The 228,136-nt window shown below is 70.4% G+C and carries 218 protein-coding genes and 1 pseudogene (2 of these 219 cut by a window edge); 112 read left to right on the forward strand and 107 right to left on the reverse strand.

All coding sequences use genetic code 11. The features are described from left to right. The 4 genes from pip to ORI60_RS13050 form a co-directional block, all read right to left on the reverse strand. Positions 1–363: the 5' portion of a prolyl aminopeptidase gene (pip, locus tag ORI60_RS13035; RefSeq protein WP_266037444.1), read on the reverse strand. The gene continues 555 nt to the left of window position 1, outside the view; the window shows 363 of its 918 coding nt (coding positions 1–363); its start codon is at positions 361–363; its stop codon lies off the left edge, out of view. A gap of 18 nt (positions 364–381) precedes the next feature. Continuing rightward, entirely contained in the window at positions 382–1,338 is a 957-nt protein-coding gene (locus ORI60_RS13040; protein WP_266037446.1) for a hypothetical protein, read from the reverse strand. 63 nt (positions 1,339–1,401) lie between these two features. Continuing rightward, the gene (locus tag ORI60_RS13045) at positions 1,402–2,601 is read right to left on the reverse strand and encodes an MFS transporter (protein WP_266037448.1); all 1,200 of its coding nucleotides are present in this window, start codon (positions 2,599–2,601) and stop codon (positions 1,402–1,404) included. Between the two features lie 4 nt (positions 2,602–2,605). Beyond that, the gene (locus ORI60_RS13050) at positions 2,606–3,598 is read right to left on the reverse strand and encodes an ABC transporter substrate-binding protein (RefSeq protein WP_266037449.1); all 993 of its coding nucleotides are present in this window, start codon (positions 3,596–3,598) and stop codon (positions 2,606–2,608) included. Positions 3,599–3,676: 78 nt separating this feature from the next. Here ORI60_RS13050 and ORI60_RS13055 point away from each other — a divergent pair, with 78 nt between their 5' ends. The 6 genes from ORI60_RS13055 (at position 3,677) to ORI60_RS13080 (ending at position 9,455) form a co-directional block, all read left to right on the forward strand. Next, positions 3,677–4,021, forward strand: coding sequence for a hypothetical protein (locus tag ORI60_RS13055; RefSeq protein WP_266037450.1), 345 nt, complete (start codon positions 3,677–3,679; stop codon positions 4,019–4,021). A 54-nt stretch (positions 4,022–4,075) separates the two neighbouring features. Beyond that, positions 4,076–5,119, forward strand: coding sequence for a PLP-dependent cysteine synthase family protein (locus ORI60_RS13060; protein ID WP_266037451.1), 1,044 nt, complete (start codon positions 4,076–4,078; stop codon positions 5,117–5,119). Continuing rightward, entirely contained in the window at positions 5,080–6,300 is a 1,221-nt protein-coding gene (locus ORI60_RS13065) for an MFS transporter (RefSeq protein ID WP_416234401.1), read from the forward strand. The genes ORI60_RS13060 and ORI60_RS13065 overlap by 40 nt, the downstream gene beginning before the upstream one ends. 292 nt (positions 6,301–6,592) lie before the next feature. Then, positions 6,593–7,522 (forward strand): C40 family peptidase, encoded by a 930-nt coding sequence (locus ORI60_RS13070; RefSeq protein WP_266037643.1) that lies wholly within the window; start codon positions 6,593–6,595, stop codon positions 7,520–7,522. 249 nt (positions 7,523–7,771) lie between these two features. Then, a complete protein-coding gene (locus ORI60_RS13075; protein ID WP_266037453.1) occupies positions 7,772–8,731 on the forward strand; it encodes a C40 family peptidase in 960 nt (319 codons plus the stop codon). Between the two features lie 163 nt (positions 8,732–8,894). Further along, positions 8,895–9,455, forward strand: coding sequence for a LysM peptidoglycan-binding domain-containing protein (locus ORI60_RS13080; protein ID WP_266037454.1), 561 nt, complete (start codon positions 8,895–8,897; stop codon positions 9,453–9,455). 102 nt (positions 9,456–9,557) lie between these two features. Here the strand turns inward: ORI60_RS13080 and ORI60_RS13085 are convergent, their stop codons facing one another. Continuing rightward, complete coding sequence (locus ORI60_RS13085; RefSeq protein WP_266037455.1) at positions 9,558–9,860, reverse strand: iron-sulfur cluster biosynthesis protein; 303 nt, start codon at positions 9,858–9,860, stop codon at positions 9,558–9,560. Between the two features lie 201 nt (positions 9,861–10,061). Here ORI60_RS13085 and ORI60_RS13090 point away from each other — a divergent pair. Then, positions 10,062–10,297 (forward strand): annotated as a pseudogene (locus ORI60_RS13090) (IS481 family transposase); the annotation flags it as partial. On the opposite strand, the gene ORI60_RS13095 reads toward ORI60_RS13090, so the two are convergent. Continuing rightward, a complete protein-coding gene (locus ORI60_RS13095) occupies positions 10,294–10,938 on the reverse strand; it encodes a hypothetical protein (protein ID WP_266037456.1) in 645 nt (214 codons plus the stop codon). The pseudogene ORI60_RS13090 and the gene ORI60_RS13095 overlap by 4 nt on opposite strands. Before the next feature lie 178 nt (positions 10,939–11,116). Between ORI60_RS13095 and ORI60_RS13100 the strand changes: the two genes are divergently transcribed. From ORI60_RS13100 to ORI60_RS13115, 4 genes are read left to right on the forward strand one after another with little or no spacing between them, the layout of a single operon-like run. Continuing rightward, positions 11,117–11,818: a VIT1/CCC1 transporter family protein gene (locus ORI60_RS13100; protein ID WP_266037458.1), complete on the forward strand. Its 702-nt coding sequence runs from the start codon at positions 11,117–11,119 to the stop codon at positions 11,816–11,818. A gap of 25 nt (positions 11,819–11,843) precedes the next feature. Then, complete coding sequence (locus ORI60_RS13105; protein WP_266037459.1) at positions 11,844–12,062, forward strand: hypothetical protein; 219 nt, start codon at positions 11,844–11,846, stop codon at positions 12,060–12,062. 7 nt (positions 12,063–12,069) lie between these two features. Then, positions 12,070–12,747, forward strand: a complete 678-nt coding sequence (locus ORI60_RS13110) for an HAD family hydrolase (RefSeq protein WP_266037460.1) — start codon at positions 12,070–12,072, stop codon at positions 12,745–12,747. Further along, entirely contained in the window at positions 12,744–15,059 is a 2,316-nt protein-coding gene (locus ORI60_RS13115; protein ID WP_266037461.1) for a glycoside hydrolase family 65 protein, read from the forward strand. The genes ORI60_RS13110 and ORI60_RS13115 overlap by 4 nt, the downstream gene beginning before the upstream one ends. Before the next feature lie 185 nt (positions 15,060–15,244). Here ORI60_RS13115 and ORI60_RS13120 read toward each other — a convergent pair whose 3' ends face one another. Then, positions 15,245–16,216, reverse strand: coding sequence for a GlxA family transcriptional regulator (locus ORI60_RS13120; protein WP_266037463.1), 972 nt, complete (start codon positions 16,214–16,216; stop codon positions 15,245–15,247). A gap of 116 nt (positions 16,217–16,332) precedes the next feature. Here ORI60_RS13120 and ORI60_RS13125 point away from each other — a divergent pair, with 116 nt between their 5' ends. Both ORI60_RS13125 and ORI60_RS13130 read left to right on the forward strand, forming a co-directional pair. Next, entirely contained in the window at positions 16,333–17,190 is an 858-nt protein-coding gene (locus tag ORI60_RS13125) for an NAD(P)-dependent oxidoreductase (protein ID WP_266037464.1), read from the forward strand. After that, positions 17,177–17,767, forward strand: a complete 591-nt coding sequence (locus tag ORI60_RS13130) for a maleylpyruvate isomerase N-terminal domain-containing protein (protein WP_266037465.1) — start codon at positions 17,177–17,179, stop codon at positions 17,765–17,767. Before ORI60_RS13125 ends, ORI60_RS13130 begins: the two co-directional genes overlap by 14 nt. A gap of 84 nt (positions 17,768–17,851) precedes the next feature. Here the strand turns inward: ORI60_RS13130 and ORI60_RS13135 are convergent, their stop codons facing one another. The 4 genes from ORI60_RS13135 to ORI60_RS13150 form a co-directional block, all read right to left on the reverse strand. Next, a complete protein-coding gene (locus ORI60_RS13135) occupies positions 17,852–18,172 on the reverse strand; it encodes a hypothetical protein (RefSeq protein WP_266037466.1) in 321 nt (106 codons plus the stop codon). 19 nt (positions 18,173–18,191) lie between these two features. Continuing rightward, complete coding sequence (locus ORI60_RS13140) at positions 18,192–18,893, reverse strand: SDR family NAD(P)-dependent oxidoreductase (protein WP_266037467.1); 702 nt, start codon at positions 18,891–18,893, stop codon at positions 18,192–18,194. 107 nt (positions 18,894–19,000) lie between these two features. After that, positions 19,001–19,927 carry a LysR family transcriptional regulator gene (locus ORI60_RS13145; RefSeq protein ID WP_416234398.1) on the reverse strand — a complete coding sequence of 309 codons (927 nt, stop codon included), beginning with the start codon at positions 19,925–19,927 and terminating at the stop codon, positions 19,001–19,003. A gap of 31 nt (positions 19,928–19,958) precedes the next feature. Further along, positions 19,959–20,930 carry an alcohol dehydrogenase catalytic domain-containing protein gene (locus tag ORI60_RS13150; RefSeq protein ID WP_266037470.1) on the reverse strand — a complete coding sequence of 324 codons (972 nt, stop codon included), beginning with the start codon at positions 20,928–20,930 and terminating at the stop codon, positions 19,959–19,961. An 83-nt stretch (positions 20,931–21,013) separates the two neighbouring features. Between ORI60_RS13150 and ORI60_RS13155 the strand changes: the two genes are divergently transcribed. From ORI60_RS13155 to ORI60_RS13170, 4 genes are all read left to right on the forward strand, one after another. Next, the gene (locus tag ORI60_RS13155) at positions 21,014–22,180 is read left to right on the forward strand and encodes a beta-1,3-glucanase family protein (protein WP_266037471.1); all 1,167 of its coding nucleotides are present in this window, start codon (positions 21,014–21,016) and stop codon (positions 22,178–22,180) included. Positions 22,181–22,262: 82 nt separating this feature from the next. After that, positions 22,263–22,934 carry a response regulator transcription factor gene (locus ORI60_RS13160; RefSeq protein WP_266037472.1) on the forward strand — a complete coding sequence of 224 codons (672 nt, stop codon included), beginning with the start codon at positions 22,263–22,265 and terminating at the stop codon, positions 22,932–22,934. Beyond that, positions 22,931–24,256, forward strand: coding sequence for a sensor histidine kinase (locus ORI60_RS13165; RefSeq protein WP_266037473.1), 1,326 nt, complete (start codon positions 22,931–22,933; stop codon positions 24,254–24,256). The genes ORI60_RS13160 and ORI60_RS13165 overlap by 4 nt, the downstream gene beginning before the upstream one ends. 53 nt (positions 24,257–24,309) lie before the next feature. Further along, the gene (locus tag ORI60_RS13170; protein WP_266037474.1) at positions 24,310–25,350 is read left to right on the forward strand and encodes an NAD-dependent epimerase/dehydratase family protein; all 1,041 of its coding nucleotides are present in this window, start codon (positions 24,310–24,312) and stop codon (positions 25,348–25,350) included. On the opposite strand, the gene ORI60_RS13175 is transcribed toward ORI60_RS13170, so the two are convergent. Then, entirely contained in the window at positions 25,337–26,497 is a 1,161-nt protein-coding gene (locus tag ORI60_RS13175) for a hypothetical protein (RefSeq protein ID WP_266037475.1), read from the reverse strand. The genes ORI60_RS13170 and ORI60_RS13175 overlap by 14 nt on opposite strands. A gap of 121 nt (positions 26,498–26,618) precedes the next feature. Between ORI60_RS13175 and ORI60_RS13180 the strand changes: the two genes are divergently transcribed. From ORI60_RS13180 to ORI60_RS13195, 4 genes are read left to right on the forward strand one after another with little or no spacing between them, the layout of a single operon-like run. Next, positions 26,619–27,257 carry a glycosyltransferase family 2 protein gene (locus tag ORI60_RS13180; protein WP_266037476.1) on the forward strand — a complete coding sequence of 213 codons (639 nt, stop codon included), beginning with the start codon at positions 26,619–26,621 and terminating at the stop codon, positions 27,255–27,257. Continuing rightward, on the forward strand, positions 27,254–27,889 hold the full coding sequence (locus ORI60_RS13185; RefSeq protein WP_266037477.1) for a TIGR04282 family arsenosugar biosynthesis glycosyltransferase: 636 nt from the start codon (positions 27,254–27,256) through the stop codon (positions 27,887–27,889). The genes ORI60_RS13180 and ORI60_RS13185 overlap by 4 nt, the downstream gene beginning before the upstream one ends. Next, positions 27,886–28,485, forward strand: a complete 600-nt coding sequence (locus ORI60_RS13190; RefSeq protein ID WP_266037478.1) for a class I SAM-dependent methyltransferase — start codon at positions 27,886–27,888, stop codon at positions 28,483–28,485. Before ORI60_RS13185 ends, ORI60_RS13190 begins: the two co-directional genes overlap by 4 nt. Continuing rightward, positions 28,482–29,543, forward strand: coding sequence for a molybdopterin-dependent oxidoreductase (locus ORI60_RS13195; RefSeq protein ID WP_266037479.1), 1,062 nt, complete (start codon positions 28,482–28,484; stop codon positions 29,541–29,543). Before ORI60_RS13190 ends, ORI60_RS13195 begins: the two co-directional genes overlap by 4 nt. A 344-nt stretch (positions 29,544–29,887) precedes the next feature. Here ORI60_RS13195 and ORI60_RS13200 read toward each other — a convergent pair whose 3' ends face one another. Then, a complete protein-coding gene (locus tag ORI60_RS13200; protein WP_266037480.1) occupies positions 29,888–30,703 on the reverse strand; it encodes a hypothetical protein in 816 nt (271 codons plus the stop codon). Beyond that, positions 30,703–31,563 carry an ABC transporter ATP-binding protein gene (locus ORI60_RS13205; RefSeq protein ID WP_266037481.1) on the reverse strand — a complete coding sequence of 287 codons (861 nt, stop codon included), beginning with the start codon at positions 31,561–31,563 and terminating at the stop codon, positions 30,703–30,705. The genes ORI60_RS13200 and ORI60_RS13205 overlap by 1 nt, the downstream gene beginning before the upstream one ends. Before the next feature lie 99 nt (positions 31,564–31,662). Between ORI60_RS13205 and ORI60_RS13210 the strand changes: the two genes are divergently transcribed. Further along, positions 31,663–32,712 carry a sensor histidine kinase gene (locus tag ORI60_RS13210; RefSeq protein WP_266037482.1) on the forward strand — a complete coding sequence of 350 codons (1,050 nt, stop codon included), beginning with the start codon at positions 31,663–31,665 and terminating at the stop codon, positions 32,710–32,712. Beyond that, positions 32,709–33,353 (forward strand): response regulator, encoded by a 645-nt coding sequence (locus ORI60_RS13215; RefSeq protein ID WP_266037483.1) that lies wholly within the window; start codon positions 32,709–32,711, stop codon positions 33,351–33,353. Before ORI60_RS13210 ends, ORI60_RS13215 begins: the two co-directional genes overlap by 4 nt. On the opposite strand, the gene ORI60_RS13220 is transcribed toward ORI60_RS13215, so the two are convergent. Both ORI60_RS13220 and ORI60_RS13225 read right to left on the reverse strand, forming a co-directional pair. Further along, the gene (locus tag ORI60_RS13220; protein WP_266037484.1) at positions 33,339–33,959 is read right to left on the reverse strand and encodes a DJ-1/PfpI family protein; all 621 of its coding nucleotides are present in this window, start codon (positions 33,957–33,959) and stop codon (positions 33,339–33,341) included. The genes ORI60_RS13215 and ORI60_RS13220 overlap by 15 nt on opposite strands. Then, the gene (locus ORI60_RS13225; protein ID WP_266037486.1) at positions 33,959–34,921 is read right to left on the reverse strand and encodes a GlxA family transcriptional regulator; all 963 of its coding nucleotides are present in this window, start codon (positions 34,919–34,921) and stop codon (positions 33,959–33,961) included. Before ORI60_RS13225 ends, ORI60_RS13220 begins: the two co-directional genes overlap by 1 nt. An 81-nt stretch (positions 34,922–35,002) precedes the next feature. On the opposite strand from ORI60_RS13225, the gene ORI60_RS13230 reads away from it, so the two are divergent. The 3 genes from ORI60_RS13230 (at position 35,003) to ORI60_RS13240 (ending at position 37,700) form a co-directional block, all read left to right on the forward strand. Then, positions 35,003–36,007, forward strand: coding sequence for a GDSL-type esterase/lipase family protein (locus tag ORI60_RS13230; RefSeq protein ID WP_266037487.1), 1,005 nt, complete (start codon positions 35,003–35,005; stop codon positions 36,005–36,007). 74 nt (positions 36,008–36,081) lie between these two features. Continuing rightward, the gene (locus tag ORI60_RS13235) at positions 36,082–36,507 is read left to right on the forward strand and encodes a cupin domain-containing protein (RefSeq protein ID WP_266037488.1); all 426 of its coding nucleotides are present in this window, start codon (positions 36,082–36,084) and stop codon (positions 36,505–36,507) included. Continuing rightward, complete coding sequence (locus ORI60_RS13240) at positions 36,504–37,700, forward strand: hypothetical protein (RefSeq protein WP_266037489.1); 1,197 nt, start codon at positions 36,504–36,506, stop codon at positions 37,698–37,700. The genes ORI60_RS13235 and ORI60_RS13240 overlap by 4 nt, the downstream gene beginning before the upstream one ends. On the opposite strand, the gene ORI60_RS13245 is transcribed toward ORI60_RS13240, so the two are convergent. The 4 genes from ORI60_RS13245 to ORI60_RS13260 all read right to left on the reverse strand — a co-directional run bounded on the left by ORI60_RS13245 (position 37,701) and on the right by ORI60_RS13260 (position 42,122). Next, positions 37,701–38,489: a carboxylesterase family protein gene (locus ORI60_RS13245; protein ID WP_266037490.1), complete on the reverse strand. Its 789-nt coding sequence runs from the start codon at positions 38,487–38,489 to the stop codon at positions 37,701–37,703. A 56-nt stretch (positions 38,490–38,545) separates the two neighbouring features. Continuing rightward, positions 38,546–40,960, reverse strand: a complete 2,415-nt coding sequence (locus tag ORI60_RS13250; RefSeq protein ID WP_266037492.1) for a hypothetical protein — start codon at positions 40,958–40,960, stop codon at positions 38,546–38,548. Between the two features lie 119 nt (positions 40,961–41,079). Beyond that, the gene (locus tag ORI60_RS13255) at positions 41,080–41,757 is read right to left on the reverse strand and encodes a hypothetical protein (protein WP_266037494.1); all 678 of its coding nucleotides are present in this window, start codon (positions 41,755–41,757) and stop codon (positions 41,080–41,082) included. Beyond that, positions 41,754–42,122 carry a YchJ family protein gene (locus ORI60_RS13260; protein WP_266037495.1) on the reverse strand — a complete coding sequence of 123 codons (369 nt, stop codon included), beginning with the start codon at positions 42,120–42,122 and terminating at the stop codon, positions 41,754–41,756. Before ORI60_RS13260 ends, ORI60_RS13255 begins: the two co-directional genes overlap by 4 nt. 95 nt (positions 42,123–42,217) lie before the next feature. Here ORI60_RS13260 and ORI60_RS13265 point away from each other — a divergent pair, with 95 nt between their 5' ends. Both ORI60_RS13265 and ORI60_RS13270 read left to right on the forward strand, forming a co-directional pair. Continuing rightward, on the forward strand, positions 42,218–42,769 hold the full coding sequence (locus ORI60_RS13265; protein ID WP_266037496.1) for a DivIVA domain-containing protein: 552 nt from the start codon (positions 42,218–42,220) through the stop codon (positions 42,767–42,769). A gap of 121 nt (positions 42,770–42,890) precedes the next feature. Further along, positions 42,891–43,640: an SDR family NAD(P)-dependent oxidoreductase gene (locus ORI60_RS13270; protein ID WP_266037497.1), complete on the forward strand. Its 750-nt coding sequence runs from the start codon at positions 42,891–42,893 to the stop codon at positions 43,638–43,640. 218 nt (positions 43,641–43,858) lie between these two features. Here ORI60_RS13270 and ORI60_RS13275 read toward each other — a convergent pair whose 3' ends face one another. The 3 genes from ORI60_RS13275 to ORI60_RS13285 form a co-directional block, all read right to left on the reverse strand. Then, complete coding sequence (locus ORI60_RS13275) at positions 43,859–44,260, reverse strand: MmcQ/YjbR family DNA-binding protein (RefSeq protein ID WP_266037498.1); 402 nt, start codon at positions 44,258–44,260, stop codon at positions 43,859–43,861. Positions 44,261–44,380: 120 nt separating this feature from the next. Continuing rightward, positions 44,381–48,157: a DNA topoisomerase (ATP-hydrolyzing) gene (locus ORI60_RS13280; RefSeq protein ID WP_266037499.1), complete on the reverse strand. Its 3,777-nt coding sequence runs from the start codon at positions 48,155–48,157 to the stop codon at positions 44,381–44,383. Between the two features lie 31 nt (positions 48,158–48,188). Beyond that, on the reverse strand, positions 48,189–50,240 hold the full coding sequence (locus ORI60_RS13285) for a DNA gyrase/topoisomerase IV subunit B (RefSeq protein WP_266037500.1): 2,052 nt from the start codon (positions 50,238–50,240) through the stop codon (positions 48,189–48,191). 562 nt (positions 50,241–50,802) lie between these two features. Here ORI60_RS13285 and ORI60_RS13290 point away from each other — a divergent pair. The 4 genes from ORI60_RS13290 to ORI60_RS13305 are packed head-to-tail and all read left to right on the forward strand — an operon-like array spanning position 50,803 to position 56,309. Then, positions 50,803–51,975: a pyridoxal phosphate-dependent aminotransferase gene (locus ORI60_RS13290; protein ID WP_266037501.1), complete on the forward strand. Its 1,173-nt coding sequence runs from the start codon at positions 50,803–50,805 to the stop codon at positions 51,973–51,975. A gap of 46 nt (positions 51,976–52,021) precedes the next feature. Beyond that, positions 52,022–53,620, forward strand: coding sequence for a DUF4331 domain-containing protein (locus ORI60_RS13295; protein ID WP_266037502.1), 1,599 nt, complete (start codon positions 52,022–52,024; stop codon positions 53,618–53,620). Next, a complete protein-coding gene (locus ORI60_RS13300; RefSeq protein WP_266037503.1) occupies positions 53,617–54,909 on the forward strand; it encodes a tetratricopeptide repeat protein in 1,293 nt (430 codons plus the stop codon). The genes ORI60_RS13295 and ORI60_RS13300 overlap by 4 nt, the downstream gene beginning before the upstream one ends. After that, positions 54,906–56,309, forward strand: coding sequence for a nickel/cobalt transporter (locus ORI60_RS13305; RefSeq protein ID WP_266037504.1), 1,404 nt, complete (start codon positions 54,906–54,908; stop codon positions 56,307–56,309). The genes ORI60_RS13300 and ORI60_RS13305 overlap by 4 nt, the downstream gene beginning before the upstream one ends. A gap of 65 nt (positions 56,310–56,374) precedes the next feature. On the opposite strand, the gene ORI60_RS13310 is transcribed toward ORI60_RS13305, so the two are convergent. Both ORI60_RS13310 and ORI60_RS13315 read right to left on the reverse strand, forming a co-directional pair. After that, positions 56,375–57,133 carry an anti-sigma factor family protein gene (locus ORI60_RS13310; protein ID WP_266037506.1) on the reverse strand — a complete coding sequence of 253 codons (759 nt, stop codon included), beginning with the start codon at positions 57,131–57,133 and terminating at the stop codon, positions 56,375–56,377. A gap of 206 nt (positions 57,134–57,339) precedes the next feature. After that, positions 57,340–58,089 carry a TetR/AcrR family transcriptional regulator gene (locus tag ORI60_RS13315; protein WP_266037507.1) on the reverse strand — a complete coding sequence of 250 codons (750 nt, stop codon included), beginning with the start codon at positions 58,087–58,089 and terminating at the stop codon, positions 57,340–57,342. A gap of 97 nt (positions 58,090–58,186) precedes the next feature. Here ORI60_RS13315 and ORI60_RS13320 point away from each other — a divergent pair, with 97 nt between their 5' ends. Next, entirely contained in the window at positions 58,187–59,131 is a 945-nt protein-coding gene (locus ORI60_RS13320; protein ID WP_266037508.1) for an ATP-binding cassette domain-containing protein, read from the forward strand. Next, on the forward strand, positions 59,128–59,907 hold the full coding sequence (locus tag ORI60_RS13325) for an ABC transporter permease (protein WP_266037510.1): 780 nt from the start codon (positions 59,128–59,130) through the stop codon (positions 59,905–59,907). Before ORI60_RS13320 ends, ORI60_RS13325 begins: the two co-directional genes overlap by 4 nt. Here ORI60_RS13325 and ORI60_RS13330 read toward each other — a convergent pair. Next, entirely contained in the window at positions 59,824–60,564 is a 741-nt protein-coding gene (locus tag ORI60_RS13330) for a lipopolysaccharide kinase InaA family protein (RefSeq protein WP_266037511.1), read from the reverse strand. The two genes, ORI60_RS13325 and ORI60_RS13330, sit on opposite strands and share 84 nt — an antisense overlap. Before the next feature lie 164 nt (positions 60,565–60,728). Between ORI60_RS13330 and ORI60_RS13335 the strand changes: the two genes are divergently transcribed. After that, positions 60,729–62,180, forward strand: coding sequence for a M28 family peptidase (locus ORI60_RS13335; RefSeq protein WP_266037512.1), 1,452 nt, complete (start codon positions 60,729–60,731; stop codon positions 62,178–62,180). Here the strand turns inward: ORI60_RS13335 and ORI60_RS13340 are convergent. Then, complete coding sequence (locus tag ORI60_RS13340) at positions 62,173–63,579, reverse strand: carboxylesterase/lipase family protein (RefSeq protein WP_266037513.1); 1,407 nt, start codon at positions 63,577–63,579, stop codon at positions 62,173–62,175. The genes ORI60_RS13335 and ORI60_RS13340 overlap by 8 nt on opposite strands. 33 nt (positions 63,580–63,612) lie before the next feature. Then, positions 63,613–64,467, reverse strand: coding sequence for a bile acid:sodium symporter family protein (locus tag ORI60_RS13345; RefSeq protein ID WP_266037514.1), 855 nt, complete (start codon positions 64,465–64,467; stop codon positions 63,613–63,615). 134 nt (positions 64,468–64,601) lie between these two features. Here ORI60_RS13345 and ORI60_RS13350 point away from each other — a divergent pair, with 134 nt between their 5' ends. Together ORI60_RS13350 and ORI60_RS13355 are read left to right on the forward strand one after the other, a co-directional pair. Continuing rightward, positions 64,602–65,300, forward strand: coding sequence for an LLM class flavin-dependent oxidoreductase (locus ORI60_RS13350; RefSeq protein WP_266037516.1), 699 nt, complete (start codon positions 64,602–64,604; stop codon positions 65,298–65,300). Beyond that, a complete protein-coding gene (locus tag ORI60_RS13355) occupies positions 65,240–66,184 on the forward strand; it encodes a DUF1152 domain-containing protein (RefSeq protein WP_266037518.1) in 945 nt (314 codons plus the stop codon). The genes ORI60_RS13350 and ORI60_RS13355 overlap by 61 nt, the downstream gene beginning before the upstream one ends. 7 nt (positions 66,185–66,191) lie before the next feature. Here the strand turns inward: ORI60_RS13355 and ORI60_RS13360 are convergent, their stop codons facing one another. From ORI60_RS13360 to ORI60_RS13400, 9 genes are all read right to left on the reverse strand, one after another. Continuing rightward, on the reverse strand, positions 66,192–67,208 hold the full coding sequence (locus ORI60_RS13360) for an MFS transporter (RefSeq protein ID WP_266037519.1): 1,017 nt from the start codon (positions 67,206–67,208) through the stop codon (positions 66,192–66,194). A 154-nt stretch (positions 67,209–67,362) separates the two neighbouring features. Further along, positions 67,363–68,694 carry a cellulose binding domain-containing protein gene (locus tag ORI60_RS13365; protein WP_266037520.1) on the reverse strand — a complete coding sequence of 444 codons (1,332 nt, stop codon included), beginning with the start codon at positions 68,692–68,694 and terminating at the stop codon, positions 67,363–67,365. A 109-nt stretch (positions 68,695–68,803) separates the two neighbouring features. After that, on the reverse strand, positions 68,804–69,121 hold the full coding sequence (locus tag ORI60_RS13370; protein ID WP_266037521.1) for a hypothetical protein: 318 nt from the start codon (positions 69,119–69,121) through the stop codon (positions 68,804–68,806). Between the two features lie 3 nt (positions 69,122–69,124). Further along, a complete protein-coding gene (locus ORI60_RS13375) occupies positions 69,125–70,372 on the reverse strand; it encodes a choice-of-anchor P family protein (protein WP_266037523.1) in 1,248 nt (415 codons plus the stop codon). After that, positions 70,369–71,022, reverse strand: coding sequence for an ABC transporter ATP-binding protein (locus tag ORI60_RS13380; RefSeq protein WP_266037525.1), 654 nt, complete (start codon positions 71,020–71,022; stop codon positions 70,369–70,371). Before ORI60_RS13380 ends, ORI60_RS13375 begins: the two co-directional genes overlap by 4 nt. After that, positions 71,019–71,711: an ABC transporter ATP-binding protein gene (locus ORI60_RS13385; RefSeq protein ID WP_266037526.1), complete on the reverse strand. Its 693-nt coding sequence runs from the start codon at positions 71,709–71,711 to the stop codon at positions 71,019–71,021. Before ORI60_RS13385 ends, ORI60_RS13380 begins: the two co-directional genes overlap by 4 nt. Then, the gene (locus ORI60_RS13390; protein WP_266037527.1) at positions 71,708–73,525 is read right to left on the reverse strand and encodes an ABC transporter permease; all 1,818 of its coding nucleotides are present in this window, start codon (positions 73,523–73,525) and stop codon (positions 71,708–71,710) included. The genes ORI60_RS13385 and ORI60_RS13390 overlap by 4 nt, the downstream gene beginning before the upstream one ends. Next, complete coding sequence (locus tag ORI60_RS13395; RefSeq protein ID WP_266037528.1) at positions 73,522–74,916, reverse strand: ABC transporter substrate-binding protein; 1,395 nt, start codon at positions 74,914–74,916, stop codon at positions 73,522–73,524. The genes ORI60_RS13390 and ORI60_RS13395 overlap by 4 nt, the downstream gene beginning before the upstream one ends. Positions 74,917–75,058: 142 nt before the next feature. Then, positions 75,059–75,817 carry an SGNH/GDSL hydrolase family protein gene (locus ORI60_RS13400; RefSeq protein ID WP_266037529.1) on the reverse strand — a complete coding sequence of 253 codons (759 nt, stop codon included), beginning with the start codon at positions 75,815–75,817 and terminating at the stop codon, positions 75,059–75,061. A 138-nt stretch (positions 75,818–75,955) separates the two neighbouring features. Here ORI60_RS13400 and ORI60_RS13405 point away from each other — a divergent pair, with 138 nt between their 5' ends. Beyond that, positions 75,956–76,855 carry a DUF4142 domain-containing protein gene (locus ORI60_RS13405; RefSeq protein WP_266037530.1) on the forward strand — a complete coding sequence of 300 codons (900 nt, stop codon included), beginning with the start codon at positions 75,956–75,958 and terminating at the stop codon, positions 76,853–76,855. 95 nt (positions 76,856–76,950) lie between these two features. Then, positions 76,951–78,420: a DUF1996 domain-containing protein gene (locus tag ORI60_RS13410; protein WP_266037532.1), complete on the forward strand. Its 1,470-nt coding sequence runs from the start codon at positions 76,951–76,953 to the stop codon at positions 78,418–78,420. Between the two features lie 79 nt (positions 78,421–78,499). Here the strand turns inward: ORI60_RS13410 and ORI60_RS13415 are convergent, their stop codons facing one another. Beyond that, complete coding sequence (locus ORI60_RS13415; protein ID WP_266037533.1) at positions 78,500–78,928, reverse strand: DUF6210 family protein; 429 nt, start codon at positions 78,926–78,928, stop codon at positions 78,500–78,502. Between the two features lie 144 nt (positions 78,929–79,072). Between ORI60_RS13415 and ORI60_RS13420 the strand changes: the two genes are divergently transcribed. From ORI60_RS13420 to ORI60_RS13430, 3 genes are all read left to right on the forward strand, one after another. After that, positions 79,073–80,236: an alginate lyase family protein gene (locus ORI60_RS13420; RefSeq protein WP_266037534.1), complete on the forward strand. Its 1,164-nt coding sequence runs from the start codon at positions 79,073–79,075 to the stop codon at positions 80,234–80,236. Between the two features lie 35 nt (positions 80,237–80,271). Beyond that, entirely contained in the window at positions 80,272–81,960 is a 1,689-nt protein-coding gene (ilvD, locus tag ORI60_RS13425) for a dihydroxy-acid dehydratase (RefSeq protein ID WP_266037535.1), read from the forward strand. A 136-nt stretch (positions 81,961–82,096) separates the two neighbouring features. Then, positions 82,097–82,879: a PRC and DUF2382 domain-containing protein gene (locus ORI60_RS13430; protein ID WP_266037536.1), complete on the forward strand. Its 783-nt coding sequence runs from the start codon at positions 82,097–82,099 to the stop codon at positions 82,877–82,879. Positions 82,880–82,933: 54 nt separating this feature from the next. On the opposite strand, the gene ORI60_RS13435 is transcribed toward ORI60_RS13430, so the two are convergent. Further along, positions 82,934–84,532, reverse strand: a complete 1,599-nt coding sequence (locus ORI60_RS13435) for an AMP-dependent synthetase/ligase (RefSeq protein WP_266037537.1) — start codon at positions 84,530–84,532, stop codon at positions 82,934–82,936. A gap of 50 nt (positions 84,533–84,582) precedes the next feature. Between ORI60_RS13435 and ORI60_RS13440 the strand changes: the two genes are divergently transcribed. Both ORI60_RS13440 and ORI60_RS13445 read left to right on the forward strand, forming a co-directional pair. Continuing rightward, positions 84,583–85,122 carry a TetR/AcrR family transcriptional regulator gene (locus ORI60_RS13440; protein WP_266037538.1) on the forward strand — a complete coding sequence of 180 codons (540 nt, stop codon included), beginning with the start codon at positions 84,583–84,585 and terminating at the stop codon, positions 85,120–85,122. Positions 85,123–85,159: 37 nt separating this feature from the next. After that, the gene (locus ORI60_RS13445; protein ID WP_266037539.1) at positions 85,160–85,768 is read left to right on the forward strand and encodes an alpha-ketoglutarate-dependent dioxygenase AlkB; all 609 of its coding nucleotides are present in this window, start codon (positions 85,160–85,162) and stop codon (positions 85,766–85,768) included. A gap of 47 nt (positions 85,769–85,815) precedes the next feature. On the opposite strand, the gene ORI60_RS13450 is transcribed toward ORI60_RS13445, so the two are convergent. After that, positions 85,816–86,763: an SDR family oxidoreductase gene (locus ORI60_RS13450; RefSeq protein WP_266037540.1), complete on the reverse strand. Its 948-nt coding sequence runs from the start codon at positions 86,761–86,763 to the stop codon at positions 85,816–85,818. Between the two features lie 132 nt (positions 86,764–86,895). Here ORI60_RS13450 and ORI60_RS13455 point away from each other — a divergent pair, with 132 nt between their 5' ends. Next, complete coding sequence (locus ORI60_RS13455; RefSeq protein WP_266037541.1) at positions 86,896–87,780, forward strand: helix-turn-helix transcriptional regulator; 885 nt, start codon at positions 86,896–86,898, stop codon at positions 87,778–87,780. On the opposite strand, the gene ORI60_RS13460 is transcribed toward ORI60_RS13455, so the two are convergent. Both ORI60_RS13460 and ORI60_RS13465 read right to left on the reverse strand, forming a co-directional pair. After that, positions 87,747–89,381 (reverse strand): PHP domain-containing protein, encoded by a 1,635-nt coding sequence (locus tag ORI60_RS13460; RefSeq protein WP_266037543.1) that lies wholly within the window; start codon positions 89,379–89,381, stop codon positions 87,747–87,749. The genes ORI60_RS13455 and ORI60_RS13460 overlap by 34 nt on opposite strands. A gap of 71 nt (positions 89,382–89,452) precedes the next feature. Then, positions 89,453–90,838: a PP2C family protein-serine/threonine phosphatase gene (locus ORI60_RS13465; RefSeq protein WP_266037545.1), complete on the reverse strand. Its 1,386-nt coding sequence runs from the start codon at positions 90,836–90,838 to the stop codon at positions 89,453–89,455. 137 nt (positions 90,839–90,975) lie between these two features. Here ORI60_RS13465 and ORI60_RS13470 point away from each other — a divergent pair, with 137 nt between their 5' ends. Next, on the forward strand, positions 90,976–95,121 hold the full coding sequence (locus ORI60_RS13470; RefSeq protein WP_323055908.1) for a HAMP domain-containing protein: 4,146 nt from the start codon (positions 90,976–90,978) through the stop codon (positions 95,119–95,121). A gap of 155 nt (positions 95,122–95,276) precedes the next feature. On the opposite strand, the gene ORI60_RS13475 is transcribed toward ORI60_RS13470, so the two are convergent. Beyond that, complete coding sequence (locus tag ORI60_RS13475; protein WP_266037549.1) at positions 95,277–95,645, reverse strand: STAS domain-containing protein; 369 nt, start codon at positions 95,643–95,645, stop codon at positions 95,277–95,279. Positions 95,646–95,749: 104 nt separating this feature from the next. On the opposite strand from ORI60_RS13475, the gene ORI60_RS13480 reads away from it, so the two are divergent. From ORI60_RS13480 to ORI60_RS13490, 3 genes are all read left to right on the forward strand, one after another. After that, positions 95,750–96,136 (forward strand): ATP-binding protein, encoded by a 387-nt coding sequence (locus ORI60_RS13480; RefSeq protein ID WP_266037550.1) that lies wholly within the window; start codon positions 95,750–95,752, stop codon positions 96,134–96,136. Positions 96,137–96,157: 21 nt separating this feature from the next. Continuing rightward, on the forward strand, positions 96,158–96,391 hold the full coding sequence (locus ORI60_RS13485; RefSeq protein WP_266037551.1) for a DUF6480 family protein: 234 nt from the start codon (positions 96,158–96,160) through the stop codon (positions 96,389–96,391). A 72-nt stretch (positions 96,392–96,463) separates the two neighbouring features. After that, entirely contained in the window at positions 96,464–96,811 is a 348-nt protein-coding gene (locus tag ORI60_RS13490) for an STAS domain-containing protein (protein WP_266037552.1), read from the forward strand. On the opposite strand, the gene ORI60_RS13495 is transcribed toward ORI60_RS13490, so the two are convergent. Further along, positions 96,800–97,684 carry a Ppx/GppA phosphatase family protein gene (locus ORI60_RS13495; RefSeq protein ID WP_266037553.1) on the reverse strand — a complete coding sequence of 295 codons (885 nt, stop codon included), beginning with the start codon at positions 97,682–97,684 and terminating at the stop codon, positions 96,800–96,802. The genes ORI60_RS13490 and ORI60_RS13495 overlap by 12 nt on opposite strands. Before the next feature lie 109 nt (positions 97,685–97,793). Here ORI60_RS13495 and ORI60_RS13500 point away from each other — a divergent pair, with 109 nt between their 5' ends. From ORI60_RS13500 to ORI60_RS13510, 3 genes are all read left to right on the forward strand, one after another. Next, positions 97,794–98,777 (forward strand): alkaline phosphatase family protein, encoded by a 984-nt coding sequence (locus ORI60_RS13500; protein ID WP_266037554.1) that lies wholly within the window; start codon positions 97,794–97,796, stop codon positions 98,775–98,777. A gap of 85 nt (positions 98,778–98,862) precedes the next feature. Continuing rightward, entirely contained in the window at positions 98,863–99,768 is a 906-nt protein-coding gene (locus ORI60_RS13505) for a GNAT family N-acetyltransferase (RefSeq protein ID WP_323055909.1), read from the forward strand. Between the two features lie 209 nt (positions 99,769–99,977). Continuing rightward, positions 99,978–101,183: a glycoside hydrolase family 88 protein gene (locus ORI60_RS13510; RefSeq protein ID WP_266037556.1), complete on the forward strand. Its 1,206-nt coding sequence runs from the start codon at positions 99,978–99,980 to the stop codon at positions 101,181–101,183. A gap of 10 nt (positions 101,184–101,193) precedes the next feature. On the opposite strand, the gene ORI60_RS13515 is transcribed toward ORI60_RS13510, so the two are convergent. Next, entirely contained in the window at positions 101,194–101,751 is a 558-nt protein-coding gene (locus tag ORI60_RS13515; protein ID WP_266037557.1) for a hypothetical protein, read from the reverse strand. 25 nt (positions 101,752–101,776) lie between these two features. Here ORI60_RS13515 and ORI60_RS13520 point away from each other — a divergent pair, with 25 nt between their 5' ends. The 4 genes from ORI60_RS13520 to ORI60_RS13535 all read left to right on the forward strand — a co-directional run bounded on the left by ORI60_RS13520 (position 101,777) and on the right by ORI60_RS13535 (position 106,049). Beyond that, on the forward strand, positions 101,777–102,442 hold the full coding sequence (locus ORI60_RS13520) for a response regulator transcription factor (RefSeq protein WP_266037558.1): 666 nt from the start codon (positions 101,777–101,779) through the stop codon (positions 102,440–102,442). Beyond that, on the forward strand, positions 102,439–103,719 hold the full coding sequence (locus ORI60_RS13525; protein WP_266037559.1) for a HAMP domain-containing sensor histidine kinase: 1,281 nt from the start codon (positions 102,439–102,441) through the stop codon (positions 103,717–103,719). Before ORI60_RS13520 ends, ORI60_RS13525 begins: the two co-directional genes overlap by 4 nt. 918 nt (positions 103,720–104,637) lie before the next feature. Beyond that, on the forward strand, positions 104,638–105,150 hold the full coding sequence (locus ORI60_RS13530; RefSeq protein WP_266037560.1) for an ATP-binding protein: 513 nt from the start codon (positions 104,638–104,640) through the stop codon (positions 105,148–105,150). A gap of 272 nt (positions 105,151–105,422) precedes the next feature. Then, entirely contained in the window at positions 105,423–106,049 is a 627-nt protein-coding gene (locus ORI60_RS13535; RefSeq protein ID WP_266037561.1) for a DUF4360 domain-containing protein, read from the forward strand. A 91-nt stretch (positions 106,050–106,140) separates the two neighbouring features. Here the strand turns inward: ORI60_RS13535 and ORI60_RS13540 are convergent, their stop codons facing one another. From ORI60_RS13540 to ORI60_RS13550, 3 genes are all read right to left on the reverse strand, one after another. After that, the gene (locus ORI60_RS13540) at positions 106,141–106,968 is read right to left on the reverse strand and encodes an extensin family protein (protein WP_266037562.1); all 828 of its coding nucleotides are present in this window, start codon (positions 106,966–106,968) and stop codon (positions 106,141–106,143) included. 182 nt (positions 106,969–107,150) lie between these two features. Further along, a complete protein-coding gene (locus ORI60_RS13545; RefSeq protein ID WP_266037563.1) occupies positions 107,151–108,053 on the reverse strand; it encodes an SRPBCC family protein in 903 nt (300 codons plus the stop codon). After that, positions 108,050–109,342: an NAD(P)/FAD-dependent oxidoreductase gene (locus tag ORI60_RS13550; RefSeq protein ID WP_266037564.1), complete on the reverse strand. Its 1,293-nt coding sequence runs from the start codon at positions 109,340–109,342 to the stop codon at positions 108,050–108,052. Before ORI60_RS13550 ends, ORI60_RS13545 begins: the two co-directional genes overlap by 4 nt. 79 nt (positions 109,343–109,421) lie before the next feature. On the opposite strand from ORI60_RS13550, the gene ORI60_RS13555 reads away from it, so the two are divergent. Continuing rightward, positions 109,422–110,894 (forward strand): FAD-dependent oxidoreductase, encoded by a 1,473-nt coding sequence (locus tag ORI60_RS13555; protein WP_266037565.1) that lies wholly within the window; start codon positions 109,422–109,424, stop codon positions 110,892–110,894. On the opposite strand, the gene paaZ is transcribed toward ORI60_RS13555, so the two are convergent. From paaZ to ORI60_RS13585, 6 genes are all read right to left on the reverse strand, one after another. Continuing rightward, on the reverse strand, positions 110,891–112,912 hold the full coding sequence (gene paaZ, locus ORI60_RS13560) for a phenylacetic acid degradation bifunctional protein PaaZ (RefSeq protein WP_266037566.1): 2,022 nt from the start codon (positions 112,910–112,912) through the stop codon (positions 110,891–110,893). The genes ORI60_RS13555 and paaZ overlap by 4 nt on opposite strands. Before the next feature lie 169 nt (positions 112,913–113,081). Further along, on the reverse strand, positions 113,082–113,552 hold the full coding sequence (locus ORI60_RS13565; protein WP_266037567.1) for a CAP domain-containing protein: 471 nt from the start codon (positions 113,550–113,552) through the stop codon (positions 113,082–113,084). Positions 113,553–113,613: 61 nt separating this feature from the next. After that, positions 113,614–113,991 carry a cysteine/serine endopeptidase inhibitor gene (locus ORI60_RS13570; RefSeq protein ID WP_266037568.1) on the reverse strand — a complete coding sequence of 126 codons (378 nt, stop codon included), beginning with the start codon at positions 113,989–113,991 and terminating at the stop codon, positions 113,614–113,616. Between the two features lie 28 nt (positions 113,992–114,019). Next, positions 114,020–114,760, reverse strand: a complete 741-nt coding sequence (locus ORI60_RS13575) for a thaumatin family protein (RefSeq protein ID WP_266037569.1) — start codon at positions 114,758–114,760, stop codon at positions 114,020–114,022. Positions 114,761–114,789: 29 nt separating this feature from the next. Further along, positions 114,790–115,971, reverse strand: coding sequence for a LuxR C-terminal-related transcriptional regulator (locus ORI60_RS13580; RefSeq protein ID WP_266037570.1), 1,182 nt, complete (start codon positions 115,969–115,971; stop codon positions 114,790–114,792). Then, positions 115,968–117,059, reverse strand: a complete 1,092-nt coding sequence (locus ORI60_RS13585) for a helix-turn-helix transcriptional regulator (RefSeq protein WP_266037571.1) — start codon at positions 117,057–117,059, stop codon at positions 115,968–115,970. The genes ORI60_RS13580 and ORI60_RS13585 overlap by 4 nt, the downstream gene beginning before the upstream one ends. Positions 117,060–117,497: 438 nt before the next feature. Here ORI60_RS13585 and ORI60_RS13590 point away from each other — a divergent pair, with 438 nt between their 5' ends. Beyond that, entirely contained in the window at positions 117,498–118,487 is a 990-nt protein-coding gene (locus ORI60_RS13590; RefSeq protein ID WP_266037572.1) for a hypothetical protein, read from the forward strand. A gap of 3 nt (positions 118,488–118,490) precedes the next feature. On the opposite strand, the gene ORI60_RS13595 is transcribed toward ORI60_RS13590, so the two are convergent. Further along, complete coding sequence (locus ORI60_RS13595) at positions 118,491–119,402, reverse strand: LysR family transcriptional regulator (protein ID WP_266037573.1); 912 nt, start codon at positions 119,400–119,402, stop codon at positions 118,491–118,493. A 71-nt stretch (positions 119,403–119,473) separates the two neighbouring features. Between ORI60_RS13595 and ORI60_RS13600 the strand changes: the two genes are divergently transcribed. Both ORI60_RS13600 and ORI60_RS13605 read left to right on the forward strand, forming a co-directional pair. Continuing rightward, the gene (locus tag ORI60_RS13600) at positions 119,474–120,133 is read left to right on the forward strand and encodes a nitroreductase family protein (RefSeq protein WP_266037574.1); all 660 of its coding nucleotides are present in this window, start codon (positions 119,474–119,476) and stop codon (positions 120,131–120,133) included. A gap of 38 nt (positions 120,134–120,171) precedes the next feature. Further along, positions 120,172–121,035 carry an AraC family transcriptional regulator gene (locus ORI60_RS13605; RefSeq protein ID WP_266037575.1) on the forward strand — a complete coding sequence of 288 codons (864 nt, stop codon included), beginning with the start codon at positions 120,172–120,174 and terminating at the stop codon, positions 121,033–121,035. On the opposite strand, the gene ORI60_RS13610 is transcribed toward ORI60_RS13605, so the two are convergent. Genes ORI60_RS13610 through ORI60_RS13620 form a run of 3 tightly spaced genes read right to left on the reverse strand, consistent with a single transcriptional unit; the run spans position 121,013 to position 124,705 of the window. After that, positions 121,013–122,182: a hypothetical protein gene (locus ORI60_RS13610; RefSeq protein ID WP_266037576.1), complete on the reverse strand. Its 1,170-nt coding sequence runs from the start codon at positions 122,180–122,182 to the stop codon at positions 121,013–121,015. The two genes, ORI60_RS13605 and ORI60_RS13610, sit on opposite strands and share 23 nt — an antisense overlap. 15 nt (positions 122,183–122,197) lie before the next feature. Continuing rightward, positions 122,198–123,013 (reverse strand): SDR family NAD(P)-dependent oxidoreductase, encoded by an 816-nt coding sequence (locus ORI60_RS13615; RefSeq protein ID WP_266037577.1) that lies wholly within the window; start codon positions 123,011–123,013, stop codon positions 122,198–122,200. Positions 123,014–123,049: 36 nt separating this feature from the next. Further along, a complete protein-coding gene (locus ORI60_RS13620; protein ID WP_266037578.1) occupies positions 123,050–124,705 on the reverse strand; it encodes an AMP-binding protein in 1,656 nt (551 codons plus the stop codon). 94 nt (positions 124,706–124,799) lie between these two features. On the opposite strand from ORI60_RS13620, the gene ORI60_RS13625 reads away from it, so the two are divergent. Both ORI60_RS13625 and ORI60_RS13630 read left to right on the forward strand, forming a co-directional pair. After that, positions 124,800–125,576 carry a helix-turn-helix transcriptional regulator gene (locus tag ORI60_RS13625; protein WP_266037579.1) on the forward strand — a complete coding sequence of 259 codons (777 nt, stop codon included), beginning with the start codon at positions 124,800–124,802 and terminating at the stop codon, positions 125,574–125,576. Then, positions 125,577–125,999, forward strand: a complete 423-nt coding sequence (locus ORI60_RS13630; RefSeq protein ID WP_266037580.1) for a nitroreductase family deazaflavin-dependent oxidoreductase — start codon at positions 125,577–125,579, stop codon at positions 125,997–125,999. It abuts the gene before it with no gap. Here ORI60_RS13630 and ORI60_RS13635 read toward each other — a convergent pair. Together ORI60_RS13635 and ORI60_RS13640 are read right to left on the reverse strand one after the other, a co-directional pair. Next, positions 125,955–126,518 (reverse strand): hypothetical protein, encoded by a 564-nt coding sequence (locus ORI60_RS13635; protein ID WP_266037581.1) that lies wholly within the window; start codon positions 126,516–126,518, stop codon positions 125,955–125,957. The genes ORI60_RS13630 and ORI60_RS13635 overlap by 45 nt on opposite strands. Then, entirely contained in the window at positions 126,515–127,078 is a 564-nt protein-coding gene (locus ORI60_RS13640) for a TetR/AcrR family transcriptional regulator (protein ID WP_266037582.1), read from the reverse strand. The genes ORI60_RS13635 and ORI60_RS13640 overlap by 4 nt, the downstream gene beginning before the upstream one ends. 134 nt (positions 127,079–127,212) lie before the next feature. Here ORI60_RS13640 and ORI60_RS13645 point away from each other — a divergent pair, with 134 nt between their 5' ends. Together ORI60_RS13645 and ORI60_RS13650 are read left to right on the forward strand one after the other, a co-directional pair. Then, the gene (locus ORI60_RS13645; protein ID WP_266037583.1) at positions 127,213–128,655 is read left to right on the forward strand and encodes a trypsin-like serine protease; all 1,443 of its coding nucleotides are present in this window, start codon (positions 127,213–127,215) and stop codon (positions 128,653–128,655) included. Between the two features lie 191 nt (positions 128,656–128,846). Beyond that, positions 128,847–130,064, forward strand: coding sequence for a family 16 glycosylhydrolase (locus ORI60_RS13650; RefSeq protein ID WP_416234400.1), 1,218 nt, complete (start codon positions 128,847–128,849; stop codon positions 130,062–130,064). A gap of 96 nt (positions 130,065–130,160) precedes the next feature. Here ORI60_RS13650 and ORI60_RS13655 read toward each other — a convergent pair whose 3' ends face one another. Genes ORI60_RS13655 through ORI60_RS13665 form a run of 3 tightly spaced genes read right to left on the reverse strand, consistent with a single transcriptional unit; the run spans position 130,161 to position 132,045 of the window. After that, positions 130,161–131,018 carry an ornithine cyclodeaminase family protein gene (locus ORI60_RS13655; protein ID WP_266037584.1) on the reverse strand — a complete coding sequence of 286 codons (858 nt, stop codon included), beginning with the start codon at positions 131,016–131,018 and terminating at the stop codon, positions 130,161–130,163. Positions 131,019–131,043: 25 nt separating this feature from the next. Beyond that, positions 131,044–131,205: a DUF397 domain-containing protein gene (locus ORI60_RS13660; RefSeq protein WP_266037585.1), complete on the reverse strand. Its 162-nt coding sequence runs from the start codon at positions 131,203–131,205 to the stop codon at positions 131,044–131,046. A 9-nt stretch (positions 131,206–131,214) separates the two neighbouring features. Beyond that, positions 131,215–132,045, reverse strand: coding sequence for a DUF5753 domain-containing protein (locus ORI60_RS13665; RefSeq protein ID WP_266037587.1), 831 nt, complete (start codon positions 132,043–132,045; stop codon positions 131,215–131,217). A 1-nt stretch (position 132,046) separates the two neighbouring features. On the opposite strand from ORI60_RS13665, the gene ORI60_RS13670 reads away from it, so the two are divergent. Beyond that, positions 132,047–132,361 carry a zinc finger protein gene (locus ORI60_RS13670; RefSeq protein WP_266037645.1) on the forward strand — a complete coding sequence of 105 codons (315 nt, stop codon included), beginning with the start codon at positions 132,047–132,049 and terminating at the stop codon, positions 132,359–132,361. Beyond that, entirely contained in the window at positions 132,286–132,591 is a 306-nt protein-coding gene (locus ORI60_RS13675) for a hypothetical protein (RefSeq protein ID WP_266037648.1), read from the forward strand. Before ORI60_RS13670 ends, ORI60_RS13675 begins: the two co-directional genes overlap by 76 nt. Here the strand turns inward: ORI60_RS13675 and ORI60_RS13680 are convergent. Continuing rightward, positions 132,584–133,426 (reverse strand): hypothetical protein, encoded by an 843-nt coding sequence (locus tag ORI60_RS13680; protein ID WP_266037589.1) that lies wholly within the window; start codon positions 133,424–133,426, stop codon positions 132,584–132,586. The two genes, ORI60_RS13675 and ORI60_RS13680, sit on opposite strands and share 8 nt — an antisense overlap. Positions 133,427–133,449: 23 nt before the next feature. Here ORI60_RS13680 and ORI60_RS13685 point away from each other — a divergent pair, with 23 nt between their 5' ends. Then, positions 133,450–136,560 (forward strand): phosphodiester glycosidase family protein, encoded by a 3,111-nt coding sequence (locus tag ORI60_RS13685; protein WP_266037590.1) that lies wholly within the window; start codon positions 133,450–133,452, stop codon positions 136,558–136,560. A 48-nt stretch (positions 136,561–136,608) separates the two neighbouring features. Further along, positions 136,609–138,270: a DEAD/DEAH box helicase gene (locus ORI60_RS13690; protein ID WP_266037592.1), complete on the forward strand. Its 1,662-nt coding sequence runs from the start codon at positions 136,609–136,611 to the stop codon at positions 138,268–138,270. Between the two features lie 187 nt (positions 138,271–138,457). On the opposite strand, the gene ORI60_RS13695 is transcribed toward ORI60_RS13690, so the two are convergent. The 5 genes from ORI60_RS13695 to ORI60_RS13715 form a co-directional block, all read right to left on the reverse strand. Further along, entirely contained in the window at positions 138,458–139,195 is a 738-nt protein-coding gene (locus ORI60_RS13695; RefSeq protein WP_266037593.1) for a methyltransferase domain-containing protein, read from the reverse strand. A gap of 218 nt (positions 139,196–139,413) precedes the next feature. Next, the gene (locus ORI60_RS13700; protein ID WP_266037594.1) at positions 139,414–142,806 is read right to left on the reverse strand and encodes a S8 family serine peptidase; all 3,393 of its coding nucleotides are present in this window, start codon (positions 142,804–142,806) and stop codon (positions 139,414–139,416) included. 70 nt (positions 142,807–142,876) lie between these two features. Then, entirely contained in the window at positions 142,877–143,275 is a 399-nt protein-coding gene (locus ORI60_RS13705; protein ID WP_266037595.1) for a VOC family protein, read from the reverse strand. Beyond that, positions 143,272–144,072 (reverse strand): helix-turn-helix domain-containing protein, encoded by an 801-nt coding sequence (locus ORI60_RS13710; protein WP_266037596.1) that lies wholly within the window; start codon positions 144,070–144,072, stop codon positions 143,272–143,274. Before ORI60_RS13710 ends, ORI60_RS13705 begins: the two co-directional genes overlap by 4 nt. 10 nt (positions 144,073–144,082) lie before the next feature. After that, a complete protein-coding gene (locus tag ORI60_RS13715; RefSeq protein ID WP_266037598.1) occupies positions 144,083–145,057 on the reverse strand; it encodes an ROK family transcriptional regulator in 975 nt (324 codons plus the stop codon). Positions 145,058–145,095: 38 nt separating this feature from the next. Here ORI60_RS13715 and ORI60_RS13720 point away from each other — a divergent pair, with 38 nt between their 5' ends. The 8 genes from ORI60_RS13720 to ORI60_RS13755 all read left to right on the forward strand — a co-directional run bounded on the left by ORI60_RS13720 (position 145,096) and on the right by ORI60_RS13755 (position 155,604). Beyond that, positions 145,096–146,103 (forward strand): Gfo/Idh/MocA family oxidoreductase, encoded by a 1,008-nt coding sequence (locus ORI60_RS13720; RefSeq protein ID WP_266037600.1) that lies wholly within the window; start codon positions 145,096–145,098, stop codon positions 146,101–146,103. Further along, positions 146,100–146,567, forward strand: a complete 468-nt coding sequence (locus tag ORI60_RS13725) for a heme-degrading domain-containing protein (protein ID WP_266037601.1) — start codon at positions 146,100–146,102, stop codon at positions 146,565–146,567. The genes ORI60_RS13720 and ORI60_RS13725 overlap by 4 nt, the downstream gene beginning before the upstream one ends. Before the next feature lie 357 nt (positions 146,568–146,924). Beyond that, complete coding sequence (locus ORI60_RS13730) at positions 146,925–148,331, forward strand: family 2B encapsulin nanocompartment shell protein (RefSeq protein WP_266037602.1); 1,407 nt, start codon at positions 146,925–146,927, stop codon at positions 148,329–148,331. A 3-nt stretch (positions 148,332–148,334) separates the two neighbouring features. Next, positions 148,335–150,458, forward strand: a complete 2,124-nt coding sequence (locus tag ORI60_RS13735; RefSeq protein WP_266037603.1) for a terpene synthase family protein — start codon at positions 148,335–148,337, stop codon at positions 150,456–150,458. 36 nt (positions 150,459–150,494) lie between these two features. Next, a complete protein-coding gene (locus tag ORI60_RS13740; protein WP_266037604.1) occupies positions 150,495–151,895 on the forward strand; it encodes a family 2B encapsulin nanocompartment shell protein in 1,401 nt (466 codons plus the stop codon). A 14-nt stretch (positions 151,896–151,909) separates the two neighbouring features. After that, positions 151,910–152,944, forward strand: coding sequence for a family 2 encapsulin nanocompartment cargo protein polyprenyl transferase (locus tag ORI60_RS13745; RefSeq protein ID WP_266037605.1), 1,035 nt, complete (start codon positions 151,910–151,912; stop codon positions 152,942–152,944). A 22-nt stretch (positions 152,945–152,966) separates the two neighbouring features. Then, on the forward strand, positions 152,967–153,908 hold the full coding sequence (ispH, locus tag ORI60_RS13750; RefSeq protein WP_266037606.1) for a 4-hydroxy-3-methylbut-2-enyl diphosphate reductase: 942 nt from the start codon (positions 152,967–152,969) through the stop codon (positions 153,906–153,908). After that, complete coding sequence (locus ORI60_RS13755; protein ID WP_266037607.1) at positions 153,898–155,604, forward strand: 1-deoxy-D-xylulose-5-phosphate synthase; 1,707 nt, start codon at positions 153,898–153,900, stop codon at positions 155,602–155,604. The genes ispH and ORI60_RS13755 overlap by 11 nt, the downstream gene beginning before the upstream one ends. Here ORI60_RS13755 and ORI60_RS13760 read toward each other — a convergent pair. After that, entirely contained in the window at positions 155,567–156,664 is a 1,098-nt protein-coding gene (locus tag ORI60_RS13760) for an acyltransferase family protein (protein ID WP_266037608.1), read from the reverse strand. The genes ORI60_RS13755 and ORI60_RS13760 overlap by 38 nt on opposite strands. A gap of 140 nt (positions 156,665–156,804) precedes the next feature. Beyond that, entirely contained in the window at positions 156,805–157,926 is a 1,122-nt protein-coding gene (locus tag ORI60_RS13765; RefSeq protein ID WP_266037609.1) for a citrate synthase, read from the reverse strand. Between the two features lie 42 nt (positions 157,927–157,968). Here ORI60_RS13765 and ORI60_RS13770 point away from each other — a divergent pair, with 42 nt between their 5' ends. Then, positions 157,969–159,093: a citrate/2-methylcitrate synthase gene (locus ORI60_RS13770; RefSeq protein WP_266037610.1), complete on the forward strand. Its 1,125-nt coding sequence runs from the start codon at positions 157,969–157,971 to the stop codon at positions 159,091–159,093. Here ORI60_RS13770 and ORI60_RS13775 read toward each other — a convergent pair. Then, complete coding sequence (locus ORI60_RS13775) at positions 159,086–159,235, reverse strand: hypothetical protein (protein ID WP_266037611.1); 150 nt, start codon at positions 159,233–159,235, stop codon at positions 159,086–159,088. The genes ORI60_RS13770 and ORI60_RS13775 overlap by 8 nt on opposite strands. A gap of 71 nt (positions 159,236–159,306) precedes the next feature. On the opposite strand from ORI60_RS13775, the gene ORI60_RS13780 reads away from it, so the two are divergent. Then, entirely contained in the window at positions 159,307–160,251 is a 945-nt protein-coding gene (locus ORI60_RS13780; RefSeq protein WP_266037612.1) for a GlxA family transcriptional regulator, read from the forward strand. Here the strand turns inward: ORI60_RS13780 and ORI60_RS13785 are convergent. Beyond that, positions 160,156–160,689: a MarR family winged helix-turn-helix transcriptional regulator gene (locus ORI60_RS13785; protein WP_266037613.1), complete on the reverse strand. Its 534-nt coding sequence runs from the start codon at positions 160,687–160,689 to the stop codon at positions 160,156–160,158. The two genes, ORI60_RS13780 and ORI60_RS13785, sit on opposite strands and share 96 nt — an antisense overlap. Before the next feature lie 95 nt (positions 160,690–160,784). On the opposite strand from ORI60_RS13785, the gene ORI60_RS13790 reads away from it, so the two are divergent. Then, complete coding sequence (locus ORI60_RS13790) at positions 160,785–161,342, forward strand: YceI family protein (RefSeq protein ID WP_266037614.1); 558 nt, start codon at positions 160,785–160,787, stop codon at positions 161,340–161,342. On the opposite strand, the gene ORI60_RS13795 is transcribed toward ORI60_RS13790, so the two are convergent. Continuing rightward, on the reverse strand, positions 161,329–162,096 hold the full coding sequence (locus ORI60_RS13795; protein ID WP_266037615.1) for a universal stress protein: 768 nt from the start codon (positions 162,094–162,096) through the stop codon (positions 161,329–161,331). The two genes, ORI60_RS13790 and ORI60_RS13795, sit on opposite strands and share 14 nt — an antisense overlap. Positions 162,097–162,180: 84 nt before the next feature. On the opposite strand from ORI60_RS13795, the gene ORI60_RS13800 reads away from it, so the two are divergent. Beyond that, positions 162,181–162,834 carry a response regulator gene (locus ORI60_RS13800; RefSeq protein WP_266037616.1) on the forward strand — a complete coding sequence of 218 codons (654 nt, stop codon included), beginning with the start codon at positions 162,181–162,183 and terminating at the stop codon, positions 162,832–162,834. Between the two features lie 127 nt (positions 162,835–162,961). On the opposite strand, the gene ORI60_RS13805 is transcribed toward ORI60_RS13800, so the two are convergent. Next, complete coding sequence (locus ORI60_RS13805; protein ID WP_266037646.1) at positions 162,962–164,527, reverse strand: GAF domain-containing protein; 1,566 nt, start codon at positions 164,525–164,527, stop codon at positions 162,962–162,964. Positions 164,528–164,684: 157 nt separating this feature from the next. On the opposite strand from ORI60_RS13805, the gene ORI60_RS13810 reads away from it, so the two are divergent. Further along, positions 164,685–165,344 carry a hypothetical protein gene (locus ORI60_RS13810; RefSeq protein WP_266037617.1) on the forward strand — a complete coding sequence of 220 codons (660 nt, stop codon included), beginning with the start codon at positions 164,685–164,687 and terminating at the stop codon, positions 165,342–165,344. Here ORI60_RS13810 and ORI60_RS13815 read toward each other — a convergent pair. Beyond that, complete coding sequence (locus ORI60_RS13815; protein ID WP_266037619.1) at positions 165,341–166,498, reverse strand: hypothetical protein; 1,158 nt, start codon at positions 166,496–166,498, stop codon at positions 165,341–165,343. The two genes, ORI60_RS13810 and ORI60_RS13815, sit on opposite strands and share 4 nt — an antisense overlap. An 83-nt stretch (positions 166,499–166,581) precedes the next feature. Then, positions 166,582–167,109, reverse strand: a complete 528-nt coding sequence (locus tag ORI60_RS13820; RefSeq protein ID WP_266037620.1) for a CGNR zinc finger domain-containing protein — start codon at positions 167,107–167,109, stop codon at positions 166,582–166,584. Between the two features lie 117 nt (positions 167,110–167,226). On the opposite strand from ORI60_RS13820, the gene ORI60_RS13825 reads away from it, so the two are divergent. Both ORI60_RS13825 and ORI60_RS13830 read left to right on the forward strand, forming a co-directional pair. Then, positions 167,227–167,661 (forward strand): nuclear transport factor 2 family protein, encoded by a 435-nt coding sequence (locus ORI60_RS13825; protein WP_266037622.1) that lies wholly within the window; start codon positions 167,227–167,229, stop codon positions 167,659–167,661. Positions 167,662–167,666: 5 nt separating this feature from the next. Continuing rightward, positions 167,667–168,347 (forward strand): MOSC domain-containing protein, encoded by a 681-nt coding sequence (locus ORI60_RS13830; protein ID WP_266037647.1) that lies wholly within the window; start codon positions 167,667–167,669, stop codon positions 168,345–168,347. On the opposite strand, the gene ORI60_RS13835 is transcribed toward ORI60_RS13830, so the two are convergent. Both ORI60_RS13835 and icmF read right to left on the reverse strand, forming a co-directional pair. Next, the gene (locus ORI60_RS13835) at positions 168,344–168,523 is read right to left on the reverse strand and encodes a hypothetical protein (RefSeq protein ID WP_266037623.1); all 180 of its coding nucleotides are present in this window, start codon (positions 168,521–168,523) and stop codon (positions 168,344–168,346) included. The genes ORI60_RS13830 and ORI60_RS13835 overlap by 4 nt on opposite strands. A 124-nt stretch (positions 168,524–168,647) precedes the next feature. Continuing rightward, positions 168,648–171,854, reverse strand: coding sequence for a fused isobutyryl-CoA mutase/GTPase IcmF (gene icmF / locus ORI60_RS13840; protein WP_266037624.1), 3,207 nt, complete (start codon positions 171,852–171,854; stop codon positions 168,648–168,650). Positions 171,855–171,990: 136 nt separating this feature from the next. On the opposite strand from icmF, the gene ORI60_RS13845 reads away from it, so the two are divergent. Next, positions 171,991–172,332 carry an iron chaperone gene (locus ORI60_RS13845; RefSeq protein ID WP_266037625.1) on the forward strand — a complete coding sequence of 114 codons (342 nt, stop codon included), beginning with the start codon at positions 171,991–171,993 and terminating at the stop codon, positions 172,330–172,332. Between the two features lie 54 nt (positions 172,333–172,386). Here the strand turns inward: ORI60_RS13845 and ORI60_RS13850 are convergent, their stop codons facing one another. The 3 genes from ORI60_RS13850 to ORI60_RS44605 form a co-directional block, all read right to left on the reverse strand. Beyond that, positions 172,387–172,893, reverse strand: a complete 507-nt coding sequence (locus tag ORI60_RS13850; protein ID WP_266037626.1) for a hypothetical protein — start codon at positions 172,891–172,893, stop codon at positions 172,387–172,389. 117 nt (positions 172,894–173,010) lie between these two features. Continuing rightward, positions 173,011–176,760, reverse strand: coding sequence for a hypothetical protein (locus ORI60_RS13855; RefSeq protein ID WP_266037627.1), 3,750 nt, complete (start codon positions 176,758–176,760; stop codon positions 173,011–173,013). A 146-nt stretch (positions 176,761–176,906) separates the two neighbouring features. Further along, positions 176,907–178,151: a helix-turn-helix transcriptional regulator gene (locus tag ORI60_RS44605; protein WP_323055910.1), complete on the reverse strand. Its 1,245-nt coding sequence runs from the start codon at positions 178,149–178,151 to the stop codon at positions 176,907–176,909. Between the two features lie 140 nt (positions 178,152–178,291). On the opposite strand from ORI60_RS44605, the gene ORI60_RS13865 reads away from it, so the two are divergent. Beyond that, positions 178,292–179,200: an NADP-dependent oxidoreductase gene (locus ORI60_RS13865; protein WP_266037628.1), complete on the forward strand. Its 909-nt coding sequence runs from the start codon at positions 178,292–178,294 to the stop codon at positions 179,198–179,200. On the opposite strand, the gene ORI60_RS13870 is transcribed toward ORI60_RS13865, so the two are convergent. Next, positions 179,161–180,054 carry a polyprenyl synthetase family protein gene (locus tag ORI60_RS13870; protein WP_266037629.1) on the reverse strand — a complete coding sequence of 298 codons (894 nt, stop codon included), beginning with the start codon at positions 180,052–180,054 and terminating at the stop codon, positions 179,161–179,163. The genes ORI60_RS13865 and ORI60_RS13870 overlap by 40 nt on opposite strands. A 179-nt stretch (positions 180,055–180,233) precedes the next feature. Here ORI60_RS13870 and ORI60_RS13875 point away from each other — a divergent pair, with 179 nt between their 5' ends. Then, positions 180,234–181,199 carry an aldo/keto reductase gene (locus tag ORI60_RS13875; RefSeq protein ID WP_266037630.1) on the forward strand — a complete coding sequence of 322 codons (966 nt, stop codon included), beginning with the start codon at positions 180,234–180,236 and terminating at the stop codon, positions 181,197–181,199. Between the two features lie 30 nt (positions 181,200–181,229). After that, the gene (locus ORI60_RS13880; protein ID WP_090010749.1) at positions 181,230–181,628 is read left to right on the forward strand and encodes a TOBE domain-containing protein; all 399 of its coding nucleotides are present in this window, start codon (positions 181,230–181,232) and stop codon (positions 181,626–181,628) included. A 4-nt stretch (positions 181,629–181,632) separates the two neighbouring features. Here ORI60_RS13880 and ORI60_RS13885 read toward each other — a convergent pair whose 3' ends face one another. From ORI60_RS13885 to ORI60_RS13915, 7 genes are all read right to left on the reverse strand, one after another. Beyond that, a complete protein-coding gene (locus ORI60_RS13885; RefSeq protein ID WP_266037631.1) occupies positions 181,633–182,823 on the reverse strand; it encodes an acyl-CoA dehydrogenase family protein in 1,191 nt (396 codons plus the stop codon). Then, a complete protein-coding gene (locus ORI60_RS13890) occupies positions 182,823–183,659 on the reverse strand; it encodes a 3-hydroxyacyl-CoA dehydrogenase NAD-binding domain-containing protein (protein WP_266037632.1) in 837 nt (278 codons plus the stop codon). Before ORI60_RS13890 ends, ORI60_RS13885 begins: the two co-directional genes overlap by 1 nt. Further along, a complete protein-coding gene (locus ORI60_RS13895; RefSeq protein WP_266037633.1) occupies positions 183,656–184,375 on the reverse strand; it encodes an acetoacetate decarboxylase in 720 nt (239 codons plus the stop codon). Before ORI60_RS13895 ends, ORI60_RS13890 begins: the two co-directional genes overlap by 4 nt. Position 184,376: 1 nt before the next feature. Continuing rightward, on the reverse strand, positions 184,377–185,120 hold the full coding sequence (locus ORI60_RS13900) for a crotonase/enoyl-CoA hydratase family protein (RefSeq protein WP_266037634.1): 744 nt from the start codon (positions 185,118–185,120) through the stop codon (positions 184,377–184,379). Then, a complete protein-coding gene (locus ORI60_RS13905) occupies positions 185,117–186,280 on the reverse strand; it encodes a CaiB/BaiF CoA transferase family protein (protein ID WP_266037635.1) in 1,164 nt (387 codons plus the stop codon). The genes ORI60_RS13900 and ORI60_RS13905 overlap by 4 nt, the downstream gene beginning before the upstream one ends. A gap of 114 nt (positions 186,281–186,394) precedes the next feature. After that, positions 186,395–187,303, reverse strand: a complete 909-nt coding sequence (locus ORI60_RS13910; RefSeq protein WP_266037636.1) for a LysR family transcriptional regulator — start codon at positions 187,301–187,303, stop codon at positions 186,395–186,397. A gap of 29 nt (positions 187,304–187,332) precedes the next feature. Then, positions 187,333–188,265, reverse strand: a complete 933-nt coding sequence (locus tag ORI60_RS13915) for a hypothetical protein (protein WP_266037637.1) — start codon at positions 188,263–188,265, stop codon at positions 187,333–187,335. A gap of 124 nt (positions 188,266–188,389) precedes the next feature. On the opposite strand from ORI60_RS13915, the gene ORI60_RS13920 reads away from it, so the two are divergent. Next, on the forward strand, positions 188,390–189,667 hold the full coding sequence (locus ORI60_RS13920) for an FAD-binding oxidoreductase (protein WP_266037638.1): 1,278 nt from the start codon (positions 188,390–188,392) through the stop codon (positions 189,665–189,667). 170 nt (positions 189,668–189,837) lie between these two features. Here ORI60_RS13920 and ORI60_RS13925 read toward each other — a convergent pair whose 3' ends face one another. Then, positions 189,838–191,523: an MSCRAMM family protein gene (locus ORI60_RS13925; protein ID WP_266036500.1), complete on the reverse strand. Its 1,686-nt coding sequence runs from the start codon at positions 191,521–191,523 to the stop codon at positions 189,838–189,840. Between the two features lie 212 nt (positions 191,524–191,735). Further along, complete coding sequence (locus ORI60_RS13930) at positions 191,736–192,923, reverse strand: cytochrome P450 (protein WP_266036502.1); 1,188 nt, start codon at positions 192,921–192,923, stop codon at positions 191,736–191,738. A gap of 89 nt (positions 192,924–193,012) precedes the next feature. On the opposite strand from ORI60_RS13930, the gene ORI60_RS13935 reads away from it, so the two are divergent. From ORI60_RS13935 to ORI60_RS13955, 5 genes are all read left to right on the forward strand, one after another. Further along, positions 193,013–193,753, forward strand: a complete 741-nt coding sequence (locus tag ORI60_RS13935) for a glycerophosphodiester phosphodiesterase family protein (protein ID WP_266036504.1) — start codon at positions 193,013–193,015, stop codon at positions 193,751–193,753. Positions 193,754–193,780: 27 nt separating this feature from the next. Next, entirely contained in the window at positions 193,781–194,716 is a 936-nt protein-coding gene (locus ORI60_RS13940; protein ID WP_266036506.1) for a DUF5926 family protein, read from the forward strand. A gap of 38 nt (positions 194,717–194,754) precedes the next feature. After that, entirely contained in the window at positions 194,755–195,090 is a 336-nt protein-coding gene (locus ORI60_RS13945; protein WP_266036507.1) for a DUF952 domain-containing protein, read from the forward strand. A gap of 198 nt (positions 195,091–195,288) precedes the next feature. Next, positions 195,289–195,762, forward strand: a complete 474-nt coding sequence (locus ORI60_RS13950) for a SigE family RNA polymerase sigma factor (protein WP_323055892.1) — start codon at positions 195,289–195,291, stop codon at positions 195,760–195,762. A gap of 2 nt (positions 195,763–195,764) precedes the next feature. Continuing rightward, the gene (locus tag ORI60_RS13955; protein ID WP_266036509.1) at positions 195,765–196,571 is read left to right on the forward strand and encodes a hypothetical protein; all 807 of its coding nucleotides are present in this window, start codon (positions 195,765–195,767) and stop codon (positions 196,569–196,571) included. A gap of 128 nt (positions 196,572–196,699) precedes the next feature. Here ORI60_RS13955 and ORI60_RS13960 read toward each other — a convergent pair whose 3' ends face one another. Further along, positions 196,700–196,906, reverse strand: coding sequence for a hypothetical protein (locus ORI60_RS13960; RefSeq protein ID WP_266036511.1), 207 nt, complete (start codon positions 196,904–196,906; stop codon positions 196,700–196,702). A 19-nt stretch (positions 196,907–196,925) separates the two neighbouring features. On the opposite strand from ORI60_RS13960, the gene ORI60_RS13965 reads away from it, so the two are divergent. The 3 genes from ORI60_RS13965 to ORI60_RS13975 all read left to right on the forward strand — a co-directional run bounded on the left by ORI60_RS13965 (position 196,926) and on the right by ORI60_RS13975 (position 199,082). Beyond that, positions 196,926–197,363 (forward strand): hypothetical protein, encoded by a 438-nt coding sequence (locus ORI60_RS13965; RefSeq protein WP_266036513.1) that lies wholly within the window; start codon positions 196,926–196,928, stop codon positions 197,361–197,363. 174 nt (positions 197,364–197,537) lie between these two features. Then, complete coding sequence (locus ORI60_RS13970) at positions 197,538–197,945, forward strand: YciI family protein (protein ID WP_266036515.1); 408 nt, start codon at positions 197,538–197,540, stop codon at positions 197,943–197,945. A 3-nt stretch (positions 197,946–197,948) separates the two neighbouring features. Then, entirely contained in the window at positions 197,949–199,082 is a 1,134-nt protein-coding gene (locus tag ORI60_RS13975; protein WP_266036517.1) for an RNA polymerase sigma factor, read from the forward strand. 71 nt (positions 199,083–199,153) lie between these two features. Here ORI60_RS13975 and ORI60_RS13980 read toward each other — a convergent pair whose 3' ends face one another. The 4 genes from ORI60_RS13980 to ORI60_RS13995 form a co-directional block, all read right to left on the reverse strand. After that, entirely contained in the window at positions 199,154–199,714 is a 561-nt protein-coding gene (locus ORI60_RS13980) for a ferritin (protein ID WP_266036519.1), read from the reverse strand. Between the two features lie 100 nt (positions 199,715–199,814). Then, positions 199,815–201,002: an arginine deiminase gene (locus tag ORI60_RS13985; RefSeq protein ID WP_266036600.1), complete on the reverse strand. Its 1,188-nt coding sequence runs from the start codon at positions 201,000–201,002 to the stop codon at positions 199,815–199,817. A gap of 147 nt (positions 201,003–201,149) precedes the next feature. Continuing rightward, the gene (locus tag ORI60_RS13990) at positions 201,150–201,848 is read right to left on the reverse strand and encodes a CPBP family intramembrane glutamic endopeptidase (protein WP_266036601.1); all 699 of its coding nucleotides are present in this window, start codon (positions 201,846–201,848) and stop codon (positions 201,150–201,152) included. 73 nt (positions 201,849–201,921) lie between these two features. Then, positions 201,922–202,734: a DUF2470 domain-containing protein gene (locus tag ORI60_RS13995; RefSeq protein ID WP_266036602.1), complete on the reverse strand. Its 813-nt coding sequence runs from the start codon at positions 202,732–202,734 to the stop codon at positions 201,922–201,924. A 30-nt stretch (positions 202,735–202,764) separates the two neighbouring features. On the opposite strand from ORI60_RS13995, the gene ORI60_RS14000 reads away from it, so the two are divergent. Both ORI60_RS14000 and ORI60_RS14005 read left to right on the forward strand, forming a co-directional pair. Next, positions 202,765–203,229: a hypothetical protein gene (locus tag ORI60_RS14000; RefSeq protein WP_266036521.1), complete on the forward strand. Its 465-nt coding sequence runs from the start codon at positions 202,765–202,767 to the stop codon at positions 203,227–203,229. Continuing rightward, positions 203,226–203,678 (forward strand): hypothetical protein, encoded by a 453-nt coding sequence (locus ORI60_RS14005; protein ID WP_266036523.1) that lies wholly within the window; start codon positions 203,226–203,228, stop codon positions 203,676–203,678. Before ORI60_RS14000 ends, ORI60_RS14005 begins: the two co-directional genes overlap by 4 nt. Here ORI60_RS14005 and ORI60_RS14010 read toward each other — a convergent pair. The 4 genes from ORI60_RS14010 to ORI60_RS14025 are packed head-to-tail and all read right to left on the reverse strand — an operon-like array spanning position 203,675 to position 207,469. Further along, positions 203,675–204,817 (reverse strand): VWA domain-containing protein, encoded by a 1,143-nt coding sequence (locus tag ORI60_RS14010; protein ID WP_266036525.1) that lies wholly within the window; start codon positions 204,815–204,817, stop codon positions 203,675–203,677. The genes ORI60_RS14005 and ORI60_RS14010 overlap by 4 nt on opposite strands. After that, positions 204,814–205,446, reverse strand: coding sequence for an IclR family transcriptional regulator (locus tag ORI60_RS14015; protein WP_266036527.1), 633 nt, complete (start codon positions 205,444–205,446; stop codon positions 204,814–204,816). The genes ORI60_RS14010 and ORI60_RS14015 overlap by 4 nt, the downstream gene beginning before the upstream one ends. Beyond that, positions 205,446–206,609, reverse strand: coding sequence for a fumarylacetoacetate hydrolase family protein (locus ORI60_RS14020; RefSeq protein ID WP_266036529.1), 1,164 nt, complete (start codon positions 206,607–206,609; stop codon positions 205,446–205,448). The genes ORI60_RS14015 and ORI60_RS14020 overlap by 1 nt, the downstream gene beginning before the upstream one ends. Next, positions 206,606–207,469, reverse strand: a complete 864-nt coding sequence (locus ORI60_RS14025) for a hypothetical protein (protein WP_266036531.1) — start codon at positions 207,467–207,469, stop codon at positions 206,606–206,608. The genes ORI60_RS14020 and ORI60_RS14025 overlap by 4 nt, the downstream gene beginning before the upstream one ends. Positions 207,470–207,550: 81 nt before the next feature. Here ORI60_RS14025 and ORI60_RS14030 point away from each other — a divergent pair, with 81 nt between their 5' ends. The 6 genes from ORI60_RS14030 to ORI60_RS14055 all read left to right on the forward strand — a co-directional run bounded on the left by ORI60_RS14030 (position 207,551) and on the right by ORI60_RS14055 (position 215,539). Beyond that, entirely contained in the window at positions 207,551–208,723 is a 1,173-nt protein-coding gene (locus ORI60_RS14030) for a homogentisate 1,2-dioxygenase (RefSeq protein ID WP_266036533.1), read from the forward strand. Positions 208,724–208,756: 33 nt separating this feature from the next. Further along, positions 208,757–209,920 (forward strand): SWIM zinc finger family protein, encoded by a 1,164-nt coding sequence (locus ORI60_RS14035; RefSeq protein WP_266036535.1) that lies wholly within the window; start codon positions 208,757–208,759, stop codon positions 209,918–209,920. A 550-nt stretch (positions 209,921–210,470) separates the two neighbouring features. Next, positions 210,471–211,898 carry a DUF5691 domain-containing protein gene (locus tag ORI60_RS14040; protein WP_266036537.1) on the forward strand — a complete coding sequence of 476 codons (1,428 nt, stop codon included), beginning with the start codon at positions 210,471–210,473 and terminating at the stop codon, positions 211,896–211,898. Then, complete coding sequence (locus tag ORI60_RS14045) at positions 211,895–212,980, forward strand: ATP-binding protein (RefSeq protein ID WP_266036539.1); 1,086 nt, start codon at positions 211,895–211,897, stop codon at positions 212,978–212,980. The genes ORI60_RS14040 and ORI60_RS14045 overlap by 4 nt, the downstream gene beginning before the upstream one ends. Then, on the forward strand, positions 212,973–215,138 hold the full coding sequence (locus ORI60_RS14050) for a DUF5682 family protein (RefSeq protein ID WP_266036540.1): 2,166 nt from the start codon (positions 212,973–212,975) through the stop codon (positions 215,136–215,138). Before ORI60_RS14045 ends, ORI60_RS14050 begins: the two co-directional genes overlap by 8 nt. After that, the gene (locus tag ORI60_RS14055) at positions 215,135–215,539 is read left to right on the forward strand and encodes a hypothetical protein (RefSeq protein WP_266036542.1); all 405 of its coding nucleotides are present in this window, start codon (positions 215,135–215,137) and stop codon (positions 215,537–215,539) included. The genes ORI60_RS14050 and ORI60_RS14055 overlap by 4 nt, the downstream gene beginning before the upstream one ends. Positions 215,540–215,577: 38 nt before the next feature. On the opposite strand, the gene ORI60_RS14060 is transcribed toward ORI60_RS14055, so the two are convergent. Next, a complete protein-coding gene (locus ORI60_RS14060; RefSeq protein ID WP_266036544.1) occupies positions 215,578–215,922 on the reverse strand; it encodes a cupin domain-containing protein in 345 nt (114 codons plus the stop codon). An 89-nt stretch (positions 215,923–216,011) separates the two neighbouring features. Here ORI60_RS14060 and ORI60_RS14065 point away from each other — a divergent pair, with 89 nt between their 5' ends. Next, positions 216,012–216,461 carry a MarR family winged helix-turn-helix transcriptional regulator gene (locus ORI60_RS14065; RefSeq protein ID WP_266036546.1) on the forward strand — a complete coding sequence of 150 codons (450 nt, stop codon included), beginning with the start codon at positions 216,012–216,014 and terminating at the stop codon, positions 216,459–216,461. A 3-nt stretch (positions 216,462–216,464) separates the two neighbouring features. Here ORI60_RS14065 and ORI60_RS14070 read toward each other — a convergent pair whose 3' ends face one another. Further along, entirely contained in the window at positions 216,465–217,043 is a 579-nt protein-coding gene (locus ORI60_RS14070) for a TMEM165/GDT1 family protein (protein ID WP_266036603.1), read from the reverse strand. 331 nt (positions 217,044–217,374) lie between these two features. Here ORI60_RS14070 and ORI60_RS14075 point away from each other — a divergent pair, with 331 nt between their 5' ends. The 4 genes from ORI60_RS14075 to ORI60_RS14095 are packed head-to-tail and all read left to right on the forward strand — an operon-like array spanning position 217,375 to position 223,916. Next, the gene (locus tag ORI60_RS14075) at positions 217,375–218,829 is read left to right on the forward strand and encodes a cytochrome ubiquinol oxidase subunit I (protein ID WP_266036548.1); all 1,455 of its coding nucleotides are present in this window, start codon (positions 217,375–217,377) and stop codon (positions 218,827–218,829) included. Positions 218,830–218,839: 10 nt separating this feature from the next. Next, on the forward strand, positions 218,840–219,811 hold the full coding sequence (gene cydB, locus ORI60_RS14080) for a cytochrome d ubiquinol oxidase subunit II (RefSeq protein ID WP_266036550.1): 972 nt from the start codon (positions 218,840–218,842) through the stop codon (positions 219,809–219,811). Next, positions 219,811–222,804: a thiol reductant ABC exporter subunit CydD gene (gene cydD, locus ORI60_RS44610; RefSeq protein ID WP_323055893.1), complete on the forward strand. Its 2,994-nt coding sequence runs from the start codon at positions 219,811–219,813 to the stop codon at positions 222,802–222,804. Before cydB ends, cydD begins: the two co-directional genes overlap by 1 nt. Before the next feature lie 5 nt (positions 222,805–222,809). Then, positions 222,810–223,916, forward strand: coding sequence for a GAF domain-containing sensor histidine kinase (locus ORI60_RS14095; RefSeq protein ID WP_266036552.1), 1,107 nt, complete (start codon positions 222,810–222,812; stop codon positions 223,914–223,916). On the opposite strand, the gene ORI60_RS14100 is transcribed toward ORI60_RS14095, so the two are convergent. Further along, positions 223,894–224,511 (reverse strand): response regulator, encoded by a 618-nt coding sequence (locus ORI60_RS14100; protein WP_266036554.1) that lies wholly within the window; start codon positions 224,509–224,511, stop codon positions 223,894–223,896. The genes ORI60_RS14095 and ORI60_RS14100 overlap by 23 nt on opposite strands. 61 nt (positions 224,512–224,572) lie before the next feature. Between ORI60_RS14100 and ORI60_RS14105 the strand changes: the two genes are divergently transcribed. Then, positions 224,573–225,067: a GNAT family N-acetyltransferase gene (locus tag ORI60_RS14105; RefSeq protein WP_266036556.1), complete on the forward strand. Its 495-nt coding sequence runs from the start codon at positions 224,573–224,575 to the stop codon at positions 225,065–225,067. 54 nt (positions 225,068–225,121) lie between these two features. On the opposite strand, the gene ORI60_RS14110 is transcribed toward ORI60_RS14105, so the two are convergent. After that, positions 225,122–225,640 (reverse strand): macro domain-containing protein, encoded by a 519-nt coding sequence (locus tag ORI60_RS14110; RefSeq protein WP_266036605.1) that lies wholly within the window; start codon positions 225,638–225,640, stop codon positions 225,122–225,124. Between the two features lie 135 nt (positions 225,641–225,775). Between ORI60_RS14110 and pheA the strand changes: the two genes are divergently transcribed. Next, positions 225,776–226,666 carry a prephenate dehydratase gene (gene pheA, locus ORI60_RS14115; RefSeq protein ID WP_266036558.1) on the forward strand — a complete coding sequence of 297 codons (891 nt, stop codon included), beginning with the start codon at positions 225,776–225,778 and terminating at the stop codon, positions 226,664–226,666. Continuing rightward, the gene (locus tag ORI60_RS14120) at positions 226,663–227,256 is read left to right on the forward strand and encodes a histidine phosphatase family protein (RefSeq protein WP_266036560.1); all 594 of its coding nucleotides are present in this window, start codon (positions 226,663–226,665) and stop codon (positions 227,254–227,256) included. Before pheA ends, ORI60_RS14120 begins: the two co-directional genes overlap by 4 nt. A gap of 28 nt (positions 227,257–227,284) precedes the next feature. Here the strand turns inward: ORI60_RS14120 and ORI60_RS14125 are convergent, their stop codons facing one another. Beyond that, on the reverse strand, positions 227,285–227,635 hold the full coding sequence (locus ORI60_RS14125) for a metallopeptidase family protein (RefSeq protein WP_266036562.1): 351 nt from the start codon (positions 227,633–227,635) through the stop codon (positions 227,285–227,287). Further along, on the reverse strand, positions 227,632–228,136 hold the end of the coding sequence (locus ORI60_RS14130) for a septum formation family protein (protein ID WP_266036563.1). 554 nt of this gene lie beyond the right edge of the window; the window shows 505 of its 1,059 coding nt (coding positions 555–1,059); the start codon falls outside the window, past its right edge; the stop codon is at positions 227,632–227,634. The genes ORI60_RS14125 and ORI60_RS14130 overlap by 4 nt, the downstream gene beginning before the upstream one ends.

Consider the following 228,136-nt stretch of genomic DNA (forward strand, 5'->3'; position numbering starts at 1 on the left):
GGGATGCCGCTGGGCGTAGGCGACCGCGAGTGTCGTGCCCCAGGAACCGCCGTACAGCAACCACTTCTCGATGCCGAGGTGCTCGCGGAGCTTCTCCATGTCCGCGATCAGGTGCTCGGTGGTGTTGACGCCCATGTCCGCGGCCGGGTCGCTCGCGTGGGGCGTGCTCAGGCCGCAGCCGCGCTGGTGGAAGATCACGATCCGGAACTTCGCCGCGTCGAGCGACTTCCGCGCGCCGTTCGCCGGGCTGCCGGGGCCGCCGTGGAGGAACACGGCAGGCTTGCCGCCGGGATCGCCGACGGTCTCCCAGTAGATCTGGTTGCCGTCGCCGACGTCGAGCACGCCGTGGTCGTAGGGCTCCATGGGAACGAGCGTACCGAGCTACACCGACAAGATCTTCCAGGTCAGCCCGGCGTCGTCCGACCGGTGGACCTCGGCGAACTCCTGGCCGGGGCCGCCGCGCACCAGCGTCGCGTGCCGCGCGTCCGAGAACGCCAGGTCCTCCAGCGGCGGTCCCCCGAGCGTGAGCGGCGTGCCCCACTTCTCGCCGGGTCCGCGGTGCACGAACGACCAGTCGCGTCCGGTCGCGGCCACGAGCACCGCCTCCGGTGACACCGCGAAGCCCGTGGTGATGCCCTCGCGCGGCGCCACGCCGACGGTCTCGAACGGCCCGCCGCCCACGGCCTGGCGCAGTTCCTTCGTCATGGTCCCGAATCCGGGGTCGGAGCTGCACAGCGCGAGACGATCGGGGCCGGCGGTGCCGAGCCGAGTGGCCGAGAACTCCGTGCACGGCGCCGGTTCCTCCAGCCAGCCCGCCGGCGACCGCGTCCAGTACCGGCTCTCCACGCCGATCGTCGTCAGCGAGACGTGACCGGGAGCGATCGAACCGGACGCCTGGCCCTTGACCTCGACGCCCGGCACCGGCTGCCACGAGCCGGACCACAGATCGCGGTGGAACAACCGCGACGACGTGCCGTCGTAGATCACCGCGAGGAACCCGGCGCCGTCGAAACCCAGCGCCCCCACCGTTCCCTTGATCCCGGACGGTTCCCAGCGCGCGCCGCCGCTGCTGGTGGCGAACAGCTGCTCGCCGTCGGTCACCAGGCCGGCCGAGTCGTTCGCGAACAGCACGCGCAGCCGGTCGGTCTCCGGCACGGACAACGCCGGGGTCCTCACCCGCGTCCACGACGCGCCGCCGTCGAGCGTGCGGACGAGCTGCGGGCAGTTCGCGGTCTGGCACGACGTGTCGAGGCCCAGGACGAACCCGCGGTCAGCGGACGTCCACGACGTCGACGCGGGCACGACCCCGGTGCCCGCCCGTGCGGCGGAAGCGGTCATCCCGGTCAGCAGCAACGAAACAGCAAGAACAGCAATGCGTTTCCCCCACATCGCCTTCTCCCCTCAAGAGGCTGTTTCCCACTCAACACCTCTCGCGCGCGCAGCGGCAACCACCCACAACGACACCAAAACCCCGGCACCGCCCGCGACGACGAGGATCAACCGCGGCCCCAGCACGTCGATGAGCAGACCCCCGGCGACGTACGACACCGCGGCCGCCACACCGATCCCGCCGTAGAAGTTGCCGAACACCCTGCCCGTCCGATCACCCGGCACGAGCCGCTGGACCAGCGTGCTGTGCGCGACGTCCATCGCCGCGATCCCCAGTCCCCGCACCGCCTGCAGCGCGAACGCGGACGCGACGCCCCACGCCAGACCGGTGAACAGGTTGCCGGCGCTGCTGACCAGGAACCCGGTGACGAGCAACGCGACCATGCTCCACCGCGCGGAACCCCTGGCCAGCAACGCGTAGCCGAGCAGCAGGCCGACGCCCACCGCACCGAGCACGACGCCGGCCGCGCTCTCCGACTCGCCGAACACCCCCATCGTCAGCTGCAGCACCGCGACGTCGTCGATGGCGGTGCACGCCACCACACCGCAGAAGCCGAGGAACACGATCCGCAACGCCCGGTGGCGCCAGATCTCGCTCACCCCGGCCTTCACGTCGGTGAACAGCGTCTCCCCCGGCTCTGCCGCTACGACGAGCTTCGGCAAGCGCAGCAGCAGCAACGCCGACAGACCGAACGAGACCGCGTCCACCAGCAGGACGCCGCGGGTGTCCATGAACTGCAGCAGCACGGCGGCGAGGAACGGCCCGACGACGTCGGCGCTGTTGGATCCCAGTCCCAGCGCGGTGTTCGCCTGCGCGAGGTCCTTCGGGGCGACCAGGCTCGGCACCGCCGCTCGCGAGGCGGGCAGGAAGATCTGCCCGATCACGGCCCGCACGCCCACCAGCGCGAGCAGGACCGGCAACGGCGGCAGCGTCAGCGCGATGACCGCCAGCAGCACGCCCTGCGCGACCTCGCAGGCGATCATGACGGTGCGCCGGTCGAACCTGTCGCTGATGACGCCCGTCAGCGGGCTGAGCAACGACGGCGCGAAGTCGCCCACGAGCAGCAGCGCCGCCACCGCGATGGCCTTCCCCAGGACGGACTGCACGTGCACCATCAGCGTGACGAGACTGAGCGCGTCCCCCACAACAGAAACGACCCGTGCGGTGCTGAGCACGCGCAACGGGCCGTTTTCCTTCAGAAGCGTCAGCACATGGCTACTTTGCCAACACCTGGTCGAGCTGGTCAGCCAGTTTGTTCATGATCCCGGCGTAGGAGGAGTAGCTCAGCGGCGCGACCGCGTTCCACTCGACGAACCGGCCGGCCTGCACGGCGGGCAGGCCCTGGAAGACCGGGTGGCCCTCCTTCATCTGCTCCGGGTTGAGCACGTGCTGGCGGGTGTCCCACATGATCACGTGCTCTTTGTACGTGCCGGAGTTCTCCCACGACAGCGACTGGAAGTAGCCGCCGCCCTCGGTGTCGGGCTTGTCCGGCGTGAGCAGCGGCAGCCCGAGCTCCTTGACGTACCAGTCGAGGTCGGGGTTGCGGGCGGGCACGGCGACGTAGAAGAGCTTCGGGTCCGCGCCGACGACCTGGATCTTCTGCTTCGCGTCCGTCATCTTCCTGCCGATGGCCTTGAGCCTGTCGGCGGCCTTGGTGAACGCCTCCTCGTCGGCCTTCACCTTCGCGGACTCGACGTCGGCGCCGAGCGACTTCGCGAGCTCCTTGAAGCGCTTGATCCCGTCCGGCAGCTGGATCTTCGACTGGCCGATGCCGACGGTCGGGGCGACCTTGAGGACCTTCTCCTCGAACTCGGCGGTGAGGTGCCAGAGCCCGGTGACCTCGGGGTAGTAGCCGGCGACGACCAGGTCGGCGTTCAGCGCGGCGAACTTCTCGAAGTCGATCTCGCCGTAGCCCGGGCCGGTGACGTCGGTGACCTGGCTCGGGTCGATGCTGCCGGCCTCCGGGTCGGTCGTGCCGTCCGCGCGCTTGAGCGGGCCGAACGTCCCGACGACGTTGATGCCGTAGTCCTTGAGGGCGCCCGCGGCGGACACCTGCGCGACGACGCGCTCCGGCCGTTTCGGCGCGGTGACCTCCTTGCCGCGATCGTCCTTGAAGGACCACTGGCCACTTCCCTGCTCCGTGGGAGCGTTTCCACCGCACCCGGCCACTAGGCCGAGCAGCAGAACCGCGGCGACTGTCCTGCGCACCTGTCCACCTCCTGATTTAGGCTTGCCTAACCTATCAAGAGGGTTCACGAACCGGGAAATTGCGGTACGTTGATCACCGTGCGGAACCACCCGGCCACAGCGCGTCGCTCTGCCGTCGTCGTCGCACTGATGTTGCTCGCGGTGTTCGTGCTGCACCCCGCCTGCCCGCCGGAGCCCTCCCACCACGCGGCGTTCACCCCCGGCGTCTCCGGGGAGATCTGCCACCACGGCGAGACGCACCACGCGTCACCCGCGGCGCCCGCGCAGGCAGCGGTGCAGGTCAGCGCACTGTCATTCCCCACCCCGGACGCGGACGGCACGCCCGTCGCGCGTCCTGCCCGCACAGCGGAGCCCTCTGCGCGCGGCGAGCGCGTGACCACGGGAAGGACACTCCTGCTCGACCTCGGGATCTCGCGGACATAGGCCGGCCCCCGCTCCCTTCACCGGCCTGTCACCACGTTCTTCCGAGGAACCCCCATGTCTGTACCCGTGCTGGACACGAGCACGCCCGTGCTCTGGATCGACGAGCTGTCGCGCACCTCCGCCTCCGGTTTCTGGGCGAAGCTGGAGAGCGCCAACCCCGGCGGCGGCATGAAGGACCGCGCCGCCCTGCACATGATCGGCCGCGCGCTGGAGCGCGGTGATCTCCGCCCGGACGGCCACGTCGTCGAGTCGACCAGCGGCACGCTCGGTCTCGGCCTGGCGCTCGCCGGCATCGCGCACGGCATCCCGGTCACCCTGGTGACCGATCCGGGCCTGGAACCGATCATCCAGCGGATGCTGCGCGCGTACGGCGCGACGGTGGACGTCGTCGACCGCCCGCATCCGGCGGGTGGCTGGCAGGAGGCCCGGCGGCAGCGGGTCGCCGAGCTGCTGGCGGTGCTGCCCGGCGCCTACTGCCCCGACCAGTACGGCAACCCGGACAACGTCGCCGCCTACGCGCCGCTGGCCCACGAACTGGCCGCGCAGCTGGGGCACGTGGACGTGCTCGTGTGCGCCGTGGGCACCGGCGGGCACAGCGCGGGCGTGTCGTCGGTGCTGCGGCAGCACTTCCCGGCGTTACGCCTGGCCGGGGTCGACACGATCGGCTCGACGATCTTCGGCCAGCCCGCGCGGACCCGGCTGATGCGCGGCCTCGGGTCGAGCATCTTCCCCCGCAACGTCGACTACTCCGCGTTCGACCAGGTGCACTGGGTGAACCCCGGCGAGGCGGTGTGGGCGTGCCGGGCTCTGGCCTCGCGGCACTACGCGAGCGGCGGCTGGAGCGTCGGAGCGGTCGCGCTGGTGGCGTCGTGGCTGGCGCGGACCTCCCCGCCCGGCACGCGGATCGCCGCCGTGTTCCCGGACGGGCCGCAGCGGTACTTCGACACGGTGTTCAGCGACGAGTACTGCGCCGCCCACGGACTGCTCGGCGTGGTTCCCGCGGCGGACCCCGCCGAGATGTCCTCGCTGGGCGAGCGCGAGGTGTTCTCGTGGACCATGTGCCGGTCCGTCGTGGACCCGCTGGCGGTGACGGCGTGATCGCGCGGTTCCGCTCCTTCGACCGCAGCGTGCGGTTGCTGCTGCTCAACCAGTTCAGCATCAACGTGGGCTTCTACATGCTGATGCCGTACCTCGCCTCGCACCTGTCCGTGACGCTCGCGCTGGCCGGGTGGGCCGTCGGGCTCGTCCTGGGCGTGCGGAACTTCGCGCAGCAGGGCATGTTCCTGATCGGCGGCACGCTCGCGGACCGCCTGGGTTACAAGCCCCTGATCGTGGCGGGCTGCGCGTTGCGGACCGGCGGGTTCGCGTTGCTCGGGTTCGTAGACGGGGTGCCGGCGCTGGTGATCGCGTCGGCGGCCACCGGGTTCGCCGGGGCGCTGTTCAACCCCGCCGTGCGGGCCTACGTGGCCGCGGACGCCGGGCCACGGCGCGTGGAGGCGTTCGCGCTGTTCAACGTCTTCTACCAGACCGGGATCCTGGTGGGGCCGCTGGTCGGGCTGGCGTTGACGGCCGTCGACTTCCGGCTGACGTGCCTGGTGGCGGCGTTCGTGTTCCTGGTGCTGACGGTGCTGCAGTGGCGGTCGCTGCCCGCGCGGGCCGGTTCGCCGTCGGGCGACTCGGTGCTCGCGGACTGGCGGCTGGTCCTGTCGAACCGGCGGTTCGTGCTGTTCGCGCTGGCGATGACCGGGTCGTACGTGCTGTCGTTCCAGGTCTACCTGGCGCTGCCGCTGGCCTCGGGGTCGGCGGTGCTGACAGCCGTGCTGTTCGCCGTGTCGGGCGTGCTGGCGGTCGCCGGCCAGATGCGGGTGACGGCGTGGGCGCGCGCCCGGCTCGGGCCTGACCGGTCCCTGGTCGCCGGGATGGCGGTGCTGGGCCTGGCCTTCCTCCCGGCGGTCCTCGGCGGCTGGCCCGGACTGGTGCTGTGCGCGGCGTTGCTGGCCCTCGGCACGATGGTGGTGTTCCCGTTCGAGATGGACAAGATCGTCTCGTTGTCGGGCGACCGGCTCGTGGCGACGCACTACGGCCTCTACAACACGGTCGTGGGCGTCGGGATCCTGCTCGGCAACCTGCTCACCGGCGTCGGCTTCGACGCCGCCGCGCGCGCAGGCGTTCCTTGGGCGCCGTGGCTCGTTCTCACGGCCGTCGGACTCGGATGCGCGTGGGCGCTGAAGGAACTGGCGGCGCGTGCCGATTCCGTCGCCGCCGGTTCGACGTCCTAGCAGGAGGGAGGGTTCCGGATCGGAGGTCGCCACGCTCATCGCCGCACCGGTCGAGGAGGACCACGCGGAGGACGACGGCGTCCTGGCGCCCGATGACCGCCTGATCAGAATCGGCACGCGGGGCCCTTTCGTGCGGTCTTGCGGCACGGGAGGGGCCCCGCGTGCGAGCGGGCACGGCCGGAAAGGCTGAACCCCGACGCCCGTTCGGACGTACGCCTCCTCAGAAGCCGATTCCGACTCCTGAGGAGGCCGCGTGCCCGGCCGTGCTGCAAGGACTACCGCTTTGGCCGCCGTGATCGCCGCGACGGTGGTGTCGATGCCTTCGGCGCACGCGCAACCCGCCGACGACGCGCTGAAGGTCTACAACGACCTGACGCGGGAGGCGGAGAAGCTCAGCCAGGACCACCTCAAGGCGCAGGGCGACCTGTCGAGGGCGAACGGGATCGTGGTCGCCGCCACCGAGGCCGAGAAGAAGGCGCTGGCCGAGTCCGAGCAGTTCCGCGGCCAGGTCGACACGCTGACCGAGGCGACGTTCGAGGGCGCCCGGCTCAACGACCTCTCGGCGTTCCTCACCTCGACGTCGCAGCAGGACTTCCTGGAGCGGATGCAGGCGATGAACATCATCGCCGCCGACCAGAACGAGGCGGTGTCGCGGATGAACGCCACGCTGGCCGCGGCGACGAAGGCCCGCACCGACGCGACCACCGCCGCGGCCGCCGCGGAGAAGCTCGCCGCGGACGTCTCCACGCGCAAGGCCGCCATGGAACAGCAGGTGTCCACCGCGCGGACGAAGTACCAGTCGCTGTCCGCGCCGCAGAAGCAGACCCTGGCCAGCACCGGCCCCAAGGTCACCGTGAACGCGCCCGCGGGCGCGGCCGGCGTCGCGCTCACCTTCGCGCTGGGCGAGCAGGGCAAGCCGTACGTGTTCGGCTCGAACGGACCGAACTCGTGGGACTGCTCGTCGCTGATGCAGGCCGCCTACCGGGCCGCCGGTGTGGCCATCCCGCGCGTCACCTACGACCAGGCCAAGGTCGGGCGCGGAGTCGGCCGCGGCGAGGTCGCACCGGGCGACCTGATCATCTACTACTCGGGTCAGTCGCACGTGGCGATGGCCGTGGACGGCACCCGAGCTGTGCACGCGTCCACTGAGGGCACTCCGGTGAAGATCGCGAACATCGACTCGATCGGGCCCATTTCGGTGATTCGCCGGGTCGTCGGGTGACGCGTCTCTCCCACCCCGCGATAAACCCACGTGGACGACTGTGAGAGCGTGCTGGCCGGTGAACTGATGGGGACCCGGTAGTAGACGAAGGCAAGGTCATTCCGTAACCTGTCCGAGACCTTCGGCCCAGCAGTTAACCCACTCGGGGCACACGCCAAGGTTGCCGCCTTACGCGCAGTAGTTCTCGCGGAGCGGCCGCCAGGAAAAAGGAGGACCCGCGACGTGGTGTCGCAACCCTCACGCAGCATCGTGCGTGGCGCATTCGTGGCGACGGCGGCAGTCGTCGCCGCGGCACTGCCCACGGCACCGGCCACCGCACAGCCCAACGCCGCGGACGCGCTCAAGAAGTTCAACGAGCTGTCCGAGCAGGCGTCCAAGCTCAACCAGGACCACCTCAAGGCCCAGGAAGACCTGAAGGCCAAGCAGGGCGAGCTGGACAAGGCCAAGGGCGACCTGGCCAATGCTCAGAAGGCCGAGGAGTCCCTCCGCGGTCAGGTCGACCTCCTCACCGAGGCGACCAACTCCGGCGCGAACTTCAGCCAGATCTCCGCGCTGCTGGTGAGCGACTCGCAGCAGGACTTCCTCAACCGCATGTCGGCCATCAACATCCTCGCGGCCGACAACGCGGACGCACTGCAGAAGCTGACCGACGCCGTCAACGCGGCGGACGCGGCGACGAAGTCGGCCAACGAGGCGACCGAGACGTCGAAGAAGCTCCTCGCCGAGATGGACCAGAAGAAGGCCGATCTCGACAAGCAGCTCGCGGAGGCGACGGCCGCGTACCGTTCGCTCAGCAACACGGTGAAGAACCAGCTGGCGCAGACCGGTGACATGTCGAACATCAACGTCCCGGCGGGCACCGCGGGCCGTGCTCTGCAGTTCGCGCTCGACCAGCGCGGTGAACCCTACGTCTACGGCTCCAACGGCCCGAACTCGTGGGACTGCTCCTCGCTGATCCAGAAGGCTTACGCCTCAGCGGGCGTGTCGATCGGCCGCACCAGCTACGCGCAGGCGGCCGCCGGTCGTCCGGTCAGCCGTGGCGAGGTCAAGGCCGGCGACATCATCGTCTACTACTCGAGCCAGTCGCACGTGGCGATGGCGGTGGACGGCATTCGCGCCGTGCACGCGTCGACCGAGGGTCAGCCGGTGAAGATCGCCGACATCGACTCGATCGGCCCGATCTCGGGCATTCGCCGCATCGAGGGCTGACCGTCGTACCTGTCGAACGCCCCTCGCCTCCGGGCGGGGGGCGTTTTTCACTCCCTCGGGTGCACGTGCGCCGCTGGCCCGGCACGATGGCGGCGGCCTGACTAGGTTCCGCTTCGGGCACCGCCGGTTCGGGCGGTCGTCATCGTCCGAAGTGGAGTTTGTTGTGGACACCTTGCAAGCCGGGCAGGAACTCACCCGCGGCCAGCAGCTGACCAGCGTCAACGGGTACATGCTGACCCTGCAGTCCGACGGCAACCTGGTCCTGTCGGAGAACACCGGCACGGTGTGGGCCAGCGGCACCGACGGCAAGGGCGCGGTGCGGGCCACGCTGCAGGACGACGGCAACTTCGTGCTCTACACGAGCGACGACAACGCCGTGTGGTCGACCGGCACGCAGGGCAACGAGGGCGCGCGCCTGGTGCTGCAGGACGACAGGAACCTGGTCGTGTTCGGCAGCGACGGCGGCGCGAAGTGGGCCTCCAACACCAACACCGACTCGCCGCAGCCCTCCCCCGAGGCGCCCGCGGCCGCTCCGGCCGAACAGGCGCCGGCCGCACCGGCTGCTCCGGCCGTGCAGACCTACACCGTCGCCGGCGGTGACACGCTCTGGGCGATCGCCGAGCGCTTCTACGGCGACGGCAACCGCTACGGGCAGATCGCGTCGGCCAACGGCATCGCGAACCCGGACCTCATCCACCCCGGTCAGGTGCTGACCATTCCCTGAGCACGGGGGTCGCACGAACCGGGCCGGACACCCTTCTCGCGGAGGGGTCCGGCCCGGTTCGCATGTCAGGGGGTCGTCGTTGATCCCGCCTGACCAAGAATCTCAGCCGGACTGCTCCTGGCGGGCGATCGCGAAGGCGGGGTTGCCCTCGTCGTCCTGCCGCACGTCGAGGACCTTGTCCTCCAGGTACTGGGCGGCCGCCGGTTCCATGATGACCTTGGCGCCCGCGGGGGCAGCGACCACCTCGTCGCCGTCGACGGCCTCGCTGAGCGACAGCTCCAGCGCCGCCTGGCTGTCCTGCTCGGTGGCCAGGGCGAAACGCAGGCCGACGTCGTCGGTGGTGCCCTCTGACTGTGACGTCAGCTCGTTGATGACCTCGGCAGCCATCGGCGTGACTTCGAGCATGTCGGCCCCTCACATCGGAAACAAGAAACTCGTTCCGTGTTCCCGGCCTGGGCCGAATTCAACCACCACTGACCGAAGTCGCAGGTAGAACACCCTTTTCGGCAGCAGGGCGCGGTGGAGGCACCTCGCCGCCGGGCCGTGTCCCGGAAGTTCGTCCGGTGGCGGGCGCGGTCCTGCGATGATCAGTTGCGTGGTTCGCCGACCGTCGAAAGAGTCCTGCCGGACAACGGGGCCTGCTACGAGTACTACGCCTGGCGCGATGCCTGTTCCGAGCTCCGCGTCCGCCACAAGCGCACGCAACCACATCGGCCACAGACCAACGCCGTGCAGCCCTGCCCGGCTGGCTGCATTTCTGCAACCACCACCGAGCCCAGTCCGCCCTCGGGGGCAAGCCACCCATCACGCGGCTGACCAACCTCCCTGGACATCACACCTAGGCGACGCGGTGCGCCGGCCGCGACACCTCGTTCCGCACGTGCCCGCAGGCCGAGCACACCCGCGGCACCGGGATCAGTTCGGCGACCAGCCGCCACGAGTCGGCGAACGACGGCACCTCCTGCCCCGGCACGAGCAGGCTGTCGAGCACCTCCTGCCGGCGGCGGCCCTTCTCGCGGCTGCGCTCCACCGGGTCGCGCCGGTGGGCGAGCGCGCGCGTCTCCGCCTGCGCCTGGCGGCCCTGCGCGGTGAGGCCGACGCCCCGGCGCGGCGCGTTCAGGGCGGCGTTGCGGCGGTTCACCCGGTACCACTCGCCGAGGGAGATGCCCGTCAGCGGAGGCTTGGCGAGGCCCGCGCCGTCCGCCGTCCAGGTGCGCAGGCGGGCCCGCAGGAACTCGTGCGCCACCTGCGCGCGGGAACGGGGGCGGCCCTGGCTGGTGCCGTCCGGCTTCTTGTCGATGGCCACGAGCAGGGCGTCGACGCTCCAGCCCGCCCTGAACCACGGCTCGAGCAGGCGCCGCACCCAGCGACGGTCGGCGTCGGCCCACGAGGCCCGCACGCAAAGGGACTCGACGGCGACGTCCACGTCGGAGCCGGTGGACGGGACCACGCGGCCTGGCCAGCGGCTGGGTTCGATCTGCATCGGGAACTGACCTCCTCTAGCACGCACACGAACACCTGTTCGACATGCTGCCACGGGGGTCTGACAAAAAATGAACCTCTACCGCCTGACCAGGCAAAACTCACCCGTTCAGCAGAGCCCGAACGGTGCGGCGGCGTGCCCGTCCCGCATCCCGCGAGACCGGCGCTAACCTGCGGAAATGACCCACCACGAGCCTCACGACGAGGTCAGCGGCGACCGGATGAACTGGCTGCGCGCGGGCGTTCTCGGCGCCAACGACGGCATCGTGTCCACCGCCAGCCTCGTGGTGGGCGTCGCGGGCGCCACCACGGACCGCACCCAGATCCTCGTCGCGGGCCTCGCGGGCCTCTTCGCGGGCGCCATGTCCATGGCCAGCGGCGAGTACGTGTCCGTCAGCAGCCAGCGCGACGCCGAACGCGCCCTCCTCGCCCAGGAGCGCCGGGAGCTGCGGGAGATGCCCGAGCAGGAGCTCGACGAGCTCAAGGGGATCTACGAGGGCAAAGGCCTCGACGAGGAGACCGCCGAAGAGGTCGCCCGGCAGCTCACGAAGCACGACGCGCTGGCCGCCCACGCCGAGGCCGAGCTGCACATCGACCCGGACGAGCTGACGAACCCGTGGGGTGCCGCCGTCGCGAGCTTCATCGCGTTCACCATCGGCGCGCTCCTCCCCCTCGCCGCGATCATCCTCACCCCGACCGGCCTGCGCGTGCCGATCACGGTCGCCGCCGCGGTCCTCACCCTCGCCCTCACCGGTTTCGTCAGCGCGAGGCTCAGCGGTGCCGGCAAGCGGCGGGCCGTCGTCCGCAACATCGCGGGCGGGCTGATCGCGATGGGCGTCACGTACGCCATCGGCTCGCTGGTCGGCCAAAGCATCGGATAGCGCCGAACTGGGTACTGGGATGCACATGAGCGAAGAACGAGGCGCGTACGTCCAGGAGGACACCGAGGACTTCGAGGGTCTGGACGAGGACAACCTCGGACACGACCCGGTGGAGACCGAGCCGGAGGAGGGCTGGGCGGAGTCCACCAGGTACGGGATGACCGAGTACGAGCAGGCCCATCCGCGACCGCTGGACGAACGACTCGCGGAAGAACGCGCCGATGTCGGCGAGACGGGTGCATGATCGAGACATGAGCCTCGGCATCCCGGAGAAGATCACAGCGCTGCTCTTCGACCTAGACGGCGTGCTCACCAGCACCGCCGTGCTGCACCGGCAGGCGTGGCGGCAGACGTTCGAGGCCATGGGCCAGCCGTTCAGCGAACAGGACTACCTGGCCTATGTGGACGGAAAGCCGCGTTACGACGGTGTCCGCAGCTTCCTGACCTCCCGCAGCCTCACGCCGTCGGAGGACGAGGTGCGCCGCATCGGTGACCAGAAGAACGACCTGGTCAACTCGATCATCGACGAGCAGGGCATCACGCCCTACCCGGCCTCGGTCGAGTACCTGAAGGCGGCCAGGGAAGCGGGCATGCCCATCGGCGTCGTCACGTCGTCCGCCAACGCCATGCGCGTGCTGCGGGCGGGCAACCTGCTGGACTACGTCGACGCACTGGTGGACGGCAACGTCATCACCGCGTCGAACCTGCGGGGCAAACCGGCACCGGACTCGTTCGTCGAGGGCGCCAGAAGACTCAAGACCGCACCTGAGAACGCCGCCGTCTTCGAGGACGCGCTCGCGGGCGTGCAGGCGGGCCGCGACGGCGGGTTCGGGTTCGTCGTCGGCGTCGACCGCGGCAACCAGGCGGAGGCGCTGAAGGCGGGCGGCGCCGACGTGGTCGTCGACGAGCTCGACGAGCTGCTGTCATGAGCTACGCCGTCGAACCGTGGCAGCTGCGCTGGCAGGGCCTGTCCGTGGACCACCTGCACCAGACCGAGTCGACGTTCGCGTTGTCCAACGGCCACATCGGCATGCGCGGCAGCCTGGACGAGGGCGAGCCGAGGGGCCTGCCCGGCACCTACCTCAACGGCTTCTACGAAGAGCACCAGCTGCCGTACGGGGAGGGTGGCTACGGCTACCCCGAGGCGGGCCAGACCGTCGTCAACGTGACCGACGGCAAGATCATCCGGCTGCTGGTCGAGGACGAGCCGCTGGACATGCGCTACGGCAACGCCATCGAGCACGAACGCACGCTGGACTTCCGCTCCGGCACGTTGCGGCGCCGCACGCTCTGGGAGTCGCCGACGGGCAGGCGTGTGATCGTGCGCAGCGAACGGCTCGTGTCGTTCACACAGCGCGCGGTCGCGGCCATCCGGTACGAGGTCGAGCCGATGGACGACCTCCAGCTCGTCGTCCAGTCCGACCTGCTGGCCAACGAGCCGACCAAGAGCCGCAGCAACGACCCGCGTGTCGCCGCCGCGCTGGACTCGCCGCTGGTCAACGACTTCATGATGGCCGAGAAGACGCGCGCCGTGCTGTGCCACCACACCAAGTTGTCCGGCCTGCGCATGGCCGCCGCGATGGACCACGAGATCGACATCGACGGCGTCGACACCCGCACGGAGATCCGCGCCGAGGAGGACCTCGCCCGCTTCACCCTGGCCGTCGACGTGCCCGCGGGCGGCTGCCTGAAGCTCACGAAGTACCTCGCCTACGGCTGGTCCGGCCAGCGGTCGACCCCCGCGCTGCGGGCCCAGGTCGAGGCCGCGCTCGCCGGCGCCTGCCAGACGGGCTGGGAGGGGCTCCTCGAGGAGCAGAGGACGTTCCTGGACGACTTCTGGGAAGTCGCGGACATCGAGATCGAGGGCGACGACCAGCTGCAGCAGGCGATCAGGTTCGCCCTGTTCCACGTCCTGCAGGCCGGGGCGCGCGGCGAGTCCCGCGCCATCCCCGGCAAGGGCCTCACGGGACCTGGCTACGACGGCCACGCGTTCTGGGACACCGAGATGTTCGTGCTCCCGGTCCTCACCTACACGGTCCCGGACGCGGCCCGCGACGCGCTGCGCTGGCGTCACGCCACTTTGGACAAGGCCAGGGAACGGGCGAAGGTCCTGGGGCTCAAGGGCGCCGCGTTCCCGTGGCGGTCGATCAACGGCGCCGAGTGCAGCGCGTACTGGCCGGCGGGCACCGCGGCGTTCCACGTCTCCGGCGACGTCTCGTACGCCGTCCAGCAGTACCTGAACGCCACCGGCGACGAGGACTTCGACCGCGACGAAGCGACCGAGATCCTCGTGGAGACCGCACGGCTGTGGATGTCGCTGGGGCACCACGACCCGCACGACGGGTTCCGCATCGACGGCGTGACGGGACCGGACGAGTACTCGGCGATCGTCGACAACAACGTCTACACCAACCTGATCGCCCAGCAGAACCTCTGGGCAGCCGCCGACGCCGCCGAGCGGAACCCGTGCGACGCGACGGAAGAGGAGATCGCGGGCTGGCGCAGCGCCGCGGACGCGATGGCGGTCCCGTACGACGAGATGCTGCAGGTGCACCCGCAGGCGGACAACTTCACCAAGCACGCGGAGTGGGACTTCGAGAACACCCCGGAGGACAAGTACCCGCTGCTGCTGCACTTCCCGTACTTCGACCTGTACCGCCACCAGGTGATCAAGCAGGCGGACCTGGTGCTCGCCATGCACGTGCGCGGTGACGCGTTCACCGACGAGGAGAAGGCGCGCAACTTCGCCTACTACGAGGCCCGCACGGTGCGCGACTCGTCGTTGTCGGCGGGCACGCAGGCGGTGATGGCGGCCGAGGTCGGGCATCTCGAGCTCGCGTACGACTACCTGGTCGAGGCCGCGTTCACCGATCTCCACGACCTGCACGGGAACGTCACCAACGGCCTGCACATGGCCTCGCTGGCGGGTGCGTGGACGGCCCTGGTGGCCGGGTTCGGCGGGATGCGCGACCACGGCGGCGAGCTCACGTTCGCGCCGCGGCTGCCGGACGAGCTGACCCGGTTCTCGTTCCGGATGTCCTTCCAGGGCACGAGGATCTCGGTGGACGTGAGCGAGTCCGGGGCGACCTACCGGATCGTGGACGGCACCGAGCTGACCACGAGGCACCACGGCGAGCCGATCACGATCACCGCGGACGCGCCGGTGACCGTGCCGATCCCGGAGGCTCCCGACCTGGAGCGACCGAAGTCGCCGTTCGGCCGGGAGCCGCGCAGGCACTAGCTGGCGCGCCTGAAGTTCGCTGACGTCCCTGCCGGTCGTGCCTCACGCGGGGAGCTTTCGTGCTGTCGTGCGACACGAAAGCTCCCGCGTGAGGCGGTACCAGCGCGGGCATCACGTGATCAGGCCCGCACGGCCTCAGATCTCACGCGTGACGACGCTCGCGGTCGGTTCCCTGATCGCAGCGTTCAAGCGTGGTAGGCGCGCCGGTAGTCGGTGGGCGTGACACCGACGTGCGCGGTGAAGTGGCGTCGAAGGTTGGTGCTGGTGCCCAGGCCACAGCGCTGCGCGACCTGTTCCACCGACAGCGGGGTCTTCTCCAGCAGCGATTGGGCGTGGGCGATTCGCTGGGCGAGCAGCCACCGCAACGGCGTGCTGCCGGTGGCCTCGTGCAGGCGGCGGAAGAAGGTGCGTTCGCTCATCCCGGCCCTGCGCGCGAGGTCGGCCACGGTCAGCGGGCGGTCCAGATGCCGCGCCGCCCACTCCAGCACCGGCGCGACGCTGTCGTCGTCGGTGTCCGGGACGTGCCGGGTGACGAACTGGGCCTGGCCGCCGGTGCGGTGCGCGGGCACGCACAGCCTGCGGGCGAGCTCGTTGGCCACGTGCGCGCCGAAGTCCTGGCGCACCAGGTGCAGGCACAGGTCGAGCCCTGCCGCGGCGCCCGCGCTGGTGAGGACATCGCCGTCGTCGATGTAGAGCACCCCGGCGTCGACCTGGACCTGGGGGTACCGGCGGGCCAGCCGGTGGGTGTAGGACCAGTGCGCGGTTGCGCGGCGGCCGTCCAGCAGACCGGCTTCGGCGAGCACGAACGCGCCGTTGCACAGCGCGGCGATGCGCACGCCGTTGGCCGAGGCGTCCTGAAGTTCCTTGACCAGCAACGGGTCCAGCGGTGCCGTCCCGTCGAGAACCGCTTGCGGCACCGACGGGACGAGAATCGTGTCCGCGCCGTGCAGTCCTTCCAGACCGTGTTCGGGGTTGAGCGTCCAGCCGTGCTTCGCCCGTGGCTCGGCGGGGTTCAGCCCGCACAGCCGCAGCTCGTACCAGGGGGCGGCGAGGTCGCTGTGGTCGACGCCGAACACCACGCAGGCCAGGCCGGCCTCGTAGACGTCCCAGTTGGAGGGTGCGTCGTCGTCGGTCACCAGGATCGCCACCGTGCCCATGCCCGCAAGGCTAGTGGCAGCAAACGTTCGAATATTGGCGTTCCTGCCACTGTCGGTTGTCCCGACGGCTTGCGAGGGTGAGCGTGTCAGTCACGAACCCTTGGGGGACAACAACAATGCACTCCGACGTTGCCGTGCTCGGACTCGGCCGGATGGGCTCGGCTCTCGCCTCCGCGTTCCTGCGCGCCGGCCACCGCGTCACAGTCTGGAACCGCTCGGCCGCCAAGACCGCGCCGCTGGTGGCCCAGGGCGCCGTTGCCGTGGCTTCCGCTGCGCAAGCCCAGCGTTCCGCGCCCGTGGTGGCCGCCTGCGTGCTCGACTACCCGGCGCTGACCGAGATCCTCGACCCCGCGCTGTCCGGCCGCACACTGGTCAACCTCACCTCTGGATCACCCGAGCAGGCCCGCTCACTGGCCACGCAGCTGGCTTCGGAGGGCGTGCGTTACCTCGACGGCGGCATCATGACCACGCCACCCGGCATCGGCGACCCGCGCTCGATGATCCTCTACAGCGGCGACCAGGACGCGTTCGCCACGGCCAGGGACCTGCTGTCCGCGCTCGCCGAACCGATCAACCTCGGCGCCGAGCCCGGCCGTGCCGCGCTCTACGACACCGCGCTGCTGGGCATCATGTGGGCCACGCTCACCGGCTGGCTGCACGCCACCGCACTCGTCACCGCCGACGGGTCGACCGCCGCGCACTTCACGCCTCTGGCCACCCGCTGGCTCGGCCCGGTCGCCGGGTTCGTCGCCGACTACGCCGCGCAGGTCGACGCGGTCAGCTACCCCGGTTCGGACGCCACGCTGGACGTGCACCTCGCGACCCTGGACCACCTCGTGCACGCCAGCGAGGTCCGGGAGGTCGACCCGGCACTGCCGCGGTTGCTGCACGACTACGCGCGGCGGGCGGTCGAGGCCGGACACGGCGAGGACGGCTGGGCACGGATCGTGGAGCTGTTGCGTGCGAAGGCCTGAGGCGGACTGGCCCGCACTGCTCGACGCGGCGGCACGGGACTGCGTACGTGTGCTGAGCACGGTGCCGGACGACGACTTCGCCCGCCACGCGCACGGACTGCAGTGGTCCTGCCGCACGACCCTGGACCACGTCGTCGAGGGCCTGCTCGGCTACGCGGCCCTGCTCACCAGCGGCGCCGAGCACCGCTGGACCAGCCTGCTCGGCACGCTCCGTCCCGGCCTGCCGCTGGAGCACTGCCTGGAGGGCGTCGCGACCACCGCCACGCTGCTGTCCCGCGCCGTCGCCACCGCCACACCGGACGCACGGGGGTGGCACCCGTGGGGCATGTCCGACGCGGCGGGCTTCGCCGCGATGGGCGTCACAGAGCTGACCATGCACACACATGACATGACACGCGCGCTGGACGTGGCGTGGCAGCCGGATCCGGAGCATTGTGCGCCGGTGGTCGAGCGACTGTTCCCCGACGCGCCGGAACATGCCGAACCGGACGAGTTGCTGTTGTGGTGCACCGGGCGCAAAGCGCTGCCGGGCGTTGCACGGCGAGAGAGTTGGCAGTGGCGAGGTGGGGTCTGGTAGCGACCCGGAAGGGCTGCGGGCACTTCGCGCTCAGGCCCGCCTGGCGGCGGCCTGAGCGCGAATCACCAAGGCGACCTTCGGGGGTCACCAGGTAAGCCGGGAGACCTGGTAGTGCGCGATCAGGTCTCCCTTCACCAGCACGCCGAGGTGGACGTGCAGCGCCGGCCGGTCGGGGAAGGAGAAATCGACGGTCAAATAGCCGAGAACCAGATCTTCGGCCAGCCGGCGCGTTTCCAGAACCTCGTACTCCGCTTTCAGCCCGAGAGGCTGGGAATCGTAGTACTCGGCGACAGCGGCCCTGCCCACTCCATAGGGGCGGAGGCCCTGGAAAATGGCGTCCTCGGTGAAGTTCGCCGCCACGCCCTCGGGGTCGTGCGCGTCCACGGCGGCCTTCCACCGGTCCATGACTGTCTCGACGACCATGTCAGTGCCCCGCGCTCTGGCCGCCGTCGACGTGCAGGATCTCGCCCGTGACGAAGCCGGCCTGCTCCAGGAACGTGACCGCGTCGACCACCTCGGAGACCTCTCCGATCCGGCCGACGGGGTGCAGCCCGGCGAGCGCCTCGTGGGTCTCCGGGGCGTGCATCGGCGTCTTGATGATGCCGAGCGCGACCGTGTTGAAGCGGATGCCACGCGCTGCGTACTCGACCGCGAGCGACCTGGTGACGGCATTGAGACCGCCCTTGGTCAGCGACGCGAGGGCCGACGGCACCGCCGACAGCGCGTGGTCGACGAGGCTCGTGGACACGTTCACGACGTGGCCGCCGTTCGCCTCCATCGCCGCCACCGCGCCGCGGGTGATGTCGAAGAACCCGGTGAGGTTCGTGGCCGTGACGGTGGCGAAGTCGTCGTCGGTGTACTCGGTGAACGGCTTGGCGACGAAGACGCCGGCGTTGTTCACGAGCGAGTCGACCCGGCCGAACCGCGCCAGCGCCTCCCGCACGACCCGCGCGCCCTCACCGGTCTTCGAGAGGTCGGCGCGAAGGGCGAGCACCTCCGGGTCGTCCGAGTCGTCGATGGAACGCGAGACCGCGACGACGGAATAGCCGAGCTTGCGATAAGCGGGAACGAGTGCCGCGCCGATTCCCTGCGACGCTCCCGTGATGATTGCCACCTTGCCGGTCATTTTCCTGCTCGCTTTCGAAGGAGGAGTAGCGGATCTGACAGCCACAACCACCCGCGAGCCGGCTTCATTTCACGGAATTGCGACGCCTTTCCTCCCTCGTGCGAGGCTCAGCCTCCCAGGGCGCGGTACGGGTCGTCCGAGGGCAGCCAGCCGCGGTCCAGGCCGAGGTCGCCCACGTTCCGCACGATCGCGTCGGCCGCGGCGACGACGTCCGCGCGCTCCTCGTCCTCCCGGCGCACCAGCGACCAGGTCCACAGCACCTCGGGGTCGACGACGGGCCGGGCCACGAGGTCTGGCGGCAACGGCGTGGTCTGCCCCTTGGGCGAGTTCAGCACCGGCGTCGTGCACACCCGCACGTGGTCGAAGAACGCCGGGCCGGTGATCGCGCCGTTGTGGATGCGCCGGACGCGGCAGCCGGTGTCGCCGGCGAACTCCTCGGCGAAGTCGTTCCAGGACCGCCACGACGTCACGTCGTCGTCGACCAGCACCGAGATGTCCGCCGCCCTGACCGGGCTCGTGTCCGTGCCCACGGCCACCGCGTAGAGCCGGTCGGCACCGAGCAGCCGCGCGTCGAGCCCGAGCCGCGCGGCGTCGGCCCTGCGGATCCAGCACACGGCCAGGTCGAGGCTGCCGTCCGCCACCCGCGCCGCCTGCTGGTGCGACGGCACGACCCACGCGTCCACGTAGAGCTGCGCGACCCCGGCCGTGCGGGCGGTCAGGTCCGGCGGCAGCCAGTTCACGTACCCGATCCGCACGGGCCGCGACCCGGACAGCTGCCGCGCGTGCCGGTGCAGCTCGTCGGCCCGGTCCAGCAGCGCCCGCACCTCCGGGACCAGCGCGGCGCCCGCGGACGTCAGCGCCACCGTGCGGCGGTCGCGGGCGAACAGCGGCACGCCGAGGTCCCGCTCGAGCGCCTTGATCTGCTGCGACAACGACGGCCCCGCGATCAGCAGCCGGGCCGCCGCCCGGCCGAAGTGCAGCTCTTCCGCGACCGCGAGGAAGTACCGGAGTTGACGCAGTTCCACGCGTCGCATCCTAGGTCGGTTCCGCGGATCCCGGCCGCGGTCACAGCTCCAGCACCACCTTGACGTCGCCGGGCCGTGACTCGAACGCCTCCGCGAACGACTCGAGCGGCACGCGCCGGGTGATCATCGCCGACAGCCACGCGTCGTCCGCGCGGTCCAGCACGGCGGAGGCCTCCCGGTAGTGCCGCACGTTCGCGTTGACCGTGCCGAACACGATTCCGTTGCGCAGCACCAGATCCCGGTTGATCTGCCCGATGTCGGCCGGCAGCACCTCGGTGGACGGCACCCCGGTCAGGCACACCAGGTCCCGCCCGAGCAGGCGCGCGACCAGTGACGGCGCACCGGTCGCCTCGATCACCACCGGGCAGTCGGGCAGCGTCCGGTGGTAGGTGGCGCCCAGCGACTCCACCAGGTCCGGTTTCGGCCCGGACTCGGCCAGGTCGAAGACGTGCACGTCCAGCCCCCGCTGCACGCCGATCAGCGCCGCCAGCAGCCCGATCGGCCCGGCCCCGGTCACCAGCACGCTCTCGAACGGGTACAGCGCCGTCCGGTCGAGTCGTTCCCACGCCTTGACCACGACGGAGGCGGGCTCGACCAGGACACCCGTCTCCGAGCTGACCGCGACCGCGTAGGCGGCGGGCACCGTCCACAAAGTAGAGCCGTAGCCGTCGAGCCCGGTGATGCCGCGTTCGGTGTACTTCCCGTTCCGGCACATGTCGAACTCTCCGCGCGCACACGCGACGCACGGCACCGGGTCGGGCCTGCGGACCACGCCGGCCACCAGCGAGCCCGGCGCGAACCCCGGGCCGCTCACGACGCGCCCCAGGGACTCGTGCCCGATCACGAGAGTCCCGCCGACGCCGAACTCGCCGCGCACGATCTCGCGGTCGGTCCCGCAGATGCCGATCGCGATGCCCTCGACCAGCAGCTCGTCCGGTCCGGGAACCGGATCGGGCAGTTCGGACAGGGCCAGCGACCCGGCTCGTGCAAGATCCACAGTCAGTGCGCGCATGAAGACCATTCTTGACATATCTACCGCGACGCGCTGGTATGAGAGCGCTCTCACGCAACCCTGTCTCAGTGAGGAGATAGTCGATGCGCAAGCTCCTGCTGCTCGCGACATCGGCCCTACTAGGGCTGACAACGATGTCCGCACCTGCTCAAGCGGCTCCACCGAACCTGCTCCCGCTCACGGTCACGAACAACTCGGGCCGCGGTGACGCGGTCCACCTGTACGTGTTCGGCGAGATGGGCGGCCGGCTCGGGTACGTGAACGCGAACGGTCAGTTCACCGCCTGGTCAGGAGGCGGGATCCCCCCGACCCCCGCACCGGACGTCTCGATCCCCGGCCCCGGGAACGGCGCCAGCCGGACCCTGCAGATCCCGCTCAACCTCGCCGGCGGCCGGCTCTACATGTCCTTCCGGGACAAGCTGAAGTTCGCACTGGCGCCGGGCGGCCTGGTGCAGCCGGCGCCGTGGGCCGCGGGCGACCCGAACCGCGACATCCTGTTCGACTGGAGCGAGTTCACCTACAACGGCGGCGGGTTGTGGCTCAACAGCTCGCAGGTGGACATGTTCTCGGTTCCCCACGCGGTCGAGGCGACGTCCCAGGCGGGCGCGACCAAGCGCACCGGCCAGGTCGTCTCCAACGGCCGCAACCGCATCTTCGACCAGCACCAGCAGCTGGGCGGAGACTGGTCGCGGCTGGTCCACACCCGCTCCGACGGCACTCGGCTGCGCGTGCTGAACCCGAGCAAGGGCCTCGACGCGGGCCTGTTCTCCAGCTCGTACTTCGCGAACTACGTCAGCAGCGTCTGGTCGACGTACCAGAACACGCCGCTGACCGTGGTCCCGTTCCAGAACGAGCCGAACCGCCGGTTCACCGGCCGCGTGAGCGGTGGGGTCATGCGGTTCACCAACACCTCGGGCCAGCAGGTCGCGGAGTTCCAGCAGCCGTCCACCCGTGACATCCTCAACTGCGACGGCAGGCTCGCGGCACCGAACAACGAGCTCGGCGCGATCTCGCGGTCGCTGTGCGCGGCGCTCAACCGGTCGACGCTCGGCTTCCTGCACACCCAGCCGACGTACAACGCGAGCGAGTTCTACACCCGCGCGACCACGAACCACTTCTCGAAGATCGTGCACCAGAACATGGTGGACGGGAAGGCCTACGGGTTCGCGTTCGACGACGTCGGCGCGTTCGAGTCACTTGTTCACGAACCGAACCCGCGTTCGGCGAAAGTCACGCTGACCGGATTTTAGACCGAAATATTCTTGCGTTTGATCGACTTTCACTCCACTGTGTGAGGCGCCGTCGCCGCGGCTCTCACACAGTGGAGTCGTTGTGTGCGTACGGGTCCTGCTGGTCGAAGACGACGAGCGAATCCGGCAGGCTTTGGGCCTCGCCTTGTCCGACGAGGGTTTCTCCGTGGACGAGGCGGGTTCGGGCGAAGAGGCGTTACACCGTTTGGAGACGGAATCGTTCGACGTGGTGCTGGTCGACCTCACGCTGCCGGGCGTGGACGGCCTGGAGGTCGTGCGGACGCTCCGCGCACGCGGTGACCTGCCGATCATCGTGGTGACGGCGCGCACCGACGCCTGTGACGTGATCGCCGGACTGGAGGCGGGAGCGGACGACTACGTCACGAAACCGTTGATGGCGAGCGTTCTCGCCGCACGCGTCCGCGCGTTGTTGCGCCGCCGTGGACCGGGCCGTGAATCAGTTCGGATCGGGGCCCTGGAAATCCGTCCGCAGGAAGGGCTCGTGCACCGGGCGGGTGAACGCGTTCACCTCACCAGGACGGAATTCCGGCTGTTGCTGGAACTCGCTGGTGCGGGCGGCCGAATCGTCACCAGGGAACAGTTGCTGCAAAAGGTCTGGGGTTACGACTACTTCGGCGACACCCGGCTGCTGGACGTGCACATAAGACGGCTGCGCCGCAAGATAGAGGCGAACCCGGACGATCCGGAGCTGCTTCTCACCGTGCGCGGCACCGGCTATCGGATCCGCTCGTGAAACTCACGCTGCGCTGCCGGGTCACCCTCTCGTTCGGTTTCGGCCTGCTGGTCGTCACGAGCGTGCTGGCGTTCGCCACCTGGAACCTCGCCTCCGGCTACATGCTGCGGCAGCGGGAGGCGAGCGCGACGCGGCAGGCCGAGGTCAACGTGCGGCTGGTCGAGAGGTCGCTCGCCTCGCCCGGCCTCGACGAGCTGCTGACCGGCCTCACCACCGGGCCCGACTCGTCGATCCTGGTGCTGGGCCGCGAGGGCCTGGTGCGGGCGGGCCGCGAGGTCGAGCCGTCGCAGCTGCCGGCCGGGCTGCTGGAGCGTCCGCCGGGCACGGAGCGGATCACCGTGGACGGCCTGCCGATGCTCGCCGTCGCGCGGCCGGTGGCGGGCGACGCCGTCTACGTCGAGCTGTTCGGGTTGCAGCAGCTCAACCGCTCGTTCACGTTCCTCGGCGCGGTGCTGGTCGCCGGCACGATCGGCTCCGCGCTGCTCGGGGCGGCGCTGGGCTCGTGGGCGTCGAAACGGGCGCTGAAACCGCTGGCGGAGCTGAACTCCGCGGCGGGCCGGATCGCCGGCGGTGATCTGCACGCGCGGCTGCCCGACCAGGACGACCCGGACCTCGCGGCACTGGCGGCGAAGTTCAACTCGACGGCGCACGCGCTGGAGCAGAGGGCGTTGCGCGACGCCCGGTTCGCCTCGGACGTCTCGCACGAGCTGCGGTCGCCGCTGACGACGATGGTGAACGCGGGCGCGGTGCTGCGCCGGCGTCGTGACCACCTGCCGGGCACCGCCGGGACCGCGCTGGAACTGCTGACCTCGGAGGTCGACAGGTTCGCGCGGATGGTCGTGGACCTGCTGGAGATCTCGCGCGCCGACCAGACCGACGACTACGAGCCGGAGGAGCTCGACCTGAGCGCTTTGGTGCGCAACGTGATCGCGACCCGCTGGAGCGCGGTGCCGGTCGACGCGGGCCCGGTGCGGGTGCTCGGCGACCGGCGGCGGCTGGACCGGGTCCTCGCCAACCTCGTGGAGAACGCCGAACGGCACGCGGGCGGTGCGATCTTCGTGGCGGTGAGCAGGGCGGGCGACCGGGCCCGCGTCGAGGTCGAGGACGACGGGCCGGGTGTGCCGGAAGCGTTGCGGGAGCAGATCTTCGAACGGTTCGCGCGGGGCAGGCCCGGCAGCCGGGGAGACGACTCGGGCAGCGGGCTCGGGCTCGCGCTGGTGCGCGAGCACGTGCAGCGCCACCGGGGCCGCGTGTGGGTCGAGGACCGCTTCCCGCGCGGCGCGCGGTTCGTGGTGGAGCTGCCAGCTCTTACGAAGTCGTGACGTGATGGGGTCTGACGGCGCGCTCCCCCGCGGTCCGGTCCTACGGTCGGTCCATGCGAGTACTGATCACTGGCGGGGCCGGGTTCATCGGGTCGCACGTCGCGGACGAGCTGACCTCCCAGGGCCACGAATGCGTGGTGCTCGACGCGTTGCTGCCCGAAGCCCACGGCGCTGTTCCTTCACTGGAGCACGAACTGGTCGTCGGCGACGTGACCGACGCCGCCGTGCTGCGGCCGTTGCTGTCCACAGTGGACGCGGTGTGCCACCAGGCGGCGATGGTCGGGCACGGCGTGGACCCGTCCGACGCGCCCTCCTACGCGCGCCACAACGACCTGGGCACGGCGGTGCTGCTGGCCGAGATGCACCGGGCAGGGGTGTCGCGGCTGGTGCTGGCGTCGTCGATGGTCGTCTACGGCGAGGGGCGCTACCGGTGCCTCTCGCACGGGATCGTGCGGGCCGAGCGGACCGCCGCGGACCTGGCCGCCGGCATGTACGAGCCGCGCTGCTCCTGCGGTGACTTCGTGGTGTCCGAACTGGTGCCCGAGGACGCTCCGCTGGAGCCGCGCAGCACCTACGCGGCCACCAAGCTGGCGCAGGAGCACCTCGCGCTGGCGTGGTCCCGGCAGACCGGCGGCAGCGTGTGGGCCCTGCGGTACCACAACGTCTACGGCCCGCGGATGCCGCGCGACACCCCGTACGCGGGCGTGGCCTCGATCTTCCGTTCCGCGCTGCAGAACGGCGTCGCACCGAGGGTGATGGAGGACGGTCGGCAGCGGCGCGACTTCGTGCACGTCACCGACGTGGCCCGGGCCAACGCGCTGGCGCTGGCCTCGCCGCGCCCCGGTTTCGAGGCCGTGAACGTCTGCTCCGGTTCCCCGCACACGATCGGCGACCTGGCGTTCGCGCTGGCCGACGCGTGCGGCGGACCCGCGCCGGAGATCGTGGGCGGAGCGCGGCCGGGCGACGTCCGGCACGTCGTGGCGTCGCCCGCGAAGGCGTTGGACGTGCTGGGTTTCGAGGCCCGGGTCGGCTTCGCGGAAGGGGTGCGGGAGTTCGCCTTCGCCTCGCAGCGGGAGCCGGTCACCAGTTCGTGAGCACCAGGTGGTTCACCGCCAGGGCCGTGACGGCCTGGGCGGTGAGCCACCGCCTGTCCAGCCGGGCCGTACCGGCGAGCAGCCAGACGGCGAACGGCAGCCAGATGCGTTCGGTCTCGGCCTTGCTCAGGCCCGAGAGGTCCGCCGCCAGGATCGCGATGCCGGCCGCGACGACCCACTTGTCCCTGCGCAGTCCCCTGATCCCGGCCGGGCCGATCACCAGCGCGAGTGCCGCGAGGTTCGCCCACGCCCAGTACCAGTACGGCCTGGTGTCGCCGATGCCCTGGTAGTAGCGGAGTTTCACCAGCTCGTAGCCGTCGAGCCACCAGAACCCGCTGATCGCGAACGCCGCCACGACCGCGAGCGCGCCCGCGACGGCCCAGCCGATCCTCCTGCCGACCGCGACGATCGCGAGCGGGACCAGCAGCACCAGCCCGTAGGACAGGAACAGGCACCAGCCGAGCACGACGCCGCCCAGCAGCGGCCACCGGGTGAGCAGGTAGATGCCGACGGCCGCCACGCCCATGAACATGCCGTCCGCGGACGCCCCTACCCACACGGCGCCGGGGAACAGGACGAGGAACGGCAGCACCGCGTTGGTGCCGATGGCCTTGGGGATCGCCACCACCGCCAGCGATCCGACGAGGACGCAGAAGATCGACGCCGCCGCTCCCCCGCCGAGACCGACGCGGTCGAGCGCGACGAACGTGAGCAGAGCGCCCGGCGGATGTCCGGAGACGTGCGTGGTCCACGAGTCGGGCTGGAAGTCCGGGATGCGCGCGGCGAAACCGCGCAGCATGGCGGGCACGTCGGTGACGCCGGGAACCTCGTGCAGGTACTCGTCCTCGGTCGTCAGCCTGGTGACGAAGTGCTTCCAGCCGTCGACCATCGCCAGCGAGAACGTCCACGCCGTGGCCGCCACGTAGGCGATCGGCAGCGCGAACCGGTGGTTCGCCAGCTCGGGCCCCTTGGCGACGACGAGGAACGCGATCAGGACCGCCGCGGGCGTGCCAGGCCCCAGGTGCGGCTGCCAGTCGCCGAAGAGCGGTGCCGCGGCGGCGAAGAGGACGCCGGGGTCGTTGACGTTGACGACGACCCCGATGATGATGGCGGCGGCGACGAGCAGCCCCGCGATGACTAGACGCACCGCGCCCAACCTAGGGGGTCGGCAGGGTCCTCGCGGGCCTCGCAAGACAATCGTAAGAACTCGTTCGTGCGTCACAATTCCGTAAGCACCACAACACTTTCCCGTGGTCCAGGGTGGACACATGGATGTCGTGTTGCCCTGCCTGGACGAGGCCGCCGCACTGCCCGCGGTGCTCGCCTCCCTGCCTCCCGGATTCCGCGCGATCGTCGTGGACAACGGGTCGTCCGACGGTTCGCCCGAGGTGGCCGCCGCGTGCGGCGCCCTGGTCGTGCACGAACCGAAACGCGGCTACGGCGCCGCCGTGCACACCGGGCTGCTCGCGGCCACCTCCGACCTGGTGGCGTTCGCCGACGCGGACGGTTCGCTGGACCTGGCCGCACTGCCCGCGATGGCCGCGCTCCTGGCCGATGCCGACCTCGTGGCTGGCCGGCGAAGGCCCGTGCACGCCGGCGTGTGGCCGTGGCACGCGCGGGCGGGCAACGCCGTGATCGCGTCCCTGTTGCGGCGCAGGGGTCTGGACGTGCACGACATCGCACCGCTGCGCGTGTGCCGGCGGGAGGCGTTGCTGGCGCTGGACCTCCAGGACCGCGCCTTCGGCTATCCGCTGGAACTGCTGGTGCGCGCGGCGGAGGCGGGCTGGCGGGTGCGCGAGGTCGACGTGGTCTACCGGCCGCGCGCGGCCGGCACGCGGTCGAAGGTCTCGGGCTCCGTGCGCGGCACGATGCGGGCGGCACGGGACATGGCGGGGGTGCTGCGATGAGGTTCTGCCTGCTGATCATGGCGAAGTCGCCGGTGCCGGGCCAGGTGAAGACGCGGCTGTGCCCGCCGCTGTCGGCGGAGGAGGCCGCCGACGTGGCGGCGGCGGCGTTGCTGGACACGATTTCGGCGGCTCTGGACACGCCCGGCGCCGTGCCCGTGGTGGCGCTGGCCGGGGTGGTGCGGCGCGAGGACGTCCGCGACGCGCTGGCCGGGTGCGTGGTCGTCCCGCAGCGCGGTGTCTCGTTCGCCGAACGGCTCGTGCACGCGCACGCCGACATCGCGCGGTTCCGGATGCCGGTGTTGCAGATCGGGATGGACACGCCGCAGGTCACGCCGTCGCTGCTGGAGTCGTGCGCCGAGTTCGGGGAGGCGGCGCTCGGGCCGGCGCTGGACGGCGGCTGGTGGGCGCTCGGGTTGCGCGACCCGTCGCGGGCCGCGGTGTTGCGCGACGTGCCGATGTCGCGTGCCGACACGGGGGCGCTGACGCTGGAGGCGTTGCGCGGGCTGGAGGTGCGGACGCTCCCTGCTCTGTCCGATGTGGACACGATGGCGGACGCCCGCGCGGTGGCGCGGCAGGTGCCGGACAGCCGGTTCGCGGCGGCGCTCGCCCGGGCGGCGGCGGTGACGCGATGATGTTCGACCAGGCCCTGAAGGGCCATCCCGGCTGGCTCGACCTCTCCGGCACCGCCTCGCGCGAGCTCAGCGTCGCGCGCTGGCACGCCGACGCGGACGGCGGCGACTCCGTCCTCCTCGACGCGTGCACCGGCCCCACCCTCGACGTCGGCTGCGGCCCCGGCCGTCTCGTCGCCGCGCTGCTGGCCCGCCGGGTCAGGGCGCTCGGCGTCGACGTGTCCCCGGAGGCGATCCGGCGCACCACCGAACGCGGTGGCGTCGCGATCCGCCGCGACGTGTTCGACCTGCTGCCGGGCGAGGGGCACTGGCAGCACGTCCTGCTCGCCGACGGCAACGTCGGCATCGGCGGCGACCCGGCGGCCCTCCTGCGCCGCGTCCGGACCCTGCTCAGGCCCAGCGGAACGGTCGTCGTCGAGGTCGAGCCACCGGGCGCGGGCCTGACCGTCGGCCAGGCGCGCGTGCGGACCGAGGACACCCGCGGCCAGTGGTTCCCGTGGGCTTGGAGCGACGCGGAGTCCCTGACCGCAGACGGTTTCTTCCTGCTGTGGCAGACCGAACGTGCCGGACGCTGGTTCGCGTGCTGGGAGCGGCTGTGAAACTCCCCGTCCTCAAGCCTCCCGCTTTCAAGGCACCCGCCCACCACACGGGCGTGACGAGCCGGGTCGGCACGTGGCTCGGCATCACGTTCGGGCTGTGCTTCGTCACCGGCCTGCTCAGCCACGGCGTGCAGCACGACTGGGTGTGGCCGACCCGCCCGGTGGACCTCTACCGCGTCACCCAGGGCGTGCACGTGATCTCCGGGGTCGCCTCGATCCCGTTGCTGCTGGCCAAGTTGTGGAGCGTCTACCCGAAGCTGTTCGAACGGCCGCTGATCAGGTCCGTGCCGCACGCCCTGGAGCGCGCGTCGATCTTCGTGCTGATCGCGGCGTCGTTCTTCGAACTGGTCACCGGCCTGTTCAACGCGGCGCAGAACTACCCGTGGTCGTTCTACTTCCCCACCGCCCACTACGCGGCGGCGTGGATCGCGATCGGCGCCCTGCTCGTGCACGTCGCGGTGAAGATCCCGGTCGTCCGCCGCACCCTCGAACCGGCGTCGGACGAGCGGACCATCCTGTCCCGCAGGGCCTTCCTGCGCACCACGGCCCTCACGACCGGTGTCGCCGTGGTGGCGACGGCGGGCGTCACGGTGCCGTGGCTGCGCAAGATCTCGGTGCTGGCGTGGCGGTCGGACGGCGCCCTGCCGGTCAACCGCACGGCGCAGGCGGCCGGGATCGTGGTGCCGCCGGACTGGCGGCTGAGGGTGGGCGCGCGGAGCTTCTCGCTGGCGGAGCTCCAGGCGATGCCGCAGACCACCGTCGACCTGCCGATCGCGTGCGTCGAGGGCTGGAGCCAGAACGCGACCTGGACCGGCGTCCGCGTCTCCGAGCTCGTGGGAAGAGGGGACGTGCGGGTCGAGTCGCTGGAGGAGGACGGGCTGTACCGGGCGACGACGCTGCCCGAGGCGTTCGCGCAGGACCCGCTCACGCTGCTGGCGCTGCGGCTCGACGGCGAGGAGCTCAGCCCGGACCACGGGTACCCGTGCCGGCTGATCGCGCCGAACCGGCCGGGTGTGCTGCAGACGAAGTGGGTCACGTCGCTGGAGGTGCGGGCATGAGCGGCGTGCTCGTCGCGCGGGTCGTGCTGGGTGCGGCCGGCGTCGGCCTGGGCGCCTGGGGTGCGTGGCTGCTCCTGCCCCAGGTCACCCTCGAGCTGCTCCTCTGGCTCGGCGGCGGCGTGGTCCTGCACGACTTCCTGATCGCCCCGCTCGTCGGCGCCGCCGGGCTCGTGGTGAAACGTCCGTCCATCGGCGTCGGGCTCACCGTCTCCGGCGTCGTCACCCTCGTCGCGGTGCCGCTCCTCTGGCGCGAGCACAGCGGACCGGTGAACCCCGGCCTGCACGACCGCGACTACCCCGCCGGGGTCGCGGTCGTGCTGGGCCTGACCTGGGCCGCGGTGGTCCTATACGAGGTCGCGGCGCACCTTCAGAAGCGTCGCCGCGCCGACGAAGAACACGACGTACCCGGCGAGGACCAACGCCGCGGTGGTGCCGCTCAGGTTCGTCAGCACGCCGGGGGCACCGGATCCGCCGACGGCACCGGCGAGGTTGCCGGCCGATCCGCCCGGCAGGACCTCGGTCAGCGCCTCGACCGGCCCGAGGAGGGAACCCACGCCCCGCAACAGGTTCTCGGTCACGATCGCCCACATCAGGCCGAGACCGACGGCGAGCGCGGGCCCCTTGGTGACGACGCCGAGGAACACGCCGAACCCCGCCCACATGGCGGCGATCAGCAGTGACGCGCCCAGCGCCTCGAAGACGCCGGGTCCCGGCAGGCTCCAGTCCCAGCCCTCCAGCGACGCCACGGTCACCGCCGCGCCGAGGTCCACGACGAACGTGAGGGCCACCAGCAGCACCACGACGATCCCCAGCGCCCCGAGCGTGCCGGCCATCGCCGAGACCCGGCGCGGGCCGGCCGTCAGGGTCGTCTTCCAGGTGCCCCAGCCGTAACCGCTGCCGACGGCGAGCGCGGCCAGCACCAGCACGATCGCACCGCCGAACATGGGCAGGCCGCGCACCACGGCCGCGCCGACGTTCTCCGGCTGCATCGCGCCGATCAGCTGCTGCTGGGACATCGAGCGCGTGTTGGTGCCGCCGTTCAGGGCGAGGTAGTTGAACACGTAGCCGAACGTCAGCGTCATCACCAGCCAGACGCCGATGAGCACCCAGGTCGCCGGCCACTTCCACAGCCTCAGCAGCTCCGCCTTCACGCTGCCCATCACGCCGCTCCCGTCATCTCGAAGAAGACCTCTTCCAGCGTCCGGCGCAGCGGCCGGACCTCCTGCACGTCCACGCCGGCGTGCACGAGCGCACGCACCAACGCCCTCGCGTCCGCCTGCCGCACGTGCAGCACATCGCCGTGCACCTCACTGCCCTCGACCAGCACGTGCGCCTTCTCGATCGGATCGGCCCTGATCAGCAGGACCGTGTCGCCGCGCAGCTGCTCGACGGTGCTCTCGGCGACGAGCCTGCCGTTCGAGATCACGCCGACCCGGTCGCAGATCTCCTCGACCTCGCCGAGCAGGTGGCTCGACAGCAGCACCGTTTGGCCCTGCGCGGCCAGCGCCCGCACCAGGTCGCGCATGTCGGCCATGCCCGCGGGGTCGAGGCCGTTGGTCGGCTCGTCGAGGATCAGCAGCTCCGGCCGGCCGAGCAGGGCCGCGGCGACGCCGAGCCGTTGCTTCATGCCGAGCGAGTACCGGCGGAACTTCTCGGTCGCGGCGCCCACCAGGTCGACCTGCTCCAGCACGGCCTCGACGTGCGTCCTGCCTGCGCCCCGGCGAGCGGCGTGCACGCGCAGGTTGTCGCGGCCGGACAGGTACGGGTAGAAGCCTGGTCCCTCGATCAGCGACCCGACCTTGAGCAACGCCTTCTGGGTGCCCGGTTTCTCACCGAGGACCCTGGCGGATCCGCTGGTCGGCTTCACGAGCCCGAGCAGCATGCGGATCGTGGTCGTCTTGCCCGCGCCGTTGGGACCGAGGAACCCGTAGACCTCGCCCCGCCGCACGGACAGACTGACCTCGTCCACCACGGCGCGGTCGCCGTAGCGCTTCGTCAGCTTCTCCGTCGTCACGATCATGGGCTCAACTGTGGTCCCGCCAACGACCTGGGGCGTCAGCACCGGAGCGTCATGAAGATACGCACATCTGCGTACGGCGCCGGTCGTATGGTCGGCGGCATGCGGATCACATGGCAGGACGGCGCGCTCACAGCGGCGTTGCTGTTCTTCGGCCTCGCGGGCACGCGGTTCGCCGCGCGCCTTCAAGGCGGCGAACCCCTCGACGCCCTCGCCTACGCGCTCATCGTCGTGGCGGCCTGCGGCCTGCTGTTCCGCTCCGTCCGGCCACTGTGGACGGTGCTCGTCACGATCACGCCGATCGTGGTCTACCTGGCGCTGGGCTACCCGTTCGGCCCGATCCTGGTGAGCGGTGTCGCCGCGATCTACGCGGTGGCCGTGTACGCGCGCGTGGAACTCGCCGCCGCCGGCGCCCTGCTGTACGCACTGGCGATCCTGCCGTGGTGGAACGACTCGCTGACGTCGTGGATCACCTGGTCGGCCGGGTGGATCCTGCTGCCCGGCGCGGCGGGTGTGCTGATGAAGCTGCGCCGCCGGTCCGCTGTGGACGTTCGCGAGCGCACCGCGATCTCCGAACGCCTCCGGCTCGCCCAGGAGGTCCACGACGTCGTCGGCCACGGCCTCTCGGTGATCGCCATGCAGGCCGGGGTCGCGCTCTACGTGCTGGACAAGGACCCCGCGAAGGCCCGCGCGTCACTCGAAGCCATCCGCGACACGTCCAAGGAAGCGCTGGACGGCCTGCGGTCCGAACTGGACACCCTGCGCGGCTCGGCTCCCTTGACGCCGGCGATCACGCTCGACGACCTCCCGGCACTCGCTGCGCGGATGCGCGAGGCGGGGCTGGAGGTGTCCGTCGAGGTCGCCGGGATCGAGTTGCCGGACACCCACCAGCTGGCCGTGTACCGGATCGTGCAGGAGTCGCTGACCAACGTCCTGCGCCACTCCTCCCCCGGTGTCACCGCGTCCGTCAGGGTCTACACCGTGCGCGACGAGCTGGTCGTCCACGTGACCGACACCGGCACGCCCACCGACTTCACCGAGGGGCACGGCATCGCGGGCATGCGCTCGCGGGCCGAAGCGCTCGGCGGCACGCTCGAAGCCGACTCGGCGCACGGCTTCTCGGTGATCGCCCGGATACCGTTGCCCGCATGATTCGCGTGGTGGTGGCCGACGACCAGCCGCTGGTCCGGATGGGGCTGCGGACGTTGATCGAGACCGAGGACGGCGTCCAGCTCGCCGGAGAGGCCGCCGACGGGCGCGAGGCCCTCGCGCTGATCCAGGCGACGAAACCGGACGTGGTGTTCCTCGACATCCGCATGCCGCTGATGGACGGCCTGGAGGTGCTGCGCCGCGTCAGCGCCGACCCGGCGTGCGCCGGGGTCCGGATCGTCGTGCTCACGACGTTCGACCTCGACGAGTACGTGTTCGAGGCACTGCGGACGGGCGCGTCCGGGTTCCTGGTGAAGGACTCCGACCCGGCGGACCTGCTGCGCGCGGTGCACGTGGTGGCCGACGGCGGTTCGCTGCTCTCGCCGTCCGTCACGCGCCGGGTGATCGACCGGTTCGCGTCCGGGGCGTCGGCGCGGCCCGTGCCGCACCTGGACAGGCTGACCGAACGCGAGCGGGAGATCATGCGGCACGTGGCGTCCGGCGCGTCCAACGACGAGATCGCCGCGGTGCTGGTGATCTCGCCCGCGACGGTGCGCACGCACGTGTCGCGGGCGATGGTGAAGCTGGGCGCGCGCGACCGCGCCCAGCTCGTCGTGTTCGCCGTGCAGTCAGGCCTGACGTGAGTCGAACGCGGCCTTGAGGCCCCGCGCGATCTCGGGCGGGATCGAGTCGTAGGCGCGCGGCGGCTGCGGGTCGTACTCGATGCCGACCTGCACGGCCTGCGCGACCACCTCGCCGAACTCGGCCTCGACCAGCCGCAACGCCATGTCGATGCCCGCGGAGACACCCGCCCCGCTGACGACCTTGCCGTCGAACACCACCCGGTCGGTGCTCACCTCGACGCCCCGGACCTCCAGGTCCTCGCGCGCGGCCCAGTGCGTCGTGGCCTTCGAGACCAGTCCCGCCTCGGCGAGCAGCGTCGACCCGGTGCACACCGACGTCGTCCACTTCGTGGTCGGGTGCACCTCCCGCAGCCACTCGACGACGCCACCGGAGTCCTTCAGCAGTTCCCTCCAGTGCCCGGAGCCCGGCACCACGACGACGTCGGTGGACTTCAGCGAGGCGAACGTGTCGGTCGGCACGACGGACAGCCCGTTGTCGGACTTCACCGGATCGAGCGTCGCGGCGACGAACCGGGTCGTGACGACCGGCACGCTGCCGAGCACCTCGAACGGGCCGACGAAGTCGAGCGCGGTCATGTTCGGGTAGAGCACGAACGTGGCTTCCATCAGGCAACCCCAGTGGTCCGGAAACGGGCGCGGTAGCTGCCCGGCGACACGCCGAGCACGCGCAGGAAGGCCCGCCGCAGGGTCTCGGCCGAGCCGAACCCCGACTGGCGGGCGACGAGGTCGAGCGGGTCGCCGCTGCTGGCCAGCCGGTCGGCGGCGGCCTCGACGCGGGCCCGTTCGACGTACTGCGCGGGCGAGACGCCCACGTTGCGGGAGAAGACCCTGGCGAAGTGCCGCACGCTCATCATGGCCTTGCGGGCCATGACCGGCACCGTCCACTCCCGAGTCGGATCGGCGTGGATGTCGTCCAGCAACGCGCGCAGCGAGCCGTCCGGCACCGGCTTCGCGCGGGTGTGCACGCTGAACTGCGACTGGCCGCCCGAGCGTTGCAGGAACACGACCAGGTACTGCGCGATCCTGCGGGCCAGCGCGGGCCCGTGGTCCTGCTCGACCATGGCCAGCGCCAGGTCGATGCCCGCCGTCACCCCCGCCGACGTGGCCACCTCGCCGTCGCACACGAAGATCGCGTCCGGTTCCACCTCGACGCCGCGGTTCTCCAGCTCGCCGGTGAACGCCCAGTGCGTCGTCGCCTTCTTGCCCTTCAGCAGCCCGGCGCCGGCCAGCACCAGGGCGCCCGTGCAGACCCCCGCGACGCGACGGGACCGCAGCGCCAGCCGCCGCAGGTTCGTCGTGAGCACCGCGTCGGACGCGGCCTCGTCGTACCCCCAGCCGCCGACCACGAGCAGCGTGTCGATCGGACGGTCCAGCGCGAGCAGGTCGGCACCGGCCTCGACGCGCACGCCCGCCGTGGCGGTGAACGGTTCTCCCCCGAGCGTGGCCACGGTGACCTGGTAGCGCTGCTCGCCGTAGTTCGCCGCCTGGAACACCTCGACGGGCCCGGCCAGGTCCAGCAACGCGACGCGGTCGTAGCCGACCACGACTATCTCCCTCAGATTCCCCACACCTCCACTTTCCTCACCCCCGCCTGGGGCGGCAACGCCATATCCCCCTCGGATTCGGCCACCCGCGTAAACTCGTCCGCGATGCGCAAAGTGCTCTTCCTCGCGGCGATCGGCCTGCTCACGATCGTGCTGGTCGTGAGCGACCACGTGTTCCCGCCGCCCTCCGACGCGGACCGCGAGACCAGGACCGCGGTCGTGTCGCTGGGCGACAGCACGATGTCCGGCGAGGGCGCCGGCTCCTACGAGCCGGGCACCGACGGCGAGGACGGCGGCAACTGGTGCCACCGCTCCCGCGCGGCGGAGATCATGAAGACCTCGTTCGAGGCCGACCAGAAGATCAACCTGGCGTGCTCGGGCGCCAACTCGGAGAAGCTGCGCAACGAGCAGCTGCCCCGGCTGCGCCAGCTCGCCGGGTCGAACCAGGTCGTCGCGATCGTCGTGGCCGTCGGCGCCAACGACGACCCGCGCTTCTCCGAGATCCTCAACAAGTGCTTCGAGGCGTGGGGCAAGCGCAGCGACTGCACGTCGTCCGTCGCGCCGGAGTGGACCAAGCGCGTGCGGCGGATGGTCCCGAAGGTCGAGAACACGCTGCAGGCCATCCGCCAGACCATGCGCGACTCGGGCTACCTCGACTCCTCCTACCAGCTGGTCGTGCAGTCGTACGCGGCCCCAGTGTCCCCGAAGATGCCGCAGTCGCTGCAGAACCTGTCCGGCTGCCCGCTGCGCACCGCCGACCTGGAGTGGGTCGTCGAGGAGGCCGTGCCGGAGCTGTCGAACGGGCTGCGCGCCGCCGCGGACAAGGTCAACGCGCGGTTCCTCGACCTGGCGCGGGCCGGCGAGGGCCACGAGGCGTGCGTGGGCGGGACCAAGCCGGAGACCGAGTGGTTCACGCGGCTGTCGGTCGACTGGGACGGCCTGAAGGACCAGCGGCGCTCGTCCCACGCTTTGCAGGAGTCCTTCCACCCCAACGCGCGCGGTCACGAGCAGATCGGCCGGTGCCTCACGGAGTTCCTGGCCTCGGACAAGCGCGAAGGGGCGTGCGTGCCCCGGCTGGACGGCACGCTCGGCCTCAACACCGAGGGCTAGTTCGAGCGTTGTAGCCGTGGACCCGGCGCGCTTCGCCCCGCTCGCCGGCGACTCATCCCGAGGAGACCGCGCACATGGCCGACCAGATGCAGATCGTCGAGCTGGACGACTCGACCGACGACCGCGGGTTCAGCTTCTCGCTCCTGCGGGAGCACCTCGGGCTGATCGACGCGATCCGCGACGTGCACATCGCCGAGATACGGCCGGGTGCGGTGCGCGGCAACCACTACCACGCGCACCGGGGTGAGCTGATCGCCGTCGTCTTCGCGGGCAGGTGGTCGGTGCACTGGGACACCGGTGAAGGGACGGAGGTGCACAGCCGGTCCTTCGACGGGCGCGGCGCGGTCGCCGTCGTGCCTCCTCGCGGCTGGTCGCACGCCGTGAAGAACGACGGCGACGAGAGCATGTGGATCTACGTCGCGAGCGACGCCGCCTACGACCGGCACAACCCCGATCCCGTCGCCCGGGACGCGGCGCGGAGAGTGGTCGTGCAGCCATGACCGATGTCTTCCGGACGTTCTGCCACATCAGCGAGTACGGCGAGGCGGGGTACGCGAACCTGCACCGGATGATCGCGACGAGCTCGCCGCTCGTGCTCTGGGCCCCGTCCAGCAGGCTGCTCGGTTCACCGGGCTGCCGGGTGACCGAACGGGAGTTCGTCGCGCTGGTCGAGCGCGGCACGGTGCGGATCATCGGCAGGGAGTGGTGGCTGACCGACCGCGCCCGCCGGGATGCATACTCGTGGGAAGGCGCGGCGTGGACGCCGCTGATCGATGACGCGATCAAGGCAATCGCAGTGCAGGACGCGAGCCTGCCGCGAAGCGCGCGGCGCGTCGTGATCGCCGAGGAGGAGCGGGGAGACGCGTGGGGACGCGCGCACGTGGCGGAGAACCCCGCACTGGCCGCTCTCCTGCACGAGACGCTCCTGGCGCCGGACGCGGCGCTGCACTTCCCGAGCGGCGTGGTCGAGAAGGCGAAGCGGTACTCCGAAGATCCGATCGGCCTCGCCGAACACATCACGCGCGACGCCTACAACCACGACGCCGCCATCGCCGGGTCGGGGACCAGAACGCCCTTCCTGCTGGAGCGACGCGAAAGCCGGTTCAACGAGTTGCTGTGCTCGGTGCGCGACGCGTCCGACGTCGAGTTCCCGGCCGCGGTGCCCGCCGCCGAGCTGTCCCGTTCCGACCTCGCCGAGCTCACCTCCGAAGTTCTCCAGGTGCTCGCCCACCTGGAGGACGGGCGCGGCAGCGGTGTCGCGAAGTTCGTGCGGAGCGACGGGCATCAGCTGCTGGCCAGGTGGATGAGGAACAGCTGCGAGTCGATCGGGCGCACGAGTGCCGCCAGCGTCCGCGGCGAGGTGATCGCCCGCCTGCAGCGGGAGTTCGAGAGCGGCAGGCTCGAGACCAGCTGGCCGGAGATCTTCGGGACCCAGGACTCGATCGCCGGATCGGTCGGAACCTCCGCGGGGATCATCGAGGCCGTCGCCTCCGAGCTGACCATCTGCGGCGCGGTCGGGCTGGCTGCCGGCACGTACTCGATCGGCAAGGGCCTGGCCCGGCGACTGGGCTACGCCGCTGCTCCCTACACCGGCCCGCAGTGGGCCTTCCTCTACGCGTTCGGCCGGCGCGCTTCGGGACGCCGGCACGCGCGGCTGCAGCTCACGCTCGACAACCTCGGTTCCGGCGACTGATCAGACCCAGCGCTTCAGCTCGTGACGCGGCCAGCCGGGATCACCCGTGCGGGCGAACCTCGCCCAGGCCTCCGCGATGTCGCCACGGAACATGTCCGGCACGTCCGCGCCGTGGTGCGCCGGCGTGCGCTCGTAGATCGACCGGAACGCGCGCCCGTGCTCGTCGGCCAGCCGCGTGGTCGGGCGCTGGAACAGCTCGGCATCCTCGTCCGCGGTGTGGCACACCATCAGGTCCACGTCGTACGGGCCGGTCAACGGGCTGCGCGGGAGCGTGTCGCCGTCGACGATCGGTTGGTACAGCACGACTTCCGGGTCTGCTCGCCGCTGGACCTCGGCGGCTTCGCGCGGTGTGAAGAACCTGCCGGCGAGGCTGTGCACGATCGCCCGGTGGAACAGGCCGGCGGCGGAAGGCATGACCATCAGCGACGCGACGGTCTGCGCGCCGGACGACTGGCCGGCGACCGTGACGTTCGCCGGATCGCCGCCGTAGCGGGTGATGTTGCGCTGGACCCACCTCAGCGCCGAGACGACGTCGAGCAGCCCGCGGTTGTGCTGGACCCCTTCCAGGGCACCGTATCCGTCGGCCGCCAGGCGGTAGTCGCAGCTGACGAACACGACTCCGTTCGACGCGTGCACGTCGCCCGCGTACTCGTGCTGTGCCGAGGAGCCGACGGTGTTGGCGCCGCCGTGGACCCAGAGGACCACCGGCGCGCCGGAGTCCGCTGTGGACCAGACGTTCAGCGTGTGCCTGTCGCCGAACGCGCCGGTCGGCTCGCCGTCGCAGTCCACCGGAGGGTGGAGGCGCAGCGGGCCGACCGGCGGTTCCGCGTAGCGGATGCCCAGGTTCAGGCCGTCACCTGGTGCGAGACCGGCAGCACGCGCAGGTTCGCCGCCGCCCGTTCCAGCTGGGAGAGCACGCTCGGCCGCAGTCCCGCGATCTCCTGGTCCGCGGCCGGTCCGGCGACCTCCTGCAGCAGCACCTGCTGCGGGTGGTCACCCTCGGCCTCGGCCACCGCGAGGACCCGGAAGGGCGTGCCGGGTGCGAAGACCACGCGTTCCTCGGTGGCCACGGCCACCCGGTCGGCCACCTCGACCCGGCGGCCGGTGACCGACCAGATCAGGTACTCGGTGACGCCGTCGACGCGCTGGGACGGGTTCGCGATGGCGTCCAGCAGGCCGTGCTCGACCAGGACGTCGCCGCTGCGGTAGCGCCTCGGCCCGGTCTGGCCGCTGACACCCCACACCACCGCCACGCCGCTGTGCACGGGCAGGCGGTTCAGGCCCGAGACGATGCACGCGACGTACGGGCGCAGGCGGCCCAGGCGTCCCATGCGGAGCGTCTCGACGACCATCTCCTCGTCCTGCGACACGCACGCCAGCAACGCCGTGAGGTCGGTGACCATGGCCTCGAACGCGGCCGGGTCCTCCTCCGCGTCCGGACGTTGCGCGAGCAGGCGGCAGACCGTCGCCGCGTGCACGCCGTAGCGCTCGCCGAGAGCACGGCGGACCGTGTCGCGTTCGGCGTCGCTGCTGCTGTGGTCCGGGGCCACCGTCTCGCGCTCGCCGTTGTTCTCCGGCGGGGCCTCCCACAGGGCCAGCGGCTGCAGCGGGAGCGGGCCGTCGACGCGGAACCTCACCGGGGTGGAGTCCGGGTCGTCGGACGGGAACGCGGCCTCGTCCGGGTCGTCCGCCAGCGCGTGCGACGTCACGGTCGTGATCGCCGGACCGGCGCCCATGCTCGCGTACGCGGGCCGGTCCGGTTCGGGCTCGGCCGGCGTGACGGCGGTGAAGAAGCCTGTGCCGTTGTCCGCCGTGTCCCGCGTCGACAGCGCGTGCGCCGCCGTGCTCAGAGCCGCGACGGCACTGCTGGCGGGAGGCTGGACGGGCGGAGGTGGTGACGGCGCGATCACCTTGGAGTCGCAGAACACCAGGCGCAGGAGCTTGCGCACCTCGGGCTCCAGGCGTTCCACGAGAGCAGCGCCGTGCACCGCGACCGCGCCGGGCGTCGTGCGCCCCGGCGTGCCCACGGTCAGACGAGCCCACTCCGGGTCCAGGGGCAGGGTGCGCACCTCAGCGGCGTTGTACGGCTCGTCCTGCTCGCGCACCCACAGGCCTGAGGGCACGACTTCGAGCACGACGCCGTCACCGAGGGAGAACACCCCGGGCGAGACCTCGGTCAGGCCCTGCACGGGCGTCCGGTAGCCGGAGACCACGGGCACGGCCTCGTCCGGCACGCACAGCACCTCGGTGACGAACGGGCGCCACGTCTGCTGCCCGCGCGGGTCGACCGCGATCACCGCCGGTCCACCGCCGCGCAGGTTGCCCACCGGCAGGCCGGTGAACATCGCGATCGGCTCGCCGATCTGGTCGGCGACGAGGCTGCCGATGGCGGCGTCGATGCCGTACGGGACCAGCCGCACGCGCGACCGGGCCGCCTGCGGCAGCGCCGTGAGCAGGCGGCACACCTCGTCGATCGGGATCGACGACTGGCCGGGCCCGCCGACGACGACCGTCAGCACGTTGTCGCGGCACGGCAGCGCCACGATCGGCCGCGAGTCCTGGGCGGCCGGGTCGAACGGCGGCTGCTGCGCGCGCAGCCAGAGTCCGCTCGGGATCGGCTCGGAGATGCCGATCTCGCCCGTCGGCCACGGCGAGTTCGGGTCCATCGCCTCCCACTGCGGCACCGGGAAGCGGCGGCCGAACGGCATCGGGGACGCGTTCGGCTGGAACTTCACCCAGCTGCCGTAGCCCTGTGTGCCGACGACGAACGCGGCACCGGGCACCGTGGTCAGCACGCCGTCCGGCGCCACGACCTCGGCCTGCAGCTGCTCGGCGAGCCACTGCGCGGGAGCGGTCGGCCGCATCGTCCCGGCGTGCGAGACCGCGAGCCGGATGGGCCCGCGGCCGTGCAGCGCCGTCACGACGTGCGGCCAGAAAGTGCTTTGGTCCCCGCTCGGGAAGTCGACCACGACGACGGTCCGGCCGTTGTCGGCCGGAAGCGCGCGGGCGAGACCCGCGGCGCCCTGGCTCGGGCCCTCGGGAGCGGAGACGACGAGCGTCGACCCCACGGAGTTCGCCGCGAAAGGCGTCCTCTGGGGTACGGGCTCCGGCTGCGGCGCTGCTGCCGGGGGCTGCTCGACGGGGTACAGATCCAGGTCCTGGTCGGTGCTCGTGATGGTCTGAACTCCGAAACTGCTCTGGCCAGAACTCTGCTGGGTCTGTGGTTGCTGGTCGCCATGGGCGGCGGCACGTCGGCCCATCAAGCGCCTGATCACCTCCGTGCCATCCCGGTCACTCGCCCTTTCGGCTTAATCGGGCAACGGTCGTGCACGCTATCAAGACGCGCCAGGCTTCCGTCACCCAGTCGGGTTATTTGATCTCATCCGATCGATACCCACACGGCCCGTGCTCGTCCACACACTCCGTGAGGCCCGATGATGGCGGACGCGGAGTAGGCCTTGCGCCCGTCCTTCCCAAGCTCCCACGCCAGGAGCACGTGGTCCACGCCCAGTTCGACCGGCTGCTCCACCTGGGCGACGAAGGTGCCGAGCACGAACGCCGGGCCCCCGTCCGGTGCCACGGGCTGCGCGGACGGGCAGTCGAGCGCGGCCCAGACGATCTCCGGGAGCACGGCGGTCCCGTCGTTCGGCAGGACGCCCGTCGGCGTCCACACACCGGCCCACTCGCTTCGGCCGTCGAGCGGGCCGAGCAGCGCGGCGATGCCGTCCTCGCGGCCGGGACCGCAGCCGAAACACGTCGGGAACGGGTGCTTGTCGCGCCAGGGCACCTTCGCGGCGGCCTTCAGCGCCTCGTCGAGCGTCGGCGAGGAGGGCACCTCCAGGTCGAGCGAGGCAGGCTCGGCCGAGGCGATCACGACGTCGCCGTCGAGCAACTGCCCGTCCCTGACCTGCATCTCCCGGTCCAGCGGCACCGGCTTGCGCAACCGGACGCTCACCGCCGGGGCGTCGACGTGCGCGGCGAGCAGACCGGCCGAGTACCCGCCGTTGCCCATGCCGGGAGGCCCGTTGAACCTGCTCGCGACCGTCACCGTGCTCATTCCAGGCCCTCCGCGTACACCCACTGGCCGTTCTCCCTGATGAACTTGCTCCGCTCGTGCACGACGCCGCCGACGTAGTGCGCCCGGAACTCCACCACACCCTCGGCCTGGAGCAGACCGCCGTTCTCGGTCGCCAGGATCTCGAGCTTCAGCCAGCGGTCCGTCGAGTCGATCCCGGCGCTCGAGGGGCGGTGCTTCGAGGCCCAGGTGCGCAGCAGGTAGTCCTCATCGGACACGGCGAAAGCGCTGTAGCGGGACCGCATCAGCTGCTCGGCGGTGGCCGCCTTGCGCGCTCCGGAGTGCAGCGCACCACAGCAGTCCACATAGGACTGACCGGTGCCGCAGGGGCACAGTTTGTTGTTCACGTCCACATTGTGCCTGGTGAACCCGTTAGAACCGATGTCGCGCCCCGTACGTACCCCTTGTCAGGACTGACTCGCGGGAGGCAGAGGAGACGGCAGTGAGTGTCGACAGCAGGACCGAGCTCGTACCGCTGCGCACGTGGTTCGGGCTCCGATGGCGCGGTTACGACCGCGACGAGGTGGACGACTACGTCGCCGAACTGGAAGCCGAGCTTCGCCTGGTCACGGCCGACCGCGACGCGTCGGAGGCCCGCGCGGAGGCCCTGGCCTCCAGACTGGTCGCGGTCCAGGAGGAGAACGCCGCCCTGCAGGACGGCCTGCACCGCATCTGCCTGACCCCGATCGACCTGAAGGGCCTGCCGGAACGGCTCGCCCGGATGGTCGCCCTGGCCGAGGAAGAACGCCGTGAGGTCATCAGGGACGCCCAGCTCAAAGCGTTGATGATCGTGGGCGAGGCCGAACAGCGAGCCCGCCGGCTCGACGAGGAGGCGGCCGCGAAGCGCGAGGGGATCCGCGAGGACTTCCGGCTCGCGATGTCGGCCCGCCGGGCCGAGGCGATGCGCGCCCTGGCCGAACTGCGCAACGTCGCCCGTGACGAGGCGGACCGCATCGTCGCGGAGGCGAAGATCCAGAGCCTGCACATCGAGTAGCATCCGACATCCCTGAGAGGATCGGGCAAGAACCCGGCAGCTTTGATCTCCTCGCACCCCTGTCCCACCTGGTCTGCTTGGTACATCCAGAACCAAGCAGACCAGGACAGGCGGTAGGAAAATGTCAGTCGCGATCGTGACCGGCGGCAGCTCGGGCATCGGCTGGAGCACAGCGGTGGAACTGGCCGGGCGAGGTGCCGCCGTGATCCTCACCTACAGCTCGAACGAGCAGGGTGCCGCACAGGCGGTCAAGGCCATCGAGCAGAACGGCGGCAAGGCGGCCGCGCTGCACCTGGACGTCGGCCGCAGCGACACGTTCGCGGCGTTCCGCGACCAGGTCGCCGACGTGCTGCGCGGCTGGGGCCGCGACCAGTTCGACGTGCTCGTCAACAACGCGGGCTTCGCCCAGACCGCCCTGTTCCCCGACACCACCGAGGACCTGTTCGACAGGTTCTACCGCGTCCTGCTCAAGGGCCCGTTCTTCCTCACCCAGACCCTGCTGCCGCTTCTCGCGGACGGCGGCGCGGTGATCAACACGACCAGCAGCTCCACCGAACAGGCCGAACCCGGCTACTCCGGCTACGCCACGATGAAGGGCGCCCTGGTCGTGCTGACGCGCTACCTGGCCAAGGAGCTCAGCCCGCGGCGCATCCGCGTCAACTCCGTCTCCCCCGGCGCCACCCGGACCCGGCTGGGCGACGACGCCTTCGAGAAGTTCCCGGAGGTGATCCCCGCGCTGGCCGCCAACACCGCGCTGGGCCGCGTGGGCGAGCCCGGCGACGTGGCTGTGGCGATCGCGGCACTCGCGGGCGAGGACGGCCGGTGGATCACCGCGCAGAACGTCGAGGTGTCCGGGGGTTTCGGGCTCTAGGGCGTGTCCGGTGAGCCCGTCCTATGAGGGTCGTGGTCGAGACTTGCGGGACGGGTGAGCCGACCGCGAGGTGCCGCGGAGCGGCTTGGCGGTGCCGCGGAGCAGCTCGGCGGTGCCGCGGAGCGGCTCGGCGGCGGCACGAAACGGCTCCGCGTGGCACGGAGCAGCTCGGCGGTGCCGCGCGGCACCGACTGGAGTGAGGCGGTGGTGCACGTGGCTCAGTCGACGAGCCTGGCCAGCTTCGCCGGGGCGAGCTTGCGGTAGCTCTCGGCCAGCAACTCGCCCACCTCCGCCCAGTCCGCGCCGGGCCGCACCTTCATCCCGACGACGTCCTGTCCCCACGCCGCGCGGAAGAACGGCTCGCCGGCTCCGACCAAGGCGCCGAACTCCTCGGGTTGTGCGCGAAAGGTCATGATCACTGTCGGCTCGGTGAGCTCCGCCGCGCGGCTGTACGCGCCCTCCTGGCCTGGGTGCGCTGTGAAGACGTGGAGGAAGGTGCGCTTGCGGATGCGCCACCGCGTCCCCACCCACGCCGCTTCCTCGCGACTCTCCGGAAGCCTCGCGCAGATTCCGCGGAGCTCGTCGAGCACCTCGCCCGGCACGTCCGCCCGATCGGTCATGTCACCCCCCAGAGGACAGCCACACATCTCGCGTCGCAGCCCTGTCCGTCGGAGCTGTGCTCTCCGAAGTGCTTCGTCGGTGAGAGCGGCCGAAGCCTCTCTCACCGACGCCGAACCTCACTAGTCCCGTTCGATCAGGTGCCCGATCACGGCCGGGCCGGGGTGCGCGTGACCGGAGCCGTCACGGCGCGGGTCGATGGCCGGCAGCTCCACCGGCGTGCCCTTGTCGTCCGCACCCGCCGGGCGCGAGCCGATCCACGCGAGCACCAGTTGCGTCTCGCCCTTGAGGAAGCGCTGCGAGCGCACACCGCCCGTCGCGCGACCCTTGGCCGGGTACTCGCTGAACGGGGTCACCTTCACGCTCTGACCGGACGACGTGACGACCATCGGCTCGCCGTGCTCGTCGTCGTCCGTGCGGATCGCGCCGAAGAACACCACGTGCGCGTCGCCGCTCAGGTTGATGCCCGCCATGCCGCCACCCTTGAGGCCCTGGGGCCGCACGAGCTTCGCGTCGTAGCGCAGGAGCGACGAGTCGGAGCTGACGAACGCGAGCGTTTCACTGCCGTCGGTGAGCCAGGTGCAGCCGACGATCTCGTCGCCGTCCTTGAGCGAGATGACCTCGAACTCGTCCGAGCGGACCGGCCACTCCGGCACGCAGATCTTCACCGTGCCCAGCTTCGTGCCCAGCGCGATGCCCGGCGAGTCCTTCGGGTCGAGCGGCGCGATGCCGACGACCTTCTCGCCCTTGTCGAGCGGCACCAGCTCGGACGCCGCCATGCCGCCGCGCATCGAGACCGTGCCGCTCTGCTCCGGCAGCACGGGCAGTGGCAGCACGTCCGTCTTGAAGGCACGGCCCAGGTTCGTGATCAGGACGACCTGGCCCCGCGCCGTGGAGTGCACCACGGCCGACACCGCGTCGTGCTTCACCCGGCCCGCCCGGCGCTTGCCCTCGGAGGCCTCCTCGGACTCGGCGGCGGTGCGCGCGACGAGTCCGGTGGCGCTCAGGATGACCTGGCACGGATCGTCCGCGACCTCCAGCGGACCGGCGGGCTTGGACGCCGCCAGCACCTCCTTGAGGTCGCCGTCGATGAGGCTGGTGCGGCGCTCCCCGCCCAGCTCCTTCGCCACCGCGGCGAGTTCGGTCGAGACGAGCTTCTTGAGCACGCCCTCGTCGTCGAGGATCGCGGTCAGCTCGGCGATCTCCTGGCGGAGCTTGTCCTGCTCGTTCTCGAGCTCGAGCTTGTCGTAGCGGGTGAGGCGGCGCAGCGGCGTGTCGAGGATGTAGGAGGCCTGGATCTCCGACAGCTTGAACTGCTTCATCAGGCCGTCCTTGGCGGCAGCCGCGTTCTCGCTGCCCCGGATCAGCTTGATGACCTTGTCGATGTCGAGCAGCGCCAGCAGCAGGCCCTCGACGAGGTGCAGGCGTTCCTCGCGCTTGCGGCGGCGGAACTTCGTGCGCCGCGTGACGACCTCGTAGCGGTGCTGGAGGAAGACCTCCAGCAGCTCCTTGAGGCCCAGCGTCTGCGGCTGGCCACCCACCAGCACCAGGTTGTTGATGCCGAACGACTGCTCCATCGGCGTCAGCCGGTAGAGGTCGGCTAGCAGGGCCTGCGGGTTCACGCCGACCTTGCACTCGATGACCAGGCGGATGCCGTTCTCGCGGTCGGTGAGGTCCTTGACGTCCGCGATGCCCGTGAGGCGCTTGGACTTGTTGACCTCGTCGGTGATCTTCTCGACGATCCGCTCCGAACCCACGCCGTACGGCAGCTCGGTGACCGTGATGGCCTGACGGCCCCGGCTGCCCTCCAGCGGCCCGATCTCGACCTTGGCGCGCATCCGCACGACACCGCGGCCCGTCTCGTAGGCCTTCCGGACCTCGTCGAGGCCGAGCAGGATGCCACCGGTCGGCAGGTCGGGCCCCGGCACGAACTCCATGAGCTTGTCGAGGTCGGCACCGGGGTGGTTGATGAGCCACCGCGCCGCGCCCACGATTTCGCGCAGGTTGTGCGGGATCATGTTCGTGGCCATGCCGACCGCGATGCCGGAAGTGCCGTTGACCAGCAGGTTCGGGAACGCCGCCGGCAGCACGGCCGGCTCCTGCAGCGAGCCGTCGTAGTTCGGCCGGAAGTCGACCGTGTCCTCGTTCAGCTCGCCGACCAGCTGCATCGCGACCGGGGACATGCGGCACTCGGTGTACCGGGATGCGGCCGGGCCGTCGTCCGGGCTGCCGAAGTTGCCGTGGCCGTCGATGAGCGGCTCGTTGAGGCTGAAGTCCTGGGCGAGGCGGACCAACGCGTCGTAGATCGCCGTGTCGCCGTGCGGGTGGTACTTGCCCATGCAGTTGTGCACGATCTGGCCGTCGACGACGAACGCGTGCTCTTCGGTCGCGACCTGGATGTCGTACGTCGTGTCCGGTGCGACAGGCTCGACAGACGTCACCTCGAGGAAGCTGAAGCCCGACAACGCTTCCAGACGCGCGGCGAGCGGTGAGCCGATCCGCCGCAGCTTGTCGATCCAGCCGTTGTCGCCGGCTCGCCACAGGGGGAAGGAACGCCCGGCGAGCGTCTTCCCGTGCCTGTTCTTGCCGTAGCGGACGTCCTCGCCCAACGATGCGCGGAACGCCACGCCCTCGGTGTCGCGGAACCAGCCGCCACCCTGATGCGCGGCGGTGAACTCCGCCATCACCGGCGCGCACGGCAGCCTGTCGTTCCCCTGCTTGCCGCCGTAGCGATAGCCGATGGACAGCACCTGCCGCAGGCCGTCCTGCTTGTAGCCGATCTTCGTCCAGGGCAGCAGCGCCATTGCGAGAGCCGCAGCGTCACGACCCGAGATCGACAACCCCAGCAACGTCTTGTGCCCGGTCGCGCTGACCCGCGACCAGTGATGGCCGTGGATGCCGGCGTCCGCGAGCATGCCGTGCAACTGATCGATGAGCTGCCGGCTCGTGCTGACCAGGACGATCTCTCGGTTCTGCTTGCGCACGTAACCGTCACCGTCGAAGAAGCCGGCGATGAACGGCGCCCACGTGGATCGGTCGGCCAGCACGCTCGGTGGCACGGCCTTCTGATCACTGAGAGGCGTCGCCACCTCCAGCAACGCGTCTTGGCGCGCGAACGTGAGGATGTGCTGGTCCTTGTGCTTCGGGCTCTTCGCGACGCGCTTGCCGCGCGAGACGTCGACCCCGTTGAGGATCGCCCAGCCGTGTGCGACGTCCAGGGGCTCGGAGTCGACCATGTGGATGCGCACCCGGCCATCGGCGCCGCGCTTGCGGTCGACAGCGAACCCCTCGGCGACGATGAGGCCCTGCACGTAGGCGGTGACGTCGCCGGAGTCCGACGCGAGCCCGGCCTGCCGGTCCGCGCCATATGCGATCGTCTGGCGGCCTGCCAGATCCGTCGCCGCGGTCCAGCCGATGGACAGGTCGGACTCGACGGTCCGGAAGCGCTGCCCTGGCGTGACGAGCATCGTGCGGCCGTTCGACCACGTGATGCGCACGAGGTCGGAGACCGGGTTCTCGTACACCTCGTTCACGGGCACCGGGGTGCCGTGGCCGTCGAGCACGAGATCACCGATCTCGATGTCCTCGATCGGTCGCAGTCCGTCCGGCGTCGACACGAGTGCACCACGAACGAAGCAGTCGCCTACGACGCGTGACGACTTCACGTACGCGTGGTTCGGCCGGTACCCCTGCTCGTGCATCGAGTAGAGGATGCGGCGGTGCACCGGCTTGAGGCCGTCCCGCGCGTCCGGCAGTGCCCGCGAGTGGATGACCGAGTACGCGTACTCCAGGTACGAGTCCTCGATCTCCGTCTTCAGCGAGTTGTCGAGCACCTTGGCGCCGGCCCGGTCGAACGCGGCTGGGTCGACCTTGGTCGTGGGTCCCTTGCGGCGTGCCATGACTTCGTGACTCCGTCTGTCTCTTGAAGGCTTAGAGGTCGATGGCCGACTGGTCGACCCGTGCGGCCGACTCGACGAGCCAGTTGCGACGCGGTTCGACCTTCTCGCCCATCAGCAGTTCGAGGGCTTGCTCGGCGGCTTCGACGTCGTCCATGGTGATGCGCCGGACCGAGCGGGTGGAGGGGTTCATCGTGGTGTCCCACAACTCGTCCGCGTCCATCTCGCCCAGGCCCTTGAACCGCGGCACCGGTGTGACGACCTGCTTGCCCGCCTTCTCCAGCGACGCCACCTTCTGCTCCATCTGGCGCTGGGTGAAGGTGAAGTGCGTCTCGGGGTTGCGGCCGCGCGTCATGACCTTGTGCAACGGGGGCATGGCCGCGTAGAGGCGGCCGTCCTCGATCACCGGGCGCATGTACTTGGCGAACAACGTGATCAGCAACGTGCGGATGTGGCTGCCGTCGACGTCCGCGTCGGCCATCAGGATCACCCGGCCGTACCGCATCTGGGAGAGCTCGAAGGTGCGGCCGGTGCCCGCGCCCAGGACCTGGACGATGGAGGCGATCTCGGCGTTGCGCAGCGTGTCGGCCAGGGAGGCCTTCTGGACGTTGAGAATCTTGCCGCGCAAGGGAAGCAGCGCCTGGTACTCCGAGACGCGGGCCATTCTGGCCGAGCCGAGGGCGCTGTCGCCTTCCACGAGAAAAAGTTCGCTACGCGAAACACCGGTGGTGCGGCAGTCGACCAGCTTGGCCGGCATCGCCGCGCCCTCCAGCGCGGTCTTGCGGCGGGCCGCGTCCTTCTGCTGCTTCTGGGTCAGCCGGACGCGGGAGGCGTCGACGACCTTCTGCAGCACGGTCTTGGCCTCAAGCTTGGTCTTGCGGTCTTCGGTCCAGGCGCGGATCTGCTGGTCCACGATGCCCTGCAGCACCTTGGTGATGCCGGCGGTGGAGAGCTCGTCCTTGGTCTGCGAGGTGAACTGCGGTTCGGGGATGCGGACGTGGATGACGGCCGTCATGCCCTCGAGCACGTCGTCCAGGGTCGGCATCTCCTCCTTCGGCTTGAGCAGGCCTCGGGTCTTGGAGATGGCGTCCTGCACGGACTTCAGCACGGCGCGGTCGAAGCCGCGGCGGTGCGTGCCGCCGTGCACGTTGCGGATGGTGTTGGTGAAGCATTCGACGGTGCGCTCGTAGCCGGTGCCCCAGCGCAGTGCCACCTCGACCTCGGCCTGACGCTCCACTTTGGACCGCATCACGCCGTTCTCGTCGGCGGCGTTCTCGAAGTAGGTGCCGCTGCCGGTGATGACGAGCGTGCCGGAGACGGCGCGGTCGCCGGCGGGCGCCAGGAAGTCGACCATGTCGGTGAGGCCGTTGGGGTACTGGAAGACCTCCTCGGAGATCGAGTCCTCCAGGGCGGTCCGCAGCACGTAGGTGACGCCGGGGACGAGGAACGCCGTGTTGCGCAGCTTCTGGCGGACGGTCTCGACGTCGAGCGAGGCGCCGTTCTCGAAGTAACGGGCGTCGTACCAGTAGCGGGTCGAGGTGCCGGTCGACTCGTTGCGCTTCATCTTGCCGATGACGTTCAGCCCGTTCTGGCGGGTGAACTTGGCCTTGGGGCCGGGACCGTCGAAGACGCCGGGGACGCCGTGGGCGAACGACATCGCGTGGACCTTGCCGCCGCGGCGCACCGTGACGTCGTAGCGGTGGGAGAGGGCGTTGACGGCGGAGGCGCCGACGCCGTGCAGGCCGCCCGAGGTCTTGTAGCCGGAGCCGCCGAACTTGCCGCCGGCGTGCAGCTTCGTGAGCACCAGTTCCACACCGGACAGACCGGACTTCGCGTGGACGTCGGTCGGGATGCCGCGGCCGTCGTCGTCGACCTGGACGCTGCCGTCGGCGTGCAGGGTCACCACGATCTTCGTCGCGTGCCCGGCGACGCCCTCGTCGGTGGAGTTGTCGACGATCTCGCTGAAGAGGTGGTTGATGCCCCGGCTGTCGGTCGACCCGATGTACATGCCTGGCCGTTTGCGTACGGCCTCCAGACCTTCCAGATGGGTGAGGTCGTCGGCCCCGTACAGGGTCTCTGCGGTCACGGGTACTGCTCCCTGATTGTGTGCGGACTGCCAGCAGGGTATCCGCACCCCCTGACATTTTTTCGCAGGACGTCGTCGCGGTCGCGGAAACCGCCCTGGGTGGTGCGTCACAAAGCCCGTGCCACGGTCTTTCGCCGACCGAAGTTTCACGCAGAGCGACGAATCTTACGTTAACGCGCACACAGCGTAACGAGGAGGTGCCCGGGCGAGCATTCGGTCCTGAACGGCCGGACGGGTCACCGCCGCACCCACTTCCGCTCGGCGGGGTTCGCGCACCCCCGATCAGGGCGGGGTACCCACTGCGACGCCGGCCCACGCCGGCCGAATTTCGACGCCCGAAGGCGACGCCGGGGCGCGACACCTCCGTTCTGTCCGATGTGGACAGTCGAAGGACCCGCGGAAACCCGGGCGGACCGGCGCCGGTCCGGGGCCGGGAGACCGGAGCGGGCGAGGTTGCGCGCGAGACCGTTCCGAGACCTTCCCGCAACGGACCCGTGAACCGGGATGAACATCGGCACGTATGCCCCGGTGTCGGAACCGGATCGAAGGACGGAGTGGTCGCGTGCGGCATGGTGTGGACTCGGGTCTCTTCCAGCAGACCGCCCACAGCCCGTCCTACTTCGAGCTGTCGCGGACGGGTGCGGGTGAGCTCGTCGACTTCTGCATCCCGTGCAACCCGTACTTCCCGACGCCGGAGATGTTCGACGAGCTGTCCAAGAACCTGGAGTCGGTCCTCAAGTTCTACCCGAGCGACTCCGCCAAGATCGCGGACCAGCTCTCCAAGGTGCTGGGGCTGAACCCGGCGACGCTCGCGATGTCGAACGGCTCGACCGAGCTCATCACGTGGATGGACCACCTGTGGGTCCACGAGAGCATCGCCATCCCGATCCCCACCTTCGGGCGCTGGACCGACCAGCCGATGGAGAGCAACAAGCGCGTCGACATGTTCCTGCTCCAGGAGAGCAACAACTTCGAGCTGGACATCGACGAGTACGTCAAGTTCATCCGCACCCGCGGCAGCAGGGTCGCGGTCATCTGCAACCCGAACAACCCCGACGGCGGCTACCTGCCGCGCCGGGAGATCATCCGGTTCATGGACGAGCTGTCCGACCTCGACCTGGTCGTGATCGACGAGTCGTTCATCGACTTCGTCGAGGTCGAGCGCAACCCGTCGGTCGCGGCCGAGGCGTCCATCCGGCCCAACGTGGTCGTGCTGAAGAGCCTCGGCAAGAACTTCGGCCTGCACGGCATCCGGTTCGGCTACCTGGTCGCGAACCCGGGGCTGGCGGGGAAGATGCGCAAGGCGCTGCCGAAGTGGAACCTCAACTCGCTCGCCGAGACCGTCGTGTTCATGCTGGCCGACCACGAGGCCGAGTACGCCGAGAGCCTGCGGCTGCTCAGCCGCGACCGCTACCGCATGGGCGTGGAGCTGTCGCGCATCCCCGACCTGACCGTCTACTCGTCGCAGGCGAACTTCCTGTTCGTGAAGCTCGGCGGGGGCGTGGACGGCCGCGAGCTGCGCGACCACCTGCTCGCAAGGCACCAGGTCTTCATCCGCGAATGCGGCAACAAGCTCGGTATGACCAGCAAGTTCGCCCGGCTGGTCGTGCGGCCCGAACAGGACGTGGAACGACTCGTCGAGGGCATTCGCGACTTCACCCAGGCGCGGTGGACGAGCCATGCCGTCCACGCGAGCCATTCCAGCGAACCGTCGCTGCTCATGCACAGCGCCTGAACGAACGCACAGCACCCTGATCTCATCTCCGAAAGGTTGCCTACAGATGTCATCACCGCACGCCCTCAGCGGTCGGCGCGGCCAGGTGGCTGCGGCCGCGCTGGTGGCCGCCACACTGCTGAACGCGGCCATGTTCGGCGGTACCAACGCCACGGCGTCGTCTCACCGCGAGGCTCCGCTCATCGCGGGCGACCCGGCCGTGGACAACACGGACCTGTACGCGTTCGTGAGTCCCGACCACAAGGACACCGTGACACTGGTCGGCAACTGGTCGGGGTTCCAGGAACCCAACGGTGGCCCCAACTTCTTCCCGTGGGCGGAGGACGCGCAGTACGACTTCAACGTCGACAGCGACGGTGACGCCAAGCCCGACGTCACGCTGCGGTTCACCTTCCAGAACGACGACCGGCGCAAGAACACGACGTTCCTGTACTCCAACGGTGTCGTGGACTCGCTCGACGACGAGAACCTGCTGTTCCGGCAGCGCTACGACATCGAGGCGATCTACCAGAACGGCCAGAAGGTCAAGCTGGTCAAGAACGCCCCGGTCGCGCCGTCCCCGAACGGTCCGGCGTCGATGCCGGACTTCAAGAAGCTGCGCGATCAGGCGATCACCCAGATCGCCGGTGGCGGCAAGGTCTACGTGGGCCCGTCCGAGGACTCGTTCTTCGCCGACCTGCGGGTGTTCGACCTGCTCTACGGCGGCAACCTGAGCGAGGTCGGCCAGGACACGCTGCGCGGCTACAACGTCAACACCATCGCGATCCAGCTGCCCAAGCAGGCGCTGGCGTTGCGCAACGACGCTCACCGCAACCCGAACATCGGCATCTGGAGCACCACGCAGCGCCGCACCCTGAAGCTCTCGCCCGGCAAGGCGGAGGCGGTCGGCGACTTCGTGCAGGTCTCCCGCCTGGGCAACCCGCTGGTGAACGAGGTCGTGGCCCCCGCGGGCCTCAAGGACGCGTTCAACGGCCTGCGCCCCGACCAGGACGCCGGCGTGAAGGAGCTCGTCGACCGGGTCGTGAACCCGGAGCTGCCGAAGCTCGTCGAGGCGATCTACAAGATCCCGGCACCGCAGGGTCAGCGCGACGACCTGGCCGAGATCTTCCTGACCGGTATCACGCGCAAGCTCGGCGCGCAGATCAACGCTGACCTGAACTCGCAGGTCAACAACCAGGACGTGGACGCACGGCGGTTCCGCCCGTCCGAGATGCTGCGGCTGAACATGATGATCGAGCCGAACGCCAACCCGAACCGGCTTGGCCTGCTCGCGGGTGACACGCAGGGCTTCCCGAACGGCCGTCGCCTGACCGACGACGTGGTGGACATCGCCGTGCAGGCGATGGAGGGTGCGGCGGCGTCCGGCAAGCTCGTGGACGCGCTGGCCACGGGCGACAAGGTCGACGCGAACGACCAGCCGTTCGAGGCCGCCTTCCCGTACGTGGGCCTGCCCCGCAACGGCACCGCCGTCAACGCCTCGGGCACCACGGCCGAGGTCGCGGTCAACCCGGTCGGCAGGATCGGGAACATCGACCCGATGGCCATGACCACGGCGGTCGGCTCGGCGGTCGTGTTCGGCGCCGGGTTCCTCATCTGGCGCAAGCGTCAGCAGCAGATCCGCAAGTACGGGTCGCACTCGAAGTGAAGTACCAGCAGCGGCAGGCCGTCGCGGTGGTTCTCCTGGTCACCGCGGCGCTTGCCCACCTCGCCGCCTCCGGTCCTGCCGACAGCAGGGCCGGGGGCGCGCCCCCTGTCCCGGCTGTGGCGCAGCAGAACCGGATGCACAAGGTGGTGCACCAGCTGCAGCAGCGGTTGCACGAGGTTCCGCAGGACAAGTCCTCCTGGGCGCAGCTCGGGTCGTCCTATGTGGAGCTGGCGAGGGTGACGGCCGATCCCGCGTACTACGCGAAGGCCGAAGGCGCACTGAAGAACGCGGGTGACACGGGCCTCGCCGCGATCGGCATGGGCACGCTGGCCAACGCCCGCCACGACTTCCACGCGGCCCGCGACTGGGCCCTGAAGGCGATTGCCGCACTGCCCGCCTCCGCGGAGGCGCACGGCGTGCTGGCGGACGCGTTGACGCAGCTCGGCGACGACGCGGGCGCCCAGGACGCGGTGCAGAAGATGCTGGACCTCAAACCGAACACGGCGTCGTTCGCCCGTGCTTCCTTCCACTTCGAGCTCCACGGCGACGTCGCCGGTGCCCGCGACGCGATGCAGCGTGCGCTGAAGGCCTCCACGACGCCCGAGGAGATCGCGTTCTGCCGTTACCGGCTGGGCGAACTCGCGTTCGACCACGGCCGGCTCGACGAAGCCGCTGAGCACTACGAGCAGGGACTGGCGGCGAGAGGAGACGACATGACTCTCACTCAAGGCATGGCCAAGGTCGCGGCGGCACGGGGTGACGTCCCCGTGGCGCTCGACGCGTACCGCAGGCTCGTCGCCCGCGCTCCCCTGCCGCAGTACCTGCAGGAGTACGCCGAGCTGCTGGAGGCCAACGGCCACGCCGGCGAGGCCGCGAGGCAGTACGACGTGCTTTCCGAGCAGCAACGACTGATGGAGTCCCAGGGTGCTTCCGACGATCTGGCCGCGGCCCTCGTCGCCGCAGACCGCGGTGATGGCGTGCAGGCGCTGCGCCGTGCGGAAAGCGAGTGGAGCCGCCGTCAGAGCGTCTTCGTCGCCGACGCCATGGCGTGGGCCCTGCACGTCAACGGAAGGGACGCGGAGGCGTTGAGCTACTCCGACCGCGCGGTGGCGCTGGGCTGGCAGAACGCCACGTTCTCCTACCACCGCGGCATGATCCTGGCCGCGCTCGGCCGGGTCGCCGAGGCCCAGGAGGCACTGGTGCAGGCGCTCAGGCTGAACGCGAACTTCTCCCCGCTGCAGGCCCTCAAGGCGGGCCGCAAGCTCGCGGAGCTCCGAGGCGGCCGGTGAGCCTGTCCAGCTGGGTGGTGCGGCCCGTCCTGGTGGCGGTGTTGCTGCTCGCCGGCATCTTCTTCATCAACGGCGAGGCGTCCGCCCACCCGCTGGGCAACTTCAGCGTCAACCACTACCACGGGCTGCACCTGCACCCGGACCGGATCGACCTGCGGTCCGTGGTGGACGTGGCGGAGATCCCGACGCTGCAGGAGAACCTGAAGGCCCGTGACGCGAAGCAGTGGTGCGAGGAGGTCTCCAGGACCGACCGCTCCACCGTGGACGGGCGGCAGATCTCCTGGACGCTCGCCGGCTCCACGAAGGAGCACCCGGCCGGCCAGGCCGGCCTGAGCACGACCCGGCTGGTCTGCGAGTTCACCGCCAGGGTCGACCTGGACCGCCCGGCCCGCCTGGAGTTCCGCGACGAGTCGAACGCCGACCGGGTCGGCTGGCGTGAGATCACCGCCGCCGGCACCGGCATCAGGCTGAGGGACTCGCCGGTGCCGACCGAGAGCGTCAGCGACGAGCTGCGGACGTACCCGGAGGACCTGCTCAGCAGTCCGATGGACGTCCGTTCCGTCGTGTTCAGCGCCGAACCGGGCAGCGGGTCCGAGCCGAAGATCGCCTCCGGCTCCCCCGTCCAGTCGTTGAGCGTCACGGCGGCCAGGCTCAACGACATCCTGGGCAGCGACGACCTCACGCCGTGGCTCGGGTTTCTGGCGTTGTTGCTGTCGCTGGTGCTCGGTGCCTCGCACGCGGCGCTGCCCGGTCACGGCAAGACGCTCATCGCCGCCTATCTGGCCGGACGGCAGGGCACGCCGAAGGACGCGTTCATCGTCGGTGCCTCGGTCACGGCCACGCACACCGGTGGTGTGCTGGTCCTCGGCCTGGTCATCAGCGCGTCCAGCGCGCTGGCCGGCGAACAGGTGCTGCGCTGGCTCGGGCTGGTCAGCGGCGTGCTGATCGCGGTGATCGGCGTGATGCTGCTGCGCTCGGCCCTGTCGGCGACCCGCGAACCCGCACTCGCCGGAGTCGCGACCGGGCACGGCCATGGACACGGCCACGGGCATGGGCACGGACATGGGCACGGCCACGGACATGGGCACGGCTACAGCCGCGCGAGCCTCATCGGCATGGGCGCGGCCAACGGCCTGGTCCCCTCGCCGTCCGCCCTGGTGGTCCTGCTGGGCGCGATGGCGCTGGGCCGCACGTGGTTCGGCGTCCTGCTGGTCCTCGGCTACGGCATCGGCATGGCCGGCACGCTCACCGCGGTCGGACTGCTGCTCGTGAAGGCGCGGGATCGCGTCGAAAGAATCCTGGACGGCCGTGCCACTCGCCTGCTGTCGCATTACGCACCCGTCGGCACGGCCGCGACCGTCATCGTCGTCGGCGCCTGGCTGACATTGCAGGCCGTCTAATTGCACCAATGCACGACGAAGGGCCCGGATTCATCTGAATCCGGGCCCTTCGTCTGTTTCCGCCCTTACAGGTTCGCCACCACGAACTGCTTGCCCTCGGTGTTCTCGACCGCGATCGACCGCACCTGGTCCGACGGGACGCTCACCATGCCGCGCACCGTCGCGCCCTCGACCCTGGCCTTCTCGGACGAGGTCCACGCGAACGCCTCGGACTTGGTGCCGTCCTTGGCGATCACGACCAGCTTGCACTTCTGCAAGGCCGGCAGGCCGTTGATCTTGGCCGTGACCAGGTACCGGTCCTGTGACGACGGTTCGATGCCCGCCACCAGGCTGATCCCGCCGGTCGCCGTCGCCTCGCCCGTGCGAGGTCCGGCGATCGACGTCTCCGGCGCCTTGTTCTGCATCAGCGCCGCGGCACCCCCGAACGCGACCACCGCGGCGACTGCCGCGGCGGCGAGATAGCCCGGCCAGCGCCGGGGCCTGGCGTGCAGCGGTTCGGGAAGGTCCTCCACCGCCTGCGGACTCGCTCTCGGGCGTGGAGCGGCCTCCCGCTGCTGCGGGATGGCCGACTCCTGCCTGATCTGCCGCAGCGTGCGCTGCAGCAGCAGGTCCGACGGCATGGGCAGGTCGTCCTCGAGCTCGTGCAGAAATGCCTCACGAGGCACGTCGTCAAGTGCTGTTCGGATCCGATGGAAGTCGGCGACCTGCGCACGGCAGGACGGACAGCCCCGAAGGTGCTGCTCCACGCCAAGACTCTCGTGCGCGTCCAGAACGCCGAGCGCGTAGCAGCCAAGGGTGACCGCGTCGTGCGCGCCAGCTGTCATACGACCTCCTCGTCGTCCCGATTCGACCCCCGCGGCGAAACGGTGTCACGAAGGAAAACGGGCAGATAGGAGTGGTCGGTTCAGCGTTCGAACGAGTTCATTCTGATTGCTCATAACAATGGCATTACGTAACCGCCCAACTACGCTTCTCCCCCGCGCTGAGCTGCTCTTTTCACTCGATCGGACGACTCAAGGTCCATGTTCGACTACAAGCACGTCTGTGGACGAACCAGCGGTCGTTCCTCGGACTCAATGAACACCGCAAGACCGTCCAGGACCCTCGCGAGACCGAACTCGAACTCGTCGAGGAGGCGTTCGAAGCCGCCCGAGTTCCAGATGTGGGTCATCATCGGCAGCCGGTCCGGCGTGAAGTGCTCCCAGAGCGCCTCGCGGCCGTCCCACCAGTCCTCCTCGGACACGCCGGTCTCCCGCTCGGCCTGGACGCGGTCCGCCATCGTGCGGCCGACGCCGTCGACGAAGTGGGACACGGTCGTCACCACGGCCACGATCTCCTCGGGCGCCAGCCCCAGCTCCGACACGGCGGCGTAGGCCGCGTCCTGGCGCGTCATGGCGTGCGGGCCGGGCATCCGCCGCGAGGTCGTCAGCTGCAGCATCCACGGGTGCGCGCGGTACATCGCCCACACCTGCCGGGCGTAGAACTCCAGACCGGCACGCCAGGGACCCCGGGGCGTCGGTTCCGTCTCGCCCCAGACCGCGTCGACCATCAGGTCCAGCAGCTCGGACTTGCCCGGCACGTGCCGGTAGAGCGACATCGCGGTGTTGCCCAGCGTCTCGGCGACCCGGCGCATGGTGAGCGCGTCGATGCCGTCGGCGTCGGCCACCTTGATGGCCGCCTCGACCACTCTCGACTGGCTCAGCGCGGCCTTCGGTCCCCTGGTCGGCTCGGCCGGCGGCTCCCACAACAGGCGCACGCTCCGGTCACGATCGCTCTTCACCCGACCCCCTTCACAACCTGCTTGCTGTGAATCCTAGAACCGTGTACAACGTACACCCTGTGTACAAAGTAAGCAGTTAAGCCACGGGGGTGAAGTCGTGGGACACGCGGTGCTCGCGGAAGGCCTGCGCAAGAGATTCGACGAGAACTGGGCGCTGGACGGGTTCGACCTGGCCGTGCCCGCCGGAACGGTGTGCGGGCTGCTCGGCCCGAACGGCGCCGGCAAGACCACGGCGGTGCGCATCCTGGCCACCCTGCTGCGCCTGGACGGCGGCAGGGCCGAGGTCGCGGGCCACGACGTGGCGCGAGAGGCACCGGCCGTGCGCCGGCAGGTGGCGTTGAACGGTCAGCAGTCCACGGTCGACGACGTGCTGACCGGCAAGGAGAACCTGGTCATGTGGGGACGGCTCTACCACCTCTCGAAGCGCCAGGCCGAGGCACGGGCGGACGAGCTGCTGGAGCAGTTCGGGCTCACCGACGCGGCGGACAAGCGCGCCAAGCAGTACTCGGGCGGCATGCGGCGGCGCCTGGACCTGGCGTCGAGCTTCATCATGCGGCCGTCGGTGCTGTTCCTGGACGAACCGACCACCGGCCTCGACCCGCGCAACCGCGGTGAGGTCTGGCGGGAGGTGAAGCGGGTCGTCGCGGAGGGGACGACGGTGCTGCTGACCACGCAGTACCTGGACGAGGCCGACCAGCTCGCGGACCAGATCGTCGTGCTGGACACCGGACGGGTCGCCGCGCAGGGCACGCCGGACCAGCTCAAGTCCAAGCTCGGCGGCGACCGGATCGAGGTCGTGGTCCGCGACGCCGACGAGCTGCCGGTCGTGGCGGACGTCCTCGGACCGGACGCCGAGGTGGACCCCGACGCGTTCCGGGTGAGCGCGGCGGTCGCCGACCGGGTGGCGGCGCTGACGCGGGTGACGTCGGCACTGGCCGCGAAGGGCGTGGAGGCCGAGGACATCGCGCTGCGGCGGCCGACCCTCGACGAGGTCTTCCTCGCCATCACCGGGCACAAGGCAGTCTCGGAGGTGCGGGCATGAGGTACGCGGTCGTCGACTCGTGGATCGTCGCGAAGAGGGACCTGATCCACTGGGTGCGCGAGCCGGTCAGGGTGTTCGCGAACCTCGCCTACCCGGTCATCTCGGTGCTGATCTTCGGGCTGGTGTTCGGCAGCGCGATGAACGTCTTCGGCGGTGGCGACTACATCGAGTTCCTGCTGCCGGGCATGTTCGGCCAGACCATCGCGTTCGGCGTCGGCTCCACGCTCATGATGGTGTCGATGGACGCCGACCGGGGCGTCACGGACCGGTTCCGCGCCTCGCCGATGTCGCAGACCGGCGTGGTGGCCGGGCGCAGCATCGCGGACCTGGTGAACTCGTCGCTCGAACTGCTGGTGCTCGCGCTGTGCGGGCTGGTGATCGGCTGGTCGTTCCACGACGGGCCGCTCAACGCGCTGCTGGCGTTCGCGCTGTTGCTGTGGCTGCGGTTCGCGCTGGTCTGGGTCGGCATCTACATCGGCCTGCTGGTCAAGCCGGAGGCCGCGCAGGCCTCGTGGATGTTCCTGTTCCCGCTGACGATGTTCGCGAACACGTTCGTCTCGCCGGAGCTGATGCCGGGCTGGCTGCGGGTGGTCGCGGAGTGGAACCCGCTGTCGTCGACCGTGGCGGCGGCGCGGGAGCTGTTCGGCAACCCCGGGGTCGGCGGTGACTCGTGGGCCGCGCAGAACTCGTTGCTACTGGCGGTGCTGTGGCCCGCGGTGTTCGTGGCGATCTTCTGGCCGCTCTCGGTGCTGAAGTACCGCAACCTCAGCCGCTGAGAAGTCGGTCCGGAACTGGTCGGCGAGCCAGCTCGCGAGCAGCCGCCGCCAGTTCCGGACCCTGGCCAGGTTCTCCGGTGTCAGCGTCCTGTCGGCCTCCCACTGCCGCCAGTCGTCGCTCGCGAGCCAGCCGATGCACCCGGCGATCCGGTGCACGCGCAGCAGGTCCGGGTCGGGCCGCGTGCCGTAACCGGTCCAGAACGCCTGGGGCAGCACGGTTCCGTGCAGGTAGAGGTGCTCCTCGAACGCCGCCAGCTCGTCGAGCGGGTTGCCCAGGCCGGGGTTGTCCCAGTCGATCAGCGTGGCCGCGTGCTCGCTGACGATGATGTTGTGCAGGTTCACGTCGTTGTGCAGCAGGCCGACCTCGTGGATCTTCGCGAACGCCTCGCCGACGCGCCGCCAGACCTCTTCGGACACCGGCAGCGCCTCCGCCAGCGTCCGGCCCTCGACGTACTCGACCAGCACGTCGCCCCGGCCGTTGTGCGCGAGGACCTCCGGCGCGCCGGGCACGACGAACTTCGGCAGGTCGCGCGCCACCTTGGGTTGCCGCAGCACGGCTTTGCGCCCGTCGGCCAGCGTCACGAGGTGCAGGACGTTGGTGAGGCCCTCCCCCCGCAGCGGCTCGACGCGGACGGCGGTCTCCAGCAGCCGGAACAAACACCTACCTCCAGTGGCGATCGGTGTAACACAAGACACATCGGACAGATGAGGAACCTCGGGGGTCCATTCGGCGGCGAAGTACGCATGGAGGCTCACCGATGGTTCAACGTCCTCGGCGCTTGGCGCTGTTCGCGGTCCTGACACTGGTTCTACCACTGGCTGTGACCGGACAGGCACTCGCTGATCCCACCAACAACTCCCCTGCGAAGCTCACCCAGGCCGTCACGCTGAACGGCGTCCTGAGACATCTCGACGCGTTCCAGTCCATCGCGGACACCCACGGCGACCGCGCGGCCGGACGTCCTGGATACCAGGCGTCGGTGAACTACGTGGTCTCGCGGCTGACCTCGGCCGGCTACCTGCCCGACGTGCAGGAGTTCGACTTCCCGTACGTGGAGGACGGCTCGCGGCTCGACCGCGTCGCGCCGGTTCCGCGGATCTTCCAGCGCGACACCGACTTCACCCGCAACGGGTTCACGCCGACGTTCGAGGGGGACGTCACCGGCGTCATCCAGCCCGTCGACGTGATCGTCCCGCCCGCGCCCGTGCCGAACACGAGCAGCAGCGGGTGCGAGGCGGGCGACTTCGCCGGGTTCGTCCCCGGCCGCGTCGCCGTGCTGCAACGCGGCACGTGCGGGTTCAACGTCAAGGCGCTGAACGCGCAGGCCGCGGGCGCGTCCGCGGTCATCCTGTTCAACGAGGGCCAGCCCGGCCGCACCGGCCTGACCACACCGATCGGCGACACCCCCGGACTGGCGGTTCCCGTGGTGTTCGCGACCTACGCCGCCGCCGCGGAGCTCATCACGCTCACACCGGGCGCCACCGTGCGGGTGAAGGTCGACTTCACCGCGGAGACGCGCAAGTCGTGGAACGTGTTCGCCGAGTCCTCCGACGGCGACGCGAACAACGTCGTCATGGCCGGCGCGCACCTCGACAGCGTGCAGGACGGGCCCGGCATCAACGACAACGGCAGCGGCTCGGCCGCGTTGCTGGAGACCGCGATCCACCTGCAGAAGGTCAAGACCAACGCGAAGGTCCGCTTCGCGTGGTGGGGTGCCGAGGAGGAGGGCCTGCTCGGGTCCGAGCACTACGTCGCCACGCTCCCGCAGGCCGAGCAGGACAGGATCGCGCTGTACCTGAACTTCGACATGGTCGGCTCGCCGAACCACTTCTTCGGCGTCTACGACGGGGACGACTCGAGCGGCACCGCGCCCGTGCCGATCCCGCCGGGTTCGGCGCAGATCGAGGACGTGTTCGAGAAGTTCTACGCCGACCGGGGCCTGCCGTCGGAGGACACGGACTTCTCCGGACGCTCGGACTACGGGCCGTTCATCGCGGTGAACATCCCGGCGGGCGGGCTGTTCACCGGGGCCGAGGACGTGAAGTCGGCCGAGCAGGCCGCGCGGTACGGCGGCACGGCGGGCATCGCGTTCGACCCGTGCTACCACCAGCCGTGCGACACCAGGTCGAACCTGAACCTGACCGCCCTGGACGTCAACGCCGACGCCATCGCCACCGCGGTGATCACGTTCGCGTTCGACACCTCGACGGTGAACGGCGTGCGCGCGCCCGGCAGGTCGCACGGACGCGCGCCGACGGGTTCCGCTAGCTAGCCCAGAGGTCACACCGGTGATCGGCCGGTGCGACCTGCTCGGTCGCGAGGAGCCGGACGTCCTGGCGTGCCCAGCCGGGACGTCCGGTCCGCGCGAACCGGCTCCACACCTCGGCCATCTCGTCCGACAGCCGCTGCTGCGCCGGGGTGAGCCGCACGTCGCCGTAGCGGAACAGGAACGGCAGCTCCGAGCCGTGGTAGGCGCCGTACGGGAACTCCGGCATGCCCGGGAAGATCATCGGCGGCTCCGGTTCGGCGAACTCGTAGCCGAACGCCCCGGCCTGCCCGCGCAGTTCCCCGGTCGGGCAGAACGACGTCATGTCCGAGAGCGCCGCGGAGAGCGCCACCCGTTCGTCGCCCCCGCGCGGCGGGTAGGCGGCCAGGATCCGCCGCGCCTTCGCCGCGCCGAAGCCCTCGGTCAGCGCCTGCTCGTACCCGGCGGCATCGAGCGGCGGGTAGTACATCGCGGCGAACACCGAGAACTCGTCGCGCGCGGTGCCCGCGAGAACGGGGACTTCGTGGAAGCGGCCCCCGCGCAGCGCCGTGATCGGGTTCTCCGGCAACGCTTCCGTGCCGTACGCGGGCGAGGAGAACTGCGGTGTCAGCGCCTTGACCTGCTCGGTCGTGAGCCTGCGCAGGCACGCGACGTCCGCGCAGCCCGACGCCTGGGCACCGGCTCGTTCGACGTCTTCGCGGTGGACCCAGGTGTGCTGGACGGTGTTCTCGCCCGCCGGGACGCCGAACCCGCACGGTCCACTCTGGATGATCGCCTTGTGGAACAGCCCGCGCGTGCGCGGCGAGGTCAGCTGGGCGCACGTCGACAGGCCGCCCGCCGACGCCCCGAAGAGCGTGACGTTGTGCGGGTCGCCGCCGAACCACCGGATGTTGCGCTGGACCCAGCCGAGCGCGGCCTGCTGGTCGCGCAGCCCGAACGCGCCGGAGCCGGCGAGTCCCGGGAAGCCGAAGTACCCGAAGGCACCGAGCCGGTAGTTGATCGTGACGACGACAGAACCGTTGCGCGCCAGATGGTCCGCGCCGTAGTCGGCCCCGGCGCCGGTGGTGAAGCCGCCTCCGTGGATCCAGACGAGGACCGGGCGGTTCGCGGCTTTCGCCGGTGTGGTGACGTTGAGGTACAGGCAGTCCTCGGCTTCTTCACAACGAGGACTTGGCTTGTCCGCCTGGAGAACGCCCTGCCAGGGCTTCGCGGGCTGCGGATCGCGCCAGCGGTTCTCCCCGGTGGGCGGGGCGGCGAACGGGATGCCCTGGAACGAGCGCAGGGCACCGGTGGAGGTTCCCGACACGAATCCGGTGTCGGTGCGGACGATTCCCGCGGCGTGGGCGGGAACAGCGGTTGCGGCGACGAGCACGGCCGCCAGCAAAAGGGTTGTGGTTGAACGCATGTCACGATCAACCTAGCCCGTGCCGCAACCTCTTTAGACCACGGCTTTGTTCCGGGACAGCAAGCGCGCCGCCACCGCCGCCGGCAGGTACATCAGCACGCCGTACACCGCGGGTGGGATCGCCATCGTCTCGTCGTTCAGCACCGTCAGCGCCAGCGTGATCGCGATCGTGGCGTTGTGGATGCCGATCTCCATCGCGCTGGCGATCGCCTGCTTGCGCTCCACTTTGAACGCCTTGGGCACGTAGTAGCCGATCAGCAGGCTGAAGACGCTCAGCAGCAGCGCCACCGGGCCGAGCGTCGCGATGTTGTCGATCAGCTGCTGGTAGGCCTGCGCGATCGCGGCGATGATGACGAGCACCAGCACCACGACGGACGCGATGCGCACCGGGTCGTTCATGCGCAGCGCCCAGGCCTCGAACCTGCGGCGCACCAGCATGCCGATCGCCACCGGCACGAGCACGATCGCGAACACCTGCACGAACTTCGCCGGCTGCAGCCCGACCTCGGCGTTGTCCGCCATGAAGTGCGCCATGCTCAGGCCGACCACCAGCGGCAGCGTGAACACCGCCAGCACCGAGTTGATCGCGGTGAGCGTGATGTTGAGCGCCACGTCCCCGCCCGCGAGGTGGCTGAACAGGTTCGCCGACGTGCCGCCGGGCGAGGCGACGAGCAGCATCATGCCGACGGCGAGCACGCCCTTGAGGCCGAACGCGAGCACCAGCCCGAGGCAGATCGCGGGCAGGACGACCACCTGGCAGACGAGGGCGATCACCGCGGCCTTCGGGTACTTCGCGACCCTGGCGAAGTCCTCGGTGGTGAGCGTGAGGCCGAGGCCGAACATCACCAGGGCGAGCGCCAGCGGCAGGAAGATCTGTACGACTAGCACGGTGGCCTCCGCGGATGTCCAGCTTGTCCAGTGTGATCTGTCCGGAAGATCCTGGCGTTACGCCCGGCCCGGTGGAATCGGCCGGGTGGCGGCACCGTCTCACGGATCCCGCCGGGAAGCGACACACTGGGCGGGTGCAGATCGGCGTGTTCACCGCGGGCGACCTCCCGCCGTCGGAGATCGTCGCGCTGGCGATCGCGGCCGACGAGGCGGGCCTCGACGTCTTCGCGGTCGGCGAGCACCACAACCCGCCCTACACCTCGTCCTGCCCCGCCACGCTCCTGGCGCACATCGCGGCGAGAACGGCACTGCGGCTGTCCACCGCCACCACGCTGATCACCACGAACGACCCGGTCAGGCTCGCCGCCGAGTACGCCACGCTCGCCCTGCTCGCCCCCGGCCGGACCGACCTGGTGCTCGGGCGGGGCAACACCGCGAAGGTGTTCGGCTGGTTCGGCAAGGAGATCGAGTACAGCCTGCCGTTGACGGTCGAGCACTACGCGATGGTCAGATCCACGTGGCCGGACCTGCCCTACGTCTGGCACGCCTGCGCGCGCTCGCCCGAGATCGCGGACCTGGCGGCGGAGCACGACGACGGGTTGTTCGTGTTCGCCGGCCGGACCGAGCACGTGAGCCGGTACCGCGACCAGGCCGCGCATCCGAGGATCGGTGTGCTGGCCGACGACCTCGACGAGGGCCTGGCCTGCGCACCCGACCGCCTGCTGGTGAAAGCCGGCAGCCCAGCGGATGTGGAAAAGCTAGGGTCGGCGGTGTGTTCAGCCTTGCCACACCGCCGCTCTTCGCCCGGCTCCGCCCAGCGCGGAACGTCCTGATCGCCGGCGCGGGCGGTGGCTTCGACGTGTTCGCGGGCATCCCGCTCGGCGTCGCGCTGCGCGAACAGGGCAAGCGGGTGCACTACGCCAGCCTGAGCTTCAGCGACCTGGAACGCCTCGACCTCGACGCGTGGCTGGAGCCCGGACTCGCCGTCGTCGCACCGGAGACCTCCGGCGAGGACGCGTACTTCCCGGAACGCGAGCTCGCGCGGTTCCTCGGCGACACCGTCTACGCGTTCCCGCGCACGGGTGTGCGGCCGCTGCGCGACGCGTACCGCACCATCATCGAGAAGCACTCCATCGACGCGGTCGTGCTCGTCGACGGCGGCACGGACATCCTGCTGCGCGGCGACGAACAGCACCTCGGCACGCCGACCGAGGACATGACGAGTCTCGCCGCCGCCGCGGGCCTCGACGGCGTGGTGAAGATCGTGACCAGCCTCGGCTTCGGCGTCGACGCGCACCACGGCGTGTGCCACGCGCACGTGCTGGAGAACCTGGCGGCGCTGGACAAGCAGGGCGCCTACCTCGGCGCGCTGTCGATCCCGTCGGACAGCTTCGAGGCCCGCGCCTACACAACCGCCGTCGCGCAGGCGCAGGACGCGACGCCGCTGTCGCCGAGCATCGTGAACGGCCAGATCGCGGCCTCGCTCCAGGGCGAGTTCGGGAACGTGCAGTTCACCAGGCGCACCGAGGGCAGCGAGCTGTTCGTGAACCCCTTGATGGGCGTGTACTTCAGCGTCGACCTCGACGCCCTCGCCCGCGGCGTGCACTACCTCCCCTCCTTGGAGAACACGCGGACGGCGTTCGACGTGGCGCTCGCGATCGAGGAATACCGCGAGAGCAACGACGAGCGCCGCCCGAGGCGCGCGCTCCCCCACTGAAACCGCCTCATCGGCGCCGGACCACGAACGCCACCACCAGGACCAGCACGCCGATGGCGAAGGCCGAGCCCAGCACCCACAGCCCGTAGACCGCGAACGCCACGAACTCCGAGCCGATCGCGGCCACGGACGTCACCGTGGCACGGGCGTCGGAGGTGATCCGGTGCTGGAGTTCGGTTTCCACGTGCACGAGCACGAACCGGTAGAGGCCGTAGAACAGTCCCAGGAGGACGATCGCGAGCGGCACGGCCAGCAGTGCCGCCGCGACCAGCAACGCGCCCGAGGCGAACAGCACCCAGCCGCGGAACGGCAACCGCCCGGCGAGCGAGGCACCGGCGGCTCCCATCAGCGGCACGCCGATCGTCGCCATCGGCACCCACACCGTCGGCACGTGCCAGTCCTGCGCCAGCAGCGTGAAGTACTCCTCGAACGCGTCGATCGCGTACACCAGGGCCACCGCGAGCACGGCACGTTTGATCGGCACGGACGCGCGCAGTCCGGTCTTCAGCGTCGCGAGGTACCCGAGTTCGTCGTCGTCCTCGTCGTCGCGTTCCGGTTCGGGGAAACGGGCCGCGATCACCGACGACGCGAGGCACATCGCGACCGACGCCCAGCCGGCCAGCTCGTACCCGCCGAACGAGAACAGCGCGGTGGCGACGACCGCGACCGGGACCTGCGCGATCAGCTCGATGGTGTCGACGCGGGCGTTGAGCGGTCCGTACCGGTCCTCGTCGCCGTTGGCCGCCAGCCCGTCGTAGAGCAGCGCCTCGAAGGCACCGGACTGCAGCGTGCCGCCCAGGCCCCACAGCACGAACCCGGCCGCGAACCCCCAGAACGACGGGAACAGCACCCAGGCCGCGTAACCGCAGGCCTGCAGCACACCGGAGGCGATCAGACAGCCCCGCCGCGAGAAGCGGTCCGCGAGCGCGCCCGACGGCACCTCGAACACGACCGAGGTCAGCGACCAGATCGCGAGCAGCACCGAGATGGAGGCGTCCGACAGCCCGCTGTCGGCGAAGAGCAACGCGTACAGCGCGTAGATCGGGACGAGGTGCGAGCACCACGCCCACGCCGTCGCGGTTCGGGAAAGATCAGTTGAAGATCAATGTCGTCGTCGCATGGGTCAAGACTAGGCCGCCAGCGCCACCGATTAAATGGCGCTGACGGCCGGTAGTCACCTAGAAACCCGCGGTGATCTTCGTGAACTCCAGCTCGGACTGCGGGATGCCGGAGCAGCTCGCGGACACCTGGCCGTCGCAGCCGCCGCGGTCGCGGTTGACCGACCAGAAGGCCAGCCGCCCGAGGCCGTTGGCCTTCGACCAGTCGCGGATCGCGGTCCAGTCGTCGACCGTGGTCAGCTCGCGCTGGTCCGACAGGCCGTTCATGCCCGAGATGCCGACGTGCCTGAACGCCTCGGCGTCGCTCCAGCCGAAGGTCGACTTGAGCTTGTTCTTCAGCCCCGTGGCCGCGTTGATGGTGTCGGTGCGGATGTTGGAGCTGCCGAAGTCGAACGGCATGATCGTGAACACGTCGATGTTCGCGTTCAGCGCCTTGGCCTGGTCGATCAGCCGGGCGCCGTAGAAGTTCGGGCCGGTGGTCGAGGTGCCGAAGGTGATGATCGTCTGGATGCCCGGGTTGTTCTGCTTGACGATCCGCAGGGCGTTGACGATCCGGTCGGCCACGACGGTGTTCTCGAACTCGTCGGTGTTCTCGATGTCGATGTCGATGGCCTTGAGCCCGTAGGCGTTGATGACCTGCTGGTACGCGCCGGCCAGCGCCTCGGGGGTCGAGCAGTTCGGGCCCAGCTTGTTGCCGCTCCAGCCGCCGAACGACGGCACGACGTCACCACCGGCCGCGCGGATGGCGTTGATCGCCTGCTGGTCGGCGCCGCCGGTCAGCGGACGCTGGCCGTCCCACGACGGGGTGCACCCGCCGCTGGACAGGACGAACGCGAGGGTGAACCACTTGACGCCGGTCTTGCTCATGACCTCCGTCGCGCTCTGCGGGTTGCCCCAGCCCAGGTACAGGTAGGGCGCGCCGCGGCCGGTGCCGGGCACCGGCGGGTTCGACGTCGTCGTGGTGGTCGTCGTGGTCGTGGTCGGCGGGTTGCCGGTGCCGTCGCAGGAGCCGCCGTTGACCTTGCAGCCGGACGGGGTCCCGCCGGACCCCTTCACGGTGAAACCGAAGCTCACCGAGCCGCCCACGGGAACACTGCCGTTCCAGGTGTTGCGGACGGTGATGTTCTGGCCGTTGGCTCCGTAGCTGCCGTCCCACAGCGACGCGATCGACTGCCCGCTCGGCAGCGTGAACTCGACGGTCCACGACGAGAGCGCGGACCCGCCGCTGTTGGAGATCGTGTACTTGGCCTCGTAGCCGGTGCCCCAGTCCGACGTCTTGGTGAACGCCGCCGTCACACCCGACGCGCCGCTCGCGGGGGCGGCGGCGACGCCTCCGACCACTGTGGCCAGCGCCAGACCCAGGGTCAGGATCTGCCAGCGAAACTTCTTCATGGTGCTCCGTTCACGTGCAGGGGGAACGTGATGCGGGCACGTTAACTGGTCTAAACCACCTGTTCAAGAGGATGAACCGGACATCGTCCGCGCTTGTCAGAGCCAGCCGTCACAGGACGCTGGTGCGCTCGGCCCGTTCGCGGTCGCGCTCCTCGAGCAGTTGCAGCAGGGCGTAGGTGGTCTGCCGCTGCTCCTCCACGAGCTTCGTGAGCCACGATCCGAAGTAGAGGAACCCGCCGACGCCGATCAGCCCGACGCCAAGGATGCCGCCCGACACGACGTACGGGATCTGCTCGAACGTGTAGCCGGTGTGCGCGACACCCCACCAGGCGAAGAGGATCGCCGCGATCCCCGCCGTCATCAGCATCGTGCCCGCGAGCCCGAGCCCGCTTCGCATCCGTGCGCGGCGCCGGTCCTGGATCGTCATCGCTCACCCGTTGCGGAGGTCGGGGACACCGGTCGGGTGCCCGGAGGGACAGGGACCGCCGCCCAGCAGGAAGGTGCCGAACGACTTCATGCCGAACGCTCCCGCCGCGGCGACCCCGAGACCGGTGAGCACCAGCAGCGCCGGTACGCCGGGGAAGTCGAGCAGCGAACGGGGCTTGGTGCGCGCGGACGCGACCGGTGTGACCGTCTTGGGCGGAGTCACACCCGCGACCGGAGGCGCGCCCAGCGCCGGTGGTGGTGCGGTGTCCGCGGCGGGCGGCACCACGGGCACGATCGGGGCCGGTGCGTCCGGTGGTGCCGGAGATGTCGAGGCGGAAGCGTTTGCGACGGCCTCGGTGTCGCCCACGACCACCACCATCTTGCGCAGCGGGTTGAGCAGCGGCACGAGTTCCTTGGGCAGCAACGGGGCCAGGAGGCCGTCCAGGATTCCGCCGAGGCCGAGCCTGGTGCGCAACGCCAGCACGTCGACGGTGAGGGTGAGGCCTCGGCTGGAGGACGTCGCCGCAGTGCCTTCCAGCTTGGTCGCGGCGGTGGGCCAGGTGAGGGTGATTCCCAGTGGCTCCAACGCCTTCAGCAGTCCGTCCGGCGGCGCGTCCGGGGCCTTGACCGGGAACTTCTGGCCCAGCACGGTGAACTCGGCGATGGAGAACGTGCTCGTGCCGCTCCCCTTGCTGCCGTCGCTCACGGCGACGGACTCGAACTTCACGCCCGACAGCACGACCAGGCCGGCCAGCAGCGAGATCGTCTGCGCGGACGTGACGGCGGCCGAGCGGGCCTCGGACGCGCCCGCCGAGCTGACGCTGCTCGACGACAGGCCGTCGGCGGTCAGCAGGAACGGCACCTCCTGCTTCGCCCCCGCGTAGGACTCCGCCTTCGCGGCTCCCGCGGTCGCCTTCATGCCCGGCTGGGACTGGTCCGCCGGACCGCCGGGATGGGCGGCGTTGGCCTGCACCGGGTAGGCGAAGCCGAGCAGCTGCGGCAGGCCGGTGCCGACGGCCGCGCCCGGCCACAGCGAGCTGGCGACCGACCGGCCGATCGGGCCGGAGCCCAGTTCCGTCTGCGTGTAGGAGAGGTGCGCCTCGCCCTGCGGTTCGGCTGGCACCGGGATCAGGTCGGTGTGCAGCAGCACGGACACCGGCGCGGCGCGGGCGGTCAGCGTGAACCCGCCGATGTCCGCCTTCGCGGGTGCCGGGGACAGCAGGAGGAGCAGCAGGACGAGCGCGTACCTCATGACGTCCCTCCGAAGTAGACGGTGGCCAGGTCGCCGTCGGCGGAGATCTCTCCGTGCGTCATCACGACGACCTGGTCGGCGACTGCCGAGGCGGTCTCGGCGAACTGCTCGACTATCAGCATCGTGACGCCGGACCGCGCCAGCTCCCCCACGACCTCGTACAGCTCGGCGACGATCACCGGCGCGAGGCCCATCGAGAGTTCGTCGATCACGAGCACGGCCGGGTCGGTGACCAGTGCGCGGGAGAACGCGAGCATCTGCTGCTCGCCGCCGGACATCGAGCCCGCGAGCTGCCCGCGGCGCGCCTTGAGCTTCGGGAACCGCTGGTAGACCAGCTCGGCGTCCCCGCGCATCAGCCTCAGGTTCTCCGCCACCGTCAGGTTCGGGAAGATCGCGCGGCCCTCCGGGATCGTGCACAGGCCGGCGCGGGCGAGCTCGTCCGGCGCGGCGTCGTTGACGTGCACCCCGCCCAGGTGGACGTGACCGGAGGTGGCCCTGATCTGTCCACTGAGGACCTTGACCAGCGTGGACTTGCCGGCGCCGTTCGGACCGAGCAACGCGGTGACGGTGCCGCGCGGCACCGTCAGCGAGACCCCGCGCAGCACCTCGATCCGGCCGTAACCGGCGTGGACGTTCGTCAGGTCGATCATCCGAGGTACGCCTCCCGGACACCCTCGTGCGCACGGACGGCGTCGGGCGTGCCGGAGACCAGCAGCCGTCCCAGGTTCAGCACGTGCACGTGGTCGCAGTAGCCCATCACGAGGTCCATGTCGTGCTCGACCAGCACGACCGAACGGCCCTCGGCGCTCAGTTGCCGCAGCAGCTCACCGAACGCGTCGGTCTCCGCGCGGTCGAGGCCGGACGACGGTTCGTCCAGCAGCAGCAGGCGTGGATCGGTGGCGAGCGCGCGAGCCAGTTCCAGCAGGCGCGCGGCGCCGGTCGGGACGGTGTCGGCCTGGTTGCCCGCGAACTCCGCGATCCCGACCCGCGCCAGCAGCTCCTGGGCCAGCTTCGCGGGCCTGCGGCGGCTTTCGAGCGCCACCACCACGTTCTCCCACACAGTCAGCGACCCGAAGACCTCGAGCCGCTGGAACGTGCGCGCGACGCCCAGCCTCGACCGCTGGTGCGGTCCCCTGCCGGTGATGTCCTCGTCGTCGAGCAGCACCCGCCCGGCCGTCGGCCTGCGCAGCCCGCTGATCACGTCGAACAACGTCGTCTTGCCGGCGCCGTTGGGCCCGATCAGGCCGGTGACGCCGGGTTCGACGATCAGCGACACGTCGTCGACCGCGGTCACCTCGCCGAAGCGGACCGTCACGCCCTCCACCCGCAACGTGCTCATGCGCGCCGCCAGGACCAGACCCGGAAACCCCAGCTGACCAGCCCGTTGGGATCACGCGCGAGCCCGGCGGCCGCCACCCCGAGCAGCACGACCGCCACTCCCGCGAACGCCGGGAAACCGCTCTGCAGCACGGGGAGCAGCATCAGCAGCACCCCGCCGAGCAACGCGCCCGACACCGACGTCACGCCCGCGATCACCGCGAACAGCAGCAGCGGCAGGTTGTTGAACAGCTGGAAGTCGCTCGCCGCGACGGTCTCCCGCAGCTGCGCGAACAACCCGCCCGCGAGCCCCGCGATCGCCGCCGACAGGGAGAACACCCACACCCGGATCCAGCGCACGTTCAGCCCGAGCGTCGCGCACGCCGCCGGACTGTCCTTGACCGCGATCATCCGCCGCCCGAGCCGGCCGCGCCGCACGGCCAGCACACCGACGCCGACCACGACGAAGACGGCCGCGGCCAGCAGCAGCTGAGCGGTCGCCGACTCGACCAGCCTCGGCACCTGCAGGCTGCCCCGCACACCGAACGCGACCGGCGACTGGAGCACGAGCTTGTCCATGAGCTGCGCGAACCCCAGCGTCGCCAGCGCCAGGTACAGCCCGCTGACCCGCAGCGCCGTCAACGCGATCAGCGCCCCGACCGCCGCCGCGACCCCGGCGCCGATCAGCAGCGTCACGGGCGACGGACCGCCGAGCCGCGCCACCGTCACCGCGCCCACGCCGACGAACGTGAACTGCCCCAGCGACACCACACCGCCGTAGCCGGTGAGCAGGACCATCGACAGCAGCACGATCCCGAACACCAGCGCCAGCGCGAGCTGCCCGGCCACCACCGGGTCCACCAGCAACGCCAGCACGACGACCACACCCGCGAAGAGCCCGGCGCTCACGCCGGTCGTGAGCGCGGTCGGCACGGCCACGCCACGCGATCCCCGGACGCCACCTATCCGCAGCGGTGACTGCGGCATCGCGAGCAGCACCACGAACAGCAGCAGGGCCGGAATCGCGGCCCGGAAGGAGATCCAGAACGGCGACGACGGCAGGTACGCCACCGCGTAGGACTGCACCAGCCCAAGCCCGAGCGCGCCGGCGAACGTCCACGGCAGACTCCGCAACCGGCCCACCAGCGCGGCCGTGTACGCGGTGATCACGAGCAACGTCATCGTCACGTAGTCGAGCTGCACGACCGGTGTGAGCAGGATGCCGCCGAGTGCCGCGAGCGCCGACCCGATCGCCCAGCTCAGCGCCGACAGCCTGGTCGGCCGGGTCCCGTAGAGCGCGGCCAGTTCCGGCGCGTCGACGCAGGCCCGCATCGCGAGCCCGGTCCGCGTCCGGTTCAGCAGCACGTACAGCCCGCCCGCGACGAGCACCGCGCACGCCAGCGTCACCAGGTCGTGCCCGCTGACGAACGACTGCCCGACGTGGACGCCGAGCTGGTCGAGGAACGGCCGCACCGGACGCGCCTGCGGCGGCCACACGACCTGCGCCACCCCGATCAGCCCGACCAGCAGCCCGACCCCGGCCACCAGCGTGATCCCGACCGGCGCGCCCGCGAGCCGGCGCATGACGAACCGCTCGACCACCAGCCCGAACAGCGGCGCGCACACGCCGGCCACGAGCAGCAGCGCGAGCCACTGGGGCAGGCCGCGGTTCTCGGCGAGCTCCCAGTAGAGGAACGCCATGACCATGCCGATGGCGCCGTGGCCGACGTTGAAGACCTTGGAGGTGCTGTAGGTCAGCACCAGGCCGCCGGCGACGACGGCGTACGCGCCGCCGGTGACGAGGCCGAAGATGGTGTAGGCGAGGAGAGCGGTCATCCGCCCACCCCCGTGTCGATCAACGTCCCGCACGAGTACCCCGAGGCGGGCGCCAACCGGCTCCACGTCCCGCCCTTCAGGCGCACCAGCGTCATGCACGCCGAAGTCCGCTTACCGCCGACGTCCTGCGGCGCGACCATGCCCTCGGCGGTGAAGTCGTGCACCCCGCGCACCGCCTCGACCATCGCCTTGCGGGTCAGCTGCGGACCGACCTTCGCCGCCGTGGTCACGAACAACCGGGCAGCCGCCCAGGCGAACATCCCGAAGTACGAGGGCGCGGCGCCGGGCGCCACCCGTCCCAGCCACTGCTTGTACAGCGCCACCTGGCCGTTCGACTCCTCGAACAGCGCGCCGTTCGTGTAGACGACGGTCCCGTCGACCGCCGCGCCTCCCTGCTTGACGTACTGCGGGTCGTACGCGGACGGGTCGGTGATGAACGCCTCCGGCGTGTACCCCTGCTGCCGCATGGCCTGCTGCAACCGCACCGCGTACTGCGCCGAGCCGATCCAGTACACGATCTTGGTGCCGGTCTCCTTCAGCTTCGCCACGTACGGCGCGTAGTTGACGTCGGTGATGTCGATGGCCTGCGAGTAGACGAACTTGATCCCGCGCGCCTCGGCCGCCTTCTGCATGCTGCGGGCGTTCTGCGCGCTCGCGTCGGCGTTGAGGTAGAGGTAGGCCGCGGCGCCGACGCCGCCGGGGAAGCTCGACTTGACCAGGTCCGGACCGGCCGAGGACACGAGGTTCACGACGTTCGACGCCACGCCGAAGCTCACGGGCGTGCGCTGGCGTTGCGCGGTGACGGTCGAGGCCCGCAGGTCGGGTATCCCGCAGCCGGCGGCGGCGGGCCCGCCGCCCTGGTCGAACGCGGACATCGAGCCCACCAGCGCGAAGGCCTGTTCGCAGGCCTGGGAGGTGGCCTGCTGGTCGCCACCGCTGTCGGTGCGGGAGTCGAACGAGACGAGCTTGAGCTTGCGCCCGCACACCGAGCCCTGGGTGGTGTTGAAGTACTCGACGAACGCCTTGGTGGCCTGCTGGGCCGACTGGAAGATGCCGGGCACCGGGCCGCTGATGTCGGAGATGTTGGCGATCGTGATCTCGCCGGCCGTGACGCCCTTGTCCGTGGCGCCGCCGGTGCCCTGGCAGCCGCCCGCGATGCTGCCGGGCGGATTGGGCTTCTTGTCGGGCTGCTGCGGGTTCGCGGCGCCCGGCTGCTCCGCGGTGCCTTCGGAGACCGCACCGTCCTCGCCGGTCACCGCACCGTCCTGGGTGCCGGCCGACCCTCCCTGCGGCACGACGAGCGCTGCGCGTTGCTCGTCGGTGAGCCTGCTCCCGCATCCGGCGATCAACGCGCAGATCGTCAGTGCGATCAGTGCGGTCCTGCGACGCATGCGCACTGACGCTAGAGATCTGCATCCATCCAGATCTATGCAGCTTCTAGAACGCGTTCTACATGCAAACAATCGCAAGGAAATCCGTCACCAAAGCGCGGTCGCCTCGTTATGAGCGACCGCGCCAAGTAACACGTTCTACCTACGAGGGCGGCAGCAGTTCCGGACGGCGCGGCCGGATCACGTCTCCGGACGACTCGCCGCGCACCCGCCGCATCACCCACGGCACGACGTGCTCGCGCGCCCACTTCCAGTCCTCCGCGCGCCGGACGCGGCGGTCGACCAGCGGGGCCATGCCCAGCACCGTGCGCTCCAGCGAGTGCGGGACGCCGAGAGCGTCCAGGACGGTGATCGCGACCTCCGCGTGCCCGGCCGAGTTGAGGTGCAGCCGGTCCGGCGACCACATGCGGCGGTCGCGCAGCTGACGCATGTTCCACATGTCGCCCAGCACGCACGCGTGCTCGGCCGCGATCGCGCGCACGTGCTCGTTGTAGATGGCCACGCGACCGCGCATCTTGCGGAACACCGGGTCGTCACCACCGTCGACGCCGGTGAAGAGGATCACGCGCGCGCCCGCGTTGGTCAGGCGCGCGACGGCAGCGCGGTAGCGGCGCATCAACGCGTCGATGTCCACTTTGGGCCGCATGAGGTCGTTGCCGCCCGCGTAGAGCGAGACCAGGTCCGGCTTCATCGCCAGCGCCCGTTCGAGCTGCTCGCCGAGCACCTGCGGCAGCAACCGGCCGCGTACGGCCAGGTTGGCGTAGGTGAACTCGGGGTCCGCCGCACCCATCACGTCGGCGACGCGGTCCGCCCAGCCCCGGACACCGTTGGGACGACCAGCGTCTTCGTCGCCCACACCTTCGGTGAACGAGTCTCCCAACGCCACAAAACGCTTGCTCATGCTCACGACCCTATGACCGGGCATTCGGACCAGATGCGGCGGGGGTTGCGGCCGCTTCGATAACGTTTCGGTAACGGCGACGTCTCGAACTGAGGCGGGTTCCCATTCCTGGCCGTATTCCCGTTCGTGCGACTCCCCATGGACTTGGCGAAGCCGACGCGACTGATGGTCGCGCTGGCAGGCTGTGCGCTGGCGGTGCTCCTGAACACCGGAACCGCTGCCGGACAGCCCTCCACGCCGTCCGCCCCCATCTCCACGCCGCCGCCGGACAGCGGCGGCAAGGGCGACGAGGTCGTCCAGACGCAGTGGGGGCCGCTCGGACCGGCCGACCGGGACTTCATGAACCGCGTCAAGCAGGCCGGGCTGTGGGAGAAGCCCGCGGGCGAGAAGGGCAAGGCCAAGCGGGCCGACCAGCCCAAGATCCAAGAGGCCTGCAAGCACCTCATCGAGGGGCACACCCTCCTGGACAACGTGGTGAACCGGGCGGGCGTCCTGCTCGGCCACACGTTGCCCGCGGAGGCCTCGGACGAGCAGAAGGGCTGGCTCGCCGAGATGGACGCGGCGAACGGCGACGAGTTCGACGCCGTCTTCGCCAACCGGCTCCGCGCGGCGCACGGCAAGGTCTACGCCTACGCCGCGCAGATCCGGGCCGGCACCAAGAACGAGCTCATCCGCATCCTTTCCACGCAAGCGATGATCACCGTCTTCGACCACATGAAGGTGCTCGAGGAGACCGGTCGCGTCGACTTCGCCGGACTGGAATCGCCACAGCCGCTCGCGCCCCCGCCGCCCGCGAACGATTCCGGAACTCCGGAACCGACGGGTGACCAGGCGGCCGAGCGGTCGGCGAACCCGACCGACGGCGTGATCCCGACCGTGCCGCAGGGCACCAGGTTCACCCGCACCGCCGAACAGGGCGTGTTCGGGGACAACAACGGTGTCTTCTTCGGCGCCATCGCGGTGCTCGCGCTCGCGCTGGTGGGGATGCGAATGATATCCCGATCGAAGAAATCACGGCGGAAATCTCGTTCGTACTAACGCAAACAGCACACCCAGGTTCATCCCGAAGATAGCGGCCCCATACCGCCGTCAGCTTCACCATGCCGTTTTATCGGACTACCACGAGGTGGCAAATGGCTATTCACCGGAGGAAATCCACGATCTGGCTCACCGCCGCCGCGGCGGCGATGGCCGTGGTCGCGGGCGGTGCCGCGGTGGTGGCCATCAGTTCTTCTGATGGCGCCGCGCTCGCCGACGGTCCGGACAAGAGCTTGTTCGTCGACATCACCAAGGTGAAGCCGAACGTCAAGAAACCGAAGCCGGAGAACGACGCCACCACAGGCACGTTCACCGTCGACTGCGGCCGGAACGAGAACGGGCACTTCAACCCGGACAACTTCATCGCGCAGCCCGGTGTCCGCAACGGTGCCCAGCACCTGCACGACTACGTCGGCAACCTCTCGACGAACGCGGACTCCAACAACAAGTCGCTGCAGGCTGCGGGCACGACCTGCAAGAACGGTGACAAGTCCGCCTACTTCTGGCCGGTCGTCCGCATCACCGACGAGGAGCCGGAGGAGGCCGCACCGCCCGCGGAGCAGGCCCCGCCGAAGAAGGACGACAAGGCCCAGCAGGACAAGGACAAGGCGGCCAAGGAAGCTGCCCAGCTCGAGTGCCCCGACGTCGCGTCGCTGCTGCCCGAGGACGTGCCGGACGCGGCCCAGGCGGAGATCGACCGCGAGCTCGAGAACATCGAGAAGGTGACCGCCGAGGCCGAGAAGAGGCTCGAGCAGGTCAAGGCCCAGGACCGCGACAACATCATCGTCGGCCCGACGCGCGAGAAGCGCGCCGCGATCCTGAACCGGATGATGCTGGCGTTCAGCCGCCAGGGCAAGCAGGCTCCCGACCTGAACCCGGCCGCCGCCTGTGCGGTGCAGGACAAGGCCGCCGGCGAGAAGGGTCTCGACGACGGCGGCGAGAACGCCGAGGCCGCCCAGGCCGAGGGCACCGAGGACAAGAAGAACCAGAACAACCCCGAGGAGAACGCGAACAACGAGCTCGAGGGCAACGAGGGCGAGATCCAGCGCCCCGCCGTCGTCGACCTGACGTTCCGCGGCAGCCCGACCGGCAAGGTCGTCGCGATGCCGAAGTTCCTCCGCGTTCTCTACGGTGACGCCAAGGCCGGCCAGAACGGCCCGAAGAACGCCAAGGCGTCCTGGACCTGCACGGGCTTCGAGGACAAGGTCCTCATGGACAAGTACCCGATCTGCCCGCAGGGCTCGAAGGTCAAGCGCGTGCACGACTTCCCGAGCTGCTGGGACGGCAAGAACATCGACTCCGCGAACCACCGCGACCACATCGTGTTCCCCGACCAGAACGGCAAGTGCAAGAACGGCTTCAAGGCCGTTCCGCAGCTGCGCATCTCCCTGACCTACAACATCCCGCTCGACGTCCAGAAGGAAGGTCGCTACCTGGTCGACTCCTTCCCGGAGGAGGAGCACAACCCGCTCACCGACCACGACGACTTCGCGAACGTGATGTCGCAGAAGATCATGAACCGCCTCGTCAACTGCGTCAACACCGGCAAGAAGTGCCGCGAGTGACGCTCTGACCTCGTAGTTCTGAAGAGCCCGGTGCCCCTCCCGCGCACCGGGCTCTTCGCTGTCCGGCCACAGTGGAGCGTCAGTCCGAGTTGCACCACAGCAGCACGCCGGGCCCGTCCGGCGTGATCACCGGGATCCACGCCTCGTCGGCGTCCCGCATCCGGCTCTCGTCCAGCCGCAGGACGCTCGGCTCCTCCTCGGACCCGTCGCACGCCCAGTACCCGATCATCGCGACGATCTCGCGCAGCCTGCCCCGCTCGGCGTCCGACCAATCGCGGCCCCAGGCGCCCGCACCGCGCAGGTCCCTCTCGAACAGCTCGCGCAGAGCCCTCAGCCCTTCCGGGCCGGACAGCGGCACGAGGAAACCCTCCACCTGTCCCAGCCAACAGGCGGTTCCTCCGTACTGCTGCTGGTAGACGACCCCGGTCTTCGCCTCGACCACCGTGTGCAGCCAGCCGTCACCGGCGCTGCCGTCGGGGTCGAGGAAGACGAAGTGCTGAGAGCTCATGAACGGCAGCTTCGCGCGCCGAAGCCCCGACTTCCACCGCGATTCCGCCCGGCCGGGCCGTTCAGCCACGTGAACCGGTTCACCAGCGTGAACGTTGTTCCGGAATGATTGACCCCAAAGGTATAGACCACTAACACTGGCCGCATGGTCACCCGTTCCTGCACGGTCTTGATCGCCCTGCTGGCATCCCTACTGGTCCCGGTCACCGCCCAGGCGGCACCGGCGACGTTCGTCCACCCCGGAGTCGTGGTCTCCCGGCCGCAGCTCGACTTCATGCGCACCAAGGTCCTGGCCGGCGCCCAGCCGTGGAAGACCGCCTACGACCGCATGATGGCGTCGAAGTACGCCGACCTGAACCGCACGCCGAAACCGCGGGCCGTCGTGGAGTGCGGGCCCGTCAGCAATCCCAACAACGGCTGCACCGACGAACGCGAGGACGCCCTCGCCGCCTACACGCTGTCGCTGGCCTGGTACGTCACCCGCGACGCCCGGTACGCGGCCAAGGCCATCCAGATCATGGACGCCTGGTCCGCCACCATCCGCGACCACACCAACTCCAACGCCCCGCTGCAGACCGCGTGGTCGGCCAGCAGCTGGCCCAAGGCCGCCGAGATCATGAAGCACGTCTACGGGACGTGGCCGAACAGCGCCCGGTTCGGCACGATGCTGCGGAACGTCTACCTGCCCGAGATCCAGAACGGCCGCGCGAACACGAACGGCAACTGGGAGCTCAGCATGATGGAGGCGTCGATCGGCATCGCCGTGTTCCTGGAGGACCGCGCGGCCTACGACAAGGCCGTGAGCATCTTCCGGACGCGCATCCAGGCGTTCATCTACCTGACCACCGACGGGGCGCTGCCGAAGACGCCGCCGGGCAGCGGCATCGACACCAGGGCCGAGATCATCTCCTACTGGCACAACCAGTCCACGTTCGTCGACGGCCTCACCCAGGAGACCTGCCGCGACTTCGCCCACACGGCGTACGGGCTCTCCGCCGCCTCGCACCTCGCGGAGACCGCGCGGCACCAGGGCCAGGACATCTGGGGCGAGATCAAGGACCGCATGCGGCACGCGTGGGGCCTGCACACCAGGTACCAGAACGGCGAACCCGTGCCGTCGTGGTTGTGCGGCGGCTCCTACAGCCGTGAGCTCGGGCCGACGCCGGAGGTCAGCTACAACGCGCTGAACACCCGGCTGGGCATCGCGATGGCGAACACCAAGCTCTACACCGAGTCGAAGCGTCCACACGGGACCGACAACCTGTTCATCGCCTGGGAGACGCTGACCCACGCGGCCAACCCCTCCTAGAGCCAACCTGTCCTGGGAGCGACTAGCGTGCGCTCATGACCGAGACACCGGACGTGAAGCCACGCAGCCGCGACGTGACCGACGGCCTGGAGCGCACCGCCGCGCGCGGCATGCTCCGGGCCGTCGGCATGGGCGACGAGGACTGGGAGAAGCCGCAGATCGGCGTCGCGTCGTCGTGGAACGAGATCACGCCGTGCAACCTGTCGCTGGACCGCCTCGCGAAGGCGTCCAAGGACGGCGTGCACGCGGCCGGCGGCTACCCGCTGGAGTTCGGCACGATCTCCGTGTCGGACGGCATCTCGATGGGCCACGAGGGCATGCACTTCTCGCTGGTCTCGCGCGAGGTGATCGCCGACAGCGTCGAGACCGTCATGCAGGCCGAGCGCCTCGACGGCTCCGTGCTGCTCGCGGGGTGCGACAAGTCGTTGCCCGGCATGCTGATGGCGGCGGCGCGGCTCGACCTGGCCAGCGTGTTCCTCTACGCGGGGTCGATCCTGCCGGGCCGGGTCACGCTGACCGACGGCACCGAGAAGGAAGTCACGATCATCGACGCGTTCGAGGCCGTCGGGGCGTGCTCGCGCGGCCTGATGAGCCGTGAGGACGTCGACCTGATCGAACGCGCGATCTGCCCCGGCGAGGGCGCGTGCGGCGGCATGTACACCGCGAACACCATGGCGAGCGCGGCCGAGGCGCTGGGCATGTCGCTGCCCGGCAGCGCCGCTCCCCCGGCCACCGACCGGCGCCGCGACGGGTTCGCGCGCCGCTCCGGCCAGGCCGTGGTCGAGATGCTCCGCAGGGGCATCACGGCGCGGCAGATCATGACGCGCGAGGCGTTCGAGAACGCGATCGCCGTCGTGATGGCGTTCGGTGGCTCCACCAACGCGGTGCTGCACCTGCTCGCCATCGCGCACGAGGCCGGCGTCGAGCTGTCGCTGGACGACTTCAGCCGCATCGGCGCGCGCGTGCCGCACCTAGCCGACGTGAAGCCGTTCGGCCGGCACGTCATGACGGACGTCGACCGCATCGGCGGCGTGCCCGTGGTGATGAAGGCGCTGCTCGACGCCGGTCTGCTGCACGGCGACTGCCTCACCGTCACCGGCCGCACGGTCGCCGAGAACCTCGCCGACATCGCCCCGCCCGACCCGGACGGCCTCGTGCTGCGCGCGCTCGACAAGCCCATCCACCACACCGGCGGCATCACGATCCTCAAGGGCTCGCTCGCCCCGGAAGGCGCCGTGGTCAAGTCCGCGGGCTTCGACTCGGACGTCTTCACCGGCACCGCCCGCGTGTTCGACCGCGAGCGCGCCGCCATGGACGCCCTGGAGGACGGCACCATCACCGCGGGCGACGTCGTGGTCATCCGCTACGAGGGTCCCAAGGGCGGCCCGGGCATGCGCGAGATGCTCGCGATCACCGCCGCGATCAAGGGCGCGGGCCTCGGCAAGGACGTCCTGCTGCTCACCGACGGCCGGTTCTCCGGCGGCACGACGGGCCTGTGCGTCGGGCACGTGGCACCGGAGGCCGTCGACGGCGGCCCCATCGCGTTCGTGCGCGACGGCGACCAGATCACGCTGAACGTCGCCGCCGGGACGCTCGACGTGGACGCGGACCTCGACAGCCGCCGCGAGGGATGGGCTCCGCTGCCTCCGCGCTACCAGCGCGGGGTGCTCGCCAAGTACGCCAAGCTGGTCGGCTCGGCCTCGCGCGGCGCGGTCTGCGACTAGGCCCTCACGTCCCCCACTCGGCTGAACCGCCAGGCGGGAGCGGGTCACCCGGTCGGAGGGTGACCCGCGATCGGCCCCCTTGTCCCGGGTACCTCGCCTGCACAGGCAACCAGACCCAAGGCGGAGGGACGGCACGATGATCGATCAGACGCACGTTGAGGCTCTGTACGACTGCGACGTGATCGACAACAGGGGCGAGAAGATCGGCTCGGTCAAGCAGATCTGGCTGGAGGACGGCACCGGCAAGCCCATGTGGGCCGAGGTCCACACCGGACTGTTCGGTCTGCGGCAGAGCTTCGTCCCGATCCAGCAGGGCGAGGTGGCGGGCGGCGGCATCACCGTCCCCGTGTCCAAGGAGCAGGTGAAGGACGCGCCGAGCGTGCACACCGACGACAACCACATGTCGGACGAGGAGCAGGAAGCGCTCTACCGGCACTACGGCATGATCCCGCACGCCAAGACCGGTGAGCACGACCGCATCGACGGCAGGCAGGAGCGCAAGCGGGCCGCGATGGAGAACCGCGAGCAGCCGGCCAGGCACGGCAGGCGGGACGAGGGCGCCGAGGTCACGCTCTCCGAGGAGAAGCTGGACGTCGGTACCCGCAACGTCGAGGCGGGCCGCGTGCGGCTGGTCAAGCACACGGTGACCGAGCAGCGCAACATCACCGTGCCCGTGACGCACGAGGAGGTCCGGGTCGTCCGCGAGCCCGCCACCGGTCAGCCGGGCAGGGCGTTCGCCGACGAGCAGGCCGAGGTCACGCTGCACCGCGAGGAACCGGTGGTGCAGAAGCGCGCCGAGGCCACCGAACGGGTCCGGCTGGAGAAGAACGCCGTCACCGAGCAGAGGGACGTCAAGGGCGAGGTCCGCAAGGAACGCGTCGAGGTCGAGCGCGACGACGAACCGCGTGGCCGTCGCTGACCGAACACCTGACGAACCGCCCGCCACTTCCGTCGGCGGGCGGTTCGTCTTTCCCTAGTACAGGCCGTTCAGCACGTCGGCGTAGCGCCGCTCGATCTCCCGGCGCCGCGGCTTCAGCGACGCGGTGAGCAACCCTTCCTCGACGCTGAAGTCCTGTTCCAGCACGGCGAAGCGCTTGATCGTCTCGTGCCGCGCGAGCTGGGCGTTGACCGTCTTGATCGCGTCGCCGACCTCGGACTCCGCGTCGGTGAGCCCGCCGGCGGTGTCCGCGTCGAGCGTCACGAGCGCCACGCAGTACTGGCGCCGGTCGCCGTGCACGATCACGTTGCTGATGTACGGCGACGCCGCGTTGATCATGCTCTCGATCCTGGTCGGCGCCACGTACTTGCCGCCCGAGGTCTTGATGAGCTCCTTCTTGCGGTCGGTGATCTTCAACCGCCCCGCGTCGTCGAGCTCGCCGATGTCACCGGTGTGCAGCCAGCCGTCGACGAGCGACTCGGCGGTCGCGTCGGGCCGGTTGTGGTAGCCGCGCATGACACCGGGGCCGCGCAGCAGCACCTCGCCGTCCTCGGCGATCTTGACCTCCATGCCGGGGATCGGCGGGCCCACCGTGCTGATCTTGATCATGCCCGGCCGGTTGAAGAACGTCGCCGCGGACGACTCGGTGAGCCCGTAGCCCTCCAGGATCGTGATGCCGGCGCGCTCGAAGAACTCGGCGATCTCCGGTGCGAGAGGGGCCGAGCCCGACACGAAGTAGCGGATGCGGCCGCCCACCCGGTCGCGCAGCTTGCGGTACACCAGGCGGTCCGCGAGCCAGCGCGTCGCCGGGCCGTGGTCGCGGTCGGCCCACCGGAAGATCTTCTCGGTGATCCCGCCCTTCTCCCGCGCGCCCGCGACGATCCGGCCGTGGATCTTCTCGAAGATGCGCGGCGCGGCGGCCACGATCGACGGCCGCAGCTCGCCCAGGTTGTCCACGATCCGCTCGACGCTGCCGTCGACGGCGGTCGGCACGCCGGAGGCGATCATCGCCATCGTCAGCACCTTGCCGAACGCGTGCGAGAGCGGCAGCCACAGGAAGTGCAGGTCCGTCGGCCGCAGGATGCCCAGGGACGCGATGGCCTCCGCCGTCGTCAGCCAGTTCTCATGGGTGAGCTCGACACCCTTGGGCGTGCCGGTCGTGCCCGAGGTGTAGATCAGCGTCGCCAGGTCGTCCGGCGCCAGCCCGCCGATCAGCGCCTCGTAGTCGCCCGAGCCCCGGGGCACCGCGCCGAACCGCAGCACCTCGACGCCGTCGGGCACCATCGCGGCGTGCTCGTCGGTCCCCACGACCACGATCCGGCTGCCGGAGTCGCCGATGACGTGCGCGACCTCCGCCGCCGTGCTGTTCGGGTAGATCGTCGTGGTGGCGCCGCCGGCGGCGAGCACGGCGAGGTCGGTGACGATCCACTCGATGCTCGTGGGGCCCATCAACGCCACGCGGTCACCCTTGCGCAGGCCCGCCCCGGCCAGCCCGAACGCTTCGGCGGCCACCCGCTCCTGCAGCTCGGACCACGTCAGCGAGACCCAGCCACCGCCGTCGCGGTACCGCATCGCCTCGGCGTCGGGCGTGCGCGCGACACGATCGCGCAGCAGGCCGGGAATCGACAGCGCCATTGCTTCTCCCCTTCTCTGGAGCGTCGCTCCAGAGCGGTACTCTAACCCTCGTGTCCGACCGACGACAGTCTCTCCTCGACGCGGCGCTCCAGCTCGTCGGCGAAGGCGGCCTCGACGCCGTCACGATCGCGGCACTGACGGAGCGGTCGGGCATGTCGAACGGCAGCATCTACCACCACTTCGGCAGCCGTGCGGGCGTGTTCGCGCAGCTCTACGCCGACAGCTACGCCCGCTGCGTCGCCGCGATGCTCCCCGCGCTGAAGACCTCGACGGCCTCCGAGGGCGTGCGCGGCCTGACGTTGAGCTACCTCGACTGGGTCATGGCGAACCCGGACCGGGCGCGCTTCCTCTACGCCGCACCGGACCACGCCGACCCCGCGGCCAAGACGGCGGAGTTCGCGCCGGTGCTGGCCTGGTTCCTCGACCGGATGGCGTCCGGCGACCTGCGCACCGTGCCGCCGTGGGCGCTGGAGCCCGTGGCGATGGGGCCGGCGCACGAGTCGGTGCGCCGGTTCCTGCTCGGGGTGTTCGACCTGGCCCAGGCGCGCGAGATCGTCGCGGACGCCGTGTGGGCCGCGCTGAAGCCCTAGCTGGCCCTAGAACACACGTTCGATTATCCTGCGTTCCATGCGCCAGGGATCACTGTTCGACCTGGACGCGGAGCCGGAACTGGCTCCGCTCGCCCCGCGCCGCACCGAGCTCGGCCACGGGGCGTGGATCGACGTCCAGCCCGGCTGGCTCGCGGGCGCCGACGCGCTGTTCGACCGGCTCGTCGACGAGGTGCCGTGGCGGGCCGAGCGCCGCCAGATGTACGACACCGTGGTCGACGTGCCGCGGCTGCTCTGCTTCTACAGCGGCGCCCTCCCCTTCGACGTCCTCACCACGGCCCGCGACAGGCTCAGCAGGCACTACCTGGCCGAGCTGAAGGAGCCGTTCACCACCGCCGGCCTCTGCTACTACCGCGACGGCCGGGACAGCGTGGCCTGGCACGGCGACACGATCGGCCGCGGCCAGACCGAGGACACGATGGTCGCGATCCTGAGCGTCGGCACGCCGCGCGCCCTGCTGCTGCGGCCGCGAGGGGGCGGCGAGACGCACAAGTACGCGCTGGGGCACGGCGACCTGCTCGTGATGGGCGGCTCCTGCCAGCGCACCTGGGAACACGCCGTCCCGAAGACCTCGAAGGTCGTCGGGCCGAGGATCAGCGTCCAGTTCCGCCCGCACGGAGTCCGTTAGGTCGTGTCCCGGAAGTTCGTCCGGTGGCAGGCGCGGGCGAGGGCCCGCTACTGCCGCCCGACGGGACTTCCGGGACACGGCCTGGCGAGGAGTTCCTCGGACACCTGCCACACGCGCCGGGCCTCGTCGGCGTCGCGCAGCCGGCTGTAGAGGGCCTGCTCGGCGGGCGGGCCGCTCAGGTGGCCGAACCGGCTCGGGCCGTAGAACACGCCCGCCTCGGGTCCCGTCGCCGCGAGCAGGGCCGGGAGCTGGGCGGACTCTACGGTGCCGAGGACGCCCACCGACGACAGGACCCGGATCGCGCGCACGCCCAGCGTGTCGCCGGCGCGGCCGATCTCGGGACGGGCGGCGAGCAGGTTGGTGGGCGCGACGCCGGGATGGGCGAGGTTGCTCGTGATCCCCCAGCCGCCCGCCTCACTGCGCCGCGCGAGCTCCAGCCCGAACAGGCCGAGAGCGATCTTCGACTGGCTGTAGGCCTTGCCGCCGCTGTAGGACCGCTCCCAGTTCAGGTCGTCCCAGTTGATGGCGTTCTGGTTCGCGGCGATGCTGATCTGGGACGTCACGCGGGCGCGACCGGCCCTCAGCAACGGCAGCAGGTGCCCGACGAGGGCGAAGTGGCCGAGGTGGTTGGTGCCGAACTGCAGCTCGAACCCGTCCGCGGTGGTCTGCCGCTCGGGCGGGGTCATGACGCCCGCGTTGTTGACGAGGACGTGGACGGGCTTGCCCTCGGCGAGCAGCGTCTCGCCCAGCGCGGCCACCGACGCCAGCGAGGACAGGTCGAGCGCGCGCAGGGTCACGTCCGCGCCGGGGGTCCGCCGCCGGATCGCGGCGATCGCGGCCTCGCCCTTGCGCTGGTTGCGGACGGGCATGACGACCTCGGCCCCGGCCGCCGCGAGCCGGCCCGCGATGCCGAGCCCGACGCCGTCGCTGGCGCCGGTGACGACGGCCCGCCTGCCGGTCAGGTCCGGGACCTCGATGTCGAACTCCCTGCTCATCGCGCACTCCCCTGCTCGTCGTGGTGTCTTCCTCCACAGTGGCCGGACCGGCGCGCCCGCATCCAGGACCTCTCGCTCCGTGGCTACCGCAGCGCGCGCACGTTAGAAACTGGGGAGACGAGAGGAGCCGCCGTGATCGACCGAGCCGGCCTGGCCGCGTTCCTGCGGCACCGCAGGGAGGCGTTGCAGCCCGAGGACATCGGCCTCCCGCGCGGGCCGCGGCGCCGGACCAGCGGGCTGCGCCGGGAAGAGGTCGCCGCCCGGTGCAACATGTCGGCGGACTACTACGCGCGCCTGGAACAGGAACGGGGCACGCACCCGTCCGAGCAGATGATCGCGGCGATCGCCCAGGGCCTGCACCTGTCGCTGGACGAGCGCGACCACCTGTTCCGGCTCGCCGGGCACACCCCGCCGTCGCGCGGCGCGATCAGCGAGCACGTGAGCCCGGGCCTCGCGCGGATCTTCGACCGGCTGCACGACACCCCGGCCGAGATCGTCACCGAGCTCGGCGAGACCCTGCGCCAGACGCCGCTCGGCGTCGCGCTCACCGGGGACGCGACCCGGTACACCGGTCCGGCCAGGAGCCTCGGCTACCGGTGGTTCACCGACCCGGCGTCCCGCGCGCTGTACGAACCCGCCGACCACGAGTTCCTCGGCCGCATGTTCGCCTCGGGCCTGCGCGAAGCCCTCACCCGGCGCGGCCCCGGCTCGCGGGCCGCGCGGTACACCGACCTGCTGCTCGCCCGCAGCGAGGAGTTCCGGAGGCTGTGGGACGCCCAGGAGGTCGGCATCCGCCCCAAGGAGGTCAAGCGCTACGTCCACCCGGCCATCGGAACGCTGGAACTGCAGTGCCAGACGCTGCTCGACCCCGACCAGCACCACTTCCTGCTCGTCTACACGGCCACGCCGGGCACCGAGAGCTACGAGAAGCTGCAGCTGCTGTCCGTCGTCGGAGCCACCGCGCCGACGACGGACAGCCGAGGTCAGATCACGTCCACGAACACCGGGTTCGCGTAGAACCAGAGGTCGGCCCACGGGTCCGAGTTGGCGATCTCGTCGATCATCGGGTCGCCCGACGAGGTGAGCCGCTTGCCGTCGCTGCCCCGCAGCCGCAGGTAGAACGACCGCTCGACGTTCTTGAAGGTGTACGAGAACCGGATCTTGCCGGTGCGCGGCACCTCGAACGTCTTCGCGACGGTGGTCTCCGGCGCGAGGAACAGGTCGCGGTCGGCGGCCGGACCGGTGACCGGGCCCGAGATCAGGTCGACCTTGGCCAGCACCGGCCTGGCGCCGGAGAAGTTCGGGCCGGACGCGCGGTCGACCTCGATGGTGACCTCGACGTCGCCGCCGCGGCGCACGAACGTCCGCCCGCCGAGCGTCACGCCGCGCAGGTCGTCGCGCGAGCGCACGCGCAGCTGCAAGCCGTCGATCAGGCGGCCGTGGACGGTCAGCACCTTGCCCGCCTGCAGGCCGCGCATGATGTCCACGTAGGACTTCGACCGGGAGCCGACGATGTTCGAGCCGTACTGGCCGGGGAAGAAGTCGCCGTAGCCGGTCTGCTTGACGCCCGAGTCGATCGGCGCGCCCTTGGAGCCGGTGGTGGCGTAGTCCTGTTTGCCCGGCGTGAGAGTATCGCCGAACACCTGGTGGACGTCCGAGTTCGCGGTGATCCACCACGGGCGCCCCTCGGCGAGCAGGGAGTCCCACAGACCGCCGACCTTGGCGGTCATCCAGTCGAAGCCGCCGTGCGTGCGGTAGGACTCCGGCGGATAGCCGGGGAACGACTCGGGACCGGGCGCGGCCGTGTCGTAGTAGCCGCGCGCACGGCCGGGGCCGCCCGCGGACTTCGGCATGCCGGCGGCCTGGTGACCGGGCGCGCCCTCCATGCCGACCGCGACACCGGGAGCCGCGTCGCGCCAGCCGCGGATCTCGTGCGGGCTGTCCACGCCGCGCCGGGACGGGTGGTTCGCGAACATCAGCGCGATCTCGGTCCGTCCCGAGAGGACCTGCGCCTCCAGGTACCGCAGGGCGGCCAGGGCGAGGGACTCGGCGTTGTTCGCGATGCGGCCGTCGTAGGAGAGCTCGAACGCCTTGAGGATGTCGACGGTGTTCCTGCCGGGCGGCAGGAACACCGTGGCGTGCTCCGCGCCGGGGATGTTCCACTCCAGGCCCTGGTAGACCAGCACGTCGCGCTGCGACCGGCGCACGCGCTCGATGTCGGGCGTGATCTGGTCGATCGAGAACTTCTGGTGCGCGACGCCGCCGTGGTCGGTGATGACGACCCAGTCGAGGCCGAACTCGTGCGCCTTCGCGACCTGCTGCGCGATCGTGTACTGGCCGTCGTCGGAGTAGTGGGTGTGGATGTGGTGGTCGCCCGCGTACCAGCGCTCACCACCGCCCCACGGGTTGACCGGGACGTGCGCCTCGGCCTTGCCGGTCCCGGCGGCCACGGCGACACCGGCGGCGCCGGCCGCGATGCCCAGGCCCGCCAGGAACCTGCGGCGCTCGACGGACGCCGGGCGGTCGTCCGCGGGGTCGAGCCAGCTGCCCTCAACCGGCTCTAGCTCGTGGTGGTGGTGCGCGTGATCACCGTGCGGGTGATCGTGGGAGTGGGACATGCGCAGATCTCAACCGGTCGAGCTGTCCAGGCAAACGAACGGAGGATGAACCCTTGTACCGGGAACTTCATTCACACGGCCTGGACGGCCAGCAGAGCCAGGTCGTCGTGGTCGTCCCGGTCCAGCCACCTGAGCACGGCCCGCTCGCAGTGCCGCGCGATCTCCTCCGCCGACTGGCCCTTGCACTCCTTGAGCACCGCCCGCAGACGCTGCTCGCCGAACAGCTCGGTGCGGTTCGTGTGCGCGCGGGCCTCGGTGAACCCGTCGCTGTACAGCACCAGCGTGTCCCCCGGTGCCAGCGTGACCTGCTCGCCGGAGAACCGGACGTCCGCCAGGATTCCGACGATCGCGCCCGTGGCGCTCACCTCGTCCACGGTGCCGTCGGCCCTCAGCACCAGCGGCGCGGGATGGCCCCCGGACGCGAGCGACAGCCGCGCTCCCCCGTTGGCCAGCGGCACCAGCTCACCGACCACGAGCGTGGTGAAGAGCTTCGAGCCGGTGGCGCGCAACGAGGTGTTCAGCAGGTGCAGCAGCCGCACCGGGTTGGTCTCGACCAGGGACAGCGCCTGCAGCGACTGCCGGACACGTCCACTGTGGACCGCGGCCTCCAGGCCGTGACCGCAGACGTCGCCCAGCACGAACGTCGCCGAGCCGTCCGTGCGCGGGTGGACGTCGTAGAAGTCCCCGCCGACCAGCGCCCGCTGGTGGGCCGGGATGAACACCGAGGCGAGCGTCACACCGCGCACCTCGGGCAGCGGCAGCGGCAGCAGCGCCGACCGCAGCACCTCGATCGTCCGCTGCTGTTCCGTCAGCTTCGACGCCGACTCCAGCGCCACGGCGGCGTGCTTGCCGAACAGCCGGATCCGCTCCACGTCGTTCGGCGCGAAGTCGCCCTTCCGCGCGACGACCAGCGCACCGCCGACGCCCAGCGGCACGGCGAGCGCACAGCCGAAGTCCTCCGGCACACCCCAGCTGCCTTCACCCAAAGAGGTGATCCTCATCAGACTGGACGTGCCGGTCAGCACCTCGGAGATCTCCGAGGCACGGCGGGGCGTGCGCGTGACGGTGGGCTCGCCGCCGTCGCAACGCCACCACTCCAGCCGGTCGCGGGTGGCCGGCACGACGGCGACGCAGTGCTCGCCCAGCAGCTCCGCCGCGAGCTGCACGATCGTCTTCAGGGTCAGGTCGCGCGACCCGCCGCCGGCGAGCCGCAGGTGCGCGTGGTCCAGTGTGGAGTCCGCGAAGTACCAGGCGCTCCAGCCGTCACCGAGGTCGTGCCGGCGGCCCGCGACGTGCACGTCGAACTGCCCGCCGACGCCGAGCCGGGGGAACCTGTCGGCGGCCGCGGCGTTGCGCACGCGCACCACTCCCGCGGCGTCCACGACGAAGACGGCTTCCCGCAGCCCGTCCACCAGGCGCTGCCAGCCGTCGAGGTCGATGCCCACGGCGCTGCTCATCCGCTCTTGTCCTGCGCGGCAGGCCGGGTCATCACGGCCTCCTGCGGGTCGTTTGCGTGCATCGCGGCATCAAGTTACCTCGCTCCCAACCTAACGTGGCAGTCTTGGCTGCGACCACCGAGGCACGGAGGCTTGGAGTGACCACGGCCAACGAAGAGACGGACGCGACCCTCGAAAGGGTTCTCTCCGCCATGAGAGACCTGCGTGACGGCAACTTCCGCCGCAGGCTCGTCGTGCCGGGGAACGGGCCCGTGTCAGCGCTCGCGGACGTCTTCAACGAAATCGCGGAACGCAACCAGTGGCTCGCCGGCGAGCTCGGCCGGGTCCGCCAGGCGGTGGGCCAGGAGGGCCGGCTGACCGAACGGGTGGCACCCGCGGGCACCGCCGGTGGCTGGTCGCTGATCGCGGACTCGGTGAACGGCCTGGTCGAGGACCTGATGCGGCCGACGACCGAGCTGAGCCGCGTGCTCGCCGCCGTCGCCGAGGGCGACCTGACCAAGCGCATGTCGGACCAGACGCTGCGCGGTGAGTTCGCCACTCTCGGCTCGACGGTGAACGGCCTGGTCGACCAGCTGTCGTCGTTCGCCGACGAGGTCACCCGCGTGGCCCGCGAGGTCGGCACGGACGGCCGCCTGGGCGGTCAGGCGAAGGTGCCCGGCGTCGCCGGCACGTGGCGCGACCTGACCGACAACGTGAACTCGATGGCGAACAACCTGACCAACCAGGTCCGCAACATCGCCCAGGTCGCGACGGCGGTGGCCACCGGCGACCTGACCCAGAAGATCACCGTCGACGTCTCCGGCGAGATGCTGGAGCTGAAGAACACGCTGAACACGATGGTCGACCAGCTGTCGTCGTTCGCGGACGAGGTCACGCGCGTCGCCCGCGAGGTCGGCACCGACGGCAAGCTCGGTGGCCAGGCGAAGGTCCCCGGCGTCGCCGGCACGTGGCGCGACCTGACCGACAACGTGAACTTCATGGCGGACAACCTGACGACCCAGGTCCGCAACATCGCCCAGGTCACCACCGCCGTGGCGCTCGGCGACCTGACCCAGAAGATCACCGTCGACGCGCGCGGCGAGATCCTGGAGCTCAAGTCCACGATCAACACGATGGTCGACCAGCTGTCGTCCTTCGCGGACGAGGTCACGCGCGTCGCCCGCGAGGTCGGTTCGGACGGCCGGCTGGGCGGTCAGGCCCAGGTGCCCGGCGTCGCCGGCACGTGGCGCGACCTGACCGAGTCGGTGAACGTCATGGCGAACAACCTGACGACCCAGGTCCGCAACATCGCCTCGGTCACCACCGCCATCGCGCGGGGCGACCTGACGCAGAAGATCACCATCGACGCCCGCGGCGAGATCCTGGAGCTGAAGACCACCATCAACACGATGGTCGACCAGCTCTCCTCGTTCGCCGACGAGGCCACCCGCGTCGCCCGCGAGGTCGGCACCGAGGGCCGGCTGGGCGGCCAGGCCCAGGTGCCCGGCGTCGCCGGCACCTGGCGCGACCTGACCGACAACGTCAACTTCATGGCGAACAACCTGACCAACCAGGTCCGCAACATCGCGCACGTCGCCACGGCCGTCGCGAACGGCGACCTGTCGCAGAAGATCACCGTCGACGCGCGCGGCGAGATCCTGGAGCTCAAGTCCACGCTGAACGTGATGGTCGACCAGCTCAGCTCGTTCGCCGAGGAGGTCACCCGCGTCGCCCGCGAGGTCGGCACCGACGGCCGGCTGGGCGGCCAGGCCCGCGTGCAGGGCGTCGCCGGCACGTGGAAGGACCTCACCGACAACGTCAACCTGATGGCGGACAACCTGACCAACCAGGTCCGCAACATTGCCGCCGTCGCCACCGCCGTCGCGAACGGCGACCTCTCGAAGAAGATCACCGTCGAGGCCAAGGGCGAGGTCGCGGCCCTCGCCGAGACGCTGAACGGCATGGTCGACACGCTCCGCGCGTTCGGCGACGAGGTCACCCGCGTCGCCCGCGAGGTCGGCACCGAGGGCATCCTGGGCGGCCAGGCCCGCGTGTCCGGCGTCGCCGGCACGTGGAAGGACCTCACCGACTCGGTGAACTTCATGGCGGACAACCTGACCAACCAGGTCCGCAACATCGCCCAGGTCACCACCGCCGTGGCGCAGGGCGACCTGACGAAGAAGATCGACGTCTCGGCCCGCGGCGAGATCCTGGAGCTGAAGACCACCATCAACACGATGGTCGACCAGCTCAGCTCGTTCGCCGACGAGGTCACCCGCGTCGCCCGCGAGGTCGGCACGGAGGGCAAGCTCGGCGGTCAGGCCGAGGTCGACGGCGTGGCCGGCACGTGGTCGAAGCTGACCGACAACGTCAACCAGCTCGCCTCGAACCTGACCACCCAGGTCCGCGCCATCGCCGCCGTCGCCACCGCCGTGACCGCGGGCGACCTGACCAGGCAGATCACCGTCGACGCGTCCGGTGAGCTCGCGGAGCTCAAGGACAACGTCAACCAGATGATCGCGAACCTGAAGGAGACCACGCGCGCCAACCGCGAGCAGTACTGGCTCAAGACGAACCTGGCACGCCTGTCCGGTCTGATGCAGGGCCACCGCGACCTGCGCGCGCTGGCGTCGTTGATCATGAGCGAGCTGACGCCGCTGGTCAGCGCCCACCACGGCGCGTTCTTCCAGATCGAGGAGGACGACTCCAAGCAGACGCTGGAGCTGACCGCCACCTACGGCTTCCGCCTGGACGCCGCCCGCACGACCCGCGTGGCCATGGGCGAGTCCCTGGTGGGGCAGGCGGCCCTGGAGAAGAAGACGATCCTGGTCAGCGACGTCCCCGGCGGCTACCTGACCGTCTCCTCGGCGCTCGGCGAGTCGGCCCCGGTGAACCTCGTGATCCTGCCGATCCTGTTCCAGGGCGAGACCCTGGGCGTGATCGAGCTGGCGTCCCTCAACGAGTTCTCCGACGTCCACCTCGACCTCCTGGACCAGCTGAAGGAGGCCATCGGCGTCAACGTCAACACGCTGCTGGCCAACTCCCGCACCGACGCCCTGCTGGTCGAGTCCCAGCGCCTCACGACGGAGCTCAGGGCCGGTTCCGAGGAACTGGAGGACCGCGCGCGCCAGCTCCAGACGGCCTCGAAGTACAAGTCCGAGTTCATGGCCAACATGTCCCACGAGCTCCGGACGCCGCTGAACTCGCTGCTGATCCTGGCCAAGCTGCTCGCCGACAACCTCGACGGCAACCTCAACCCCAAGCAGGTCGAGTTCGCCCGCACGATCCACTCGTCCGGCTCGGACCTCCTGCAGCTCATCAACGACATCCTCGACCTCACCAAGGTCGAGGCAGGCCACATGACGCTGCACGAGGACCCGGTCCACCTGGACGAGCTCGTCCGCTACGTCGAGACGTTGTGCCTGCCGCTGACGGCCGAGAAGAACCTCGAGTTCTCCGTGCGGGTGGACCCGAACGTCCCGGAGACGCTCCACACCGACGAACACCGCCTTCAGCAGATCCTCAGGAACCTGCTCTCGAACGCGGTGAAGTTCACCCACGACGGCGGCATCCGCCTGCACGTGCGCATGGACGACCCGTCCACCGTGGCGTTCGACGTACACGACACCGGCATCGGCATCCCGGCCGAGAAGCTCGCCGTGATCTTCGAGGCCTTCCAGCAGGCGGACGGCACCACGTCGCGCAAGTACGGCGGTACGGGCCTGGGCCTGTCCATCAGCCGTGAGCTGGCACAACTGCTCAACGGCGCCCTGCGGGTCCGCTCGGAGCCGGGCATCGGCTCGACCTTCACCCTCTGCCTCCCGCTGGGCAAGGTCGTCCCGGACGCGGTCGTCCTGCCGGAACCGCCCCCGATCGTCACCCCGGCGCCGGTCCTGGCCGCCTCGAGCTCGATCCGCTTCCACGGCGAGAAGGTCCTCGTGGTGGACGACGACCTGCGCAACGTCTTCGCGCTCACGAGCGTGCTCGAGCTGGTGGGCCTGGAGGCGATCTACGCCGACAACGGCATCACGGGCGTGCGGGCACTCGAGCAGTACGACGACGTGGCCATCGTGCTGATGGACATCATGATGCCCGAGCTGGACGGCAACGCCACGATCTCGGCGATCCGCGCGATGGAGCGCTACGCCGACCTCCCGGTGATCGCCGTCACGGCCAAGGCCATGAAGGGCGACCGCGAGAAGTCCCTGGCCTCAGGAGCCACCGACTACGTCACCAAACCCGTGGACACCGAGCACCTGATCCGGCTGATCGCCTACTACCTGGGCGTCTCGGCGGAGGCCTGACGGCCCTAGGTCGTGTCCCGGAGGTTCGTCCGGTGGCAGGCGCGGGCGAGAGACCCGGAGCCGCTACTGCCGCCCGACGGGACTTCGGGGACACGGCCCAGCCGCGTGGAACGGGCGAGACCGGCGACGGCCCGCCCTTCCGCGCGACGCGCCCCTCAGCGGGCGGAGTCCACCGCCTCCTGCACGGCGAGGTCCACCGACTCGTGCAGGTTCAGCACCTCGGCCACGTCGGCCAGCTCGAACAGCCGCCGGACCGGCGGCTGGGCGGCCGCGATCCTCAGCTGACCGCCGGCCTCGGCCAGCCGGCGGTGCCAGTCGAGCACCAGCGCCAGCCCGGTCGAGTCCATGAACGCGAGTCCGGCCAGGTCGAGCACCGCGTGCGCCCCGGTCACGTCCTCGTCGAGCCTCGCGGCCAACAGGGGGACGGTGTCGATGTCCAGCTCGCCGGCGACGGCGAGCACTCGCCATCCCCGCTGGACCTCGCTGCCGACGTTGAGCTCCATCGTCGCCGTTCCCTTCGCCACGCCCGACTCGTGCGACCCAAATCGTGCAGCACGACGTTCGACCATGCGACCACCGGGGGGCTGAAAGATCCGAACGACGCGCCGGATGTGCGACGATGCGCCTTGTGTTGAACGACCCACTGGCAGAGGTGCGGGTGACCCTGACCGCTGAGGGCGGTTCGTGCGCTCGCGCACGTCAGGTGGTGCGCGAGGCCGCGGCGTCGTGGGAGCTGTCCGAGGACCTCAGCGACGACGCGCAGCTCGTCGTCACCGAGCTCGTGTCCAACGGCATCGATCATGGTGAGGGACCGATCACACTCACCGTGAGCCGCAAGGCGGGCGGCATGCTCGTCGAGGTGCGCGACGAGTCGCCGAAGCTGCCTGAGCTGAGACCGGTCGACCCCAGCAGCCCGCGCGGGCGCGGCATGCAGCTCGTGCAGGCGCTGAGCGTGGAGTGGGGCACGAGACCGCAGAACGGCGGAAAAGTGGTCTGGGCTCAGCTAGAACCGTGAAAACGGGGTACCTCAACCCTTATGACCGCACTTCCGCCTGACCCCGAACCCGACCGCACGCCTGGGCTGGAGCCCGGTGGCGGGGTGAACCCGGGAGAGACCCCTCCGGACTCCGGATCGACCACCACAGGCCTGTCCCACCACGAGCGGACTCCGCCCAAGGCGACCGCCGGACGCATCGTGATCGCGATCATCGTGTTGTTCGCCGTGCTGGTGGCCGCGATGCTCCTGACCCGGGCTTTCCTGCTCGTGTAGCCGGGGCTCGGCACGTCTCAGGTTGTGGGCTTCCGCCGATGGCGCGTACGGTCGGTGCGGACGGGAGTCTTCATGAACCAACTTCGCCAGAGAACTACCTACGTCCAGTCCATCCCGATCGTCGCTCTCACCGGCGAGATCGACATGATGTCCTCCGCCCCGGTGACGAGCAGGCTCGCCGAGCTGCTCGATCGCAAGCCGCCCGCACTGGTCGTCGACCTGCGGGAAGTGCGTTTCTTCGGCTCCGAGGGCATTCGCGCGCTGGTGGAGACCCAGCACCAGGCGGACGAGCTCGGCGTCAAGTTCGGCGTCGTCAGCGACAGCAGGATCGTGCTGCGCCCGCTGGAGATGACGGCGGTCGACCAGCTGTTGCTGCTGTTCGCCGACGTCGAGGACGCGGTCACCGCCCTACGCGGCTGACGAGCTCTTCGCGCGCGAGCGCTCCACCAGGGAGAGCAGCAGGCCTTCCTTGGTGGACCACGGGGAGATGTCCACGACGTCGTGGCCCGAGACCTTCATCAGACCCTCCGCGACCACCGCGCCCGCCAGCGACTGCTGGGCACGGTGGCGCGAGATCCCCGGCAGAGCCGCGCGTTCGCGGACCGAGAGCTTCGCGAGGCGCGGAATCCACTTCTCCAGGTCCTTGAGCCGCAGCTGCCGCTGCGCGTAGGTGCCGTTGCGGGCACCGGCCAGGCGGGCCAGCTGTTCGAACACCTTCGAGCACCCCACCGCGTGAGCGCTCTCACCCCACGGGAACGCGGACGTCAGCCGCTCGGCGACCTCCACGCGCATCTCCGTGACGGTCATGCCGGTGCGCGTCAGAGTCCTTGCCCCCAAAGGCAAGGACACTGCTCGTTCGGGCTCGTCGCCGGACCCGGCGGCGAGCTCGACGGTGCCGCCGCCGACGTCGAGCACGACCATCGGCCCCGCGCTCCAGCCGAACCAGTGCCGGGCCGCGGCGTAGGAGAGACGGGCTTCTTCCTTGCCGGACAACACCTTCAGCTCGACGCCGGTGCGCCGGGCCACTTTGCGGATGACCTCGTCGACGTTCGCCGAGTCACGCACGGACGACGTGGCGAAGGGCAGGAACTGGACGTCGCCCGCCTTCTTGCGGGCGGCGAGCACGGCGGCGCAGAGCGACTCGACTCCGTCGCGGCTGATGGCCCCTTCGGAATCCAGCTCCCGGTCCAGCCGCAGCCGGACCTTGTGGGACATCAGCGGACGCAGCAGGTCTCGTTCCACGACCACCAGGTGTGCGCTGAAGCACCCGACGTCCAGAACTCCGACCGCCATCCGCCACCTTCCTTCTGCCAAGTCTTCTTTACCTCATCGGCAGCCATTGTGCGGACCTCAGCCCCCGAACGAGCAATCTTGACCCGATGAGATGCGTTACAGTCACCGAATGTCACTGGCGGAGATACCTTCCCGGCTCGAACACGCCCTCGGCAAGGCGCATTCCGGCGTAATCGTGCTGGCGGTGGACGGTCTCTCCTCGGACGTGGCCAAACAGTCCTGGCTGTCGGCCTCCGTCTCGACGTTGTCCTCCACGGTGCCGCCGACGTCCGCGACGGCGTTGCTGACGGCGCTGACCGGGGTCTCCGCCGACGTCCACCGGGTGCCGGGATCGGTGTACCGCAACGGATCCGGGCTCGTGCACGCCGTCAACGGCATGCCCGCGATCCCGGACCTGCCGACCGTGCTCGAACGGCACGGCGCGACCGTGCTGGCCCGCGAGCTCGACCTCCTCGAAGGCACCTGGGCGCAGGCGCTGCTCCGGGGGTGCACCCGGATACCCGCACCGGCCAGGCACAAACTCGTGGCGCAGGCCGAGGACCCGCCGCTGCTCGTCGCCAACGTCGTCGCCGACCTCGACAAGGCGCTCAAGGACGCCCGGTTCCTCTGGACGTACGTCAACATCGACGACCACGTGCACCGCCACGGGTACGACGAGTCGGTGCACGAGGCCATGCTCCGCCTGGACGCGCACGCATCCCGTTGGGCCGCACAGGGTTGGACCGTCGTGGCGCACTCCGACCACGGCATGGTCGGAGTGGACCCCGATCCGGAGCTCGTCGAGGCCTGGGACGCGATCGTGCGCGAGGAGTGCGTGATCCCCTCCGGCGGCGCGGGACGGATGCGGTGGCTCTACCCGAAGGCCGATCGCCTGGAGGTCGTCTTCGACCGCGTGGCAACGGCTCTGGGCGACGCGGCGACCGTTCACCACGCCACCGATCTCGGCCTGCCGCAACCCGAGGCCGGCCCGGTCGTCGCGGTGGCCGCGTCGCCGCGGTTCCCCCTGCCGGATCCCTCGGTGCGCTACGAGCACGGCGGCCTGAGCCGGGACGAGATCGACGTCCCCTTCGCCGTCTGGCAAGCCGTACAGTGAGCGCGTGCACGTCGAATTCTCCACCAGCATAAGGGAAATCGATTCTGCCGATTGGGATTCCGTTGTGCACCAAGCAGGTGCGCCGGTGTTCTACCGACACGCGTACCTCAGCGCCTGCGAGCAGTCGCCGCTGACGGCCGTCAGCGCGTGCGCTTACTTCGTGGCACGGGACGGCGGCCGGCCGGTCGCCGTCCTGCCCGCCTACCTCCAGACGGCCGCGAACCCGTTGCGCCGCCTGCACGAGGTCTACCCGGAGGCGGCCGGCGAGCCCGCGCTGCTCAGTCCCGCCTGGCAGTGCCACGACGCGCACGTGCCGGCCACCGCCGAGGTGCTGCCGAGGGTGCTGGACCGCATGATCCGCACGGCGTCGATCCTCGGCGCGCGCTGGTGCGGTTTCGTGCACGTCCAGCGCGGCGGCGCGCTGTCGCAGGCACTGCGCGCGGCTGGCCTGCCCGCACGCCACTTGACGGACATCTGGGCGACCGGACTCACCACCTACGAGCACTACCTCGCGGGCCTGAGCCGCCGGGCCAGAGCGAACCTGCGCCGCAACGAACGAAGATCGGCCGGGGCCGGCGTGACCGCCGAGACCCTCCCGGTCGACCACGCCGCGCTCGACGAGATCACCCTGCTGTGCGTCAAGACCGCGAGCCGCTTCGAGGACAACGGCTTCCACCCCGACACCACCTTCGCCGAGTTCGTGACGGCGCTGGGCCCCCTGGCGCACGTGATCGAGGTGCGCCAGCACGGCAGGCTCGTCGCGGCCGGCGTGTGCCTCACCGACGCCACCCGCCTCCACACCTGGGCCTGCGGCGTCGACTACGCCGTGGACGGCGGCTACAGCCCGTACGGCGTCCTGTTCGCCGAGTCCGTCCGGCTCGCGACCCGCCTGGGGCTCTCGAGTTTCGAAGGCGGCCGGGGCGACGCCGCGTTCCAGCGCCGCCACGGCCTGAGGCCGCACCACCTCGACGCCGTTCTCCTCCGCGTCTGAACACCGAACCGTTCACAAGGGTGAACAATTCGTTTTACACCGCCGAAATCCAGGAAGTTCATATATCTGATCAGTCGCAGCAACGCCTTTACGCTGTTCAGGGCGCAGAACAAGACGCGGGAATCAATTTTGACGCACCTTTACACGCCTTGATCCGATCTGGCAGTGTGGCGCCGGGCGCAAGACGAAGAAAGGGACTGGACGGTCTCGTGAATCTGTCTCGACGCACCCTTCTGGCGTCCGCAGCGGCCACTCCCCTGCTCACCGGAGCAGGTGTGGCCGCCGGTGCGGGGGAAGCCGCAGCTTCCCCCGCCACCCTCCGGGCGGCCCTCGACCACGGCAACGCCAAGCTGAAAGCGGTCGCACCCGGCATCACGTCGTTCCCGGAGATCACCAGGGCCGAGAGGTGGACCTACGTCGCCGACGGCGGCTGGATCGGCGGCTTCTGGCCGGGCACCCTGTGGCTCGCGCACCTCGACAGCGGCGACGCCCAGTTCCGCGCGCTCGCCGAGGCCGCCGGCGAGCGGCTGGCACCGCGGCGCCTGGAACCGCGCGACCACGACCTGGGGTTCCTCTTCTACCCCTCCTGGGTCACCGCGTACCGGCTCACCGGCGACACGAAGTGGCGTGACGGCGCCGTCGACGCCGCGACCACGCTGATCCAGCGCTGGAACGCCACCGGCCGGTTCATCCGCGCGTGGGGCAGGCTCGGCACGCCGGGCAACGCGGGCCGCGTCATCATCGACACGATGATGAACCTGGACCTGCTCGCGTTCGCCACCGAGCAGACCGGTGACCGCAGGTTCCTGGACATCGCGATCGCCCACGCCAGGACCACCCAGACGCACTTCCTGCGCCCGGACGGCTCGACGCCGCACGTGTTCGACTTCGACCCGGACACCGGCGCGGCCCTCGGCCCGAACACGGTGCAGGGCTACAGCCCGGCGTCGTGCTGGGCGCGCGGCCAGGCGTGGGGCATCTACGGCTTCACGACCATGTACCGGCGCACCGGCCTGCGCGAGTTCCGCGACACCGCGCGCAGGATGTCCGACTACGCGCTGTCGGTGCTCACCCCGGACGGCGTGCCGGTGTGGGACTACCGCTCACCGCTGGGCGTCCACGACGTCAAGGACTCGTCGGCGGGCGCGATCATGGCGTGCGGCCTGCTCGACCTCGCGAAGGCCACCGGCACGACCCGCTACCGCGACCGTGCGCTGAGGATCCTCGACGGCCTGGTCACCACGTGCCTGACGACCAGGTCGGCGCGTGCCGAGGCGATCCTGGCACGCGGCACCCGCAACCGCCCGGCCGAGGACGGCGTGGAGGTCTCGCTGCCGTACGGCGACTACTACCTGTACGAGGCGATCCTGCGGGTGCTCAAGCCCGCGCAGATCGCCAAGGCCATCGGCCTCTGAGCCACGCCCGCTACTGCTCGACCAGCTTCGCCGTCGGCCCGTCGTTCCAGGTCGCTTCCAGCCTGGACAACCGGCCGGCGGCGTTGCGGAAGTTCACCACCAGCGGCCCGCCGGGCTGTTCCACGGACACCGAGTACCCGTCCGCGGGTGTGGCCGACAGCGCCTGCACCCCCTGCGGCCGGTAGCGCACGACCACGTCACCGCCGCGCAGGTGGAACGCGTGCACGTAGGAGCCGTCCGCCTGCCATTCCCCCTGCGGAGATTGAGCCGAGGTGGGACGCGCATCCGTACTACTGGGAGGAGCCGGAACAGATGACGTGGTGACGACAGGAGGCCTGGTGGACGACGGCGTGACAGGTGGCGGGGTGTCGGCGGAGGCACCGGGCTCGGGCACCGGGACGGTCAGCGAGGTGACGGTCGGCAGCGGCAGCACCGCCGAGCTCGTCGTGAACCCCGCGGCGGCGAGCGGCGCGGGTTCCATGGCCCACCGGATGCCGAACCACGACAGGCCGACGGCGACCGCGGTCACCACCGCCCAGGCGACCAGGTACCCGACGGACCGTCTCACTGCGGCAACCCTCCCGTAGCGGCTCATGGCATCAGTGCTGCTGGTCGAAGACGACCCGGTGGTGCGGGCGGCGATCACACGCGCTCTCACCGGCCAGGGCCACATCGTGCACGGTGTCGCGCTCGCGATCGAGGCTTTGCGCGAAGTCACCGCGCACGACTACGACGTCGTGGTGCTCGACCTCGGGCTGCCCGACCTCGACGGCGGTGACGCGCTGCGGATGATCCGAGGCGTCACGAACACCCCGGTGGTCATCGCGACCGCCCGCGACGACGAGGCCGGGATCGTCCGGCTGCTCAACGCGGGCGCGGACGACTACCTCGTCAAACCCTTCTCCAGCGAACACCTCGAAGCCCGCCTGCAGGCGGTGCTGCGGCGCGCCCGCGACAGCAGGCAGCTCGTGATCGGTGGCCTGGAGATCAACGTCGACCTCCGCAGGGCCACAGTGGACGGCCAGGAGCTCTCCTTGACGCACAAGGAGTTCGAGCTGCTCTCCTACCTCGCGGCACGGCAGGGGGAAGTGGTGCCGCGGGCGGAGATCCTCGCCAGCCTCTGGCCGTCCCACCGCGACGACCAGACGCTCGACGTCCACCTGTCCTGGCTGCGCCGCAAGCTCGGTGAGCGGGCCGCGCAGCCTCGTTATCTGCACACGGTACGAGGGGTCGGCGTGCGTCTGGTCGACCCGAGATGAGGCGTTCACTGGTGCTGGTCGCTCTCGCGGCGACCAGCATGGTGGCGCTGGCGTTCCTCATCCCGCTGGCGATCGTCGTGAAGAACTCCGCGTACAACCGCGCGCTGAGCGAGGCCGAGAAGCAGGCCGGCGCGATGACCCAGACGTTGCTGATCACGCGCAAGGCGCAGGAGATCCGCCAGGTCATCAGGAGCACCCGGTACGGCGGCCAGCAGCGGCTGGCCGTGCACCTCGGCGGCACGGCCGGCACCTACGGCTACTCGCACATCACCGCGGCGGACCTGCAGGAGGCCCGCAAGCGCGCGACGGCGTCCACGGTCGAGCGGCCGGACGGCGTGGCCTACCTGCAGCCGCTGGTCACCAGCGAGAGCGGGATGGTGATCGTGGAGGCCTTCGTGCCGCACGAGCAGCTGACCCGCGGCGTGATCGGCACCTGGTGGGTGCTGGCGGGTGTCGCGGTCGGGCTGGTCGCCGGTTCGGTGCTCGTGGCCGACCGCCTGGGCGCACGGGCCGTCAAAGCCACCAGGGCGCTGGCCGAGGGCGCCCGCAGGATGGGCCAGGGCGACCTCACGGCGCGCGTCGCGGTGAAGGGGCCGCCGGAGATCGAGGAGGTCGGCAAGGCCTTCAACGCCATGGCCGAACGCGTCCGGCACCTGCTCGCCGCCGAACGCGAGGTGGTCGCCGACCTCTCGCACCGCCTCAGAACGCCTCTCACGGCCCTTCTCCTGGACGCGGACACGCTCGGGCGTGGTCCGGGGGCGGACCGCGTCCGGGAGGCCGTCCAGGGCCTCGAGAGGGAGGTCGACGAGATCATCAAGATCGCCCGCTCCGGCCTGCAGCCCGACGACAGCGGCACCGACGCGGCGGAGGTCGTGCGCGACCGGCTGGTGTTCTGGTCCGCGCTCGCCGACGACCAGGAACGGCCCTGGACGATCCGCGGCGCCGACCGGCCCGCTCCCGTGCCGCTCTCCCGCGCCGATCTCGCGGCCGCGCTGGACGCGTTGCTGGGCAACGTCTTCCGCTACACGCCGGAGGGCACGCGGTTCGCCGTGACGCTGGTGCACCAGGCCGACCTGGTGGCGCTCGTGGTGGAGGACGCGGGTCCCGGCATCGCGGACTCCCGGCAGGCGGTGCGCCGCGGTGCCAGCGGCGGTGGCTCCACCGGGCTGGGACTCGACATCGCCCGCCGTGCCGCGGAGAGCACGGGAGGTTCCCTCCACGTGGACCGCGGTCCGTTGGGCGGTGCACGCGTGCAATTGAGGCTCCGGAGGGTCTAGGACCCCTCTCGGGGCCCAACGACGAACACCGCCGGCGGCGCGGACCGTGGGACGGGTCCAGCGCCGCCGGCGGGCACCGGCCGGCTGCGCGGCACCGCTGCCGCACCACCGAGTCCCGAGCAGGAGGGAGGAACCCGATGAGCAGTGCGCGCTCGCCTTCCCACACCGGTGTAACGAGGTGGATCAGCCGGGGCTCTCGGCGCCGGGTGTGGGATCCGGTGTATTCGGTCGGTCTGGGTCGATCGTTTTCTGCGATCTGACATGAAGTTAGCCGACCGCTGATCGTCTCCAATCCCCCGTTCAGACGATTAATCCGTTTTAAATATATTTAAGCTCGACCGGTCGACCGTCCGCGACTTGAGTGAATTCAAGACAACGTCTCCCGCGCCCCCGCGCAATGCGAAAGGCGACTCGTGCTCAGTGCCGGACGGCCGCGGTAGCGGTCTCCGACGACAACACGTCATTCACGGCGACTTGCGGCGATCACGAAAGCCGACGGAACGAGCACGCACGACATCGCGGCACCGACGAGCGACAACTGGCAGCTCACCGACAGCACCGACGTCGCGGAGATCGTGTTCGCCCCGTGCGGCACCTGAACGTGAACACAGAGGGCGGCCTTTCACGAACTCGGCGAACCAGCCGGCGTTCGTGTCGATGGATTCCACGGACGGGAGCATCAACACCCGCTACCAGTTCGCCCGGAAGCGATGCTGACCCAAAATGATCACGGAGAGGGCCTGGCGCTATACTCACAGTGAGCAACAGGCCCTCTTCTCGTGACCCGCACGTGACTTTTGACGGGTGAGTCAACCGGGCCATTGCTTCCCGCGTATACCCATGTAGATTCCCGCTCACCGTGACGGCCATTCGGGTGACTGTCGCGGACTCGCGCGCCGCACGCGAAACGGAGGCAGCATGCAGGCGAACGCCCAGACCGCCCAGGTCGACGACCTGACACTCATCGCGCTGCCCACCGCGGTGAACTGCGCGGATCTGTTCGTGCGATTCACCCTTGGTGAGTGGCGCCTGCGCAACATGACCGCGGAGTGCTCGGCCGTCGCCTGTGCGCTGGTCGAAGCCGCCATCGAGTCAGCCGATCCGAAGACGTCGCGCCTGATCACGCTGCGACTGCGACTGAGCGGCGACTACCTCGTCGTCGAGCTGGAGGCAGCCAGGTTCATCATGCCGCCCACCTCCCCGGACCTGCGCACCGGCGAGCTGCAGCTCGGCAACGGCACCAAGCTGATCTGGTGCGAGCTGGCCCTGCCGACGGGCGTGAACGCCAACGCGGTGCCGCTGCCCCGGCGCGAGAAGCGCCGTTCCCCCGCCGCCGAGGCGCTGGGCGACGAGCCGGACGTCGATCCCGAGCTCATCCAGCGCATCCTGTTCGGCCTCGGTGGCTCGATGGGCAACGGCCACCAGCGCTAGACGTTCTCCACCAAAGGCGCATCCCGCCGCGGATGCGCCTTTGTCGTGTGCGCGCTCTCACGGGGTGGACGCTTCACCGATGGACCGCGCAACCCAGGAATAACCGCTTCCCACCATTCTTGGGTGCCGGTTGACCCCGCGAAGCGAAAACAATTCTTGGTGCTCTCGCCCGCGATGTTGGGCTGCATGGCGGACGGTTCGTCAACAACCTTTCCGATACGGTCTCCTACCACGCCGCCCGAACTGTCCTGCACATTCGGAAAGGTGTCGCAATGATCAGCATGATGGCCGCAGCCGGCCTGGCGCTGTCCACCGTCGTCATTCCCCCGGTCGCCGACCCGCCCCCGCCGGGCCAGATCACCATCGACGTCGTCACGGTCAACGGCTCCGGCTGTCGTGCCGGCACGGCCGCCGTCGCCGTCTCCCCCGACAACAAGGCGTTCACCGTCACCTACAGCGACTACCTGGCGCAGGTCGGTCCCGAGTCGCGGCCGACCGACTTCCGGAAGAACTGCCAGCTGAACCTCAAGGTGAACGTTCCCGGCGGATTCACCTACGGCATCGCGCAGGCCGACTACAGAGGGTTCGCCCACCTCGAAAGAGGAGCCAAGGGCACGCAGAAGGCGAGCTACTACTTCCAGGGCATGTCGGACAACGACCAGCGGTCCAAGACCTGGAACGGCGCGCTGAGCGACTCCTGGCAGGTCACCCACAGGACCGACGTCGCCTCGATCATCTACCACCCGTGCGGCGCCAAGCGGAACTTCAACATCAACACCGAGCTGCGGGTGGACAAGGGCACGTCCGACCCGAAGAAGACCAGCTTCATGGCGATGGACTCGACGGACGGCTCGATCGAGACCATCTACCACTTCTCCTGGAAGAAGTGTCCGAAGTAGACCGTCGGATCAGCCGAACCGCGCCCTCGCACGGCAAGGCCGGAGCCCAGGAGGCATGGGCTCCGGCCTTGCCGGGTTCTGCTGCCGACGATCAGATGTTCTGGTTCGCGAACCCCTTGGTCGCGATCTTCGACAGCATTCCCTGCCACACCGAACTGCTGGTGTGCGGGTCACCGGTCACGCTGAGCGCCGACTTCAGGCCGTTGAAGGCGCTCGTCGTCGCGGGGCCCCAGATGCCGTCGATCGCGAGCCCGGAGCCGCGGAAGTTGTTGCACACCGCCTGGACGAACTTGGTGTCGGACTCGGAGTCCTTGACCGCGCGGACCGGCATGCCACCGAAGTCGGCGTGGATGTGGTCGCGGTGGTCGGCGTTGTACCAGCCGTCGAGCACGTAGCGGAACCGGCGGCGGCACACGGCCTCCGTCGCGAGGTAGCGCTTGCGCAGCGCGGCGGTGCCCGACGCGTGGTGCTGGTCGAGCGGCGAGGTGACGTTGCCGCCTGACCAGCGGACGTGGTCGAGGTCCATCGCGGTGCCGGCGCCGTGCTGGCCCGCCTTGTCGACGTAGAAGCCCGCCGAGACGATGTAGCTGATCGAGCCGTAGCTCGACGAGAGCGAGCGCAGGTCGCGGATCCAGGCGACGAGCGCGTTGTAGAACGCGTCGGTGGCCTGCCAGTTGCGCGCGGTGGTGTTGCCGCGGTTGGAACGCCAGTAGTAGACGGGAGTGCCGTCGATCTTCTGGAACGTCATCATCGCCAGCGCGCCGACCTCGGCGGCCTCGATCTCCGCGGGCGTGTGCTGGTCGGTGGGCGTGGGGGCGGCGCTGGCCAGCCCCGGCGCGATGGTGGACAGTCCGGCGAGACCCGCGACGGCCGCCGCGCCCGTGACGAAGCCGCGCCTGGTGACGTTGTTCTCGAACACCCCAGTACTCCCTCTGCGTCCGTGCCGGCGGCGGCAGGGGGAAGAGCCTGTCTCACCCACCGGCCCGACGGAGTCTAGGGATCACACCCGAACGGCGGAATCGCGTCTGACCTGCGTTTTTCCTTTGTCTTTACCGGCTGCGGCGGCGCTGGCCCGGCTCGACGCGATCCGCGCCGACCGGGTCAGCGAACGGGCCCGAGCACGCGGACCAGGTTCTTCTCGGTGTCGTTGCCCAGCTTCTCCAGCGCGAGCTTCGCCACGGGTGCCCCGAACTTCGCGAGCCCGTTGAACTCGACGTGCGCGTGGTAGGCGATCCTGGCCGTGCCCGGCGTGTCCCCCGGCGTGATCGAGATGTCGTCGGTCGAGGTGGCGGTGTCGTTGCGCCCCACGAACTGCAGACCGCCCGGCTCGTCGCGGGTCAGCTCGTAGACGAGCTCGGTCTTGCGGCCGAGGAACGACGACACGTTGCGCCAGCGCGAACCCACCTCGACCGGGCCGTCGTCCAGGCGCGTGCACGACACGGTGCCCGGATCCCACTGCTCGGCGCGGGAGAAGTCGCGCAGGTACTCGACGACGCCCTCGGGCGTGGACGCGACGGTGAAGGTGCGCTCGACGTCCACCCCGGACGCGTTCGGCGAGTTGAACGCCCGCGGCGCGAGGTTCAGCCGGTACTGGTCGACCAGTTCGGCCTGGCTCTCGGCCCGGCATGCCAGCCGCTCCAGCCGCGTCTCGTCGAAGCTGTTCAGCTTCCGCAGCGTCCGCCACAGCGCGATCTTGCCCTCGATGCCGACGCGCAGCGTCTCCAGTTCGAGCACGTCGCTGAGCGGGGAACGGCCGAGCACCCTGCCGTTGAGCTTGAGCCTGCCCGCCTTCTCGGTGAGCCAGCCGATCGCCTCCTTGTGAGGACGCGACTCGACACCGGACTGACGCATGAAGTCGAGCAGCTCCTTGCGGTCGGCCTCGATGTCGTCCGCGAGAACCCGCAGTTCGGGGTGCGTGCGGCTGATCCGGCGAGCGAGCTCGGTGCCTGCCATCGCCCCGGTCAGGTGGTCGTTGAGGTAGATGCTCAGCAGCTCCGTGTTCACGCCTTGCGGTTACCCGCCGCCAAACCTTCCCGGCGGTCGATCGCCCGCATCGGTTCCAGGATGATCGGCTGCGCGCGACGGCCGGTGAGCACGTTCCACGTCCACTGCGCGATCACCGCGGCCCGGTTGCGCCAGCCGACCAGGAACGCGATGTGCACGCCCGCCCACGCCGCCTTGCCGATCAGGCCCTTGAGCCGCAGCTTCTTGATGTCCGCGACGGCGTCACCGGGCGAGATCGTGGCCATCGTGCCGAGGTCGAGGTACCGGAACGGCTTGGCCCTGCGCCCGTTCAGGCGCGCCTTGATCACGCGGGCGACGTGGTGGCCCTCCTGGATCGCGGGCTCGGCGATGCCGGGCAGGTCGTTCAGGTTCACCATGTCGCCGACGGCGAAGACGTCGTCGGTGACCGAGCAGTCGACGGGGTTCACCAGGATCTTGCCCTTGCGGTCGAGCTCGGCGCCGGTCGCCTCGGCGAGCTTGCGCGACAGCGGGGAGGCCTGCACACCTGCCGCCCAGATGATGGTGCGCGCCTCGACCCGGTCGCCGTCCTTGGTCGTCAGGCCTTCCGCGTCGATGGACTCGACCATGGCGTTCGTCATCACCGTGACGCCGAGCCGTTCCAGCTTCACCCGCGTGTGCTCGCGCAGCGGCGCCGAGAACGGCGGCAGCACGTGCGGCACGGCGTCCATCAGCGTGATGCGGACGTCGCGCGGGTCGATCTCCCGGAACTGCCCCTTCAACGCCCGCCGGGCCAGGTCGGCGAGCTGCCCGGCCAGCTCGACGCCGGTGGGCCCGGCCCCCACGATCGCGAACGACAGCCACTGCTTCGGGTCCTCGGCCGCCACCGCCGTCTCGAACGCCCGCAGCAGCCTCGAGCGCAGGCCGACGGCCTGTTCGAGGGTCTTCATCGGCGGCGCGTGCTCCGCCCACTCGTCGTGGCCGAAGTAGCTGTCGCGCGAGCCGGCCGCGACGACCAGGGTGTCGTACTCGACCTGGGACGACCTCCCGTCCGGCAGGTCGACGTGCACCCGCTTGGCGGCGGTGTCGAAGCCTGTCACCTCACCCAGCAGGACGTGCGCGTTGCGTTGCTTGCGCAGGATCGCCCGGAACGCCGGCGCGATGTCGCCCGCGGGCAGCAACGCGGTCGCCACCTGGTACAGCAACGGCTGGAACAGGTGGTGGTTCGTGCGGTCGATCAGCGTGACCTCGGCGTCCGCGCGCTTCAGGCCGCGCACCACGCCCAGTCCGCCGAACCCGCCTCCGACGACGACAACCCTGTGCTTGCTCATGGAGGTCGCATACCCACTGAGGCCGGACGGTATCCAGCCGTCCTCGCATACCCGCCCGGAACGGGGGTATCCGGCCGCCATGACCACCACCGCTGACCAGTCGCTCTGGCTCGCCGCCCTCCCCGCGACGTCACGTCCGCCGTTGACCGGGCAGCACACCTTCGACGTGGCCGTGGTCGGCGGCGGCATCACCGGCCTGACCACCGCGTTGCTGCTCAAGCGCCGCGGCCTGCGCGTCGTCGTGCTGGAGGCCGAGCGCGTCGCCTCGGGCGTGTCCGGCAACAACACCGCCAAGGTCACCGCGCTGCAGTCCACTGTGTACTCGCAGATCCGGCGGACCCACGGCCTGGGCGCCGCCACCGACTACGCCGCCGCGTCCGTCGCCGCCGTGGCCCAGGTCGCCGACCTCGCGAAGGGGATCGACTGCGACCTGCGCCGCTCCCCCGCCGTCACCTACGCCTACACCGAGTCCGAGGTGCGCGACGTCGACAACGAGCTGATCGCGGCTCGTCAGGCCGGTCTGCCGGTGCGCGACGCCAAGAACGTCGACCTGCCGTTCGAGGTGCACGCAGCGGTCTGGCTCGACGACCAGATCGCCCTGCACCCCGTGAAGTACCTGCAGGGCCTGGCCGACCAGATCGACGGCGACGGCAGCCGGGTGTGCGAGCACAGCAGGGTCGTCGACGTGAGCGGGCACCGCGTGTCGACCGACGACGGCCACGTCACCGCCGACAAGATCGTGATCGCGACGCACTACCCGACGCTGGACCGGGGCCTGTACTTCGCCCGTCTCGAACTCACCCGCGCCTACTGCATCGCGGCCCGCGTCACCGCGCCGACGCAGGCGCTCGCCATCAGCACCGGCAGCCCGTCCTGGTCCATCTCGGCGCACCAGGACAAGCTGATCATCGCCGGTCAGAGCCACCAGACGGGCAAGCCCGCGGTGGAGCCGTTCCGCCGGCTGGAGGACTTCGCGCGCAGGCACTGGCAGATCGAGGAGATCACCCACCGCTGGTCGGCGCAGGACCCGACGGCCTACGACCACCTGCCGATGATCGGGAGCTACACGCCGGGCAGCACCACGCTGTTCACCGCCACCGGGTACATGAAGTGGGGCCTGACCAGCGGCACGTTCGCCGCGACGCTGCTCGCGGACCTGGTGACCGGCAAGCCGAACGACCTGGCCGAGCGGTTCAGCCCGCACCGGCTGTCGCTGAAGTCGCTGCCCACGCTGGTGAAGAAGAACGCCGAGGTCGCGGTGGAGATGGTCGGCGACCGGGTCATGCCCGCCGACGCCACCTCCAGCGAGAACCTGCCGCGCGGCCAGGCCCACGTCATCCGCGACGGCTTGGGCAAGACCGGCGTCTACCGCGACGAGAACGGCGAGCTGCACGGCGTGTCGATGCGCTGCACGCACCTCGGCTGCCTCGTCCGGTTCAACGCCGCCGAACGCAGCTGGGACTGCCCGTGCCACGGTTCGCGGTTCGACGTGGACGGCGCGGTGCTGGAGGGACCGGCGACCCAGCCCCTCCCCCGCAAGGAACCGCGTTAGTTCTTGGCGACGAGGGTCAGCACGTCGTACTTCGCGACCGACTCGCCCTTCTGGTTCGCCACGTCGGCGTCCCAGCGGACCTCGCCGTACTCCTGGTCCTCGCGCGGCGTGATCTGCTTGACCGTCAGGGTCACCGTCAGCTGGTCGCCGGGGAACGTCGGCGTGACGAACCGCAGGTTCTCCAGCCCGTAGTTCGCGAGCACCGGGCCGGGCTCGGGTGAGACGAAGAGCCCCGCCGCGAACGAGACCACCAGGTAGCCGTGGGCGACCCGGCCGCCGAAGAACGGGTTCGCGGCGGCGGCTTCCTCGTCCATGTGCGCGTAGAACGTGTCGCCGGTGAACGAGGCGAAGTGCTCGATGTCCTCCAGCGTCACCTCGCGCGGACCGGCGACGACCGTGTCGCCCAGGCGCAGCTCGGCCAGCGTCTTGCGGAACGGGTGCACCGCGTCCTCACGGCGAGGCGCGCCCGTCACCCAGCGGTTCGTGATGGCGCCCAATGCGCGCGGGCTGCCCTGCACGGCCGTGCGCTGCATGTGGTGCAGAACGCCGCGCATGCCGCCCATCTCCTCGCCGCCACCGGCCCGGCCGGGGCCGCCGTGCACGAGCATCGGCAGCGGTGAGCCGTGCCCGGTCGACTCGCCGGCGTCCTCGCGGTCGAGCACCAGCAACCGGCCGTGCCACGGGGCCGCGCCGATCACGACGTCGCGCACGAAGTCGGTGTCGGCCGACACGACGGACCCCACCAGCGAGCCCGCACCGCGCGCGGCCAGCGCCACGGCGTCCTCCACGGAGGTGTAGGGCATCAACGTCGAGACGGGCCCGAACGCCTCGACCTCGTGCGGCTGCACGGCGTCGGCGGCGGCGCGCAGCAGCATCGGCGACATGAACGCGCCGCGTTCGGCGTCCGCGTCCACAAGGGACAGAGCGCCGTCGCCGTAGACGACCGAGGCGTTCTCCCGCAGCGCCTTCAGCGACCGGCGGACCTCCTCGCGCTGCTCCAGCCCGGCCAGCGCGCCCATCTTCACCGACTTGTCGGCGGGGTTGCCGATGACCACCTCGGCCAGCTTCGCCGCCGTCGCCTCGGCCACGGCGTCCATCAGCGGCTCGGGCACCAGCGCGCGCCGGATCGCCGTGCACTTCTGGCCGGCCTTGGTCGTCATCTCGGTGACCAGCTGGCCGACGAACAGGTCGAACTCGGGCGTGCCGGGGACGGCGTCCGGGCCGAGGATCGAGCAGTTGAGCGAGTCGGCCTCGGCGTTGAACCGCACCGAAGACCGGATCACGGCCTGGTGTGTGCGCAGGTGCTGGGCCGTGGACGCGGAACCGGTGAACCCGACCAGGTCCTGCGGGGTCAGGTGGTCGAGCAGGTCTCCGGCCGAACCGCAGACCAGCTGCAGCGACCCCTCGGGCAGCAGACCGGAGGCGAGCATCAGCTCGACCATCTTCTCGGTCACGTACGCCGTCTGGGAGGCGGGCTTGATCAGCGACGGCACCCCGGCGATGAACGCGGGCGCGAACTTCTCGAGCGGCCCCCACATGGGGAAGTTGTAGGCGTTGATCTGCACCGCGACCCCGTGCAGGGGCGTGCAGATGTGCTGGCCGACGAACGTGCCGCCGCGGCCGAGCGGCTCGACCGGCCCGTCGACGTAGACCTTGTCGTTGGGCAGCTCGCGCTTGGCCTTGGACGCGTACCCGAGCAGCACGCCGAAGCCGCCGTCGATGTCGATCCACGAGTCGGACCTCGTCGCGCCGCTGCGGGCGGACAGCGCGTACAGCTCGGCCTTGTGCTCCTTGAGGTAGAGCCCGAGCGCCTTCAGCAGCTGCGCGCGCTGGTGGAACGTGAGCTCGCGCAGCGCGGGCCCGCCGACCTCTCGCCCGTACCGCAGCGCCGCCCCCATGTCGACGCCCGCCGACGAGATCCTGGCGATCTCCTCGCCCGTCACGGCGTCGTGCAACGGCGCGCCCTCCGCCGAAGGCGTGTGCCATCCACCCGACACGTAGCTGCGCAGCAAGCTCATCGAGCCAACCCTTCTCACGAGGGGCCGATGGATCCTCATCGACCCGTCCACCAGGCAACGTATCAGCCGCCGGGTGGCGTCGCGGGCACGCAGGGCTCTGCTCACGATCTGCCGTCGACCGGTACGACCAGCGCTGTCCGTTCTCCTGACGGGTCCCCCGCGGAGCGCCTCAGCGCGTGCCGAAGTTCTGCGTCCAGTAGTGGCCGTACCTGGTGCCCGGCCGGTACTGGTGGCCGACACCGATGTCACGCAGGGCGCAGTTCAGGATGTTGGCGCGGTGCCCGGAGCTGTTCATCCACCCGCGCACGACGTCGGCGGCCGTCGAGTGCCCGGCGGCGACGTTCTCGGCGGCCCTGGTCCAGCGGGTGTAGCCCGCCCGTTCGATCCGGGTGACCACGGTGCTGCCGTCCGAGCCGGTGTGGCTCATGAAGTTGTTCGTGGCCATGTCGGCCGAGTGCCTCTGCGCGGCGGTGTTCAGCGCCGCGTTCGACCTCAGGGCGGGGCAACCCGCCTTGGCGCGTTCGGCGTTCGTGAGGGCGATGACGTCCTCCTGCACGGTGGCCGCGGTGGCATGGGGTGTGAGGGTGGCCGCCAGTGCCAGGGTCGCGGCGGCGAGCAGGGAAGTGCGCAACGCGAACATGGTCGATCTCCCGTGGAGAAGGGGGAAGCCGGGTCCCGGCCTCCCCCTGGAGTGGACGGCGTCAGACGAATTCCCAGGTCACCGAGATGATGCCGAGCGACGTGTCGGCCAGCCGGGAGAAGGCGGGCTGGCTGAGGTCGATCTTGTTGCTCGCGCAGCTGGGGCACTTGTCCTTGATGGGCACGGTGATGGTGCGGCCGTTGTGCGTGACCCGGATGGACTTGCGGCACAGCGGGTCGTTGTTCGGGTTGGGCGTCGTCCACAGCGCGGCGGGTGCCGCGACCAGCAGCTCGGTCGCCGCGTTGATCCTGGTGCCGCAGGCGCCGTAGCCGGCGTCGTTGTAGTAGCTGGCTGTGCCGCTGACGGCGGAGGCGGTGCCGGAGAAGACGAAGGACAAGACCGCGGCCGACGCGATGGCGCCGAACACCTTGGACTTCATGGTTTTCCTTTCAGGGGTGGAAATCGTTTCAGGCCACGGAGTGGAACGTGACCTTGAAACCGCTGCAGTTCGCGCACTGGTACACGGTCTGGTTGCCCGGCTCGGTGTCCTGCTTGGACCACGCGTACGCCTTGGGGCAACGGGACTTGATGGTGTTGCTGTAGTCGGTCTGCGCGTCGCGGTTGGGGTTGACGCAGTTGACGCGCTGCCCGTTGGCGCCGTACTTGACGTACGCGGGGTTGCAGAAGGGCAACAGGTTCTCGGGGCAACCGGCGGTGCCGCACGAGGTGGAACCCGGTGGCACCGAGGCGTTCACCGGCGTGATGGTCACCGGTACGGAGAAGGCGTTGACGTAGCTGACGTTGTACCAGGGCGCGAGCCGGTCACGGGTGTCGAAGTTGAACTCGGCGAGGCTGGCCGGCTGTTCGCCGGTGACGCACCGGGCGGCCTGGACACCGCAGTCCCCCACCGCGCAGCGGAAGTCCGCGCCGGAGGTCCCGGTGCACCCCTGCCGGGCGAAGAACGTGCCGCGCCAGTGGCCCGGCGAGGCGGTCTCGGGGATCGTGATGGTCGCGGACTGGCCGTGGCGCAGCGTCGGCAGGTTCGTCAGCGCCTTGGAGCCGTCCGCGTTGACGGTGCTGCCGATCCAGATCGTCTGACCGGTGTTGTTGACCAGGGTGACCGTGTGGTCGATCGCCGCGTTCGCGGTCGGCACGCCGGAGACGGCGAAGGCGAGTGCGGACAAGGCCGCGAGTAGTCGTGTGAGCATCTGCGGGCTCCCTCCTCGGGGTTCCACGATCACCCGCGGGGACCTCCCGGAGCACCACGGTCGGTCCGCAAAGTTCCGTCGTGGAGCCAGGCCCACCGGGTGGCCCGCAACTCCCGGCGGCCCGACAGCCCGAGCTTGCGGTAGACCCTGGTCAGGTGCAGCTCGACGGTCCGCGTCGCCATCGCGAGCCGGGCCGCGATCTCCTTGTTCCCCAGGCCCGCGCACACGAACCGGGCGACCTCGGCTTCGACGGGGGTCAGCTCCGGTGCCGCGACACCGCGCACGGCTTCGTCGATCCGCCGCGGCAGAACGGTGTCGCCGACGTCGAGCGCCGTGGCACGGGCACGGGTGTAGATCTCGCGTGCTGCCGCGTGTTTGCCGTGCACGACGAGGCGATCGCCGTAGTCGCACAGCACTTCCGCGAGCTCCAGCCGGGCGTGTGCCATGTCCAGCAAGCGGATCGCACGTTCATAGGCCACCAGGTCCTCGCCGTCGGGAGGACTCGCCGACGCGACCGCCGACAGGCTCCAGCCGAGCGCCCTGGGTTCACCCCAGCGCGCCGCGGCGGTGTGCTCCTCCAGCGCCAGGCGCAGGGCCTCCCCGGTGTCGCCGCACGCCAGCGCGGCGCGTGCGGCCAGCGAACGCCACGGCAGGACGGCGGGGTTGCCGGCACCGGTCTCCCGGCCACACGCGAGACAGCGGTCCAGAGCGTCCCTCGGACGACCTTGCGCCATCGCCACCACCGCCTCGGCCGCGAGGCGCAGCGGGCCGTCCGCGTCGTGGCCGAGCAGCACGGCTTCGGCCTCCAGGATATTCCCGCGGGCCACGAGCAGCTCCACCGTCGAGAGCAGCACGACCGGGCGGATCTCGTCGGCGATGCCGTTGTGCCGCAGCGAAGTGAGCAGCGACGAGCACCGCGCGAGGTCACCGGTGCGGCGCGCGACGCAGGCCTGGGTGAGCACCAGCACCTCGTCGCCGGGTCTCTCCTCGAGCAGGGCGACGCTGTGCGCGTCGGCGGCGACGAGCTCACCCGCGCAGACCAGCGTGCCCAGCGCCCGCGACACGCACCGCGCGTCCGCCCGGCAGGCAGGGGACTCCAGCGCCCGCTCGGCGGCCTGGACCGCTTCGGTCCAGTTCTCCCCCGCCGCCAGCAGACCCGCCGCCACGGCCGCCGGGCACTCGGGGCCCGACCGGCGGATCGGCGCGGTCACGCCGTCGGGACGAACGCCCGGCGCAGCCCTGGCCTGCCCGCCACGCCCATCTTGCGGTAGACGCGGGTGAGGTGGAACTCGACGGTGCGCAGCGTCAGGCCCAGCTCGGCGGCGATCTCGCGGTTCGACCGCCCCGCCCTGGCCAGCAGGGCGATCCTGCGTTCCCGAGCGCTCAACGCGGACTCGCCGTCGTTGCGCGACAGCCTCGACGTCAACGCGTCCGCCGCTCGCGTCCACTGTGGACAGGACCGCAGGTGCCGTGCGTGCCTGCGGGCGCGCTCGACCTCTCCGCGCGCCAGCAGGAGCTGCGCCAGGTCGTGCCGCGCGCGGAAAGCCTCGGAGGTCCGCCCCAGGAACGTGATCGCTTCTTCGAGCAGGACGTCGTCACCGCCGCGCGCCAGCGCCGAGGCGTGCAAGGCGAGCCCGATGGCTCTTGGTGCGCCCCAGCGCCTCGCCGCGACCAGGTCCTTGTCGGCGCAGATCCGCGCGAGCACGAGGTCGCCCTGGTCCACGGCGGCCAGCGCGGCCCACGACCGCCATGGCAGCACCGCCGGATTCACCACACCGCACGTGCCGAGGAGCCGCCCGCACTCGAGGAACTCGTCCAGCGCCGCGGCGCTGTGCCCCTCCGCCAGCAGGAGCCGGCCGCGGGCGAAGTGCAGCTCGGCGCTGTCCGGGGCACGTTCCGCCTCCAGCACGGAGTGCGCCCTGCCGTGCTCCCCGGTCTCGGTGAGCGCGAGGGCCAGCCACGCGGTCGCGACGACGCGCAACCGGGGGCGGACACTCCGGCTCAGCAGCCGGACCGCCGCGCGAGGGTCGCCGCGCAGCAGCATGATCCGGCCGCCGAGCAGGTCGTGGACGTCGCGGCTGACGCCGGTGGCACCGATCCAGTGCCGCCGGGCCAGATCGAGCTCGTCCGCGTGGGTCAGGACCAGCACCGCCCGCCAGAACGTGTCGTCGTCCAGCGGCTCCGCCGTCAGCGCCTGCCGTGCGGCGGCGACCGCCTCCGTCCGGCCGATCAGGACACCCGGCTCGTTCCACCGTCCGTTCCGGACCGATTCGAATCGGAACGGGCCGTTGTTCGTCATTCGACGGCGTCCTTTCCCTGCGCGGATCACGCCGGATCGCAGTCGGCCAATTGATACGCGAAGCGACTTTCCCCCAGCATTGCCCCCACTCGTACGACTGATTTGATCAATGCGTCTGAGCAGCAGAAACGCGGCATGGTCGACTCCTCCGCACACCGTCTCGATTGGACGTCCACCTGGTCTGGACCATACCGCCGTTCACATCTCGGCTGAACCGGAATTTCTTCTTTCTTCTTCACTTGTCAAATCGGATCAACAGGAGTAATCCAGGGCTCCCCATGCCTTCGACCACCACAGCCGGGCACATCGGGGGAATTGCCCGACCGAACTCGGCGATCAGGCGTCTCCAGCTGATAATTCGTATTACAGCCTTGTTTCGTCGCATCTTCACCCCTACCGTCCGACATCTCGGAGTCCTCGACGCAAAGGAGCGTTCCCATGGCACCGAACCGCCGACAACTGCTGCTCGGGACAGCCGGCGCGGCCCTGCTGGCGACGGGCGCGGGGGCGGCGCCCCAGGCCGCCGCCGCGCCCGCGGGGTTCCCGGACTACCGGTACCGCAGGCTCGCCCTGGTCAAGAGCAAGCTCCGCTACAACCCCACCGGCGAACTGATCTTCCCCACCATCCGCGGCACGAGGGACCGGATCTCCGGCGCGCTCGCCGCCTACTACCTCTACTACGCACCGCACGACGCCCCCGGCGGCATCTGCCTGGCGTACGCGAACACGCTGGACGAGGAGTTCACCGAGTACGCCGGCAACCCGATCATCACGCGGAGCTGGCCCGGCGAGTACTCCGTCTCGCACGTGTCGTCGCCGCACGCGATGTGGAACGACGACGTCAAGCGCATGTACCTGTACTTCCACGGTGAGAACACCGTGACGCGGCTGGCCAGCTCCGCCGACGGCATCCACTTCTCCTACGAGAAGGAGGTCCTGTCCACGCGCCTGATGCCCGCGGGCACCACGGAGACCTCCTACGCCAGGGTGTTCCGGCATGACCTCCCGTCGCGCAACGCCCGGTACGTCATGGTGTTCATGATCAACAACACGACGAACCGGCGGGACATCGGCTGGGGCTGGTCGGCGAACGCCCGCGACTGGACCTTCGCGCAGACGCCGCTCGTGCGGCACCAGGACGTGGGCGCGGTCAACGTCGGCGGCCCGCACCTGCTGTTCCGCAACAACAGCGTCTACGTCGTGTACAACACCGACATCGGCAGCGGCGGCAACATCCTGATCACCGAGGTGGGCCTCGACTTCAGCAAGCGCAACCACCTCGGCGTCTTCCACGACTCGCTGTCGGGAGCACCCGACAACGGCAGGTCGGCCGCGCCCTCCTTCGGCACGTACCAGGGCCGCGAGTACATGATCTACGAGGCCGGCGACCGGCTGTCGGGCAACATCGCCATCGCGCAAGCGATCTGACGGTCACCGGTTCTGAGCGAACAGAGCGGCGCAGTGGTCGGCGAACGCCTGCGCGCGACGCGTGAGCGGTCCGCCGGCCGCCCAGCCGAGCACCACGGGTGTCGTCGGCACGTCGTCGCGCAACGCCACCGCGACCACCTCCAGCCCTTCGTAGGACGTGGTCAGCGCGGGCTGCTGGACGGTGATCGAGTAGCCGATGCCCCTGGCCACCAGAGAGCGCGCCAGCTCGAAGCTGCGCGCCCGGTGCGCCACGACCATCTCGGCCCCGGCCGCCGTGAACACCGAACGGAAGTAGCGCTCGCTCGGCGGGACGTCCAGCAGCACGAACGGATCGTCCGCGAGTTCGCGCAGGGCCACTGAACGCCGTCTGCGCAGGCGGTGCCCGGCGGGCAGCAGCACTTTGGGCGGCTGGTCGTACAACGTCCGGGTCGCGATGCCGGGCACCAGGTCCTGGTCGTAGAGGAACGCGATCTCGCACCGCCCGGTGACCAGGTCCTCGCCGATCTCCGGCAGGCTCCCCTCCAGGAACCGCACGGACACCTCCGGGTGCGCGCGTTCGAACGTCGCGATCGCCGCGGGCAGGTGGAACGGCGCGATCGGCGCGTAGCAGCCGACCGTCAGCACACCGCTGACCTGGCGGCTCAGGCCGCGCGCCTCGGCCCCCAGGTCGCCCATCGCCCCGACCACGCGGCGGGCGTCCGCGAGCACCCGCGTGCCCGCGGCCGTCAGCGCCGCTCCCCTGCGCGGCGACCGGACGACCAGGCGCAGGTCCAGCACTCGTTCCAGCTCGCTCAACGCCAGTGAGATCGCGCCCTGCGACACGTGACACCGCGCGGCGGCCGCGGTCAGCGAGCCCGTCTCGGCCACCGCGATCAGGTACTCGAGCTGCCGCAGCGTCACGTTGGGCAGATTCATGAGCTGAGCTTATAACTGACCGGAGAAACGTGAACTGGCCAAAAGAGTCGGGCACGGGCATCGTCCGGACCGTGACCCGACCGCACACCCACCCGTTCATCCCGTTCACCCCGCCCCGGCTGCCGATCGAGGAAGGCCTCGACCGCGGCAGGGCGTTGCACCGGCTGCTCGACGCGCGCCGGTCCGTGCGCTGGTTCTCCCCCGATCCCGTTCCGGCGGAGGCGATCGAGCTCGCGGTGCTGGCCGCGAACACCGCCCCGAGCGGCGCGCACCAGCAGCCGTGGCGGTTCGTCGCCACCCGGAACCCGGATCTCAAGCGCCGCATCCGCGTGGCGGCTGAAGAAGAGGAACGCCGCTTCTACCACGAGCGCGAGCTGCCGGAGTGGCACGCGGCGCTGGCACGCCTGGAGACCGACGCGAACAAGGAGTTCCTGGAGATCGCGCCGTGGCTGGTGGTCGCGTTCGCCCAGAAGCAGCAGGACGGCAAGAAGACCTACTACACCAACGAAAGCGTCGGCATCGCGTGCGGGTTCTTCATCGCGGCGCTGCACTCGATGGGCCTCGCGACCCTGACGCACACGCCGAACCCGATGACGTTCCTGACCGACCTGCTCGGGCGCGAGGGCGAGCGGCCGTACATCCTGTTCCCCGTCGGCTACCCGGCCGACGACTGCGAGGTGCCCGACCTGCGCCGCAAACCGCTCGAAGAGGCACTGACGTTCGCCGGCTGACTTGCCCGATCGTCCCACCACCGTGGACCATCGGGGACGTGGACGAGCTACGCGCGCTGATCACCAAACACGCCCGGCCGGACATGACCACGATCATCGACGACGTCCTGGTGTCGAGGACGACGGCCGGCGGCCCGCCCGCGCCGTCGATGTCCGGCACGATCCTCGCGTTCGTCGCCCAGGGCCGCAAGCGCATCGCGCTGGGCGAGCGCGTCTACGACTACCGGGCCGGCCAGTACCTGGTGGCCTCGATCGACATGCCGATCACCGGCAACTACGTCGGCATCAGCCCGTCCGAACCCGCGCTCGGCCTGGGCCTGGTCCTCGAACCGGACCTGGTCGCCGAACTGCTGCTGACGGGCGACCTCCCGAAACCCGCGGGCACCCCGGAGGGCCTGGCCGTCAGCGACGCCTCCCCCGAGCTGGTCGACGCCGTGACCAGGCTCGCCCGCCTCCTCGACCAGCCGAGGGACGCGCGGGCGCTCGCCCCGCTGGTCAAGAGGGAGATCCTCTGGCGGGTCATGACCGGTGAACAGGGCGCGGTCGTCCGCCAGCTGGGCGCGCAGGACAGCAGCCTGAGCCACATCGCCAGGGCGGTCCGGTGGATCCGGGAGAACTACGCCGAGTCGTTCAAGGTCGAGAACGTCGCGCGGATCGCGGGCATGAGCGAGTCGGCGTTCTACCGCAACTTCCAGGCCGTCACGGCGATGAGCCCGATCCAGTTCCAGAAGCAGATCCGGTTGCAGGAGGCCAGGTTGCTGCTCGCGACGAACTCCGACGTGACGAGCGTCAGCCACCGGGTCGGCTACGACAGCCCGTCGCAGTTCAGCCGCGAGTACCGCCGCCAGTTCGGCGCGCCGCCCAGCAGGGACGCGAAGCTCAGGCTGCAGCCCGCTCTCTGACGTCCAGGTACACCGCGCGGACCTCCAGGGTCCGCTCGACCTTCTCGATCACGGGCGCGAAGAACTGGCGGCGGTGCTCGGCGTCACTCATCGAGATCACCGAGAAGTACATGCTGCCGAACGCCGCGAACAGCGTGGCGTTGCGCAACATCGCCGACGGCACGCCGGGGATCAGCGACATGGTCGGCGGCGACCCGATCCACTGCTCGGCGATCGGGGGCGTCACCACGATCAGGCCGAGGACCACGAAGAACGCGAACAGCGCGAGCCCGATCACCGCGGCCTGCACCAGCTGCCGCATCGCGAGCATCACCAGCAGGTTGCGCGTCTGGCGGCCGTTCAGCCGCCTGGGCGCCAACGGCTCTGCGACGTCCACTTCGGACAGGGGAGTGCCCTGGCAGGCGGTCTTCAGCACCTCCGGCCGCAGGTCCTGTTCCACGCGGCCGATCTCGTCGCGCAGCCGGGCGGCGGCCGCCAGCACGGTGATCGAGGCGAACAGCAGCACGACGAGGCTGACCCGCGGCCACCGCAGCTGGTTCATCGCCTGCCACAGCTCACCGGTGAAGAACAGGAACAGCGTCACGAACAGCATCGGCGGCAACGCCCGGCCGAGCAGGTGGACGCTGTTGCTCAGGTCGGCGATCACGTGCCGGATGGCGGCTTTGAGCAGCGAGCCCAACCCGTAGGTGGTGGCCAGCATCGTCGCCACGAACGCGATTCCGAAGACGACGACGAACCACACCAGGGCGACCCACACCGAGTCGGGCTCCCCGTCCCCGTCCGGCGCGCGGAACCTGACGTCGATCGCCCACTGGATCAACGGCGTGATCACCGGTATCGCCGCGTACACCGCCAGCACGAGGACGGTCGCGCGCGGCGAGAAGCTCCGCATCCGCCGCACGAACAGCGAGAGCAGGACCCACGCGGACACCATCACCGCGACGATCACCCCGAGCAGCACCCACCGCGACAGCCCGGAGGACTGCTGCAACACCAGCCACGCGAGGCTGCCGGCCGCCACGAACGTCAGCGCCGGCAGCATCCTCGGCAGCACGTGCGACCGGAACCCGTAGCCCTCGATCATCGTCGGGGCGCCCTGCCGGACGAACCACTGCTCGGTCCGCCGCACGACCGTCTCCGAAGCCACGGCGAGGATCATGCCTCACCGCTCGAACAGGCGCGCCATCACGGAGTAGTAGTGGGTCGGCGTGATGCGGGCGAGGGCGTCGAACACGTAGGCGTCCGGCCCGACCAGCACACGCGACTTGCCGCGCTCCACACCGCGGTGGATGACCTCGGCGGCCTTGTCCGGGGTGGTCAGGGCGATCTTGTCGAAGTCCGCCGCGATCTGGTCCAGCGACCGGCCCTGCTCGTCGAGCTCGGTGTGGATGCGTCCGTTGCGGACGATGTTGGTCTTGATGCCGCCGGGGTGCACGGCGACCGCCGAGACGCCGGTGCCGCGCAGTTCCTGGCGCAGCGAGTCGGTGAACCCGCGGACGGCGAACTTCGCGGCGCAGTAGGCGCTCTGGTTCGGCATGCCGCACAGCCCGAACACGCTGGAGGTGTTGACGATGACGCCGTAGTTCTGCTTGAGCAGCAACGGCAGGAAGGCCCGCGTGCCGTGCACGACACCCCAGTAGTTGATGTCGAACAGCCAGGAGTCGTCCTCCGCCACGGAGTTGAGCACGCTCGTGGACGTGGCGACGCCCGCGTTGTTGAACACGGCGGCCAGCGGCAGGTCGAGCCACGCCCGCACCTCGTCCGCGAACCGCCGCACGTCCTCGGCGTCGCGCACGTCCAGGACCCGGCTGAGCACCGGGCCCTGCAGCGAGGCGGCGGTCTTCTCCAGCTCGATCTCGTTGACGTCGGCGATGACCACCGGCGAACCGTGCCGGGACAGCCGCTGCGCGAGACTGCGGCCGATTCCCGAGGCCGCCCCGGTGATCACCGCCGGGCGCCCTGAGATCTTGCGGACCATGTCTGCTCCTGTCGTCGAGGACGGCGGAGCTCCACGTTAGCGGCGCAGCTCGGGGAACTGGTCGTCCCGCCACTCCTCTGTTCCTCCGGTGCCCTCCTCCTCCCGCGCGCGCAGGTCGACGCGCCGGATCTTGCCCGAGACGGTCTTGGGCAGCTCGAAGAACTCGAGCCGCCGGATCCGCTGGTACGGCGCCAGGTTCTCGCGCGCGTGCCGCAGGATCTGCAGCGCCGTCTCGCGGTCGGGCTCCCATCCCGCGCTCAGCGCCACGTAGGCCTTGGGCACCGCGAGCCTGACCGGGTCGGGCGCCGGGACCACGGCCGCCTCGGTGACCGCCGGGTGCTCGATCAGCACGCTCTCCAGCTCGAACGGCGAGATCTTGTAGTCCGACGCCTTGAAGACGTCGTCGGTGCGCCCGATGTAGAAGAGGTAGCCGTCCTCGTCCCGGCTCGCGATGTCGCCCGTGTGGTAGTAGCCGCCGGCCATCGCCTCGGCGTTGCGCTCGTCGTCGCCGTGGTAGCCGACCATCAGCGACATCGGCCGCTGTCCCAGGTCGATGCAGATCTCGCCTTCGTCGGCCTGCTCGCCGGTGATCGGGTCGACCAGCACGACCGGAACGCCCTGCAGCGGCCGTCCCATCGAGCCGAGCTTCACCGGCGCGCCCGGCACGTTGCCCACCGACAGCGTCGTCTCGGTCTGGCCGAAGCCGTCGCGGATCGTGAGGCCCCACTGCTGCCGAACCTGCTCGACCACCTCGGGGTTCAGGGGCTCCCCGGCCGCGACGACCTCGCGCAGCGCGCCGGGTCCGCCGCTGAGATCGGCCTTGATCAGCATCCGCCACACGGTCGGCGGCGCGCAGAACGTGGTGACGCCCTTGGCGCGGATCTGGCCGAGCAGCGCGGCCGCGTCGAACCGGGCGTAGTTGTAGACGAAGATCGTCGCTTCGGCGATCCACGGCGCGAAGAAGCAGCTCCAGGCGTGCTTGGCCCAGCCGGGCGAGCTGATGTTGAGGTGCACGTCGCCGGGCTTCACGCCGATCCAGTGCATGGTCGTGAGGTGCCCGGCCGGGTAGGAGGCCTGGGTGTGCTCGACGAGCTTGGGACGGCTGGTCGTGCCGGAGGTGAAGTAGAGCAGCAGCCGGTCGCCAGCCCTGGTCTCCGGGTGGGGCAACGGGTTCTCCGGCGCCTCGGCGGTGTCCGCGTAGTCGAGCCAGCCCTCCGGCGCGCCACCGACCGAGATCAGCACCGGACCACCCTCGAACTTGCCCGCGTCCTCGGCCCGCGCGATGACGTGCCCCACCGAGCCCCGCCGCAGCCGGTCGGCGAGGTCCGCGGGCCCGAGCGCGGTGGTGGTCGGCATGATCACCGCGCCGAGCTTCATCACCGCGAGCATCGACTCCCACAGCTCGGCCTGGTTGCCCAGCATGATCATCACGCTGTCGCCCCTGCCGACGCCGTGCGACGCGAGCCAGTGCGCGACGCTGTTCGACCGGCGGCGCAGCTCGTCGAACGAGTAGGCCCGCTCGGAGCCGTCCTCCTCGACGAGGTGCAACGCCGTGGTCGTGTTGCCCTCCGCTATGACGTCGAACCAGTCGTGCGCCCAGTTGAAGCTGCCGTCGAAGCTCGGCCAGGTGAACGCGCCTGGGTCCGCGAGCATCAGGTCGCGGGCCGCGCGGTAGATGTCGTGACTGGACATGTCGCAGAGGGTGGGAGCACCGGGGCCGCGGGGATACCCCCGTCCGGGGGTGCACCCCTTTTCGAGGGTGCGGCCGTCAGCGAGACTGCTGGACGTGCTGCCAGACCGTTTTCCGGCGTTGCTCCCGCAGCGCCTGGACATGCTCCGCCGGGCCACCGGGCTGCCCGTCGTGTTCGGTGGCGCGGTCACGCCCTGCCGCGACCTGGTGCTGAGCAGCTTCCTGGGCACGCGCGGCACGTCGTTGCACGGGCTGCGCGTCGGCACCGGCCGGGGCCTGGGCGGCACGGCGATCGCGATGGGCACCGCGGTCCGCGTCAACGACTACGCCTCGACGAGGGCGATCACCCACGAGTTCGATCAGATGGTGGTCGTGGACGAACGCCTGACCTCGGTGTTCGCCTACCCGGTGACGGTGCGCGGCACGGTGCACGGCGTCCTCTACGGGGCCGTGCGCGGACAGGCGACAGTAGGTGACCGGGCGATCAGGATGGCCGGCGCCATCGCGCAGGGATTCGCACAGGACCTGGACATGCCTTCCCAGCAGAATCGGACACTGCACACGCAGGCCGCACTCCGCGAGCTCGCCGAGGTCGCCAAGCTCGTCGGCGATCCCGTGCTGCGTGAACGACTCCGCGAGGTGCACCGCAACCTCGGCGGCGAAGCGCCCGTCAGCGTCCCCACCGGACTGACCCCGCGGGAACTCGATACTCTTCGGCTGGCCGCGGTCGGTGCGTCCAACCGGGAGATCGCCGCCGAGCTCGGGTTGAGCACCGAAACCGTCAAGGCCTACCTCCGGGGCGCGATGCGCAAGCTGGGGGTGCACAACAGAACCGCCGCCGTCCACGCGGCGAGGTCGACGGGAGCGCTCTGAATGTCGTTGCTGGAGAAGGCCGTGATCGGCACCGATCGCCTGCTCTACAAGCTGACCGGCGGCAAGTTCACCCTCGTCTCCCTGTCGAAGCAGACGGGTTTGACGCTCATCACCGTCGGCGCCAAGTCCGGTGAGCGGCGGGAGAACCAGGTCCAGTACGTCGCCGACGGCGACTCGATGCTCGTCGTGGGGTCGAACTGGGGCAAGCCGCACCACCCCGCGTGGACCGCGAACCTGCTGAAGAACCCGGACATCCAGGTGAACGTGCGCGGCGACGTCCGCGACGTGCGGGGCACGCTGCTCGAAGGGGCCGAGCGGGAGGCCGCCTGGGCTCGCATGGTGGCGGCCTGGCCCGCGTTCCAGGACTACGTGGAGCGCTCAGGCGGCCGCGAGCTGCGGGTCTTCCGCCTCACTGCGCGCTGAGTCCCACGCGAGCCACACGCAACCCACGACCATGAGCACGCCGTGGGCGATCCGCACCGCCGGCGGCGTGAAGAACTGCGGCAGGAACAACGCGAACCCGGCGGCGAAGACGATCGCCGCCGTGGTGCGGAGCTTCAGCGCGACCATGACCGCGGCGACCCCCATGGTCACGAGGCCGAGCGCGAAAGTCGTGACGGCGAAGGGGTTGTAGCGCACGGACTCGGCGAGTTCGAGGACGTTCGGCTGCTGCGCGACGGCGTGCAGCCCGAAGTCCTCGGCGCCGTAGTACGGCAGGGTGAGGCCCGCGCCGACCCAGAACGTGATCGCGGCCGTGCGGTGGATCCGCAGCAGCGCGATCGGCACGAGGATGAAGCCGATCATGGCGAACAGGTGCGACAGCACCCACGCGGCCGACCCCATCGAGGCCGCGGCGCCCGCCGCCGTCGTCTCGTCGTGCCACGGTCTCACCGCGGGGTACAGCAGGAAGAGCAGGCCGGCGGCCGAGAGCGTCCACTTCACGATTTCCCCCTGAGATCGTCGAGATACATCCGGACGAGCTGGTCGTAGGTGTCGTCGAGTCCTTCCGGCAGGCCGAACCCGCCGCTGGCCTCGATCGACGCGAAGCCGTGCACGATCACCCGCAGCCGCCGCGTGGCGTGGACGGCGTCGGAGCCCTCCAGGCCGTAGCTCCGCAGCGTGGCGAGGACGAGCTCCATGAACTTCAGGCCGGCCGCGCGCTGCAGTTCGTCGTGCAGCGGATCCATCGGCGCGGCCGCGTAGCGCTTCGGGTGCTCCTGGACGTACGCGCGGAACGCGTGCATGAGCGCGCGTACGGCCTCGTCGCCCGACCGGCCCACCACCGTCTCGGTGCACCGGGCGGTCAGGTCCTCCAGCACCCTCAGGCCGACCAGGTCCCGGAGGTCGCCGAGACTCGCGACGTGCTTGTACAGCGAGGGCGTGGCGACACCGGTCCGCGCGGCGACGGCGGCGAGCGTCAGCGCCTCGACGCCCTGCTCGTCGACCAGCTCCAGTGCGGCGTCCACGACCTTGGTGGTGGTGAGACCTGCTCGAACAGCCATAGCCCAAAAGCTAATGGCATTAGCCTTCCCACGTCAAGCGGGGAGATTTCGTGAAGATCTCGCGGATCCCCGGTGATCATGGTCGCCGCACCGATATGAATGCCGAGTCACCCCGCATCAGCAAGGAGAAACCATTGCGATTAGCCAAGATCCTGGGGGCGGTGTCCGCGAGCCTGCTGTTCGCGTCGACCATCACGGCCACCTCGGCCACGGCCGGTCCGGCGTTGCAGAACACGGTCGACCCGAGCTCCGCGAAGGAGTCGATCGACTACCTGGTGCAGACCTACCGCGTCACGGAACGCGAAGCGCTGCGGAGACTCGAGCTCCAGAACGACGCGGCGAAGCTCGAGGCGACGCTGCGGAAGGAGGCCGCCGGCGAGTACGGCGGCATGTGGCTCGACCAGCAGGCCGGTGAGCTCGTCGTCGCGATGACGAAGCCCGCCGCCGCCCAGCGGCAGATCGCCGCCATGCCCGACCGCGCCAAGGTCAAGGTCCGCACGGTCAAGCACTCCCTGGCCTCGCTGCAGTCGGCACACGACCGGATCAGCAGGCAGGTGGGCGCCGGCGCCGAGTCGGTGTACCTGCCCGCCATCAGCACGACCGAGAACCGCGTCGTCGTCTGGGAACGAGCGTGGCTGCGGGAGAACAAGGTCGGGGCGGCCGCGCAGGCGGAGATCCGCACCTTCGACGCCGACCCCGGCATGGTCTCGGCCCGCGTCCTGCCGAAGCCGGCGCCGTACTCGGCCGACCCGGTCGACTGGGGCTTCTGCCACCCGCTCTACTGCACGAACTACGGCCCCATGCGCGGCGGTCTGCGCCTGGACATGAGGCGTGACAACGGCACCACTGGCGGCTGCACGAGCGGCTTCAACCTGCGCACGACCGGCGGCGCGTTCCCCGGTGTGCCGTGGGTGCTGACAGCGGGCCACTGCATGGCCACCAAGACGAACAACGTGCCGACCGAGCACAACCGCCAGGTGGTCCTGAACCAGCACGGCATCGAGAAGAACTCCTACCCGTACGACTACGCCGCCGTGCGGTACGTCGACACGGCCACCGCCACCAGGTGGCTGGAGGGCCAGACCAACCGCAACACCGTGCTCAAGTACTGCCGCAACGGCGGCCTGGACAGCAACGGCGACACCCCGTGCGGTCCGCAGGCGACGTCGCAGAACCAGGAGATCACCTCCGTCACCCCGCTGTCCGGGATCCTGACCGGCGCGGTCGTCTGCGCCACCGGCTCCGGGTCGAGCGCGGTGAACTACCCGGACTCGTTCGACAGCGGCGCCGGTGAGGGCTACCTCGTCGGCACCCGGTGCGGCCGCGTCCTCTCGACCGACGTCGGCATCAACACCGACCTGTGCGCGCGCAACGGCGACAGCGGCAGCCCGCTGTTCAGCCAGGTCACCAAGTCCGCGCTCGGCATCCTCAACGGAAGCCAGCAGTCCCGCAGCGGCGCCTGCCAGCTGGGCGAGTTGAACAACTACTCCCCGCTCTCGACGATCCTCGAGGACCTCAGCGCCCGCCAGGCGAGCGGCGGGTCGGTCTTCACCGTCATCACGACCCCGCAGGGCTGAGCCCACCTGGTCCCTGGAAGACCGGTTTTCCGGTCTTCCAGGGACGAAGCAGCTGGCAGAAGGCTTGATCCCCTGAGAGCGCTCTCATCTGACAAATTCGTGAAAACCTTTACACGTTGACCGAGAGTCACAGCGCGACAACACTTCCGAACCACTGGGCGCACAACTCAACACCCGGAAAGGTCGGTTCGATGCAGCGACGCATCGGGACGGCCCTTGCCGCCGCCTTGATGGTGGCCGCAGGGATCACCGTCGCCACCACCAGCCAAGCTCCCCCTGCCAACGCGGCGGTGACCTGGGCCGACGAGTTCAACGCTCCCGCCGGCACCGGTGTCGACGGTGGCAAGTGGAACATGGAAGTGGGCAACAACAACGGCAACAACAGGGAACACCAGTGGTACCAGGCGGGTACCTCGAACGCGGTGCACGACGGCCAGGGCAACCTGGTCATCACCGCGAAGAAGGAGAACCCCGGCAACTACAACTGCTGGTACGGCCGGTGTCAGTACACGTCCGCGCGCATCAACACCGCGAACAAGTTCACCCAGACCTACGGCCGCTTCGAAGCGCGCATGAAGATGCCGCGCGGCAAGGGGATCTGGCCCGCGTTCTGGATGCTCGGCGCTGACATCAACACCGGCAACCCGTGGCCGGGTTCCGGTGAGATCGACATCATGGAGTTCCTGGGACACCAGACGAACACCGTGTACGGCACGATCCACGGCCCCGGTTACTCCGGCGCCGGCGGCAAGTCCCACGCCTACAACGGCCCGAACTTCTCCGACGGCTTCCACAACTTCGCGGTGGACTGGAAGCCCGGCGAGATCACGTGGTCGGTGGACGGCAACGTCTACGCCCGCAACACGCCGACGGACGTCAACGGCAACCCGTGGGTGTTCAACAAGCCCTTCTTCATCATCATCAACCTCGCGGTCGGTGGTGAGTGGCCGGGCTACCCGGACGCCAGCACGACGTTCCCGCAGCAGCTCGTGATCGACTGGGTCCGCGCCTCCAACGACACCCCCAGCGGTGGCGGCTCGGAGATCCGCGGCATCGGCGGCAAGTGCCTCGACGTGCCCTGGGCGAACACCGCCAACGGCACGCCCATCCAGATCGTCGGCTGCAACGGCAACGTCGCCCAGAAGTGGAGCCGTCCCGGTGACGGCACCATCCGCGCGCTGGGCAAGTGCCTCGACGTCAGCGGCGGCGGTACCGCGAACGGCACAGTGGTCCAACTTTGGGACTGCAACGGCTCGGCTGCCCAGCAATGGGTCGTCAGCGGGGCGCAGGACATCGTGAACCCGCAGGCCAACAAGTGCCTGGACGCCGTGGGAGGTTCCTCGGCGGACGGTACGAGAACCCACATCTGGGACTGCCTCGGCGTCGCCAGCCAGAAGTGGCAGGTCTGAGGTCTCTCCCCGCCGGGCTGCGCATGGCCTGACGGGGAGAAGCAAGTGCGCTGGACGTGAACCCCCGCGGCGGATGGGTTCACGTCCAGCGCTTTTTCACGCCAGAAGCCTTGCGACGGCCCAGTCCTGCACCGCGACGCCGACCGACTTGAACACCGTCCGGCCTTCCCGCAGCGGCGGATTTCCCAGCGCCGCACCGAGTTCGACGAGCGACTCGAGCCTGAGCACGCCCGACCGCACCGCCCGGATGATCTCGCCGGCCTCGCTCAGCGCCGCCTCGACCTGGTCCACCACCACGACGCCCGCGGTCGCCAGCAGTTCCTCGGGCAGCTCGCGCATCACCGGCCGGTACGACCCGATGGCGTTGACGTGCACCCGTTCCTTGAGGGCGTCGCACCGGAACAGCGGCACGGTCGACGCCGTCGCACAACACACGACGTCGGCGTCCCGCACGGCTTCCTCTGCCTGCGCCGCCACGTCCACGACCGTGTCCGGGAGCTCGTCCCTGAGGCTCTCCAGCAACGCCTCGGCCTTCTTGGCGTTCCGGTTGAACACGACGAGCTTCTTCAACGGCCGCACCGCGTGCACGGCCCGGACCTGGTCCGCGGCCTGAGCCCCCGCTCCCAGCAACGCCAGGTGCGACGCGTCCTCGTCGGCCAGCAGATCCGTTGCCACACCGACGACAGCGCCCGTGCGCAGGGACGTGAGCGACACCGCGTCCGTGACGAACTGACCGTCCGGATGCGAGTACACGAGCGTGCCCGTGATCATCGGGTCCCGCTCGACCTCGATGCTGATCACCTTGACCGCGGTGGACGCCGTGGGCCGGTGGTGCACGGCCATGACGAGCGACCGGCTGTCTCCGAACGCCTGCCGCGGCGGCAGGTCGAACTCCTCCGCGGCCAGCCCGGCGAACGCATCTCGCACGGCCTCGATCGCTGCGGGCATCGTCATGGTTCGGATGGTAACGACCTGCCGGTCAGCCCTCCCGCGTGACGCCCGCGAGGAACGCGGACCACGCGGCGGCGCCCACCTCGACGTGGGCGGCGGGCGTCTTGCTGTCCCGGATGCCGATGCCGACGGCCACCTCAACACAGGCACTCGCGTTCGCGCTGTGGGTGCTCTTGCGCCATTCGGCCATCAAGTCTCCTCATGTCAGCGACTTCTTGATCAGCTCCTTCGATTGTTCCGCATCCAAGGCCACGAGTTCGAGCCCTTCGACGATCCGCGCGTACGCCTTGACGGCCTCCGGCGCCTCGATGATCAAGCTCGAGTTCTCGCTCTCCAGGAAGACGACGTCGTCGTACCTGTCGAACGTCAACATGTCGAACGACCCGGCCATGCCCGCGTGCGCACCGACGCCGAGCGGCACGATCCGGATCACGATGCTCGGCCGCGCCGCCAGCGAGTCCAGGTGACGCAGCTGCTCCCGCATGACCTCGGCGCCACCGACCCCGTCCAGCAACACCGCTTCGGGAACGAAGAACACCGCCTTCATCCCGCCGCGCAGCGCCTCCTGCCGCTGCGCCCTCGCCTCGACGCGCGCATCCACCTCGTCTCCGGGCACGTTCGCACAGGCGGTGATCACCGCACGCGTGTAGTCCGGGGTCTGCAACGTGCCGTGCAGCAGCATGGTCTGCCAGCTGAACAACTTCTCCGCCAGCCGCTCGTGCTCGACCAGCGTGCGCGGGCTGATCGGCGCGCAGGTGCCGTGCTCCTGCCACCACCCCTTGACGCCAGTACCGGTGAACAGCGAGAGCAGGTGATCCCGCTCCCCCGCCGGCGTCCGGCACACGCCCAGCAACAGCGCGAGCTCCAGCTCGGTGGCACCGCCCTTGCCGTTGACCAGGTCGGAGAGCTTGGCTTCCTGCCACCCGACGAGTGCGGCGACTTTGCGCGACGTCATTCCGGTGGCGGCGATGGCCGCACGGAGGCCGTCCCCGAACTCACGGCCTCTCACAGTGGAGAATCTTTTCGGCATGATGACGACCGTAACGCCATTCCTGAGGGCTCCAGAACATTCGAACCCAACACAACCCAAAAGGGCGTTAGCTTGGAGCTCCTCCAAGCTGCAGAATAATCCTGTGAGATTTCGATGGACGCCCCACGAAGGGCGGCGACACGCCATCTCCGACGAGCCGGCCAGGGGGCGGCTCGTCGAGACCCTGTGCGGCATTCCCTTCGTCCTGCAGGAGTTCGACCTCTGGACGAACAAGAACGTGTGGCCGACGTGCTGGGACTGCGACGGCATCTGGCGCGAAAGCGAGGGGATCCTGCCATGGCCGCGGAAATCCTGACCGAAGACCTGCTGCGCATATCTCTTCAACGCCTCTCGCGTGAGGTGGTGAAGACTTATCCACAGTTCGGCGAGTTGCTCGCACAAAACATGCTGCGCACGTGCGGGCTCATTCCCGATCCGGAACGCGCCGAGCACTACCGCGAGTTGGGCACGTTGCTCATCGACCTCGGCAGGCTCTACCTGGCCGAGGCCGACGTGCTGCGCACCGTGGACTCCCCGGCTAGCTGATCGCGACGGCGCGGCCGCCGGTGTCGAACTCGTGGGCCAGCGTCCTGAGCGGCTGCCCGCCCGCGGCCCACGCCGCCGTCCACGTCAGGCACTCGGCGGCGCCGTTCCCGCCGCGCTCGACCAGGTCGGTGCCGATCGAGTCGAGCCACTCCCACGACGTCCCGCCGACTCCGGTCAGGAAGGCCTCGTCCCAGGTGCGCACCAGCTCGCGGAGCGTGCCTTCGGACCGGGCCTTCTCGTTGACCGACCTGATCCACGCCTGGCGCTCCTCCTCCGTGAGCACCACGCCCGTCTCGGGCTCGCGGAACCCGGGCAGGTCGTGCGCCAGCCCGCCGGAGCCGACGTAGAGCACCCGCCGGTCGGCGAAGAACTCCCCGACGCGGCGGCCCAGGGACGCGGCGCGGCGGAAGGTCGCGTGCGGCGGGGAGGCGCAGTTGACGAAGACCGGCAGCACCGGCTTGGCGTCGATCGCGCCCAGCAGGTCGCGGGTCGTGTGGCCGAACGCGTGGTCCAGGGCGGCGCTGTAGGCCGTGGCGATGTCGAACTCGTGCGCCACGAGGTCGGCCACCAGCGCACGTCCCAGTGCGGAAGGGACGTCGTAGGAACCGACGGGGCCCGCGACGTCACCCTGGGCCGTGGCCTCCAGGACCACGGCGAAGGTCGGGACCACGGAGCGGAAGGCGCGGCGGTGGTCGGTGCCGAAGAAGACGACGAGCTCCGGGTCGAACGCCGCGACGGCGTCCCGTGCGGCGCCGATCGCCTCGCGGACCGGGCCGAAAGGCGCGCTGGGCAGGGTGATCAGGTGCGAGGCGCAGACCGTCAGGCGGTTGTTCACCAGATCAGCTTAGATTCCGGGGCGTGACGAGACGTGCACTTGCGGTGACCATCGCCGCGGCCCTCCTTGCGCCCGTTCCGCCCGCGCACGCCGGCTCCGCCGGACGCGTCGAGACCGAGCGGATCGTGAGACCCGTGGCTCCCGGCGTCACCCTCAGCTCGTTCGACTGGTACCGGCCCGACGGCTGGGTCCGCGGGGACGCGCTGGCCGTCGACCTCACGAAAGCCCAGGTCGGTTATGTCGACCCCGGCACCGTCTCCCAGGCCGCTCCCCTCTCGCAGCAGGCGGGCGGAGCCGTCGCGGCGATCAACGGCGACTTCTTCGACATCGACGACTCGAACGCGCCGGACGGCGTGGGCATCCAGGACGGCCACCTGAGGAAGTCCGGCGAGGGCCGGGCGGCCGGCATCGACGCGGCGGGCGTCGGGAGCGTCATGGAGACGTTCTTCGAAGGCACGCTCAACGGCACGCACGAGCTGACTCAGCTCAACAGCGCACGGATCGACGTCGACGGCATAGGCGTCTTCAACTCGTTGTGGGGCACGTACAGCAGAGCGCGCGCTGTGCAAGGCGCGGCCAACACGGCCGAGGTGATCGTCGAGGACGACGTCGTGCGGTCCGTCGGCAGCCCGGGCGACCAGCCCGTCCAGGGGTACGCGCTGGTCGGCCGGGACAAGGGCGCCGACGTGCTCAAGACGCTCAAGCCGGGTGACAGGGCGGAGATCAGCTACCGGAACCGCACCAGCGACGGCAGCGACCCGAGGACGGCCATCGGCGGACGTCAGCTGCTGGTGAGCAACGGCAGGAACGTCGCCCCGGCGGACCCGCTCCACCCGCGCACCGCGGTCGGCTTCTCGCAGGACGGCAGGAAGATGTACGTGCTCGTCGTCGACGGACGGCAGAGCGCCCACCTGCAGGGCCTGGACCTGGACGACCTCGCCGACGCGATGATCGAGCTCGGCGCGCACAACGCGCTCAACCTCGACGGCGGCGGTTCGTCGACCATGCTCGTCCGCGACCCCGGCACGACCGGGCTGAAGGTCGTCAACACGCCCTCGGACGGGGGCGAGCGCCCGGTCGCGAACGGCCTCGCCCTCTACGCCCCCACCGGCACCGGCAGGCTGACCGGCTTCGACGTCCAGACCGAGAGCACCCGCGTCTTCCCCGGCATGACCCGCCGGATGACGGTGCGCGGCCACGACGAGACGTTCGGACCGGCGAGCGACGAGCACGTCTCGCGCGCGACGGGCGGATGGGCCGTCGGCGACACCTTCCACGCCGCGTCGCGCCCGGGTCCCGCGAGCTTCACCGCCTTCCAGGGCCTCACGACCAGGACCACGCGGCTCACCGTGCTGGGCGGGCTGGCCAGGATCGCTCCGGCCGAACCCCGGATCAGCCTGACCGGCGCCGAGCACAAGCCGTTGCGGATCAACGGTTTCGACGCGAAGGGCTTCAGCGCGCCGATCGAACGCGCCGACCTCGACCTCAGCTACGACCGCACGATCATCGAGGTCACCCCGGACCTCCGGATCAGGGCGCTGCGCGACGGCGCGACCACGATCAGGGCACGCGCTCAGGGCAAGGAGACGCACACGGCCGTCACGGTCGGGGTGACCGACCAGTCGCTCGCCACGTTCGACGATGCTCCACAGTGGACCTTCGGTTCCGCCCGCGCGACCGGGCGGGTGGCACCGGAACCGGACGGCCACACCGGCGCGGGCCTGCGGCTCAGCTACGACTTCACGCAGTCGACCGGCACGCGCACCGCCCACGCCGTCCCGCCGAGGCCGCTGCGGGTCGACGGGCAACCCCTGTCGCTCGCCGCGCGGGTCCGCGGCACCGGCCAGGGCGAGTGGACGGCCTTCACCGTCACGGACTCGACGGGACGGTCCCGGTCGCTCTACGGCCCCCACGTCACCTGGCACGGCTGGCAGCAGATCGAGGTCGCGGTGCCGCCGGAGCTCAGTTTCCCGATCCAGGTCACCAGGTTCACCACGATCGAGACCAGGGCCGACCGCGCCTACCGCGGCGAGGTGGTCGTCGACGACGTCGTCGCGAGGGTGCCGCCGGCGGTCACCCTGCCGCCCGCCCCCGACCTGTGCGACGACGTGATCGGCCCGGCGCGGGGCTGGACGTTCGCGGTCATGTCCGACGCCCAGTTCGTGGCCCGCGCCCCGGACAGCGACCTGGTCAGGTCCGCCCGCCGCACGCTGCGGGAGATCAGGGCGTCCGGCGCCGAGTTCGTCGTGGTCAACGGCGACTTCGTGGACGAGGCGTCACCGCGGGACCTGGCGTTCGCGCGCCGGGTCCTGACCGAGGAGCTCGGCGGCTTCCCCTGGTACTACGTGCCGGGCAACCACGAGATCATGGGTCCGGGCACGATCGAGAACTTCCGCCGCGAGTTCGGCGCCACCAGCCGCACGTTCGACCACAGGGGCACCAGGTTCGTGCTGCTCGACTCGTCGACCGGCACGCTCAGGGGCGGCGGTTTCGAGCAGGTGGAGATGCTCAGGAACGCGCTGCGCACCGCCGAGGGCCCGGCCGTCGTGCTGATGCACCACCCGCCGCGCGATCCGACGCCCGCGCGCACGAGCCAGCTCGACGACCGGCTGGAAGCGTCCTACTTCGAGCGACTGCTGTCCGAACGCGACAAACCCACGGCGTTCGTCGGCGGCCACGTCGGCGGGTTCTTCGCGTCCACTGTGGACGGCGTTCCGCACGTGATCAACGGCAACTCCGGCAAGGCACCCGCGGAGCCGGGCGGGTTCACCGGCTGGACGCTGCTCGGGGTCGGCGAGGAGGGCCTCAAGGCCGAGACCCGGCCGCACGTGGACGCGCTCCAGGTCCGGGTTCCGGCGACGCTGAGGCCCGCCGCGGCGGAAGCGGTTGCGGCGACGGTGAAACAGGGTTCGCGGTCGGTACCGGTGCGGTGTCCGATGGGCGCGGTGTGGGAAGGGTCACGTGGTCTGCACGTGGGCGGCGCGAGCGGGGTCCGGCCGTGGCACGTCGCCCGGTTCGAACCGGACACCGGGGTGCTCACCGGCATCAGGCCTGGTCAGGCGAAGATCTCGATCACCGTCAACGGCGTGACGAGCAGCGCGGACGTGCTCGTGGAGGCTCCGGAGGCGCCGTGACCTGGTCTGAGTGAGTGCGATGTGAGGCGGTGGGGGAAGATACTCCCCATGACCACCGCCGACAACGGTTTCGCCGACCTGGGGCTGCGCTCCGACATCCTCAACGCACTCACCACGCTGGGCTACGAGGAGCCGACGCCGATCCAGAGCGAAGCGATCCCGCCACTGCTCGCGGGCAACGACCTGCTGGGCCAGGCGGCCACGGGCACGGGCAAGACGGCGGCGTTCGCGCTGCCGCTGCTCGAGCGCATCGCCGACAAGATCGGCAAGGGTGAGAAGCCGCTGGCCCTCGTCCTCGCGCCGACCCGTGAACTCGCCGTGCAGGTGTCCGAGGCGGTCCACCGCTACGGCCGCCACATGGGCGCCCGCGTGCTGCCCATCTACGGCGGCCAGCCGATCGGCCGCCAGCTCCGCGAGCTGTCCCGCGGCGTCGACGTGGTGGTCGCCACCCCGGGCCGCGCGATCGACCACCTCCAGCGCGGCACGCTGCAGCTGGGCGACCTGCAGGTCGTCGTGCTCGACGAGGCCGACGAGATGCTCGACATGGGCTTCGCGGAGGACATCGACGCGATCCTCAGCGAGACGCCCGCCGAGCGGCAGACCGTGCTGTTCTCGGCCACAATGCCGCCGCGCATCGACCGCATGGCCAAGAGCCACCTGCGCGAGCCGGTGCTGATCCAGATCGAGCGCGAGAAGACCGAGCCGGGCGAGGCCCCGCGCGTGCGGCAGACCGCGTACCTGGTGCGCCGCGAGCACAAGCCCGCCGCCCTCGGCCGCGTGCTGGACGTCGAGTCGCCGACCGCCGCCGTCGTCTTCTGCCGCACCCGCGACGAGGTCGACCAGCTCACCGAGACCCTGAACGGCCGCGGCTACCGCGCCGAGTCGCTGCACGGCGGCATCAGCCAGGAGCAGCGCGACCGCGTCATGTCGCGCCTGCGTTCCGGCACCGCCGACCTGCTGGTGGCCACCGACGTCGCCGCCCGCGGCCTCGACATCGAGCAGCTCACGCACGTCGTGAACTACAACGTGCCGTCCGCGCCCGAGGCGTACACGCACCGCATCGGCCGCGTGGGCCGCGCCGGCCGCGAGGGCGTCGCGATCACCCTGGTCGAGCCGCGCGAGAACTCGATGCTCAAGACGATCGAGCGCGTCACCAAGACCAAGATCCCGGTCGAGAAGGTGCCGACGGTCGCCGACCTGCGCGCCCGCCAGCTGGAGCTCACCCGCTCCTCGCTGCACGAGTCGCTGCTCGAGGACGACCTGTCGCGGTTCCGCGTCGTGGTCGAGACCCTGGCCGACGAGTTCGACGTCATGGAGATCGCGCTCGCCGCGGTCAAGCTCGCGCACGAGGCCTCGGGTGCCGCCGCCGACGAGGAGGAGATCCCCGAGGTGCGCCCGCGTGAGGACCGCCCGCGCCGCGACGGTGCCCCGGCCGGTCCGCGCCGCGAGCGCCGTGGCCCGTCCGAGGGCATGACCAGGCTGTTCCTGGGTGCCGGTCGTTCGTCGGGCATCCGCCCGCAGGACATCGTCGGCGCGATCACCGGCGAGACGGGCCTGAAGGGCCGCGACATCGGCGCGATCGAGATCGCCGACAGGTTCTCGCTCGTCGAGGTGCCGGGCCAGTCCGCGAACGACGTGATCGAGCAGCTGCGCGACGCGACGATCAAGGGCAAGCGCGTGACGATCCGCCGCGAGCGCCAGCCCCGCTAGTCAGGACAGCGACGCGGCCCCCTCCCGAAGTTATGGAGGGGGCCGCGTCGCTTTTCGGATCAGGTCCCGATGTGGCTCGGTCCTCAAGCGGTACGAAGAGATCACGCGGCAGAACCGCCCATTTCGCGGAGCTGGCACGGAAGCGGGAGGTCCGGGTGGATACGCTCGGCGCTGGCAGGCCTGATCATCAGGGCTTGCGAGCCTCGACCAGGAACCGCCTCGACGTGCACACGAACTCCCCGTGCTCCCGGATGTGCGCGTGCATGTCCAGGAGCCGGTCCCGATACCCCTCCACCGTGAACCCGGGAACGGTCCACAGCACCTTGCGCAGGAAGTGCACGACCGCGGCAACGTCGAAGAACGCCACCCGCAGCGCCACCGGCTCCAGCCGCAGCACCTCCAACCCGGCAGCCTCGGCATCAGCACGAGCCCGCGACACCCCACGGGCCTCACCCACCGGCTGCGGCCCCATCATGAAGTCGGTGAGCTCCCGGTTCGTGCCGGCCCCGATCTGCTGCGAGAAGTAGGCCCCACCAGACCGCAGCACCCGCGCGACTTCGCCCCACGGCGTCACCACGGGATGCCGCGAGATCACCAGGTCGAACGAGGAAGCCCGGAACGGCAGCGGGCCGCCGTCCGCCGCGCGCACCACGAACGGCAGGTTCTTCGAGGCGACCAGGGCGTTCGGCGGCCACGACTCGGTGGCGACCATCATCGGCGGCAACACCGGGGCCGACGCCGTCACCTCTCCCCCGCCGGTCTGCAGGTCGAGAGCCGATGAGACCGCTCCCAGCCGCGCGGCGATCAGGGAGGCGTAGCCCCACGGTGGGCGCTCCTCGGTGGCACGGCCCTCGAACCACGAGAAGTCCCAGCCCTCCAGCGGCACGGCCGCGCCCTCGGCCACCAGCTCCTCGAACGTCCCCATGGCTGGAATGCCACCACAGACGCGCCGAACCGGCCACCGAGATTGGCGGCACCTGCCCCGGTCACTGAGACGCCGCGTCCCTGGTTCGTCTCGCGCACGGCGGGGCAGGTGCCGCAGGGGGTTACAACGACCGAACGGCCGCGCGGTTACGCCCTAAGACGTAACACAAGCACGACCGTTCGGCCCAGTACAACAACATCACTCAGTGGGGGGAACGATCAGCGCAGGCGGTAGGCCCTCAGCACCGTCTGGTCGACCGTGTTGCCGTCCACGTCCGATGCCACCACGCGCAGCGACACGAAGCCGCCCGCCTTCCCGCCGGGAGGCACGATCGACTTCACCGGAGTCCAGGTGACGCCGTCGTCGAACGACGCGTAGGCCTGCAACGAGCGCACGGTCGTCTTCCCCGCCTGACGCGTCGCGGTGAACTTCACCGGCATCGGCGCGCCTGCCTTCCCGCTGTTGCGCAGGTCGAGCGGCACCGAGTAGCCGACCTCCAGCAACGGCAGCTTGCCGTCGGCGGAAGCTGAGAACTCCCACGATGTTTTCACGTTGGTGGACAGCGCGAGCGAGTCGCGGGACGCGTCCAGCACGAGCTTGTACCGGCCGTCGCGGGCGGGGGCGTGGAACGAGCCCCGCCTCACGTCGGAGAAGCCCAGCGACGCACCGTCGCGGAACAGCTCCACGGAGCCGCCTCCGGTCTGCCGCCAGTTCTCCACCCAGCCCGCCCCGCCGAACGGCGAGATCCGCGTGGTGATGAGATCGCCCGCCCGTTCGACGCCACCGCCGTCGGCCCACGACACGAGTGACGGTCCGCCGAGCTGCGGCGAGGTGACGGCACGCAGGTTCGTGCGCTCGTACCTGCCGCCCGGCTGGAAGGTCACCGGCTCCACGTGCGCCCACGAGGTCGTGATCGGGTCGTCGCCGCCTCCGTACGCGCGCCCGTCGAAGCCCTCCTGGTGCCAGGTGCCCGGGGTGAAGTACTCGGTGCGCTCCGCCGGAGCGGCGAGCCGTTCGTCCAGCGTCATGCCGATGGCGCCGTCGACGACCGGGTTGTTGCGCTGGTTGACCGAGCCGTCACCGCCGGACGTGTGGTAGCGCGCCTTGACCCGCGCGAGCTCCGAGTGCCGGAGCTTCTTCACTCCGGACGGAAGCGAACCCTTGTGCGGCAGGAACAACGTGTACGAGACCGGCGAGCCCGCGATGGCCCGCACCGTGAGCTTCGCCGGTGTGACGGCCACGTGGTGCTCCGCCGCGGCGATCACCGGGATCGCCGTCTGCTCCTCGAACCCGAACGGCACCGGTCCCGCCCACAGCACCGCGGCCGCGCCGGCGTCCTTCATCGCCTGCGCGACCTCGTAGACGTCCTCGCCGGCGGTCCTGACGAGAGCGAGCTTGCCGCGCACGTCCGAACCGCGTTCGGCCACGTCGAACCGGTGCTCGCCGGGCGGCAGGAACTTGCTGCTTTCGTAGTACCGCACCGGGAACCCGCCCGGGACCGACACGAGCGGCTGCCCGCCCTTGAGCCCGGAGTCGTAGGTCAGCTCCGGCAGCGGCGCGCCGAACGACAGGCCGTACAGCGGAACGCGGCCGTCGATGATGCTCGCGACGCCGCTGATCTTGCCGGGCGCGAAGGGCACGCGCAGCTGGGCGTCGCGGTACCAGACCACCGAGTCGCGCTCGGGCAGTTCGACGCCGATCTGCCCGGCCTGCCTGGCGTCCAGCGTCACGGACACGTCCGCCGCCAGCGAGACGCGGCCGGCCACCTCGGTCGCGGCGACCGGCACGAACCAGTCGTAGTTCGGCGTCAGCTCGTCGATGCGGCCGAGCACCGCGTAGTCCGCGACGGGCAGCCGCGCCGAGCCGGTGCCGTCCGGCCCGATGCTGAGCACCGACGCCTCCTTCGTCGTCATGTTGACCACGACGGCGAACTCGTTCGGGACGGGCTTGCCGTCACGGCCGATCATCGACAACGTCAGCGCGTGCCGTTCCTCCTGCACGTACGCGCCGACGGAGGTGGTCAGTTCGACGCCCGCCCCGGATGCCTTGACGTGCCCGAAGAAGGTGCCGTTGCCCTTGCGCGGGTCGAGCACGACGTCGACCGCGACGCTGCCCCGCGCCGGCACGGTCACCGACGACGGCACGGAGAAGTCCGCGCCGAGGTCGTGCCGCAGCGTCAGCGGAACCGGTTCGTCGCTCGCGTTGGAGTACGTGATCGTCTTCGTGACCGTCTTGGTGTGCGGCCATTCCAGCAGCCCGAACGACAGGCTTCCGGCGGAGGCCCGGACCTGCTGGGTCACCGCGCGGCCGACGTCGAGCAGGCCGGTGCCGACGCTCACGGGAGAGTCCGCGACCGGTTTCACCGTCGCCATCAGGTGGGCCTTGAGCTCGGCCGCGGTCCAGGACGGGTTGCGCTGCGCCAGCACCGCCGCCGCGCCCGCGACGTGCGGCGCGGCCATCGACGTGCCGGTCAGCCGCGCGTGCAGGTCGTCGACGGCGTGTTCCCACAGGGTGTTCTCGGCGCGGGCGGCCACGATGTCCGTGCCCGGCGCGGCGATGTCCGGCTTGACCGCGAAGTCGCCCAGCCGCGGGCCGCGCGACGACATCTCCTCCACCGCGCCCTGCTTGGTCAGGTTCGCCACGGCGAGCGCCGAGTCCGCGACGGCCGGCGAGGACACCTTGCGGAACGTCCCCGCGTTGCCCGCCGCGACCACGAAGAGCGCGCCGGTCTCGGCGGTGAGCTCCTCGACCTTGCGGGACAACGGGTCCGAGCCGTCGGACTGGTCACCGCCCAGCGACATGTTGACGACCTTGGCCCCGACCTCGCGCGCCGCCCACTCCATGCCGGCGATCACCGCGCTGTCGAAGCAGTACGAGGCCTCGCAGACCCGGCCCACGGCAAGGGAAGCGCCCTTCGCGACACCGACGTGCCGGCTGCCACGACCGGCGACCGTGGCCGCGACGTGCGTGCCGTGACCGATGTCGTCCTGGATGCCGGACGGCGTGAAGTCCTTCGACACGGAGACGACGCCCGCGAGCTCCGGGTGGTTGCGGTCGTACCCGGTGTCGAGCACGGCGACCGTGACACCGGTGCCGTCGAACCCGCCCTGCCACGCGGCCGGCGCACCCACCATCGGCACGCTCTCGGTCAGCGAGATCTGCGACTTGCCGTCGAGCCACAGCTTCTCGGCACGCAACGCGCTCGTGCGCCGCGCCGTCCACTGCCGCGCCGCGTCCTTCTTGGCCACCGCGCCCGCCGCCCGGAAACCGCTGTTCAGCAAGGGGATCCGGTCGATCTTGTCGTCCGTGTACCCGTAGGCGTGCAACGACGTGACGTCGAAGAAGCGCTTGTCGACGCGATCCTGCCCCACCGCGTCGACGGCGTCCGCCGGCACCACGTACTGGTGGCCGTTCTGCACGTACTGGGCGAACTGCACGCCGGGCCGTCCCTCGACCCGGACGAGCTCACCACGCGCGTCGACGACGACCTTGTCACCGCTGATCAGCGTGATGGCCGAGGTCTTCCGCACTCCCGGCGGTTCCGCCTGCGCCGCCGCCACCGGGCTGAGCAGCCCGGCGGCGAGAGCGGTGATCACCAAACATCGTGCCAAGCGCACGTGTCCTCCCCTGGGTGTGAACCTCTCCACCCAGGAAGACTCGAGATCGCGCGCGCGGGTTGCCTCACGCTCCGCGGTAGGTGCCGAAGCTCCAGCGGTTGCCCTCGGGGTCGGCCACCGTGAAGCCGCGCGAGCCGTAGTCCTCGTCGCGCAGGCCGCGGATCTCGGTCGCCCCCCGGGCCAGCGACCGCGCGTGGATCTCGTCGGGCCGGTCGGTCACCACGTAGATCGATCCGGCGCCGGCCCGCGTGGCCTCGACCTCGCCGACCGACCGCACGGCGGACCCCAGCATGACGCCGCCGCCCTCGGGCCAGACCATCTCGCAGTGCACGACCTCGCCGTCGGCCTCCCCCGGTACGACGAGGTGTTCGGAGAACCCGAACGCCTCCACGAGGAAGCGGATCGCGGCGGGAGCGTCCTGATAGGACAGGCAGGGCCAGCAGGTGGGTGCGGGTGTGCTCATGAAGGCAACTCTGCGCCCTGACCGCCCTCGCTGCCTTGTACGAATGGAAGCTCGGTCGCGATCCACTCGGTCGGGGTCGCCCCGCACAACGCCCGCCAGTCGCGGTTGAAGTGCGCCTGGTCGGTGTAGCCGCACGCCACGGCCACCTCGGTCAGCGTCGGCCGCCGTTCTCCCCGCAGCATCCGGTTCGCCCGCTCGAACCGCATCACCCGGCCCATGACCTTGGGCGTGAGCCCGTACTCGGCCGCGAACCGCGCGCTCAGGTGCTGCCGGCTCCACCCGACCTCGGCGGCGATCTCGCCCACCGCCGCCCCCGCCGCGAGGCGCTGCCACGCCCACGCCACCTCGACCTGCTGCCGCACCGGCCTGACCAGCCCGCCCAGCACCTCGTCCAGGAGCGCGAACCGGTCCGTCCACGTCGGCGCGTCCCGCAGCCGTTCACGCAGCTCACCGGCGGGAGCGTCGAGCGAGCCGAGCTCCACGGTCATCGCCGCCAGCTCACCCGCCGGCACGCCGAAGAACGCCCGCATCCCCAGCGGCGTGAGGTCGCACTGCACGCCGTGCTGGAAGCCGTTGTGCGTGATCATCACGGCCTCGTCGTGCAACCCGCCGCACAGCGCGGCGAACCGGCCCTCGGGCAGGTCGACCGTGCCGTCCACCGTCACCACGAGGGTGAGCGAGCGCGACGGCAGGCCGCGGTGGACGCCGGGTTCGGTGCGCATCCGATACCCGGAGTACCGCGTCACGAACGGCCTCAGCCGCGGGTGCGGCAGGCCGACGACGTGCTGGACGTCCACGAACTTGATGCTAGAGCAACTCACCCAGGACGAGCAGCCCTGCGCCGACGGGCACCAGGTCAGGACCGTACGACGTGACGCTGACGTCCACGTCCGGCATCGCCCGCAGGTACAGGCCGGGCGACTCCAGCACCTTCCGTCCACTCAGGACGATCTGGTCGAGGTCGAGCAGCTGCACCAGGTTCGTCACCGCGGCGGCGAGCACCCGCGCCGCCTCGACGCCCGTGCTGGCGGCGTGCACCGCCTCGACGCACCCGCGCCGCCCGCAGACGCACAGCGGTCCGTCGAGCTGGATCGTCGTGTGCCCGAACTCGCCCGCGCCCGACCGCGCGCCGCGGTACACCTCCCCTCCGAGGAGCAGCCCCACGCCCAGACCGGTGCCCACGAACACCAGCGCCGCGTCCCGCAACGGTCTGCGCCACGCCTCGGCGAGCACGGCGGCGTTGGTGTCCTTGTCCACGACGACCGGCAGCCCGAGCCGTTGTTCGGCCAGCGCCTTCAACGGGACCGACGACCAGCCCGGGAGCCCGTTCGGCGACACCACCCCGTCGCGGTGCTCCAGCGGACCGGCGATGCCGATGCCGAGCCCCAGCACCGCGTCCCCGGCCTCGACCAGCGAGGCGAGGGCGTCCAGCACGTCGCCGGGCGTGAACATCGGGGCCAGCGGTACGACCGACGCCGACACCACCTCGCCGGTCAGGTCCAGCTTCACCACCCGCAGTTCGTCGCGGTCGACGTAGGCGCCGTACGCGTACGCCCCGCCGGGCACGAGCCGCAGCGACATGCGGGGCTTGCCGCGGCCGCCGTCGCGGACGGCGCCGGTCTCCTCCAGCAGGCCGGCCGACATGAGCCGCGCCACGATCTTCGAGATCGCCTGCGGGGTCAGTCCTGTCTCCGCGGCGAGAGAAGCCCTGCTCAGCGCCCCGGAGCGGACGAGCCTGAGCACCGTCCTGTCGTTGTGCGAGCGCAGTGAGGTGAGGTCCACGGTCGCAATTATTCAACAGCGTTGCTTTAATCGGAAGCATGACTCGAGTCGGACTTCTGGGCTACGGCATCGCGGGGCGGGTCTTCCACGCCCCGCTGATCTCCTCCACCGAGGGCATGGACCTCGTCGCGATCGTCACGGCGAACCCGGAGCGGCAGGCGCAGGCCCGTGCCGAACACCCGGACGCGAAGATCGTCGGCGCCGACGAGCTGTTCGAGCTGGACCTCGACCTGATCGTCGTGGCCACGCCGAACAGGACGCACGTCGAGTACGCGAAGCGGGCCATCGCGAAGGGCGTCGCGGTCGTCGTCGACAAGCCGTTCGCGCCGACCTCCGCCGAAGCCGAGGAGCTCGTGGCCGCCGCGCGGGCCGCGCGAGTGCCGCTCACGGTCTTCCAGAACCGCCGCTGGGACAGCGACTTCCTCACCGTCCGCGAGATCGCCGGCAGGCTGGGCGAGGTGCGGCGGTTCGAGTCCCGCTTCGAGCGCTGGGTGCCGGAGATCTGGGACAACTGGCGCGAGTTCGGCGATCCCGAGGAGGCGGGCGGCCTGCTCTACGACCTCGGCGCGCACCTCGTCGACCAGGCGCTGCAGCTGTTCGGGCCGGTCAGGAGCGTCTACGCGGAACTCGACCGCCGCCGCCCCGGTGCCCAGGTGGACGACGACGTGTTCGTGGCGCTGACGCACGAGAACGGCGTCCGCTCCCACCTGTGGGCCAACGCGCACGCGGCGAACACCGGACCTCGCTTCCGCCTGCTCGGCAGCGAGGGCGCGTTCGAGATCAGCGGCCTGGACGAGCAGGAGGACGCGCTCGGCGCCGGCCGCCGCCCGACCGATCCGGACTGGGGGCACGAGGAGCGCACCGGGCGACTCGGCATCCTCGGCGAGACCACCGAGATCGCCGTCGAACCCGGCGCTTACCAGCACTTCTACGCCGAGCTGAGCGCCGGCCGGATCCCCGTCGACCCCGCGGGCGCCGTGCACGCGCTGCGGGTCATCGAAGCCGCTTTCCTTTCCGCACACGAGAACAAGGTGGTCGAACTGTGAACTCCGAAGAGCTTCTCGCCCAGGAACGGCGGCTGCAGTTCAGCCGGTTCGGCAACGACGTCGCGATCGAGCTCGGCCTGCACCTGCTCGACGCCGCGCGCGAGCAGGGCCTGCCGATCGCGATCTCGGTGCGGCGCAACGGACACCGCCTCTTCCACGCCTCGCTGCCCGGCACCGCGCCGGACAACGACAGGTGGCTGGAGCGCAAGGCGCGCGTCGTCGAGCTGTTCGGCCACAGCTCGTTCTACGTCGGCACGACGTTCCGCGAGAAGGGGTCGACGTTCGAGGCGGAGTCCGGTCTCGACCAGGAGCTGTACGCGGCGCACGGTGGCGTCTTCCCCGTGCTCCTGCGCGGAACCGGCCCGATCGGCACCGTCGGCGTCTCCGGCCTGCCCCAGGCGGAGGACCACGCGTTCGTCGTGACTCAGCTGGAATCGTTCCTGAACTCACGTGACGCACAATGACACGAATAGTCGTTGGTACAAATTGATACACACCACTTCGAGTGGATTCTCCCCACTCGAAGTGGTGTCGTATAACATCTATACAACACGGCCCGGCGCACACAAAAGAGTGATCCTACTGGGCCAAACGAGTGGCTTATTCCACGCTATTCCGAATAGCACAGCGATCACTCTCCTGCTGACGCGAGCACGCTCGGATAAGGCAGAAGTTGTACGCTCCGTAGCATCAACAGGCGCAAACCACCCACCCGAATGTCGCCTTTTTGGCCCCTTCACAGCCATCAGCGGTGCGAACTAACGTCCATTCCGGCTTAACGGTTTGGTCCATTAGCGCATTGAGATAGGTGGGTACCGGTTGTGACTGTGACGGATTCTGACCTCACTGAGGGCCGTCAGCAGCTGAGTTTGGGCACGGCCGCCGCACGAAATCTGGCCACTACCACCAAGTCCGTCCCGCAGATGCAGGGAATCACTTCCCGCTGGCTGCTCAAGGTGCTCCCCTGGGTGCAGGCCGCGGGTGGTGCGTACCGCGTCAACCGGCGCCTCACCTACACGCTGGGCGATGGCCGCGTCTCCTTCACGAACATCGGCGCCGACATCCGCGTCGTGCCGATGGAGCTCACCGAGCTGGCTCTGCTCAAGGGCTTCGACGACGAGGCGGTCCTCGCCGCCCTCGCCGGCCGCTTCACGCAGCAGGAGTTCGGCATCGGCGAGGTCATCGTCGAGAAGGGCCGCCCGAAGGACACCCTCGTGCTGATCGCGCACGGCAAGGTGGACAAGGTCGGCACCGGTGAGTACGGCGGCGAGACCGTGCTCGGCAACCTCGCCGACGGCCAGTACTTCGGCGAGACCGTGCTGGCGGGGCCGCAGGGCGAGTGGGAGTACACCGCCAAGGCCGTCACGCCGGTCACCGTGCTCACGCTGTCGTGGAACGACTTCCAGGCGCTCAACGGGGAAGCGGGCGGCCTGCGCGCACACATCCAGCAGGCGTTCAACAGCCGCAACAAGCCGCAGGACGAGTACGGCGAGGCCGAGATCGGCATGGCGTCCGGTCACGAGGGCGAGCCCGTCCTGCCCGGCACGTTCGTCGACTACGAGGTCTCGCCGCGCGAGTACGAGCTGAGCGTCGCCCAGACCGTGCTGCGGGTCCACACCCGTGTCGCGGACCTCTACAACAAGCCGATGGACCAGGTCGAGCAGCAGCTGCGGCTCACGATCGAGGCCCTGCGCGAACGCCAGGAGCACGAGATCGTCAACAACAGGTCGTTCGGCCTGCTGCACAACGCGGACCTCAAGCAGCGCATCCACACCCGCACCGGCCCGCCCACCCCGGACGACTTCGACGAGCTGCTGTCGATCGTGTGGAAGGACCCCGGGTACTTCCTCGCGCACCCGCGCACGATCGCCGCGTTCGGCCGCGAGCTCAACAAGCGGGGCCTCTACCCGCAGCACATCGACTTCAACGGCCAGCAGGTGCCGGCCTGGCGCGGCATCCCCGTGCTGCCGTGCAACAAGATCCCGATCTCCGACACCCGCACGTCGTCGGTGATGCTGATCCGCACCGGCGAGCAGAACCAGGGCGTCATCGGCCTGCACCAGACCGGCATCCCGGACGAGTACCAGCCGGGCCTGTCCGTGCGGTTCATGGGCATCAACGACCAGGCGATCATCAACTACCTGGTCAGCGCCTACTACTCCGCCGCCATCATGGTGCCGGACGCGATCGGTGTGCTGGAGCACGTCGAGCTCGGCCGCGAGGGATAGGTCTTGGCCTCCTTCACCATGCCGGAGTTCTACGTGCCCCACCCGGCGCGGATGAACCCGCACCTCGAACGCGCCCGCGCCCACTCGACGCAGTGGGCGCGGGACATGGGGATGCTCGACACCGGGGTGTGGACCGACGAGATCCTCGCGGGCGACGACTACGGGCACATGTGCGCGTGGACCCATCCGGACGCGCCCGCGGAGATCCTCGACCTCATCACGGACTGGTACGTCTGGGTCTTCTACTTCGACGACGAGTTCTTCGCGGAGTTCAAGCAGAGCAAGGACGTGGCGGGCGCGAAGGCGTATCTCGACCGGTTGCCGGCGTTCATGCCCCTCAACGGCACGGACCCGTGGCCGGAGCCGCGGAACCCGACCGAACGCGGTCTCGTCGACCTGTGGCAGCGGACGATTCCACTGATGTCGCAGGACTGGCGGCGCCGGTTCACCACGAGCACCCACAACCTGCTGCTCGAGTGCATGTGGGAGATCAAGAACATCGAGAGCGGCACGGTCGCCAACCCGATCGAGTACATCGAGATGCGCCGCAAGGTCGGCGGCGCACCGTGGTCGGCGAACCTGGTGGAGGTCTCCGAGTCGGCCGAGGTGCCCGCGTCCGTCGCGGGCACCCGGCCCCTGCGGGTGCTGTCCGACACGTTCTCCGACGCGATCCACCTGCGCAACGACATCTTCTCGTACGAGCGGGAAGTGCTGCGGGAGGGCGAGAACTCCAACGGGGTGCTCGTGTTCGAGAAGTTCTTCGGCCACGACACGCAGACCGCCGTCGAGGCCGTGAACACCCTGCTGACCTCGCGGCTGCACCAGTTCGAGAACACGGTCTTCACCGAGCTGCCGCAGCTGTTCGCCGAGAACGCCTTGACGCCGGACGACCAGGCCCGCGTGCTCAAGTACGTGAAGGGCCTGCAGGACTGGCAGTCCGGCGGCCACGAGTGGCACCTGCACGCGGGCCGCTACACCAAATCAGATCATTCCGGGGTGGACGGAGGAGCCGGCAACTCGGCGTTCTTCCGCACGATCCTGCGGGGGCCGACCGGTCTGGGCACCTCCGCGGCGTGGCTGGGGGGTCCCGTGATTGAGATCCCCTCGTTCGACATGCCCTTCTCCGCAAGGCTTTCACCGCACGTCGACCGCGTCCGGCAGCACACCAGGACGTGGGTGCGGGACATGGGCATGCTCGGCGGTGTGCCGTGGACCGAGGCGTTCTACGACACCGCGGACTACGGCGGCTTCGGTCCGCTGACCCACCCGACGGCCTCCCTGGAAGACCTGAAGCACATCAACGACTGGCACGCGTGGGGCTTCTTCGTGAGCGACGCGTTCCGGGACGGTTTCCTCCGGCCGCGCGACGTCGTGGGAGGCAAGGCGTTCGTGGCGGCGTTGAAGTCGGTGCTGAACGGCTCGGCGCCCTCGCCGAACCCGGCGGAGAGGGGCCTGGCCGACCTGGTCTCGCGGTCCACCCTGGACGACGAGGACCGGGAACACCTCACCGAGTTCTTCGACGCGTTGCTGTGGGAGGCGCACAACACGGCGCAGGGCCGGGTGCCCGACCCGATCGACCTCGTGGAGATGCGGCGCCGGTCGATCGCCGCGGAGCTGTCCGCGAAGCTCGCGCGCAAGTCCGTCGGCGCCGATCTGCCCGCGGAGTTGTTGCGCAACAGCACGATGCGGGCGCTCGTCGACTCGTTCGGCGACGTTCCCGCGCTGCGCCAGGAGATCGTCGGCTTCGACCACGCCTACGCCACCGGCGCCAGCACGACCAGCGCGGTGCTCGCGGTGCGGCAGTTCTTCGACTGCGACCTCCCACAGGCCGTCTCGGTCGTGGCCGACCTGATCAGCGCCCGGCTGCGGCAGATCGGCTCGATCATCGGCGAGCTGCCGTCCCTCGCCGACGAGTACGGCCTCGACGCGGAGGCCAAGGCCGGGCTGCACCGGTACGTCGAAGCCCTCAAGTCCTGGCTGGCCGGAGAAGTGCTGTGGACGCAGCGCACCGGCAGGTACAGCCGCTCCCCGGTCCCCACCCGGAAGTCGTTCCACGCCCCGTCGGGCCTCGGCACGCAGTCGCTCCACGTCCGGCCGCAAGGGCGCGGCCGGGTCGCCGTTCGCTAGTTCCATCCCAGCACCAACAGATTGGCAGGACTTCCAGTGACTGTTACCGATCCGGGCCTTGGGGTCGAGGGCGGGCAGCTGAGCCTTTCGACGAAGGCGGCCCGCAACCTCTCGTCGACCACCAAGTCCGCACCGCAGATGCAGGGGATCTCACCCCGGTGGCTGCTGCGCATGCTGCCCTGGGTCGAGGCCAAGGGTGGTGCGTTCCGTGTCAACCGCCGGCTCACGTTCGCGATCGGCGACGGCCGGGTCACCTTCACGTCCGTGGGTTCCGAGGTGCGGATCGTGCCGCAGGAGCTCGCGGAGTTCAAGCTGCTGCGCGGTTTTGAGGACGAGGCGGCGCTGACCGCCGTCGCGAACCGCTTCGAGCAGCGCGAGTACCTGCCGGGCGAGGTGATCTCGCACCGCGGCGAGTCCGTCGACGAGATCATCGTCATCGCGCACGGCAAGGTCACCAAGACCGGGCGCGGCGAGTACGGCGACGACGTGGCACTGGGCACGATCGCGGACGGCGAGTACATCGGTGACGAACCGGTGCTGTCCGGCGTCGGCAAGAACTGGAGCTTCACCGCGCGCGCGTTGACGCCGACGACGGCCGTGGTGCTGTCGCGGGCCGCCTTCGCGCAGCTCAACGAGCAGATCGAACCACTGCGCGAGCACATCGCGCAGCAGCTGGCGAACCCGACGAACGCGTCGAACAAGCACGGCGAGGCCGAGATCGACATCTCGTCCGGCCACGACGGCGAGCCGGCGCTGCCCGGCACGTTCGTCGACTACGAGCTGCGGCCCCGTGAGTACGAGCTCTCGGTGGCGCAGACGATCGTGCGCGTCCACACGCGTGTGGCGGACCTCTACAGCCAGCCGATGGACCAGGTCGAGCACCAGTTGCGCCTGACCATCGAGGCCCTGCGGGAGCGGCAGGAGTCCGAGCTCATCAACAACAAGGAGTTCGGCCTGCTCGCCAACGCCGACCTCAAGCAGCGGGTCAGCACCTCCTCCGGCCCGGTGACGCCGGACGACATGGACGAGCTGATCTCGCGGCGCCGCAACACCAGGCTGATCCTGGCCCACCCCAGGGCGATCGCGGCGTTCGGCCGCCAGCTCAACAAACGCGGCCTGTACGTGCCGACCGTGGAGGTCGAGGGCAAGCAGCTGCAGTCGTGGCGCGGTGTCCCGATCGCGCCGTGCGACAAGATCCCGGTCAACAAGAACGGCACCACGTCGATCATCGCGATGCGGCTCGGCGAGGAGAAGCAGGGCGTCGTCGGCCTGCGCCAGACCGGCCTCCCGGACGAGTACGAGCCCGGCCTGAACGTGCGGTTCATGGGCATCGACGAGCACGCGATGCTCAAGTACCTCGTGTCGACGTACTACTCGGCCGCGGTGCTGGTCCCGGACGCGCTGGGCGTGCTGGAGAACGTGGAGATCGGTCTCTAGAGATGACAGCCGAGATGACCGAACCTCTCGCCGCCGGACGACCGTCCGGCGAGGTGCTCGCGTGGAGCCGGAGCCTCGTGCTCCCGGCTCTGCGCAAGGCAGTCGACCAGCTGCCGCCGTCGATGCGCACGATCGCGGAGTACCACCACGGGTGGCGCGACGAGTACGGCAACCCCGTGCTGGAGAACGGCGGCAAGGCGATCCGCCCCGCGCTGGTGCTGCTGGCGGCCGAGGCCGTCGGCGGCACCGCCGCCGACGCGGTGCCGGCGGCGGTCGCGGTGGAGCTGATCCACAACTTCTCGCTGCTGCACGACGACGTGATGGACCGCGACACGACCCGGCGCCACCGGGCGACGGCGTGGACCGTGTTCGGCGTCAACGCGGCGATCCTGGCCGGGGACGCGCTGCAGGCCCTGGCCGTGGACGTCCTCGCGGGATCGGGACATCCGCGGGCGCTCGAGGCGATCCGGACGCTGGGCGACGCCACCGTGGCGTTGCTCGAGGGCCAGGCCTACGACCTGGACTTCGAGACGCGGTCCGACGTCGAGGTGTTCGAGGTCGAGCGGATGGCGCGCGGCAAGACGGGTGCGCTTCTGGGTGCCTCCACGGCTTTGGGCGCGCTGTACGGCGGCGGGTCCGACGTGCAGGTCGAGGCGATGCGCGGGTACGGAACCGAGCTGGGCCTGGCGTTCCAGCACGTGGACGACCTGCTCGGCATCTGGGGCGACCCGGCGGTGACGGGTAAGGCGGGGCACTCGGACCTGGTGAACCGCAAGAAGTCGCTGCCCGTCGTGCGTGCCCTGACCGCCGGGGTCCCCGCGTCCGCGGAGCTCGCGTCGCTGTACTCCGGGTCGCAGGAGATGAACGCGGAAACGCTTGCGCGGGCCGCACATCTGGTCGACGAGGCCGGTGGGCGCGCCTGGAGCCAGACGCAGGCCGACGAACTGCACACGCAGGCGCTGGTTCATCTCGGCGAGGCCTCACCGACCGCGCGTGCGGCAGTGGAACTCGGCACGCTCGCCCAGCTCGTCACCCACCGAGATCACTGAATCCGCTTTGGGAAGGCGCTCGATGACGGAACATCCGCCGCGTTCGGTGCTGCTCGCCTCACCCCGGTCGTTCTGCGCCGGGGTGGAGCGCGCCATCGAGATCGTGGAACGACTGCTCGACCAACGCGGCGGCCCCATCTACGTGCGCAAGCAGATCGTGCACAACATCCACGTCGTGCGCGCGCTGGAAGCTCGGGGCGCCGTGTTCGTGGAGGAACTGTCCGAGGTGCCTGTCGGTGCCACGGCGGTCTTCTCCGCGCACGGCGTCTCCCCCGCCGTGCGGGCGGAAGCCGAGGCACGGTCGTTGGACGTGCTCGACGCGACCTGTCCCCTGGTGACGAAGGTGCACGCCGAGGCACGGCGCTTCGCCGAACGCGGCGACACCATCGTGCTGATCGGGCACGCAGGGCACGAGGAGGTCGAGGGCACGCTGGGCGAGGCGCCCGGCCGGATGGTGCTGGTGGAGACCGTGGCGGACGTCGAGGCACTGGAGATCACCGGCCCGGTGTCCTACCTGACGCAGACGACGCTGGCCGTCGACGAGACGGCCGAGGTGGTCGAGGCGCTGGAGCGGAAGTTCCCGCACGTGCGGGGGCCCGGTTCCGACGACATCTGCTACGCCACCACGAACCGGCAGATCGCGATCCGCGAGGTCGCCGCGCGGTCGGACCTGGTGCTCGTGGTGGGGTCGAGGAACTCGTCCAACTCGGTGCGGATGGTCGAGCTCGCCTCCCGCGTGGGCACGCCGGCCCACCTGATCGACGACGCCTCGGAGATCGACCCGGCCTGGCTGGACGGAGTGACGTCGGTGGGCCTGTCCGCGGGCGCGTCGGCACCTCCCGAGCTCGTGGACGAGGTCGTGGCGGCCCTGGAGGCGCTGGGCACCGTCTCGGTGTCCACGCACACCACCGCGACGGAGACGATCGCCTTCACCCTCCCGCTGGCGGTGCGCCGTGCTGGCTGACATCACCTCGCCCGCGGACGTCCGGGCGCTCTCGTCCTCCGAGCTCGGCGCGCTGGCCGGGGAGATCCGGTCGTTCCTGATCTCCAAGGTGCACCGGACCGGCGGGCACCTCGGCCCGAACCTGGGCGCCGTCGAGCTGACCATCGGCGTGCACCGGGTCTTCAACTCCCCCACCGACGTGGTGCTGTTCGACACCGGGCACCAGTCGTACGTGCACAAGATGCTGACGGGCCGGTGCTCGGACTTCGACTCGTTGCGGCAGGCCGGCGGCATGTCCGGCTACCCGTCCGCGGCCGAGTCCGCGCACGACGTCATCGAGAACTCGCACGCCTCCACCGCACTGTCCTATGCGGACGGTCTGGCCAAGGCGTTCGAGCTCGGCGGCGCCGACCGCCGGGTCGTCGCCGTCGTCGGTGACGGCGCGCTGACCGGCGGCATGTGCTGGGAGGCGCTGAACAACATCGGTGGCTCGTCGCGCCCGGTCGTGGTGCTGCTCAACGACAACGGCCGTTCCTACGACCCGACGGCGGGCGGCTTCGCCGCGTCGTTGCTGAACGGCTCGGCCCGCGGGCTGTTCGAGGCACTGGGGCTCGCGTACATCGGCGAGGTCGACGGCCACGACGTGCACGCGGTCGAGAACGCCCTGTGGGAGGCCAAAGCGCTCGGCCGCCCGGTCGTCGTGCACTGCAAGACCGTGAAGGGCAAGGGGTACACCGCCGCCGAGACCGACGAGGCCGACCGCATGCACGCCGTCGGCGCGTCCGGTGCCCACCGCGGGCGGACGTGGACCGACGCGTTCTCCGACGAGATCGTGGCCATCGGCGCGGACCGCCCGGACGTCGTCTGCCTGACCGCGGCGATGCTGGAACCGGTGGGGCTGCGGCCTTTCTCCGAGCGGTTCCCGGCGCGCGTCTTCGACGTCGGGATCGCGGAGCAGCACGCCGTGACGTCCGCCGCCGGCATGGCGATGGGAGGGCTACACCCGGTCGTCGCCGTCTACGCGACGTTCCTGTCCCGCGCCTTCGACCAGTTGCTGATGGACGTGGCCCTGCACCGGCTCCCGGTGACGTTCGTGCTGGACCGGGCCGGCGTGACCGGCCCGGACGGCGCGTCGCACCACGGCATGTGGGACGCCTCGGTGCTGCCCGTGGTCCCCGGCCTGAGGCTGGCCGCGCCGCGCGATCCGGCCTCGCTGGCCGCACTGCTGCGCGAGGCCGTCGAGGTCTCGGACGGCCCCACGGTGGTGCGCTACCCGAAGGCGTCCATCGGCCCGGACGTGCCCGCGCTGCACCGCGTGAGCCACTTCGACGTGCTGCGCGAGGAACCGGGCGCCGAGGTGCTCCTGGTCTCGGTCGGCCCGCTGGCAGGCCCCTGCCTGGCGGCGGCGGAGGAGCTCGCCTCGCACGACGTCCGCGTCAGCGTCGTGGACCCGCGCTGGACGGCGCCCCTGGACCCGCACCTCGTCAAGTACAGCGGCCAGCACCGCCTGGTTCTCGCCGTGGAGGACACGACGTCCACCGGAGCCCTGGGCGCACGTCTGGGCCAGGCCCTGACCGGTTCCCCGACCTGCGTGGCGACTTTCGCGCTGCCACCGCGCTTCCTTCCGCACGACTCCCGGGCCCGCATCCTGCGCGCGCACGGCCTGGACGCCGCCGGCATCACGACGAGCGTGCTGAAGCGCCTCGGCGTGAAGTGACGTACCAGCCGATCCAGAAGGACAACGCGATCGCGCCCGCGCCCACCAGCGGGGCCTTCACCTCCGCGGGGAGGTCCAGCGGGCGCAGGCCGGTCGCGAGCGTGAGCAGGATCGGCCCCTGCACGACGAACGCGACGTAGGCGGACCGCGCCAGTCCCTCCGCGAAGGGCCCCTGGCGCGTCAGCCGGCGTTGTGCCAGCCCGATGAGCCACAGACTCCCCGCCACCACCAGGATCCCCTCGACGAGGGCGAGAGTCGCGGCCTGCCACCTGAACCCGCCGAGGAACGGCTCCGCGTTCCCGGCCAGGTCCAGCACACCCATGAGCGCCGCCGCGACCGGCAGGACCGCGATCGTGCCGATGACGACGTTGCGGGTCATGCGGTAGATGGCGTCCGGCACCCGTTCCGCGAGCTTGCGCCCGCCGATCGCGCCGAGCAGCAACATCCCCAGGCACTGCGGCCACCACCACAGGTGCAGGTCCCCGACCTGCCCGCTGCGCGCCGGGAAGACCAGCCGCGTCAGGAAGGTCGTGCCCGCGACGATCAACGCCATGCCCACGACGGTCCGCGGCGTGATGGCACGTTCCTTGACGGGCGGCGCCAGCGCGATCGCGATGCTGAAGATCAGCAAAACTCCCACGAACCACAGCGACCCGCTGTCCAGGAACGGCCGCCGGTCCGTGAACGCCTGCCACCACGAGACGTCCCGCCCGGCCCCGTTGTAGGCGATCCACACGAACGTCGGCCAGACGACGACAGCGCTGACCACCCACGGCGTCCCCAGCCGCACGAGCCGGTCCGCGATGAACCGCTGCCGCCCTTTGCGCTCGATCGAGCCGGGCGTGAAGATCCCGGCCATGAAGTAGAAGGTGCCCATGAAGAACAACCCCGACGGCCCGATCAACGCCGCCAGCACCGTCTCCACCCCGGGGTGGAACGTGACCTCGTTGACCTCGTCGTAGGGCCAGCCGCCGATCGCGGCGTAGCCCAGCAGCGCATGGCCGCCGATGACCCACGCCACCAGGATCACCTTCAGGTTGTCCACGGCGGACAATCTCATGGTTCCGATGGTCCGCTTCCCGGCGCGATCACGCCAGCAGCCAGGAGGGCGGACAGCACTCCACCCGGCCTCCGGCGCCAACGCCACGCGGGGGCCCTTCGTGCTGTCTTACCGCACGAAAGCTCCCCGCGTGCGCTCGGCTACGGCCTGTCGCCCGTGTAGACGCCCATCGTCCGGAACCGCAGACCCGGCTCCTTGTACTCCTCCATCGCGTGCGCGACCCACCCCGCGATGCGTGCGATCGAGAAGATGGCCTCCCCCGCCGTCGGCGGCATCGAGAACGTCAGCCCGAACTGCGCCAGCGCCAGGTCCATGTTCGGGAACGTCTTGGGCTGGGTGGCGATCACCTTGTCCACCACCAGGTCGCCGGAGCCGCGCAGCATCGCCAGGAAGTGGTCGGCGCGCGGGTCGCGGGACCGGTAGATGCGGTGCCCGAAGCCGGGGATCGGCTGGCCCGCCCGCAGGTGCTCCGCGACGGTGCCCATCGGGTCGGCCGCGGCCTGGGTCAGGAAGCGGTGCGCGATCGTCGCGGCGGCGCCGTGCCGCTGGCCCTCCATCGCGCCCAGACCCGCGGAGACGACGGCGTACGGGTGGGCGTGGGCCGACGCGGCGACCCGGGCGGCCATGGTCGAGATGGCCAGGTCGTGGTCGGCCAGGAGGATCAGAGCGGCGTTGAGCAGGTCGGTCCGCGGGGGTTCCGGGGACAGGCGGGCCCAGAGGCGGTCGGCGATGTCGGTGCCGGCGGGCCTTCCCAGCAGCGGCAGGGACTCGACGACGTCGGCGATTAGGGACATGGCCGTGGTGATGGCCCGGTCGAGGTCGAACCTCAGCGGGTCGCCGGCGCTCGCGAGGACCACGGCCACCCGGATCCGGTCGGTCAGGGTGGCGCTCTCCGGGAGGGCCATCCAGATCTCCTGGCCCTCGGGGAACTGCACGCCCTCCGAGTCGATTCCCGTCCACAGCCAGTGCGCGACGTCCTCGAAGCGCTTGGTGCTCGCGAGCTCGGGGACGGAGCGGCCCCGGTAGTGGAGGCGGTCCTTCTCCAGCAGGGAGATGCGGGTGCGGATGCGATCCGTCACAGCGGACACCGCGCCGCGGGCACCAGTGCGTTGCGCCAGGGCTTCGACCTCGGCGACGTCGAACATGCTCTGGCGGTTGACCTTCTTGCTGGTCAGGAGCTTGCGGCTGACGTACGAGTACACCGTCGCCGGTTTCACGCCGAGTCGGCGGGCAGCTTGAGTCGTCGTCAACATTGATTCCATCAACGTTGACTGTACAAGACATGTTGACGGAGCCTTGCATCCATGTTGATTGATGCACCCAAAGGGCTTAAAGATGTCGTCGTCACCACGACCCTGATCGGGGACGTGAACGGTGCCGCGGGCTACTACCACTACCGCGAGCACGACGCGATCGAGCTGGCCAGGACGCGGTCGTTCGAGGACGTGTGGTTCCTCTTCGCCGAGGGCCGGCTGCCGGAGGCGGACGAGGCCGCGCTCTTCGCCACGCGGACCGCCGCGTTGCGAGAGCTGCCGGCGACCGTCAGCGAGGTGCTGCCCGCGATCGCGCGGTCGGGCTGCACGGCGCTGGCCGGGCTGCGGACCGCGTTGTCGATGCTGCCGTCGCAGCCGATGTGGGACGCGCCGATGAGCCAGCGAAAAGCCGACGCACTCCAGGTCAGCGCCATGACGCCGACGATCCTGGCGGCACTGCACCGGCTCAAGCTCGGACTTGATCCCGTCAACCCCAGGGTGGATCTGTCCACGTCGGCGAACTGGTTGTACATGTTGACTGGACAGGAGCCGTCAACGTGGGCGAGCCGTGCTGTCGAGCAGTACCTGATCGCCACGATCGACCACGGCTTCAACGCCTCGACGTTCACCGCGCGCGTGGTCGCGAGCGCGGGAGCGGACGTCGTGTCCGCGGTGACGGCGGCCATCGGGACGTTCTCCGGACCGCTGCACGGTGGCGCGCCGGACCGGGCGCTGGAGGCGCTCGACCTCATCGGGACGCCGGACAACATCGACGCCTGGGTGCGGGACCGCATCGAACAGGGCGACCGGATCATGGGTTTCGGGCACGCCGTCTACAAGACGGAGGACCCGCGGGCACGCCTGCTCAAGGAGATCGCCCAGGAGCAGCCGACCCGGCTCACCGAGTTCGCGGTCACCGTCGAGCGCAGGGTCACGGAGCTGCTGGCCGAGCTCAAGCCCGGCCGGCAGCTGTACGCGAACGTGGAGTTCTACGCCGGCGTGCTCATGGAGCAGTGCGGCATCCCGCGCGAGATGTTCACGCCGACGTTCGCGTGCAGCCGGGTGGTCGGATGGTGTGCCAACGCGCTCGAGCAGTCCGAGGACACGAAGATCATCCGTCCGGTCGCCCGCTACACGGGACCTCAGCCGACGATCGCGCGACCTGGGATCAGGTGAGGTAGCGGAGTTCGTCGCGAACGCGGACGCGGTCGCGGTCGGTGACGTCGGAAGATCCGGCCAGACCGGCGGTGCGGTCGCGGTGCCGGTCGAGCCAGGCGGAGAGGGCGGCCACTGCGAGGACGATCGCTGCAAGAGTCATGTCAGTAAGTTTGCGGTCAGCGATATCCCGCCAAAAGTGGCAGATCTGACGTCGCGCGCTAATATCCTGCCATGCTGCGATCGGTGGCGGTTCCCCTCATCGACGGCGTCGCGCCGTTCGAGTTCGGCCTGCTCTGCGAGGTGTTCGGCATCGACCGGACCGAGGAGGGCGTGCCGCTGATCGATTTCCGGGTGTGCGGGGAGATCCCGAACCAGCCGGTGCCGACGAGCATCCGCGGCGTGAGCATCACGCCGGAGCACGGGTTCGACGCGCTGCAGAGCGTCGACCTCGTCGCGCTGCCCGCCGTGCGCGTCCGCGACGACTACCCGGAGAAGCTGGTCAAGGCGCTCCGCGAGACCAGCGCGACACTGCTCAGCGTGTGCAGCGGGGCGTTCGTCCTCGGCGCGGCCGGCCTGCTCGACGACCGGCACTGCACGACGCACTGGCACGAGGCTCGGCAGTTCCAGGAGCGGTTCCCGAAGGCGCGGCTCGACCCCGACGTGCTGTTCGTGGACGACGGGAACATCATCACCAGCGCCGGCACGGCGGCGGGCATCGACGCCTGCCTGCACCTGGTCAGGCGGGAACTCGGCACCAAGGTCGCCAACACGATCGCGCGCCGGATGGTCGTGGCCCCGCAGCGCGACGGCGGTCAGCGGCAGTTCGTGGAGCTCCCGATCCCGGAGTGCAGCTCGGACAGCCTGGAACCGGTGCTGGAGCAGGTGCTCGACACGATCGCGGACAACCACACGGTGGCGTCGATGGCGAAGCTCGCCGTCATGTCCGAACGGACTTTCGCGCGCAGGTTCGCCGCGGAGACCGGCACCACTCCGAACAAGTGGCTGTCGCTGCAGCGGGTGCTCCACGCGCGCAGGTTGCTCGAGGAGACAGACCTGGACGTCGACACGGTCGCGACCAGGTCAGGCTTCGGGACAGCCGCCCTCCTCCGGCACCACTTCCACCGCGTCGTCGGCATCGCACCGAGCGATTACCGCCGCACATTCTCCTGTCGTTAAGCGGGTGAAGATCTTCTCGGAGATCGATCCCAGCGCCTCGACCTCGGCGTCGGTGAGCAGGTCGAAGACCAGCTGGTGCACCGTCTCGGCATGAGCGGGCGCCGCCTCCTCGATCGCGGACCGGCCCTGGTCCGTCAGCACGACGAACGACCCGCGCCCGTCGCTGCTGCAGTTCTCCCTGCGCACCAGCCCGCGCTTCTCCATCCGTGCGACGTGATGTGAGATGCGGCTCTTCTCCCAGTGCAGGGACCGTGCGAGCTCCAGCACGCGCACGCGTTCATCAGGCGTGTCGGTGAGCTGCACCAGCACGGCGAAGTCGGCCATCGAGATGTCCGAGTCGACCGACATCCGCTTGCTCAGATGCGCGTTGAGCTCCCCCTGCATGCGGACGTAGGCGCGCCAGGCCCGCTGCTGCTCAGGTTCCAACCATCGTGTCACCGCTTCAGCATACGGGAATAGTTGACACATCATCCAGGTTCGAGCAAGATGAGTGACACTTCAACCAAATCGCACAACCGAAGGACTGGGACACCATGACCACCGCCACCAACCTCTCCGAACTGACCGGCGACTACGTCATCGACGCCTCGCACTCCCGCATCGGCTTCGTCGCGCGCCACGCGATGGTCACCAAGGTTCGTGGTGCGTTCAACGAGTTCGACGGCAAGATCTCCATCGACGGTGACAAGCCGGAGAACACCACCGCCGAGGTGACCGTGAAGGTCGCGAGCATCGACACCCGCAACGCGCAGCGCGACGGTCACCTGACGACCAACGACTTCCTCGCCGTCGAGGAGTACCCGGAGATCAAGTTCGTCTCGACCTCCGCGAAGCAGGTCGACGACGACAACTTCGAGATCACTGGCGACCTCACCATCAAGGACGTCACCAAGAGCATCACCATCCCGTTCGCCTTCGAGGGCGTGGCCGTCGACCCGTTCGGCAACACCCGCGTCGGCTTCGAGGGCTCGCACACCATCAACCGCAAGGACTACGGCGTCACCTGGAACGCCGCCCTGGAGACCGGTGGCGTGCTGGTGAGCGAGAAGGTCGTCCTGGAGTTCGAGATCTCCGCGATCAAGCAGGCCTGACGACGGCCACCGGGCACGGGGCGTGGTAGATCAGGGCCTGCGAGGTAGACCCGAGCAGCATCCCGGCGAATCCGCCACGCCCCCGCGACCCGACCACGAGCAGTCCGGCCCGTTGCCCGAGCTCCAGCAGCAACGGGATCGGCCGCTCCCCCACCACGAGCTGTTCCACCGCGACGTCCGGGTACTTCTCCAGCCACCCGGACATTCGCGTGTCCAGCGCCGGCGACTGCTCGTCGTCGTGCGCCATCGCCGCCACCAACGGCGTACCGGACGCCGCCGCCTCCTCGAACCCGAAGCCGATGGCCGCGTCCGATTCGGGCGAGAGGTCGACGCCCACCACCACGGGACACTCACCGTGAATCGACAGCGCCACAGCCGTTGAGCCGACCAACGCTCCGGTGAACCCGCCCAGCCCGTGCGACCCCACCACCACTTCTCGTGCGCGTGCAGACTCCGCGATCAACACGGGCGTGGGATGTTCCATGCGCAGGTCGTGCTCCACGGGCACATCAGGCGCTTCGGCCTGTGCGACGGCAACGGCTTGAGAGAGCCACATCCGGCCCTGGTCGTACATGGCTGAACGCAGGTCACGCGCTGACGAGATGACCTCCGGATACCCGCGTGTGGGCAACGTGTAGGCGTGCACCAACCGCAGCGGCGCACCGTGGCGCATGCACGCGCGGGCAGCCCACGCCACCGCGGCGAGCGCGGAGGTGGAACCGTCGACTCCGACGACAACGGGCAGTCCGCTCATGATCTGAAAATAAGCCCGATCGTCGTAGTGAGCCGCGTGCCGTTGGTCCCCTCGTGTCAGGGTCTTTGGGCTACCGTGGCCCCCATGGCGACGCGTGTTTTCCTCGTCGACGACCACGAGATCGTCCGGCGCGGCATAGCGGACCTGCTCGGCGAGGAGTCCGATCTCGAGGTGGTCGGTGACGCCGCATCGGTGGCGGAGGCCCTGGCCAAGGTGCCGGGTGCGCAGGCCGACGTGGCGGTGCTCGACATCAGGCTCCCCGACGGCAACGGCATCGAGCTGTGCCGCGACCTGCGCAACCGCGTCCCGGGGCTGCAGTGCCTGATGCTGACGAGCTTCGCGGACGACGAGGCCCTGTTCGACGCGATCATGGCCGGCGCCTCCGGCTTCGTGCTGAAGCAGATCCTGGGCGCGGACCTGGTCAACGCCGTCCGCACCGTCGCGGCAGGACAGTCCCTGTTGGACGCCCGCACGACCTCCGCGCTGCTCAACCGGATCCGCCGCGAGCGCGAGGAGGGCGACCCGCTGCGCGTGCTCAGCGAGCAGGAGCGCACGGTGCTCGACCTGATCGGCGAGGGCCTGACCAACCGGCAGATCGCCGAGCGCATGTTCCTCGCCGAGAAGACGGTCAAGAACTACGTCTCGCACCTGCTGGCGAAGCTCGGCATGCAGCGCCGCACGCAGGCCGCAGTGTTCGCGTCGCAGTTCCGCAAGGATGGCGACAAGCCGCAGCACTAGTGCGTTCGAGTGAATCGCGTCAGCGTGGTTCCCGCTGAGCCTTTCCGCGCGCTGCCAGGAGATCCGGCTGCGGACGTCCCGCTCGACGGGGTGCGCTGGCCACCCGGTGCCGGCGGCACCCGCGTGCCTATGTGAGCGGGACCCGCCACACCACGCACGCCCCGCCGCCCTCCGGCGCCGTCACCGCCAGCGACCCGCCGAACATCGACGCACGGTGCGCCAGGTTGCGCAGGCCGCTGCGCGCCGCCTCGGCCGGGAGGCCCACACCGTTGTCCTGCACGGTGATCACGACGTCCTCACCGGCGTCGATCAGCACCGTCAGCTCGGTCGCCCGCGCGTGCCGCACGCAGTTCGTGACGGCCTCGCGCACGACGGCCTCGACGTGCTCGGCCAGTTCGGGTGGTACCGAGTTGTCCACGGTGCCGGACATGCGGACGGACGGCTTGAGGTGCGTCGTCTCGGTCAGGCCCGCGACGAGGTCGAGCAGGCGGCGGCGCAGCGAGGTGTTGTCGTTCGAGTGCAGGTCGAAGATCGACGTGCGGATCTCGCGGACCGTCTCGTCGAGCTGTTCGACGGCGGTCCGCAGGCGCGCGGCCACCTCGGGTTCGGTGATGCGGCGCAGGGTGGACTGCAGGGTGAGGCCGGTGACGAACAGGCGCTGGATGACGTGGTCGTGCAGGTCGCGGGCGATGCGGTCGCGGTCCTCCAGCACGTCGAGCAGGCGTTGCGAGCGCTGCTGCTCGGCGAATTCCAGGGCGACGGCCGCCTGGTCGGCGAACGACGCGAGCATCGGGACCTGGTCGGGCAGGAAGCGGGTCCCGCCGCCCTGCCGCAGCACGACGAGGGCGCCCGTCACGCCCATCTCCGACCGCAGCGGGACGGCCAGGGCCGGGCCGAACGCCGAGCCGAGGTCGTCCGCCAGGAGCGGCACGCCGGAGCGGATCACGTCCTCGACGGCGTGGTCGGCGGCGTCGAAGCCGTCGATCTTCACGCCCGCGCTGGCGGCGACGGACAGCGGTGTGTGCCGGCCGTCGCCCAGGACGACCAGGGCCGAGTCGGCGCCGGTGAGCTCGACGGTGCGCTGGGTGATGAGGCGCAGCGCGTACTCGCCGGAGGCACCGCCCAGCAGCTCGGAGTTGACCTCGCCGATCGCCTCCAGCCACCGCTCGCGCATGCGGGAGCGTTCGAACAGGCGGGCGTTCTCGATCGCGATGCCCGCGGCGGCGGCCAGGGCCAGCAGAACGGCCTCGTCGTCGGCGGTGAACTCGGCGGCGCCGATCTTCTCGGTCATGTAGAGGTTGCCGAACACCTCGTCGCGCACGCGGACGGGCACGCCCAGGAAGCTGTGCATCGGCGGGTGGTTGGGCGGGAAGCCGACCGACATCTCGTGCCGCGCGAGGTCGCGCAGGCGCAGCGGCGTCGGGTCCTTGATCAGCAGCCCGAGCAGGCCCTTGCCCTCGGGCAGGTGGCCCATGGACCCGCGGGTCACCTCGTCCACGCCGACGTGGAGGAACTCCGAGAGGTCGTCGCGGGTGCCGAGCACGCCCAGCGCGCCGTAGCGGGCACCGACCAGGTCCACGGCCGCCTGGACGATGCGCAGCAGTGTCGGCTCGAGTTCCAGACCGGACGCGACGGCGAGCACCGCGCCCAGCAGTTCCTGCATGTGGTCGCGGGTGGTCACGATCTCGTCCATGCGGTCCCGGACCTCGTCGAGCAGCTCGTCGAGGTCGCGGCGACCAGGCAGATCAGGCACGCCGCTTAGATTCGCACATTTTCGACCAACTCACGGCCCTAGGAAATGAGGACCTTCGACCGTGGCTCGCCCGTCGTTCCGGCCGGACAGTATGACCATGACCGTCACCGTGCCCGGCGCACTCGGACTAGCGAGTGAGGAAGTGCGCGGCGTCCTCTCCCTGGCCAGAGCCTCCGCTCCCGGCGTGCGGTTCGAGGTGCGTCCCGAGCAGATCGAGCTGCACACCACCGGGCCGCACGGCCGGGAGACGCGGCTGGCCTGCGGGGCGGCGCTGCTCATCGCCCGGCTGGCGCTGCAGGGCCACGGCATCCGTCCACTGGTGACGCTGCTGCCCGGGCCGAGCGCGCACGACGCGGCGGCGGCCATCAGGCTCGGCGGCTACCAGGAACCGGGCTCGGACGTGCTGGCGCTGCTGCGGTCGCTGAACGCGAACCGTCGCACGTGGACGACGTTCCCCGAGCTCGCCGTCTGGCGCGGCCTGCTGTCGCGGGCGGCCGAAGTGGAGCGTGCCTGGCTGCACGTGCGCAGCACAACCGAGCTGGTGCTGTGCACCTTCGCCCAGGGCGCAGCGGCCGAAATCCGTGCGGGGCAGGCGATGCAGCGCGTCGTGCTGACCGCGGCGACGGCCGGGTTCGCCGTCTCCCCCGCCCACGACGCGATGAGCCTGTCCGCGTTGCGCGCGGACCTGCGCCCCTGCCTGGGCAGCACTCTGGTGCCCCAGATCGTGCTGCGCCTGGGCAGCTCAACCCCGGTCTAGCGGGCCATCACCGCCTTCCACAGCAAGCGTGCCAGCTCCGGGTGGCAGATGTCGTTGTGCGCGCCCGCGATCCCGTCGATCCGGCGGATCACGGACGTGCAGTCGACGTTGTGCACCTGCCCGCGCAGGAGCTCGCCGGGAGAGCCGATGTCGTGGCCGTGCGCGTAGGTGCCCTGCACGCCGTGCGAGCCGAGGCCGCCGTACTTCGGGTACTCGTCGAGATCGACCTGCCGGCCCGACCGCGCGGCCAGCGGGTAGAAACGGCCGATGGCGTAGTCGTTCGACGACGTGGTGACGATGATCGGGCCGGGCACGCGGCCGAGCACGCCGCGGAAGTAGCCGGAGCCGGGTTCGCCGGGCAGCCGTTCCGCGAACGACCACAGCGACATCGCGCCCTGCACGAGGGTCAGCGTCGCGGCGGGCACCACGTTCGCCATCGCGGTGGCGGTGATGCAGCCGAAGCTGTGGCCCATCAGGTGGATGCGCGCGTTCGGGGCGGCCTGGGCGACGTCGCGGGCGATCCTGGCCGCGCCGCTCTCGCCGAACACTTTGGCGCGCCGCTTCATCTTCCAGAACGTCAGGATCCGCAGCGGCGACAGGATGCCGCCCAGCGCCGGGTCCTCCAGGCACGCCCGGTAGAGCTGCTCGGCGTCGAACGCCATCCCGTCCTCGCCCGGCAGGTCCGGGACCGAGCTCTCCAGGTAGTCGTAAGCCTGTTTGACCGTGGCCGACATCCGGCACGGGTGCTGCCGGGCGGCCTGGACGATCGTGCGCACGGCGGCCGTGCGCCCGGCGCCGCCGCCGAGGCGGTCGGCCTGCGCCTTGATGAACTCGTCCGACCGCACGTCCTCGTCTCCCCACGCCTTCGACGGCCAGTGCAGGCCGACGAGCAGGGACTTGAAACCGCCCGGAAGCCGGTGTGCCGCTTCACGTTCGGCCCGGCAGCCGGCCATCGTCGCGACCCATCGGCCGTACTGATCGCGAGCGGCCGGCACGTCGCCGTTCCACCCGTGGATGAAGAAGAAGACGTCCGTGACGCCTTGGCGGGCGTCGTACAGCACGTCGGCGCTGTCCCGCCCCCGCTCGTTGCCCGTCTCGTCGAAGCAGACGAGGTGATAGCTGATGTCGTGACCTGGCACGGATTCTCGGGACATCGCGGATCACCACCACACAGAACGCGCCCCACACTGTTGTCCGTTTCATCGGAACCGGGGCGGCCCATGTTTACCCCCGCTGATCAGGAAAACCCGTTCGGACCAGGGGATTCACCCCGATTGCGCCGGTAGTGGCGAGCCGCGCGAACCCTGTTGCCGCACGACGGCGAGCACCATTCCCGGCGCGGGTGGTCCTTCACGAAGTAGAGCACGCAGCCCGGTGCATAACAGGCGCGCAACAGGACGTTGTCCTCACCGGTGAACAGGTCCACGGCCTCCGCGGCGATCGAGGCGCGCTCGCGGTCCGCGAGCGATCCGGCGCTTTCGTTGTGCCGCAACAGTTCTCCGTCCCGCACGGTCAGCTGCGGCCACCGCTGGGCACTGCGCGCCGCCCGGTTGACCTCGGCCACGGCCCGCTCCAGGTCACGATCCCGCGCGACCGCACGCGTGTCCCCGGTCAGCACGCCCGCGAGGTCGCGCAGCGCCTGCCGCAACGCGCGGAACGCGTCGAGATCGGCCTCGTCCACCGGAACGCCCAGGAAGTCGCGGAGCCCACCGACAGTCGTCAGGTCGTCGTGCACCTGCGACCGATTGGCCCAGATGGTGTTCATCAGCAGGACCGGACGGGGTTCGGCGGGCGTCAGCACACCTAACGGTAACACGAGCTTGCATCCGTTAGAAAACCGTTCTAACGTTTGCGGCGTCGCCCAACCGTTGGAAGGACCGTCGTGACTCTCTCGCCCCCGTTCGACGCCGAGACCGCCCGCCTCAAGGTCCAGGCGGCCCAGGACGCCTGGAACACCAGGGATCCGGTGCGCGTCGCCGCCGCGTACACGCCGGATTCGGTGTGGCGCAACAGGTCCGAGTTCGTCCGCGGCACCGCCGAGATCGTCGCGTTCCTGACGAGGAAGTGGGAGCGCGAGCATGAGTACGTGCTGCGCAAGTCGTTGTGGGCGTTCGGCGACGACCGCATCGCCGTGCGCTTCCAGTACGAGTGGCACGACGACGAGGGCCAGTGGTGGCGCAGCTACGGCAACGAGAACTGGGAGTTCGCCGAGTCCGGCCTGATGCGCAGGCGCGAGGCGAGCATCAACGACGTGAAGATCACCGAGTCCGAGCGCCGCGTCGATCCGGACTCCACCGACGAGATCCCCGCGGAGTGACGACCATGCACGTCAAGGCGTTGTGGCGCTACCCGGTGAAGTCGCTGGGCGGCGAGGAGATCCAGCAGGCCGCGTTCACCCCGGACGGCGTCGAGGGCGACCGCCTGGTGCACGTGCGGGGCCCGCACGGCGTGCTGACCGGACGCACCCGGTACGGCCTGCTCACCATCCCGGCGACCACCGGCCCGGACGGACCGCTGGTGGACGGGCACCCCTGGGACAGCTGGCAGGCCCACGAGCGGGTGCTCCCGTTCGGCGGCAGGCTGACCCGCTACACCGGCCCGGAGCGCTTCGACGTGCTGAACGTCCTGGTGGCCACGGACGGCCAGGTCGAGGCCGCGGGCGTCGACGTGCGGCGGTTGCGGCCCAACATCCTCGTCGGTGGCGTCGAGCCCGGCGAGGAGGACTCCTGGCCGGCGCACGCGCTGGTGGCCGGCGACGTCGTGATCGGCATGTACCAGAAGCGCGCCCGGTGCGTGGTCACGACGATCGACCCGGACACCGGGGCGCAGGACCTCGACGTGCACCGCCGGATCCGGCGCGAGTTCGGTGGCGTGCTGTGCCTGGACAGCTGGGTGGTGCGGCCGGGCGTGGTGAACGTCGGCGACCCGGTGGAGCTGGTGCCGACCGACGAGCTCCCCGGCCACGTCGGCGGGTGGATCGTCGGCCGGCCCTACGCGGTCTAGTCGATGTCGCGCGTGTGCACCCAGCCGACCAGGTTCTTGTGCACGTTGTCGTGGTCAATGATCAGCGACCAGTCGTAGCCCTCGGAGGGCACGCTCGCCCCGGACAGGTCCGCGATGTCATGGCGCGGGGGACCATGCCGTAGCCGCACCCCATCGCCGGACAGCTGTGTGCCCACAGTTCGATCTGCGACGGCCCCCGCTTCGTCCCCTGGAGCGCCACGGCCTCTGTCAACAGCGATCCACGCGAAATGGCCGCCCACCGACAGAGGTCGATGAGCGGCCACCACGCCGTTGCTGCGCCTAGATGTTGCGGCGGTACTGCCCGCCCACCTCGAAGAACGCCTCGGTGATCTGCCCGAGCGTGCACACGCGGGCCGCGTCCATCAGCACCGCGAACACGTTCTCGTTCGTCTGCGCCACCTCGCGCAGCCGCGCCAGCGCCTTCTGCGCCTCGTCGCGGTGTGCGGCCTGGTAGGCGCGGGTGCGGTTGACCTGCGACTCCTTCTCCTTCTCGGTGGCGCGCGCGAGCTCGATCTTCACGACCTCGCGTTCGCCGCTCTCGGGCAGGAAGGTGTTGACGCCGATCAGCGGCAGCGAGCCGTCGTGCTTGCGCTGTTCGTAGAGCATCGACTCGTCCTGGATGCGGCCGCGCTGGTAGCCGGTCTCCATCGCGCCCAGCACGCCGCCGCGTTCGGAGATGCGGTCGAACTCCATCAGCACGGCCTCTTCGACGAGGTCGGTCAGCTCGTCGATGACGAACGAGCCCTGCAGCGGGTTCTCGTTCGCGGAGAGGCCCCACTCCTTGTTGATGATCATCTGGATGGCCATCGCGCGGCGGACGGACGACTCCGTGGGAGTGGTGATCGCCTCGTCGTAAGCGTTGGTGTGCAAGGAGTTGCAGTTGTCGTACAGCGCGCAGAGGGCCTGCAGCGTCGTGCGGATGTCGTTGAAGTCCATCTCCTGCGCGTGCAGCGAACGGCCCGACGTCTGCACGTGGTACTTGAACTTCTGCGAACGCTCCGCGGCGCCGTAGCGGTCGCGCATGGCCACGGCCCAGATGCGGCGCGCCACGCGGCCGATGACGCTGTACTCGGCGTCCATGCCGTTGGAGAAGAAGAACGACAGGTTCGGCGCGAAGTCGTCGATGTTCATGCCGCGCGCCAGGTACGACTCGACGTAGGTGAAGCCGTTGGCGAGCGTGAAGGCGAGCTGGCTGATGGGGTTCGCCCCGGCCTCGGCGATGTGGTAGCCCGAGATCGACACCGAGTAGAAGTTGCGGACCTGCTGCTGGATGAACCACTCCTGGATGTCCGCCATCATGCGCAGCGAGAACTCCGTGGAGAAGATGCAGGTGTTCTGGCCCTGGTCCTCCTTGAGGATGTCGGCCTGAACGGTGCCGCGGACGTTGGCCAGCGCGAACGCCCTGAGCCTCGCGTACTCGTCCGCGTCGGGCTCGCGGTCGTTGTCCGCCTTGAACTTCTCGACCTGCTGGTCGATCACCGTGTTGAGGAAGTACGCGAGGATCGTCGGCGCCGGGCCGTTGATCGTCATCGACACGGACGTCGTCGGCGCGACCAGGTCGAAGCCGTCGTACAGGGCCTTCATGTCGTCGAGCGACGCGATCGAGACGCCGGAGGTGCCGATCTTGCCGTAGACGTCCGGCGGGGTGTCGGGGTCGCGGCCGTAGAGCGTCACCGAGTCGAACGCCGTGGACAGGCGCGTGGCCGGGTTGCCCTTGGACAGGTACTTGAAGCGGCGGTTGGTGCGGAACGCGTCACCCTCGCCCGCGAACATGCGCGCCGGGTCCTCGCCCTCGCGCTTGAACGGGAAAACCCCTGCCGTGTACGGGAAGAAGCCCGGCAGGTTCTCCTTGCGCAGGAACCGCAGCAACGAACCCTCGTCGTCGTGGCGGGGCAGGCTGACCCGGCGGACCTGGTTGCCGGACAATGTCTCGCGCGTGAGCCTGGTGCGGATCTCCTTGTCCCGCACCTTGAACACGAGCTCGTCGCCGGAGTACTGCTCGACGGTCGCCGGCCAGGCCCTCAGCAGGTCCGCCGTCTCGCGGTCCACCTCGCGCTCGGCCTCCGCCGCCAGCTCCGCGATGTCCGCGACGCCCTTGCCCGCTGCCTCCAGAGCCTTCTGCGCACCGGCGAGCTGGCTGTGCCTGCGGACCGCCTCGACCTGCTCCTCGGTCCTGCGGTGGTAGCCGCGCACCGTGTCGGAGATGTCGGAGAGGTAGCGCGCACGGGAGGCGGGCACGACCGTGGACGCGGAGGTCGACGTCTTGCCGGAGACGACGGGGAGCGCGCCCTCCTGCACCGCGAGACCGTGCTCCACCAGGCCGTCGCGCAGGAACTGGTAGAGCGCCGTCACGCCGTCGTCGTTGAACGTCGCGGCGGACGTGCCGTAGACCGGCATCTCCTCCCACTTGACGCCGAACGCCTCGCGGTTGCGCACCATCTGCCGCGCGACGTCCCTGCGCGCGTCCTCGGCACCGCGGCGCTCGAACTTGTTGATCGCCACGGCGTCCGCGTAGTCGAGCATGTCGATCTTCTCGAGCTGCGACGCGGCACCGAACTCCGGCGTCATCACGTACAGCGAGAAGTCGACGAACGGCACGATGGCCGCGTCACCCTGACCGATACCGGGCGTCTCGACGATGACCAGGTCGGCACCGGACGCCTTGCACGCCACGATGGCCTGCTCCAGGCCGTCCGGGATCTCGCTGCCCGCACGGCGCGTGGCCAGCGAACGGAAGAACACGCGGTCGCCGTCGAGGCAGTTCATCCGGATGCGGTCGCCGAGCAGCGCGCCACCACCACGCCGGCGCGTCGGGTCGACGGCGAGCACGGCGATGCGCAGCTTGTCCTGCTGGTCGAGCCGGAAGCGGCGCACCAGCTCGTCGGTGAGCGACGACTTGCCCGAGCCACCGGTGCCGGTGATGCCCAGGACCGGCACCTTGCGCGTGGTCGTCAGCGGCTCCGCGGTACCGGCCTCGATGTGCGTGATCGCGCGCGCCAGGGCCTCGTCCGCTCCCGTCAGCAGCGCGTCGTGGCTGAACGGCTCCGTCAGCGCGTGGTCGCACTCCTCGATCATCAGGTTGATCATCCGGGCGAGGCCGAGCGTCTGCCCGTCCTGCGGCGAGAAGATCCGCGCGACCCCGCGCGAGTGCAGCAGCTCGATCTCCTCGGGGACGATGACGCCGCCACCGCCGCCGTAGACCCGGATGTGCCCGGCGCCGCGCTCGTTGAGCAGCTCGACCAGGTACGAGAAGTACTCGACGTGCCCACCCTGGTACGCGCTGATGGCGATGCCCTGGGCGTCCTCCTGGATCGCCGCGTCGACGACCTCCGACACCGACCTGTTGTGGCCGAGGTGGATGACCTCCGCACCCTGCGACTGCAGGATCCTCCGCATGATGTTGATAGCCGCGTCGTGGCCGTCGAACAGGCTGGACGCGGTCACAAAGCGCACCGGGTTCACCGGCTTGTGCAGAGTGGTCGCCATGAGAATAGTTTGACTTCCTACTATTGGACGTGCAACCGAGGGTGGTCCAGGTCTCTGTATCGAGAAGGAGACGCCATGGTCCCGCCACCTGCCACAGGTTCGCTCGCGGAGCGCTTCCCGCGAGTAGCGTGCCGCCATGGCCGACGTTGACGACTACTTCGCGAGCCTCGACGCCCCGGCACGCGCCGCGTTCACCCGCATCCGCGCGCTGGCCGAGGAACTGGCCCCGGCGGCCGAGCAGGGGCTGAGCTACGGCCTGGCCGCCCTGAGGCTCAACGGCAAGCCGCTGCTCGGGTTCAAGGCGGCCAAGGACCACCTGGCCGTGTTCCCGTTCAGCCCCGCGGCCGTGGACGTGGTGCGGGACCGGCTGGCCGGTTTCTCGCTCTCCAAGGGCACCGTGCGGTTCACCCCGGAGACGCCGCTGCCCGACGACGTGGTGCGCGACCTGGTGCGGCAGCGGATGGGCGAGATCGGCTGAACGGCAGCGGGCCGACCCCTCACGCGGCCCGCTGCCGTCACCCGGCTCGGTGGATCACACGCAGTACATGAAGCCCTTGGCCTGGGCCGCGGCACTCCAGTCGCTGCTGCCGTGCTTCACGTGGAGCCAGGCGCTCGCCCACCAGGCGCACGGCGTCTCCCAGCGGCCCGGCGAGTTGATCGTGCGCTGCTGGCCTGCGGCCAGCGTGATGCTGTCGTCGACCTCGAGGAACGAGTCGTCGCCATTGGGGTCGCTGGACCCGAAGATGCGGTACCGCACTGTGCGCGCACTGGCCGCCGTGTTGATCAGACCGATGTACGAGACCCGGAAACAGCTGTCGCTGTCGCAGTTGTACCGGAAACACGCCTGGTAGCGGATGACGCCGTAGCTCTTGGTCGCGGAGCACACCGGCGAGGCCGCCGCTGAGAAGTCGCCGGACGGCTGCACCGCGTACGCGGCGGGTGCCGGCACCGGCGAGGCCACCGCGGCACCGGGACTCGCCAGCCCGAACACCGCGACGAGGGCCAGCACAGCCGGCCACGCGAACTGTCGTTGGAACATCGGATCCCCTCTGGTCGAACGTGGTTGCCCGACCAGGTCTACGGACCCCGGCGTTGTCCGATAACCCGGATCCCGCCCGGAAAACCCGCCCGTGGACAACCGGACGAGCGAACAAGCTCAGTCCAGCGGGCACACCGGCGCGTACGGCAGTTCCGGCAGGTACCGGTGCCATTCGCGCTCGGTCAGCGGGTCACCGGTGCCGGCGCAGATCGCGGCGGTGACGGCGTCCTCGTCGGTCTGCCACGTGCGCAGCGCCCGGTCCCCTCCCCCGGTCAGGAGCAGGTCGCCGACCGGCCGGAAGACCGCCGTGTTCACCGGTGAGCCGGTGGCGGACAGGACCGCGGTCCGGGTGGCCCGCGCCGGGTCGGCGACGTTCCACAGCCAGGTGGAGCCGTCGATCACGGCGGCGGCGAGCACTCCGCCGTCCGGGTGGAAGGAGAGCTCGAAGATCCGGCCGGTGGGACCGGTGAGCTCACCGGTCCTGCGGGGCGCCCCCGGATCGGTGACGTCCCACAGGACCACGACGCTGTCGACGCCACCGACGGCGAGCACCGTCCCCGAGGGGTTGAACACGGCGCTGTAGGCGTAGCTGTTCAGACCTCCGAGCCTGTTCAGCAGCCGGGGCGTGCCGGTCAGGTCGAACAGGTAGGTGGTGCTGTCGCCGCTCGCCGCGGCCAGCACCTCGCCCGAGGGGTGCCAGTCGAGGTCCAGGACGAGGTTCTCCGGCGTGTCCAGCACGGTCACGAGCACGGGCCGCAGGGGATCCGAGAGGTTCCAGACGCGGACGGACGTGTCCCGGCCCCCGGCGGCGAGCAGGGTGCCGTCCGGGCTGAACGCCACGGCCGTCACCTCGTCGTGCGAACCGCCGAGCCGGTGCCGTACGCGGGGGTGCGCGGCGTCGGTGACGTCGAGCAGGTGCACCTCGCCTCCGGTCGTGCCCGCGGCGAGCCGGGTGCCGTCACCGGACAGGTCGCCGGCACCGCTGAACGTCGCGCCATCCGACTTCAGTCCGGTGACCAGCGGTTCGAGGGACTTCGAGGTGTCCCACAGCGAGGCACTGCCCTCGGCCAGGACGGCCATCCGGGTGCCGTCGGCACTGAACGGCGTGTCGGCGATCGGCGCGTCCGAATGCCGTCGCGGGGACAGGGGCCAGATCCGCAACGCGCCGTCGCTGGCGACGGAGGCGACAGACCGGCCGCCGTCGGTGAAGGTGGCCCAGCTGACGACGTCCGGGTGCGGCAGGGTCTGCAGGGTCGACCAGGTCGTGGCGTCGAGCACCCGGATCGTGGAGTCGGCACTGCTCGCCAGCAGGTGACGGCCGTCGGGGCTGAACGCGGTCGCGGTCACCCGGAGGTCGAAAGGGGCCGACCGCTGTTCGAGCGCGCTGGGTGACCGGGGTTCGGAGATGTTCCAGGCCCGCAACGAGCAGTCGTGCGATCCCGCGACGAGGGTGCGGCCGTCCGGGGAGATCGACACGGCCGGGACCGGCCGCCCGCCCGTGCCGAGGACCGCGAGCTCGGTACCAGCGGTGTTCCACAGGTGCACGGTGCCCGACTCGGTCCCGGACGCCAGCAACCCGTCGGCTCCGTAGGTGACCGTCTTGGTCCTCGAGGACGCGGGCAGGGGCTCGAGCGGGCGCGGGTTCGCCAGGTCGGTGATGTCCCACCGCAGGACCCGGTCGCCTCCGGCCGCCGCGAGCTGGGTGCCGCTCTGGTCGATGTCGAGGCGTTCGACCGGACCGTTCGCGCCCATCGGGCCGCCGAGCGATCTGGGGTCGTGGGGATCGGAGATGCGCCAGAGCGTGATGGTCGCGTCGACGTCGCCGACGGCGAGCGTGCGGCCGTCGGGTGACAACGTCAGCGCGTAGACCACCGCACCCCGCCGCTGTCTCGGCATGAACTTCTTCGCGCGGACCAGCCTGCCGTCCACCCTGGTGAACAACTGCACCGAACCGTCGGTCGCGTCGCTGACAGCGACCACGGCACCGTCCGCCGAGGCGTCCATCGCGGTCGGGCCGGCGCCACCGAGGTAGCGGACGGGCAGCGCCGAGGACGACGATTCGAGCAGCGCCGACCTCGCCTCGGTCGTGTGCGCGATGCCGTGTCCCGCGACGGAGATCTGCGCCGCGAGCGCCGGGTCGGTGTCGCGCAGTTTCGCCGCGGTCAGCGCGAGTTGCCGGGACAGCGCGTTGTTGCGGGAGTTCAGCGCGTCGGTGCGGGCGTTGCCGGCGACGACCGCGAGCACGCCCGCGACGATCGCGCAGACGACGGCGGCGGCGGTCACCGCGGTCAACCGCCTGGACCGCCGCCGGACCGCCGCTTCGGCCCGCCGAGCCTGCGCGGTGCTCTCGTCGAGGAACGCCCGCTCCTCCTGGCTGAGCCGGACGGGCGCCGTGGCGGAGTCGGCGTAGGCGCGCAGGTGCTCCAGCCGGGCGCCCGCCGCGAGGGTCGCGGGATCGTGCCCGGCACCCGCCCAGATCCGGGTCGCCTCGGCGATCGAGCGGTGCACGCGCAGCGCGTCGCGGTGGTCGTCGATCCACCCGCGCAGCCTCGGCCACGCCGTGAGCACGGCGTCGTGCGCGATCTCGGCCGTGTTCTGGTCGACCGTGATCAGCCGGGCGCAGGCGAGCCGGTCGACCACCGCGTCCGCGTCCGGGGCGAGGCCGAGCAGTTCGACGACTTCCACCCGGCGGCGCACCGCCGCGCCCGTGTCCTCGTCCAGGACGAGCAGTCTGAGCAGCATCTCGGCGGCCAGCGCCTGAGCGGCGGGGTCGAGCGCGCCGAACGCGGCCTCCGCGGTGCGCGCGACAGCGGCGTTGATGCCGCCCGCCGCAGCGAAACCGGCCGTGGTCAGCACGTCACCGCGACGCCGGCGCCAGGTCTCCAGGAGGGCGTGCGACAGCAACGGCAGCACACCCGCCTGCCCGACGGCCTCGTTCACGACGGTGACGAGCAGCGCGCGTTCCACCGACAGCCCCACGGACAGCGCAGGCCTGCTCACCGCCTCGCACAGTTCCTCGCGGCCCATCGGCCCCACGAGCACCTGGTTGCACCGCAGGACCTCGATCAGCCCGGGGTGCTCGGCGCAGCGGCCGTAGAAGTCGGCGCGCACGCCCAGCACCAGCCGGATCCGCCGGTCCTCACGACCGGCCAGCGCGAGCACACCGTCGATGAACGCTGTGCGCTCGTCCGCGTCGCACAGCGTGTAGAGCTCCTCGAACTGGTCCACGACGATCAGCAGCGCCGTGCCGGACGGCAACGCATCGACCGCCTCGGTGACCGCGGCCTCGTCGTCCCCCGCCGCACCCAGTTCGTCGAGCAGACTCGCCCAGGGGCGGCCGCCCGGCGACATGATGATCGTGCGCAGTGCGGCCCGCTGACCCGCCCGGTGCAGCGCGGGCACGACTCCGGCCGCGAGCAGCGAACTCTTCCCCGCACCGGACGGCCCGAGAACGACGGTGACCCGATGGTCCGCAATTCGCTCGACGACCTCGGCCACGAGACGTTCCCGTCCGAAGAAAAGATCAGCGTCATCGGCCCGGAAACTGCTCAGGCCGCAGTACGGCGCCCGGCTCGTCCCCTCGGGAGCACCGCGCGCCTCGGCCACGGCGACGGCAGCGGCCTGCCATTTCGCCGACCATTCCTGTTTGTCTCCTCCGCAGGCCATCGCATAGGCGAGAGCGACGTCCAGCGTCGGCAGCCGTCGCCCTCCCGCGGCGGCCGCGACGGTCGAGACGGCGTAACCGCTGCGCGCCGCGAGCTGCCGATACGTCGGCGCGCCCGCGTCGTGACGAAGCTTGCGCAGGTCTGCGGCAAAGCGCTGAACCGCACCTTGCGCAGCATCCAGCGGTCGTTCCGGTCGAGGCATTTCCTACCCCCCTGAGAACCCACTCCCCTTTTCCCCTGCGGGAAACCGTATCGGTTTCTCAGCATTCCGACCACGACACGCCCTACAATTAAGCTTCCCCTAAACAATTGCCATGCACATTGGAATTCCGGTTCGGGAGGGATCGGCTAGCGCGCGGCGCCCCACTCGTGCGCGAGGGCGGCGGCCTCCCCGCGCGAGCCGACTCCGAGCTTCTCCAGGATCTTGGCCACGTGGAACTTCACCGTCGACTCGCTGATGTGCAGCTCACCGGCGATGTCGCGGTTGCGCCGCCCGCGGGCGAGGCGGCCCAGCACCTCGAGCTCCCGCGCGCCCAGCACGGTCAGCGGGTCCTCGCGCGGGCTCTCCGGCGGCCCGAGCGGCACCTCGATCGTCACGGTCGCACCCCAGCCCGGCACCGCGTCGACCTCGACCTTCCCGCCGAGCGGTCCGAGGCGTTCCGGCACCCGGCGCCGGTCGAGGCTGCCGCAGGACAGGGTGCCGGGACCGTCGTCCCGCACGGTCGCCCGCAGCACCGCGCCGACGATCTTCCAGCCGATGTGGACGCGGCCGACCCCGCCCTGGTCGTCCAGCATCGCGTGCACGGACGCCCTGACCACCGCGGCGGCCGTCGCGGAGATCTCGGTCGGCACGATCCGGTCCGCGCCCTCCTCCGCGCCGGGCGTGCCGAGGTCCAGGCGCACGTCGCGGCCGCGCAGCACGCGGCGCAGCGACTCGGCGAGCCGTTCGAAGGCCTCTCCCGCCCGTTCCTCGGTCTGCGCCCGGTCCAGGTCGGCCCGCGACCGCAGTTCGACCAGCGCGGTGACGGCCAGGTCGGCGGCCCGCGAGCGGGCGGTCGCGTCGTCCACGCCGTGGTCGCGCAGCACACCGAGCAGCGCGGTCAGCGAGGCGCCGTACGCGTCGCCGAGATCGGAGATGGCGACGGCACGGGCCGCCGCGGCCGCGCGGGACACGGCGAGCGTCGCGGGCACCGCCTCGTTGCGCAGGCCCTCCATGTGCGCGGTCACCACGTCCCACAGCGCGACGGCGGGCGCCAGCACCTCCGCGGCCACCGGGGTGTCGTCGGTGCGCAGCAGCACGAGCAACGCGTTCGGTTCGGACACGTCGCTCACCAGCACGACGACCGGTACTTCGGCCCCAGCCATGACCGCCCGCCCCTGCCAGGCTCCCCTGGCCGGCAGCAGGGGACGCAACGCGGCGATGTCGGTGATCGTCACCGGCGCCTCGCCGCGGAGCTTGAACGGCGCGAACGAGCAGTTGGACAACTCGGCCACGGCCTGGTGCGGAATGGCGCCGCCGATCGCCGCCGACAGCCGCGACAGCGTCTCGCTCAGCGGTGCCCGGATCACGTCGGCGGCGGCCAGCAGGTCCATGGCGACGAGCGTAGCCCGCTGAGACTGACGCTCCGCTGGCCTTTCGACTAGGTGGGACTAGCCGAAGTAATGGGGCGGAAGAACACGACCCTCGCTAGTGTTGACATGTCAACCAAACGAACCAGCAGTGGGAGTCAGAGATGAAGGCGATCACCTACACCACGTTCGGCGGCCCGGAAGTGCTGAGCCTGACCGAGGTCGAGAAGCCGCACGCCGGACCGGGACAGGTGCGGCTGAAGGTCGTCGCCGCCGCGGTCAACCCGCTGGACGACAAGATCCGCAAAGGGTGGATGCCACCGCAGATGACGCCCCCGTTCCCGGTGATCCCCGGTCTGGAAGCGGCCGGCATCGTCGACGAGGTCGGCGAGGGCGTCACCGGCGTCGCGGTGGGCGACTCGGTCCTGGGCTGGACCGTCACCGGCGCCTACGCCGAGTTCGCGCTGGCCTCCGAGTTCGCCCTCAAGCCCGCCGACCTCGACTGGGACACGGCCGCCGCGCTGCCCGTGGCCGTCGAGACGTCGGTCCGCGTGCTCGACGAGCTGAAGGTCGGCAAGGGCGAGACGCTCCTGATCCACGGGGCCTCGGGCGTGGTCGGCGCCGTCGGCGTCCAGCTCGCGGTGGCCCGCGGCGCCACGGTCATCGGCACCGCCTCCCCCGCCAACCACGACTACGTGCGGTCGCTCGGCGCCACCCCGGTCGCTCACGGCGAGGGGCTCGCCGACCGGATCCGCGCCGCCGCGCCGCAGGGCGTCGACGCCGTGTACGACGCCGCGGGGCACGGCGACCTGCCGTTGTCGATCGAGCTGCGCGGCGGCACCGACCGGATCATCACCATCGCCGACCCGCAGGCCGCCGAGCTCGGCGTCACGTTCTCCGGCGGCGGTGCCCCGTTCGGCAGCAGGCTGGCCGAGTACGCCCATCTCGCGGTGGACGGCAAGCTCGTCGTGCGCGTCGCGCAGAGCCTGCCGCTGGCCGACGCGGCCCAGGCGCAGGAACTCGTCGCGACCGGTCACGCACCGGGCAAGGTGGTGCTGCGCCCCGCCGGCTGAGCGGGCACGGCCGGCGCCGGGGCGCACCGGGCGGTCGTGACCTCCCTGGCGAGCGACGACAGCTCCTCCGCGGCCCGCGCCCTCGGACCACACCGCCGCAGGTGGTTCAGGGCGCGGGCGAGCAGCAGTTCCGCCTGCTGTTCGCACCACTTCCGCCCGCCGTCGACGGTCATCCCGGCCTTGGCCGCCGCCACGACCGGGAGCGTGCGGCGGCCGCGGGTGAGGTCGTCGCGCAGGGTCAGGACGTCGTCGACGTGCTTGCGCGCCAGGCCCACGTCGTCCCCGAACTGCCTGAGGTGGCCGGCCTGGCTCGCGCTCGCACCGGCGGCCAGCGCGCCGAGCTCGCACGCCGCGGCCGGCAGCGAGCTGTGCTTCGCCGCGGCGACACCGAGGTGCTGGGCCATGTCGGTGTCGTCCTCCTCGTCCATGCCGATCTCCTGGACATAACCGTCCACAACGGACATCAACGCGACGTTGAGGACCACGACCCCGTGCTTGCCGAGCCGTGCGACGGCGAGGGAGAGAAGAGCGTCGGCCGCCGAGACGACCCTGTCCGCACCGAACACCTCCCACGCGCCCCCGCGGATCATGAGGTCCGCGTGCAGTTGTTCGTGCAGGTGCGCGAACTCCAGCGCGAGAGCGGCCCCGGTCGCATCGACGTCACCGAACGCCTCGGCGGAGAGCAGCACGAGCGCGGCCGTCGAGAAGTCCTGCCGCGCGAGGCCGAACTCGACCACCTCGCGCGTCTCGTCCGGCAGCTCCGCCAGCGCCGCCGGCAGCAACGTCCCGACCGCGCACCGGGTGCGCTCCAGCACGTGCCGCGGTGGCGCGGCGACCAGGTCGATGCTCGTCATGGCGCTTTCCTCTCAGACCCCGGGAAAACGACGCTAAACCCGCTGGCAGGACCATCAGGGCCGGTAGCCACTGACGTGTCGAACAGAGGCACGATCCAGCGACGCGGACTACGTTGATGTTGAACGGGTTGTCGTCACCGTCACCCGACCGTGATCATCGTTTTCCTGAGGGGCTGACCATGCGCTACACCAAGCTCGCCGGCATGGACGTGTCCGAGATCTGTCTCGGCATGATGAGCTACGGAGACCCGAACCGGGGCGGCCACCCGTGGTCGTTGCCGGAGGAGCAGTCCCGGCCGTTCATCAAGGCCGCGCTCGACGCCGGCATCAACTTCTTCGACACCGCGAACATGTACTCGGCCGGTTCCTCGGAGGAGATCACCGGCGCCGCGCTGCGCGACTACGCGCGGCGCGAGGAGATCGTGCTGGCCACCAAGGTGCACCACCGGATGCACGAAGGCCCCAACGGCTTCGGCCTGTCCCGGAAGTCGATCTTCGCCGAGATCGACAACTCGTTGCGCAGGCTCGGCACGGACTACGTGGACCTGTACCAGATCCACCGCTTCGACAGCACCGTCCCTCTCGAAGAGACGCTGGAGGCGCTGCACGACGTGGTGAAGTCCGGGAAGGCGCGCTACATCGGTGCGTCGTCCATGTACGCGTGGCAGTTCGCCAAGGCGTTGTTCACGCAACGGCAGAACGGCTGGACCCGGTTCGTGTCGATGCAGAACCACTACAACCTCCTCTACCGCGAGGAGGAGCGCGAGATGCTGCCGCTCTGCGCCGACCAGGGCATCGCCGTGATCCCGTGGAGCCCGCTGGCCCGCGGCCGCCTGGTCCGCGACTGGGACGCGACGACCGCGCGCACCGAGACCGACGAGTTCGGGGCGAGCCTGTACCTGGAGTCGGACCGCGCGATCGTCGACCAGGTCGCCGCCGTCGCCACCGCGCGCGGGGTGTCGCGGGCGCAGGTCGCGCTGGCCTGGCTGCGGCGCAATCCCGTCGTCACGGCACCGATCGTCGGCATCACCAAGCCCGCGCAGCTCGACGACGCGGTGGCGGCGCTGGACTTCGAGCTGAGCGACGACGAGGTGGCGCGACTGGAGTCGGGCTACCAGCCGCACCGCATCGCCGGCCACTCCTGACCCCGCGAACGCGGATATACACTTCCGCCCGTGCCGAACTTGCGGATCAGCGAGGCCGCCGCGCTGCTCGGTGTCAGCGACGACACCCTGCGCCGGTGGATCGACCAGGGCCGCCTCGCGTCCGTCGTGCTGGACAACGGGCGCAAGGGTGTCAGCGGCACCGAGCTGGCCGCGTTCGCGCAGAAGATGACCGACGTGGCCGAGCCCGGCGCGACCGTGGCGGCCTCGGCGCGCAACCGCATGAAGGGCATCGTCACGCGCGTCGTCAAGGACGGCGTGATGGCCCAGGTCGACATGCAGGCCGGGCCCTTCCGCATCACGTCTCTGATGAGCCGTGAGTCCGCGGACGAGCTCGGCCTGGAGGTCGGCAGCGTCGCCGTGGCCTCGATCAAGTCGACGCACGTGGTCGTCGAGATCCCCGAGGCCTGAGAACTCAGACGAAGGCGCTCTGCCCGGTGATCGCCTTGCCGACGATCAGCGTGTTCATCTCGCGCGTGCCCTCGAACGAGTAGATCGCCTCGGCGTCGGCGAAGAAGCGGGCCACGTCGTGGTCGAGCACGATGCCGTTGCCGCCGAAGATCTCCCGCGCCCAGGCGACGACCTCGCGCATGCGGGAGGTGACGAACGCCTTCGCGAGCGACGAGTGCTCGTCCTGGAAGATGCCCGCGTCCTGCAGCTTCGCGAGCTGCACGAGCATGCCCCACGACGCGGTGATGTTGCCGAGCGACTGCACCAGCTTGTCCTGCACCATCTGGAAACGGGCGATCGGGCGGCCGAACTGCTCGCGCTCCTTCGAGTAGGCGAGGGCGGCCTCGTACGCGCCGATCATGACGCCGAGCGCCTGCCAGGCGACACCGCCCCTGGTGGCGCGCAGGATCTCCGCGACGTCGCGGAACGAGTCGATGCGCTGCAACCGGTTCGCCTCCGGCACGCGGACGCCGGTGAGGGTGATCTCGGCGTTCTCGACGATCCGGAACGCGATCTTGCCCTCGATCTTCTCGGCGACGAAGCCGGGCGTGCCCTTCTCCACGACGAAGCCCTTGACCTGGTTGTCGGCGAGGTCGCGGGCCCACACGACGACGTAGTCGGCGAAGGTGGCGTTGCCGATCCACTTCTTGGCGCCGTTGAGCACCCAGGTGTCGCCGTCGCGCTCGGCGGTGGTGCGCATGCCGCCCGCCACGTCGGAGCCGCCGAGCGGTTCGGTCATCGCGAACGCCCCGATCTTGTCCATCGCGGCCATGGCGGGCAGCCAGCGGTCGCGCTGCTCCTGGTCGCCACCCGCGTAGATCGAGTACATCGCGAGTCCGTTGTGGACGCCGAAGAACGTGGCGACCGACGCGTCGGTGCGGGTCATCTCCATCGCCAGCATGCCGGTGAGCAGGTTGCTGACGGCGGCGGGGTGCTCGCCGTAGCCCTCGTACGACAGCGCGGTGAGGCCGGCGCCGCGGAACTTGCCGATCAGCTCGTGCGGGAACTCGCCCCTGGCCCAGTACTCGTTCACGAGGGGCTTGATCTCGGTGGTCATGAACTCGCGGGCGCTCAGCAGGATCTTGCGCTCGTCGTCGGGCAGCAGCGCCTCGTAGTTGTAGAAGTCGGCGGTCAGCTGGTCTTCCAGGCGGTTCATCAGTTCTCCTCCAATGCCGTCAGAACGGCGAGCTGCTTGCGGTCGCGCGTCTCGGCGAGCGCCGAGTACGTGGAGGAGCCGTAAGCGTCTTCGACGGCCCGGATCAGCCGTTCGGGATCTTGCGACGGGGTGCCGAGGGACAGCCCCCGCATGGACTTGCCGATGTGTTCGGCGAGGTGGCGGTAGCCGCCGGGCCCACCACCGAGGTGGGCGCCGAGGAACGGGCCGACGGCCGCCCAGCGCAGGCCGAGCGAGTTCGTGACGACGGCGTCGAGGTCTGCGGGCGTCACGACGCCCTGTTCGACCAGGTAGGCGGCTTCACGGGACAGCGCGGCCTGCAGCCGGTTGCCGACGAAGCCGGGGATCTCCTTGCGTTCGACGACCGGCGTGCGGCCGAGCGAGCGGTAGAACTCCACCGCCCTGGTCACGGACTCCTCACTCGTCTGCTCCCCCGGCACCACCTCGACCAGCGGGATCACGTGCGGCGGGTTGAACGGGTGTCCGATGAGGACGCGCGAGCCGTCGATGCCCTCGGTGAACGCGGTCGAGGGGATCGCGGACGACGAGCTGAGCAGCAGCGCGTGCTCGGGCGCCTCCCTGACCAGCTCGGCGAACAGGGTCTTCTTGAGCTCCAGGTCCTCCGGGCCGTTCTCCTGCACGAAGTCCGCGTCCCGCACGGCTTCCGCGACGGTCGGGGCGATCAGGACGTCGTCGGGGACGACCTCGGCGAGGTCCGGGCGGGGGTCGGTGATCCGCACGGTCATCCCGTGCTCGCGGAACAGGCGGGCCCACGAGAGTCCGATGACACCTGCCCCGACGACTGCGACTGTGCTCATGCTTCCTCCAAGTAGTCGTGAACCGGCTTGGCGGGAGCGAGCGTCAGGTCGGTGATGACGTGGCTGGCGGAGACGACCTCCAGCACGGGGAGATCGGCGAGCGGCGCGAGGACGTGCTGGAACAGCTGCAGGCGCGCCGGGCCGGTGTACGCGGCCTTGACCACGACGTCGGTGATCTCCGTGCGCACGAGCTCCTGCACCCGCGGCGTTCCGTCATAGTCAGGGATGGTCTTCAGCATGAAGGTTGGAACCGTGATCTCCGCCTCAGCCGCGCGGTGGTCCAGTTCGTGGTGCTTGTAGCCCATGGTCGCGGTGGCCACCCGCAGCGTGCCGTAGTCGAGCGTGCCGACCAGCGCGCCGTTGTCGGCGTAGAGGTTCGGTGCGCCCATGACCTTCGGGTAGGCGCTGACCTCGCGTCCGGACGCGGTGGCGGCGAAGCTGTCGAGGTACATCGCGTGCAGGTACTCGCCGCGCTCGCCGTCGAAGACGACCTGGATCGCCTGGCCGGCCTCGGTGTAGGGGCCGTAGCCGGTGACGTCGTTCATCTTCATGACCTCGAACCGGACGAGCGGCTCGTCGATCGTCAGCGGTCGCGGGACGACGGACCGCACCGCCTCCGGATCGGTCCGGTAGACGATGTTGAGGTACTCGCGGTCGAAGAAACGCGGCTGCACGGCGGGAAACGCCGGAGCGGTCAGAGGTGTGATGCCCAGCATGTCAGCGTCCCGTCCACTGAGGAGAGCGGCGCTCGGCGAACGCGGTCATGCCCTCGCGGACGTCGGCCGTGGTCATCAGCTTCGCGCTCTCGGCGCGTTGCGCGGCCCAGGGATCGGCGGACCGCACGACCTTCTTGACGGCGGCGAGCGCCAGCGGCGCGTTCAGGGCGATCTGTTCCGCCAGCTGGAGTGCGATCGCGGCGGCCTCGCCGTTCGGCACGACCCGGTTCGCGATGCCGAGCTCGCCCGCGCGGCGGCCGTCGACCGGCTCGCCGGTCAGCAGGATCTCCATCCCGATGTGGTGCGGGATCCGCTGTGGCAGGCGCACGACGCCCCCGGCCGCGGCGATCAGGCCGCGCTTCACCTCGGGCAGGCCGAACCTCGCGTCCTCGGCGGCGACGATCAGGTCGCAGGCCAGTGCCAGCTCGAACCCGCCGCCCATCGCGAACCCCTCGACCGCCGCGATCAACGGCTTGGTCAGCTCGGCCTCGGTGAGGCCGCCGAGGCCGCGATCGCCGACCACCGGCGACTCGCCCTTCAGCGCGGCCTTGAGGTCCATGCCCGCGCTGAACGAGCCACCGGCTCCGGTGAGCACGCCCACGCGCAGTTCCGGCGTGGCCTCCAGTTCGTCCAGCGCGGCGGCGAGTTGCGTCGCGACGGCCGCGTTGACGGCGTTGCGGGCCTCCGGCCGATCGATCGTGATCAGCAGCGCCGAGCCCACTCGTTCGGTGCGAACCTCGCTCATGCCGGCACTCCCTCTTCCAGTTCGGCGAACACTTCGGCGGTGTCCTGCCCCGGCAGCGGGGCGAGACGGCGGACGGTGGCGGGCGTGGCGGAGAACCGGACGGGGATGCCGATCGAGCGGATCGCGCCCTCGCTCGGGTGCTGCACGACGTCGAGCAGGTGGCCTTCGCGGACGTACGGGTCCTCGTGCGCCTTGTCGAGCTCCAGCACCGGTCCGAACGGGATGCTGTGCTTGGCGCACACCTCGCCCCATTCCTCGGTGGACAGTGCGGGCGCGCACTCGTCGACCAGTCCCATCAGGTCGTCGCTGTCACCGGGGTCGATCCGCTCACCGGCGACGCGCGGGTCCTCGACCAGGTCGGGACGGCCCGCGGCGGCGAAGAAGTCGCGGAAGTTCCGCGGGGTGTAGGGCACGACGCAGCCGAGGCCGTCGCTGGTGTGCACGGCGTGGTGACCCTTGGCCATCGAGAGGTTGAAGCCGGTCGGCCCCTCCTCCGGCACGAACGCGTGGCCCGCGAGGTGTTCGACCAGGTTGAACGCGATCATCGTGTCGGCCATGGGGATCTCGACGCGCTGGCCCTGCCCGGTGTTGTTCCGGTGCACGAGCGCGGCGAGCACGCTGTAGGCGATGGTCAGCGACGACACCTTGTCGCCGATGATCGTCGGCAGGTAGACGGGCCGGCCGAGGGCGCGGTTCGCGATGTCGACCAGTCCGGACGCGCCCTGGACCGTCTCGTCGTAGGCGGCGACGCCGGCGCGGTCGGAGTCGCCGCGGAAGCCCTGGGCGTGGGCGTAGACCAGGCCGGGGTTGCGTTCGGCGACGTCGGCGTAGTCCAGGCCGAGCCTGCTCAGCGCGCCCGGTCGCATGTTGGTGATCAGCACGTCGGCGGTGTCGATCAGCCTGAGGGCGGTCTCGCGGTCGTCCTCGTCCTTCAGGTTCAGCGCGACGCTGCGCTTGTTCCGGTTGACGTTGAGGCTCAACGGCGTCATGCCCGGCGTGGTGCGGTAGCGGCCGTTGCGGACGGTGTCCACAGGCGACTCGATCTTGATCACGTCGGCGCCGAGGTCTCCGAGGATCTGGGCCGCGTACGGGCCCATCACCACGGTCGAGAGGTCGATCACCCGCACGCCGTCCAGCGGACCGGCGGTGATGTCCTTCATCGTTCGTCCTTTCGCACCTGTTCGTCCTTGCACCACCGAAGTTAGTGACGAACCGCGAGAAAGGGAACGATCATGTCGCGAACAATGGTATGACCACAGCGGTCACACCATTGTTCATTTGACCATCGGCTCCGCGAACACCTCTTTCGCGACCGCGACGACCTCCTCGATGTCGCCGCCGCTCGCCCGGTCGCGGCGCCACAGCAGTCCGGTGTCGAGCTGCGCGCGGAAGTCCTCGAACGGCAGGACCGCCATGTTGTCCAGCTGGTAGCCGCGCATGGAGCTGTCCTCGTCGAGCATCGAGACGGAGAACCCGAGGCCGCCCGAGACGATCTCGGAGGTGCCCTGGTAGCCGGTGTTGCTCAGCTGGATGCGCTTTTTGATGCCCAGCTCGTGCAATTGCCGGTCGAGCTGCTCGAAATACGCGGGCATGATTTCCTCGGGCGACTTCGCGTACGCGAGATCGGTGAGATCGGCCAGTTTGACCGATTTCCGGCCTTCGAAACGGTCCGCGGGCACCACGGCGCCGAGGCGTTCCGACATGACGTGCAGCGTGTCGAGTGAGGCCTCCTGCACGGGCAGCCGCGCCAGCGTGAGCGCGAGCTTGCCGTCCTTCACCGCCGCGACGAGGTCCGTGCTCGTCCCCGGCCAGCGCTTGACCTCGAACCTCCCCGCGACCCGCTCCGCCAGCAGGGACAGCCGTTCCCGCAGCGCCGGGTGGATGCCCGCGGGCACGCCGACGAACACCGTCGACCGCGCGGGGCTGGTGGCCTGGTCGAGGCGCCAGCGGATGGACCCGACCCGGTCGAGCACGTCACGTGCGATCGGCAGCAGGGCGGCGCCGGCGTCGGTCAGCGCCACGTGGTGGGTGCTGCGGTCGAACAGCGGACGGCCCAGTTCGTGTTCGAGGTCCTTGACGCGCTGGCTCAGCGGGGAGGCGGCCATGTGCAGCTTCCGCGCGGCCGCCGAGAAGTTCAGTTCCTCGGCGACCGCGACGAAGTAGCGCAGGTGCAGCAGTTCCACGCTGTTCACCCTAGGCAGCGGAACGCGGCCTAGGCCTTTCGGAGTACGAACTCGTCGCTGCGGCCGCCCGTGAGCAGCACGTCGAGCCTGCCCGCTACCGCGTACACGCCGCACGGGGTGTTCGTGAGCGTGGTGGGGGCTTTGTCCGGCCACGCGGTCTCGCGGACGACCTCGGCCGTCCGCCAGCGGTCCCGCGTGCGGACCTCGACGACGCGGTTGGCGGTGTTGTCGACGAGCACCACCCGGTCGCGGCCCAGCGCGAGCAGGCCGTCGGGTGCGCCGATCGGGGCGCTGATCGTGGTGACGTCGCGCGGGTCGCCGAGAGGGATGACGACGAGCTTGTGGGCGCCGGAGAGCGCGGCGACGAGCTTGTCGCCGACGTGCGCGATGCCGTTGAGGCCCCAGCCCCCGGCCGGTGGCTGCGCGAGATCGGGGTGCTGGACGAACGTCGACGCCTCGCCGTCCGGCGTCACGCGGTAGATCGTGCCCGCGATCGAGTCGGTGACGTACGCCGTGCCGTCGGGTCCCAGGGCGACGTCGTTGGCGAAGTGACCGGCGCCCGCGGCGAGGGTGACGCGGTGCAGGACCCGGCCGGTGCGCAGGTCGTAGACGCCGAGCCCGGCGAACGCCCTGGTGGTCTCCGGCCTGCTGCGGTCGGCCAGGCCGAGGTCGGCGTTGGTGACGAGGACGCGGCCGCGCCGGGCGTCCACCGCGAGGCCCATCGTCGTGATCAGCCACGGGTCGTCGACCAGGGTGCGGGCCTGGCCGGAGGGATCGACCCGCGACACCGTGCCGTGCGTGACGGACCCGACGAGGAACCGGTGGCGCAGCGGGTCGTACGCCACGCCTTCCGGGTGCAGGGACGGGCCGTTGCCGGTGATCACGGAGGCGCACGCGGGCGAGGCGTGCGCGACGGCCGGGGTGAGGAGGAGGACCAGCAGCGAGATCAGGATTCTCGTCATCCTGCCGATCCTCGCCCCGCCACCCCGGCGCGGCTACCGACTTCCGTCGCCCGTTGTCACCGGTTCGAGTAGTCCTCTCCCGCACAGCGGCTTCACGGGGCGAAGCCCACCTATCGTGCGCGACGTGTCCATCGAGCAACCAGCCGCCTTCCTCCCGCGCACGATCACCGAGGTCCTCCGTCCGTCGACGGCGGACGAGGTCGTCGAGATCATCCGCTCGGGCCGGCGGCCACTGCACCCGATCAGCACGGGCTACAACTGGGGCCTGGGCTCGGGCCTGCCCGTCGGCGACGGCGCCACGGTCCTCGACCTGTCGGGCCTGGACCGCGTGCGCGCGCTCGACGTCGACCGCGGCTACGCCGTGGTGGAACCGGGGGTGAGCCAGGGCGCGCTCGCGGAGTTGTTGCGGGGCACGCCGAGGATCTTCAACCTCACCACGTCCTCGTTGCGCACCAGCATCATCGGCAACGCGCTGGAGCGCGGCGCCGGCGTGCACCGCGCCCGCGCCGAGGACCTGGTCGGGCTGGAGGTCGTGCTCGCCGACGGCCGGCGCGAGCAGGTCGGCTGGTGGCCGGGGGTGTCGGCCGTCCCGCGCCCGCACGGCGCCGGGCCGACGCTCACCCACCTGTTCACGCAGTCGTCGTTCGCGGTCGTCACCGCCGCGGTGGTCCGCCTGCTGCCCAGGCCGGAGGAGGTGCGGATGGTGCCGTTCACCTTCGCGCCCGACGACCTCGCCGACGCGGTGGACGCGCTGCGGTCGTGGACGGACCAGCGGCTGATCCCGCAGACCACGAAGATCTACAACCCGGTCGCGGCGCAGCTGGACGGCTACCTCGCGCACGTCTGCCTCAGCGGTGCGGGCGAGGTCGTGGAGGCGCTCGGCTCGGTCCTCCTCGGTGCCGCGAGGAACTCACCGCTCGTCGCGGCACCGGCCTCCGCCGCGGACGAGGTGGTCCGCGCGACGTACGCGGGTGATCCCGATCCGGCCGACACGTGGTTCCTGCGCAGGACGATGGGATGTCCGGCCGAGCGGGTCGACGCCGAGCTCGGGTTGCTGATGTTCCTGCCGCTCGTCCCGTTCTCCGGGGAGGCGATCGCGCTCACCGAGAAGCTGATCCGCGACTGCTGCGCGTCGACGCCCGTCATCACCGTGAACGTCCACGACGGCGAAGCGGTCGACCACGTCATCGGCATCGGCTTCCCGGCGGACGATCCCGCGGCCGTCGTCGCGGCGCGGGAGACGCTCGACCGGTTGCACCAAGCGTTTGCGGCACAGGGTTTTCTGCCCCACCGGCGCGACGTCGACCGGCCCGGGGCGGCGACGGTGTTGCAGGCGAGGATCGGGCGGGCCCTGGACCCGGACGGCGTGTTCGCGCCGGGACGGTACTCGGCGGGCGGCTGACACGGGCCTAGGTCGTGTCCCGGAAGTTCGTCCGGTGGCAGGCGCGGGCGAGAGACCCGGAGACGGCGCCGCCGCGATGCCCTCATACCGGGCGTATTCGGGCGTCGCGGCGGTGTCGTCTCCGGGGCCCTCGGCCGCCACTGCCGCCCGAGGGACTTCCGGGACACGGCCTAGCTGATGCCGATCGGACTGGCGGAGTGGTTGCCGGCCTGCAGGCCGCCGCGCTGACCGGTCGCGATGCCGCACAGCGCGGCTTCGCTCAAGCCGGCGGTGGTCGCCTGTGCCGAGGACAGCGTGGTGCCCGCGGCCTGGCCGTCGATCGTGACCGGGCTCGGGTGCAGCGTGCCGCCGGCCTCGCGGCAGACGAGCACGATCACCTTGAAGGTCCTCGGGTTCGTGAACGAGAGGTTCTTCGTCTCACCGCGGACGACGGTGAAGGTCAGCGGAAGTGAGCTGTCCTTCGCGTAGCCGGTGGGTGTGGTCGTCTCGTCGATCGTGTACGTGCCCGCGGCCAGGCCGGTGAACGGCGGCTGGCAGACGCCTGCGGCGTCCGTGGTGCAGGTGCCGACGACGGTGCCGCCGGTGTTCGCGCCCGTGTAGAGGGTGAAGACCGCGCCCGGCACCGCGGCGCCGGCGTCGTCGGTCTTCGCCACGTTCACGGTCGCCGGTCGCGCCGGGTCGGTGAACGTCAGCGCCTTGCTCTCGCCGGCCGCGACGCTGAACGAGAACGGCAGGGTCGGGTCCTTGTCGTAGCCGGCCGGAACCGTCGTCTCGTCGAGGGTGTAGGTGCCGACAGGCAGGTCGGCGAACTGCGGGGTGCACGAGCCGCTCGCCTGGACGGTGCAGGTGCCGACGACGGTGCCGCCCGTTCCGGTGCCGGAGTACAGCGTGAAGACGGCACCGGCCTGGCTGCCGCCGTCGCTGCCGAGCTTGGTGACGGCGACGGAACCGCAGTTGCGGATGTTGACGTTGCCCGGCCCGACCAGGTCCTTCATCTGCGCGGTCGAGGACTGGCCTGAGCTGCGGCTGACCGCGTAGGCCTTGCCGAAGCCCTCGCACACGCCGGGGGCGAAGACGCCGGCGGCGGTCAGGTTGATGCCCGCCTCGCCGAACTCGTGCAGGCCGAGCGTCTCGGTTGCCGGTGCGACGGTGTCCTGCGGGGTGTTGCCGGTGTTCACGGCCGCTTCGGCGACGCCGGAGGACAGCGTGGTCGCGACGCTCCAGCACGGGGCGGAGTTGCTGCCCACCTCGCACGCACCGGACGAGATCCAGCGGGACAGCTTCAGCACCGGGGTGCCGCCGCCCTCGAAGTCGTAGACGATCAGCATGTCGCCCGCGGTCCGCCGCACGAGGCCGGAGGCGCCGCAGGACGTCGTGCCCTTGTTGAACTCGAACGCCACGTGCGCGCTCGGCGAGGTGGTGTTCTGCGGGATGCGGACCCACGCGAGCGTCAGGAACACGTTGCTGCCCACGGTCTTGCTCGCGACGTAGACGCGCTTGAGGTCGTCCTTGTTGGACGCCTTGGCCGTGCCGACGGTCGGGCAGACGTTGTCCTGCTTGGTGCCGCCAGCGAACCCGGAGTCGGAGGTGGTCGCCTGCCTGTCCTCCAGGCCGGTGAAGGTCCAGCCCGAGGTGACCTTGGTGGCCGTCCTCGTGCCGGCGGTGCCCGTCCAGGTGGCGGGCGAGAAGCTGTTCCAGTCGAAGTTGATCGGTGCCTGCGGGGCGAGGTTGGCGTCGTCGTCCTCGAACCCGGCGGCGAGTCCGACCGGGCCGGCGGACGCGACGCCTGCCGGACCGAGCAGGCCGAGCACGAATGCGGACACCGCGGCGCCCGCGATCATCAAACGTCTGCGCATGGTGGTTCTCCGGTGCGCTGGGACGTCTGCCCGGCCCCCGCGCCGCGCGCCGACGTCCAGATGGACGGAAGGACGGCCGGGCGGGAGAGTTGGTGCCGTGATCAACGGTCGAGCGGGGCCGGATCGCCAGGGTAGGCACGCCGGTGGGTGAACCGCGCTCCCACTGACTCATTCAAGGCCGATGTGCTGGCCGAAGTGCTCGGGTCGGCCGGTCACGCTCCGTTGCCGAGGGGCAGGGAGTGCAGGCCGCGGATCACGAACTCCGCGCGCCGGTTCGGTTCCTCGGCCAGCACCGCGCCGGGCAGCTTGCGGTGCAACGACGACAGCGCCGCCTCCACCTCGATGCGCGCGAGCGGTGCGCCCAGGCAGTAGTGGATGCCCATGCCGAAGCCGAGGTGCTGGTTCTTCTCGCGGCCGATGTCGAGGACGTCCGGGTTCTCGAAGACCAGCGGGTCGCGGGCGGCGGCGCCGAGGAGGGCGGCGATCTTCTCGCCGGGCTCGACGACGTGACCGGCGATCTCCACGCGTTCGGTGGCGGTGCGTTCGAAGAGCTGCAGCGGCGAGTCGTAGCGGATGAGCTCCTCCACGGCCGTGGGCATCAACTCGGCGGAGAGGCGTTCCCACTGCGAACGGTGCTGCATCAGGGCGTAGACGCCGTTGCCGATGACGTTGACCGTGGCCTCGTGGCCCGCCATCAGCAGGAGCACTGCGGTGGCGACGAGTTCGTCCTCGGTGAGTCTCGCGCCGTCGGTGTCGGTCACGGCGACGAGGTCGGACACCAGGTCGTCACCGGGGGAGACACGGCGCAACGCGACCAGCTCGCGCAGGTAGGCGACGAACTCGGCGGCGGCGCGTTCGGCCAGGGCCTGCTGGTCGGCCGCCAGGCCGTACTCGTACATCTTCACGATGGCGTTCGACCACGGCTGGAGCAGGTAGCGGTCCTCGCCGGGCACGCCGAGCAGCTCCGCGATCACCTCGACCGGCAGCGGCGCGGCGACGTGGGCCAGGAGGTCCGCCTGACCGTTGTCCTCGATCTTGGCGACGAGCTCGTCGACGAGCTTGTCGGCCAGGTCGGCGACCCACGGGCGCAGGCGCTCGACGTGGCCGCGGCCGAACGCGGCGGCGACCAGGCGGCGCAGGCGGGTGTGCGTGGGCGGCTCGTTCTCCAGCAGCGAGTTGCGGTGCAGCAGGTTGAAGGCCATGAACTGCTCGACCGGCTTCACGTCCGACCAGATCCGGCCGAGCGAGCGGTGCCGCAGGACCGCCGAGCAGGCGGCGTGCGAGACGGCGACAGCGACGCCCAGCTGCTCGTGGTGGTGCACCTCACCGGCTTCGCGCAGGGCTGCGAAGGCCGGGTACGGGTCGGCGATGAACGCGGGATCACGCTGGTCGAACGTCACAAGGCGGGACGGTAGGTCGCGATCCGCGTTTCGTCCACGCCGATTTGATTGATGACTCAAATTGTTGCCGAGGAACTATCGTTCTGGGTGTGCAGCAGCCTGCGATCGTCGCGCACCGCGGCGCTTCCACAGACCGTCCCGAGCACACCATCGGCGCCTACGAGCTCGCGCTCGAAGAGGGCGCGGACGGACTTGAGTGCGACATCCGGCTGTCGAAGGACGGCGAACTCGTGTGCGTGCACGACCGCACGCTCGCCCGCACGTCGAGCGGCCGCGGCACGGTCAGCGCGCTCACTCTCGACGAGCTGAAGAAGTTCGACTACGGCAGCTGGCACCGCCACGGCCAGCCGGCCGGGTTGCTGGTGCTCGACGAGCTGCTGGAGCTGGTCAAGAACACGGACGTGGAGCTCTTCGTCGAGACCAAGCACCCGGTCCGGTACCGCAACGAGGTCGAACGCAAGCTCGCCGAGGCGCTCAAGAGATACGGCCTCGACTCGCAGATCGTCATGATGTCGTTCTCGCCGACGGCGGTGAAGGCGTTCCGCGAGCACGCACCGGACATCCGCACGGTGCTGCTCCTCGACCGCCTGGGCCGGTACCGCGGCGGCGCGCTGCCGTCGTTCGCCGACTACACCGGGCCGGGCGTGCACGTGCTGCGCAACGACCCCGGCTACGTCGATCGGGCCAGGCGCGCGGGTCACGAGACCTACGTGTGGACGGTGGACGGCGCCGAGGACGTCGCGCTGTGCCGTGACCTGGGTGTCCGCTACCTCGCGACCAATGCCCCGGCGAACACCCGCCGCCTGCTGACGGCTAATTTGGCCACCTAGACAAGCCTGAGCACGAGGAGGGCCAAGGTGGCCAAGCGGACCGCGGTCAAGGACGCACCGAAGGACGGCATCAACCCGAAGCAGCCCTGTCCGTGCGGGTCCGGCAAGCGCTACAAGGCGTGCCACGGCGCGCCCGGCGGCGCGACGGACGTGATCGTGTCCCGGCCGTTCGAGGGCCTGGCCGCCGAGTGCGAGCTGATCGCCCTGCGCGAGTTCGTGCCGTCCGCGATCGTGAAGCTGCCGGTCAAGGAGGGTCGCGAGGTCACCCTCGCCACCGTGCTGCCGATGGCCGCCGCCGGTCTGATCCGCGGCGACGACGTGCCGTTCGTGGGCCTGCAGGTGCAGACGCGCTCCGGCGACATCAGCCGCGACCTGGCGCGGGCGCTGCGGTGGGCGCAGCAGGCGAAGGCCGGTGACGTGCTGCCGGTGGTGGGCCCCGACAACAACGCGGAGCCGGGCCGCCTGCAGGACCTGCTCGACCCCGAGGCCGACATCACGCCGGTGCTGCACACCGACTTCATCTGGTGGATGCCGGAGGGCACCGAGCCGACCGGTGAGGTGGCGCTGTCCCTGGAGCGCGCGAACGCCGCGATCCTGCCGACCGAGCGCCTCGACGCCCCCGGTGTGAAGGCCGCCTACTGGGTCGACGCCGGCGACAAGGCGCACCTGCGCTGGGTCCGCCCGGAGCCCGAGGAGAAGCTGCTGCCCGCGATGGCCCGGCTGGCCGCCCGCGGTGAGCTCGACCTCGGCGAGGGCTCGCGCTACGCCGGTTCGTTCCGCGCGCACGGCCTGCTCGTGCCGGTCTGGGACCTCGACCGCGAGATGCACGCCCGCGAGTGGGCCGAGCCCGCCGAGGCACTGGGCAAGCGCCTGCTGGAGGCACTCGCCTCCGACGAGCCGCTGTCCGACGCCGAGCGCCGCGCCCGCGACGGCCTGCGCGGTCGCCAGATCACGCTTCGATGACCCTGTCCACAGGGTTGTCCACAAGGAGCTGTGGATAAGTGCTGCTGCACATCATCTCGACGGCCGACTGGGCAGCCGCCCGGTCGGCCGGCTCGATCGCGCCCGCCGGCGAGGACTTCGTGCACTGCTCCGATCGGGGAGTCGTGCACGTGACGGCGGGGAAGTTCTTCCACGGGCAGAGCGGGCTGTTGCTGCTCGTCATCGATCCCGAGCTGCTCGACGTGCCCGTCAGGTGGGAGCCCGTGGCGGACTCGCCGTTGTGGTTCCCGCACGTCTACGGGCCGATCCCGGTCTCCGCGGTGGTCGAGGTGCACGAGTTCCCCGCTCAGGCGGACGGTTCGTTCGTCCTCCCGGAGGCCGTCGCCGCCCCCTGACGGCCGTTCGCCGTCGCGTGCCGAAACCCCGGAACTGCCTGCGGCCGTTGCCTTTCCGTGACTAAAGTGGCGGCAACCGCTTCTCGGCCCCGTGCGTGAACACCCCGAGCCAGTTCGCTTCGGGGGAGGGGGCGTGCCGTGACGGCGGTGTTGCAGCTGGGATCAGCCGTCGAACACGGCGGGGGAAGAGCGGAAGCCGTGGGGGATTTCGCTGAGTTCGTGCGCGTCTCCATGCCCGGACTTCTGCGCTATGGCCACGCACTGACCGGGAACCCGCACGACTCCGCGGACCTGGTGCAGTCGGTGCTGGAGAAGGTCGGTTCGCGTTGGAGCGCCGTGCAGCTCAAGGGCGACGACCCGCTCGCGTACGTCCGCCGGGCCATGGCCAACACGCACATCAGCATCTGGCGCCGTCGTCGCCGCGAGCGCCTGGTGGCCGACATCCCGGACAGCGGAGCCGTGGCTCCCGAGCTGAGCAGGCTGGAAAATGAACCACTCTGGCAAGCACTGCGCTCGTTGCCGCCACGGCAGCGAGCGGTGATCGTGCTGCGCTACTACGAGAACCTCTCCGAGGCCGAGATCGCGGACGCGCTCGGAATCTCGTGCGGCACGGTCAAGAGCCAGAGCAGCAAGGCGATGGCGAGTCTTCGAACACGCCTGGGAGAGGAGTGACCGTGGACGACCTCGACGACGAGCTGCGCAGGCTCTTCAGCGACGATCGGCTGGACGTCCACTCCGCGCCGGTCTCCACCGAGGCGGTGCTCCGCGGCGCGGATCGGCGCCGCCGCCGGCGGAACGCCGTCGCCGGCACCCTCGCCCTGGTGGCAGTGGCCGGCGCCGGGATCGGGGTGAGCCGGTTCGGCATGTCGTCACCGGACGGCACGGCGGGCGCGCTCCTGACGACGTCCACCTCCGTCCCCACGACGTCCTCGCCGCCACCACCGGTCACGGTCTACTCGACCGAGACCGTGACGCTGGGACAACCACCGAACTCCACCGGCGGCAACACCGGCAAACCGAGCTCCGGCGGCACGAGCAAGTCGACCCCGAAACCGCCGTCGTCGCCGGCCACGCCGGAGTCGCAGCCGGGCAGGTACGGAACGCTCGCACTGGGGATGTCCGAGGCCGACGCGCTGGCGACGGGGTCGCTGGTCGAACCCGGCAGCCCCGCCGATGCGGAGGCCAGGTGCAAGGCGTACGCGACGAAGTCGGTGCCCGACACCGACGCCGTGGTCGTCTCGCCGGCCAGGGGAATCGTCCGGATCACCATGCCGAGCTACGCCAAGACGCCGAAGAACGTCGGCGCGGGTTCGACGGTGGCCGACGTGAAGGCCGCCTACAAGAATGCCGCGCAAAGCGGTTCCGATGTGATCGTGCAAATGTCCGCGACGCCACCCTGGTCATATGTCTTCAAAACCGACGGCACAGTGGTGACGACCGTTTTCATGCGCCTGAACGCGAACGACTGCATTTCCGTCTGATCGCTGAACAGTGCTGAAGTCCCGCCGCCCCTGGGGTGCGGCGGGACATCGGAGTGCGCTTTTGTTCCACTTCTGCCGTGACTTCTTCGTGACTCTGACCTGCGCAACCTCACTGCGGAGGTGACGTCTTACTGGTGGCTCAGACAAAACCAGGGGGAAACCGAAATGAAGAACTCACTCAAGGCCGCATTCGTCACCGCAATCGCCGTCGCTGGAATCGCCGCGTGCACTTCGGTGCCGAAGCAGAACTCCGCACCTGTCACTTCCGAAATCGTCACGCCGACGACCGGCACGTCCACGCCGTCGGTCGCGACGCCGCCCGTCCAGGTGGTCACGGAGGTCGTCACCGCGACGGTGACCGCTCCACCGCGGGCCATCGCGAAGGTGGACAACCGGCTCGGCTACGGCGGTCTCAAGCTGGGCATGTCGCTGGAGGAGGCGCGTGCCGCCGGCCTGACCGACCTGACCTGGGACGAGGCTTCCGGCCACGACCCCGGCTGCGTCGCGGACAAGACGGTCGCGATCTCCAAGGCGAACGGCGTCGAGCGCATCACGCTGCCCGCGGACGCCAGGACGTCCCAGGGGATCGGCGTTGGCTCGACCTTCGGCGAGGCGCGGCGGGCCTTCCCGAGCGCCTCCGAGTACCGCTCCGGCTGGTCGGCCAAGGTCGCCGACAACGCCTACTACGCCTTCATCGGCAGCTTCGACCTGGCCCGGTTCGCAGAGGCGGACAAGATCCAGCGCATCAAGCTCGTCGCGGGAGTCGTCAACTGCTCCATGGCCGATCTCTGAACCTCGCCGAACCGCTGTGCCCGCCCCGCTGGGGGTGGGGCGGGCACAGCGCCACGTCCCGGGAAATCCGAAACCGATGGCCCCCGGTGATGTCGAGATCCGCGTTTCGGCTCCGTCCCCGGAGGTGAAAGCGGCCAGTATGGGTCGCACCAGCACCGAGGGAGAGCACCCGAGATGGCCAAGTACCTGCTGCTCAAGCACTACCGCGGCGCCCCGGCCCCGATCAACGACGTCCCCATGGACCAGTGGACCCAGGACGAGATCTCGGCGCACATCAAGTACATGAACGACTTCGCGGACAAGCTCAGGGGCACCGGGGAGTTCGTCGACGAGCGGGCGCTCGCGCAGGAGGGCACCTGGGTCCGCTACGACGGCGAGGGACGGCCGCCGGTCACCGACGGCCCGTTCGCGGAGACGAAGGACCTCATCGCCGGCTGGATGATCATCGACACCGACAGCTACGAGCGCGCGCTCGAGCTGGCCGCGGAGTTGTCGGCGGCACCCGGCAAGGACGGCAAGCCGATCCACGAGTGGCTGGAGATCCGCCCGTTCTACGGCCACGCGCCGACGATCACGGAGTGAGAAGTGGACGAGGCACTGCTCAGGAGCCTCACGCCGGCCGTGCTGGGCGTCCTCGTCCGCCGCGGGGCCGACTTCGCGGCGGCCGAGGACGCCGTGCAGGACGCGCTGGTCGAGGCCGTCCGCGTGTGGCCGGAGGATCCACCGCGGGACCCGAAGGGCTGGCTGGTGACGGTGGCCTGGCGCAGGTTCCTCGACGCCACGAGGGCGGAGACGGCGCGGCGCCGGCGTGAGGACCTCGTCGAGGCGGAACCCGAGCAGGGGCTCGCGCCGGACACCGACGACACGTTGCAGCTCTACTTCCTGTGCGCTCATCCGTCGCTCACGCCGTCGTCGGCGGTCGCGCTCACGCTCAGGGCCGTCGGCGGGCTGACCACCCGTCAGATCGCGCAGGCCTACCTCGTGCCGGAGGCCACGATGGCCCAGCGCATCAGCCGGGCCAAGAAGACGGTCAGCGACGTGCGGTTCGACCAGCCCGGCGACGTCGCGACCGTGCTGCGCGTGCTCTACCTGGTCTTCAACGAGGGCTACTCCGGTGACGTCGACCTGGCCGCCGAGGCGATCCGGCTCACCCGCCAGCTCGCGGCCGCGATCGACCACCCCGAGGTCGCTGGCCTGCTCGCGCTCATGCTCCTGCACCACGCGCGCCGGGCCTCCCGGACCACGGCGGGCGGCAGTCTGGTGCCGCTCGCCGAGCAGGACCGCGGCAGGTGGGACACGGCGCTGATCGCCGAGGGCGTCGAGATCCTGCAGGCGGCGCTCGCGCAGGACCGGCTGGGGGAGTTCCAGGCGCAGGCGGCCATCGCGGCACTGCACGCGGACGCACCCGTGGCCGAGGAGACCGACTGGGTGCAGATCGTCGAGTGGTACGACGAACTGCTGGCGCTCACGGACAGTCCCGTCGTCCGGCTGAACCGCGCGGTGGCCGTGGGCGAGGCGGACGGACCGCGCGCCGGGCTGAGAGCGTTGGCGGAACTGGACGACGGGCTTCCCCGTCACTCGGCCGTGGCGGCCTACCTCCACGAGCGCGACGGTGACCGGCAAACGGCCGCGAGGCTCTACGCCGAGGCAGCCGGGAAAGCGTCGAACCTCGCCGAGCGGGAATTCCTGACCCGGCAGGCCGCCCGGCTCAACAACTGAAAGGACCGCCCGCCCCGGACGGGGTGGGCGGTCCTTTTGTGATCAGGCACTCAATCGTGCGAAGAAAAAGCTCAGATCGTTCCCCCGGCGGCGGTCGGAGCGCTGGAGTCGCCACCCTCGTCACCGACGCTCTCGCGGGTGAGGAACGTCTCCACGTAGAACATGTTGCCGTCCGCGCGGTCCATGATCGTGAGCAGCGTCTTCATCGAGGAGACCTCCTCGACCTGCTCCTTCAGGAACCACTGCATGAACTGCTCGCCGATGTAGTCGCTCTCCTCGCGGGCGGCCTTCGCGAGCGCGATGATCTGGTCGGTGACCTGCTGCTCCTGGCTCAGGGCCAGGGCGACGAGCTCACGCGGGGACTTGAAGTCGTTGATCGGCGTCTCGACGCCGGGAATGGCGACCGCGATGTCGTTGTCCATCAGGAACTTCACGATCATCATGGCGTGGTTGCGCTCTTCGAGGGCCTGCTTGTAGAAGTGCGACGCGAGGCGCGGCAGGTCCTCGTTGTCGAACCACACGGCGAGCGCGATGTACTGCTGCGAAGCGGAGAACTCGTTGCCGATCTGAGCGCGCAGCAGCTCGTGGAAGTTCGACTTTCCGGACAGGATCTTCTTCACGTTCGAGGCCATGAGGAGTACGTTAACCCAAAACGCGGTGATTTGCATTCGAGGAAAAGCTAACCTTTGTTTGGAGAGGTAATCCAAACAAAGGTTAGGCATTCCTAACGATCTACACCAATGGCGCGCGGTCGATCGGGCACGACATGCAGCGGGGGCCGCCGCGGCCGGAGCCCAGTTCCGAACCGGCGATCCGCAGCACCTCGACGCCCGCGTCCTCCAGGCGCGCGTTCGTCTCGACGTTGCGCTCGTACGCCACGACGAGACCGGGAGCCACCGCGAGGGTGTTGTTGCCGTCGTCCCACTGCTCGCGCTCGGCGGTCACGACGTCGAGGCCGGTGTCGATCACCCGCAGCCGTTCGATGCCCATCGCCTCGGCCGCCGCCTCCAGGAACGGCACCGGGCCGTCCACCCGCACGCCGCCGTCGCCGTCGGACCGCAGCGGGTAGGCGGTCAGCGCGTCGCTGATCGCCGGGTACATCACCACGGCGTCGCGGTCGACCATCGTGCAGACGGTGTCGAGGTGCATCGTGGCGCGCTCCTGCGCGATCGGCACCGCCAGCACCGTGTGCGCGAGGCCGTCCGCGAGAGCGGAGCGGGCGAACGACTCCGCGCCCGCCGGGGTGGTGCGCTCGCCGACGCCGATGGCGATCACGCCGGGCGCGAGCAGCAGCACGTCGCCGCCCTCCAGCGGTGCCGAGTGCGCGCCGTACGCACGGCCCGTGCGGCGGAACCGCGGGTGGTAGGCGTAGATCAGGTCGGTCAGCGTCGTCTCGCGGTCACGCGCGGGCAGTGCGAGCGACGTGATGGCCACCCGGTCGCCGACCCACACCGACGAGTCGCGGGTGAAGAGCAGGTTCGGCAGCGGGTCGACGGCGAAGTCGATCGGCAGGTGCATCTTGCGCACCAGCGACGCGCCCTCGGCGGCCGGCAGTTCCTCGAACGTCATGCCCGTCATCAGCACCTGTGCGAGCGTCGGCGCGTCGAGCGACGTGAGGTGGCTGCGCAGCGCGTCGGCCAGGTCGATGCCGAGGCGGCGCTCGTTGACGGCGCTGTGGATGCCCGCGATGCGCGCGCGGTTGTCCTCCAGCGCCTGCACCAGCACGTCGGCCAGCAGCAGGACCTCGACCCCCTTGGAGGTCAGCGTCGCGGCGAACGCGTCGTGCTCCTCCTGGGCCCTGCCGACCCACGGCACGCCGTCGAACAGCAGCTGGTCGTTGTTGCGCGGGGTGAGCCTTTTGAGCTCGTTGCCCGGCCGGTGCAGCAGCACCGTGCGCAGCGGGCCTACCTCGCTGTCCACACGGGGTGCGGCGTCCGGAAGTGCTTCGGTCTCAGCGATCGTGTGCGCAGTCACCGATCGAGCGTAACCCTGAACAGCACAAATCGCCGCTCCTGGGCCTCAAAATGCAACGAATGGGGTGTGAACTCAAATTTCACAGTGCAATCGTTAGGGCAACCAGCTGACTTTGCCGCGCAACATTGTGTAGCCCACGAACGCGACCACGTCGAGGATGGTGTGGGCGATGACCAGCGGCCACAGCCGCTTGGTCCGCTGCCAGTAGAGGCCGAAGACCAGCCCCATGACCAGGTTGCCGACGAACCCGCCGAAGCCCTGGTAGAGGTGGTACGAGCCGCGCAGCACGGCCGCCGCGAACAGTGCCGTGTACTGCCGCCAGCCGAGCTGCTGCAGCCGCGTGATCAGGTACCCGACGACGAGCACCTCCTCCGCCCACGCGTTGCCGGCGGCGGCGAGGACCAGCGCCAGGCTCATCCACCACTGGTTGTCCAGAGTGGACGGCTGGACGGCGAGGTTCAGCCCGAGCGCCCAGGCGGCGAAGTAGAACGCCAGCCCGGGGATTCCGATGATCGCGGCCAGCCCCAGGGCACCCAGCGAGTCCGCGAGCTTGCGGGTGCCGTCGAGCCCGATGACGCGCAGCTTGATCCCCGTGCGCCACAACAGGTACAGCCCGATGCCGCCCCACGCCGCGAGCTGCAGCACGCCCAGCAGCTGCGCCACGAGGTCCAGCAGGTCGGCGCGCGCCTGCGGGACGTTGATCGCGACGGACTGCTTGTTGAGCGGTGTCGGCTGCAGCAGGCTGTCGATCAGCCGCACGAGGCTGCGCAGGCCGGACAGCCCGAGCGTCATGCTGAAGACGATCAGCAGTTCGAGCTGGTAACCGCGCTTCTCGTCGGCGGGGATCAAGGTCACCAGCCAGACGCTACCTCTGGGACAGGAACGGGCAGCCCATCAACCGCCGCAGCTCCACGGCGAGTTCCTGAGGAGTGCTGACCGGCTTGGAGAACGCGATCCGCACGTCGTGGTCCTCGCACTCCGCCTCGACCCGCAGCCTCAGCCCGAACCGGTCGAGGCCGAGTGGCCGCACGGTGCCGGCGCGCAGCTCCTCCGGCAGGTGGCGGGCGAGCTGGCCGACGACGTCGCGGTGTGCGGCCTCCAGGTGCCGCAGCCAGTGGTCCTCGTTGCGGCAGAACGGGTCCGGCGTCGCGCTCGCGAACTGCTCCGGCCTGATCGAGGAGGTGCCCTCGGCGTCCGCGATCACCATCGACGCGGGTGTGAGCCTGAGCACCGAGGCGCCGTGGCCCGCGTCGAGCAGCCGGTGGTCCGGCCGCACGTCGGCGATGGCGAGGATCTCCTCGCGCGCCTCCTGCCCGTCCAGCGCGGAGACCCAGCCGGTCAGCCACAGCAGGCCGCGCACGGGTTCGCGCAGCTGCACGGGTGCCTGGTCGGCGATCTCCAGCATCGCCGTCACCTCGGTCCGCGGAGCCTGCCACAGCTGCCCGACCAGCGGGTGCTCGTCGGCGAGCAAGAGGATCGTGGTCCCGCACGGGTGCACGTGGTGGAACAACGGGCTCGTGCGCGAACCGGACTGAGGAAGCAGTGCGGCGGAACCGTGGCGAGCCGCGATCGTGCGTGCGCGCTCTGCGGCGTGCGGCGCCGGCGGGCGCTTGATCTGGGTGTCGGTCACCGCTGCACCTCCTCGAAGGTTAGGCAAGCCTAACTTAGCTTTGCTCATCATGGGAAGCACCACCTGTACCTTGGACGCGTGGTCGTGCCCAACAAGCCGTCCACCGAGGTGACGGCGCTCGACGATCGGTGGACCCGGCACTGCGTGGACCGGGCGAGCCGTCGTGCCCTGGTGTGGACGGTGCTCGCGGGCGCGGCCTTCGCGCTCCAGTTCTTGCTGGTACTGGTGTGGTCTTGGTCCTCACCGGTGGCGCTGGTGCTGCTCTTCTTCGCCGCGGCCGTCCTCTGGTGGGTGACACGTAAGCGTCCGGTGCGTTTACCGGAAGGCGAACCGTGGCATTTCGCCCATGTGAAGTGGGAAGGAGGGCGTCTGGTCGTGTTGTCGTCGCCGCCTCTGTTGCTGACCTTGAGCGTCGGTCCTCTCCTTCGCGGACGGATCGCACGTCACCGGCGTGTGTGGTTCGTGCCACCGGATTCCGCCGGGAACACCTTCGTCACGTTCCGAGGAGTACCGCGGTTGATCCCGGCGCGTGTGCAGAGATGATCATCGAGAACTGGAGCGACACCTGCCTGGCGCGAGCGGACCGCCGCGCCGTCGGCCACATCTTCCTCGCGCTCGCCGCGCTCGGCGTCGTGCTCTTCATCGGCTGGATCTGGCTCGTCGTGCTGTCCGTGCCCGTGGTGCTCGAGCTCGCCGCGCCGGGGCTGCGGCACTTCCTCACCCGCCGCGGCACCCTCGAGCTGATCGAGCGGTTCCCGTGGCGTCCGGTGTCGGTGAGCTTCGTGCCCGGCCGGCGCATCGGGCGGCAGGCGTACCTGCGCGTCGAGGACTCGGAGAAGGACCTGCGGCTGCCCGAGCTCCCCGAACGGGCCCGGATCCTCGTGCGGCACACCGGGCGGATGTGGATCGCCGGTCCGGACGAGCGCGGGCGCGTGGTCGCGATGACGCGCGGGCTCGCGTTCCTCACCCGCGGCCGGGTGATCGACCGCTAACGGCCCGTCGCGATGCCTTCGGCCTCGGCCCACTGCGTGAGGTCGTCCTTGCGCAGCGCGGCCGCCAGCAGTTCGGGGAACTTGTCCGGCGTGCAGGCGAACGCGGGCGCGCCCAGCGCGTGCAGCTTCGCGGCCAGTTCGTGGTCGTAGGCGGGCGTGCCGGAGTCGCTGAGCGCCAACAGGTTCACGACCGTGACGCCGCTCGCGACCAGCTCGCGGACCCGGCGCTGCAGCTCGGTCTCCGAACCGCCCTCGTAGAGGTCGCTGATGATCACGATCACCGTGTCGGTCGGCCTGCGGACCTGCGTCTGCGCGTAGGCGACCGCGCGGTTGATGTCCGTGCCGCCGCCGAGCTGGGCGCTGAACAGCAGGTCCACCGGGTCGCTGAGCTGGTCGGTGAGATCGGCGACCTCGGTGTCGAACACGACGAGCCTCGTCGAGATCGACCGGATGCTCGCGAGCGCCGAGCCCAGCACCGCCGCGTGCACCAGTGACTCCGCCATCGAGCCCGACTGGTCGACCAGCAGGACCACGTCCCGCATCGCCGCGGTCCGGCTGCGCCTGCGGTGCCCGATCAGGTCCTCGACGATCACGGTCTTGTGCTGCGGCTGGTAGTTCCTGAGGTTCGCCTTGATCGTCGTCGCCCAGTCGACGTCCTGCAGCTGCGGCCTCCTGGTGCGCCGCGACCTGTCGACCGCGCCGCGGACGGCCTCGACCAGCCGGTCCGTCAGCCGCTTCTCGATGTCCTCGACCACCTTCCGCACCACGGCCTTCGCGGTGTCGCGGGTGCGGGCGGGGATGGCGCGGGAGAGCTGCAGCAGGGTGCTGACGAGGTTCACGTCCGGCTCGACCGACTGCAGCAGCTCGGGTTCGAGCAGCAGCTGCTTGAGGCCCAGCTTCTCGACCGCGTCCCGCTGCATCACCTGCACGACGGAGGTGGGGAAGTACTTGCGGACGTCGCCGAGCCAGCGGTGCAGCTGCGGGGAACTGGCGCCGAGGCCGGCACCGCGATCACCGCCGCCGCCGTACAGACCCGTGAGCGCGCCATCGCGCCGTTGGTCGTCCTCGCCGAGTTCGGACACGTCTTCCGCGCTCGGTCCGAGGAGCAACCGCCAGCGCCGTAGCCGCTCTTCGGTCATTTGAGCGCAGCCGCCACTTCTTCGGCCGCACGCACGACGTGAGGGCCTACGACGTTCGCATCGAGCTTCTCCAGCGCCACGACGCCGACGGACGCCCTGAGGCCGGGCACGCCGCGCACAGGCGCCGCGACGCCGTACGCGTTCGGCTGCAGCTCACCGGCCGAGACCACCCACGGCTCACCGGGGTGCGAGATGGCCTTGCCGGCCGCCCCGCGGTGCACCGGGTGGCGGGAACCCACCCGGTACGCCACGTGGAAAGCGGTCCACGACGGTTCGACGACGGCGACGGCCTGTGCCTCGGTGCCGTCCGCGACCGTGAGGTGCGCGGTGGCGCCGACCTTCTCGGCGAGCTCGCGCAACGCCGGGTTGGCCGCCATGCGCAGCTGGGGGAGGACGTTGGAGGCGAGGCGCAGCACGCCCAGGCCGAGCCTGACCTTCGAGCCCTCCCGGCGCACGAGACCGCGCGCCTGCAGGGGCACGAGAAGCCGGTACACGGCCGCTCTGGACGCGCCGATGGCGTTGGCGAGCTCCGAGATCGACGGCGCCTCGGACTCCGCCTCAGCGACCGCCTGGAGCAGCGCCAGACCCCTTTCCAGGGTCAGCGAGCTCTCCTTCGTCGCTCCGACCATCACGCACTCCGAACTGTTCCCACCACCTCGGCGAGTCCGACCACCGAGCCGCCTTCACCGGGGGCGGTCGCGGTCAGCTTGACCGTGTCGCCGTCCTCCAGGAAGGACCTCGTGGAGCCGTCGTCGAGCTTGAAAGGTTCCTTGCCGCCCCAGCTGAGTTCGAGGAACGAGCCGCGCTCGTCCTTCTCCGGTCCCGAGACCGTGCCGGAGGCGAACAGATCACCTGGGCGCACCGTAGCGCCGTTCACCGTCATGTGCGCCAGCTGTTGCACAAATGACCACGACATCTCCCGGAACGGAGGCCGCGCGACGATCGTGTCGTTCAGCTCCACGGTGATCGTGATGTCCAGGCCCCATGGCTGATCGCACGTCAGGTAGTCGTGCAGCTTGTTCGGCAGCGGCGGCGTCGGGACGCGTGCAACTGAGAACGCCTCCAGCGGCGTGATCCACGCGCCGATCGACGTGGCGAACGACTTGGCCAGGAACGGGCCGAGCGGCTGGTACTCCCAGGCCTGGATGTCGCGCGCCGACCAGTCGTTGACCAGCGTGACGCCGAAGACGTGCTCGGCGGCCCGGCTGGTGGACACGTTGGCCGCCTGCGGACCGCCGCAGACGAAGCCGACCTCGGCCTCGATGTCGAGGCGCTCCGACGGCCCGAACTTCGGGCCCTCGCTGCCGCGCTTCTGGCCGTTCGGGCGGACGATCTCCGTGCCGGAGACGTACACCGTGCCCGCGCGGCCGTGGTAGCCGATCGGGAGGTGCGTCCAGTTCGGCGTGAGCGGGTCGCCGTCGGGGCGGAACATCCTGCCGACGTTCTCCGCGTGGTGCCTGGAGCTGTAGAAGTCCACGTAGTCGCCGACCGTGAACGGCAGCTTCGCGGACTCGATCCCGACGAGCTCCGCGCCCTTGGGGGCGGAGCTCGACCGGACGATCTCCCTGAGCTTGGCGCGCAGCACGCTCCAGATCGGCCGCCCGGCCTTCAGCAGCGGGTCCAGGGAGTCCTCCTGGACGTACTCGCTGCACTTGCCCAGCGCGAGGCTCTTGAGGAGCAACGCCCGGTCGCCGACGCGGACGGCCACGCCCCCGTCGACGACCCCGTAGGGCAGGGTCTGCGGTCCGAACGGCTGGTCCTCGGTGAAGTTCGGGTCGCTGATCCAGCTCACAGAAGGCCCAGCCCCTCCAGGTCGGTGACGGGTTCGGAGAGCGAACACGAGCCGTAGCTCGCGAACACGCCTCGCACGGCGTGCGCGGCCTGATCGCTGAGCGCCTTGGCCTCGGCGGTGAGAGCCTCGGCATCGGTGCTCGCGAGGGCCTCGCGGACGTCGCGGCCGCTGAGCGACCGCGCGGTGGCCACGAGGAGGTTCAGGAAGCCGTGGTGGGTGAAGCCCTGCTCGTCGGTGTGGCGGACGGCCTTGTGCAGGCCCGCCGTCGCCTTGAACGCGACGCCGCCGCCGCTGACGACGCTGAGGAAGTCGGCGACCTCCTCGACGCTCGGGAAGTTCTCCTGGGAGAGCCCTCCGCAGCGCAGCTTGGGCCAGCTGCCGTGCTCGATGACCCGGCGGACGCCGTCGAGCCACTCGGCACCGCCGCGGCGGGGTTCGACGACGCGGATGACGTCCTCGGGGACGAACTCCGACACGCGCTCGAGCCACACCTCGTCCACATCGGACGGTGCGGGCATCTCGACCATGCGCAGAGCCAGGAGCTCGCTTCTGCTCTCGACGATCGACACGGCCTTCGGCACGCCGCCGAGGCCGGTGTCGATCACGAGGCTCAGTGCTATCGGTTTGGCCGGCTTGACCTTGATCAGTTCGGTGATCAGCTCGGCGAGACGGGAGGCAGGACAGAGGAAGAGACCCATGACGCCGGACCACTCGCCGACTCGTCCGTCGAGGTGACCGCGCACCGCGTCGGGCATCGACGCGCTCCCCGGAGGGAACAGCGCGGCATCGTCCACAAGCCTCGCGAGCAGGGGCGGAGTACCGCGCGGACCGGGCGCACGGAGTTCGACAGCGCTTGACACGGCTGACACGCTAGCCGTGTACCGCCAACTGAACAAAGATGTCCGATAATCGAACGCCTTGGAAGGACCCGGAGAGCAGCCATGGCTTACTACCGCCAGGTGGGAGAGATCCCCCGAAAGCGCCACACCCAGTTCCGCAAACCGGACGGTGGCCTGTACGCGGAAGAGCTCATGGGCGTCGAGGGGTTCTCGGCCGATTCGGCACTGCTGTACCACCGCCACCTGCCGACCGCGATCGTGAACGCGGAGACGGTGAAGGACGAGCGCGGCACCGTCTCGCCGAACCTGCCGCTGAAGCCGCGGCACTTCAAGACGACCGACCTGACCTGGGCTTCCGACGAGGTCGACGCGGTCACCGGACGCCGGAAGCTGTTCGGCAACCCGGACGTGACCATCGGTTTCGTCGTGGCCACGGTGCCTTCCCCGTTGTACCGCAACGCTTTCGGTGACGAGCTGCTGTACGTGCAGACCGGTTCGGGCGTCATCGAGACGATCTACGGGGCGTTGGAGGTGGGCGACGGCGACTACGTCGTGATCCCGACCTCGTGCACCTACCGGGTCGTGCCGTCCTCGCCGATGTCGTTGCTCGTGCTGGAGGCGACCGGGCACGTCGGCCCTCCCAAGCGCTACCTGTCCAAGGCCGGCCAGTTCCTGGAGCACTCGCCCTACTGCGAGCGGGACATCCGGGGGCCGGAGGAGCCGTTGCTCGTCGAGGGCACCGACGTCGACGTGCTCGTGCGGCACCGCGCGGGGCTCACGCGGTTCACCTACGCGAACCACCCGTTCGACGTCGTCGGGTGGGACGGGCACCTGTACCCGTGGGCGTTCAACATCCGCGACTTCGAGCCGATCACCGGCCGCGTGCACCAGCCGCCGCCCGTGCACCAGACGTTCGAGGGCCCGAACTTCGTCGTGTGCTCGTTCGTGCCGCGCAAGGTCGACTACCACCCGCTGTCCGTGCCGGTGCCGTACAACCACGCGAACGTCGACTCGGACGAGCTGATGTTCTACGTCGGCGGCAACTACGAGGCGCGCAAGGGGTCGGGCATCGGCATCGGCTCGATGTCGCTGCACCCGTCCGGCTGCACGCACGGCCCGCAGCCCGGAGCGGTGGAGGCGTCCCTGGGCGCGGACTACTTCGACGAGACCGCGGTCATGGTGGACACCTTCCGCCCCTTGGAGTTGGGGGAGGCGGCCGAGGCCACCGAGGACCCGGCGTACGCGTGGACTTGGGCCCGTCGCGGTCCGGCCTGATTTTCTGTCGGGGCTCCTCGCTAGTTTGGTCTCGTGAGGACAAGAGCCGTTCCGATGCGCTGGCAGGGCCTGGGCAAGGCCCTGCCGGTGCTGTGGGGCCTCTACTCGGGCTCCGGCTCGATGCCGTACCGCGTGTGCGTCGACCTGGCCGCGGGCACCGCCAAGTGCACGTGCCCGTCCCGCAAGTTCCCCTGCAAGCACGCCGTGAGCCTGCAGGAGCTCGACATCCCGGACGCCCTCCCGCCCGACTGGGTGGAGGAGTGGACCACCCGCCGGGCGGCCCGCGAGCTCGACTCGTCGCCCGAGGCAGTCGCCCGCCGGGTGCGCGCTCGCGAGAAGACGGCGGCCAACCGCGCCGCCGCCATGTCCGCGGGCATCGACGGCCTGCGCGACTGGCTTCGCGACGTCGCCTCCGCCGGCATCGCCTCCCTGCCGGGCCGCCCCGCCTCCTGGTGGCAGGCGTTCACCGCCCGCATGATCGACGCCCAGGTCCCCGGCGTGGCCGCCGCGGTGGCCGAGATCCAGGAGATCGTGGCGCGCTCGGGCCCGCGCTGGACCGCCGACGTGGCCGACCGCCTCGGCGGCCTGCACCTGCTGTGCTTCGTGCAGCCGCGCACCCGCCTGGGCGTCACGATCCCCGAGGAGACCGTGAAGGCCTCGCCGGGGATCTCCGACCGCTGGGTGGCCCTGCTGCGCCTGGAAACCGACGACGGCCGCGTCCGCACCGTCCGCCAGTGGTGCTGGGGCCGCCAAACCTCCCGCTGGGTCGTGGCGATCCGCCACTCCGCCGTGGGAGCTCCCGTCCCGCTGCTCCCGCACGGCCTGGAGTCCTCGGCCCTGGTCCACCCCTACCCGGCCTCGGACCGGGTGGCCCTGGGCGAACTGGAGGGCTCCCGCACCCCCGACCCGGTCCCCGCCCCGCAGTCGTGGCGGCAGTCCCTCGCCACCCTCGAACCCATGCTGACCGCAGACCCGTGGCAACGCCTCTTCCCGCTCGGCTGCACCTCGGTCCGCCTGCACGGCGCCGCCCTGGTCGACACCACGGGCCACGGCCTGCCGGTCCGCGACGACACAGGCCTCGACATGGCCCTGGCGCTGACCGGCGGCCTCCCGTTCGACGCCTGGGGCCTGTGGGACGGCCACGCGCTGCGCCTGGGAGCGGTGTCGCTGAACGGCACCCTGGAGGTGGTCGCGTGACCACCGCGCCTTCCACACCGGCGGCAGCGCGCGACTGCACGGCCCTCGCCTGGGTGGTGGCTGTGCGAGCGGTCCGCTCGCGCCGGGTGGTGGTTGTGCCGTCGGCGCGCGTGCGCCGCGTGTCGCCTGTGCCGTCGGCTCGCGTCCATCGCGTCGCGGACGCGCCACCGGTTCGTCCCTGCCTGGACCCGGTTCCCTCGCCCCGCAGCTCAGCCGAGTCGGCCGACCCGCACCACCGCACGCTCGCTCTGCCGCTCCGCCTCTCCCGCACCCCGGCCGCGACGACGGCACACACCGCGGTCGCCCCGCCAACGCACTTGCTTCCCACACCGGCTGCGTCCCACCTTCGTGGGCGCGTGGTGTTGGAGTCGGCGCGCTCGTCTCGCAGTTCAGCCGGGTCGGTCCGCCCGCAGCACCGCACGCTCGCCCTGCCGCCGCGCTCCTCCCGGGCTCCGGCCGCGCGGTCGGCTCGGACCGCTGCCGCCCCGCCGACGCGCTCCCTCCCCGCGCCAGCCGCGCCAGCCCACCCCCGCGACACCTGGGAGGCGGCGTGAAGGCCGAGTGGTCCAAGACCGTCCAAGACCTCCTCATCGGCACCACGAGAGGCGGCGGCGACACGGCGACCCTGCTGGCGGACTGCGCCGCCCTCGGCGTGGCCGCGTTCGGTGCGACGCTCCCGCAGGAGGCCACCACCGACCCGCTGCCGCTCGCCCCGCCCGAGTCCGCCGCCCTCCCCAGGCCTGCCGCCAGGGCGGTCCTGGAAGCGATCATGAGCCTCGACGACGAGGTCCTGCTCACCGAGTGGTGTGCTCTCGCCAAGGCCAACGGTGTCGTGGCGGAGCACCGGATGCTGCCCTCCCTGCTCGCCCTCGGCACGGCTCGTCCGGGGCTGCGGGCCGCGGTGGTCGAGGTTCTCGGCACGAGGGGCCGCTGGCTCGCGGACACCCGGCCCGGCTGGTCCTGGGCGAGCGGCGCCGCCCCGCTGGTGGACGAGGTGCCGCTCGAGGAGATCCTCGACCTGCCCAGCGCCCAGCGGGTCCGCGCGCTGCGCCGCAAGCGCAAGGTGGACCCGGCCGGGGTCGGTGCGTTCGTCGCGCGGGAGTTCGGGGAGTCGCGCCGTTCGGCCGACCGGCAGGTGCTGATCAGCGCGCTGGAGACCGGGCTGGGGCCGCAGGACGAGCAGCTCCTGGAGGCCGCGCTCGACGACAAGGCGGCGGCCGTCCACGACGAGGCGCTCCGCCTCCTGCGCAACCTCGGGCGCACGCGCCTCGCCGCTCGTGCGGCACACCGCCTGCGCCACGGGCTCCGCCTGACCGCGGACGGGCTCGACGTCCGGCCCGACGAGCTCTGGACCGGGCAGCCCGACGCGGCCGAGCTGCGCGACCTCATGCGCGACGGCTCCGAGAAGGGTGTGGCCGGTCGGATCCGGGCCGCGGCCGCGAGTGTTCCGCCGTCGTACTGGACGGCGACGCTCAAGGCCGACGACGCCAAGGCCGCCGACATCGTGCGGAGGGGGCCGTGGGCCGGCGCGTTGCTGCGGGGCATCGCCGACCAGCTCGCCGCGGCCAAGGATCCCCGTCCGTGGGCCGTTGCCGCCGCCGAGACGCTGACCGGCATGGAGCAGCTCGAGATGCTGGCCGCGTTGCCCGCCGCGGTCGCCGAGCAGGCGGTCGTGGCGGTGTCGAAGGGCTGGCACTACGACCTGCTCGACCACGCCTGCGCCCAGCTGCCCGCCCCGTGGTCGCCGGAGACCACCCGCGCGCTCCTGCACCGGTACGCCGCGCTGCCCGATCCGCGCTGGAGGTCGGGGCGTCCGCCCGCCGTGCTGCTCGCGCGGGGTGACGCGGACCTGCTCGGCGCGAGCTGGGAGGCTCTGACCCGTCGCTGGCCGGAGAACTCCCTGGAACTGGAGGTCCTCCGGCTCCGCATCCGCCTGCGCGAATCGTTCGCACCAGCACCGCCCCAGGAGGCCCAGTGACCGCCGTGCTCAGGCCGACGGCCGAACAGCAGTACGCCGCCGAGCTCGAAGCCGTCGCGGCCCAGGACGACCGCGAGCGGCCACCCAACTGGCGCCTCTCCCCGCGGGCCGTGGTCACCTACGTCCTGGGCGGCACACTCGCCGACGGCACCGTGATCTCGCCGAAGTACGTGGGCTCGCGCCGGCTCGTCGAGGTCGCGGTGGGCACGCTCGTCACGGACCGGGCGCTGCTGCTCGTCGGTGTGCCCGGCACGGCCAAGTCGTGGCTGTCCGAGCACCTCGCGGCGGCGATCAGCGGCAACTCGACGCTGGTGGTCCAGGGGACGGCCGGCACGAGCGAGGACCAGGTCCGCTACGGCTGGAACTACGCCCGCCTCATCGCCGAAGGTCCCAGCGAGAACGCCCTCGTGCCGAGCCCGGTCATGATGGGCATGCGCCAGGGGGCGGTCGTCCGGGTCGAGGAACTCACCCGCATGCCGTCCGAGGTGCAGGACTCGTTCATCACCGTCCTCAGCGAGAAGTCGCTGCCGGTGCCGGAGCTGAACACGCAGATCCAGGCCGTCCCCGGCTTCACCGTCATCGCGACGGCCAACGACCGCGACCGAGGTGTGAACCAGATGTCGTCGGCGCTCGCACGGCGCTTCAACACCGTCGTGCTGCCGCCGCCCGCGACCGAGGACGCCGAGGTCGAGATCGTCGTCACCCGGGCCCAGCAGCTCGGCAAGGCCCTCCAGCTACCCGCCGAACCGCCCGCGCTCGACGAGGTGCGCCGCGTCGTGCGGATCTTCCGCGAGCTGCGCAACGGCTCCACCGTGGACGGCCGGACGCAGCTGAAGAAGCCGAGCGGCAGCCTGTCCACCGCCGAGGCGATCTCGGTCATCGCGAACGGGATGGCGCTCGCCGGCCACTTCGGCGACGGCACGCTGGGCGCGGACGAGCTGGCGAGCGGGCTCATCGGGTCCGTGATCAAGGACCGGGTGTCGGACGCGACGGTCTGGCAGGAGTACCTGGAGACGGTGCTCAAGGAACGCGCGGAGTGGCGTGACCTCTACCGGGCCTGCCTGGACGCCAGCGGTGACTGAGCCGGTCCTCCTGGGCATCCGGCACCACGGCCCCGGCTCCGCCCGGATGGTCAAGCGGGCCCTGGAGCAGACGAGCCCTGCGCTCATCCTCATCGAGGGGCCGCCGGAGGCGGACACCCTCCTCGAGCACGTCCACGCCCTGACGCCCCCGGTCGCGATCCTGCTGCACGACGAGACCGAACCCGAGAGCGCGGCGTTCTGGCCGTTCGCGGAGTTCTCGCCGGAGTGGCAGGCGCTCCAGTACGCGGCCGAGAACGGTGTCACAGCGCGCTTCTTCGACCTGCCGGCCGCGGCGTCCATCGGTGACGACGGCCCGAGCGGCAACGTCGACCCCATCGGCCTGCTCGCCGAGGCCGCCGGCTTCGACGACCCGGAACGCTGGTGGGAGGACGTGGTCGAGCACAGCGCGTCGGACCCGCTCGAACTCGCGGGCGCCATCGCCGAGGCCATGGTCGCCGTGCGCGGGGAGTTCGAAGGCGAGGTGGGTGAACGCACGCTGCGCCGGGAAGCGTTCATGCGCCAGACGATCCGCAAGGCGCGCAAGGAGACCGACGGCCCGATAGTCGTGGTCTGCGGCGCGTGGCACGTCCCCGCGCTGCTCGCCAAGCCGACCGTCGCGGCCGACACCGCGTTGCTCAAGGGCCTGCGCCGCCGCAAGATCTCCGGCACCTGGGTCCCGTGGAGCCACGGTCAGCTGGCCGCCGAGTCGGGCTACGGCGCCGGCATCGACTCCCCGGGCTGGTACGCGCACCTCTGGCAGCACCAGGCCGACGTGGTCCCGCGCTGGTTCGCCAAAGCCGCCGCCGTGCTGCGGGAGGAAGATCTTCCGGCGTCGACGGCGAGCGCGGTGGAGGCCGTCCGGCTCGCGGAAACCCTTGCCGCACTGAGGGAACGTCCCAGCGCGGGCCTGAGCGAGGTCAACGAGGCAGCGCTCGCCGTCCTCTGCGGAGGCGAGGAGATCCACCTCCGGCTGGTCCACCGCAAGCTCGTCGTGGGTGAACGCCTGGGCGAGGTGGGCGAGGCAGTCCCGCGCTCACCGCTGGCCGCGGACCTCCAGCGCCTGCAACGCAAACTCCGGCTCCCCGCGGACGTCCAGCCCAAGCAGCTCAAGCTGGACCTCCGCAAGGACACCGACCGCGAACGCTCGAAACTCCTGCAGCGCCTGGACGTCCTGGGCGTGCCGTGGGGCAAGCCGGACCGGTCCAACTCCCTCGGCACCTTCGCCGAGGTCTGGCAGCTCCGCTGGGACCCGGTCTTCGCGGTGTCGGTGGCCGTGGCCGCCCGCCACGGCACCACCGTCCACACGGCGGCCGAGACCGTCCTCGTCCAGGCCGCCGAGGACGCGACGCGCGTGGCCGACGCCGCCGCGGCCCTCACCAAGTCCGTCGGCTGCGAGCTCCCCGCGGCCGTCGCCGCGGCCCGCAACGCCCTGGACCGCTGCGCCGCGATGGCCACGGACGCGCTCGAACTGCTGGCCGCCCTCCCGGACCTGGCGAGGACGGTCCGCTACGGCTCGGTCCGCGGCACCGACCCGGAACTGCTGCGGGTGGCCCTGCACGGCCTGCTCACCCGAGGAGCCGTGGGCCTCCCGATCGCCTGCCGCAACGTCGACGACGAAACGGCGGAGCACGCGCTGCAGGTCGTGGACGGCGCCCACGAGGCCACCCGCCTGGCAGCCGACGACGACCACCAGAAGACCTGGTGGCGAGCCCTGCACGCCCTCGTCAAGGCGGAAGCCCACGGCCTCCCGACGGGCAGGGCCACCCGCCTGCTCTGGGAAGCCGGCGAACTGACCAGCGACGACGTGGCCGCCCGCCTGCACCGCTCGGTTGCGACCGCGTTCGTGGCAGGGTTCCTGCGCGGCTCGGCGACCCTCCTGGCGGCGGACCCGCGCCTCTTCGGCCTCATCGACGAGTGGCTGAGCGGCCTGCGCGGCGAGGCGTTCGACGACGCCCTGCCCCTGCTCCGCCGGGCCATCACCGACTTCACGCCGGCCGAGCGCCGCCTGCTCGGCGAACGCGTCGTCGCGGGCGAGACCCCTCAGCCGGCCGCCGACGACGAGTGGGACCTGGAGATCGCCGAACGCCTCGCCGCCCACGTCCGCGGCTTGATGGCCGGAGTTTCACGACCGCCGGATCCGCCGATCCCAGAGGCGTGACCGCACCGGAAGAACACCGCCTCGCAGCCTCGGACGAGGGCCGCCTCATCGCACCTGACGAAGAGCGCCCCGCCGCGTCCGGCGACGACCGCCTCGCTGCTCCGGACGAAGACGGCCTGGCCGCGTCGGACGAGCAGCGCGCCGCGTCCGGCGAGGACGATCTCGCCGCGTCCGACGGCGACGGCCTTGCGGCCTCGGACGGGGACCGCCACGTCGCCTCGGGCGAAGACCGCCCTGCCACGTCGGGCGAAAGCTTCCTCACCACCCCGCCGGACGAAAGCCGCCTCGACGAGACGCAGCACCTCATCGACGAGGCCAAGAAGATCGCGCACGACCTGCGCGAAGAGGTCCCGGACACCACTCCGGAGCCTCCGCGCGAGGAAGGCTCCCCGGCGAACTAGCGCGAGCCGGACCGACCGCGAGCCGGACCGGCCGCGAGCTAGAGCGACCAGGGCGGCGTGATCGTCTGCCCGTCCGCCAGCGTCCCCGTGATGCCCACCGACGTCGCCACCAGCACCCGCGCCGGTCCGCCGGTCAGCGACAGCTCGGTGTTCGGCGGCACGACGATCGCGTCGCCGGGCCCCGCGGTCTGCCCCTGGATCGTCACGGACCCGGACAGCACGTAGAACACCTCCTCCTTCGAGGCGCGGTGAGGCGTCCCGTCGCCCCCTTCCGGCACGTCGACGGTCCACAGCGCGATTTCGGCGCTGCCGCGCGACGGCACGGCCAGCGGCCTGAACTCGAACCCGCCGAACTCGAACAGCTCCGCGGAATCTCCGGTCACCAGCAAGACAACCTCCAAAGTAGTCATCCAAGTTGTCTAACCTTAGAATAAGGTCAACCAGGTTGTCTACCTGAAATGGGAAGCCAGAGATGGAACCGGTGCCGATGCTGCTGGCGATGACGTACCGCGCCATGGGCGACCAGTTCCACGACCGGCTCCGGCAGATCGGCCTCGAACCGCTCCGGCCAGCGCACGGCTACGTCTTCCGGTTCCTCAAGGAGAAGCGCGCCACCACCGTCGACATCGGACAGCACCTCGGCGTCACGAAGCAGGCGGCCGCGAAGATCGTCAACGAGCTCGACGACTGGGGTTACGTCCTGAGGGAGCCGCACCCGACGGACAAGCGCGCCCAGTACGTCACGCTGACCACGAAGGGCCGCGACTACCTGAAGTTCGCGGACAACCTGTGGGCGGACCTCGAAGGCGAGATGGCAGAGGCGATCGGTGAGGACACGCTCGCCACCATCAGGCGGGGCCTCGCCGCGTACCTGCAGCACGTGCACGGCGAGGACCAGCCGGGCCTCCGGCCGGTCTGGTAGCTCCTAGAACACCTGCGTCACGGCGATCACGGCGAACACCGCGAAGACCACCCCGGCCACCCGCTGGATCCAGTGCGTCGGCAACCGCCCGGCGAGCTTGCGTCCTACCAGGACGGCCAGCCCGGCCACCGCGACCAGCGCGAGCCAGGCACCGAGGCCGACGGCCAGCGGTGCGCCGTACCTGGCGGTGATGCCGGCGGTCGCGAGCTGCGAGGCGTCACCCCACTCGGCCGCGAACAGCACGCCGAACGACGTCAGCGCCGCACGCCAGAACGGCACGGCGGCGCTGGGTCCTGCCTCGTCGGCGGAGTCCTCGTCACGGGAGAAGCCCTCCCGGAGCAGCATGAACGCGCCCACGCCGAAGAGCACGGCCACCACGCCGGCCACGACGCGGTCGGGCAGCAGGGTGATGGCGGATCCGAACGCGGCGGCCACCACGCTCTGCACGGCGAACGCGGCGACGACGCCGACGAACACCGGCCAGGCGCGATAACGCGTGGTCAGCACCAGGGTGGCGACCATGGTCTTGTCCGGGAGCTCGACGAGGAACACCACCGCGAAGGCGGTGATGAACGCGAGCAATGAAGTGGCCACGAGGTCCTCCACGTCCGAATACGAACCCGGACGGAGGCGCGACAGACCCCGACCGGGCATGCTGCAACCCGGCCGGAGGTCTCGTTCGCCCGACATGAACATCGGGTGTGGGACCGGATCCACTCGAAGGCGGATCAGTATGTCGATCTCCACGCCACCGGCTGCGAGCTCCGGTGGGAACTACTCCCCTCTGGCGCACACATCGTATCCGACGCATGTCACCCACAAGGCGTGACTTCGCGCACGGGACCTTGGTCCCGAGGGTGGACGGGACCGTAGTACCTGATGGCGGCCATGATCCACACCTACGCTCGAAGACGTGGAAGTACTCGAACTCGCGCGGTGGCAGTTCGGCATCACCACCGTCTACCACTTTCTGATGGTGCCGCTGACGATCGGCCTGTCCCTGCTCGTCGCGGGGATGCAGACCGCGTGGGTGCGCACGGGCAACGAGCGCTACTACAAGATGACGAAGTTCTGGGGGAAGCTCCTCCTGATCAACTTCGCCATGGGCGTCGTGACGGGCATCGTGCAGGAGTTCCAGTTCGGCATGGCCTGGAGCGCCTACTCGCGGTTCGTCGGTGACGTGTTCGGCGCTCCGCTCGCGATGGAGGGCCTGGTCGCCTTCTTCGTCGAGTCGACGTTCCTCGGTCTGTGGATCTTCGGCTGGGACAAGCTGCCCAGGAAGGTCCACCTCGCCTGCGCCTGGGCGTTCAGCCTCGCCACGATGGCCAGCGCGTACTTCATCCTCGCCGCCAACTCGTGGATGCAGCACCCCGTCGGCATCGTGATGGACGAGGGCCGTCCGCGCCTCACCTCGATCTGGGCGGTGCTGACCAACAACACGACGCTGGCGGCCTTCCCCCACACGATCGCGGGAGCCTTCGCGGTCGCCGCGACCTTCCTCGTGGGCATCGGTGCGTGGCACCTGTGGAAGAAGTCCGACGAGGAAGGTGTCTGGCGCAGTTCGCTCAAGCTCGGCACCTGGGTCGGTGTCGTGGCGTTCGGAGTGCTCGCGATCAGCGGCGACATCCAGGGCAAGCTGATGTTCGAACAGCAGCCGATGAAGATGGCCGCCGCGGAGGCCCTGTGCCACACCGAGGAACCCGCAGCGTTCTCGGTCTTCGCGATCGGCGACGTCACCAGGCCGGACTGCGAGAACGTCAAGAGCATCACGGTGCCCGCACTGCTGAGCTTCCTGGCGCACAACGACTTCAGCAGCGAGGTGAAGGGCATCCAGGACCTGGTCCCGATGTACCAGGAGAAGTACGGCACGAACTACCCGGTCGACCCGCGGCTGGGCGAGCTCAGCGGCAAGCCGATCGACTACGTGCCCGCTCTTCCGGTGACGTACTGGGGCTTCCGGCTGATGATCGGCTTCGGCGCGATCTCGGCGGGGCTCGGCCTGCTGATGCTCTGGCTCACGCGGGGCGGTCGCGTGCCGCGGGGCAGGTGGTTCCCGGTCACCGCGCTCGCCGGCATCGCGACGCCGTTCCTCGCCAACAGCTTCGGCTGGATCTTCACCGAGATGGGGCGGCAGCCGTTCGTGGTCGTGCCCAACCCGTCCGGTGTGGACGGTGTCTGGATGTTCACCGCGCAGGCCGTGTCGGCGTCGACACCCGGCGAGATCCTCACCTCGCTGATCGCGCTCACCACGGTCTACGGACTGCTGGCCTGCGTCGAGGTCTACCTGATCCGCAAGTACGTCCGCGGTGGTGTCGCCGGGGTCATGCCCGCGAAGACCGACGACGGCGCGCTGGCGTTCGCGTACTAGGGGAGAAGCTGTGGAAACGCTCTGGTTCTGCCTGATCGCCCTGCTGTGGCTGGGCTACCTGTTCCTCGAAGGCTTCGACTTCGGCGTCGGCATGCTGCTGCCCTTCCTCGGGCGGGACAACACCGAGCGCCGGGTGATGATCAACACCATCGGTCCCGTGTGGGACGGCAACGAGGTGTGGCTCCTCGTCGCGGGCGGTGCCACGTTCGCGGCGTTCCCCGGTTGGTATGCGGCGCTCTTCAGCGCCGCGTACCTGCCGCTCACCCTGTTCCTGGTGGCGCTGATCGGCCGCGGCGTCGCGTTCGAGTACCGCGGCAAGGTGGACTCGGAGCGCTGGCGCAAGGTGTGGGACGCGGTCATCTTCGTCGGGTCGTGGGTGGCCGCGCTGGGCGTCGGCCTGATCATCGCGACCACGGTGACCGGGTTGCCGATCGACGCCGCCGGTGACCGGGTCGGGTCGCCCTTCGCGGCGATCCGGCTGGAGACGCTGCTCGGCGCGCTGGCGATCGCCGGCTACGCGCTGGTGCACGGTGCGATCTTCGTGGCGCTCAAGACCGAGGGCGAGATCCGCGAGCGCGCGCGCCGGACGGCGTTGAAGATCTCGCCGATCGCGTTGCTGCCGCTGGTGGCACTGCTCCTCCACGTCGCGGGTGTGTGGGCGTTGCCGGTGCTCGTGTTCGCCGGGCTCGCGTTGTGGCGGCTCTGGGTGGGCCGGGAGGGACAGGCGTTCGCGTTCATGGGCCTCGCCGTCGCCGCGACCGTGACGGTCCTGTTCGCCTCGCTCTACCCGAACGTCCTGCCCTCGACGCTCGACCCCGCGTACTCGCTCACCGTCGCGGGAGCGGCGTCCAGCCCGTACACGCTGATGGTCATGACGTGGGTGGCGGCGTTCGGCACACCCGCCGTGCTGATCTACCAGGGCTGGACCTACTGGGTGTTCCGCAAGCGCATCGGCGTCCAGCACATCCCGGCAGCGCACTGATGAGGCGAGGCCCGCTGGGCGCACTGCCCCAGCTCTCCAGGAGTGCCAGGCGCGCCCTCGTCGGGGTGGGCGCGCTGGCGTTCCTCAACGCCCTGGCGCTCGTCGCCCAGGCCGTCGCGCTGGCGTCGGTCATCACGACCCGTGAAGGTCTTCCGCTGCTGGCCGTGGCGATCCTGGCGCGAGCCGGTCTGTCGTGGGCGACGGAGTCCGCCGCCGCCCGTGCCGCCGCCGGCGCGAAGGAGGAACTGCGGACGCAGTTGCTGGCCAAGTCGTTCGAACGCGGTCCCGGCTGGATCGCCGACCGCGGCACCGCCGAGCTGTCGGTGCTCGCGACCAAGGGCCTCGACGCGCTCGACGCCTACTTCACCCGCTACCTGCCCGCGCTGGTCACGGCCGTGATCGTGCCGCCGCTGGCCGGAGCGTGGATCCTCTTCACCGACTGGCCCTCGGCCGTGCTGATCGCGGTCACCGTGCCGCTGATCCCGGTCTTCGCCGCGCTGATCGGCTGGTACACCGAGAAGCGCGTCAAGAAGGCCGCCGACGTCACGGAGCTGTTGAGCGCCCAGCTCCTCGAACTGCTCCGCGCCCTCCCGGTCCTGACCGTCTTCGGCCGCGCCGAGCAGCAGGCCGGTGCGGTCAGGCAGATCGGCGAACAGCACCGCAAGGCCACGATGGGCACGCTGCGGATCGCGTTCCTGAGCGCGTTGGTGCTGGAGATCGCCGCGTCGCTGTCGGTCGCACTGATCGCGGTCGGCGTCGGCATCCGGCTCGTGCACGGCGACATGACGCTGATGACCGCGCTGGTCGTGCTGATCCTGGCGCCCGAGTGCTACCTGCCGCTGCGCGCGGCCGGTGCCGCTCACCACGCCAGCGAGGACGGCCTGGAAGCGGTCCGCCGCGTGGCCGAGGTGGTCGAGCACGAGGACAAGGCCCGGCCGCGGCTCCCCGGCGGCTCTGTCCACGTGGACAACCTGCGCGTGCTCCGGCGCGGCGGCTTCGCTCCCGACGGCGTCAGCTTCGACGTCAGGCCGGGGCAGGTTCATCGGCTCGAAGGCGCGAGCGGCGCCGGCAAGTCGACGACGTTCCAGGTGCTGCTGGGCTTCGTGGAGCCGACGGACGGCACCGCGTTCGTGGCCGGCGACATCGCGTACGTGCCGCAGAAGCCCGCGTTCGCCGCCGCCACGCCCCGCGCCGAGCTGGAACTCACCGTTCCCGGCGCCGAGGACGTCGAGCAGGTCGCCGACGAGGTCGCGGCCGTGCACCTGCTCGACCGCCAGATCACCGACCTCTCGACCGGAGAGCGCCAACGCGTCGCGGTCGCGCGTGCCCTGCTGAGGGTTCGTCACGGCGCGACGGTGCTGCTCCTCGACGAACCGACCGCGCACCTCGACCCGGTGACAAGTCGCAAAGTCGACAAAGCGATCAAGCGGGCCAGCGCCACGGCCGCGGTCGTCCTCGCCTCGCACCGCGACAAGGAGACGACCGAGGACGAGACGTTCGCGAGGGTCGTCACCGAGGAGACGCAGGCCGAACGCCCGAAGCGCCTGCCGATCCCGTGGAAGGGCGCCGGGCTGGGCGTCCTCGCGGCCGTCGCCGGCATCGCGCTGACCGCCCTGGCGGCCCACCTGATCGCCCGCGCCGCCGAGATGCCGCCGATCCTGACGCTGACGGTGCTGGTCGTGGGCGTGCGGACGTTCGCGCTGAGCAAGGGCGTGCTGCGGTACCTCGAGCGCCTGGTCACCCACGACGAGACGTTCCGGCTCGCGAACAAGCTCCGTGCCGAGCTGTGGTTGCGGCTCGTGCGGACCCAACGGCGCGACGGGCTGCAGCGGCTCGTGGAGGACACCGACACGGTTCGCGACCTGGTGCCGCGCGTGCTGGTGCCGCCGATCGTGGCCATAGGCGCGGGCGTCGCGACCACGATCCTGTTCGCGTTCATCGACCTGGGTGCCGCGCTGACGCTGGGCGGGCTGCTGCTCGTGGCCGGCCTGACGGCACCGGCCGTCGCCGTGTGGACCGAGCGGCGGGCCAGCACGAAGCTCGCCAGGGGCCGCCGCAAGGTCGCCCGCGACACGATCAACGCCCTCGCCGCGGCACCGGACCTCATCGCGCACGACGCCCACCACCGCGTGCTGGCACAGCTGCACGCCGAGGACGTCGAGCTGGCCGGTCAGACCCGCCGGCAAGCGTTCGGCACGGGCGCGGCCACGGCGATCATCCTGCTCGCGACCGGTGCGGCGGCCCTGATCTGCGCCACGAGCGGCAACCCGGTGCTGGGTCTGGTGCCGCTCGCGCTCGCCGAACCGCTGGCCACCCTGCCGCTCGCGGCCCAGCAGCGCAGGGCGTTGCGGGAGGCGAGCGCGCGGCTGCAGTTCGACGCTCCGGACCGTCCCGAACAGCCGCGCGGCAAGCGGATCAGGCTGGAGAACGTCGACGTCCGCTGGCCCGGCGCGACCGAGCCGACGCTGCGGGACCTGCACCTCAACATCGAACCCGGCACGCACGTCGCGATCGTGGGACCGTCGGGCAGCGGCAAGTCGACGCTGTTCGCGTTGCTCCTGGGCTTCCTGCAGCCGGAGCGGGGGATCGTCGAGCTGCCGCGCGCCACCTGGTGCCCGCAGGAGCCGATGCTGGTCAGCACGACCGTCCGGGAGAACCTGCGGATGTCGGGCCAGCACGACGACGAGGCGTTGCGGGAGGCGCTGCGCAAGGCGTGCCTGCCGGAGTGGGCCGACCGGCTCGACACGATGATCAGGCCGGACCAGGTGTCGGGCGGCGAGGCGCAACGGCTGGCCCTGGCGCGGGCGTTGCTGCACGACGCCGACGTGGTGCTGCTCGACGAGCCCACCGCGCACCTGGACGAGCCGACCGCGCGCAAGCTCCTGGAGCAGCTCAGGCAGGACGGCAGGACGGTCCTGCACATCACGCACCGCCCGGACGAGGCGGCGAGGGCGGACCTGGTGCTGGACCTCGGCACGCCCGCATACCGTTGAGAGCCATGGACCCCTCTCTGGCGCGGCGTGTGCTCGTCGCGTCCACCGAGATCACCTCGGCGGCGCTGGAAGACCCGGAGAACGTGCTGCGGCTCGTGGTGGAGGCGGCCGCGGAGATCGCGGACGCCGACCTCGGCCTCGCCATGCTCGCCACGGAGGACGACGACGGCACGCTGACGGTGGAGGCCTCCAGCGGCGAGCCGGTCGTCGCGACGCTGAGCCCGCGCAGTGCCGCCGCCAAGGCCGCGCGCACGGGCGTCCCGGTGATGGCCGACGACGTCACGAACGACCCGCGCACGGCCCCGTACGTGCCACAGCCGTTGCGCGTCTACGGACCGTTCGCGGTGGCGCCGTTCGGCACCTCGGACCGCAAGATCGGCGCCCTGGCGGTCTACCGCCGCCGGGACAAAGCGCCGTTCACGCAGGAGACGGTGGACGTGCTGACGGCGTTCGCGGCCCAGGCGGGCCTCGCGGTCGTGCTCTCCGAGGGCTTCACGGCACGGCAGCGCGTCGCGGTCTACGAAGAGCGCGAGCGCATCGCCCGCGACCTGCACGACGTGATCATCCAACGGCTCTACGGCGCAGGCGTGCAGCTCAGCCTGCTCGAACGACGCCTGGGCAAGAACCTCGACAACTCGCAGCGCGCCCGGATCAACGAGGCCGTCGACCTGGTCGACGAGACGATCGCCGAGGTCCGCGCGACCGTCCGCGAGCTGCGCAACACCGACCCGGCCGACTCCGCCGACCTGCACGACTCGATCAGGGCCGAGGTCCGCACGGCCGGCGAGCTGCTCGGCTTCGCGCCGCGCCTGCACGTGGCCGGCGACCTGGCGAACGTGCCGCGCAAGCACGCCGACGACGCGCGGGCTGCGTTGCGCGAGGCGTTGTCGAACGTCGTGCGGCACTCAGGCGCGACCAACGTCCAGATCGACGTACGGCGCGATGAGAAGCACCTGCTGCTGCGCGTCGCCGACAACGGCTGCGGCATCCCGTCCGGCGTGACTCAGCGCGGGCTGCGGCACCTCGCCGAACGGGCGAAGTCCGCGAGCGGCGATTTCCGCGTGGTGAGTTCGCCGAACGGGACGACGCTCACCTGGTCCGTCCCCGTTTAGCCACCCAGGCGGCGGCCTGCGTCCGCCGTTCCATGCCGAGTTTGGAAAGCACGGACGTCACGTAGTTCTTGACGGTCTTCTCCGCGAGGAAGAGGCGTTCACCGATTTGGCGGTTGGTGAGGCCCTCACCGATGAGTTCGAGCACGCGCTGTTCCTGGTCGGTGAGGCCGATCGGGGTCGGATTGCGCATCCGTTCGAGTACTCGGCTTGTGGTGGCGGGGTCCAGAAGGGACCGTCCAGCTGCGACCTCGCGCACGGCCGTGACGACGTCCTGTCCCCGAACCTGCTTGAGCAGATACCCCGACGCCCCGGCCATGATCGCGCCGACGAGCGCTTCCTCGTCGTCGAACGCGGTCAGCACGAGGCAACGAATGCCGAGGTCCCGCAACGACCGGCACAGGTCGACGCCGCTGCCGTCCGGCAGCTGGACGTCGACCACCGCCACGTCGGGCGGGATCTTCCGAGCCCGCGTCACCGCCTCGTCGACGGAACCGGCCTCGGCGACGACCGAGATGTCCTCCTCGTCGTCGAGCATCTCGCGCAGTCCTCTGCGCACCACTTCGTGATCATCAACCAACAAAACGCGCACTGGCACGAATCCACCGTACGTCGAATGGCTGTTCCTGAGTGTGACTCGAATTGGCACAGTTCTTGTCATGGCAGAAGGCTCGGTACGACCGGTCGAGGAAGCAGATCGCATAGTTGTCGCCCGACTGGTTCTCGAGCTATGGGGCGCGCACACCGCCGTAGCGCACGGCGAGGTGTTCTTCCCGGCGAGTCTGCCGGGCTTCCTCGTGGAGAAGCAGGGCCAGGTGCTGGGGCTGCTGACCTACGCGGTGGCGAACAACCAGCTGGAGATCGTCACGATCGACGCACTTCGGCGGGGCCGTGGCGTCGGTACCGCGCTGGTCGACGCCACGGTCCGCCAGGCGCGCACGCTCGGATGCAACCGGGTGCGCCTGACGACCACCAACGACAACCTCGACGCGATCCGCTTCTACCAGCGCCGCGGCTTCAAGCTGGTGGCGTTGAGACCGGACGCGGTGCGCGAAGCGCGCAAGCTCAAGCCCGAGATCCCCGCGGTCGGGGAGTTCGGCATCCCCATCACAGATGAGCTCGACCTGGAACGATGGGTCGCGCCACGGCAGTAGTCCACAGGTGTCCACAGCTCTGTCCACAGGGTTGTGCACAACCCTTGTGCACAACTAGACGTGCAACGGGTTGAACGCCTCGTCCCACGCGGCGGCGACCTGGTGGGCGCACGTGGACGGTGCGACGCCCCCCACCCCGGTGCCGAGTCCCGGCATCGCGATGGTGCGGACGGCGTCGCGCACGAGCGTGCCGTCCTCCAGGCGACCGGTGAGCCAGAGCATCAGCACGGCCCGTGCGGCGAGGTACGGGTGGACGGTGTCGACCGGCAGCCGTTCGCCGGGCCGGCGCATCGTCGGAGCGCTGATGAGCCACGCCGGCTCGGTCTCGCCGGTCGCCACGATCTGCGCCTCGCCGACCGGGAGCTCACCGCCGTGCAGCGCCAGAACGGCGCTGCGGACGTTGTTCTCGACCTGGGGGAAGGCCGTGGCGTAGACGGCGTCGATGCCACCGCGCATCCAGCCCTGCGAGTTCGCCGGGCTGACGATGGCCTGCGCGTGGATGTCCAGAACGGACCCGCGGTGCACCCGCACCCCGTCGCGGCCGTCCGCGACGGCGAGCCAGGCGTTCGCCATCGGTTCGTCGACCGCGCACAACACGAGTTCTGGCGCTAGAGCGGGCACGCCCCAAGCATTCCAGTTCGAACGGTCCCGGCGGAACCCAGGATTGGCCCCCGACACAGGCGTGATTCGCGCCTCTACTGTGTGCGGGTGCCTCGCATTGCGTACTTCGGACCACAGGGGACCTTCACCGAGCAGGCCGCGTCGCGGTTCGAGGGTGAACTCGTTCCGTTCGAGACGATCCCGCTCGCCGTCGCCGCCGTGCGCGACGGTTCGGCCGACCTCGCGTGCGTGCCGATCGAGAACTCCGTCGAGGGCGCCGTGCCGGTGACGCTCGACGTCCTCGTGCGCGACGAGCCGGTCGTCGCCGTGGCCGAGACGGTGCTGGACGTCAAGTTCAGCGTCCTGGTCCGGCCCGGGACCACCGAGATCCGCACCATCGCCTCGCACCCGCACGCGCTGGCCCAGGTCCGCGAGTGGATCGCCGCCACGCTGCCCGGCGCCACCGCGATCGCCACCTCGTCGACCGCGGCCGCCGCTGCCGCCGTCGAGCGCGGCGAGTTCGACGCGGCCGTCTCGGCCCCCGTCGCCGTCAACCACTACGAGCTGGACGAGTACGCCACCGACGTGCTGGACGTGCCCGACGCGCGCACGAGGTTCCTGCTGCTGCGCCGTCCGGGCCAGCTTCCTGAGCCGACCGGCGCAGACCGCACGAGCGTCGTCGTGACCACCCCGAACCGCGTCGGCGTGCTGTCCGAACTGCTCACCGAGCTGGCGTTGCGTGGCATCAATCTCACAGGCCTCGAATCGCGCCCCCAGAAGGGCAAACTGGGGACGTACCGCTTCTACATCGACGTCGAGGGGCACATCGCAGAGCCGAGGATCGGTGACGCGCTGGCCGCGCTGCACCGACACTCGCGCGAGATCCGGTTCCTCGGGTCCTTCCCGAAGGCCGACCACGAGCCCGTCGAGGCTCACAACGCCGAGTTCGCCGCAGCCGCCTCCTGGGTCGATGCTGTCAGAAAGGGCGAGCGCGGGTGAGGTTGCTGCTGGTCAGGCACGGTGAGACGGCGTCGAACATCGAACGCAAGCTGGACACGGCCATGCCGGGACCCCCGCTCACCGACCTGGGCCTCAAGCAGGCCCGCGAACTGGCCGACTCCCTCGCCGGCGAGAACATCACCGCCGTCTACGCGAGCATCGGCCTGCGCGCCCAGCAGACCGCCGCCCCGACCGCCGAACGCTTCGGCCTGCCCGTCCAGATCCTGGAGGGCATCGAGGAGATCCAGGTCGGCTCACTCGAAGGCCGCAACGACACCGAGGCCTACAAGGCCTACCTCGACACCGTCATCGCGTGGGCGGAAGGCGCCCTGCACGTGGCGTTCCCCGGCGGCGGCGAGACCGGTCAGCAGGTGCTGGACCGGTTCCTCGGCGCCATCTCGACCATCCGGGCCGACGGGACCGTCATGGTCGTGACGCACGGAGGCGCCGGGCGGATGGGCGCGCTGGCTCTCGCGTCGAACGTGCCGGTGGAGCTGGCCGAGAACCTGCTGCCGAACACCGGCGTCGTGGTGCTGGAGGCCGAGGGCGACGGCTGGGTGTGCCGGTCCTGGGCGGGCGTGGAGATCTAGCCCGCCTCACCCGCGCGGGGGAGGGGCCTCAGCCCCAGCCCAGTTCGTGCAGCTTGGCGTCGTCCACCCCGAAGTGGTGCGCGATCTCGTGCACCACGGTGATGATGACCTCCTCGACCACGTCCTCCTCGGTGTCGCAGATGTCGAGGATCGCCTCGCGGTAGATGAAGATGTGGTCGGGCAGCGTGCCGCCGTAGTCGGAGTTGCGCTCGGTCAGCGCGATGCCCTGGTAGAGCCCGAGAAGCGAGGGCTCCTCGGGGTTGCGGTCCTCGACCAGCACCACGACGTTGTTCATCGCGTGCGTGAAGCCGGGCGGGACCAGGTCCAGTGCCTCTTCGACCAGCTCGTCGAAACGAGCCCTGGTCATCTCGACGGTCATCGGTTCTCGGTGCTCGACGGGGGCGGGCTGGAGGAGGGCTTGTCGGGCTTGCCTGACTCCGAGGGCTTGCCGGACTCCGACGGCGGCTTGCCCGACTCGGAGTGCAGCGGGGCGCCGGTGGGCTCGTCCTGGGCCTTGACCGACGTCGTCTGCGGCGGGTTCGCGGTGGTCAGCGGCGCGCCGTTGGGGTTGCGGACGCTGCCCTCCCACGCCACGAGGTTGTTGCCCTGGGGTACCGCGCCGATCTTGCAGTTGGCCTTGCGGGAGCCGACGGCCCAGCTCTCCTCGGCGCGCGTGTCCCACGTGACCAGCAGGTTCTTGGCCTTCAGGTCGGCGCCGCCGGTGTACTCGGCGGCGATGGCCGCGCACTTCTCGGACATCACGGAGTCCTGCGCCTCCAGGGCCATGAACGGGCCCTCGGGGTGCTGCACGACTCCGACGATCTCGAACGCGTGCGGCTTGGCGCAGTCGATCGGGTCGCCCACCTTGTTGTTCTCGGCC

Source organism: Lentzea sp. NEAU-D7 (genome assembly GCF_026242055.1).
Classification (GTDB): Bacteria; Actinomycetota; Actinomycetes; order Mycobacteriales; family Pseudonocardiaceae; genus Lentzea.

Bases quoted from the DNA above. Each gene is read 5' to 3' on its own strand.
- ORI60_RS13040 (WP_266037446.1), bottom strand. From the start codon at position 1,338: ATGACCGCTTCCGCCGCACGGGCGGGCACCGGGGTCGTGCCCGCGTCG.
- ORI60_RS13060 (WP_266037451.1), top strand. From the start codon at position 4,076: ATGTCTGTACCCGTGCTGGACACGAGCACGCCCGTGCTCTGGATCGAC.
- ORI60_RS13085 (WP_266037455.1), bottom strand. From the start codon at position 9,860: ATGCTCGAAGTCACGCCGATGGCTGCCGAGGTCATCAACGAGCTGACG.
- ORI60_RS13095 (WP_266037456.1), bottom strand. From the start codon at position 10,938: ATGCAGATCGAACCCAGCCGCTGGCCAGGCCGCGTGGTCCCGTCCACC.
- ORI60_RS13100 (WP_266037458.1), top strand. From the start codon at position 11,117: ATGACCCACCACGAGCCTCACGACGAGGTCAGCGGCGACCGGATGAAC.
- ORI60_RS13105 (WP_266037459.1), top strand. From the start codon at position 11,844: ATGAGCGAAGAACGAGGCGCGTACGTCCAGGAGGACACCGAGGACTTC.
- ORI60_RS13110 (WP_266037460.1), top strand. From the start codon at position 12,070: ATGAGCCTCGGCATCCCGGAGAAGATCACAGCGCTGCTCTTCGACCTA.
- ORI60_RS13115 (WP_266037461.1), top strand. From the start codon at position 12,744: ATGAGCTACGCCGTCGAACCGTGGCAGCTGCGCTGGCAGGGCCTGTCC.
- ORI60_RS13120 (WP_266037463.1), bottom strand. From the start codon at position 16,216: ATGGGCACGGTGGCGATCCTGGTGACCGACGACGACGCACCCTCCAAC.
- ORI60_RS13125 (WP_266037464.1), top strand. From the start codon at position 16,333: ATGCACTCCGACGTTGCCGTGCTCGGACTCGGCCGGATGGGCTCGGCT.
- ORI60_RS13135 (WP_266037466.1), bottom strand. From the start codon at position 18,172: ATGGACCGGTGGAAGGCCGCCGTGGACGCGCACGACCCCGAGGGCGTG.
- ORI60_RS13140 (WP_266037467.1), bottom strand. From the start codon at position 18,893: ATGACCGGCAAGGTGGCAATCATCACGGGAGCGTCGCAGGGAATCGGC.
- ORI60_RS13145 (WP_416234398.1), bottom strand. From the start codon at position 19,927: ATGCGACGCGTGGAACTGCGTCAACTCCGGTACTTCCTCGCGGTCGCG.
- ORI60_RS13150 (WP_266037470.1), bottom strand. From the start codon at position 20,930: ATGCGCGCACTGACTGTGGATCTTGCACGAGCCGGGTCGCTGGCCCTG.
- ORI60_RS13155 (WP_266037471.1), top strand. From the start codon at position 21,014: ATGCGCAAGCTCCTGCTGCTCGCGACATCGGCCCTACTAGGGCTGACA.
- ORI60_RS13170 (WP_266037474.1), top strand. From the start codon at position 24,310: ATGCGAGTACTGATCACTGGCGGGGCCGGGTTCATCGGGTCGCACGTC.
- ORI60_RS13180 (WP_266037476.1), top strand. From the start codon at position 26,619: ATGGATGTCGTGTTGCCCTGCCTGGACGAGGCCGCCGCACTGCCCGCG.
- ORI60_RS13185 (WP_266037477.1), top strand. From the start codon at position 27,254: ATGAGGTTCTGCCTGCTGATCATGGCGAAGTCGCCGGTGCCGGGCCAG.
- ORI60_RS13190 (WP_266037478.1), top strand. From the start codon at position 27,886: ATGATGTTCGACCAGGCCCTGAAGGGCCATCCCGGCTGGCTCGACCTC.
- ORI60_RS13200 (WP_266037480.1), bottom strand. From the start codon at position 30,703: ATGGGCAGCGTGAAGGCGGAGCTGCTGAGGCTGTGGAAGTGGCCGGCG.
- ORI60_RS13205 (WP_266037481.1), bottom strand. From the start codon at position 31,563: ATGATCGTGACGACGGAGAAGCTGACGAAGCGCTACGGCGACCGCGCC.
- ORI60_RS13210 (WP_266037482.1), top strand. From the start codon at position 31,663: ATGCGGATCACATGGCAGGACGGCGCGCTCACAGCGGCGTTGCTGTTC.
- ORI60_RS13215 (WP_266037483.1), top strand. From the start codon at position 32,709: ATGATTCGCGTGGTGGTGGCCGACGACCAGCCGCTGGTCCGGATGGGG.
- ORI60_RS13220 (WP_266037484.1), bottom strand. From the start codon at position 33,959: ATGGAAGCCACGTTCGTGCTCTACCCGAACATGACCGCGCTCGACTTC.
- ORI60_RS13230 (WP_266037487.1), top strand. From the start codon at position 35,003: ATGCGCAAAGTGCTCTTCCTCGCGGCGATCGGCCTGCTCACGATCGTG.
- ORI60_RS13235 (WP_266037488.1), top strand. From the start codon at position 36,082: ATGGCCGACCAGATGCAGATCGTCGAGCTGGACGACTCGACCGACGAC.
- ORI60_RS13240 (WP_266037489.1), top strand. From the start codon at position 36,504: ATGACCGATGTCTTCCGGACGTTCTGCCACATCAGCGAGTACGGCGAG.
- ORI60_RS13250 (WP_266037492.1), bottom strand. From the start codon at position 40,960: ATGGGCCGACGTGCCGCCGCCCATGGCGACCAGCAACCACAGACCCAG.
- ORI60_RS13255 (WP_266037494.1), bottom strand. From the start codon at position 41,757: ATGAGCACGGTGACGGTCGCGAGCAGGTTCAACGGGCCTCCCGGCATG.
- ORI60_RS13270 (WP_266037497.1), top strand. From the start codon at position 42,891: ATGTCAGTCGCGATCGTGACCGGCGGCAGCTCGGGCATCGGCTGGAGC.
- ORI60_RS13275 (WP_266037498.1), bottom strand. From the start codon at position 44,260: ATGACCGATCGGGCGGACGTGCCGGGCGAGGTGCTCGACGAGCTCCGC.
- ORI60_RS13280 (WP_266037499.1), bottom strand. From the start codon at position 48,157: ATGGCACGCCGCAAGGGACCCACGACCAAGGTCGACCCAGCCGCGTTC.
- ORI60_RS13295 (WP_266037502.1), top strand. From the start codon at position 52,022: ATGTCATCACCGCACGCCCTCAGCGGTCGGCGCGGCCAGGTGGCTGCG.
- ORI60_RS13310 (WP_266037506.1), bottom strand. From the start codon at position 57,133: ATGACAGCTGGCGCGCACGACGCGGTCACCCTTGGCTGCTACGCGCTC.
- ORI60_RS13325 (WP_266037510.1), top strand. From the start codon at position 59,128: ATGAGGTACGCGGTCGTCGACTCGTGGATCGTCGCGAAGAGGGACCTG.
- ORI60_RS13340 (WP_266037513.1), bottom strand. From the start codon at position 63,579: ATGCGTTCAACCACAACCCTTTTGCTGGCGGCCGTGCTCGTCGCCGCA.
- ORI60_RS13365 (WP_266037520.1), bottom strand. From the start codon at position 68,694: ATGAAGAAGTTTCGCTGGCAGATCCTGACCCTGGGTCTGGCGCTGGCC.
- ORI60_RS13370 (WP_266037521.1), bottom strand. From the start codon at position 69,121: ATGACGATCCAGGACCGGCGCCGCGCACGGATGCGAAGCGGGCTCGGG.
- ORI60_RS13375 (WP_266037523.1), bottom strand. From the start codon at position 70,372: ATGAGGTACGCGCTCGTCCTGCTGCTCCTCCTGCTGTCCCCGGCACCC.
- ORI60_RS13380 (WP_266037525.1), bottom strand. From the start codon at position 71,022: ATGATCGACCTGACGAACGTCCACGCCGGTTACGGCCGGATCGAGGTG.
- ORI60_RS13385 (WP_266037526.1), bottom strand. From the start codon at position 71,711: ATGAGCACGTTGCGGGTGGAGGGCGTGACGGTCCGCTTCGGCGAGGTG.
- ORI60_RS13390 (WP_266037527.1), bottom strand. From the start codon at position 73,525: ATGACCGCTCTCCTCGCCTACACCATCTTCGGCCTCGTCACCGGCGGC.
- ORI60_RS13395 (WP_266037528.1), bottom strand. From the start codon at position 74,916: ATGCGTCGCAGGACCGCACTGATCGCACTGACGATCTGCGCGTTGATC.
- ORI60_RS13400 (WP_266037529.1), bottom strand. From the start codon at position 75,817: ATGAGCAAGCGTTTTGTGGCGTTGGGAGACTCGTTCACCGAAGGTGTG.
- ORI60_RS13405 (WP_266037530.1), top strand. From the start codon at position 75,956: ATGGACTTGGCGAAGCCGACGCGACTGATGGTCGCGCTGGCAGGCTGT.
- ORI60_RS13410 (WP_266037532.1), top strand. From the start codon at position 76,951: ATGGCTATTCACCGGAGGAAATCCACGATCTGGCTCACCGCCGCCGCG.
- ORI60_RS13415 (WP_266037533.1), bottom strand. From the start codon at position 78,928: ATGAGCTCTCAGCACTTCGTCTTCCTCGACCCCGACGGCAGCGCCGGT.
- ORI60_RS13420 (WP_266037534.1), top strand. From the start codon at position 79,073: ATGGTCACCCGTTCCTGCACGGTCTTGATCGCCCTGCTGGCATCCCTA.
- ilvD (WP_266037535.1), top strand. From the start codon at position 80,272: ATGACCGAGACACCGGACGTGAAGCCACGCAGCCGCGACGTGACCGAC.
- ORI60_RS13430 (WP_266037536.1), top strand. From the start codon at position 82,097: ATGATCGATCAGACGCACGTTGAGGCTCTGTACGACTGCGACGTGATC.
- ORI60_RS13435 (WP_266037537.1), bottom strand. From the start codon at position 84,532: ATGGCGCTGTCGATTCCCGGCCTGCTGCGCGATCGTGTCGCGCGCACG.
- ORI60_RS13445 (WP_266037539.1), top strand. From the start codon at position 85,160: ATGCGCCAGGGATCACTGTTCGACCTGGACGCGGAGCCGGAACTGGCT.
- ORI60_RS13450 (WP_266037540.1), bottom strand. From the start codon at position 86,763: ATGAGCAGGGAGTTCGACATCGAGGTCCCGGACCTGACCGGCAGGCGG.
- ORI60_RS13460 (WP_266037543.1), bottom strand. From the start codon at position 89,381: ATGTCCCACTCCCACGATCACCCGCACGGTGATCACGCGCACCACCAC.
- ORI60_RS13465 (WP_266037545.1), bottom strand. From the start codon at position 90,838: ATGAGCAGCGCCGTGGGCATCGACCTCGACGGCTGGCAGCGCCTGGTG.
- ORI60_RS13485 (WP_266037551.1), top strand. From the start codon at position 96,158: ATGACCGCACTTCCGCCTGACCCCGAACCCGACCGCACGCCTGGGCTG.
- ORI60_RS13490 (WP_266037552.1), top strand. From the start codon at position 96,464: ATGAACCAACTTCGCCAGAGAACTACCTACGTCCAGTCCATCCCGATC.
- ORI60_RS13495 (WP_266037553.1), bottom strand. From the start codon at position 97,684: ATGGCGGTCGGAGTTCTGGACGTCGGGTGCTTCAGCGCACACCTGGTG.
- ORI60_RS13500 (WP_266037554.1), top strand. From the start codon at position 97,794: ATGTCACTGGCGGAGATACCTTCCCGGCTCGAACACGCCCTCGGCAAG.
- ORI60_RS13520 (WP_266037558.1), top strand. From the start codon at position 101,777: ATGGCATCAGTGCTGCTGGTCGAAGACGACCCGGTGGTGCGGGCGGCG.
- ORI60_RS13525 (WP_266037559.1), top strand. From the start codon at position 102,439: ATGAGGCGTTCACTGGTGCTGGTCGCTCTCGCGGCGACCAGCATGGTG.
- ORI60_RS13530 (WP_266037560.1), top strand. From the start codon at position 104,638: ATGCAGGCGAACGCCCAGACCGCCCAGGTCGACGACCTGACACTCATC.
- ORI60_RS13535 (WP_266037561.1), top strand. From the start codon at position 105,423: ATGATCAGCATGATGGCCGCAGCCGGCCTGGCGCTGTCCACCGTCGTC.
- ORI60_RS13550 (WP_266037564.1), bottom strand. From the start codon at position 109,342: ATGAGCAAGCACAGGGTTGTCGTCGTCGGAGGCGGGTTCGGCGGACTG.
- ORI60_RS13555 (WP_266037565.1), top strand. From the start codon at position 109,422: ATGACCACCACCGCTGACCAGTCGCTCTGGCTCGCCGCCCTCCCCGCG.
- paaZ (WP_266037566.1), bottom strand. From the start codon at position 112,912: ATGAGCTTGCTGCGCAGCTACGTGTCGGGTGGATGGCACACGCCTTCG.
- ORI60_RS13565 (WP_266037567.1), bottom strand. From the start codon at position 113,552: ATGTTCGCGTTGCGCACTTCCCTGCTCGCCGCCGCGACCCTGGCACTG.
- ORI60_RS13570 (WP_266037568.1), bottom strand. From the start codon at position 113,991: ATGAAGTCCAAGGTGTTCGGCGCCATCGCGTCGGCCGCGGTCTTGTCC.
- ORI60_RS13575 (WP_266037569.1), bottom strand. From the start codon at position 114,760: ATGCTCACACGACTACTCGCGGCCTTGTCCGCACTCGCCTTCGCCGTC.
- ORI60_RS13585 (WP_266037571.1), bottom strand. From the start codon at position 117,059: ATGACGAACAACGGCCCGTTCCGATTCGAATCGGTCCGGAACGGACGG.
- ORI60_RS13590 (WP_266037572.1), top strand. From the start codon at position 117,498: ATGGCACCGAACCGCCGACAACTGCTGCTCGGGACAGCCGGCGCGGCC.
- ORI60_RS13595 (WP_266037573.1), bottom strand. From the start codon at position 119,402: ATGAATCTGCCCAACGTGACGCTGCGGCAGCTCGAGTACCTGATCGCG.
- ORI60_RS13615 (WP_266037577.1), bottom strand. From the start codon at position 123,013: ATGGTCCGCAAGATCTCAGGGCGCCCGGCGGTGATCACCGGGGCGGCC.
- ORI60_RS13620 (WP_266037578.1), bottom strand. From the start codon at position 124,705: ATGTCCAGTCACGACATCTACCGCGCGGCCCGCGACCTGATGCTCGCG.
- ORI60_RS13630 (WP_266037580.1), top strand. From the start codon at position 125,577: ATGTCGTTGCTGGAGAAGGCCGTGATCGGCACCGATCGCCTGCTCTAC.
- ORI60_RS13640 (WP_266037582.1), bottom strand. From the start codon at position 127,078: ATGGCTGTTCGAGCAGGTCTCACCACCACCAAGGTCGTGGACGCCGCA.
- ORI60_RS13650 (WP_416234400.1), top strand. From the start codon at position 128,847: ATGCAGCGACGCATCGGGACGGCCCTTGCCGCCGCCTTGATGGTGGCC.
- ORI60_RS13655 (WP_266037584.1), bottom strand. From the start codon at position 131,018: ATGACGATGCCCGCAGCGATCGAGGCCGTGCGAGATGCGTTCGCCGGG.
- ORI60_RS13660 (WP_266037585.1), bottom strand. From the start codon at position 131,205: ATGGCCGAATGGCGCAAGAGCACCCACAGCGCGAACGCGAGTGCCTGT.
- ORI60_RS13665 (WP_266037587.1), bottom strand. From the start codon at position 132,045: ATGCCGAAAAGATTCTCCACTGTGAGAGGCCGTGAGTTCGGGGACGGC.
- ORI60_RS13670 (WP_266037645.1), top strand. From the start codon at position 132,047: ATGACGACCGTAACGCCATTCCTGAGGGCTCCAGAACATTCGAACCCA.
- ORI60_RS13690 (WP_266037592.1), top strand. From the start codon at position 136,609: ATGACCACCGCCGACAACGGTTTCGCCGACCTGGGGCTGCGCTCCGAC.
- ORI60_RS13695 (WP_266037593.1), bottom strand. From the start codon at position 139,195: ATGGGGACGTTCGAGGAGCTGGTGGCCGAGGGCGCGGCCGTGCCGCTG.
- ORI60_RS13705 (WP_266037595.1), bottom strand. From the start codon at position 143,275: ATGAGCACACCCGCACCCACCTGCTGGCCCTGCCTGTCCTATCAGGAC.
- ORI60_RS13720 (WP_266037600.1), top strand. From the start codon at position 145,096: ATGACTCGAGTCGGACTTCTGGGCTACGGCATCGCGGGGCGGGTCTTC.
- ORI60_RS13745 (WP_266037605.1), top strand. From the start codon at position 151,910: ATGACCGAACCTCTCGCCGCCGGACGACCGTCCGGCGAGGTGCTCGCG.
- ispH (WP_266037606.1), top strand. From the start codon at position 152,967: ATGACGGAACATCCGCCGCGTTCGGTGCTGCTCGCCTCACCCCGGTCG.
- ORI60_RS13760 (WP_266037608.1), bottom strand. From the start codon at position 156,664: ATGAGATTGTCCGCCGTGGACAACCTGAAGGTGATCCTGGTGGCGTGG.
- ORI60_RS13765 (WP_266037609.1), bottom strand. From the start codon at position 157,926: ATGGAATCAATGTTGACGACGACTCAAGCTGCCCGCCGACTCGGCGTG.
- ORI60_RS13770 (WP_266037610.1), top strand. From the start codon at position 157,969: ATGTTGATTGATGCACCCAAAGGGCTTAAAGATGTCGTCGTCACCACG.
- ORI60_RS13775 (WP_266037611.1), bottom strand. From the start codon at position 159,235: ATGACTCTTGCAGCGATCGTCCTCGCAGTGGCCGCCCTCTCCGCCTGG.
- ORI60_RS13780 (WP_266037612.1), top strand. From the start codon at position 159,307: ATGCTGCGATCGGTGGCGGTTCCCCTCATCGACGGCGTCGCGCCGTTC.
- ORI60_RS13790 (WP_266037614.1), top strand. From the start codon at position 160,785: ATGACCACCGCCACCAACCTCTCCGAACTGACCGGCGACTACGTCATC.
- ORI60_RS13795 (WP_266037615.1), bottom strand. From the start codon at position 162,096: ATGAGCGGACTGCCCGTTGTCGTCGGAGTCGACGGTTCCACCTCCGCG.
- ORI60_RS13800 (WP_266037616.1), top strand. From the start codon at position 162,181: ATGGCGACGCGTGTTTTCCTCGTCGACGACCACGAGATCGTCCGGCGC.
- ORI60_RS13805 (WP_266037646.1), bottom strand. From the start codon at position 164,527: ATGGACGAGATCGTGACCACCCGCGACCACATGCAGGAACTGCTGGGC.
- ORI60_RS13810 (WP_266037617.1), top strand. From the start codon at position 164,685: ATGACCGTCACCGTGCCCGGCGCACTCGGACTAGCGAGTGAGGAAGTG.
- ORI60_RS13815 (WP_266037619.1), bottom strand. From the start codon at position 166,498: ATGTCCCGAGAATCCGTGCCAGGTCACGACATCAGCTATCACCTCGTC.
- ORI60_RS13820 (WP_266037620.1), bottom strand. From the start codon at position 167,109: ATGAACACCATCTGGGCCAATCGGTCGCAGGTGCACGACGACCTGACG.
- ORI60_RS13830 (WP_266037647.1), top strand. From the start codon at position 167,667: ATGCACGTCAAGGCGTTGTGGCGCTACCCGGTGAAGTCGCTGGGCGGC.
- icmF (WP_266037624.1), bottom strand. From the start codon at position 171,854: ATGGCGACCACTCTGCACAAGCCGGTGAACCCGGTGCGCTTTGTGACC.
- ORI60_RS13845 (WP_266037625.1), top strand. From the start codon at position 171,991: ATGGCCGACGTTGACGACTACTTCGCGAGCCTCGACGCCCCGGCACGC.
- ORI60_RS13850 (WP_266037626.1), bottom strand. From the start codon at position 172,893: ATGTTCCAACGACAGTTCGCGTGGCCGGCTGTGCTGGCCCTCGTCGCG.
- ORI60_RS13855 (WP_266037627.1), bottom strand. From the start codon at position 176,760: ATGCCTCGACCGGAACGACCGCTGGATGCTGCGCAAGGTGCGGTTCAG.
- ORI60_RS44605 (WP_323055910.1), bottom strand. From the start codon at position 178,151: ATGGACCTGCTGGCCGCCGCCGACGTGATCCGGGCACCGCTGAGCGAG.
- ORI60_RS13865 (WP_266037628.1), top strand. From the start codon at position 178,292: ATGAAGGCGATCACCTACACCACGTTCGGCGGCCCGGAAGTGCTGAGC.
- ORI60_RS13870 (WP_266037629.1), bottom strand. From the start codon at position 180,054: ATGACGAGCATCGACCTGGTCGCCGCGCCACCGCGGCACGTGCTGGAG.
- ORI60_RS13875 (WP_266037630.1), top strand. From the start codon at position 180,234: ATGCGCTACACCAAGCTCGCCGGCATGGACGTGTCCGAGATCTGTCTC.
- ORI60_RS13885 (WP_266037631.1), bottom strand. From the start codon at position 182,823: ATGAACCGCCTGGAAGACCAGCTGACCGCCGACTTCTACAACTACGAG.
- ORI60_RS13890 (WP_266037632.1), bottom strand. From the start codon at position 183,659: ATGAGCACAGTCGCAGTCGTCGGGGCAGGTGTCATCGGACTCTCGTGG.
- ORI60_RS13895 (WP_266037633.1), bottom strand. From the start codon at position 184,375: ATGCTGGGCATCACACCTCTGACCGCTCCGGCGTTTCCCGCCGTGCAG.
- ORI60_RS13900 (WP_266037634.1), bottom strand. From the start codon at position 185,120: ATGAGCGAGGTTCGCACCGAACGAGTGGGCTCGGCGCTGCTGATCACG.
- ORI60_RS13905 (WP_266037635.1), bottom strand. From the start codon at position 186,280: ATGAAGGACATCACCGCCGGTCCGCTGGACGGCGTGCGGGTGATCGAC.
- ORI60_RS13915 (WP_266037637.1), bottom strand. From the start codon at position 188,265: ATGACGAGAATCCTGATCTCGCTGCTGGTCCTCCTCCTCACCCCGGCC.
- ORI60_RS13925 (WP_266036500.1), bottom strand. From the start codon at position 191,523: ATGCGCAGACGTTTGATGATCGCGGGCGCCGCGGTGTCCGCATTCGTG.
- ORI60_RS13970 (WP_266036515.1), top strand. From the start codon at position 197,538: ATGGCCAAGTACCTGCTGCTCAAGCACTACCGCGGCGCCCCGGCCCCG.
- ORI60_RS13980 (WP_266036519.1), bottom strand. From the start codon at position 199,714: ATGGCCTCGAACGTGAAGAAGATCCTGTCCGGAAAGTCGAACTTCCAC.
- ORI60_RS13990 (WP_266036601.1), bottom strand. From the start codon at position 201,848: ATGACGCTCGGGCTGTCCGGCCTGCGCAGCCTCGTGCGGCTGATCGAC.
- ORI60_RS13995 (WP_266036602.1), bottom strand. From the start codon at position 202,734: ATGAGCAAAGCTAAGTTAGGCTTGCCTAACCTTCGAGGAGGTGCAGCG.
- ORI60_RS14005 (WP_266036523.1), top strand. From the start codon at position 203,226: ATGATCATCGAGAACTGGAGCGACACCTGCCTGGCGCGAGCGGACCGC.
- ORI60_RS14010 (WP_266036525.1), bottom strand. From the start codon at position 204,817: ATGACCGAAGAGCGGCTACGGCGCTGGCGGTTGCTCCTCGGACCGAGC.
- ORI60_RS14015 (WP_266036527.1), bottom strand. From the start codon at position 205,446: ATGGTCGGAGCGACGAAGGAGAGCTCGCTGACCCTGGAAAGGGGTCTG.
- ORI60_RS14030 (WP_266036533.1), top strand. From the start codon at position 207,551: ATGGCTTACTACCGCCAGGTGGGAGAGATCCCCCGAAAGCGCCACACC.
- ORI60_RS14065 (WP_266036546.1), top strand. From the start codon at position 216,012: ATGGAACCGGTGCCGATGCTGCTGGCGATGACGTACCGCGCCATGGGC.
- cydD (WP_323055893.1), top strand. From the start codon at position 219,811: ATGAGGCGAGGCCCGCTGGGCGCACTGCCCCAGCTCTCCAGGAGTGCC.
- ORI60_RS14095 (WP_266036552.1), top strand. From the start codon at position 222,810: ATGGACCCCTCTCTGGCGCGGCGTGTGCTCGTCGCGTCCACCGAGATC.
- ORI60_RS14105 (WP_266036556.1), top strand. From the start codon at position 224,573: ATGGCAGAAGGCTCGGTACGACCGGTCGAGGAAGCAGATCGCATAGTT.
- ORI60_RS14110 (WP_266036605.1), bottom strand. From the start codon at position 225,640: ATGGCGAACGCCTGGCTCGCCGTCGCGGACGGCCGCGACGGGGTGCGG.
- ORI60_RS14125 (WP_266036562.1), bottom strand. From the start codon at position 227,635: ATGACCGTCGAGATGACCAGGGCTCGTTTCGACGAGCTGGTCGAAGAG.